Annotated in this window: 197 protein-coding genes, 6 tRNA genes, 1 other RNA gene and 7 pseudogenes (2 of these 211 cut by a window edge); 58 read left to right on the top strand and 153 right to left on the bottom strand. The window is 48.4% G+C overall.

Annotated features, from left to right (window positions below; all coding sequences use genetic code 11):
* Positions 1-420, bottom strand: the 5' portion of a protein-coding gene (locus tag C2M24_RS00500; RefSeq protein ID WP_199774401.1) for an HD domain-containing protein. The gene continues 219 nt to the left of window position 1, outside the view; only the first 420 of its 639 coding nucleotides appear in the window; the start codon lies at positions 418-420; its stop codon lies beyond the left edge, outside the window.
* Between the two features lie 207 nt (positions 421-627).
* On the opposite strand from C2M24_RS00500, the gene C2M24_RS00505 reads away from it, so the two are divergent.
* Positions 628-1,818 carry a class I SAM-dependent methyltransferase gene (locus tag C2M24_RS00505; protein ID WP_105199162.1) on the top strand — a complete coding sequence of 397 codons (1,191 nt, stop codon included), beginning with the start codon at positions 628-630 and terminating at the stop codon, positions 1,816-1,818.
* Positions 1,819-1,877: 59 nt separating this feature from the next.
* Here the strand turns inward: C2M24_RS00505 and C2M24_RS00510 are convergent, their stop codons facing one another.
* The 19 genes and pseudogenes from C2M24_RS00510 to pspA all read right to left on the bottom strand — a co-directional run bounded on the left by C2M24_RS00510 (position 1,878) and on the right by pspA (position 22,242).
* The gene (locus C2M24_RS00510; RefSeq protein WP_105199161.1) at positions 1,878-2,177 is read right to left on the bottom strand and encodes a PilZ domain-containing protein; all 300 of its coding nucleotides are present in this window, start codon (positions 2,175-2,177) and stop codon (positions 1,878-1,880) included.
* A gap of 19 nt (positions 2,178-2,196) precedes the next feature.
* Entirely contained in the window at positions 2,197-2,571 is a 375-nt protein-coding gene (locus C2M24_RS00515) for a response regulator (RefSeq protein ID WP_105199160.1), read from the bottom strand.
* A 71-nt stretch (positions 2,572-2,642) separates the two neighbouring features.
* Positions 2,643-6,545 carry an ATP-dependent RNA helicase HrpA gene (gene hrpA / locus C2M24_RS00520; protein WP_105212947.1) on the bottom strand — a complete coding sequence of 1,301 codons (3,903 nt, stop codon included), beginning with the start codon at positions 6,543-6,545 and terminating at the stop codon, positions 2,643-2,645.
* 77 nt (positions 6,546-6,622) lie between these two features.
* Positions 6,623-7,051 (bottom strand): CBS domain-containing protein, encoded by a 429-nt coding sequence (locus tag C2M24_RS00525; protein ID WP_105212948.1) that lies wholly within the window; start codon positions 7,049-7,051, stop codon positions 6,623-6,625.
* 76 nt (positions 7,052-7,127) lie between these two features.
* A complete protein-coding gene (locus C2M24_RS00530) occupies positions 7,128-8,162 on the bottom strand; it encodes an isoaspartyl peptidase/L-asparaginase family protein (RefSeq protein ID WP_105213136.1) in 1,035 nt (344 codons plus the stop codon).
* Between the two features lie 163 nt (positions 8,163-8,325).
* Positions 8,326-10,242, bottom strand: coding sequence for a molecular chaperone HtpG (gene htpG / locus C2M24_RS00535; protein ID WP_105212949.1), 1,917 nt, complete (start codon positions 10,240-10,242; stop codon positions 8,326-8,328).
* Positions 10,243-10,386: 144 nt separating this feature from the next.
* Positions 10,387-10,998 carry a recombination mediator RecR gene (gene recR, locus C2M24_RS00540; RefSeq protein ID WP_105212950.1) on the bottom strand — a complete coding sequence of 204 codons (612 nt, stop codon included), beginning with the start codon at positions 10,996-10,998 and terminating at the stop codon, positions 10,387-10,389.
* 100 nt (positions 10,999-11,098) lie between these two features.
* Positions 11,099-11,887 (bottom strand): hypothetical protein, encoded by a 789-nt coding sequence (locus C2M24_RS00545; protein WP_105212951.1) that lies wholly within the window; start codon positions 11,885-11,887, stop codon positions 11,099-11,101.
* A 138-nt stretch (positions 11,888-12,025) separates the two neighbouring features.
* Entirely contained in the window at positions 12,026-12,352 is a 327-nt protein-coding gene (locus tag C2M24_RS00550) for a YbaB/EbfC family nucleoid-associated protein (protein WP_105212952.1), read from the bottom strand.
* A gap of 56 nt (positions 12,353-12,408) precedes the next feature.
* Positions 12,409-14,907 (bottom strand): DNA polymerase III subunit gamma/tau, encoded by a 2,499-nt coding sequence (dnaX, locus tag C2M24_RS00555; RefSeq protein ID WP_105212953.1) that lies wholly within the window; start codon positions 14,905-14,907, stop codon positions 12,409-12,411.
* A 3-nt stretch (positions 14,908-14,910) separates the two neighbouring features.
* Entirely contained in the window at positions 14,911-15,456 is a 546-nt protein-coding gene (gene apt, locus C2M24_RS00560) for an adenine phosphoribosyltransferase (protein WP_105199146.1), read from the bottom strand.
* Positions 15,457-15,663: 207 nt separating this feature from the next.
* Positions 15,664-16,007, bottom strand: a pseudogene (locus C2M24_RS00565) (4a-hydroxytetrahydrobiopterin dehydratase).
* Positions 16,008-16,017: 10 nt separating this feature from the next.
* Positions 16,018-16,815 (bottom strand): phenylalanine 4-monooxygenase, encoded by a 798-nt coding sequence (phhA, locus tag C2M24_RS00570; protein WP_105199247.1) that lies wholly within the window; start codon positions 16,813-16,815, stop codon positions 16,018-16,020.
* 237 nt (positions 16,816-17,052) lie between these two features.
* Complete coding sequence (gene megL, locus C2M24_RS00575; protein ID WP_105212955.1) at positions 17,053-18,237, bottom strand: methionine gamma-lyase; 1,185 nt, start codon at positions 18,235-18,237, stop codon at positions 17,053-17,055.
* Between the two features lie 108 nt (positions 18,238-18,345).
* The gene (locus C2M24_RS00580) at positions 18,346-19,395 is read right to left on the bottom strand and encodes a TIGR01620 family protein (protein WP_105212956.1); all 1,050 of its coding nucleotides are present in this window, start codon (positions 19,393-19,395) and stop codon (positions 18,346-18,348) included.
* The gene (locus tag C2M24_RS00585; RefSeq protein ID WP_105212957.1) at positions 19,392-20,783 is read right to left on the bottom strand and encodes a YcjX family protein; all 1,392 of its coding nucleotides are present in this window, start codon (positions 20,781-20,783) and stop codon (positions 19,392-19,394) included. The genes C2M24_RS00580 and C2M24_RS00585 overlap by 4 nt, the downstream gene beginning before the upstream one ends.
* Positions 20,784-20,859: 76 nt before the next feature.
* Positions 20,860-21,258 (bottom strand): envelope stress response membrane protein PspC, encoded by a 399-nt coding sequence (gene pspC, locus C2M24_RS00590; protein ID WP_105212958.1) that lies wholly within the window; start codon positions 21,256-21,258, stop codon positions 20,860-20,862.
* Positions 21,255-21,488 carry an envelope stress response membrane protein PspB gene (gene pspB / locus C2M24_RS00595; protein ID WP_105199140.1) on the bottom strand — a complete coding sequence of 78 codons (234 nt, stop codon included), beginning with the start codon at positions 21,486-21,488 and terminating at the stop codon, positions 21,255-21,257. Before pspB ends, pspC begins: the two co-directional genes overlap by 4 nt.
* 82 nt (positions 21,489-21,570) lie before the next feature.
* On the bottom strand, positions 21,571-22,242 hold the full coding sequence (pspA, locus tag C2M24_RS00600) for a phage shock protein PspA (RefSeq protein WP_105199139.1): 672 nt from the start codon (positions 22,240-22,242) through the stop codon (positions 21,571-21,573).
* Positions 22,243-22,431: 189 nt separating this feature from the next.
* Between pspA and pspF the strand changes: the two genes are divergently transcribed.
* Genes pspF through C2M24_RS00630 form a run of 6 tightly spaced genes read left to right on the top strand, consistent with a single transcriptional unit; the run spans position 22,432 to position 28,798 of the window.
* Positions 22,432-23,523 (top strand): phage shock protein operon transcriptional activator, encoded by a 1,092-nt coding sequence (pspF, locus tag C2M24_RS00605; protein WP_105212959.1) that lies wholly within the window; start codon positions 22,432-22,434, stop codon positions 23,521-23,523.
* 3 nt (positions 23,524-23,526) lie between these two features.
* Entirely contained in the window at positions 23,527-25,131 is a 1,605-nt protein-coding gene (locus tag C2M24_RS00610) for an ABC transporter substrate-binding protein (RefSeq protein WP_105212960.1), read from the top strand.
* Complete coding sequence (locus tag C2M24_RS00615) at positions 25,128-26,162, top strand: ABC transporter permease (protein ID WP_105199136.1); 1,035 nt, start codon at positions 25,128-25,130, stop codon at positions 26,160-26,162. Before C2M24_RS00610 ends, C2M24_RS00615 begins: the two co-directional genes overlap by 4 nt.
* On the top strand, positions 26,149-27,042 hold the full coding sequence (locus C2M24_RS00620; RefSeq protein WP_105199135.1) for an ABC transporter permease subunit: 894 nt from the start codon (positions 26,149-26,151) through the stop codon (positions 27,040-27,042). The genes C2M24_RS00615 and C2M24_RS00620 overlap by 14 nt, the downstream gene beginning before the upstream one ends.
* Positions 27,042-28,037, top strand: coding sequence for an oligopeptide/dipeptide ABC transporter ATP-binding protein (locus tag C2M24_RS00625; protein WP_105199134.1), 996 nt, complete (start codon positions 27,042-27,044; stop codon positions 28,035-28,037). Before C2M24_RS00620 ends, C2M24_RS00625 begins: the two co-directional genes overlap by 1 nt.
* Complete coding sequence (locus C2M24_RS00630) at positions 28,037-28,798, top strand: ATP-binding cassette domain-containing protein (RefSeq protein WP_105199133.1); 762 nt, start codon at positions 28,037-28,039, stop codon at positions 28,796-28,798. Before C2M24_RS00625 ends, C2M24_RS00630 begins: the two co-directional genes overlap by 1 nt.
* Before the next feature lie 17 nt (positions 28,799-28,815).
* On the opposite strand, the gene C2M24_RS00635 is transcribed toward C2M24_RS00630, so the two are convergent.
* The 12 genes from C2M24_RS00635 to C2M24_RS00690 all read right to left on the bottom strand — a co-directional run bounded on the left by C2M24_RS00635 (position 28,816) and on the right by C2M24_RS00690 (position 39,589).
* A complete protein-coding gene (locus C2M24_RS00635) occupies positions 28,816-29,946 on the bottom strand; it encodes a hypothetical protein (protein ID WP_158683672.1) in 1,131 nt (376 codons plus the stop codon).
* A gap of 190 nt (positions 29,947-30,136) precedes the next feature.
* Positions 30,137-32,038, bottom strand: a complete 1,902-nt coding sequence (locus tag C2M24_RS00640; protein WP_105212962.1) for a SurA N-terminal domain-containing protein — start codon at positions 32,036-32,038, stop codon at positions 30,137-30,139.
* A gap of 158 nt (positions 32,039-32,196) precedes the next feature.
* Positions 32,197-32,469 carry a nucleoid-associated protein HU-beta gene (gene hupB, locus C2M24_RS00645; protein WP_105199131.1) on the bottom strand — a complete coding sequence of 91 codons (273 nt, stop codon included), beginning with the start codon at positions 32,467-32,469 and terminating at the stop codon, positions 32,197-32,199.
* A 224-nt stretch (positions 32,470-32,693) separates the two neighbouring features.
* Positions 32,694-35,054, bottom strand: a complete 2,361-nt coding sequence (gene lon / locus C2M24_RS00650) for an endopeptidase La (RefSeq protein ID WP_105212963.1) — start codon at positions 35,052-35,054, stop codon at positions 32,694-32,696.
* A gap of 156 nt (positions 35,055-35,210) precedes the next feature.
* Positions 35,211-36,494: an ATP-dependent protease ATP-binding subunit ClpX gene (clpX, locus tag C2M24_RS00655; RefSeq protein WP_105199129.1), complete on the bottom strand. Its 1,284-nt coding sequence runs from the start codon at positions 36,492-36,494 to the stop codon at positions 35,211-35,213.
* Between the two features lie 122 nt (positions 36,495-36,616).
* Positions 36,617-37,231, bottom strand: coding sequence for an ATP-dependent Clp endopeptidase proteolytic subunit ClpP (gene clpP, locus C2M24_RS00660; RefSeq protein WP_105199128.1), 615 nt, complete (start codon positions 37,229-37,231; stop codon positions 36,617-36,619).
* Positions 37,232-37,335: 104 nt separating this feature from the next.
* Positions 37,336-38,640 carry a trigger factor gene (tig, locus tag C2M24_RS00665; protein ID WP_105199127.1) on the bottom strand — a complete coding sequence of 435 codons (1,305 nt, stop codon included), beginning with the start codon at positions 38,638-38,640 and terminating at the stop codon, positions 37,336-37,338.
* A gap of 431 nt (positions 38,641-39,071) precedes the next feature.
* Positions 39,072-39,148, bottom strand: a tRNA-Pro gene (locus C2M24_RS00670).
* Positions 39,149-39,200: 52 nt separating this feature from the next.
* Positions 39,201-39,277: transfer RNA gene (locus tag C2M24_RS00675), tRNA-Pro, on the bottom strand.
* Positions 39,278-39,298: 21 nt separating this feature from the next.
* A tRNA-His gene (locus C2M24_RS00680) sits at positions 39,299-39,374 on the bottom strand.
* A gap of 8 nt (positions 39,375-39,382) precedes the next feature.
* Positions 39,383-39,459 (bottom strand) — tRNA-Arg (locus tag C2M24_RS00685).
* A 53-nt stretch (positions 39,460-39,512) separates the two neighbouring features.
* A tRNA-Pro gene (locus C2M24_RS00690) sits at positions 39,513-39,589 on the bottom strand.
* A 363-nt stretch (positions 39,590-39,952) separates the two neighbouring features.
* Between C2M24_RS00690 and folD the strand changes: the two genes are divergently transcribed.
* On the top strand, positions 39,953-40,807 hold the full coding sequence (folD, locus tag C2M24_RS00695) for a bifunctional methylenetetrahydrofolate dehydrogenase/methenyltetrahydrofolate cyclohydrolase FolD (RefSeq protein ID WP_105199126.1): 855 nt from the start codon (positions 39,953-39,955) through the stop codon (positions 40,805-40,807).
* A gap of 31 nt (positions 40,808-40,838) precedes the next feature.
* Here folD and C2M24_RS00700 read toward each other — a convergent pair whose 3' ends face one another.
* Together C2M24_RS00700 and cysS are read right to left on the bottom strand one after the other, a co-directional pair.
* Positions 40,839-41,735 carry a DMT family transporter gene (locus tag C2M24_RS00700; RefSeq protein WP_105212964.1) on the bottom strand — a complete coding sequence of 299 codons (897 nt, stop codon included), beginning with the start codon at positions 41,733-41,735 and terminating at the stop codon, positions 40,839-40,841.
* A gap of 132 nt (positions 41,736-41,867) precedes the next feature.
* Complete coding sequence (gene cysS / locus C2M24_RS00705) at positions 41,868-43,247, bottom strand: cysteine--tRNA ligase (RefSeq protein WP_105212965.1); 1,380 nt, start codon at positions 43,245-43,247, stop codon at positions 41,868-41,870.
* A gap of 187 nt (positions 43,248-43,434) precedes the next feature.
* Here cysS and C2M24_RS00710 point away from each other — a divergent pair, with 187 nt between their 5' ends.
* Positions 43,435-43,926, top strand: coding sequence for a peptidylprolyl isomerase (locus C2M24_RS00710; protein ID WP_105199123.1), 492 nt, complete (start codon positions 43,435-43,437; stop codon positions 43,924-43,926).
* A gap of 48 nt (positions 43,927-43,974) precedes the next feature.
* Positions 43,975-44,712, top strand: coding sequence for a UDP-2,3-diacylglucosamine diphosphatase (locus C2M24_RS00715; protein WP_105212966.1), 738 nt, complete (start codon positions 43,975-43,977; stop codon positions 44,710-44,712).
* A gap of 93 nt (positions 44,713-44,805) precedes the next feature.
* Here C2M24_RS00715 and miaE read toward each other — a convergent pair whose 3' ends face one another.
* Positions 44,806-45,576 carry a tRNA isopentenyl-2-thiomethyl-A-37 hydroxylase MiaE gene (gene miaE, locus C2M24_RS00720; protein ID WP_105199121.1) on the bottom strand — a complete coding sequence of 257 codons (771 nt, stop codon included), beginning with the start codon at positions 45,574-45,576 and terminating at the stop codon, positions 44,806-44,808.
* Positions 45,577-45,729: 153 nt separating this feature from the next.
* Between miaE and C2M24_RS00725 the strand changes: the two genes are divergently transcribed.
* Entirely contained in the window at positions 45,730-46,329 is a 600-nt protein-coding gene (locus C2M24_RS00725; RefSeq protein ID WP_105212967.1) for a Yip1 family protein, read from the top strand.
* Between the two features lie 74 nt (positions 46,330-46,403).
* On the opposite strand, the gene purF is transcribed toward C2M24_RS00725, so the two are convergent.
* The 10 genes from purF to fabB form a co-directional block, all read right to left on the bottom strand.
* Complete coding sequence (purF, locus tag C2M24_RS00730) at positions 46,404-47,918, bottom strand: amidophosphoribosyltransferase (RefSeq protein ID WP_105199119.1); 1,515 nt, start codon at positions 47,916-47,918, stop codon at positions 46,404-46,406.
* A gap of 17 nt (positions 47,919-47,935) precedes the next feature.
* Positions 47,936-48,430: a CvpA family protein gene (locus C2M24_RS00735; protein WP_105199246.1), complete on the bottom strand. Its 495-nt coding sequence runs from the start codon at positions 48,428-48,430 to the stop codon at positions 47,936-47,938.
* A gap of 59 nt (positions 48,431-48,489) precedes the next feature.
* Positions 48,490-49,158: an SPOR domain-containing protein gene (locus C2M24_RS00740; RefSeq protein ID WP_105212968.1), complete on the bottom strand. Its 669-nt coding sequence runs from the start codon at positions 49,156-49,158 to the stop codon at positions 48,490-48,492.
* A gap of 11 nt (positions 49,159-49,169) precedes the next feature.
* Positions 49,170-50,429 carry a bifunctional tetrahydrofolate synthase/dihydrofolate synthase gene (folC, locus tag C2M24_RS00745; RefSeq protein WP_105212969.1) on the bottom strand — a complete coding sequence of 420 codons (1,260 nt, stop codon included), beginning with the start codon at positions 50,427-50,429 and terminating at the stop codon, positions 49,170-49,172.
* 27 nt (positions 50,430-50,456) lie between these two features.
* A complete protein-coding gene (gene accD, locus C2M24_RS00750; RefSeq protein ID WP_105199116.1) occupies positions 50,457-51,332 on the bottom strand; it encodes an acetyl-CoA carboxylase, carboxyltransferase subunit beta in 876 nt (291 codons plus the stop codon).
* Positions 51,333-51,520: 188 nt separating this feature from the next.
* A complete protein-coding gene (gene truA / locus C2M24_RS00755) occupies positions 51,521-52,309 on the bottom strand; it encodes a tRNA pseudouridine(38-40) synthase TruA (RefSeq protein WP_105212970.1) in 789 nt (262 codons plus the stop codon).
* Positions 52,310-52,410: 101 nt separating this feature from the next.
* On the bottom strand, positions 52,411-54,639 hold the full coding sequence (locus C2M24_RS00760) for a FimV/HubP family polar landmark protein (protein ID WP_105212971.1): 2,229 nt from the start codon (positions 54,637-54,639) through the stop codon (positions 52,411-52,413).
* Between the two features lie 347 nt (positions 54,640-54,986).
* Positions 54,987-56,003: an aspartate-semialdehyde dehydrogenase gene (locus C2M24_RS00765; RefSeq protein WP_105199113.1), complete on the bottom strand. Its 1,017-nt coding sequence runs from the start codon at positions 56,001-56,003 to the stop codon at positions 54,987-54,989.
* Between the two features lie 17 nt (positions 56,004-56,020).
* Positions 56,021-57,136, bottom strand: a complete 1,116-nt coding sequence (locus C2M24_RS00770) for a 4-phosphoerythronate dehydrogenase (protein ID WP_105212972.1) — start codon at positions 57,134-57,136, stop codon at positions 56,021-56,023.
* 105 nt (positions 57,137-57,241) lie between these two features.
* Positions 57,242-58,456 carry a beta-ketoacyl-ACP synthase I gene (fabB, locus tag C2M24_RS00775; RefSeq protein ID WP_105212973.1) on the bottom strand — a complete coding sequence of 405 codons (1,215 nt, stop codon included), beginning with the start codon at positions 58,454-58,456 and terminating at the stop codon, positions 57,242-57,244.
* A 187-nt stretch (positions 58,457-58,643) separates the two neighbouring features.
* On the opposite strand from fabB, the gene mnmC reads away from it, so the two are divergent.
* The 5 genes from mnmC (at position 58,644) to C2M24_RS00800 (ending at position 63,512) form a co-directional block, all read left to right on the top strand.
* Positions 58,644-60,623 carry a bifunctional tRNA (5-methylaminomethyl-2-thiouridine)(34)-methyltransferase MnmD/FAD-dependent 5-carboxymethylaminomethyl-2-thiouridine(34) oxidoreductase MnmC gene (gene mnmC / locus C2M24_RS00780; protein WP_105212974.1) on the top strand — a complete coding sequence of 660 codons (1,980 nt, stop codon included), beginning with the start codon at positions 58,644-58,646 and terminating at the stop codon, positions 60,621-60,623.
* A gap of 165 nt (positions 60,624-60,788) precedes the next feature.
* Positions 60,789-61,148, top strand: a complete 360-nt coding sequence (locus C2M24_RS00785) for a hypothetical protein (RefSeq protein WP_105199109.1) — start codon at positions 60,789-60,791, stop codon at positions 61,146-61,148.
* Positions 61,149-61,618: 470 nt separating this feature from the next.
* Positions 61,619-62,290: a ribonuclease T gene (rnt, locus tag C2M24_RS00790; protein ID WP_105213137.1), complete on the top strand. Its 672-nt coding sequence runs from the start codon at positions 61,619-61,621 to the stop codon at positions 62,288-62,290.
* A gap of 166 nt (positions 62,291-62,456) precedes the next feature.
* Positions 62,457-62,813: a transfer-messenger RNA gene (gene ssrA / locus C2M24_RS00795) on the top strand.
* Positions 62,814-63,128: 315 nt separating this feature from the next.
* On the top strand, positions 63,129-63,512 hold the full coding sequence (locus C2M24_RS00800; protein WP_233999471.1) for a helix-turn-helix transcriptional regulator: 384 nt from the start codon (positions 63,129-63,131) through the stop codon (positions 63,510-63,512).
* A gap of 161 nt (positions 63,513-63,673) precedes the next feature.
* On the opposite strand, the gene C2M24_RS00805 is transcribed toward C2M24_RS00800, so the two are convergent.
* Both C2M24_RS00805 and C2M24_RS00815 read right to left on the bottom strand, forming a co-directional pair.
* The gene (locus C2M24_RS00805) at positions 63,674-64,834 is read right to left on the bottom strand and encodes a site-specific integrase (protein WP_105212976.1); all 1,161 of its coding nucleotides are present in this window, start codon (positions 64,832-64,834) and stop codon (positions 63,674-63,676) included.
* A gap of 1,001 nt (positions 64,835-65,835) precedes the next feature.
* The gene (locus tag C2M24_RS00815; RefSeq protein WP_105190012.1) at positions 65,836-66,213 is read right to left on the bottom strand and encodes a hypothetical protein; all 378 of its coding nucleotides are present in this window, start codon (positions 66,211-66,213) and stop codon (positions 65,836-65,838) included.
* Between the two features lie 791 nt (positions 66,214-67,004).
* Here C2M24_RS00815 and C2M24_RS00825 point away from each other — a divergent pair.
* Positions 67,005-67,880: a hypothetical protein gene (locus C2M24_RS00825; protein ID WP_105190014.1), complete on the top strand. Its 876-nt coding sequence runs from the start codon at positions 67,005-67,007 to the stop codon at positions 67,878-67,880.
* A gap of 312 nt (positions 67,881-68,192) precedes the next feature.
* Here the strand turns inward: C2M24_RS00825 and C2M24_RS15935 are convergent, their stop codons facing one another.
* From C2M24_RS15935 to C2M24_RS00850, 5 genes are all read right to left on the bottom strand, one after another.
* A complete protein-coding gene (locus C2M24_RS15935) occupies positions 68,193-68,426 on the bottom strand; it encodes a hypothetical protein (protein ID WP_105190016.1) in 234 nt (77 codons plus the stop codon).
* A 607-nt stretch (positions 68,427-69,033) separates the two neighbouring features.
* On the bottom strand, positions 69,034-69,699 hold the full coding sequence (locus C2M24_RS00835) for a hypothetical protein (protein ID WP_105212980.1): 666 nt from the start codon (positions 69,697-69,699) through the stop codon (positions 69,034-69,036).
* A 16-nt stretch (positions 69,700-69,715) separates the two neighbouring features.
* The gene (locus tag C2M24_RS00840; protein ID WP_158683673.1) at positions 69,716-71,101 is read right to left on the bottom strand and encodes an AAA family ATPase; all 1,386 of its coding nucleotides are present in this window, start codon (positions 71,099-71,101) and stop codon (positions 69,716-69,718) included.
* A gap of 352 nt (positions 71,102-71,453) precedes the next feature.
* Positions 71,454-73,202, bottom strand: a complete 1,749-nt coding sequence (locus C2M24_RS00845; RefSeq protein WP_105212981.1) for an ATP-binding protein — start codon at positions 73,200-73,202, stop codon at positions 71,454-71,456.
* 9 nt (positions 73,203-73,211) lie between these two features.
* On the bottom strand, positions 73,212-74,351 hold the full coding sequence (locus tag C2M24_RS00850) for an SIR2 family protein (RefSeq protein ID WP_105212982.1): 1,140 nt from the start codon (positions 74,349-74,351) through the stop codon (positions 73,212-73,214).
* 363 nt (positions 74,352-74,714) lie between these two features.
* On the opposite strand from C2M24_RS00850, the gene C2M24_RS00855 reads away from it, so the two are divergent.
* The 3 genes from C2M24_RS00855 to C2M24_RS00865 all read left to right on the top strand — a co-directional run bounded on the left by C2M24_RS00855 (position 74,715) and on the right by C2M24_RS00865 (position 79,509).
* Positions 74,715-76,451: a hypothetical protein gene (locus C2M24_RS00855; protein WP_105212983.1), complete on the top strand. Its 1,737-nt coding sequence runs from the start codon at positions 74,715-74,717 to the stop codon at positions 76,449-76,451.
* Positions 76,435-78,138, top strand: a complete 1,704-nt coding sequence (locus tag C2M24_RS00860; RefSeq protein ID WP_105212984.1) for a hypothetical protein — start codon at positions 76,435-76,437, stop codon at positions 78,136-78,138. Before C2M24_RS00855 ends, C2M24_RS00860 begins: the two co-directional genes overlap by 17 nt.
* A 399-nt stretch (positions 78,139-78,537) precedes the next feature.
* Positions 78,538-79,509 (top strand): hypothetical protein, encoded by a 972-nt coding sequence (locus C2M24_RS00865; protein WP_105212985.1) that lies wholly within the window; start codon positions 78,538-78,540, stop codon positions 79,507-79,509.
* Between the two features lie 237 nt (positions 79,510-79,746).
* Here the strand turns inward: C2M24_RS00865 and C2M24_RS00870 are convergent, their stop codons facing one another.
* Both C2M24_RS00870 and C2M24_RS00875 read right to left on the bottom strand, forming a co-directional pair.
* Entirely contained in the window at positions 79,747-81,003 is a 1,257-nt protein-coding gene (locus C2M24_RS00870) for a Y-family DNA polymerase (RefSeq protein WP_105212986.1), read from the bottom strand.
* Positions 80,991-81,403, bottom strand: a pseudogene (locus C2M24_RS00875) (LexA family protein). Before C2M24_RS00875 ends, C2M24_RS00870 begins: the two are co-directional and overlap by 13 nt.
* 134 nt (positions 81,404-81,537) lie before the next feature.
* On the opposite strand from C2M24_RS00875, the gene C2M24_RS00880 reads away from it, so the two are divergent.
* A complete protein-coding gene (locus C2M24_RS00880) occupies positions 81,538-82,236 on the top strand; it encodes an SOS response-associated peptidase (RefSeq protein ID WP_105212987.1) in 699 nt (232 codons plus the stop codon).
* Positions 82,237-82,932: 696 nt separating this feature from the next.
* Here the strand turns inward: C2M24_RS00880 and C2M24_RS00885 are convergent.
* The 3 genes from C2M24_RS00885 to C2M24_RS00895 all read right to left on the bottom strand — a co-directional run bounded on the left by C2M24_RS00885 (position 82,933) and on the right by C2M24_RS00895 (position 85,974).
* Positions 82,933-84,696, bottom strand: coding sequence for a hypothetical protein (locus C2M24_RS00885; protein WP_105212988.1), 1,764 nt, complete (start codon positions 84,694-84,696; stop codon positions 82,933-82,935).
* 231 nt (positions 84,697-84,927) lie between these two features.
* Positions 84,928-85,329 (bottom strand): hypothetical protein, encoded by a 402-nt coding sequence (locus tag C2M24_RS00890; protein ID WP_105212989.1) that lies wholly within the window; start codon positions 85,327-85,329, stop codon positions 84,928-84,930.
* Between the two features lie 300 nt (positions 85,330-85,629).
* Positions 85,630-85,974, bottom strand: a complete 345-nt coding sequence (locus C2M24_RS00895; RefSeq protein ID WP_105212990.1) for a hypothetical protein — start codon at positions 85,972-85,974, stop codon at positions 85,630-85,632.
* Positions 85,975-86,084: 110 nt separating this feature from the next.
* Here C2M24_RS00895 and C2M24_RS00900 point away from each other — a divergent pair, with 110 nt between their 5' ends.
* Complete coding sequence (locus C2M24_RS00900; protein ID WP_105212991.1) at positions 86,085-86,414, top strand: hypothetical protein; 330 nt, start codon at positions 86,085-86,087, stop codon at positions 86,412-86,414.
* A 182-nt stretch (positions 86,415-86,596) separates the two neighbouring features.
* Here the strand turns inward: C2M24_RS00900 and C2M24_RS00905 are convergent, their stop codons facing one another.
* The 3 genes from C2M24_RS00905 to C2M24_RS00915 form a co-directional block, all read right to left on the bottom strand.
* A complete protein-coding gene (locus tag C2M24_RS00905; protein WP_158683674.1) occupies positions 86,597-87,481 on the bottom strand; it encodes a biotin/lipoyl-containing protein in 885 nt (294 codons plus the stop codon).
* Positions 87,482-87,545: 64 nt separating this feature from the next.
* Positions 87,546-87,785, bottom strand: a complete 240-nt coding sequence (locus tag C2M24_RS00910; RefSeq protein ID WP_267894370.1) for a M48 family metallopeptidase — start codon at positions 87,783-87,785, stop codon at positions 87,546-87,548.
* 239 nt (positions 87,786-88,024) lie between these two features.
* Entirely contained in the window at positions 88,025-88,759 is a 735-nt protein-coding gene (locus C2M24_RS00915; protein WP_105212992.1) for a hypothetical protein, read from the bottom strand.
* Between the two features lie 132 nt (positions 88,760-88,891).
* On the opposite strand from C2M24_RS00915, the gene C2M24_RS16320 reads away from it, so the two are divergent.
* The gene (locus C2M24_RS16320) at positions 88,892-89,089 is read left to right on the top strand and encodes a helix-turn-helix domain-containing protein (protein ID WP_442792496.1); all 198 of its coding nucleotides are present in this window, start codon (positions 88,892-88,894) and stop codon (positions 89,087-89,089) included.
* Positions 89,090-89,593: 504 nt separating this feature from the next.
* Here C2M24_RS16320 and C2M24_RS00925 read toward each other — a convergent pair.
* The 5 genes from C2M24_RS00925 to C2M24_RS00945 all read right to left on the bottom strand — a co-directional run bounded on the left by C2M24_RS00925 (position 89,594) and on the right by C2M24_RS00945 (position 97,135).
* Positions 89,594-90,793, bottom strand: a complete 1,200-nt coding sequence (locus tag C2M24_RS00925; RefSeq protein WP_105212994.1) for a S8 family peptidase — start codon at positions 90,791-90,793, stop codon at positions 89,594-89,596.
* A gap of 12 nt (positions 90,794-90,805) precedes the next feature.
* Positions 90,806-91,363 (bottom strand): hypothetical protein, encoded by a 558-nt coding sequence (locus tag C2M24_RS00930; RefSeq protein WP_105212995.1) that lies wholly within the window; start codon positions 91,361-91,363, stop codon positions 90,806-90,808.
* A 366-nt stretch (positions 91,364-91,729) separates the two neighbouring features.
* On the bottom strand, positions 91,730-92,350 hold the full coding sequence (locus C2M24_RS00935; RefSeq protein ID WP_105212996.1) for a response regulator transcription factor: 621 nt from the start codon (positions 92,348-92,350) through the stop codon (positions 91,730-91,732).
* Entirely contained in the window at positions 92,347-95,904 is a 3,558-nt protein-coding gene (locus tag C2M24_RS00940; RefSeq protein WP_105212997.1) for a hybrid sensor histidine kinase/response regulator, read from the bottom strand. Before C2M24_RS00940 ends, C2M24_RS00935 begins: the two co-directional genes overlap by 4 nt.
* Before the next feature lie 421 nt (positions 95,905-96,325).
* Positions 96,326-97,135 carry an ion transporter gene (locus C2M24_RS00945; protein ID WP_105201081.1) on the bottom strand — a complete coding sequence of 270 codons (810 nt, stop codon included), beginning with the start codon at positions 97,133-97,135 and terminating at the stop codon, positions 96,326-96,328.
* 427 nt (positions 97,136-97,562) lie between these two features.
* Here C2M24_RS00945 and rnk point away from each other — a divergent pair, with 427 nt between their 5' ends.
* Entirely contained in the window at positions 97,563-97,976 is a 414-nt protein-coding gene (gene rnk / locus C2M24_RS00950) for a nucleoside diphosphate kinase regulator (RefSeq protein ID WP_105212998.1), read from the top strand.
* 106 nt (positions 97,977-98,082) lie between these two features.
* On the opposite strand, the gene C2M24_RS00955 is transcribed toward rnk, so the two are convergent.
* Positions 98,083-99,018, bottom strand: a complete 936-nt coding sequence (locus tag C2M24_RS00955; protein WP_442792492.1) for a general glycosylation pathway protein — start codon at positions 99,016-99,018, stop codon at positions 98,083-98,085.
* Between the two features lie 249 nt (positions 99,019-99,267).
* On the opposite strand from C2M24_RS00955, the gene C2M24_RS00960 reads away from it, so the two are divergent.
* A complete protein-coding gene (locus C2M24_RS00960) occupies positions 99,268-99,693 on the top strand; it encodes a hypothetical protein (protein WP_105213000.1) in 426 nt (141 codons plus the stop codon).
* 76 nt (positions 99,694-99,769) lie between these two features.
* On the opposite strand, the gene C2M24_RS00965 is transcribed toward C2M24_RS00960, so the two are convergent.
* The 30 genes and pseudogenes from C2M24_RS00965 to rlmE form a co-directional block, all read right to left on the bottom strand.
* Positions 99,770-100,492, bottom strand: coding sequence for an SIR2 family NAD-dependent protein deacylase (locus C2M24_RS00965; protein WP_105213001.1), 723 nt, complete (start codon positions 100,490-100,492; stop codon positions 99,770-99,772).
* Between the two features lie 103 nt (positions 100,493-100,595).
* Positions 100,596-101,912: a sensor histidine kinase gene (locus C2M24_RS00970; RefSeq protein ID WP_233999472.1), complete on the bottom strand. Its 1,317-nt coding sequence runs from the start codon at positions 101,910-101,912 to the stop codon at positions 100,596-100,598.
* Positions 101,912-103,237, bottom strand: a complete 1,326-nt coding sequence (locus tag C2M24_RS00975) for a sigma-54-dependent transcriptional regulator (RefSeq protein WP_105213141.1) — start codon at positions 103,235-103,237, stop codon at positions 101,912-101,914. Before C2M24_RS00975 ends, C2M24_RS00970 begins: the two co-directional genes overlap by 1 nt.
* Positions 103,238-103,281: 44 nt before the next feature.
* Positions 103,282-104,487: an ABC transporter permease gene (locus C2M24_RS00980; protein ID WP_105213002.1), complete on the bottom strand. Its 1,206-nt coding sequence runs from the start codon at positions 104,485-104,487 to the stop codon at positions 103,282-103,284.
* Positions 104,488-104,496: 9 nt separating this feature from the next.
* Positions 104,497-105,810 carry an ABC transporter permease gene (locus C2M24_RS00985; protein ID WP_105213003.1) on the bottom strand — a complete coding sequence of 438 codons (1,314 nt, stop codon included), beginning with the start codon at positions 105,808-105,810 and terminating at the stop codon, positions 104,497-104,499.
* Between the two features lies 1 nt (position 105,811).
* On the bottom strand, positions 105,812-106,558 hold the full coding sequence (locus C2M24_RS00990) for an ABC transporter ATP-binding protein (protein ID WP_105201073.1): 747 nt from the start codon (positions 106,556-106,558) through the stop codon (positions 105,812-105,814).
* A 29-nt stretch (positions 106,559-106,587) separates the two neighbouring features.
* Positions 106,588-107,847, bottom strand: coding sequence for an efflux RND transporter periplasmic adaptor subunit (locus C2M24_RS00995; protein ID WP_105213004.1), 1,260 nt, complete (start codon positions 107,845-107,847; stop codon positions 106,588-106,590).
* Between the two features lie 441 nt (positions 107,848-108,288).
* Positions 108,289-108,618, bottom strand: coding sequence for a Na+/H+ antiporter subunit G (locus C2M24_RS01000; protein ID WP_105213005.1), 330 nt, complete (start codon positions 108,616-108,618; stop codon positions 108,289-108,291).
* A gap of 8 nt (positions 108,619-108,626) precedes the next feature.
* Entirely contained in the window at positions 108,627-108,896 is a 270-nt protein-coding gene (locus C2M24_RS01005; protein ID WP_105201070.1) for a K+/H+ antiporter subunit F, read from the bottom strand.
* Positions 108,890-109,426 carry a Na+/H+ antiporter subunit E gene (locus tag C2M24_RS01010; RefSeq protein WP_105201069.1) on the bottom strand — a complete coding sequence of 179 codons (537 nt, stop codon included), beginning with the start codon at positions 109,424-109,426 and terminating at the stop codon, positions 108,890-108,892. Before C2M24_RS01010 ends, C2M24_RS01005 begins: the two co-directional genes overlap by 7 nt.
* A 1-nt stretch (position 109,427) precedes the next feature.
* On the bottom strand, positions 109,428-110,951 hold the full coding sequence (locus C2M24_RS01015) for a monovalent cation/H+ antiporter subunit D (RefSeq protein WP_105213006.1): 1,524 nt from the start codon (positions 110,949-110,951) through the stop codon (positions 109,428-109,430).
* Positions 110,952-111,302: a Na+/H+ antiporter subunit C gene (locus C2M24_RS01020; RefSeq protein ID WP_105190046.1), complete on the bottom strand. Its 351-nt coding sequence runs from the start codon at positions 111,300-111,302 to the stop codon at positions 110,952-110,954. It lies immediately after the preceding gene.
* Positions 111,302-114,093, bottom strand: a pseudogene (locus C2M24_RS01025) (monovalent cation/H+ antiporter subunit A). The gene C2M24_RS01020 and the pseudogene C2M24_RS01025 overlap by 1 nt, the downstream one beginning before the upstream one ends.
* A gap of 277 nt (positions 114,094-114,370) precedes the next feature.
* Positions 114,371-115,510, bottom strand: coding sequence for a hypothetical protein (locus C2M24_RS01030; RefSeq protein WP_158683675.1), 1,140 nt, complete (start codon positions 115,508-115,510; stop codon positions 114,371-114,373).
* 37 nt (positions 115,511-115,547) lie between these two features.
* The gene (gene nlpI / locus C2M24_RS01035) at positions 115,548-116,426 is read right to left on the bottom strand and encodes a lipoprotein NlpI (protein WP_105213008.1); all 879 of its coding nucleotides are present in this window, start codon (positions 116,424-116,426) and stop codon (positions 115,548-115,550) included.
* Between the two features lie 86 nt (positions 116,427-116,512).
* Positions 116,513-118,642 (bottom strand): polyribonucleotide nucleotidyltransferase, encoded by a 2,130-nt coding sequence (pnp, locus tag C2M24_RS01040; RefSeq protein WP_105201064.1) that lies wholly within the window; start codon positions 118,640-118,642, stop codon positions 116,513-116,515.
* 261 nt (positions 118,643-118,903) lie between these two features.
* Positions 118,904-119,173, bottom strand: a complete 270-nt coding sequence (gene rpsO / locus C2M24_RS01045) for a 30S ribosomal protein S15 (protein ID WP_105201063.1) — start codon at positions 119,171-119,173, stop codon at positions 118,904-118,906.
* A gap of 97 nt (positions 119,174-119,270) precedes the next feature.
* A complete protein-coding gene (truB, locus tag C2M24_RS01050) occupies positions 119,271-120,212 on the bottom strand; it encodes a tRNA pseudouridine(55) synthase TruB (RefSeq protein WP_105201062.1) in 942 nt (313 codons plus the stop codon).
* A gap of 5 nt (positions 120,213-120,217) precedes the next feature.
* Positions 120,218-120,607: a 30S ribosome-binding factor RbfA gene (gene rbfA / locus C2M24_RS01055; protein ID WP_105201061.1), complete on the bottom strand. Its 390-nt coding sequence runs from the start codon at positions 120,605-120,607 to the stop codon at positions 120,218-120,220.
* Between the two features lie 109 nt (positions 120,608-120,716).
* Positions 120,717-123,395: a translation initiation factor IF-2 gene (gene infB, locus C2M24_RS01060; RefSeq protein ID WP_105201060.1), complete on the bottom strand. Its 2,679-nt coding sequence runs from the start codon at positions 123,393-123,395 to the stop codon at positions 120,717-120,719.
* A gap of 25 nt (positions 123,396-123,420) precedes the next feature.
* The gene (gene nusA / locus C2M24_RS01065; RefSeq protein WP_105201059.1) at positions 123,421-124,920 is read right to left on the bottom strand and encodes a transcription termination factor NusA; all 1,500 of its coding nucleotides are present in this window, start codon (positions 124,918-124,920) and stop codon (positions 123,421-123,423) included.
* 38 nt (positions 124,921-124,958) lie between these two features.
* Positions 124,959-125,414: a ribosome maturation factor RimP gene (gene rimP, locus C2M24_RS01070; protein ID WP_105201058.1), complete on the bottom strand. Its 456-nt coding sequence runs from the start codon at positions 125,412-125,414 to the stop codon at positions 124,959-124,961.
* Between the two features lie 498 nt (positions 125,415-125,912).
* Positions 125,913-126,104 carry a hypothetical protein gene (locus C2M24_RS01075; RefSeq protein WP_105213009.1) on the bottom strand — a complete coding sequence of 64 codons (192 nt, stop codon included), beginning with the start codon at positions 126,102-126,104 and terminating at the stop codon, positions 125,913-125,915.
* 686 nt (positions 126,105-126,790) lie between these two features.
* Positions 126,791-126,876: transfer RNA gene (locus C2M24_RS01080), tRNA-Leu, on the bottom strand.
* Between the two features lie 8 nt (positions 126,877-126,884).
* A complete protein-coding gene (gene secG, locus C2M24_RS01085) occupies positions 126,885-127,241 on the bottom strand; it encodes a preprotein translocase subunit SecG (protein ID WP_105201057.1) in 357 nt (118 codons plus the stop codon).
* Positions 127,242-127,247: 6 nt separating this feature from the next.
* Positions 127,248-127,991 carry a triose-phosphate isomerase gene (gene tpiA, locus C2M24_RS01090; RefSeq protein ID WP_105201056.1) on the bottom strand — a complete coding sequence of 248 codons (744 nt, stop codon included), beginning with the start codon at positions 127,989-127,991 and terminating at the stop codon, positions 127,248-127,250.
* A gap of 80 nt (positions 127,992-128,071) precedes the next feature.
* On the bottom strand, positions 128,072-129,412 hold the full coding sequence (gene glmM, locus C2M24_RS01095) for a phosphoglucosamine mutase (RefSeq protein WP_105213010.1): 1,341 nt from the start codon (positions 129,410-129,412) through the stop codon (positions 128,072-128,074).
* Positions 129,413-129,431: 19 nt separating this feature from the next.
* Positions 129,432-130,280 carry a dihydropteroate synthase gene (gene folP / locus C2M24_RS01100; protein WP_105213011.1) on the bottom strand — a complete coding sequence of 283 codons (849 nt, stop codon included), beginning with the start codon at positions 130,278-130,280 and terminating at the stop codon, positions 129,432-129,434.
* 118 nt (positions 130,281-130,398) lie between these two features.
* A complete protein-coding gene (ftsH, locus tag C2M24_RS01105; RefSeq protein WP_233997987.1) occupies positions 130,399-132,330 on the bottom strand; it encodes an ATP-dependent zinc metalloprotease FtsH in 1,932 nt (643 codons plus the stop codon).
* A 64-nt stretch (positions 132,331-132,394) separates the two neighbouring features.
* Positions 132,395-133,024, bottom strand: a complete 630-nt coding sequence (gene rlmE / locus C2M24_RS01110) for a 23S rRNA (uridine(2552)-2'-O)-methyltransferase RlmE (protein WP_105201052.1) — start codon at positions 133,022-133,024, stop codon at positions 132,395-132,397.
* An 89-nt stretch (positions 133,025-133,113) separates the two neighbouring features.
* Here rlmE and yhbY point away from each other — a divergent pair, with 89 nt between their 5' ends.
* Positions 133,114-133,410: a ribosome assembly RNA-binding protein YhbY gene (gene yhbY, locus C2M24_RS01115; RefSeq protein ID WP_105190062.1), complete on the top strand. Its 297-nt coding sequence runs from the start codon at positions 133,114-133,116 to the stop codon at positions 133,408-133,410.
* Between the two features lie 62 nt (positions 133,411-133,472).
* Here yhbY and C2M24_RS01120 read toward each other — a convergent pair whose 3' ends face one another.
* Complete coding sequence (locus tag C2M24_RS01120) at positions 133,473-134,624, bottom strand: serine hydrolase domain-containing protein (RefSeq protein ID WP_105213012.1); 1,152 nt, start codon at positions 134,622-134,624, stop codon at positions 133,473-133,475.
* 143 nt (positions 134,625-134,767) lie between these two features.
* Between C2M24_RS01120 and C2M24_RS01125 the strand changes: the two genes are divergently transcribed.
* The 7 genes from C2M24_RS01125 (at position 134,768) to C2M24_RS01155 (ending at position 141,478) form a co-directional block, all read left to right on the top strand.
* Positions 134,768-135,595 carry a hypothetical protein gene (locus C2M24_RS01125; RefSeq protein WP_158677932.1) on the top strand — a complete coding sequence of 276 codons (828 nt, stop codon included), beginning with the start codon at positions 134,768-134,770 and terminating at the stop codon, positions 135,593-135,595.
* A 99-nt stretch (positions 135,596-135,694) separates the two neighbouring features.
* Positions 135,695-136,531, top strand: coding sequence for a MipA/OmpV family protein (locus C2M24_RS01130; RefSeq protein WP_105213014.1), 837 nt, complete (start codon positions 135,695-135,697; stop codon positions 136,529-136,531).
* Positions 136,521-136,919: a DUF3019 domain-containing protein gene (locus C2M24_RS01135; RefSeq protein ID WP_105213015.1), complete on the top strand. Its 399-nt coding sequence runs from the start codon at positions 136,521-136,523 to the stop codon at positions 136,917-136,919. The genes C2M24_RS01130 and C2M24_RS01135 overlap by 11 nt, the downstream gene beginning before the upstream one ends.
* Positions 136,919-137,641 (top strand): response regulator transcription factor, encoded by a 723-nt coding sequence (locus C2M24_RS01140; protein WP_105201047.1) that lies wholly within the window; start codon positions 136,919-136,921, stop codon positions 137,639-137,641. Before C2M24_RS01135 ends, C2M24_RS01140 begins: the two co-directional genes overlap by 1 nt.
* A 22-nt stretch (positions 137,642-137,663) precedes the next feature.
* A complete protein-coding gene (locus tag C2M24_RS01145) occupies positions 137,664-138,926 on the top strand; it encodes an ATP-binding protein (protein ID WP_105213016.1) in 1,263 nt (420 codons plus the stop codon).
* Positions 138,927-139,133: 207 nt separating this feature from the next.
* The gene (locus tag C2M24_RS01150; protein ID WP_105213017.1) at positions 139,134-140,483 is read left to right on the top strand and encodes a sodium-dependent transporter; all 1,350 of its coding nucleotides are present in this window, start codon (positions 139,134-139,136) and stop codon (positions 140,481-140,483) included.
* A 173-nt stretch (positions 140,484-140,656) separates the two neighbouring features.
* Positions 140,657-141,478 (top strand): hypothetical protein, encoded by an 822-nt coding sequence (locus C2M24_RS01155; protein ID WP_105213018.1) that lies wholly within the window; start codon positions 140,657-140,659, stop codon positions 141,476-141,478.
* Between the two features lie 150 nt (positions 141,479-141,628).
* On the opposite strand, the gene C2M24_RS01160 is transcribed toward C2M24_RS01155, so the two are convergent.
* A complete protein-coding gene (locus C2M24_RS01160) occupies positions 141,629-142,072 on the bottom strand; it encodes a GNAT family N-acetyltransferase (protein WP_105201043.1) in 444 nt (147 codons plus the stop codon).
* Between the two features lie 81 nt (positions 142,073-142,153).
* Positions 142,154-142,897, bottom strand: coding sequence for a sporulation protein (locus C2M24_RS01165; RefSeq protein ID WP_105201042.1), 744 nt, complete (start codon positions 142,895-142,897; stop codon positions 142,154-142,156).
* A 352-nt stretch (positions 142,898-143,249) separates the two neighbouring features.
* Here C2M24_RS01165 and C2M24_RS01170 point away from each other — a divergent pair, with 352 nt between their 5' ends.
* Both C2M24_RS01170 and C2M24_RS01175 read left to right on the top strand, forming a co-directional pair.
* Entirely contained in the window at positions 143,250-144,824 is a 1,575-nt protein-coding gene (locus C2M24_RS01170) for a cation:proton antiporter family protein (protein WP_105213019.1), read from the top strand.
* A gap of 250 nt (positions 144,825-145,074) precedes the next feature.
* Positions 145,075-145,341 carry a hypothetical protein gene (locus C2M24_RS01175; protein WP_105201041.1) on the top strand — a complete coding sequence of 89 codons (267 nt, stop codon included), beginning with the start codon at positions 145,075-145,077 and terminating at the stop codon, positions 145,339-145,341.
* Between the two features lie 96 nt (positions 145,342-145,437).
* Here the strand turns inward: C2M24_RS01175 and C2M24_RS01180 are convergent, their stop codons facing one another.
* The 9 genes and pseudogenes from C2M24_RS01180 to ilvY form a co-directional block, all read right to left on the bottom strand.
* Complete coding sequence (locus tag C2M24_RS01180; RefSeq protein WP_105213020.1) at positions 145,438-146,421, bottom strand: sterol desaturase family protein; 984 nt, start codon at positions 146,419-146,421, stop codon at positions 145,438-145,440.
* Positions 146,422-146,479: 58 nt separating this feature from the next.
* A pseudogene (locus C2M24_RS01185) lies at positions 146,480-148,686 on the bottom strand (TonB-dependent receptor family protein).
* An 8-nt stretch (positions 148,687-148,694) separates the two neighbouring features.
* Complete coding sequence (locus C2M24_RS01190; RefSeq protein WP_105213021.1) at positions 148,695-149,969, bottom strand: imelysin family protein; 1,275 nt, start codon at positions 149,967-149,969, stop codon at positions 148,695-148,697.
* A gap of 126 nt (positions 149,970-150,095) precedes the next feature.
* Positions 150,096-151,913 carry a cadherin repeat domain-containing protein gene (locus C2M24_RS01195; protein WP_105213022.1) on the bottom strand — a complete coding sequence of 606 codons (1,818 nt, stop codon included), beginning with the start codon at positions 151,911-151,913 and terminating at the stop codon, positions 150,096-150,098.
* A gap of 144 nt (positions 151,914-152,057) precedes the next feature.
* Complete coding sequence (locus C2M24_RS01200; protein WP_105213023.1) at positions 152,058-153,305, bottom strand: ATP-binding protein; 1,248 nt, start codon at positions 153,303-153,305, stop codon at positions 152,058-152,060.
* Between the two features lie 5 nt (positions 153,306-153,310).
* Complete coding sequence (locus tag C2M24_RS01205; protein WP_105201035.1) at positions 153,311-154,003, bottom strand: response regulator; 693 nt, start codon at positions 154,001-154,003, stop codon at positions 153,311-153,313.
* A gap of 15 nt (positions 154,004-154,018) precedes the next feature.
* A complete protein-coding gene (locus C2M24_RS01210) occupies positions 154,019-154,390 on the bottom strand; it encodes a DUF3019 domain-containing protein (RefSeq protein ID WP_158681444.1) in 372 nt (123 codons plus the stop codon).
* Between the two features lie 10 nt (positions 154,391-154,400).
* The gene (locus tag C2M24_RS01215; protein WP_105213024.1) at positions 154,401-155,231 is read right to left on the bottom strand and encodes a MipA/OmpV family protein; all 831 of its coding nucleotides are present in this window, start codon (positions 155,229-155,231) and stop codon (positions 154,401-154,403) included.
* Between the two features lie 110 nt (positions 155,232-155,341).
* Positions 155,342-156,223 carry an HTH-type transcriptional activator IlvY gene (gene ilvY / locus C2M24_RS01220; protein ID WP_105213025.1) on the bottom strand — a complete coding sequence of 294 codons (882 nt, stop codon included), beginning with the start codon at positions 156,221-156,223 and terminating at the stop codon, positions 155,342-155,344.
* Between the two features lie 120 nt (positions 156,224-156,343).
* On the opposite strand from ilvY, the gene ilvC reads away from it, so the two are divergent.
* The 3 genes from ilvC to C2M24_RS01235 all read left to right on the top strand — a co-directional run bounded on the left by ilvC (position 156,344) and on the right by C2M24_RS01235 (position 160,075).
* Positions 156,344-157,816 carry a ketol-acid reductoisomerase gene (gene ilvC, locus C2M24_RS01225; protein ID WP_105213026.1) on the top strand — a complete coding sequence of 491 codons (1,473 nt, stop codon included), beginning with the start codon at positions 156,344-156,346 and terminating at the stop codon, positions 157,814-157,816.
* 199 nt (positions 157,817-158,015) lie between these two features.
* Entirely contained in the window at positions 158,016-159,185 is a 1,170-nt protein-coding gene (locus C2M24_RS01230; protein ID WP_105213027.1) for a tetratricopeptide repeat protein, read from the top strand.
* On the top strand, positions 159,182-160,075 hold the full coding sequence (locus tag C2M24_RS01235; protein WP_105213028.1) for a M20/M25/M40 family metallo-hydrolase: 894 nt from the start codon (positions 159,182-159,184) through the stop codon (positions 160,073-160,075). Before C2M24_RS01230 ends, C2M24_RS01235 begins: the two co-directional genes overlap by 4 nt.
* Here the strand turns inward: C2M24_RS01235 and C2M24_RS01240 are convergent.
* Entirely contained in the window at positions 160,023-160,322 is a 300-nt protein-coding gene (locus C2M24_RS01240) for a GIY-YIG nuclease family protein (protein WP_105201028.1), read from the bottom strand. The genes C2M24_RS01235 and C2M24_RS01240 overlap by 53 nt on opposite strands.
* Before the next feature lie 265 nt (positions 160,323-160,587).
* On the opposite strand from C2M24_RS01240, the gene C2M24_RS01245 reads away from it, so the two are divergent.
* Positions 160,588-160,950, top strand: a complete 363-nt coding sequence (locus tag C2M24_RS01245; protein ID WP_105201027.1) for an outer membrane protein assembly factor BamE — start codon at positions 160,588-160,590, stop codon at positions 160,948-160,950.
* A 66-nt stretch (positions 160,951-161,016) separates the two neighbouring features.
* Here C2M24_RS01245 and C2M24_RS01250 read toward each other — a convergent pair whose 3' ends face one another.
* Together C2M24_RS01250 and C2M24_RS01255 are read right to left on the bottom strand one after the other, a co-directional pair.
* Positions 161,017-161,349 (bottom strand): RnfH family protein, encoded by a 333-nt coding sequence (locus C2M24_RS01250; protein WP_105213029.1) that lies wholly within the window; start codon positions 161,347-161,349, stop codon positions 161,017-161,019.
* Positions 161,349-161,789, bottom strand: a complete 441-nt coding sequence (locus tag C2M24_RS01255) for a type II toxin-antitoxin system RatA family toxin (RefSeq protein WP_105201025.1) — start codon at positions 161,787-161,789, stop codon at positions 161,349-161,351. The genes C2M24_RS01250 and C2M24_RS01255 overlap by 1 nt, the downstream gene beginning before the upstream one ends.
* 163 nt (positions 161,790-161,952) lie before the next feature.
* Between C2M24_RS01255 and smpB the strand changes: the two genes are divergently transcribed.
* Entirely contained in the window at positions 161,953-162,435 is a 483-nt protein-coding gene (smpB, locus tag C2M24_RS01260) for an SsrA-binding protein SmpB (protein ID WP_105201024.1), read from the top strand.
* Positions 162,436-162,762: 327 nt separating this feature from the next.
* The gene (locus C2M24_RS01265; RefSeq protein ID WP_105213030.1) at positions 162,763-165,363 is read left to right on the top strand and encodes a TonB-dependent receptor plug domain-containing protein; all 2,601 of its coding nucleotides are present in this window, start codon (positions 162,763-162,765) and stop codon (positions 165,361-165,363) included.
* A gap of 66 nt (positions 165,364-165,429) precedes the next feature.
* Here C2M24_RS01265 and C2M24_RS01270 read toward each other — a convergent pair whose 3' ends face one another.
* From C2M24_RS01270 to prmB, 6 genes are all read right to left on the bottom strand, one after another.
* A complete protein-coding gene (locus C2M24_RS01270; RefSeq protein ID WP_105213031.1) occupies positions 165,430-166,986 on the bottom strand; it encodes an AbgT family transporter in 1,557 nt (518 codons plus the stop codon).
* 173 nt (positions 166,987-167,159) lie between these two features.
* The gene (locus C2M24_RS01275) at positions 167,160-167,438 is read right to left on the bottom strand and encodes a YfcL family protein (RefSeq protein ID WP_105201021.1); all 279 of its coding nucleotides are present in this window, start codon (positions 167,436-167,438) and stop codon (positions 167,160-167,162) included.
* Complete coding sequence (locus C2M24_RS01280; RefSeq protein WP_105213032.1) at positions 167,438-168,568, bottom strand: ATP-NAD kinase family protein; 1,131 nt, start codon at positions 168,566-168,568, stop codon at positions 167,438-167,440. Before C2M24_RS01280 ends, C2M24_RS01275 begins: the two co-directional genes overlap by 1 nt.
* On the bottom strand, positions 168,558-169,112 hold the full coding sequence (locus C2M24_RS01285) for an elongation factor P hydroxylase (protein WP_105201019.1): 555 nt from the start codon (positions 169,110-169,112) through the stop codon (positions 168,558-168,560). Before C2M24_RS01285 ends, C2M24_RS01280 begins: the two co-directional genes overlap by 11 nt.
* 85 nt (positions 169,113-169,197) lie before the next feature.
* Positions 169,198-170,298 carry a chorismate synthase gene (gene aroC / locus C2M24_RS01290; RefSeq protein ID WP_105201018.1) on the bottom strand — a complete coding sequence of 367 codons (1,101 nt, stop codon included), beginning with the start codon at positions 170,296-170,298 and terminating at the stop codon, positions 169,198-169,200.
* 41 nt (positions 170,299-170,339) lie between these two features.
* Positions 170,340-171,275: a 50S ribosomal protein L3 N(5)-glutamine methyltransferase gene (prmB, locus tag C2M24_RS01295; RefSeq protein ID WP_105213033.1), complete on the bottom strand. Its 936-nt coding sequence runs from the start codon at positions 171,273-171,275 to the stop codon at positions 170,340-170,342.
* An 87-nt stretch (positions 171,276-171,362) separates the two neighbouring features.
* Here prmB and smrB point away from each other — a divergent pair, with 87 nt between their 5' ends.
* Positions 171,363-171,926 (top strand): endonuclease SmrB, encoded by a 564-nt coding sequence (smrB, locus tag C2M24_RS01300; protein ID WP_105213034.1) that lies wholly within the window; start codon positions 171,363-171,365, stop codon positions 171,924-171,926.
* Positions 171,927-171,971: 45 nt separating this feature from the next.
* Here smrB and C2M24_RS01305 read toward each other — a convergent pair.
* Positions 171,972-174,978: pseudogene (locus C2M24_RS01305) on the bottom strand (bifunctional diguanylate cyclase/phosphodiesterase).
* A 456-nt stretch (positions 174,979-175,434) separates the two neighbouring features.
* Between C2M24_RS01305 and C2M24_RS01310 the strand changes: the two are divergent.
* Entirely contained in the window at positions 175,435-176,589 is a 1,155-nt protein-coding gene (locus tag C2M24_RS01310) for a chorismate mutase (RefSeq protein ID WP_105213035.1), read from the top strand.
* Between the two features lie 55 nt (positions 176,590-176,644).
* On the opposite strand, the gene C2M24_RS01315 is transcribed toward C2M24_RS01310, so the two are convergent.
* Positions 176,645-179,458: a discoidin domain-containing protein gene (locus tag C2M24_RS01315; RefSeq protein ID WP_233999473.1), complete on the bottom strand. Its 2,814-nt coding sequence runs from the start codon at positions 179,456-179,458 to the stop codon at positions 176,645-176,647.
* A gap of 140 nt (positions 179,459-179,598) precedes the next feature.
* Positions 179,599-182,589: a TonB-dependent receptor gene (locus tag C2M24_RS01320; protein ID WP_105213037.1), complete on the bottom strand. Its 2,991-nt coding sequence runs from the start codon at positions 182,587-182,589 to the stop codon at positions 179,599-179,601.
* A gap of 365 nt (positions 182,590-182,954) precedes the next feature.
* Here C2M24_RS01320 and C2M24_RS01325 point away from each other — a divergent pair, with 365 nt between their 5' ends.
* Positions 182,955-183,695 carry a copper homeostasis protein CutC gene (locus tag C2M24_RS01325; protein ID WP_105213038.1) on the top strand — a complete coding sequence of 247 codons (741 nt, stop codon included), beginning with the start codon at positions 182,955-182,957 and terminating at the stop codon, positions 183,693-183,695.
* Positions 183,682-184,584: a BadF/BadG/BcrA/BcrD ATPase family protein gene (locus C2M24_RS01330; RefSeq protein WP_105213039.1), complete on the top strand. Its 903-nt coding sequence runs from the start codon at positions 183,682-183,684 to the stop codon at positions 184,582-184,584. The genes C2M24_RS01325 and C2M24_RS01330 overlap by 14 nt, the downstream gene beginning before the upstream one ends.
* 16 nt (positions 184,585-184,600) lie before the next feature.
* Here C2M24_RS01330 and C2M24_RS01335 read toward each other — a convergent pair whose 3' ends face one another.
* Entirely contained in the window at positions 184,601-185,326 is a 726-nt protein-coding gene (locus C2M24_RS01335; protein WP_105201099.1) for an AraC family transcriptional regulator, read from the bottom strand.
* Between the two features lie 204 nt (positions 185,327-185,530).
* Here C2M24_RS01335 and C2M24_RS01340 point away from each other — a divergent pair, with 204 nt between their 5' ends.
* From C2M24_RS01340 to C2M24_RS01370, 7 genes are read left to right on the top strand one after another with little or no spacing between them, the layout of a single operon-like run.
* Complete coding sequence (locus C2M24_RS01340) at positions 185,531-186,694, top strand: Gfo/Idh/MocA family protein (protein ID WP_105213040.1); 1,164 nt, start codon at positions 185,531-185,533, stop codon at positions 186,692-186,694.
* Positions 186,695-186,699: 5 nt separating this feature from the next.
* Entirely contained in the window at positions 186,700-187,755 is a 1,056-nt protein-coding gene (locus tag C2M24_RS01345) for a sugar phosphate isomerase/epimerase family protein (RefSeq protein ID WP_105213041.1), read from the top strand.
* 14 nt (positions 187,756-187,769) lie between these two features.
* Entirely contained in the window at positions 187,770-189,008 is a 1,239-nt protein-coding gene (locus tag C2M24_RS01350; RefSeq protein ID WP_105213042.1) for an MFS transporter, read from the top strand.
* Between the two features lie 15 nt (positions 189,009-189,023).
* Positions 189,024-189,719, top strand: a complete 696-nt coding sequence (locus C2M24_RS01355; RefSeq protein ID WP_105213043.1) for a 3-keto-disaccharide hydrolase — start codon at positions 189,024-189,026, stop codon at positions 189,717-189,719.
* A gap of 2 nt (positions 189,720-189,721) precedes the next feature.
* A complete protein-coding gene (locus C2M24_RS01360; protein ID WP_105213044.1) occupies positions 189,722-191,401 on the top strand; it encodes a GMC family oxidoreductase in 1,680 nt (559 codons plus the stop codon).
* Positions 191,401-192,153 carry a gluconate 2-dehydrogenase subunit 3 family protein gene (locus C2M24_RS01365; RefSeq protein ID WP_105213045.1) on the top strand — a complete coding sequence of 251 codons (753 nt, stop codon included), beginning with the start codon at positions 191,401-191,403 and terminating at the stop codon, positions 192,151-192,153. The genes C2M24_RS01360 and C2M24_RS01365 overlap by 1 nt, the downstream gene beginning before the upstream one ends.
* 54 nt (positions 192,154-192,207) lie before the next feature.
* On the top strand, positions 192,208-193,065 hold the full coding sequence (locus C2M24_RS01370; protein WP_105213046.1) for a sugar phosphate isomerase/epimerase family protein: 858 nt from the start codon (positions 192,208-192,210) through the stop codon (positions 193,063-193,065).
* Positions 193,066-193,138: 73 nt separating this feature from the next.
* Here the strand turns inward: C2M24_RS01370 and C2M24_RS01375 are convergent, their stop codons facing one another.
* The 11 genes and pseudogenes from C2M24_RS01375 to ffh form a co-directional block, all read right to left on the bottom strand.
* On the bottom strand, positions 193,139-193,603 hold the full coding sequence (locus C2M24_RS01375) for a hypothetical protein (protein ID WP_105201003.1): 465 nt from the start codon (positions 193,601-193,603) through the stop codon (positions 193,139-193,141).
* A gap of 376 nt (positions 193,604-193,979) precedes the next feature.
* Positions 193,980-194,324, bottom strand: coding sequence for a hypothetical protein (locus C2M24_RS01380; protein ID WP_158677968.1), 345 nt, complete (start codon positions 194,322-194,324; stop codon positions 193,980-193,982).
* A gap of 214 nt (positions 194,325-194,538) precedes the next feature.
* A complete protein-coding gene (locus tag C2M24_RS01385; RefSeq protein ID WP_105213048.1) occupies positions 194,539-194,853 on the bottom strand; it encodes a hypothetical protein in 315 nt (104 codons plus the stop codon).
* 132 nt (positions 194,854-194,985) lie between these two features.
* Positions 194,986-195,726 carry a methyltransferase family protein gene (locus C2M24_RS01390; RefSeq protein WP_105213049.1) on the bottom strand — a complete coding sequence of 247 codons (741 nt, stop codon included), beginning with the start codon at positions 195,724-195,726 and terminating at the stop codon, positions 194,986-194,988.
* Between the two features lie 259 nt (positions 195,727-195,985).
* On the bottom strand, positions 195,986-197,125 hold the full coding sequence (tyrA, locus tag C2M24_RS01395; protein ID WP_105200999.1) for a bifunctional chorismate mutase/prephenate dehydrogenase: 1,140 nt from the start codon (positions 197,123-197,125) through the stop codon (positions 195,986-195,988).
* A 174-nt stretch (positions 197,126-197,299) separates the two neighbouring features.
* The gene (gene rplS, locus C2M24_RS01400) at positions 197,300-197,659 is read right to left on the bottom strand and encodes a 50S ribosomal protein L19 (protein WP_105200998.1); all 360 of its coding nucleotides are present in this window, start codon (positions 197,657-197,659) and stop codon (positions 197,300-197,302) included.
* 44 nt (positions 197,660-197,703) lie between these two features.
* Positions 197,704-198,456: a tRNA (guanosine(37)-N1)-methyltransferase TrmD gene (gene trmD, locus C2M24_RS01405; RefSeq protein ID WP_105200997.1), complete on the bottom strand. Its 753-nt coding sequence runs from the start codon at positions 198,454-198,456 to the stop codon at positions 197,704-197,706.
* On the bottom strand, positions 198,456-198,992 hold the full coding sequence (rimM, locus tag C2M24_RS01410; protein WP_105200996.1) for a ribosome maturation factor RimM: 537 nt from the start codon (positions 198,990-198,992) through the stop codon (positions 198,456-198,458). The genes trmD and rimM overlap by 1 nt, the downstream gene beginning before the upstream one ends.
* A 17-nt stretch (positions 198,993-199,009) precedes the next feature.
* Positions 199,010-199,258 carry a 30S ribosomal protein S16 gene (gene rpsP / locus C2M24_RS01415; RefSeq protein ID WP_017216164.1) on the bottom strand — a complete coding sequence of 83 codons (249 nt, stop codon included), beginning with the start codon at positions 199,256-199,258 and terminating at the stop codon, positions 199,010-199,012.
* 377 nt (positions 199,259-199,635) lie between these two features.
* Positions 199,636-200,157, bottom strand: a pseudogene (locus C2M24_RS01420) (DUF3750 domain-containing protein); the annotation flags it as partial.
* 131 nt (positions 200,158-200,288) lie between these two features.
* Entirely contained in the window at positions 200,289-201,671 is a 1,383-nt protein-coding gene (ffh, locus tag C2M24_RS01425) for a signal recognition particle protein (RefSeq protein ID WP_105200995.1), read from the bottom strand.
* A gap of 167 nt (positions 201,672-201,838) precedes the next feature.
* On the opposite strand from ffh, the gene C2M24_RS01430 reads away from it, so the two are divergent.
* The 3 genes from C2M24_RS01430 to C2M24_RS01440 all read left to right on the top strand — a co-directional run bounded on the left by C2M24_RS01430 (position 201,839) and on the right by C2M24_RS01440 (position 204,913).
* Positions 201,839-202,645: a cytochrome C assembly family protein gene (locus C2M24_RS01430; protein ID WP_105213050.1), complete on the top strand. Its 807-nt coding sequence runs from the start codon at positions 201,839-201,841 to the stop codon at positions 202,643-202,645.
* Positions 202,646-202,735: 90 nt separating this feature from the next.
* Positions 202,736-204,010, top strand: coding sequence for an HlyC/CorC family transporter (locus C2M24_RS01435; protein WP_105213051.1), 1,275 nt, complete (start codon positions 202,736-202,738; stop codon positions 204,008-204,010).
* Positions 204,011-204,076: 66 nt separating this feature from the next.
* Positions 204,077-204,913 (top strand): mechanosensitive ion channel family protein, encoded by an 837-nt coding sequence (locus tag C2M24_RS01440; RefSeq protein ID WP_105213052.1) that lies wholly within the window; start codon positions 204,077-204,079, stop codon positions 204,911-204,913.
* A gap of 47 nt (positions 204,914-204,960) precedes the next feature.
* Here C2M24_RS01440 and C2M24_RS01445 read toward each other — a convergent pair whose 3' ends face one another.
* From C2M24_RS01445 to rluD, 6 genes and pseudogenes are all read right to left on the bottom strand, one after another.
* Positions 204,961-205,569 carry a transglycosylase SLT domain-containing protein gene (locus C2M24_RS01445; protein ID WP_105200991.1) on the bottom strand — a complete coding sequence of 203 codons (609 nt, stop codon included), beginning with the start codon at positions 205,567-205,569 and terminating at the stop codon, positions 204,961-204,963.
* Between the two features lie 120 nt (positions 205,570-205,689).
* Positions 205,690-207,264 carry a glutamate--cysteine ligase gene (gshA, locus tag C2M24_RS01450; protein ID WP_105213053.1) on the bottom strand — a complete coding sequence of 525 codons (1,575 nt, stop codon included), beginning with the start codon at positions 207,262-207,264 and terminating at the stop codon, positions 205,690-205,692.
* 60 nt (positions 207,265-207,324) lie between these two features.
* Positions 207,325-208,266: an NADP-dependent oxidoreductase gene (locus C2M24_RS01455; RefSeq protein WP_105213054.1), complete on the bottom strand. Its 942-nt coding sequence runs from the start codon at positions 208,264-208,266 to the stop codon at positions 207,325-207,327.
* Between the two features lie 113 nt (positions 208,267-208,379).
* On the bottom strand, positions 208,380-210,956 hold the full coding sequence (gene clpB, locus C2M24_RS01460) for an ATP-dependent chaperone ClpB (protein ID WP_105213055.1): 2,577 nt from the start codon (positions 210,954-210,956) through the stop codon (positions 208,380-208,382).
* A gap of 87 nt (positions 210,957-211,043) precedes the next feature.
* A complete protein-coding gene (gene pgeF, locus C2M24_RS01465) occupies positions 211,044-211,802 on the bottom strand; it encodes a peptidoglycan editing factor PgeF (RefSeq protein ID WP_105213056.1) in 759 nt (252 codons plus the stop codon).
* A pseudogene (gene rluD / locus C2M24_RS01470) lies at positions 211,783-212,759 on the bottom strand (23S rRNA pseudouridine(1911/1915/1917) synthase RluD). The gene pgeF and the pseudogene rluD overlap by 20 nt, the downstream one beginning before the upstream one ends.
* A gap of 123 nt (positions 212,760-212,882) precedes the next feature.
* Between rluD and C2M24_RS01475 the strand changes: the two are divergent.
* A complete protein-coding gene (locus C2M24_RS01475) occupies positions 212,883-213,641 on the top strand; it encodes an outer membrane protein assembly factor BamD (protein ID WP_105200986.1) in 759 nt (252 codons plus the stop codon).
* Positions 213,642-213,736: 95 nt separating this feature from the next.
* Here the strand turns inward: C2M24_RS01475 and glnB are convergent, their stop codons facing one another.
* Positions 213,737-214,075: a nitrogen regulatory protein P-II gene (glnB, locus tag C2M24_RS01480; RefSeq protein ID WP_105190133.1), complete on the bottom strand. Its 339-nt coding sequence runs from the start codon at positions 214,073-214,075 to the stop codon at positions 213,737-213,739.
* A 128-nt stretch (positions 214,076-214,203) separates the two neighbouring features.
* Here glnB and C2M24_RS01485 point away from each other — a divergent pair, with 128 nt between their 5' ends.
* Positions 214,204-214,749: a pilus assembly FimT family protein gene (locus C2M24_RS01485; protein WP_105213144.1), complete on the top strand. Its 546-nt coding sequence runs from the start codon at positions 214,204-214,206 to the stop codon at positions 214,747-214,749.
* 47 nt (positions 214,750-214,796) lie between these two features.
* Positions 214,797-215,336 carry a GspH/FimT family protein gene (locus C2M24_RS01490; protein WP_105213145.1) on the top strand — a complete coding sequence of 180 codons (540 nt, stop codon included), beginning with the start codon at positions 214,797-214,799 and terminating at the stop codon, positions 215,334-215,336.
* Positions 215,337-215,623: 287 nt separating this feature from the next.
* On the opposite strand, the gene C2M24_RS01495 is transcribed toward C2M24_RS01490, so the two are convergent.
* From C2M24_RS01495 to murJ, 14 genes are all read right to left on the bottom strand, one after another.
* Positions 215,624-215,926 (bottom strand): hypothetical protein, encoded by a 303-nt coding sequence (locus tag C2M24_RS01495; RefSeq protein WP_105213057.1) that lies wholly within the window; start codon positions 215,924-215,926, stop codon positions 215,624-215,626.
* Between the two features lie 5 nt (positions 215,927-215,931).
* Complete coding sequence (locus C2M24_RS01500) at positions 215,932-216,336, bottom strand: type IV pilin protein (protein ID WP_105213058.1); 405 nt, start codon at positions 216,334-216,336, stop codon at positions 215,932-215,934.
* Positions 216,336-220,139, bottom strand: a complete 3,804-nt coding sequence (locus tag C2M24_RS01505) for a pilus assembly protein (RefSeq protein ID WP_105213059.1) — start codon at positions 220,137-220,139, stop codon at positions 216,336-216,338. Before C2M24_RS01505 ends, C2M24_RS01500 begins: the two co-directional genes overlap by 1 nt.
* A 31-nt stretch (positions 220,140-220,170) precedes the next feature.
* Complete coding sequence (locus C2M24_RS01510; RefSeq protein WP_105213060.1) at positions 220,171-220,677, bottom strand: pilus assembly PilX family protein; 507 nt, start codon at positions 220,675-220,677, stop codon at positions 220,171-220,173.
* The gene (locus C2M24_RS01515; RefSeq protein WP_105213061.1) at positions 220,659-221,696 is read right to left on the bottom strand and encodes a PilW family protein; all 1,038 of its coding nucleotides are present in this window, start codon (positions 221,694-221,696) and stop codon (positions 220,659-220,661) included. The genes C2M24_RS01510 and C2M24_RS01515 overlap by 19 nt, the downstream gene beginning before the upstream one ends.
* A gap of 9 nt (positions 221,697-221,705) precedes the next feature.
* Positions 221,706-222,272, bottom strand: coding sequence for a type IV pilus modification protein PilV (gene pilV, locus C2M24_RS01520; RefSeq protein ID WP_105213062.1), 567 nt, complete (start codon positions 222,270-222,272; stop codon positions 221,706-221,708).
* 269 nt (positions 222,273-222,541) lie between these two features.
* Complete coding sequence (locus C2M24_RS01525) at positions 222,542-223,246, bottom strand: LytR/AlgR family response regulator transcription factor (RefSeq protein ID WP_105213063.1); 705 nt, start codon at positions 223,244-223,246, stop codon at positions 222,542-222,544.
* Entirely contained in the window at positions 223,246-224,280 is a 1,035-nt protein-coding gene (locus C2M24_RS01530) for a sensor histidine kinase (protein ID WP_105213064.1), read from the bottom strand. Before C2M24_RS01530 ends, C2M24_RS01525 begins: the two co-directional genes overlap by 1 nt.
* A gap of 16 nt (positions 224,281-224,296) precedes the next feature.
* Complete coding sequence (ispH, locus tag C2M24_RS01535) at positions 224,297-225,226, bottom strand: 4-hydroxy-3-methylbut-2-enyl diphosphate reductase (RefSeq protein WP_105213065.1); 930 nt, start codon at positions 225,224-225,226, stop codon at positions 224,297-224,299.
* The gene (gene fkpB / locus C2M24_RS01540; protein ID WP_105213066.1) at positions 225,226-225,666 is read right to left on the bottom strand and encodes an FKBP-type peptidyl-prolyl cis-trans isomerase; all 441 of its coding nucleotides are present in this window, start codon (positions 225,664-225,666) and stop codon (positions 225,226-225,228) included. The genes ispH and fkpB overlap by 1 nt, the downstream gene beginning before the upstream one ends.
* A complete protein-coding gene (gene lspA / locus C2M24_RS01545; protein WP_442792493.1) occupies positions 225,659-226,156 on the bottom strand; it encodes a signal peptidase II in 498 nt (165 codons plus the stop codon). Before lspA ends, fkpB begins: the two co-directional genes overlap by 8 nt.
* Positions 226,157-226,176: 20 nt before the next feature.
* Positions 226,177-228,999, bottom strand: coding sequence for an isoleucine--tRNA ligase (gene ileS / locus C2M24_RS01550; protein WP_105213067.1), 2,823 nt, complete (start codon positions 228,997-228,999; stop codon positions 226,177-226,179).
* A 21-nt stretch (positions 229,000-229,020) separates the two neighbouring features.
* Positions 229,021-229,971: a bifunctional riboflavin kinase/FAD synthetase gene (ribF, locus tag C2M24_RS01555; protein ID WP_105213068.1), complete on the bottom strand. Its 951-nt coding sequence runs from the start codon at positions 229,969-229,971 to the stop codon at positions 229,021-229,023.
* Positions 229,972-230,034: 63 nt separating this feature from the next.
* On the bottom strand, positions 230,035-230,686 hold the final stretch of the coding sequence (gene murJ, locus C2M24_RS01560; protein ID WP_105213069.1) for a murein biosynthesis integral membrane protein MurJ. It continues 929 nt past the right edge of the window; 652 of the gene's 1,581 nt are visible here — the last part of the coding sequence; its start codon lies beyond the right edge, outside the window; the stop codon is at positions 230,035-230,037.

Below are 230,686 nucleotides of genomic sequence, written 5' to 3' on the forward strand. Positions count from 1 at the left end.
GCCGCCCACCTTCATACAGCGGCTGATCCCCACCGCGCCCAAGGCATCCATACGGTCAGCGTCTTGCACTATTTGTGCTTCCAGCGTCAGCGGGGTGACATTGGCGCTAAAACTATGGGCAACAATGGCATGATGAATGGCCTCTAAATATTGCGTTTCGTAGCCTATGCTATGCAAAAATGTCAGCGCCTTATCGGCGGCCAGCAAAGAAGCCTTGGCACGATCCGGATGGTTTTTCGCTACCGCCACACAATCATGCAGCCAAGCTGCCGGTAAAACCACCGCCATTTCGGCCTGCTCTTGCACACACAAGCGTTTGGCCACCTGCACCACGCGCTCGATATGGGTGATATCATGGGCCGCATCGGCACTGCCGCAATCAAGGATAAATTCTCGGCATTGTTGTTCTAATTGCTGCATTGCTTCGGGCAATATTAGGGCCTGATTATTCACTGTTTCTCGCTCTGTGCTTGGCTTAGTTATAGGCTTATTCAGGCGCATTATAAAATCAGCGCCCAGGTCATTGTAACCGACAATAAAGGACTGATAGCTAATTGGCAAAATTAAATTTGAGTATCGGCCTGCGACTACCTAGAATAGCGCCTCAATTTACTATCAGGAGCTGCAATGGCCGGCGCAATTTATCTTCAACCTGGGCGCGAAAAATCACTTAAGCGCAAACACCCTTGGATTTTCTCCAAGGCAGTCAAAAAAGTGAAAGGCAATTTGGCCCTAGGCGATACAGTGACCGTCTACGACAGCCAGGGTAAATTCCTTGCCACCGCCGCTTACAGCCCAGAATCACAGATCCGTGCCCGCGTATGGAGCTTTGACGAGCACGAGCAAATCGATGTGGAGTTTTTCCACAAACGCCTATTGCGTGCCCTAGATGCGCGCCAACACACCATAGCCGAAGGCGGCTTAACCGGTTACCGCCTGTGTGCGGCCGAGTCGGATGGCCTGCCTGGTATCACCATAGATAAGTTCGCCAACTACCTGGTTTGCCAGCTGCTTAGTGCCGGTGCCGAGCGTCATAAGGGCGATATTGTTGCCGCCTTGCAGCGTATCTTCCCCGATTGCGCCGTCTATGAGCGCTCAGATGTGGATGTGCGTAAAAAAGAAGGCCTGGCGCCGACCACGGGGCCATTAATTGGCGAAGCCCCATCGGCTCCAGTACTGATCGAAGAAAACGGCCTCACCTGCGAAGTGGACATTATCGGTGGCCATAAAACCGGTTTTTACCTGGATCAGCGTGACAGCCGCGCCGCCCTTGAGCGCTATGTCAAAGACAAGGACGTGCTAAACTGTTTCTGTTACACCGGCACCTTTGGCCTGTATGCACTGCGCGGCGGCTGTAAGGAAGTCACCAATGTTGATGTATCACAAAATGCCCTGGATATAGCCAAACGCAATGTTGAGCACAACCAGCTGGACATGAGTAAAGCGCACTTTGTTAAGCAGGACGTGTTTAAGCTGCTGCGCGAATACCGCGAGCAAGGGCGTAAATTCGACACTATTGTGATGGATCCGCCGAAGTTTGCTGAGTCTAAGGCCCAGCTTACCGGCGCTTGTCGTGGCTATAAGGATATCAATATGCTGGCGATGCAATTGCTTAAGCCTGGCGGCACCTTATTGACCTTCTCCTGCTCGGGCTTGATGGAGCAGAACTTATTCCAAAAAGTGGTGGCTGATGCGGCGCTGGATGCGCACCGTGATTTACTAATTGTCGAGCGTTTAAATCAGGCTGCCGATCACCCCATCTCCGGCCCCTACCCGGAAGGCTTTTACCTTAAAGGCCTTGTTTGTAAGGTCTACTAGCCACCTCTGCAACCCGAGAGTGAGTGCCATTTGGCGCTCACTTTTGCTATCGCTTCCGGCTAGCTCACTTCCAGCATCTGCACGCCGACACTATATTGGCCGTCGTCTTCACGGGTGCAACGCACCACACGGGTTAAGGCATTTAAGGGAGCCACACTGGCTGTGGCAGATTGAATTCGTACCTTGATGGTAGCGCCGGGGTCGACGGCAGTATCGAGAAATAACTGCATGCCGGAAGCGCTTAAATCGTGGCAAATTGCCGTGCGACTAAACACCTCCTGGCCCTGATTGACTTCAACGGTAGCCTGAGCATCCACCAACATACGGCGGAAATTGCGTTGCTCTTGATGATAAAGCATAAGGATCTCCTCAAGCTCTTTAAATCAGTGTCTGCAAGCGCTCCATTAGCTCATTCATCGCCAAAGGTTTAACAAAAAACCCATCACATCCAACCTCAAAGGCGTGTTTTTTAGCTGCCTCAGACTCCAGTCCAGACACCATTAAAATAGGGATGTCTTTGGTCTCTGGCGTGTTTTTCAGTATACGACAGGTGTCGAACCCATCCAGCCCGGGCATACATACATCCAGCATGATGGCATCGGGATGAAAAGTAAGCGCTTCTTTTAAGCACTGCTCACCTGATTTTGCGTACTTCAACTCAAACTGCTCACCTAATACATGAGTGTAGAAGGTAAAGTTAAAATACTCATCATCAACAACCAGCAACCTGGCTTTATTCTGTGTACGCAACACGACCTCCGTCCTTGTCTATGCGCTTATCATAATTGTAATTATAACCCAGCAGACATTAAGCTCACTGCGGCTTAAGTCTTACTAAGGTATTCACTTATAACATTAAGGACCCGCTTGGCAGACACCGGATAAGGGGTACCCAAGGTTTGCGCGAATAAAGAAACGCGCAGCTCCTGCTGCATCCAAAATATTTCTGTTAATGCCTCAGGTTGTGGCTCCCCTTTAGGGTGCTTGGCCAGGCATTTTTTATAGGCCTCAGCGACCTTGTCCAGCTCCAGGGTGCAGAGACGGTCACGATTCGGATCCACCGGCAGTTTTTCCAAACGGCGCTCAATGGCCTGCATATAACGGCTCAGGTCGGCCATTTTATCGGCGCCATGATGACTGACAAAGCCTTTAAAAATCAAGCTCTCAAGCTGGTTTTTTATATCGCCATGGGCGGTGATCATACTGAGATCCACCTTGCCGCGCATGCGCTTATGAATGCCATGGGCACGACTGAGCACCTGCTCCACCTGCAAGGCGATAGCAACCACAGTATCGCCAAGCTCGCCGCGGATATGCTCCTTGGCGGCATTAAATTGCTCGGCGTCTCGAATATCGCCGAAGTTTGCCAATAGTTTATCCACGGCGGCGGCGATACAGTCATCAATCAGCAACTGCACCTTGCCAAAAGGATTAAAATACAGGCCCAGCTTGGCTTTATTGGGCAGGTTTTGCTGCAAGTATTTTATCGGCGATGGAATGTTCAACAGCACCATACGACGTAACCCCTGCTGATGGGCCGCCTGCGCCTTGGTCGGCGAGTCAAACAGCTCAATGGCGGTGCTGTCTTTTTTATCTACCAGGGCCACAAAGGCTTTAACCTCGTATTGCCCCTGTTTTTTCACATAGGACTCGGGCAGCGCCTCAAATTGCCATTCGGTCAGCCCTTGGCGCTCAATACCTTCATCGGCCACCTGAGACAGAGTATTACTTACCCTATCCGCCAGCTTGGCCTTCAGCGCATCCAAATCATAGCCGCGCGCCACCAAGGTATTTCTATCGTCGCGCACCTCAAAGGCCATGCGCAAATGCTCATCCACCGCCAATGGGTCAAATTGCTCGGCTTCAACCTTGGCTCCGGTCATACGGAATAGGCGCAGTGCCAGGGCATCCACCAGCTTACCTTGGAGCGGCTCCACCGAGCTCAATACCGCATCGGCATAGTTAGGGGCCGGCACAAAGTTGCGGCGCTGGGCTTTGGGTAAGGACTTTATCAGCGCACAAATAAGCTCATGTCTAAAGGCGGGAATATGCCAGTCAAAGCCCTCATTTTGCACCTGGTTAAGCAGTGCCAGAGGGATTTGCACCGCCACACCATCGACATCCTGCCCCGGCTCAAAGCTGTAGCTCAGCGGCAATACCAGGTTGCCCTGCATCCAAATATCCGGGTAATTATCGGCGGTGATCTCATCGGCACCATGGCGCATCAGCGCTTCCTTGCTCATATGCAAAAAGCGTTTATCTTTGCGCTTTTGTTCCTTATACCATTTCAAGAAGCTGACGCGGTTACAGACATCCGCCGGAATATGCTTATCGTAGAACTCGTACAGGGTATGCTCGTCGACCAAGATATCGCGACGGCGCGCCTTGTTTTCCAAGTCCTGTACTTCCTCAATAAGCTTTCGATTCACCTGCAAAAAGGACTCGTTAGCGCCTAACTCCTGCTCCACCAAGGCGGTGCGGATAAAGATTTCACGGCTGACAACCGGGTCGATTTTGTCATACTGGCTGCGCTTTTTCGCCACTATGGTCAGGCCATAGAGGGTTTGTTGTTCGAAGGCGATGACCGCCCCGGCTTTTTTCTGCCAATGGGGTTCGCTGTAGCTGCGCTTGACCAGATGCTGTGCCAGTGGCGCCAGCCAGGCGACATCGATTTTGGCATTGATACGGGCGTAGAGTTTGGACGTTTCCACCAGCTCCGCCGACATCAGCCATTTTGGCCGCTTTTTAAAGAGATTAGAGCCCGGGAAGATATGGAACTGGCTGTTGCGTGCGCCCTGATAAAAGGCGTTTTTATCGTCCTTTTGCCCCACATGACTCAGCAGGCCGCTAAGCAGGGCCTGATGCAGAGTCTCAAAGCTGGGCTCATTGCTCGCGTCTTTTAAGCCCATTTCGTCGCAGATGGTCGATACCTGATAAACGATATCCTGCCATTCACGAATGCGCATATAGGCAAAGAACTCCTGCTTACAGAGCTTGCGGAACTGATTATTGGTCAGGGCTTTTTGTTGCTCTTCGAGGTAGTTCCACAGGTTTAAAAAGGCGATGAAGTCCGAGTCATCATCATTAAAACGACCGTGCAGTTCATCGGCCTTGCCTTTTTTATCTTGCGGACGCTCGCGCGGGTCTTGAATGGCCAGGGCCGCGGTGATGATGATCACCTCACGCATGGCGCCGAGCGGCACGCTGGCCAGCACCATTTTTGCAAGACGGGGGTCAAGCGGAATGCGCGCCAAATCGCGACCCATTTTGGTGAGCTCGATTTGACTGCGTTGCTTCGCCGGTTTAACCGCCTCAAGCTCTTCAAGTAAACGCACGCCATCATTGATATTGCGGCTATCCGGCGGCTGCACAAAAGGGAAACGGCTGATATCACCAAGGCCAAGGCCAAGCATCTGCAAGATAACCGAGGCCAGGTTTGTGCGCAGGATCTCAGGGTCGGTAAACTCCGGACGCCCTAAAAAGTCTTCTTCGGAATAAAGACGAATACAGATACCCGCTTCCACACGTCCACAACGACCCTTACGCTGATTGGCACTGGCCTGAGAGACCGCTTCAATTGGCAGGCGCTGTACCTTGGTACGATAACTGTAGCGGCTAATACGGGCGGTACCCGGGTCTATCACATAACGGATACCCGGCACGGTTAACGAGGTTTCCGCCACATTGGTGGCGAGGACAATACGGCGCTTATTACCTGGATGGAAAATCCGGTTCTGCTCGGCATTGGATAAGCGGGCATACAAGGGCAGTATTTCGGTATGCTTGAGGTTGCGCTTGCTAAGGGCATCGGCGGTGTCGCGAATTTCCCGCTCACCATTCATAAAGATCAGGATATCGCCCGGGCCTTCGTCGTAGAGCTCGTCTACGGCATCGAAAATGCCTTGCAGTTGGTCGTTTTCATCCTGTTCTTCATCACTGCCGTTTAATTCTGTGATCGGTCTGTAACGCACTTCCACCGGGTAGGTACGCCCGGACACCTCGATAATAGGCGCGTCGTTAAAGTGACGAGAAAAACGCTCCGGATCTATGGTCGCCGAGGTAATAATGACTTTCAAGTCCGGGCGCTTGGGCAGCAGATTCTTCAGATAGCCGAGAATAAAGTCGATATTCAGGCTGCGCTCGTGGGCCTCATCGATAATGATGGTGTCGTACTGGTTGAGATAGCGGTCGTTTTGAATCTCCGCGAGCAGGATACCGTCTGTCATCAGTTTAATATAACTGCGCTCGCTGACCTGATCGCTAAAACGAATTTTAAAGCCGACGGTTTGACCAATTTCGCTTTCCAACTCTTCGGCAATACGGGCGGCAACGCTACGCGCCGCTAGGCGACGTGGTTGAGTATGGCCAATTAAGCCTTCAACGCCACGACCTAGCTCTAGGCAGATTTTCGGGAGCTGAGTGGTTTTACCCGAGCCGGTTTCACCGGCAACAATCACCACCTGATGCTTGGCAATCGCCGCTTTAATATCTTCGCGTTTTTCACTAACGGGTAAGGCCGCTGGGAAACTGGGCTTAGGCAACTCGGCCAAGCGCTTGGCGCGAGCAGCAATACTGGCATCAATACTGGTGGCAATCTTAGCAAGAACACCCTGCTGTTTTTGGGCGTCGGCTATTTTTTGCACCCCTTGTAGGCGTTTTTTGAGTATAAATTGGTCTTTTTTTAAACACTCATTGAGCTTGGCATACAAGGATTTGCTGGCAGACACACAGGCCTCTAAATAACGGCATAAAATGGCTGCTCAGCTTAGCAAAATATCGCCTTAAAGTGTACTAGCTGTTGTCGTTAGACAAAGCGTTTCCCTGGCGCGTAATTGTCGTGTAAGTGCTTGTCCAGCGCCAACAAAATATGGGCCCGAGTGATGATCCCCATCAACTTGCCTTGCTCATCGCACACCGGATACATTTTCGGCTTATCTATCTTCATGTTTTCGGCAAGCGTCATCACGCTATGATCAGGCGTGACACACAAGGGCTCCTTGGTCATCACATCACCAATCACACAGTGGGCTTCGTTTTGATAGGTAGAATTAAGCATTTGTTGCAGACAGTCTTGCTCGGAAACAAAACCAATGACGGTACCGAGATCATCGATCACCGGGCCACCGGTTTGACAGCTTTGAAGAAGTTTTTCCACCGCGCTTTCAATGGACATATCGGCTTTGAAAGTAACAGGTCTGTGGTTATAGTAATCAGCGACTTTAATAGATTGCATACGCACCCCCAAAATTATTAGCGCCAACATTGTAAATATAGTTGGCGCCAGGATTTTTGCGTAGCTAGGGGCGTATTTATTCGTCTTTAAAAATAGCCACATAGGTTGGGGTTGCACTGCTCTTACTGGCGCGATACATACCCGCCGTATTAAACGGCATGCTGATATTGCCCTTGGTGTCGACTATGATCACCCCGCCGGTGCCACCGGCTTCGAACATGGGCCCAAAGATCACCTCGTTACCGGCCTGCTCAATGCTCTTGCCTTGGTATTGCACTCGAGCACAAATATCACTCGCCACCTGATAACGAATAAAGTACTCACCATGCCCCGTGGCCGATACCGCACAGGAGGCATTATCGGCAAAGGTACCTGCGCCTATTACTGGTGAATCACCAATGCGGCCAAAGCGCTTGGCCGTCATGCCGCCGGTGCTCGTGCCTGCGGCGATATTGCCGTGGCTATCGAGGGCAACAGCACCGACCGTACCCATCTTGTATTGGCTTGGCAATGCCTGATGCAGTGCCTGATAATCCTTGGTGGCCGGTTTGGCCTTATCCAGCTTTTCCTTGGCTTTAAGTAGCGCCTCATAACGGTGCTCGGTATCAAACACACTGTTTTCCACCAGCTTCATACCCTGCTGCTGGGCAAATTCTTCAGCCCCAGCGCCGCTGAGCATCACATGCACAGAATTGGTCATCACCAGACGGGCTAAATCGATCGGGTTTTCAATATGTTTGACTCCGGCTACGGCGCCCGCTGCACGGGTACGACCATCCATAATCGAGGCATCGAGCTCATGCTCACCCTCGTAGGTGTACACCGCGCCTTTACCGGCGTTAAAGTAAGGAGAATTCTCCAGCACATTAATGGCCGCATTGATGGCATCCAGACTGGCGCCCCCTTGGTCTAACACTGCATAGCCTGCTTCCACCGCTTCGCTTAATTTGGCGCGATACGCCTTTTCTTGCTCCGGCGTAAAGCGTGCCTTTTCAATGGTCCCCGCACCGCCGTGAATGGCGATGGCTATGGGATTCGCAGGGGTATCGGCTAGCGACGAAAAAGAAGAAAGACTAAGAAGTGCCAAGGCACCGAGTAAAGACGATTTCATATCTTGCTCTAATGATGGAAATAAGAGCATTCCACTATGCGCATTCTTCCTAACGGGCGCAAGCACTTGCGATAAAGCGTTTTTCCTTTTTCCGCAACGAGTTGCAGGCATAAAAAAAGCCCAAGTGGTTAGCTCGGGCTCAAAGTTGGGATTTTTTTACCTGTTACTTGCTTAAATCCAGCATCAGCTTATTCAAGCGGGTTACAAATCCGGCCGGGTCTTTTAAGCTGCCGCGCTCGGCAAGCAAGGCCTGGTCCAGCAGTACCTCTGACCACTGAGTGAACTTGTCTTCGTCCTGCTCATTGTTAAGATGCTTAACCAACTGGTGCTCAGGGTTTAGTTCGAACACAGGCTTGGTTTCCGGCACTTTTTGACCGACAGACTCCATAAGCTTGATCATCTGTGAGCTCATATCGTGATCATCGGCAACCACACAGGCCGGTGAGTCCGTTAGGCGATGGGTAAAGCGTACTTCCTTGACCTTATCGCCCAGCGCCGTTTTAATGCGCTCAAGCAAGCCTTCCACTTCCTTCTCAGACTCTTCTTGGGCCTTTTTACTCTCTTCGTCGTCCAAATCACCTAAGTCCAAATCACCGCGAGTGATCGACTGGAACTGCTTGTCTTGAAACTCGGTGAGGTGGCTCATCATCCACTCATCAACACGGTCGCTCAGTAGCAAGACTTCAATGCCCTTCTTACGGAAGATCTCCAGGTGTGGCGAGTTCTTCGCCGCTTCAAAGCTGTCGGCCACCACGTAGTAAATCTTGTCCTGGCCTTCGCTCATGCGCTCGATGTACTGCTCGAGTGACACATTCTGCGTCGCTTCGTCCGTATGTGTTGAAGCAAAGCGCAGCAGCTTGGCAATGGCTTCTTTATTCGCCATGTCTTCCGCCGGACCTTCTTTGATCACGCTGCCGAATTCATCCCAGAAGGTTTGATACTCTTGCGGTTTGTTCTTACCCATGCGATCCAGCATTTTCAACACGCGAGACGTACAGCCCTTACGAATTGTTTGGGTGATCTTGTTGTCTTGTAAAATCTCACGAGACACGTTTAGCGGCAGATCGTTTGAGTCCAGCAGACCTTTTACGAAACGCAGGTAGCTTGGCATAAACTGCTCGGCGTCATCCATGATAAATACGCGTTGTACATACAGCTTTAAGCCGCTTTGACGCTCGCGGTTATACATATCAAAGGGGGCGCGCTTAGGAATGTACAGCAAGCTGGTGTATTCGGTTTTACCTTCCACCTTGTTGTGTGCCCAGGTCAGCGGCTCTTCCCAGTCGTGACCTACATGCTTGTAGAACTCCTGGTATTCTTCATCGCTGATCTCCGACTTATCACGAGTCCACAGCGCCTCAGCCTTATTGATGGCTTCCCAGTGACCCGGTTGTGCTTCGATTTTCTCGCCGTCCGGGCCTTCTGATTCTGGCACCGGCTCACGGTACATCTCTACCGGAATGGCGATATGATCTGAGTATTTATTAACGATGCCGCGCAGGCGGAAATCGTCCAGGAACTCTTTTTCATCGTCGCGCAGGTGCAGGATGATTTCGGTACCACGGCTGTCTTTGTCGATCTCGGCCAGGGTATAATCGCCCTCGCCTTTTGATTCCCACTCGATAGCGTGCGTTTCACCGGCTTTGCGCGTGCGCACGGTTACTTTGTCGGCCACGATAAATGCCGAGTAGAAGCCCACACCAAATTGACCGATCAGCTGCGAGTCTTTGGCTTGGTCGCCGGTCAGGTTTTTGAAAAATTCTGCGGTGCCTGATTTAGCAATGGTGCCTAAGGCGCTGATCACTTCATCACGGGTCATACCGATACCATTATCGGCAATGGTCACCGTGCCCTTGTCCTTATCGGCGCTAATACGCACCTTGAGTTCTGCATCGCCTTCGTACAGGTCGCCATTTTCAAGGGCTAAAAAGCGCAGTTTATCTGCGGCATCAGAAGCATTCGATACCAGCTCACGCAGGAAAATCTCTTTGTTTGAATACAAAGAGTGGATCATTAAGTTAAGCAGTTGCTTTACTTCAGTCTGAAAGCCAAGCGTTTCTTTTTCTGATGTTGCTGTCATTTCTCTCTCCGTTAGCAAACAGGTTCAACTGAGTAGGTTGATAACCAGATATGCTCTTGTATATGGGGTGATGCGGTTGGGATTCAAGAGAGAAAAAACGAAAAAAGCGCCAAAAGGCGCCTTTTTGCTGGATTTTAGAGCAAATCAATCGTCAAAGGTGACCTGCTTACGACCGTTAAAGGCATGGGATAAGGTCATGCCATCCACCAGGTCTAATTCGCCACCGACAGGCACGCCATGAGCGATACGCGATGCGCCCACCTGGTATTGCTTACACAGCTCGGCAATATAATGGGCTGTGGTTTCACCCTCTACCGTGGGGTTGGTTGCCAGGATCACCTCGTTAATGTCTCCCGCGGCCAGCTTCTGCTCGAGCACATCCAGGCCAATTTCTTTTGGGCCAATGCCATCAAGGGGCGACAAGTGACCCATTAAGACAAAGTATAGGCCCTGATAATGCCCGGTTTGCTCCACCGCTAATACGTCGCTGGGCGATTCCACCACACACAGCAAGCCGGAATCCTGGCGTTTAATATTGCCACACAGCTCGCACTGCTCTTGCTCGGTAAAAGTACGACAACTGTTGCAATGACCAATATCCACCATGGCCTGGCTTAGTGCAGCCCCCAATTGGCTGCCGCCCTCACGGTCACGCTCCAATAAGTGAAAGGCAATCCGCTGAGCCGATTTCGGGCCTATGCCCGGTAAACAACGCAAAGCATCAACAAGTTGAGTTAATTTTGGCGAAAGCTGCATGTAAATTCCGATTAAGCTGCGACACTGTGTAATTCAGCGCTCTATTATGTGGCGTTAAGGTATCAAAACCAAGCGCAAAAGTATAAGGGAGTTGTAAGCCCTAGTTTGAGGCCGACTCGATTAGCTCTCGATATGGCGTAACTTTAAGTTCTGACTGAGCACTGTGTTTCTCATACAAGAAAGTGGTCGAGCCACCACCCTCTTTGTAGGCATTTAAAGGGCAATCATCGGAAAGGTTATCGCGGGTGCTGCTCAGCAGCAAATCGGCCTTGCCATCGCCGTTAAAGTCGGCGATTAATTGCACAGACAATTTAAGCGTATCCTTTACCACGCCACACTCTCGCGTGTGTGAACCAAGCACGGCCTCAAACAAGCGTGGGTGACTTTGGTTATTAACAAGCGAGAGCTCGCCTAGGGTCTTGCCTTTAACCAGGGTTTCAAGCTCACCTTGTGCTTGCTGCTTCATTTCGTCGCTCTCAATCCCACCTGGTAATGGAATGATGCTGGCGGGAATATGGTGCCACCAATTGGCAGAGTCCATATCAAAATGATTTTCCTTGGCCACCTTGACCTGGTCAAGCAGGGTCAACTCGGCGCACGCTGCACCGTAGACCAGTTCCCGGCCAAATTCCTCTCGTGATTTGCCATAGCAACCGCGCTTGGTCAAGGCTGAATACTCCTCGCAACTGGCATACCTTATTAGGCTTCCCTCCCCATCCACATCCGGGCAAAAAAATTCACCACCGTCCTCAATCATATGTATAAAGGGTTCTTTAAATTCTTCTATTGCCTGAAGGGCTTTCAAGCTTTGGTCGTCGGCCTGGACGTGCGTCACACCAAGCGCAAGTAGTGTCGTCGTCATTAAAATTGAGGTTAGTTTGAACTTCATAGCTGAGGATCCTTTCTCTTGGGGTGTTCTTATTGTAGTGCCAATGATATAGCATCAGAGTGCATGTGAGTATTGGTCATAGGGACTAACAGGCAAAAAAATAGCGCCCTAAGGCGCTAATTTTTATATGGTTCTTTATTAGAACGGCATTTTTAAGCCAGGAGGTAAGTTCATACCGCCGGTTACTTCTGACATGCGTTTTTGGCTTTCTTCGGCTACACGACGTACGGCGTCGTTACAGGCCGCGGCAAGCAAGTCTTCAATCATGTCCTTGTCATCTTCCATCAAGCTTTCATCTAGCTCAACGCGACGTACATTGTGGCTACCTAGCATGGTTACTTTAACCAGACCGGCACCGGCTTCACCTGTTACTTCTAAGTTTGCGATTTCTTCTTGGGCTTTTTGCATGCGCTCTTGCATTTGCTGCGCTTGCTTCATCATGTTACCCATTCCACCTTTAAACATAGTGTTCTCTCTTCATTTAAATCTATGCTGGCAAAGATAAGGCCAGCGAGGAAAAATTACAATGGCTGCACCGAGTTTTCATCAAGGTTCGCCGAAAATTGCGTCATTAAGCGCTGCACATTGCTATCACCGTGCATGGCCGCCACCGCCTGTTGCAAACGCTGAACGTCGAGTGCTTCTTGGATCAGTTTCGGGGTACCCGCTACCTCGGGGCTAAACGCTATATGCAATTCGATGGGCTCGCCCAGTTGCTCGCTAAAACACTGCACCAAACGCTCACGTAGCGCCGGGCCATCAAGGTGTTGCTGACTGGCGTCGACCTGCAAAAACACCTGATTTTGTTCCTTACGGTAGCAGCTTTGCAAAGCAAACTGACGGGTACGCCCACCTAAATTCATCTCGTCTATTAAGGCCGCCCAGGTATCTTGCTGATGGGCGAATTTAATGTCGCTGATACTGCTGGTAAAGCCCTCAGGCACAGGGATCACCAAAGGCTGCTCTTGCGCCTCGGCATTTGTCACCGGTGCTTGTAGCTGTTGCAACAGCTCAGGGGCCAGCTTTTGCGGATCCGGCTGATGCCTATCAAGCAGGCGCTGCGCCGGCGTTTGCTTACGCTTTGCCGCTTCTAGCTGTTGCTGTTGCTGTTGCTGTTGCTGTTGCTGTTGCTGAGCAGGCTCTGCCGTGGCGACTGCGGGGGCAACTGCAGTTGCTACTGAGGTATCAAAATAACCTGGTGATGCGCTTAGTTCGGCCCGCTCACCCCGGGCCGCTGCCTTTTTTAGGTCATCGCCGCCTTGGGTCACTTCATTGCGGCTTTGCGCCCTTTGGCCAGGTGCGGCTGCAGGCGCAGGCGTTGCCGAAGGCGTTGCCAGCTTACGGTTTTGCAGAATACGGGCGATGGCCGATTGAGTTTGCTCTTCCAAGGCATGCAGCTGCTCGGCCGGCGCCGCCTGACCTTGACTGTCCTGCTCAGGACTTACTGGCTGCATTTGCTCAGCGCTTACTGACTGCATTTGCTCAATGTGGGGTTGCGCTTGCACTTGGTCTTGTTCTTGAACAGCACCCTGAGGTACTTGCTCTAACGCTGCTTGGTGCTGGAACCCAGGCTCTGCTGTATTAGGCTCCGCTGGCTCGCCGCCCTGATAACCTAACTCTTGAGCCTGTTGTAGCACGGCATCAAATTGCGCCGCCGCTTCTTGCTCCTGCGCCACTTCCTCATCCATTTCTACAGTGGGTGCAGAGGATGCAGAAGATACTTCAGGTGCAGCGACAGGCGCTGTCGCAGGTGTAGCCACGGGTGTCGCCACAGGTGCGGACACAGGCTCTGGCTTAGCAGCTTTTGGCGCTGAAGCCAGCTCATTATTATTACGCGCCAGCATGGCACGCAAATTAGCCGCTTGCTCTTGGCCCGAGGCTTTAGGGCTGACCATTTCGGCCACATTCGCTGGCGCTGTTGGCATGGAGGCCAAGGCCGCAGGCTCGAAGGCCAATAAACGTAACATCAGCATTTCAAAGCCCACCTGTGGTGAGCTGCTCCATTGCAAATCACGTTTACCGCTTAACAGCAGTTGATACAGAGTATGAATATGCTGAGGGTCGGCGCTGCTGGCCGCCGCACTCACGTATTCGGCGTCGCGCTCGCTAAGCGCCGCGGCGCTGGGCACCAACTGAGTCAGCTGAATGCTATGCATCAGGTTTAATAAGTCATCCAGCACAGCAACATAATTTGGGTTGCGCTGTGCTAAGGCTCGGGTTTGCTGCATCAGCTCGGCGCCATCGTGCAGAAGCACGGCACTCAGTAGCTGCTGGGCAAAACGCACATCCATCAGGCCAAGCATGTCTTTGACCGCTTCTTCCACCAGCTGCCCATTGGTTTGGGCTATGGCTTGGTCGGTCAGGCTTAAGGCATCGCGCATACTACCATCGGCAGCCTTAGCCAATACAGCCAGTGCCGAGTCTTCGTAATGGATTTGTTCCTGGCCAAGAATATGCTGCAGCTGGGTGCTGATCTGCGGTACAGATAAGGCGCTTAGATTAAACTGCAAACAGCGAGATAAGATGGTTACCGGTAATTTTTGCGGATCGGTCGTCGCCAGCAGGAACTTCACATGTTCGGGGGGCTCTTCCAAAGTCTTTAACAGCGCGTTAAAGCTGTGTTTGGAAAGCATGTGCACCTCATCGATAAGGTACACCTTAAATTGACCTCGTGTTGGTGCATATTGCACGTTATCGAGGATTTCCCGCGTGTCTTCAACCTTGGTGCGCGATGCCGCATCGATTTCGATAAGATCTATGTACTTACCCGCTTCGATATCTAAGCAGGTGCTACATTGGCCGCAGGGCTGAGCGGAAATGCCCTGCTCACAGTTCAGGCTCTTGGCAAAGATACGGGCGATGGTGGTTTTACCCACGCCTCGCGTCCCGGTAAACAAATAGGCATGGTGCAGACGCTGCTCATTTAGCGCGTTAACCAAAGCTTGTTTAACATGGTCTTGACCAACAAGTTGGTGAAAGGTTTGCGGTCGCCATTTCCTGGCCAGAACCTGATAGCTCATTGCTTAATCGCCTTCGAATTCGACTAGTTTAAATACGTCAATTCCCTGTTGGCGCACGCGTTGCTCACCACCTAAATCAGGTAAGGAGACAACAAACGCAGCATGTGTTGCTTCGCCGCCAAGCTTGGCAACGAGTTTAGCGGTGGCTTCAATGGTGCCGCCAGTTGCTAATAAATCATCAACTAACAATACCTTATCACCGGCCACTATGGCGTCTTGGTGCAGCTCCAGGGTATCTTCACCATATTCTAACTGGTAGCTTTGTGCAATGACCGCACGAGGTAATTTGCCCGGCTTACGCACCGGAATAAAAGGCACACCTAACACATAAGCCAAAGGTGCGGCAAAGATAAAGCCACGAGATTCGGTACCAATGATCTTGGTAAAGCCCAGGTCTTTATACTTATTCACCATGTGATCTATGGTCAGTTGTAATGCCTTGGGGTCGGCTAACAGGCTGGTAACGTCACGGAACATAATGCCCGGTTTAGGATAATCGGCAACCGTGGCAATGGATTGCTTGATGTAATCAAGATCAGCAGCGCTCATAACTCATTTCATGTTTTGTTTTGTTTAGCGCTGCATTATATACCCAAACGATTTGAAGATACATGCTTGGGCGCTATCACAGGGGGTCAATACACGGGGGGATAATGTGCCGGCGAGCCCCTTTTTAGTTGCTTTAACACAATGTGAAAAACAAAAAAGCCACCTAGCTAACAAGTAGCGAGGTGGCTCAAACACGGAAGTATTTAATTACAGAGCAGCAAAAACCGCGTCTGTTTTGCCGCACAGATGAAATCATTCTTGTGCAAACCTTTAATAGAGTGTGACCACCAAGTGATGGTTACCTTGCCCCACTCGGTCAGAAGACCTGGGTGGTGACCTTCTTCTTCAGCCATGGCGCCTACTAGATTAGTGAACTCTAGTGCTTGCTTGAAGTTTTTGAACTTAAATACACGCTCAAGCTGCATAATGCCATCACGTACTTCAGGCACCCACTCAGGGATATCTCTGATTAATACTGCCAATTCATCATCTGACACCTTAGGCGCATCCGCACGACACGCTTCACATTTTTGTGCGCTTAATTCAGACATTACTAATTCCTTAACTTGCTAATTTTTCTTTAGGGGGAAATTTTGGCTCAAACAAGCCTAATTCTTTTGCTTTAGCTACTAACGCCATTAAATCCATTTGAGAAATATCAAATAAATCATGGATAGAGTTAATGGTGTAGTAAACAGGTTGCATAATATCGATTCTGTAAGGCGTGCGCAGCACATCCTGTACATTCATTGGGTTAATTTCCGGCTCATCACCGTAAACATACTGAGTCTCACCCGGGCTCGATAAGATACCGCCACCGTAAATACGCAGACCTTTTTCGGTTTGCATTAGACCAAACTCAACGGTAAACCAGTATAGACGCGCAAGATATACGCGGTCTTTTTTATCCGCCGCATAGCCTAGCTGGCCGTATTTATGAGTAAACTCGGCAAAATCCGGGTTGGTCAGCATGGCGCAGTGACCAAAGATCTCGTGGAAAATATCCGGCTCTTGCAGATAGTCGAACTCTTCACGGGTACGAATAAAGGTCGCTACCGGGAATTGCTTGTTGGCCAACAGGCGGAAAAACTCATCAAAGTCGATAAGCGCTGGTACAGGGGCAACCTGCCAGCCGGTTTCACGCTCTAGTACTTCGTTCAGCTCATGCAACTGCGGAATACGATCATGTGGCAGGTTAATTTTCTTTAAACCTTCCAGGTACTCATCACACGCCTTGCCTTCGATACAGGCCAGTTGACGCTCAACCAGTTCTGCCCAAATTTGGTTTTCTTCATCGCTCCAGTGGATCACGCCGTTTTCATCGGGTGTCTTGGAAACATACTTGCTTGACTTAGCCATAATAACCTTTGCATCTTCGACCAACCGCGCACCTAAATACGCCATTGGCAGCTAATCTGTGTTAACCAGATACTAAGTAAAAGTACGAAAATTTGTAATAGATGGAGTCGATATGGGTTTTGGGCAAACCCGCAAATACGTAAAGATAAAAATACACCTGAGTTTCGAAAAATAAACACCCCTTTATTTTAAAGGGGTGAACAATAAATACGTGTAACGTTTTTGATACAAGCGATTTTAAATGGACGCCAAGCCCATTTCTAAATCCGCAATAATTTCATTAACATCTTCAAGACCAATGGAAATGCGTACCAGGCCATCGCTTATCCCGGCGGCGCGGCGCTGCTCAGGCTCATAGGTGGAGTGTGTCATCGAGGCCGGATGCTGTATCAGGGTTTCGGTGTCACCTAAACTCACGGCCAAGGTGCAAAGCTCAAGCGAATTTATAAAGGTCTCCGTCTTTTCTAACGAGGCTTTAAGCTCAAATGCAATCACCCCGCCTGCGTCTTTCATCTGCGTGCCGATAAAAGCATGGCCGGGGTCCCCTGCCAGACCTGGGTAATACACCTTTTCAATTTTTTCGTGAGCGGCCAAATACTCGGCCACCTTATGTGCCCCTTGGCAATGCGCCTGCATGCGTACCGACAGAGTTTTTAAACCACGCATGATCAACCAGGCGTCGAACGGGCTCATGGTCGCGCCTATGTCCTTAAGCACGGTAAATTTTATGGTTTCTATATGCTCGGCGCTGCCACATACCAGGCCTGCCACTACATCGCCATGACCATTTAGGTATTTTGTGGCGCTGTGTACTACTAAATCCGCACCCAAGGTGGCCGGTTTTTGCAACAACGGGGTCAAGAAGGTGTTATCAACAACGCTTATCAACTGATGCATTTTGGCAAAAGCACAGATCTGCTCAAGATCATACACCCTCATATTCGGGTTAGCCGGGGTTTCCAGAAATACCATTTTAGTGTTCGGTCGGCGCGCCGCCTTAATGGCGTCCAGATCACTGAAATCGACAAAGGTCACTTCTACACCATAGCGAGTGAGCAGATGACTGAATAAGGCATAGGTGCAGCCATACACTGTGCTGGAGGCGATCAGGTGATCGCCGGCGCTTAAAAAGCTCATGACCGCCGCCGATACCGCGCCCATACCCGTGGCGCAGGCCGCTGCATCTTCACATTGTTCCAGTGCCGCCAGTCGCTCTTCAAGCTCGCGTACCGTGGGGTTGCCCAGGCGCGAATAAATATAACCCGCTTCTTCACCGGCAAAGCGTGCGGCCCCTTGCGCTGTATTGTCGAAAACAAAAGTAGAGGTTTGGTATAAGGGCGCGGCCAGCGCCCTGTGAGGATCCTGTCGACCTTGCTCGCTGTGGATGCAAAGGGTTTGGTCTGTGTATGTGTGTTTGCTCATAATGCACCTTTTTTCTTTTAAAATAGGGGCATAATTGTTTGAAAAACAAGCACGCTAGCCGCTTGGACGGCCAGCTAACACCATTTTAGGGCCAAAAAAGCGTCAACCTTAGTTGACGTTTTTTTGCTCTTCATTATTTTGCTTATCGGCGCGAGCCAGACGACTGGCCAAACTTTTCACCGTGGCCCTAAGCAGCGAAGGTTTGGCTTCAAGCCGCGGTAAGGGACGACAGAGCTCCATGGTTTTATAGCCGATACGTGCGGTGAGCACGCCGGCACTGAGGCCCTGCGCCGCCCGAGTCGACAACACGCTCAACAACTTGCCGCCAAAGGCAGTGGCGGCCAAATCTGCGAGCATTTCGGTGGAACCGACAAACAGCATCTGCTTAAGCAAACTGCGGTATAAGCGCACCCGGCTCATATAACCGAGCGCCAGGCCATAGTTATTAGCCAAGGTATCCACAAGCTTTAAACCGCGCCACAGCACCGCCAGCATATCGACCACGGCTAAAGGGCTGACCGACACCAGCACAGCAGACTCCACCGCATAACGATTGATCAACTTCTTGGCTTGTTGGTCCTGACTGACCAACAAGGTATCGCGATATAAAATCATCACCTCGCGGTCGCTTAAATGATCGCCAATGCGGGCCTTAAAAGTTTCAAATTCTGGGTGGGTTTGAATTTGATTCACACTTTGTAACCAGGGCAAAGCCTGCCCTATTTGCTCGCTCTCGAGCAAACGCTCGGCCTGCTGCTGATGATGTTGGTTGACTTTTAAACGCTTTAAATTCACCAGTTCACGCCATAACAAGCGCCCCATTAATAGTACAGCCAAGGCGATCACGGCGCTGTATAAGGCACCTAACCACCATGCGGTGGCAAAGCTGGCCATAATGCTTAGCCCGGTCTCCACCAGGATTAAACTCAGCAGTAAAAATACGAATAAGCGTTTTAACAAGGAGCCCTTGCGGCCCTTGATTGTCATTTCAATACTTTGTTCAAGCTCAGACTCATCACCAAACACAGCTTCTTCATCGCTGATTGGTGCCTGCTCGGTGCGCGCCACTATCTGTGCACCTTTTAGTTCTTCTGCGACCTGCTTAGGGCCTTGCTCTTGTATGCGGCGTCCGGCGCTCAACTTTACTTCGTCGCTCATCGCAGCTTATCTCCCAATAAAAATTCTAAGGCATGGTCGAGGCGCATATGACGCAACTTGCCGTCATTGCCAGGCAGCGGCGCAAAATCAATATAATCAAAACCTTGCTTTGGCCACTGGCCTTCGCTTAGACGATGCCTCGGCGGTTGCGGTGGTAAATAGGTGAGCCAGTTTCCTTCATTCAAGGGTTTACCGTAAATACAGTGCAGATCACGCCCTTGCTCGCTCACCATCTTGCTTTGGGTGGCACACACCCCGGCCATGGCCATGGTGTCCACTTCAACTCCGGCAAAGGCAAGCTCGTTGGCCTTGGCCTTTACTAAGTCATGAAGCAGCAAGGCTAAATCCTGATGGTAATTAACCCCCACCTGATCCGCCTTATTGGCCACAAACAACAGCTTATCTATATTGGGGCGGAACAAGCGTCGCAACAGGTTGCTTTTACCGTATTCGAAAAACGCCAGTAGCTCGGTAATGGCTTCGGCCTGCTCGGCAAAAATGTCCGGACCGAGTTTTAATGCCTGAAGTAAATCCACCAGCACCACCTGGCGGTCAAAACGGCAGAAATAGTCCTTATAAAACGGCTTAACCACCTGATTTTTATAGGCCTCAAAGCGCGCTTCCAACTGCTTGTACTGGGTGTTTTCGCCCTGTACATCCGGCGTTGGGCATGGGAAAAAAGCCAACAGCGGCGCCCCTTCCAGTTCACCTGGAATAAGCATGCGCCCGGGCTGCAAATTGGCGGCATGGGCATGGGCCTTTATGGCCGTAAGCGTCTGCTTGTATTCATTGCTGAGCGCCTTAAGCTGCCCCTCGTCCACCTGAGCCTGACTATCAAAGTCAGCCAGTTGCGCTAAAAAAGCCTCGCTATGGACGCGACGTACTCTGGAATTGAGCATGGTGAGCTGACGTTCACTCCAGGTGGCGTAATCCATGTTCAACATGGGTAAGTCCATTAACCATTCGCCGGGGTAATCGATTAAATCTATGGTCAGGGTTGCGGTGTCGCCAAGTTGCGCCCGCAGCCCGCGTTCGGGACGATAGCGCATGGCCAGGCGCAATGTATTAATGCGCTTGGTGGATTGTGGCCATTGCGGTGGCTCCTGAGTAATGCTTTCAATCGCATGACGATAGCCAAAGGTTGGAATATTCAGCGCTTTTTGTGGCACCTGGGCGGTCGCTATATGGCGTCCTTCACGCATAACGCGAAAAAACGGCAGGTTTTTATCATTGGCCTGCTCGCTTAAATGATGCACCAAGGCGGTAATAAACGCAGTTTTTCCGCTGCCTGACAGGCCGGTCACAGCGAGTGTGATATGACCATCAAGGGTGCGCTGCAGTGTTTTCTTAGCTTTATCTTTTAGTGTATCAAGGCGAGAGTAGGACAAATTAGCTCCTTTATCCTTATAACAATAAAAGGATAAGCCGACGGGGTCAGCTTATCCATTGGGCAGGATGGGATTATTAGAGTTTGTTTATTTCTCGGCTCACCGTAAAGGTTGGCGAGGTCACATGGGTTTCCATACGTTGAATACGTGTATCCAAGTCCGTCATAAACTCTTTTAAATCTTTCAGTGCCCTGCGCGGCGGCTCACCCTTTTGCCACACCTTGGCTTTTACTTCGCCCACATGTGCCGCTTTCTGGGCTTCACCTTTGGTATCCTCGGCAGGTTTGGTGTCAAGAATAAACCAGGCGGCAATATAGGCGACGACAGGCAGTGAGCCACCGGAAAGCAGTACGGCGGTCACAAAAATAATGCGTACCAGCCACAGCTCGATATTAAAGTAGTCGCTGAGCCCCGCACACACCCCGGCTAATTTACCGCGTTTGGGGTCGCGATAGAGTTCGCGTTTAGTGCTCATACCTTATTCCTCCACTGCGGAGATTCCTGATCGAGCAAGGTTTCCAGCGTATGAATACGCTCGGCCATTTTTTCGGCCTTATGCGCCAGCTCATTCAATTGACGATGCTCGTGTTCGCTCAAACCCTGGCTTACTTGCTTTTTACTGCGGTAGTGCAGAATAAGCCACAGCGGCGCCACGAATATCATAAATATAACTATGGGGGGCATTAATAACTCTAAATCAAACATCTTCCTCTCCTGCCTGTTGCTTCGGCGTATTATAAGTGTGGGCGTAGCCGTGAAACTTGTCGAGCTCGCCCACTAATCATTGTTATTCTGCTTTATCACTTTTACCCATTTTCGCTTTAAGCGCCGACAATTCGTCGTCGATCTTCTCGTCTTTTTCCAACTGTTCAATCTCGTCGGATAGTGACTTTTGACCTAGCTCGTAGGACTCAACCTGGGCTTCTAAACCGTCGATTTTAGTTTCGTAACGCTCAAACTTATCAAGGGCATCCTGCACCTTGTTACCATCAAGGGTTTTCTTCACATCAAGGCGCGATTGCACCGAGCGCTGACGTAAAATAATGGCTTTTTGACGGGCCTTGGCATCGCTTAGCTTTTCCTGCAAGGTGCTGATCTCTTGCTGTAGCTTATTGATGTGCTCTTCAACGTGCTCCATCTCGCGCTCTAAAGCCACTTGGGCTTCCGCCGCCTTGTTCTTTTCGATAAGCGCAGCACGAGCCAGGTCTTCACGGTCTTTCGACAGCGCCAGCTCGGCTTTTTCCTGCCACTGCTCAACCTGTTTGTTCAGTGTTTCTAAACGACGGCTAAGGTCTTTCTTTTCCGCCAGTGTTTTTGCCGAAGTAGAACGCACCTCAACCAAGGTGTCTTCCATTTCCTGAATAATCAGGCGTACCATCTTTTCAGGATCTTCAGCCTTGTCTAAAATGGCATTGATATTCGAATTAACGATATCTGCAAAACGTGAGAAAATTCCCATAATCTTATACCTCAAATGTAGAAGTCTTCGTTGACTACTCTAGGTGGTATCAAGTAGCTTGCCAACTTTAAAATAACTTAATAAAGCCATATTTTTCATTTAGTTATACCACTTTTAACAAACCTCTTTCTAATCGTCAAATAATGAAATACACTAAGCTTTAGCAAATATTACTAAGAGTTAGTGTAAATGAGTCAGTTTAGTAAAAATGACAATCTACTCGGCCAATCAGACAGCTTTTTATCCGTACTCGACCAGGTTTCACAACTGGCGCCGCTGGATAAGCCCGTACTGGTTATTGGTGAACGCGGTACAGGTAAAGAGCTGATCGCCGCCCGTTTGCACTACCTCTCGCGCCGTTGGGATCAAAACTATGTCAGCCTGAACTGCGCGGCTTTAAATGAAAACCTGCTTGAAAGCGAGCTTTTCGGCCATGAAAGCGGTGCCTTTACCGGCGCCAGCAAACGCCATGAAGGCCGTTTCGAGCGCGCCAATGGTGGTACCCTGTTCCTCGATGAACTCGCCAATACCCCCGCAGCGGTGCAGGAAAAACTACTGCGCGTTATTGAATATGGTGAGTTTGAACGAGTCGGTGGCCGCGCGCCTATCAAGGTCGACACCCGGCTAATATGTGCCACCAATGAAGACTTGCCCAGCCTGGCCGAGAGCGGGCACTTTCGCCATGACCTGCTCGATCGCCTGGCCTTTGATGTGATCACCTTGCCGCCACTACGTGAGCGCCAGGAAGATATACTGCTCTTGGCAGAGCACTTCGCCATCAACATGGCCCGCAACCTAGGCTGGGAGCTTTTCAGCGGCTTTACCACCCGCGCCAAACAAGCTCTGTTGGAATATCACTGGCCCGGTAATGTGCGCGAATTGAAAAATGTTATCGAGCGCAGTCTTTATCGCCACGGCAGTGAAGACCTGGCGGTACACAGCATACATCTCGACCCTTTTGCCAGTCCATTTCGACCGCAAACCTCGAGTAACCGTAAAGCTGCTATGCCCTTATCAAGCGCTCACGAGCAAACACCAAGTTCTGATGTTCCAGCCGCGGCAACCGCGCCGAGCAGCCCGACCCTGCCTGGCTTTAGCTTCCCTTGCGATCTAAAGCAGCTATCCGCCGAATACGAAACCGAACTGTTGCGCCAAGCGCTTAAATTTAGTCAATTTAATCAAAAGAAAACTGCACAAATGCTCGGATTAACGTATCATCAACTGAGAGGATATTTAAAGAAATACAATTTGCTTGATTCGCAGCAAAAACAAGAGGCTTAGCCCGTGTATAAATGGTTGTTAGGCACTGTGGCGGTGGTTCTCGCCGGGTGCCAAAATGAAGATGCCCGCTATGCGCCCATAGAAGGCATGGTGTACTGCGCCGAAGCCAACCCGGTGTCATTTAACCCCCAGGTGACCACCTCCGGCTCCACCATAGACCTCATTTCCAAACAACTGTACAACCGCTTGCTGCGTATCGACCCGGTCACCGGTGAGTTTATTCCCGAGCTCGCCACCAGTTGGCAAATCAACAAAGATGGCACAGAAATCACCTTTAAACTGCGTGAAGATGTGCAGTTTCACACCACCGCCTATTTTACGCCAACACGCCTGCTTAACGCCGATGATGTGGTTTTCTCCTTCAATCGTTTATTCGATGTTTATAACCCCTATCACTTTGTCGGTGAAGCCAATTACCCATATTTTCAAAGTGTTGGCTTAGATCAATTGATCCGCAATATTCGCAAAGATTCAGAATATCAGGTGACCTTTGAGCTTTTTAACGCCGAGAGCAGCTTTTTAGCCAACCTGGCCACCGACTTTGCCGCCATCACCTCGCGGGAATATGCCATGAAGCTGATGGAAAGCGAGCGTATGGAGCTGTTTGATCAGTATCCGGTGGGCACAGGTCCCTTTGTTTATCGCGAGTTTCAACGGGACCGCTTTATTCGCTATTACAGCCACCCGGATTACTGGGAGCATCAGGTGAACCTCGACCAGCTGGTGTTCGATATCACCCCCAACGGTACCACGCGCATCGTTAAGCTGTTGACCAAGGAATGCGACGTTACTCCGCACCCCAGCGCCACTCAGCTCGATGTATTACGCGAGCGCAGCGACATAGACTTGCAGCAACAGGATAATTTAAACATCGGCTATTGGGCCTTTAACACTGAGCGCGTGCCCTTTAACGACCCCGATGTGCGCCGCGCCCTTGCCCACGCCATTAATGTCGATAAAATCATGCAGGCGGTGTATTACGGCCAGGGTGTTAAAGCCACTTCTATGTTGCCGCCCATCAGCTGGGCCTATCAGGAACAAAACAACCTGCCCGAATACAATCCGGACAAGGCCCGGGAGCTGCTGACCGAAGCCGGTTATGAAAATGGCTTTGATATGAGTATTTGGGCCATGCCGGTAAGTCGAATCTACAACCCTAACGCCCGCAAAATGGCGGAGCTGATGCAAAGCGACCTGCGCGAGGTGGGTATTAAGGTGCGTATCGTCGAATACGAATGGAACACCTTTTTGCAGCGTGTTGATGAGCATCGCCACGACAGCGTGCTATTAGGCTGGGCTGCCGACACCCCGGATCCGGATAACTTCTTTAGCCCCTTACTCAGTTGTGCCGCCACCTTCAGCGGTAAAAACCCGGCCAACTGGTGTAACCCGGAATTCGACTTTTTACTCACCCAGGCCCTGGCCACCACAGATCAAGCCCAGCGCAAGGCATTTTATGTTAAGGCGCAGCAAATGATCGCCGAGCAGCTGCCGTTGCTGCCTCTGGCCCACGGTAAACGCTCACAGGCTAATGATGCGAATATTCAAGGCATTACCCTGAGCCCCTTTGGCGGTATTTCCCTGGCCCACGCGAGTAAAATGCCATGATATTAGAGTTTGCCATTCGCCGCTTTTCCTTGCTGCTATTTATGCTCTTTACCTTGAGCCTGTTCACCTTTTCCCTGGGCTATTTGTTTCCCGGCGAGCCACTGACCAATTTCAGTGGCATAGAAACCGCGGGCTTTTCACAAAGTGCCGAGCTACGCGCCAAGTATCACCTCGATGAGGGCTATATCAGCCAGTACCTGGCCTTTGTCGGGCGTATTTTACAGGGAGACTGGGGCTTGTCTTTTGCCTCGGGGGATTCGGTTTTTAGCCATGTGCTCACCCTGGCACCGGCCACCTTTGAGCTTGCCGTGTATGCGTTATTGGTATCTGTTATCGTTGGCGTGCCCGCCGGTATTCTCGCGGCGCTGTCGCAGGGGCGTTGGCCCGATAAACTGATCAGCGGCATCACCCTAGTGGGTTATTCGGTGCCTATATTTTGGTTAGCGCTTTTGTTGATCATGATGTTTTGCCTGCAACTAGGTCTGTTCCCCATGTCTGGGCGCATCAGCTTGTTGTACGAAATACCCGCCAGCACTCACTTTATACTTCTCGATGTAATGATCGCCGGTTTTCCCTATGGCGGTCAGGCCTTTGCCGATGCTCTGCATCACCTGGCGCTGCCAACCTTGGTGCTGGCCACCTACCCAACCACGGTATTGGTGCGTTTTACCCGCGATTCCATGCTTAATGTGCTGGAGCAAAATTACATTAAAACCGCTCGCGCCAAAGGTCTTAGCCGCCGCCAGTTGATCATGCACCATGCCTTGCGCAATGCCTTGCTGCCGGTAATTAAACAAATCGGTTTGCAGTTTAGCGCCTTGATCACCTTGGCGATGATCACCGAAGTAATTTTCTCCTGGCCGGGCATAGGCCGTTGGCTTATCGACAGCATTTATCAGCGTGACTTCCCCGCTATTCAGGGTGGCCTGTTAGCCATTTCGGTGTTTATTATTTTTGCGACTATTTTCACCGAGTTACTCTACACCCTGCTCGACCCGATCTCACGGAATCAAGCGCATGGCAAACTTTAAATTATTTACCGAGCAATCCAATATCTCGCCGCTTTCAAGACTGTGGCGTAGGTTTAGGGCCAATCACGTTTCCCTGGTCGGCCTATGGTTGTTCTTGGCGCTGACTGTGTTAGCCGCCACTGCCCCCTTATTAGCGCCTTATGGTATCAATGAGCAGCACGCCGATGCGCTGCTGATCCCGCCCTCCTGGCACGAAGACGGCGATGTACGCTTTATTCTCGGCACCGATGACTTGGGTCGCGATGTACTTTCCCGATTGATGAACGGTGCTACCTACACCTTTGGCTTATCCATAGTGGCGGCGCTGATGGCCACCCTGGTCGGCGTGCTGGTGGGCACGGTTGCGGGGATCAGCCGCGGACTGCGAGCCAGTTTTTTAAATCACCTGCTTGATATCACCTTGTCCATTCCTTCGCTGCTGCTGGCTATTATTATTATCGCCATTCTCGGTCCGGGTTTGATGAATACGGTCTGGGCCATTATTTTTGCATTGCTGCCACAGTTTATTCACTCGGTTCGAAATCTGGTGGTGGAAGAGCTGAGCAAGGACTATATCAGTGCCTTTCGTTTGGACGGTGCCAACCGTTGGCAAATTTTGGTGCGCGGTATTTTCCCCAATATTTACGAGCACATAGTGGTTATCTTCACCATGGCCTTGTCGCTGGCTATTTTAGATATTGCCGCCCTAGGTTTTCTAAAACTCGGCGCCCAACCCCCAACCGCGGAATGGGGCGCAATTTTGGCGGAAAACCTCGGCTTAATTTATCTGGCGCCTTGGACCGTAGCCCTACCGGGGATCTTGTTATTCTTGGCCGTGCTGTCCACCAACCTGGTTGGTGATGGCCTGCGCAATGTGCTTAAAGAGCGACGGGCGGACTGATGCAGTTACTTGATATTCGCAACCTCACCATAGAACTAAAGACCTCGAACTCCATTATTCGTGTGGTCGACGGTGTGAACTTCAGCCTTAAAGAAGGTGAAGTGCATGCCCTTATTGGTGAGTCCGGCTCGGGGAAAAGCCTAATCGCCAAAGCCCTGGTAGGTGCCTTAAACCAACGCTGGGAAGTGCGTGCAGACCGTATGCATTGGCGCGGCGTGGATCTAATGCGGCTGTCCGATGAAAAGCGCCGTAAGCTGGTAAGCCAAGACCTGGCAATGATCTATCAGGAGCCGAGTCGCTGCCTCGACCCGACGGCAAAAATCAGCGATCAGCTCGAAGAAAGTATTCCCGAAGCGGATTACAGCGGCAATATTTTCCAACGTCGCCGCGCAAAGAAAAAACGGGTGCGCGCCCTTTTACATAAGGTGGGGATCAAGGAGCACTCCAAGGTACTGTCAAGCTACCCCCATGAGCTCTCCGAAGGCATATGTCAAAAGGTGATGATCGCCATGGCCATCGCCCGATCACCGCGCTTACTTATTGCCGATGAGCCGACCACGGCACTCGATAGCACCACGCGGGCTCAGGTATTCAGACTGTTAAAAAGCTTAAACCAGCTGAAAAACATGTCCATCTTGATGATCTCCCATGAACTAGAAGAGCTCACCGATTGGACTCATGGCATAAACGTACTTTATTGCGGCCAGATGGTAGAAGCAGGGCCGACCGAGCAAGTATTTGCCCATCCGCGCCACCCCTATACCAAGGCGCTGTTACAAAGCCTGCCCGACTACGATATTGCACTGGGCCATAAACAGCCGCTGTATGCCCTAAAAGGCACCATACCTACCTTGCAGCACCTTCCCATAGGTTGTCGTCTGGGTCCTCGTTGTCCCAACGCACAAAAAGCCTGTGTGGTAACGCCCAAGCTGGAAAAAGAGCAGGGCCACAGTTATGCCTGCCATTTTCCACTGCATAAGCAGGAGCAAGACTGATGCAACCACTCCTAAAAGTGCAAGCACTGAATAAGCTGATCAATGTCCGAGCCGGTTTGCTTAACCGTAAAAAGGTGGCCCTGCTCAAGGATATCTCCTTTTGCATTGGTCTGGGCGAAACCCTGGCAGTAATAGGTGAAACCGGAGCCGGTAAAAGTACCCTGGCCAAGGTATTGGCCGGCGCCGATGAATTCAGTAGCGGGCAAATTATTCTCGAAAGTGAGTTAATTAAGGATGGTCCCAAACATTTAGGCGATAGCAGTGCCATCCGCCTGATATTTCAAGACCCGACCACCTCGCTAAATCCGGCACTGACCATAGAGGAAACCCTGGACGATTGTCTGCGCTTTAACACGGATTTAAGCGCTGCCGAGCGTCTGGAAAAAATCAAACAAACCTTGTCTAAGGTTGGCCTGCTGGTCGAGCACCGTCATTATTATCCGCATATGTTTTCCGGTGGTCAGCTACAACGGGTGGCACTGGCAAGAGCACTGATCCTTGACCCTAAGGTCTTGGTACTTGATGAAGCTCTCTCTTCCTTAGACCCTTCGGTACGAGCGCAAACGGTGAATCTATTGCTGGAGCTGCAGCGCGAGACGGGATTAAGTTATGTGCTGATCACCCACCACCTAAGTCTGGTAAAGCATATGAGCGACCAGGTGATGGTGCTGGATCATGGCGAAATCGTCGAGTATGGTAACACCCAGGAGATATTCGCCAATCCGCAATCGAAAACCTGTCAACGCCTGCTGACCTGCTAGCGCCAGTAAAAAAGCCTTTAGGGCGTTGTCTGTTGTTTTGGCACCACAGCACCCTTCTCAACCAACATATCAAGCATGGCATGATCCTTAACAAGGTAAACTGGAGTTCGGCCAAGCTTATCTTTTTGAGCTAAAAACTCGGGGGAGCGCTCACTCAACCACTTCGCCAATGCATAGTTGTTGTAATACACGGCAAAATGCAAATCGTTAGCCTTGCTTTCAGCCAAATCACTCGGCAGCGTCAGGCCTAATTTTTTAAAGTACATGTAACACTCTGGGCTAGCCCCCATACCGATAACGCCGGCTAAATTATATTCTTCATATCCCGCAATCACGCTCTGCGCCATTTCGCAGCCCTGCTGCTGCGGACCACGGATCAGGTTGGCCTTAAGTTCGGGTATCATAGCGGCAAGTTTCAATACCGCCCTTTGCTCAGGCTCTGACAAGGCGGCAATATTTTTTTCATGCCGTTGCACCCGCTCAATAAACACCTTTGCCAGATTATAGTAGTCCGCTTTATTTCCTTCTTTCGGGTATTCTACGAAGAAATGCGCCAAATCCATCAGCGTATACTTACCCTCTTGTTCAAACATCCAGGCCATTTCCGCCGATTTAACGTAGGACAGCGCCTGAGTCATGTCTATGGTTCTCATCGTGCGCGTGCTCACTCGACTGGTCACACTGAACTTATCCTGTGGATATGACAGCTTTGCACCCGCCTTAACCAGCAGACGCGCTGACTCGACCTGATCGTTATAAACGGCACGAAATAAGGGGGAGAATAAAATTTCATCCTTGGGGGTATAACGCAAGGTCCTTGAAGCCAGATAATCCATATCTGCATCGTATTTTAACAGCACCCGTACGACATCCACCGGATCTTGATATACCGAGTCGCCCTTGACGTCATCCCAGCTGCTTTGCGCCCATGCCAATGCCGCATGCAATGGGGTATAGGATTTATACTTGTCGTTATAGACATAAGACGGGTCACCACCTTCACGTAACCAGCGCTCAACTTCAAAGCTATCACCCTTTTGTGCATGGTAAAACACATTATGAGTTGCCGGTGGCATACCTGTTTCCGTCGCTAGCACTGTGTTTCCAAGTTGCAGGCTAGTGATCGCCAAGAGTATAAATCTATACATGAAATTCTCGTTATTCTTATTAGTTGGTTAGATAAAGTCTTGACGTTCGTTTTCCTAAACTTGGCCAAGGCTGTGAATTCTATTTATAGAATATTATTTTATTTAGCATATCAGTTTTGTATGAAATATAAACAGAATACAGCAATAAAAAAGGCCGCTAATGCGGCCTTTCTTTTATACTTTGCGATTATTACTCGCCTTGCGGTGCCATTGGCTTACGCAGTACTTCCGCTTGCGCTTCCAGCGCTTCTACGAAGGTCTGGTAGTTTTTGTTAGCCAACTGCATGGTCAGGCTTTGCTTGATCTGCTCGTTCACCTCGGTTTCGCTCGGCGTGTTTACCGACTTAAGCGCTACCAAGGCTACGTTGCCGTTATTAAGCTCAACCAAATCAACCACAGGAGCCGTATCTGGGTGCGCCAGTTTGAACACCTGCTGAGTCAATGCTGGCGGTACGCTAAAGGTACGGCGCGTTAGCTTATCTTCACTTTGTAGCTCCACACCAGCTTGCTCTGCTAAGGTAGCGATTGCTGTGCCCGCTTGTAGCTCAGCGAATAGAGTCTCGGCCTGCTCTTTGGCAAGCGCTGAGGCTTTTTCTGCTACCAGGATATTTTTAATTTGCTCACTTACCTGGGCCAATTCTTTGGTAGCCGCCGGCTTGTGCTCAACAACACGCACTACCACAACATGCTCACTGCCCAGCTCTAACACTTCAGAATTAACACGGTCTTCAAGCAGCTCTGGCGAGAAGATAACTGAAGCAACATTAGGCTGATTTAGCGGTGCAGGCAGTTGCGCACGCGCTAGCAAGTCTGTGGTTTGCACAGTAGCGCCAATGGCAGTTGCCGCATCTTCCAGGCTATCCGATACTTCAAACGCCAGCTCTGCAAGCTCGGTTTGCTTCTCGTAATAAATGTCGGCTTTTTCTACTTTCTCAAGCTCGCTGCGGATCTCAGGCTCAACATCGGCTAAGGCCTTGCTTTCACCCGGCTGTAAGTCGGTTAGTTTAATGATGTGATAACCAAACTCAGATTGAACTACCTCTGAAAGCTGACCCACCTCGGTTAGGGCAAATGCAGCGTTTTCGAAGTCAGGGTCAAGCATGTCGCGCTCAATCCAATCAAGATCACCACCTAGCTCGGCACTCACTATGTCATCTGACTGAGTTTCAGCAAGCTCGGCAAAGTCGGCACCCTGTTGTAGTTGTGCAAGCAGCTCTTCGGCTTTTTGCTCGGCCGCAGCGTCGTCTTCGCTGTTCTCAATTAGGATATGAGCAACACGGCGCTTTTCTGGCTCGCTGTACATAGCAATATTCTGCTGATAATACTCAGCAATTTGCTCGGCGCTGATAGGCGCTGCTAATTCAAGATTGTCGGCGTTAAGCTCAACGTAAGCCACTTTAACCTGCTCAGGAGCTAAGAACTGCGCCTGGTTCAAGTCATAGTAGTTTTGAATTTCTTCATCGCTCACGGTCACCGTTTCTTTGTACTTGGCATTATCAAGCACTAAGTAATCGATGGCACGTTCTTGCTGCTGCAGACCAACCGCTTGGCTTAGTTCGTTACTAAGCGTGAAGTCGGTACCAGCCAAGGCGCTTACCAGTTGTGAGCGGGTCATTTCTTTACGAAGAAACTCGCGGAAGTCATCGGCCTGGTAACCCATTTGACGCATTACCTGAAGGTAACGGTCGTTGCTGAACTTGCCGCCAAACTGGAAGGCAGGCATGTCTATAATTGCTTTACGTACTTCTGCGTCGCTGATGCGTAAACCCATTTCTGCCGCTAATTGCGATTGTAGTTCTTGTTGGATTAAGCGATCGATAACAGACTGGCGAAGTTGTGCCATAAAGCTTGGGTCATTGGCTAGTTGCGCAAAGTATTCACCGAATTGCTGCTCTTGACGAGCGCGTTCGTTGTCGAATGCTCTGGCAAAGTCGCGCTGCGTGATTTTTACCCCGTTCACCTCAGCGACGGATTGCTCGGTAGTCTGACCTAAGTAGCCCCCGATCCCTGCCAAAGCAAAAGATAAAATCACTAGCCCTAGAATGATTTTGGCCGCCAAGCCTTGCGAGCCTTCTCTGATTTTTTCTAGCATTTATCTTTATCTCTATTTATTTAGTACCCCCTCCACTGTGCTTGGTTTTTGCCTCGCAATAAAGTGAAGGATATAAAAAAAGCGTATCTTAGCAGATACGCTTTTTCACTTGAAGCTAACAATCGTTTTCCGTTTGCTAGCAATTCAAGCTTCGCAAATTAATTAACTGCGTCTTTAAGCGCTTTGCCTGCTTTGAACGAAGGAATGGTTGCAGCAGCAATTTGAATTTCTTCGCCAGTTTGTGGGTTACGGCCGGTGCGAGCAGCACGCTCACGTACAGAAAAAGTACCGAAACCAACTAGAGCAACTGAATCGCCATCTTTAAGTGCATTTGATACTGACTCAATGAATGAATCCAACGCACGACCGGCAGCCGCTTTAGAGATATCAGCATCAGCTGCGATTTGATCGATTAATTGAGACTTATTCACAATATCATCCCCTTACATTGTTATTATCCAGAGCGACTCAGCTTGTGAAAAATGTTCAGCTGGAGAGCATCTCTGTGCTATTTAATTTAGAAAAGAACGCATCCTTTCCAAACGCCTTAATCGTCTTGAAACCTAGGCCACATAAGGCCTAGGCTCAAATCCAGTGCCTAACTTATCACACCTTAGTGATTTGAAAAGCCCTTTGAGAGATTTTTTTACTATTTTCACTCACTTTTTGCGCAATCAGCGCTAAAACGCGCAATTGGCTGGGCTAAAGCTATCTCCAACACCTGGTCAATCCACTGCACAGGGTGAATAGACAGGCCTTCGCGCACATTTTCGGGGATCTCTTTTAAGTCGCGCTCATTCTTTTGCGGAATGATCACCGTCTTAATACCACCTCGGTGTGCCGCCAAGAGTTTCTCTTTTAGGCCACCGATAGGCAGGACTTCACCACGCAGGGTAATTTCCCCTGTCATGGCAACATCCGAGCGCACCGGGTTACCGGTCAGACTGGAAACCAAGGCGGTGACCATGGCGATACCTGCACTTGGGCCGTCTTTTGGCGTTGCCCCTTCCGGCACGTGCACATGAATATCACGCTTTTCATGGAAATCCGCGTTAATGCGCAGCTTCTCAGCGCGGTCGCGCACTACCGTCATGGCCGCTTGAATCGACTCTTTCATCACATCGCCCAAAGAGCCGGTATAGCTTAGCTTGCCCTTGCCCGGTACCGCCGATGATTCTATGGTCAGCAAATCACCGCCCACTTCGGTCCAAGCCAAACCTGTTACCTGACCAATGCGGTCATCACCTTCGGCCTTACCATAGTCGTGGCGCTGCACCCCAAGGTATTCCTCAAGGTTGCTCTCGTCTATGGTGATATGCTTCAGGCTCTTATCAAGCAGGATGTTTTTCACCGCTTTACGGCACAGCTTAGAGATTTCACGCTCAAGGCCACGCACACCCGCTTCACGCGTGTAATAACGAACAATACCGATAATGGCGCTGTCGTCTATGGTCAGCTCGTTTTCCTTTAAGCCGTTACGCTTGATCTGTTTAGGAATAAGGTGCTGCTTGGCGATATTGAGCTTCTCGTCTTCGGTGTAACCGGACAGGCGGATCACTTCCATACGGTCCAACAAGGGGCCAGGAATATTAAAGCTGTTCGAGGTCGCCACGAACATCACATCCGACAGGTCGTAATCCACTTCAAGGTAATGATCGGCGAAGGTGCTGTTTTGCTCCGGATCTAATACCTCAAGCAATGCCGACGACGGGTCGCCACGCATATCCGATGACATCTTATCGATTTCATCAAGCAAGAACAGCGGGTTGCGTACGCCCACCTTGGTCATATTCTGGATAAGCTTACCCGGCATAGAACCTATGTAGGTACGACGGTGACCACGGATCTCCGCTTCATCACGGACCCCACCTAAGGCCATACGCACATATTTACGACCGGTGGCACGCGCAATACTCTGCCCCAGTGAGGTTTTACCCACCCCCGGAGGACCAACCAAACACAAAATAGGCCCTTTAAGCTTATTGGTACGCTGCTGCACCGCTAGGTATTCAATGATGCGGTCTTTGACCTTTTCTAAACCGTAGTGGTCGGCATCAAGGATTTTCTGCGCCCCGGCCAGATCTTTTTTCACCTTGGATTTTTTCTTCCACGGTACATTGGTGATGGTTTCTATGTAGGAGCGCACAACCGTGGCTTCTGCCGACATAGGCGACATCATTTTCAGCTTTTTGAGCTCGGCCATGGCTTTTTCTTCGGCCTCGGCCGGCATGCCCGACTCGGCAATTTTCTTTTGCAGCCCTTCGAACTCGTCCGGCACATCGTCAAGCTCGCCAAGTTCTTTTTGGATGGCCTTCATCTGCTCGTTGAGATAATACTCACGCTGCGATTTTTCCATCTGCTTTTTCACTCGGGCGCGGATCTTCTTCTCGACCTGCAGCAGATCGATTTCGCCTTCCATCATGGCCATCAGGTATTCCAAGCGCTCGGTGACATCACTGATCTCCAGCACCTTTTGCTTTTCCGGCACCTTAATCGGCATATGCGCGGCCATAGTATCGGCCAAGCGCGCCGGCTCTTCGATACCAGATACCGAGGTCAATACCTCAGGCGGGATCTTTTTATTCAGTTTTACATAGCCTTCAAACTGGCTTATCGCACTGCGAATAAAGATTTCATGCTCACGCTCATCAATATCGCTGGAGGGAATATATTCAACCTCGGCAACAAAAAAATCGTCTTCTTGGGTGTATTTTTCGATACGCGCACGCTGCGTGCCTTCAACCAGCACCTTAACCGTGCCGTCAGGCAGCTTTAATAGCTGTAATACGCTGGCAACCGTACCTACGGTATAAATTTCATCACTGGTTGGATCGTCCACCGAGGCGTCTTTTTGCGCCACCAGGAAAATTTGTTTGTCATTCTCCATCGCTGCTTCAAGGCAACGAATGGATTTTTCACGACCGACGAATAGCGGGATCACCATGTGGGGATACACCACCACGTCCCTTAAAGCCAGTACAGGAATCTCTACGCGATCCGTTCTTTCAAGCGTCATGCTAACTCTCTTCGGACTTCTTAAAATTTAATGATTACCCAAGTATATGGGGATTGGCTGGGCAAAGTTCAACAAATTTATAAAAAAAGGAGCCTGAGGCTCCTTTTTATTTAGAATTGCTTATTTTTTACACCACTTCATTGAAATGAAAGGGTATTATTCAGAAGCAGCCTTATCCTGATTATTGTTCTCGTAGATAAGTATGGGGTCTGATTCACCCTTGATCACGGTTTCGTCGATCACCACCTTGCTGACATCTTCCATCGACGGCAATTCGTACATGGTATCAAGCAATACGCCTTCTACGATTGAACGCAGACCACGGGCACCGGTTTTACGCTCCATCGCTTTGTGAGCAATGGCTTTAAGTGCGTCTTCACGGAACTCGAGCTCAACATTTTCCATCGCAAAAAGCGATGCAAACTGTTTAGTCAGTGCGTTTTTCGGCTCATTCAAGATTTGGATAAGGGCATCTTCATCGAGCTCGGTTAATGTCGCAACCACAGGCAGACGACCGATAAACTCAGGAATCAGACCATATTTAACCAGATCTTCCGGCTCGACATCTTTAAATGATTCGCTCAGACTGCGCTCGGCGCTGCTCGATTTCACATCGGCGCCAAAACCAATTCCGGTATTCTTAGCGCTGCGTTGCTCGATAACCTTATCAAGACCGGCAAAAGCACCACCACAGATAAATAGGATCTTAGAAGTATCAACCTGCAAGAATTCCTGCTGCGGATGCTTACGGCCACCTTGCGGTGGTACCGAGGCTACCGTGCCTTCAATCAGTTTCAATAAGGCCTGCTGTACACCCTCACCAGATACATCACGGGTGATAGACGGGTTATCAGACTTACGAGAAATCTTATCGATTTCATCGATATAAACGATACCACGCTGTGCTTTTTCAACGTCGTAATCGCATTTTTGCAATAGTTTCTGGATGATGTTTTCAACATCCTCACCCACATAACCGGCTTCGGTTAAGGTGGTGGCATCGGCCATGGTGAAAGGCACATCCAATAGGCGCGCCATGGTCTCGGCTAGCAGGGTTTTACCACTACCGGTAGGACCGATAAGCAGGATATTACTCTTGCCTAGCTCAACACCGTCACTGTTACCAGCGTTGCGCAGACGCTTATAGTGGTTATACACAGCAACCGACAGTACTTTCTTGGCGTGTTCTTGGCCAATTACATAATCATCGAGGTGAGAGCGGATCTCTTTAGGAACCGGCAACTTGTCGGATGCGCTCGCCTTAGGTGCGATATCCTTAATTTCTTCCCTGATGATGTCGTTACACAGGTCAACACACTCATCACAAATATAAACGGATGGGCCTGCGATCAACTTACGTACTTCGTGCTGAGATTTACCACAAAACGAGCAGTACAGCAGTTTACTTGTCTTTTCGCCGTCTGTTGGTTTATCGGACATTCAGCTACCTCATTCTTTACGCTACGAGCTTTATTACATTGTAGCAAATGGACTTCTTAAACAAATATACCAAACTTTGCGGCGCATTGCGCCGCCAATTGGTTATAAGCGCGGCAATTAGATTACTTGGCGCGTCGGTCGAAAACAGAGTCAACCAAACCGTATGCAACCGCTGCATCGGCATTCATAAAGTTATCACGGTCGGTATCATTGGCGATTACATCCAAAGGCTGACCCGTGTGCTCTGCCATCAATCTATTTAGCTTATCTTTGATAGACAGGATTTCTTTAGCGTGAATTTCAAAATCAGACGCCTGACCTTGGAAGCCACCCAGCGGTTGGTGGATCATCACGCGTGAGTTAGGCAGACAATGGCGTTTACCCTTGGCACCACCTGAAAGTAAAAATGCGCCCATGCTGGCTGCTTGACCTACACACAAGGTGCTAACGTCAGGCTTGATAAAATTCATGGTGTCGTAGATAGACATGCCCGCAGTAACTGAGCCACCTGGAGAGTTGATATACAGGTGAATGTCTTTTTCTGGGTTTTCTGATTCTAAGAATAGCAACTGGGCCACAATCAGATTGGCCATATGGTCTTCAACCGGACCCGTTAAAAAGATGATTCGCTCTTTAAGAAGGCGCGAGTAGATGTCATAAGAGCGTTCACCCTTAGCGGTTTGCTCTACCACCATGGGAACTAATGCGTTAATCGGATCTGTCATACCATTGTTCATTATTACTTGATTCCTTAATGAGCGACACAAACTAAAATGGCTCGGTGCTTTGCGAGCAAAGCATACGAGCCATTTAAACGTTGCTTGTAACTTAAGTCAACGACTTATTGAGCCGCCTGCGGGTTCATGATGTCGTCGAACGCAGTTTCTACGTCAGTTACTTTAGCTTTCTCAACGATTGCGTCAATCGCTTGCTCTTCCATGGCAACGTTGCGCATTTGCTGCATTAGTTGCTCATTAGCTTTGTAGTACTCAACTACTTCACTTGGATCTTCGTAAGCAGAAGCCATAGTGTTGATTAGCTCTTCAACTTTAGCGTCGTCAGGCTTGATTTCGCCAGACTTGATCACTTCACCTAGAAGTAGACCAGTTTTAACGCGCTTGATAGCTTGCTCTTGGAAAAGCTCAGCTGGAAGCTCAGGCATGTTTTGTGCGTTGCCGCCAAAACGCTGTGCAGCTTGCTGACGAAGTGCGTCGATTTCTTGTGCGATAAGCGCTTTAGGCACTTCGATTTCGTTTTGTGCTAGAAGACCTTCGATAGCCTGCTCTTTTACCTTAGCTTTAACAGCTTGGCTAAGCTCACGGCTCATGTTCTTCTTCACTTCTTCTTTAAGAGCGTCAACGCCACCTTCGGTGATACCGAATAGTGCTGCGAACTCTTCGTTAAGTTCAGGAAGCTCTTGTACTTCTACTTTCTTCACAGTGATAGTGAACTGCGCGTCTTTACCTTTTAGGTTTTCAGCGTGGTACTCTTCTGGGAAAGTTACATCGGCAACAACTTCTTCACCGGCTTTCTTACCAACGATGTTGTCTTCGAAACCAGGGATCATACGACCTTGGCCAAGCTCAAGTGGGAAGTTCTCAGCTTTACCGCCTTCGAACTCTTCACCGTCGATAGTACCAACGAAGTCGATAGTAACGCGTGCATTGTCGCCAGCAGCTTCTTCAGACTCAGTCCATGAAGCGTGTTGCTTACGTAGCGTCTCTAGCATGTTAGCTAAGTCTTCGTCTTTAACTTCAACAACTGGTTGCTCAACTTCGATGTTCTCTAGGCCTTTAAGCTCAACTTCTGGGTAAACTTCAAAAGTAGCTTCAAACTCTAGGTCTTTACCTTCTTCTAACGCTTTAGGAGCGAAAGTAGGTGCACCGGCTGGGTTGATTTTTTCAGCGATGATGGCATCGATGTAGTTGCGCTGCATTAGGTCGCCAGCTACTTCTTGAAGTACAGCGGCGCCAAAGCGTTTTTGGATGATAGAAACTGGTACTTTACCCGGACGGAAACCGTCGATACGCTGAGTTTTAGACAGTTGTTGTAAGCGTTTTTTAACTTCGGTCTCAACGTTCGCTGAAGGAACAGTGATAGTCAGACGGCGCTCAAGGCCTTGAGTCGTCTCAACAGAAACTTGCATGATTTACCTCAATCTTCAAATATGGCGGCTTTGCGCCTTAGTTACATACACGGCGATCGTTTATCATGGCCAATCACGCAAAATGGCAATTTTGCCGCGGTGATGACGGGGGCGATCCCTATGCCTGCACTGCCCTACGGGCACTTATGTTTAACAATAGACGCGGCATTATAACCTAATATTTATAAGAGTCGAGAGCGCAGGCCAAGAAATTAGCGGAACTGCGGCTTTTGCGCCCAGCTTAGCGCATTTTGCATACAGATCACGTCGTAACGACAGCAGATAGGTATAAGCTGATGGTTTCTATGCAGGAGAAAAACTAAAAAGAAAGAATAATTATTTTAATGAGGGGGTAATAAGGTCGCTGACTAGGTTTATTTCTGCGACTGCTGGGTGTTTAGACCCAGTTAATTTTCTTTCTAATAAGAAAGTGGTCGGCGATGCAGGATTTGAACCTGCGACCCCTTGGACCCAAACCAAGTGCGCTACCAAGCTGCGCTAATCGCCGATACTCAAATTGTGTTTTCTAAATATTTTTTCGCTTTCACCTTAAGAAAAGGTGGTCGGCGTTGCAGGATTTGAACCTGCGACCCCTTGGACCCAAACCAAGTGCGCTACCAAGCTGCGCTAAACGCCGATATGCGTATATTTAGAAAAATGGGGCGACTGACGAGACTTGAACTCGCGACAACCGGAATCACAATCCAGGGCTCTACCAACTGAGCTACAGCCGCCACAATAATGGCGCACCCGGAAGGATTCGAACCTTCGACCGACGGCTTAGAAGGCCGTTGCTCTATCCGACTGAGCTACGGGCGCGGTGCAACGAATACTTCTTCGTGTGCTATCAAGTATTACTTTCATCTTGAAAGTGGTCGGCGATGCAGGATTTGAACCTGCGACCCCTTGGACCCAAACCAAGTGCGCTACCAAGCTGCGCTAATCGCCGATACTTGCCGCTGCCTAAGGAATCAAACCTGACCCCTCGTTGACAACGGGGTGCATAATAGTGATTTGACCTGACGAGGTCAAACATTTTTTTCGCCCCAACAGTGCGTTTGCTTATTTTTAACCCGCTTTGTTTAAGTTTTGACGATTTTGTTCGATATTTTATCAATTTAGCCCACAAAACAGTGCTTTCCTTATGGTCACAGCTTGGCTATGCAGCGCTTTTCTGCGAAAATATTGGCCTAGTCCGGTGCGGTAACCCCTTTTTATACCGCATGGGACAAATAAAAGTATTTCGTTCTAATTATGTGTGACTATTTTAGCGCCCCCTAAAGAGCACACTCACCCCAATTGAAGGTTACTCATGACGGCAAACATCATTGATGGTAAGGCAATTGCAAAGCAAGTTCGCGCCCAAGTGGCAGCGCGTGTTGCCGAACGTAAAGAGCAAGGTCTGCGCGCACCAGGCCTGGCGGTTGTACTGGTAGGTCAAGATCCGGCAAGCCAGGTTTATGTAGGCTCTAAGCGTAAGGCATGTGAAGAAGTAGGCTTTGTTTCTAAGTCTTACGATCTGCCAGGCGATACCAGCGAACAACAACTTCTTGATTTAGTTGATCAGCTAAATACCGATCCTGAGGTTGATGGCATCCTAGTCCAATTGCCGCTTCCAGAGGGCCTGAACGCCGAGAAAGTACTAGAGCGTATTACTCCACATAAAGATGTAGATGGCTTCCACCCTTATAATATCGGTCGCCTTGCCCAGCGTATGCCGGCACTACGTCCTTGTACACCAAAAGGTATTATTACCCTGCTGGACTCAACCGGCGTTCGTTACAAGGGTATGCACGCAGTAGTCGTTGGCGCGTCAAACATTGTTGGTCGTCCTATGTCACTTGAGTTGCTACTGGCGGGCTGTACTACAACCGTATGTCATAAGTTCACCCAAGACTTAGAAGCCCATGTTCGCCGCGCCGATGTAGTAGTGGTAGCCGTAGGTAAGCCGGAGTTTATTCCTGGCGAATGGATCAAAGAAGGTGCCTTGGTGATCGATGTGGGCATTAACCGCTTAGACGACGGCACCCTGGTCGGCGATGTGGCCTATGATGTTGCCAGCCAACGCGCCAGCTATATCACTCCGGTTCCAGGCGGTGTCGGCCCGATGACGGTTGCCAGCCTGATTGAAAACACCTTGGAAGCCTGTGAAAACTATCACAGCTAAGGTGATGCGCTAAATTCAAAAAAGGCCAGCTTTAAATGCTGGCCTTTTTGTTTTCCCATCGCGAGCGCAGTAATTGCACCCCTTGCGGCGTTACCGAAAATACTATCATCGCCATCATCAAGGCATATTGCCAACCTTGATACGTCTCGGCCAATAACAGCGCCGCCGTAACAATACCCGCGATGGGATTGGCTATGGTGCCAAAGGTAAACTCCACCACAGACATGCGCCCCAACAGCCATACATATAAGCTGTACGCAACTGCGGTGTTGGGCAGCACCAGCCACAAGACTGCCAACCATTGTTGGCGCTCGATGGGATTTTGCAGCGCCTGATACGCCTCGGGCTCAAGATAAAATGCCTGGATAAGCGCAGCAATTGCAAGCAAGGTGCCGCCAAGGATCAGTTGCCAGGTCAGTACCGTCCACCAATGAATATGCATGGAGAACTTTTGCACCAGGGCACTGCCAACCACTATGCAGAGCAAGGAGGCAAATAACGCCAGCATGCCAATCAGGGTTAAACTCACTTCTTTTGGATCGAACAAGAACCAGGCTAAAAAGACCAGAGCCAGTGCGCAAATGGATTGCACTAAGGCGGGTCTCTGCCCTTTCACCAGCCAAGCATAAAGCAGTGCCACCACAGGTACGGAAACCATGCCAACCCCGGCAATGGCCGCTGGCAAATTAACCGCCATCACAAAGATACAGGCAAAAAACAGGGCGATATTCACCGCAGCCAAAAGCAGCAAGGGGCGCCACTGCCCACCTCTGGGCAAAGAGGGTTTAAGAAGCCACAGCACAACCCCTGCCGGTAAGGCTCGCAAGGCACCAAGTAAAATGGGTGGCCAGTCGGGCATGGCGTACTTGGTGATCGCATAGGTGGTTCCCCATAAGAAGGCGGGGATCATGGCAAGAAAAATATTCATTCGGATTCCTGATTGATAATAACGGCAGCCAGGCTAAAACCTCAAGCTAGCTTGAGGTCAAGACAGAAACGACAAACAAAAACGCCGCGAACAAATGCGCGGCGTTTTTAACAAGGCGTTATACCTTTGCGTTTACGCTTTACGCCAGGTGGTTTTACCGGCGCTGTCTTCCAGCACCACACCCAAGGCCGTAAGCGCATCACGGGCTTCATCTGCCGCCGCCCAGTCTTTGTTCTCACGGGCCACACGACGCTGTTCAATCAGCGCTTCGATGTGTGCCGCCTCATCGTCGTCCTGCTCACCCTGAAGGAAAGCCGCTGGGTCTTGCTGAGCAATACCTAATACTTCCGCCAGCTTAACCAGCAGGTAAGCATGTTGACCCGCCGCTGGAGCATCTTCACCCTTAAGGCGGTTCACTTCTTTTGCCAGCTCGAATAACACAGGCAAGGCTTCCGGCGTATTGAAGTCATCATTCATGGCCGCTTCAAAACGCGCCGCATACTTGTTGCCTTTAAGCTCAATCTCAACCGGCTCAACATCACGTAGGGCTGTGTAGATGCGCTCTAAAGATGCGCGGGCTTGCTCCAGGTTTTCCTGCGAGTAGTTCAACTGGCTGCGATAATGACCATTGATCAGGAAGTAGCGCACGGTTTCACGATCGTAGGCTTTTAATACCTCACGCACAGTAAAGAAGTTGCCTAATGACTTAGACATCTTTTCTTTATTTACCTGCACCATGCCGGTGTGGATCCAGGTTTTTACATAGCGGCCATTGTTAGCACAGCACGACTGGGCAATTTCGTTCTCATGATGTGGGAACTGCAGATCCGAACCACCGCCGTGAATATCAAAGTATTCGCCTAGGTGCTTAGAGCTCATGGCCGAACATTCGATATGCCAGCCCGGGCGACCTTCACCCCAAGGTGACGACCAGCTTGGCTCACCAGCCTTGGCTTTTTTCCATAGCACGAAGTCCAAAGGATCGTCTTTGCCTGCGGCAACTTCAACACGCGCACCGGCCTGAAGCATCTCTAAGTCTTGCTGTGATAGCTTGCCGTAATCATTAAAGCTGGAAACATCGAATAGCACGTCGCCGCTTTGCGCTACATAGGCGTGCTCTTTGGCAATAAGACGCTCGATCATGGCGATAATGTCATCCATATGACCCGTTACCGTAGGCTCGATATCCGGCGCCAAAATATTCAGGGCAGCAAAATCTTCATGCATGGAAGCCGTCATGCGCTTAGTTAAAGCATCGATAGGCTCTTTGTTTTCATTGGCGCGAGCAATGATCTTATCGTCCACATCGGTAATGTTGCGCACATAGGTGACGTCATAGCCAAGGTAGCGAAGGTAACGGTTCATCACGTCGAACGACACATAAGTACGGGCGTGGCCAACGTGGCAATAATCGTAAATGGTGATCCCACACACATACATGTCCACTTTATTGGCATTCAAGGGCTCAAAGTGTTCTTTTTGACGTGAAAGTGTGTTGTATATCTGCAACATTACAAGGGGATCCTATCGGTTATATTAATGGCGCTATCTTACCACCGCACTGGGCAAGCCGCCACCGAACAAAAGACCAAAAGCAACAAATTAAAGGACTTAATGGCCCTATCCTCCCTTAGTCAATTGAGTGTTTCACTGCTGTGAGATAAAATAATCTTTTCACCTCAATACATAGAGAATCATCATGGTTGTACTAGAAACCAATATGGGCACCATCAAGCTGGCGCTATTTGAAGCAGAAGCACCTAAAACAGTTGCCAACTTTTTAAACTACGCCAAATCAGGCTTTTACGATGGCACTATTTTCCACCGTGTTATCGATGGCTTTATGATCCAAGGTGGTGGTTTTACACCAGGTATGGACCAAAAGTCTGTGCAAGACCCAATTGATAACGAAGCCAACAACGGCCTAAGCAACAAAGTGGGCACGGTAGCCATGGCGCGTACGCCGGATCCACATTCGGCCACCGCTCAGTTCTTTATTAATGTGAACAACAACGACTTCCTAAACTTCAGCAGCGAAACGTCGCAAGGCTGGGGTTACTGTGTATTTGCCGAAGTTGTTGAAGGCATGGACGTAGTAGAGAAGATCAAAGGCGTAGCCACAGGCTCTGCTGGCTTCCACCAGGATGTACCACTTGAAGATGTGGTGATCACTAAGGTTACTGTAGAGTAATACTTTAATAAGCGCGGCTCTGTCGCGCTTTTTGCTATTAAGGGCCCCATGAAACGTACGCTGTTTATTTCCGACCTGCATTTGAGCGCCGCTCAGCCAGATATCACCGCCGCCTTCTTTGAGTTTTTAGACACCCATATAGATGCAGATGTGGATGCGCTTTATATTCTCGGTGATTTTTTTGAGGTCTGGGTTGGTGATGATGCCAATGAAGCACTGAGCGATGATATTGCCACAAGATTAAAAGCGATAAGTGATAGTGGCGTGAAGGTCTACTTTATTCATGGCAACCGTGACTTTCTGATCGGCAAGAAATACGCAGCCCAGGCGGGCGTGACTTTACTGCCCGAGCAAAGCGTAATCAACCTCTATGGCACACAAGTGGTGCTGCTCCATGGCGATGAAATGTGCACGCAGGATATCGAATATCAAAAGTTTCGCCGCAAGTCTCGCGGTTGGTGGTGGCCGAGATTAATGCTGGCCATGCCACTTTGGTATCGCCGCCGCGTTGCCCGCAATGCGCGCATTAAGAGTAAAATGAGCCAGAAAAACAAACGCGCTGAGATTTTAGATGTCGAGCCTGGTGCGGTACTGGACACCTTTGCCGCGCATCAGGTGGAACTGATGATCCACGGTCATACCCACCGCCCCGCCATTCATGACCACGGCGGTAAAACCCGGGTGGTACTCGGTGATTGGTATGAGCACAGCTCCTACATAGTGGCCGATGCTAGCGGCCTGACCCTTTGCCATGGCCATGAGCGCGAGCGCCTTTACTTTAAATAGCTCACCGGAAAAAAGATAAGCCCAGGCACAATTAGCGCGTGGGCTTTTTTGTTTTAGTTAGGCGTTTTAAGTTGGCCACTTTTTAGTTAACCGCTAAGCGGCAACGGGGGCGCCACTGTGAAACTTAAAATCCTTATCCGGCGAAGCAATTAACTCCGCTTCCACCTCACCAAAAAACGCGATGCGCTCGGAAATATCCTCACCTGCGAGAGCCGAAGCCAAGGTGAGGTAATCCTGATAATGACGCGCTTCTGAGCGCAGCAGGGAGACATAAAACTCACCCAGACGCGCATCCACATGGGGCGCCAACATGGCAAAACGCTCACATGAGCGCGCTTCAATATAGGCACCACAGATCAGCTTGTCGATCAAAGCCTGGGGCTCATAGGTGCGTACATGGCGCAACAACCCCTTGGCATAACGGCTGGAGGTGATTTTATCGTAGTCGATACCGCATTCCTGCATGATCTCCAGCACCTGATAAAAGTGGTGCAACTCTTCTTTTATCAAAAGCACCATTTTATCTATGAGTTCCTGGCCATAAGGTACGCTGGATTTAGGGATCATGGATTTGTTGAGCTTATTGTGATCGGCAAGAGCGCGCCAATCGCCGACCTGGCGATAGGTAAAGTCTTCATAAGGCTTAAGCCACTGCAATAAGGCCTCACCACTTTGCTCGTCCACCGCATAACGGCGAATAAGATACATGGCGCTCTGCGCGGCTTTAAGTTCACAGATCAGGTGATCGGTCAGAATAATGCGCAGATTTTCCGGCTTTTTCGCTTCTTCAACCCAGGATTGCGGTGTTTCACAGCGCAAAAAAGAATGAATAGGTGCTAATAATTCTTGGTACTTGGCCAGCATAACTTCAATCAATATCTTGGTAATTGGCGCTATTTTACCATATTCATCGCGCGGGGGGACTTTCTTGACAAACCTCTAGCTCTGGACGATACATAAATGAGTGCTGGTGAAAAATAATACAGCCAAAAACCAGTTTATTTAAGGGGTAACTATATGATTCTAAATCATCTTTGGGGCTTGTACGCCCATCCGGTTGAAGAGTGGCAAACCATCGACAACCGCCACGAAAGTCTACTTTACAGCTTATCGCATATTCTACTTATCGCCCTGATCCCCAGTATCATGGGTTATTATTCGGCGGTTCATTTAGGTTGGAGCGTCGGCACCGGCGATCCCGTCTATCTTACTCACGACAGCGCACTGCTTATTGGTGGCGCCATGTATGTGGCCTTGATTGTCGGCGTATTTGCGCTGGCCTATTTGGCTCATTGGATGGCAAAAACCTTCGGTGCCGAGCCGACCTTTACGCAAACACTTGAGCTTGCGGCCTATACCTCAACACCGGTATTTATGGCGGCCTTTGCAGCCTTCTATCCGACCTTGTGGTTTATTGTCTGCGTTGGTTTGGTGGCGCTCAGCTATTCGGTCTATCTACTCTACACCGGCGTGCCAATCTTGATGCATATTCCTCACGAACGCGGTTTTATCTATGCCAGCTCAGTGGTGACCTGTGGCTTGGTGCTCTTAGTGATTATCCTCGCGGCGACCGCTATTTTATGGACCAACGGCATAGTCTCACCTATCTTTAGCTAGCCGCCTTCAGCCGCTAGCAATAATTTCAAGCAATAAAAAAGGAGCCAAAGGCTCCTTTTTTATTGTCTATTCGCTTAATCGTCTTGGTTATGAATTTCCAAGTTTGCCGACATCGCCTTTTCACGACCAGACTTGGCCGAGTCATTACGTAGCTCGTCGATACGATTTAGGTAATCCTGGTCGATATCACCGGTCACATAGTAACCATCGAAAACCGAGGTTTCAAAACGGGTGATTTCCGGGTTTTCCTGGGATACTGCGGCAACCAGGTCTTCCAGTGATTGATAGATAAGACCGTCGGCGCCAATGCTGGCATTGATGTCTTCTACTTCACGACCATGAGCGATCAGTTCGGCAGCCGATGGCATATCGATACCATAGACGTTCGGGAAGCGTACTTCCGGTGCCGCTGAGGCAAAGTATACATTCTTAGCGCCGGCTTCACGGGCCATTTCAACGATCTGGGCTGAAGTGGTACCGCGCACGATTGAATCATCAACCAACAATACGTTTTTGCCTTTAAATTCACGGGCAATGGCATTGAGCTTACGACGTACCGACTTTTTACGCAGTTCCTGACCCGGCATGATGAAGGTACGGCCGATATAACGGTTCTTCACAAAGCCCTGACGGTAAGGCAGTTCAAGTACTGAAGCGATTTCCAAAGCGATATCACATGAAGTCTCTGGAATTGGGATCACCACGTCAATGTCCTTATCAGACCATTCGCGTTTGATCTTCTCGCCCAGCTTGGTACCCATGTTTACGCGTGTGGCGTATACCGACATATTATCGATAGTTGAGTCAGGACGGGCAAAGTAAACGAATTCAAAAAGACATGGGTTGTAAACCGACTTATCAGCGCACAGTTGTGAGTACAACTGACCGTCTTCGGTTACATAAATGGCTTCACCCGGAGCTACGTCACGGATAACTTCAAAACCGTCTGTGTCCAGTGCCACGCTCTCTGATGAGAACATGTACTCTGTGCCCTTTTCAGTTTCGCGCTTACCAAAGATAAGCGGACGAATACCGTGCGGGTCACGAAACGCAACCATGCCGTGGCCGATGATCATGGCGATAGTGGCATAACCACCGATAACCTTAGAGTTCACCTCTGAAATAGCGGCAAAGATATCTTCTGCGGCTAATTTCAGCTTGTCGCACTTGCTCAGCTCATGGGCAAGCACGTTTAGCAGGATTTCGGAGTCCGAGGTGGTATTTACATGACGACGCGCCTCGTTGAACAGCTGCTCTTTTAGCTGCTCGGCGTTAGTCAGGTTACCGTTATGGGCCATGGCAATACCGAATGGCGAGTTCACGTAGAAAGGCTGCGCTTCCGCCGAGCTTGAGGTACCCGCGGTTGGGTAACGCACATGACCTAGGCCGATATTGCCCTGCAGGCGCTTCATGTGTCTTGTATGGAACACATCTTTTACTAAGCCATTGGCCTTACGCAGACTGAAGGTATTATCTTCAATCGTAATAATACCCGCCGCATCCTGACCGCGGTGTTGCAAAACAGTTAAGCCATCATACAAAGCCTGATTAACAGGCGATGTTCCGACTATACCAACGATACCACACATTAAAATTTCCTCGCCGATTAACGGTTAGCTGAATTTAAAAAGCTTGAGTTGTTCTCGAGGTAGTCAAAAAACCACTCGATCACAAAGCCAAATTCAGGGATAAGTCGAGATGCGCTCCACCAGTTTGTATTCGGGGCTCCGGTAAAGGCATCGAGAAAGAATAGAATAGCGCTGACGACCAACACGCCACGCAAGGCACCAAACACGATTCCAAACACGCGATCGGTACCCGACAAACCGGTGCGCTGCACCAACTCGCCTAAGATGTAATTTAACAATCCACCCAACAACAGCGTAGAGAAAAACAGTATGGCTATCGCTGCGGCATTTCTTAAAAGGGGTTCTGAAATATTGGTTAGGTAGGAAGCTAAATAGGGGTAAAAGATACTGGATACAAAAAACGCAGCGGCCCAAACGGCCAGCGACATAGACTCTTTAATAAAGCCTCGCACTAAGCCAATAATGGTAGACAGTGCAATAATGCCGGCAATGGCGTAATCAACCCAGATCATAATAACCACTAGTCGTTAGTTTGGGCGCATTCTAGCGGAGCGGGACGTTAAATACCAGATCATTTTGTTACTTGGAACTGGGTAATACGACCTTGTAAATTGGTCAGCTTTTGTAACTTGGGCAGTTGTTGCTCAAGCTTTTCCTTACTTAATTCCGGCCCCACCAACACCTTGGTCAGGGTGCCGTTAGCGGTTTTAACCTCGCGGGTAAAGACCTTGAAACCATTGCTCTTAAGCTTGGCCATCAGCGCATCGACACTGCCTTTGCGGGAAAAGGCACCCAATTGCACTACATAGGCCATTTGCGTTAAGCCACTTTGTTTGGGGCGCTCCAAGGGCTCATCCTTGGTCAGTGTGGAAACCGCCACCGTGGTGCTTTCTGTGCTGGGTTGCTGCGCCTTTGGCTGTGGCGTCTGTGTGCCGGCAGTTTTATCGACGGAATCACCGGCTAAACCATCAACTAAATCCTCAGCTGAGCCAGAAGCGAGCTTTTCATCGTCGGAGGTTAATTCTTCGATTTTTTCATCTTTAGGTAAAGGAGCCATATCGGCCTTGTCAGACAAGGCCTGCTGTAAGTCGATAGACTTGAACTCAGGGCGCTCGGGTATGGCTTTAAAACCTTCCTTGTACCGCACCTTATCGCCATCCAAAATATTAGGAATAAAAACAATAGCGGCAACAACTACAATAGTGGTTCCGATCAAACGGTTAACAAACCCTGAGTTCACTCTTACAGCCCCTAACTCTCAAAAAATGTGATTGCTTCTGCTACAGTGTAAAACGATCCGAAAATAATCAAAAGGCTTTGCTCGCAAAGTTGCGGTAAAACCGCCTCAATGGCATCGCCAACACAATTATGGGCGCCGGCTACACTGACCTGCTTGCCTATCGTTTTGGCCAACTGCTCAGCCTGTGTGCCCCTGGGGTTATCCAAGGTAGCCACATGCCAATAATCGACCGCATCCTTCATCGCTTCAATAACATCGGCGTGCTCTTTGTCGGCCAACATACCAACGATAGCATAAATACTAACCCCTTGTTGCTTAAAGGATTGTAAACGCTTGGCGAGAAAACGTGCAGACTCGCGATTATGAGCCACATCCGTGACTACTCGAGGCTGCTCGCTCAGGGTCTGAAAACGCCCGGTGACCTTAAGGGCCTTAAGGCAATCGGCGATCACCGTGATATCCGGGAATAGGTTGAGTTTATAAAGTACGCTCAGCGCCGTGGCGGCATTTTGCGCCGGAATAGCAGGTTGGGCAAAGCACAGATCATAATCGTCCATTTGCCAGCTAAAGGTGACTTCATCTTCACTAAAATGAAAATCGCGACGGGATAGGCATAGATCGGCGCCAATTTCCTTGCCGTAATCGACTACGGTATGGGGTATATCCAAATCACCCACAATAGCAGGCACACCGGTGCGGAAAATACCGGCCTTGTCATAGCCTACCAATTCGCGGGTATCGCCCAGGTATTCTTTATGATCCAGGTCTACCGTGGTGATCACGCTGGCAACGGGGGTGACTATATTGGTGGCATCATAACGCCCGCCTAGGCCTACTTCCATCAGCACATAATCCACATCCATACGCTTAAAGATGTGCAGCGCCCCTAAGGTGCCGAACTCAAAATAAGTCAGTGCGGTGTCCCCTCGCCCTTGTTCAAGCGCGTTAAAGGCATCCACATGAATTTGATCGTCAAGCTCGGCGCCATTGATGCGCACCCGCTCGTTGTAACGAATAAGGTGAGGCGAGGCATAGGTACCGACGCTATAGCCTTGGGCTAATAGCAGCGCTTCTAAACATTGGGCCGTGGTGCCCTTGCCGTTGGTGCCAGCGATAAGAATGATTTTGCTGCGGGTATCAAGCAGGCCGATTTGCTCTGCCACGCGCTGAACGCGCTCAAGGCCCATTTCAATGTTGGCAGGATGGATCTGCTCTAAATAACAAAGCCAATCATCTAGGCTAGACGATTGGCTCGGTTTCGAATCTGACATAGGTAAGTTTCTAGATTGCCGAGAAATTTACGCTACTCTATGCTCTTGTTCGGTAGAAGGCAAGTTCATTAGCTTGGCCAGCAGACGCGCTAAGGTGTCACGCATTTCGCGGCGGTCAACGATCATGTCGATGGCACCGTGCTCAAGTAAGAACTCACTGCGTTGGAAACCATCAGGCAGGGTTTCACGTACAGTTTGCTCGATTACGCGCGGACCGGCGAAACCGATAAGTGCCTTTGGTTCAGCCACGTTAACGTCACCTAGCATGGCCAATGACGCCGATACACCACCCATGGTTGGGTCGGTCAGTACCGAGATAAACGGCAGGCCTTTTTCGCTCATTTTCGCCAGTGCAGCACTGGTTTTCGCCATCTGCATCAGTGACATAAGCGCTTCTTGCATACGAGCACCGCCCGACGCAGAGAAGCACACCAGTGGCATGTTGTGCTCTAGACACACATTCACGGCTTCAACGAAACGCGCGCCCACTACCGAGCCCATTGAACCACCCATGTAGGCAAATTCAAACGATACTGCGGCAACAGGAATACCCTTTAGCTGGCCCTTCATGGCAACCAGAGCATCTTTCTCACCGCTGCTCTTTTGTGCAGCGTTGATACGATCTGAATACTTTTTCGAGTCTTTAAATTTCAAGACGTCTTTAGGCTCATGCTGAGCGCCCAACTCGGTGCGACCGGCGTCGTCTAAGAATAGCTCCAGACGCTTACGTGCAGTGATACGCATATGGTGATCACACTTAGGACACACGTTCATTGCCTTTTCTAGCTCAGCCTTATAAAGGATGGCATCACACGAAGTACATTTAGCCCAAACGCCCTCAGGGATCTCTTTTTTGCCCGAAGACTTGGTTGTTTTTGGTAAGATCTTTTCTAACCAGCTCATTTGCAACTCTCTTAATGCTTGTTAGTAGCGAGGCGGATGTACCACCCCAAAATTAGCCGATAAATTAGCACAATTAAAACATGAATTTAGTTGCTTAGATATAAAAAACTGGTCGGCGTAGTCTATTACGGCGACCAGTCAAACTTTTGTATGAACTAAATACATCAAAAAGTGACGCTATTTTTCCCCTAATTATTGGGCAGAAACAGCGGCCCCAAAGGGGTAGAAGGTATTTGCCACTTCTCGGGATAATCAACATCCACCAAGTATAAACCATTAGGCTTGGCGGTGGCGCTGGCCTGGGTGCGGTCTTTAAGCTGCAACAAATGTTGCATCCAATCCGGCTCCTGTGCGCCTACGCCTATGTCCATTAAACAGCCGGTGATATTACGTACCATATGGTGCAAAAAGGCATTGGCCTTGATATCTATGACTATATAGTCCCCCACCCGCTCCACATTAAGATGATGAATATTGCGAAACGGCGTATTGGACTGGCAGTGCACCGCCCTAAAGGAGGTAAAGTCTTGCTCACCCAGCATATAATGACAAGCCGCATGCATGCGCTCGGCATCAAGGGGCTGGTGATAATGGGTCACACCGGAGCGTAAAATTCCCGGGCGATAAGGATGATTGTAAATCACATAACGATAACGACGGGCGGTGGCACTAAAGCGGGCATGAAATTCATCGTCAGCCTGCATGGCATAGCGCACGGCAATGTCGTCTGGTAGCTGCGAATTCATGCCCAGGGTAAAGGCGCCCATATCGCGTTTGGCGTGGGTATCAAAGTGTATAACCTGGCCCGTGGCATGGACACCGGCATCGGTGCGCCCGGCACAGGTGATCTCAACCGGATGATCGCAAATTCGCGATAAGGCCGTTTCAATTTCTTGCTGAATACTGCTGACATGGGACTGGCGCTGCCAACCACTGTAGCGAGCACCGTTATACTCAATTCCTAACGCGACGCGCATTGACACTCTTTTCGATTGCAAAATTTTCGGCATTTTATCTGCTCTGGCCCTAAATAGCTAATCCGGCTGCTTATTAGGGGTTAGCAATCACGCCAAGGCGCTTATCTTTGAAGCCGCTCTTTCAGTGCCAGTGCTTCTTGCTGCAGGGTTTGCGGGCCATTATCAAGCACCTCTTGCAGCGCCTCCAGTGCCGAGTCAAGATCATCGATTTCCAGATAGGCACGGGCCAAATCCAGTTTAGCGCTATAACCGCCGTCCTCGGTATCGACATCTGTTTTCGGAGTATCTTCGAGCAAATCATCAAACTCGCCCAGGCCCACATCCATATTGGCGTCTTTATAAGGCTCCTCAACGAGTTCGGCGTCATCGCTTTGCGCCAGCAGATCATCGATTTCCACATACTGACCTGCGCTGCCCGCTTCTATTTCTTGTGGTGCGGCCGCCTGCTCGGTTTCGCCTTCACTTTGACCATCACTTGCAGCTTCATCTGAGGCTTGGCTAAACACATCAACAAGGCCATCATTGATGGGTTCAAAATCGGCGAGATCATCATCCGCATCTTGCATCAATGCCTGCAAGTCTACATCACCAGGAATATCGTCCCGTTCCGGCAGCTGCTCCCTTGACTGAGTCGGTGACTCTGCCAATTCGTTAAGCATGGCATCGAAGTCCGTGTCACTGATATCCTCAAGAAACGCTTCATCCATTTGCTCATCATCAAGGGCCGAGTCTTCGTCGTAGTCCGCCGCCAACAGAGCATCGATATCGAACTCATCGGCAACTTCTTCCACTAAGATCTCGGCGGAAGGCTCAGGAGAAGGCTCCGCTAAATCCTCAGGTAAAAACTCGTCGTCTGCCTTTGCCGCATGCTCGGGTAAATCTTCCGGTAAAAGTTCAGCTGAAAGCTCGGCTGAAAGCTCGGCGGATGAAGCGCCTGAATGCTCATCATCTTCACTCTGTACACCAGCTAGCGGCTGATCAATTTCGAATTCATCGGCAACCTCTTCTGGCAAGAGCTCAGCTGAAGGCTCAGGAGCAAGCTCTGTCAAAGGCTCCGCTAAATCCTCAGGTAAAAACTCGTCTTCTGCGCTTGCCGCATGCTCGGGTAAATCTTCCGGTAAAAGTTCAGCTGAAAGCTCGGCTGAAAGCTCCTTGTCTTCGCCCTGAACCTCATCCTTATCTAGCTCTTCGTTCGCCGGCACCTTAGTGACAAATAAGTCATTAATTTCTGCATCGCTCAGCGCGTCCAGATTGTCACTTAGTGACACCGGTTTATCGGCCTCGACATAGGTATCGGCATCAATGCTCGGTAAATCAGAGCGCTGCGGGAATACTGCTTCTTCTTGGCTGATTTCTGCCTTGGCGTTCTTTTCCTCGACGTTCTCTTCCTTGGAATTAGCGGCAAAATCCACTTCATTCGGCTCGTTTAAGGGCTGAGCCGCGGCAACTGCTTGAGTCTCGGCGGTCAATGGCTCTGCTGCCACCGGGCCAAGCGCTTCTTCCTTGCTTCGCTTTTTCAAAAACATCACCACCAGCGCCACAATGGCTAAAACCGGCAGCGTCATCATCAGCAGCCAAGTCAACCAGCCGGGCAACGCATTAAACCAGTTGGCGTTTTGCTCCTGTTGAATTTGCTGTTGTCGCGCCATGGCCTTACGCTCGGCCATAAACTGCTGCAGCTGTTGTTGCAGCTCGGCATCTTTTTCATCAAGCAGGGCCTGAACCTGAATAAGCTGATCGGTAATTTTCTGCAATTGCGCACGTAGACGCTCATTGTCGGCGAGGATCGACTCGGCATTGCTTACCGAAGCGCTAAGCTGCTGTTGTAACTCAACTAAGCGCTCATTTTGCTCTTGCTTGAGTCGCTCAATCTCTAATTCCAATTCACGTTTTGCTTGTGCTGCCTGCTGTTGACGCACCCTACCTGTTTTCACACTTGCGGTTGTACCCGCAGTTCTGATCTTGGCCCACAACTTATCGTCTTGCTCCGACTTGGCCTTGGCCAAAAGCGGATCTATGGTGCGAATTTCCCGCATCGACGGTATCTGTAAGTAAGCGCCGTCACGCATATGGTTAAGATTGTTATCCAGGAAGGAGTTTGGATTCTTTTCATACAGCGCCACCATCACCTGATACATGGTCACCGAATTGTCCGGGCGCACCCTGGCGGCAATACGCCACAGGGTATCGCTCGGTTTAATCGGCCCGATAGCACGAATTTGCTCGCTATTATCAGCCCCTTCCGGGTCACGGTTTTCGGTGCTTTGCGCACTGGCACCAGCATGGCTTAAGGCCAGGAGTAAAAAAAACAGGGTAACTAGAGAGCGCATGCTTTTCCTTTACTAACGTTAAGTGCTTTATTTGCAGGGCTGTGGGCAAACGAGCATTTTTTGACGATTCGTTGTTATTGTTGTGCTTTTTTGCAATTTATGGCAAGTAACAGCAAGTATTATTCCACTTGCAAACTATAAACCAGATATTGGCGAATATCCACGACCAGTGAGGCAATTTAAATCTAGAACGAAGCGCTTGATATGTATAAAAAAAGCGGCCATTAGCCGCTCTCTTGTAGGTCGGTGCTGTGCGCCGACATGGTGATATTAATTGAGGATTTTGTCGGCATAGAATGCCGACCTACAACCATAGCGGCAAAGGTCGACAACCTGTGCCGATGATATCAAAGATAATGAGCGATCAGCTCTTCAGCAATCTGTACGCTGTTGGTAGCCGCACCTTTACGGGTGTTATCACTCACCACCCACATATTTAAGCCATGCGGATGAGAAATATCCTGACGCACACGGCCGACATAAACACTGTCGTTGCCGCTGGCATCGGATACCGGCGTTGGGTAATCATGCTCGTCTTCGATAAGCTCAACACCCGGGGCATCCTGTAATAACTGCTTAACGTGCTCAACGTCCACCGGCATCCGGGTTTCTAAATGAATGGCCTCGGCATGACCGAAGAATACCGGCACGCGCACCGCCGTTGGGTTCACCATTACGGTTTCATCACCCAGGATCTTCTGCGTTTCCCACACCATTTTCATTTCTTCGCGGGTATAGCCGTTGTCTTCAAAGGCATCGATTTGCGGAATAACGTTAAACGCCATTTGCTTGGTGAAAACCTTATTGTCCAGTGGACGACCATTCATCAGGTTAGCGGTTTGCTTTGCCAGCTCGTCAACCGCTTCTTTACCTGCACCCGACACCGCTTGGTAAGTAGAGACATTAATGCGTTCAATGCCGTAAGCATCGTAAATTGGCTTGAGCGCCACCAGCATCTGGATGGTTGAACAATTTGGGTTGGCAATAATATTGCGGTTACGGAAATCCGCCAGACTGGCCGCATTCACTTCCGGCACAACCAGAGGCACATCATAGTCGTAACGGAATTGTGAGGTATTGTCGATAACCACACACCCAGCCTCTGCAGCGATGGGCGCGTATTTTTCAGACACACTGCCACCGGCCGAGAACAAGCCAATATGCGCATTGGCAAAGTCGAACTGCTCAACATCAAGTACTTCTATGGTTTCGCCGTTGAATTCAATCTCTTCACCCGCAGAGCGGCTGCTGGCCAATGGGAACAGTTGATCAACCGGAAATTTTCTTTCCGCCAAGGTCTCTATGATTTGACGACCCACTAAACCAGTGGCGCCCAATACCGCGACATTATATTTTTGCGACATATCTCTTCCTCAAGGCGTTAAATACTAAACCCAAACGCTGCCAAGGCGCTCAGGTAAGGGTTACTACCGCTGAGCGTCAAGGTGCTGAGCTCGCGGCGAACCGGATAGGTTTTGCGCAACAGATCAAAGCCATGGCTATGCAGTTGTGCACGTAAAATGGCGTCATCACGACGCACATCGTAAATTAGGTGTACCAGGGCGCCAAGCTCCTCCTTACTCCAGCTCTCGCTTAGAGTAAGCTGAGTCAGGCTTGGTGTCGGCAAATGCTGCGCTAAATCACTGTTGGGTGTCAGATCCAGGTGCTGACACAAGGCTTGATATAGCATCAAGGTACCACGGCCCTTGCCCTCCAGCGTATGTCCGGCAATATGCACCGTCGCCAGCTCTACATAGGGCAACAGCTCTTCGAGAATATCCGGCTCGTTTTCCCACACATCCAACACCAAGCATAAGTCATCCTCGGCTTGCTGACGCGCTAACAGGGCCTGATTGTCTATCACATCACCACGGCTGGCATTGATCAGAATTTTACCTTCACTCAATGCATCGATGCGCTGCTTATCGAGTAAATGATAGGTGCAATGCTCGCCGTCTTTAACCAGGGGCACATGAAAGGTGATGATATCGGCCTCGGCTAGGACTGTTTCCAGGCTGTGCCAGTCTCCGACATCGCCGCGCGTCTGTCTCGGCGGGTCGACCAAAAGAGTTTTCACGCCGATAGCGGCGAGTTTATCCGCCAGACACTGGCCGATATTACCGACACCAACAATGGCAATGGTTTTGTCGAACACAGAAAAATGCTGCTCTTGCGCTAGGGCAAACACCGCACTGAGTACATATTCCGCTACGGCCACCGCATTACAACCCGGAGCACTGGCAAAAGGCACCTGACGCTCGGCTAAGTAAGCTTGATCTATATGATCGACGCCTATGGTGGCGGTGCCGACAAACTTTAAGCTGGTATTTTGCGCCAACAACTCGGCATTAACCTGGGTCACCGAGCGCGTTAGTAATACGTCCGCATCCTTGACCATTTCTGGAGTCAAGGCCCTGCCATCGAATCGCTCAATCTCGCCCAAGCGGGCAAAAAAGGCATCCACAAGGGGCATATTTTGATCTGCTAATATTTTCATTTTTCTTCCCAGAGGGACTAGCGGAGCGCTATTTTAATCATGCTGCTGCCACAAAGCAAAAAAGCCACGCAATTGCGTGGCTTTTTCTGCAAACTCAGGTCGGTATTAAGCTTTGTACTTGCTCATTACCAGGGTCGCGTTGGTGCCACCAAAACCGAAGCTGTTAGACATCACGGTGTTAAGCTCAACATCGCGACGCTCGGTCACAATGTCCAGGCCTTGTGCCTGCTCATCCAGCTCGTCGATATTGATAGACGGTGCTACGAAGTTGTTCTCAAGCATTAGCAATGAGTAAATTGCTTCGTGTACACCGGCGGCGCCTAGAGCGTGACCTGTCATCGCCTTGGTTGCACTGATAGCAGGTGAGTTGCCACCGAACACTTCTTGAATCGCACCCAGCTCTTTTACATCCCCTACAGGCGTTGAAGTGCCGTGCGTGTTCAGGTAATCAACCGGCGTGTCTAGGTCTTGCATGGCTTGGCGCATACAACGTACCGCACCTTCACCCGAAGGGGCTACCATGTCGTAACCATCAGAAGTGGCACCGTAACCCGTGATTTCAGCGTAGATGTGCGCGCCACGAGCAAGGGCATGCTCTAGCTCTTCAACAACCACGATACCGCCACCACCAGAGATAACGAAACCGTCACGGTTAGCGTCATAGGTGCGTGATGCTTTTTCAGGTGTCTCGTTGTACTTGGTAGACAAGGCACCCATGGCGTCGAATTCCATTGCTAGGGTCCAGTGTAGCTCTTCACCACCACCGGCGAAGATCACGTCTTGTTTACCCAGCTGGATTTGCTCAACCGCGTGACCGATACAGTGTGCAGATGTGGCACAAGCCGAGCTGATTGAGTAGTTAACGCCTTTAATTTTAAAAGGAGTGGCCAAACACGCAGAAGTTGTGCTCGCCATGGTACGAGGAACCATGTAAGGACCTACACGCTTAACGCCTTTTTCGCGTAAGGTGTCCGCCGCTTCAACCTGGTACTTAGATGAACCGCCACCTGAGCCAACGATAAGGCCGGTGCGCTCGTTAGATACTTGCTCATCCGTTAGTTTGGCATCGGCAATCGCCTGAGCCATAGAAATATAAGCATAGGCTGCCGCATCACCCATAAAACGGAATGCTTTGCGATCAACGTGCTCTTTCACATCTAAGTCGATGCTGCCAGAAACCTGGCTACGAAGGTTGTATTCAGCAAACTCTGGGTTAAAAGCGATACCGCTTTTGCCCGTTTTTAAAGACTCTAATACTTCTTCTTTATTATTACCGATGCTTGAAACTACACCGATACCCGTAATTACGGCTCTTCTCATGAGAATTTACCCTAGCTTATTCCTAAATTGCGTGTAGTGTACGCGCAAATGTCCTACAAAGTGGTCATTCCAGCGTACATCTGTACTCTGAACTTTTCAAGCATGTCGCGATGATCTTTTGGTGACAATATACGTGCCGCCCTAAAGACGTTAAAATAGCGGCCAAACTGTTAAGCCTTGAGTCTTCATGATCACCCACGCGACTATCCATTTTAATGACACCGGCACTCCGGTAGCCGATGCCTTTGACGATGTTTATTTTTCCAACGAAGACGGCTTGGCCGAATCTGACTTTGTATTTTATCAGCATAATCAGATAGATGAGAGACTAAAATCACATCCTCGCAAACATTTTGTGATTGCCGAAACCGGCTTTGGCACCGGCCTTAACTTTCTTAATGCCTGGCAGCGCTTTACCCAGTGTGCCGATAAAAAGGCCGAGCGCTTGCATTTTATCTCATTTGAGAAATTTCCCATTCGCAAAGTCGATCTGTCCAAGGCCCTGAATAACTGGCCGCAACTGAGTCAATATGCCGAGCAATTACTGGCCCAGTACCCTGACGCCCTGCCCGGTTGCCACCGTCTACACTTTGGCAATGTTACCCTGGATTTATGGATAGGCGATGTAAAGGACTCATTGGCTCAGCTTAATTATGGCAGCGCCGGACTGGTCGATGCCTGGTTTTTAGACGGCTTTGCACCGAGTAAAAACCCGGATATGTGGCAACAAAGCCTGTTCGATGCCATGGCTCATTTAGGCCACGAGCAGGCCACCTTTGCCACTTTTACCGCCGCCGGTTTTGTCCGCCGCGGCTTGAAAGATGCCGGCTTTGAGGTAAAAAAAGTTAAGGGCTATGGCCGCAAACGAGAGATGATAGTAGGTCAACTAACAGCGCCGACAGCACAAGCCAACTGCCCAGCTCCCTATCAGCGCCAGGCACGCGCCTTAAATAAGGTCGCCATTATCGGCGGCGGCATTGCCAGCAGCCTGTTGCTGCATCGTCTTAGCGCCCGCAATATCGCCGCCAACTTGTTTTGCGCCGACGGCGATCTGGCCCAGGGTGCCTCCCACAACAATCAGGGCGCCCTCTACCCGCATCTACAGGCGGATGTGTCGCCTTCAAGCGAATTCTTTGCCCACAGCTTTGCCTACGCCAGACGCTTGTATGATCAATTACTGAGTGAGGGTTTCACCTTCGATCACCAATGGTGCGGCGTCTTGTTACAAGGGGTAAAGGATGAGATGCGCAAACGCCACGCTAACTTGGTGGCCAAGGATAACTGGCCTAACTGGCTGATCCATAAGGTGGATGCCGAGCAGGCCAGTGAATTAGCGGCAGTAGATATCCCTTATAGTGGCCTGTTTATTCCCAAAGGTGGCTGGCTGAGCCCGCCACAATTGGTGCAGGCCTTAGCGGATGCCGCCTGCCAAAAGGTGGCGCACGAGCTCAATTTTAACACCCCTATCCGCTCTTTGAGTCAACAAGACGGGCAATGGTATCTAGAGGGTGAGCAGCAAACCTACGGCCCGTTCGACGATGTCTTTATTTGTATGGGTGAGCACAGTGACAGCCTGCTGCCGGGTCAAGGCTTGGCGCTGCAAAGCGTGCGCGGGCAAGTATCACATCTGGAAAACAGCTCGGCTTCAAGCAAACTTAATACCGTGCTTTGCCACAAGGGTTACTTCACCCCAAGTAGCCAGGGCGCGCATTGCATGGGCGCCACCTTTACCAAGGACACCAAAGAGCGGGATATTCGCGCCGAGGATAATGACACCAACTGGCAGCAATTTGCCGACTTTTATGGTGAATGTGATTGGACCGAGGAGTTAGGCACAGTCACAGGCGCTAAGGCGGCCATTCGCGCCACCTTGAGCGATCACCTGCCGCTCTTTGGTCAATATGCACAAGATCATGAATATATGAAGGCCTTCCCACAACTGGGTGTGGGCGTATGGCAGCAAGCTGAGCCCTTGCAGCACGAGTTTAGCGGTTTACACCTGTTTACCGGCCTCGGAGCCCGCGGTTTATGCACTGCTCCCATATGTGCCGAGACGCTGGTTGCCAGCCTGTGTGATGAACCACTTCCTCTTAGTTTACGTGTTGATCAGGCCCTGCATCCGGCCCGATTTATTATCCGAGGCCTAAAACGCGGACAAATAACATGATTTTTCGTTAAACATGGGTTAACTTTATATATGATAAGTAATAAACCTGAACTGGGATAGTAACTGCTTGAGCCGTAACTTATTTATTCCCTTAACACGGATAAGACGAATAAAGCCCTAGACCTACAATCCAGGTTAATAATTTTATATAAATGGAGTGAAACCATGAACAACGCGCTTCGTCGAGCGGCAACCTTAACATTTGCAGGCCTGCTGATGGCCGCCAGCCACCAGGCTAACGCCGACTTATCTATCTTGCCGTTGCCAGAAGATTTTCAAACCCACATGACGGTGGAAAAAAAGTACCCTATGGTCTTAGACGGTTTCACTCGCCTTAGTGACAGCCAGGTGCAGTCGTTCTATAGCGACAAACTGGGTGAGCCGCTGAAGATCACCAGCGATATCGACCGCTTTACCCTGTTTTATAATGTTGCCGGCCACCCGCTGCGCATTGCCGTATACCAGCGCGGCGAATGGACAGAGATCAGCGCCATGGTCAACGCCAAGACCGCCGGCGACATGTGATCCAATTCACTTAAATAGCTAATCATTCTAGCGGGCTAAATATCATGCTAACGGCGTTGGAATTTTTCTATGGAGAATAACTACATAAGAAAAATTCCGCCTTGTTATCACATCATTTATCCAGCGCTATCTCTGCTCACATACTTAACAGAATTGGTATAAGCATAAAAAAGCCAGCGGCCCGCTGGCTTTTTACTTTCCCCGAATTCACTAACGCCTTGCTACGACTTAGCCATCTTGATCACCACGCGACGGTTTTTGCCCCGAGTCAACCAGGGTATTATTGGACGCAACATCTAATTGGCTCTTTGACCTCAAATTACATTCTGGCTCTATAGGAAATTTAGCAATTTATAAACCTCCCACTAGAGGCAGCTAGGGTGAGCAACAATAATTTTTCCTTAGCCCTGTTGGCCGGGTCGAGTTTTTGCGATAATAGCCGACCTTTATCGGCTTTGGGCAGTAAATTGATGGCAGACGCACAACAACCTCTTTTTTCACAACGCTTTCGCGGCTTCTTTCCAGTAGTTATCGACGTTGAAACCGCAGGCTTTAATAAAGAAACCGATGCGTTATTGGAAATTGCTGTCACTACCTTAAAAATGGACGACCAGGGCGTGCTGAGCTTGGATCAAACCGAGCATTTTCATATTACTCCGTTTGAGGGCGCCAATATTGAGCAGGCAGCCATCGAATTTAACGGTATCGACCCGTTTTGCGCACTACGCGGCGCGGTTGACGAGCTTGAAGCGATAAAAAGCATTTGTAAATTTGTGCGCAAGGCGCAAAAGGACGCCGGTTGTCAGCGCTCTGTTGTAGTCGCTCATAACTCCGCGTTTGATCACGGCTTTTTGAATGCCGCCATCGAGCGTTGCAAAATTAAACGCACCCCATTTCACCCTTTTGTCAGCTTTGATACCACCTCACTGGCGGGCTTAGCGCTGGGACAAACCGTGCTGGCCAAGGCCTGTCGTGCCGCCGGCATCGAATTCGATAACTCCAAGGCGCACAGTGCCTTGTATGACACCGAGCGCACCGCCGAGCTCTTTTGCTATATAGTCAACAAATGGCAAGCCCTTGGCGGCTGGCCTTTGCCGATAGATGAGCAGGAGCAAACCCCTGAACAAACAGCGTCAGAGTAATCATTGTTAGCGCCCAACCTGAGCGATCATGACTGTTTTGTTATACAACTACCCAGTTTACTGTGTATTAACTAGACGAACAGCGCTGATTTATAACAAATTCTCATATCGTGCTTGTGGTGCAGGCGCCGACTCAGTTATACTTCAAGGACTGAAACGTATTTCAGGGGCTGATTAGGATTCGACGGGATTCAAGAAGCCTAAGGTGCATGTCGAGGTGCGGTTGGCCTCGTAAAAAAGCCGCATTTAAAGTAATCGCAAACGACGATAACTACGCTCTAGCGGCATAATAGCCCGCTAGCACTTCTCCGGTGTATGTCTGTGGACCCGGTTCTGAAGTGTCACCCTACACGGACTCGCTACGGAAACCCTGGCCGGGGTTGAAGGGCTAAAACTAAGCGGCCTCGCCTTTGTTTATCGTGTTCGTCCGAGACTCAAAGGTTAACCAATAGACGATACTAAACATGTAGGACCGAAGGTCGACGCTTTCCGGACGGGGGTTCAAATCCCCCCAGCTCCACCACTCAAACACCCACCAAGCCCCCACTACACGGGGCTTGGAAGGGTTTTTACCTAATAAACACCCACTGAGCACCCACTACAAAGTACACCCCTGCTACACACACCGCCACTGCTGAGTTTCAGCCAAATCATTCATTAAATTAAAAACATCGAATTCCACTCAAATTACACGCATAGTACACACAAAATTTTCGACTTTTTGGCGGTAAAACGGCGTAAATAAGGAAGCTAACGAAAGTAGAGTTGATAGCAGATTGACCAAGTAAGGGGATTTTTCTACTTTAGATCTTATGTAATCGCTTTTGAGTTTATCTAAATGAAGCCAGCCAATCACACCCCATCAGAAGTTCAAATGTATTTGGAGCTAATCGAGCTCCGTTGTACCAACACAATTTCTGAGCTCAACTTATTTCTCACACAAATCACAAACCTGAAAGCAGCTTTAAAATTACAACAAAGTCAGTTTGAAACCGCACCTCCGACTCCTTCTTCAATATCTCTGTTAGAGGCTGAAAAAAGTCAAGTGAGCGAGCTTGTAAGGCTACAAGATATCTCTCGGATGACTGGGTTATCCCGCTCCACTATATACACTATGATTAAGGAAGGTCGATTCCCCGAGGGTTTTAAACTCTCTGCTCGTGCAGTCGCGTGGAAAAGAGTAGATATTGATAATTGGATAAAGTTTAAGTCAAAGCCATAATCCGCGGCTCGTATCGGCCGATTCCAGAGCATTCAGCTTAGCTAAGGAGTGTTAACTCAGACTGCATCCCTAATTAGGTTGAAACTTCTTAACATCAAGAAAAACACCGCTCTACAGCGGTGTTTTGATATAAACTTTACGAGAAGGCCTAACTAAGGCTGTTATCTTAAAGTCTCCACCTTCTTCTCATAAGCTTCAATATATTGGGCATAATGTTTAAAGACAGTCTCAGGGGATTTATGGCCCAGCAATTTAGATACTTTCCACACATTCTCACCCTCAGAAATTAGTCGGCTAGCAAAAGTATGACGCAATTGATAAGGGTAACGATATTTAACACCTGCTTCACCAATTACTTTCGACCAGCGATGCTTTCTAAAAGAGTCTTGGTTGAAATGATTTCCTTTCTTATTTAAAAACACGTACTCACTATCTTGACTATTCATCTCTTCTTCAAGATAAGACATAACTGTATCTGACACAGGAATTGTCCTTTTTCCACTTTTTGATTTAGGGTCTTTCGTAACTCCCTCAACTATAGCTTCGTAAATAGAAATTGTTTTTGAGACAAAGCACACATCTTCTTTTTTTAAAGCGACCCATTCGCTGCTACGCAAACCTGTGTCATTGCACAGCGCAATAATTGCACGATCTGTACCGCTAGCAGCGCCCAAGATTTTTTCGATTTCAGCTGGAGAAAAAGGATTCACATCTTCATGTTTCCCCCTCGAACTGACTTTGTTATTAACTCTGACATGCTCAGATAGCTTAAGCTTTTTCAGTGGGTTGGAAGTAATAAGTTCATCAATAACAGCCAAGTCTAAAGCTTTGCTAAGGACTGAGATACGATTCCGGCTTGTCTTACTAGACCAATTCTGCGCTTTCAAAAAATTTATAATTATCATCAATGTCAATTCACCCACGGGCACAGTCCAGAGCGCTTTCAATGCTGAGTGCGCTTTTTCATAGCCAGTGATAGTCGACTTAGCAAGTTCTCTCTGTTGACTGTTTTTTATAACCTTATTTAAGTAATCCGCAATTACGGCCCCACGTTTAGCATGGCCAAAAGTTGTCAGTCGGTTAGAGTTCGGAAAATGATCTGCATAGTAAAACGTCCCCTGCTGAATTTCGGTCTTAATTTTACCAAGCAAATAAATAGCGCTATTTACACCTTGCTGTGTCAACGGATAGTTAACTTTTTCACGGCAAGTATGACCTTTGTATTTGAAGCAAATTTGGATACTCGTAGGCACACCATAACGATTCTTGCGCACGGTCACGCCGCGTTGAAGCTTTAAACTCTTATCTACCTTTATTGTCATTTTCTTTCCACTTTGTTCTAGTTCAAGCTTTCAACACTGTCTAGGTCTATCCATCTCTCGCGTACATTTTCTACTTTGCGAATGTGTTTTCCGTAAATCCAAACCCCTGATGCTATCAATCGTTCGATCTCAGTCTTATCAACGCCAAACTCTTTGCAATACATCTGAAGTGGTAAAACTCTTAACATATGAGCCTCTTAATGAGTTGCTAATGAGTAATAAATTTGAACAGAAAATTTAAAAAAAAAAGAATTAGGATTATGCAAAACAAAAAACGCTTTACTTTATTGTTGTGAGCTAACAATAAACCTCGCCTGACAAAAGCTTGTATTTATTGCTGGTAATTTACTGGAAAATATGGCAAATTCAATTTCATTGACTGCGATAGCTCAGCAACAATGTAATTGCTATAAACTCTCCTACATAACTTAAATACCCCAATTTCTTTCGCTCTAAATAACATAAAAAAAGCACCACGTATGGTGCTTAGCTCACTGATTTTTTCGGTACTTGCTTTTTATTAATGTGAGTACAACCCTTCAGTGCATTGTGCTTTGTCGAACCCAAGCCTCAACTGCGGCTAGGTCTATCCATCGCTCGCGAACTCCTTTAATTTTTAAAACCTGTTCACCATAAGCCCATATTCCGCGCTCAATGCGACGCTCAACTGCTTTTCTCTTTTCTCCGGAAAGTTCACAATACTTGCTAAGCGGTACTAATTTTCTCATTTTTAAACTCTCGTTGACCTAAAACATTTTCGTTATTTGAACAAAAGCTTTTTAAATCAAAAAAAAATGATTAAGCAAACACCGCTACTACATTACAAAGAAGCACCTCCTAACTAACAAAAATTCCGCTTCCAAAGGAGTAAAAAAACAACATTTTGCTGATAGGCATTAGTGTGAAAAAAGGCACCAGCTAAAACAATTAAACAGGTGCCTTTGATTGACGTTGCTAGTAACAACTTAGAGACATAATAGGTTTAAACGCACACTAGCCTGTCACCACTCTCCCACCGCATTGTCTGAGAATCCGGTGCCCCAATCTGTGGCTCCGCTGTCATCAGAAAAGGTGTTAAAGCTATCATCCTCAAGGATGAATCCTGCATCGCTGTTTAACTCCTCCACGCTACCCATTGATGGTTCACAGAGCGTCGTAAGTTCATGGCTGTCAGTGCATAATGACCGCGTCATATCCTGTGAGCTTGTGCCGTAAACGTTACCGCTCACGTCTATCATGGAGTCTGCAATCATCGGTAAGCCGTTGGCCGGATTTACTTGAGGCTCCGATGAGATGGCTTCTACCTCATTGCTTTGAGATGAGGTGGTATCGCTCTCACAGTCACAATGACCGAACAGCTGTTGGCTTAATAGCGTCATATTTTTATTACCCTAACGTTGTTTAAATTGCTGTGTGTTACTAGTAAATTAATAAAAAATATGGCATTTTCAATTTCATTGACTGCGATAGCTCAGCAACAATGTAATTGTTTCGCTCAAGCAATCCCTTTAGGTTCCCCCTCCCTCTTACTCACCTAGTTCTGCTCATTATGGAGCACCGTTAGTTAATAAAGCAAAGCGCAAACACCCGTAGCAAAGCAAGGCTTTGGCTGCAATAAAGTGCGTTTGAGAATCAAACCAATAAATCGCGTAATGTTGTCATTGCGAAGCAAATGGCAACGTGAAGCAGCGCATGTTCGGCTACGGCGAACTAACCCCAGTTTTGTTTTTGCCGCGCAAAAATTTGGCAGCAGCAGCGAAGCGTGTAAGTGCCAAACCCCTGGCATACGAGGAACCGAGTAGGCTGATTGGCTATGCCAGCAACACAACTGAATGTTGCATAGCTAAGCATGGTAAAAATGGGGTTAGTGCGGCGCAGCCGAACATGCGCTGAGCTTGATGAGCTAGTCACAAAGTGACGTAGAGCCAGCTCGTTGACGAACGTCAACATCCAGAGCTGGCGGGCGGTTCAAGCGATAAAACTCAAAACATCGTTTTGAGTTTTTAAATGCCTCCCTGCTGATAGTGGTAAAGAGTCAGGTGCCCTGCTGGGTAGTGCGCCGCGACTAAAACACCGACTCAGTTACCCAACAACAACCTGAAAATTGCACTATTTCGCATAGTACGAACCTTTGTAAAAGTCCTACTCAATAGACTTACAAAGGAGTCTTATGCTGTTATTCGACAATACCGAACGTATTACCAACTGGAATGTGTATCAGCCTTATTTTGAAATCGATATGTATTACTCAAAGAACTTGAGCAATCGACACAAGGCCAGAAGAAAAGAAGAGATAGCCGTGGTACTGGCAGCGCGATTTGGCTTTGTCTCAGCCATCGCCTTGACGGCCATTTTCGAAATACAAAGACACAAGGTCACCGAATTACTAAACAAGCTGATCAAAAAGCAGTTACTCGAAAAAGTAAAAACCAGCCGCGCCGCTGATGGGGTTGTCTACGTACTGACGTTTTCCGGTGCCAGGTATGCTGAGGAAGTAATACGCCATGAAATACTGTTTCGGTCCAAAACCAATCCCATTGAGCAACTCAATCAGAACAGCATCATGCACGATTCCATCTTACAATTTGTGTTGATGCAGGGAGTGCACAACAAAACCACCAGTGGTCAACCTGCCCCGCAATGGCGAGGCTTTGTCACCGAGAAAGAATTTAAACGCCTCTACCCGTCCAACGACATCAAAAACGTTGATGCCGTTGTCATTAACTCAGATTACAGTACCGCTGCAATTGAGCTGGAGAATTCGTTTAAAAATAAGAACAAGGTGGAGGCCACCTTACTGAAGCTTGCCAACAATATGCTTTGTCAGCGCCCACTGTTTGATAAGGTCTTTTTTGTCAGCAGCTCAGGCAGAGTAATTGACGACACCAGGCGCTTTCAACGCCAGTTACTTGATGAGCTCCCGCATCGATACGACAAGAAAACCAAAGCGCCGTATCTCACCACTCAGGAGGCGACCTTGCTGCAAGAGAAGTTAATTTTCAGGACAAAATTCACCGAGCCCATAAACACACTCTTTTACTCATAAGAAATCGGCACCCAAGGGTGCCGACAGTGTTATATGTTGCGCTTACCAAGGCTCCAAACCTTGAGTGCAACGGATATCACATAGATGCCAGTGATTATCATAAGCCCTGTTATGTCACTCAACTTGTAAGTTGTATTGACTGTGACCAGGCCAAGCCAGTTACTTATCCAGATAACCAGGTTTACCAAAGCAAATGTATGAAGCAGTTCATGTATTGCCCGGATAATATATTGTCTTTTACTCATTCGATTCATGCAGTCTGTCCTCCTGTTTTATTCAACTGCATAACTAAATAAGCGTTCACACGGGGAACTACTCATACTTATTAGATAGCTCTAACTGCACAATCCACAACAGCAGCGCTACCATCCAGGCTGACACTAAAGCAATCAGAATATCCATAGTTTGCAGCGGACAACCCAATGCCTGACGTATCGGCACCAGCATGTCGACCAGGAACACAAATAACAAAACATCCCCTACCCTCATAAATAGCCAACAAAGCTTATCTAAAGTAGTAAGAACCAATCTTTGTTTAGACGTCATGCAGAAACTCCTCTATTTTTTGACCTGCATGAGTACATAGCACCGAGTCAGAGGAATTAAGGGCGTTCGTTTACCCCAACACGAAAGCCTTCTGCGCTGGAAAAGAAAAAAGCAGGCACACGTGCCTGCTTCTTCGCTTTATTGCTCTGCCATTCACCAGGGCCACTTGCAACGCATTCGTACAACTAACCCAGCTAGCCTTCCCAGTGCCAGCTCTTACCGTGGGTACACCAATTTCCCTCGGTTGGATAACCCTAAAGGTTTCCAGTCGAGATCCGTTGCCTGGGAGCAACGGGAGACGGCATTTTCTAAGTAGTGATTGAGCGTCCTCTGTATTATCGATATGCGACCTTAATTCTAAGTATCTTCCTTAAAGGGGAATTTAGACTGAAGTAAGATTAAGTCGAGAAAATAAGGTCATCTTTGAGCGTTCAAGAGACGGTCACAGTCACCCAGAGATATTGGTTACATTCTACAAAACGGACGTTCCGCCAACGCATTCCTGCCCCAAAGTGCGTTTGAGTTAAGGTCTCAATTGAGCGAATAAAGGTCGTTGATAAAACCTGTATCAAAATGCAAAACACAAGACCAGCCACCATTGGCTTTGTTAATCAACTACATACTGCTCAAAATGAGGGCCTAAGGTTAGATCATCTAATATCATCCAGCGTATGAAAGCAGAAAATTCTTGTTCAACACGCAAAAAGTGGATTATTTTTTGTTCAGCATCACTTTTCTGTTGAGGGGTACTATCATCACCTGTAAAAATTGTCACTTCAGTGAAAACTTTAGCCAATATTGAAAATAGTTTTTTTCGTAACATTTTACGTGTTATTTTGCGATTACCAGTAGATTCGTCATTAAACACCTTATCAATCAATTCAACAGTTTGCCTAATACTAGGTGAATCTGGAACGTTCTCATTCCTTGATATGCCAACATAGCCATTAGGTGTAGTTGGAAATTTGTGATGTATTGCTCTAAATGCGTCTGTTTGAGGATCAGCAGGGTCTATTAAGTTATTATAATATGCATTCTTAAAGTTCGAATTACACCTATGACAGGCGAAGTAAAGATTTTCCCAATCAGTTCTATCAGCGTGTTCAGCATCAAAATGCTCTATTGCACATGCTTGAGGATCTAAAATTTCGCAAATATAGCACTTTGAATGAAACATTAGGTTTAGTGCTTCTAATATATCCTCACGATTATAGTTTTTAACTCCATCTAAAATGGATTGAGGAGCAGGATCTGTTCTAACAACATTAAACATATCAACAAAATCCCTTTTAAGACTGTTTAAACTTGCTATATGCGGCAGCTAGCTGTACCTGAGATTCATCATCTAAAAACTCTGGGTTTTTAAGAAGTTTTTGGATTTCAATAATGTTTTTATTTACAAAAGCTTCATCATCTAATTTATTTAAAATATTTTCCAAGTAAACTGAATAATTTGGTACTTCTAAAATTGCGTCCAGAATTACATCTGTACTATATGTTCTCAAATCATCATCAATTAGCGTAGTAGTCGATAAATCATATACGACAGAGTTACTTTCAGAAGAAATAACAAATGGTGAATGTGTTGACACGATAAATTGAATATTAGGGAATAGTTCGCTAAAGAAGGGCAGAACTTTCCTTTGCAATGAGGGGTGTAAATGAGCATCCACTTCATCTATAACGACAAATCCATTAATTTTTTCAGGCGTAAATTCTGATACCTCAACAGTCATTAATAACTCAGTAAACACTTTCAATATAGAAGAATACCCCGCCGATAGGTTTCTAAAAGAAAAGGGCATTTTGTGCTTCTGTGAAATAGAATAGTTTAATGTTTCATCATCAAAGTGAATATCTGTAGAATCATCATCCAATAAAACCTTTAATTGCTTCACAAACCTTTCTTTCCAAGCTTCTAACTCATTAGTAACAGAAAAGTCTTTTTTTCTTTCTCTTAAGGCACTTTTCACTTCCCAATTAGCCAAGAAGCGTTCAATTAAAGATCCTGCGTTACTTTTTCCTCGGTTTTGCTTCAATTGATTTGTTTGTTGTATAATGTTGTTTCTTTCTCGCTCAAGAGAGGTTATATTTTGAACTGGTTGGAAGCCCGATTGTCTTGAGGCATCAAAAAACATAAACAAGGTAACAATATTATCACTTTCTATATATGAGATAATGGTTTCTTTGGTTGTTATGTCTTTAACAACTTCCTTGTGAGTTCTTAATTCTAGAAGTTGAGCAGAAGTATTTTCTTCTTGCTGTTTTATTGCTTGATATGAGTTGTCAATTTCTTGCTTATATCTTTTGATGTTTTCTTGGTATTGCAAAATATGCTTTTTAATTTGCCTTATTTGACTTTCATTTAAGTTTTCCTTTCGTGTTGTCAGTTGATTTTCTTGCTGCTCCAATTCTTGAGTTTGTTTAGTAATATGTGTTTCATAAGATTGAATGTTTTTTAAATAGTTTTGTTTGTTATTTTTATCCCTGTCAAAATCATTCTTTTTGTGAGCAATAAAGGTAGGTGATTTAAGTAACACTTCAAATACTGATTCGAGTAACTGGGTTTTACCACACCCATTTTTACCTGTGATAATTAGATTCTTGCCATCTAAATCAATAGCTATCTTTTTATCTGTAAAAGGAATAATTCCTTGTATATTCTCTATTTTCAAAATTTCAATTCTCTAATATGACTACGAAAGTATTGGGCTAGTTTTATATTCAACTACTTCTTATTACATTATCATTGAATTGGATAATTATCAGCTACATCAGTAAATTAAAAGTGTGAAGTCGTTGGCAGAATTAAGGTTAGCATTGTGATAGTTACCCAATTAACGACTGCTCTTGGCACTGAGCCGTCCTTTCGGCTCTAACTCATTTCTGTCCAATTCTTGCCTACATGTATTTGCCCCAAGATGAGTTATGGCTAGCGGTAACTAATCTCATTTTGCAATACATATTGTAATGGATTGGCACCTGTCTCTTTGCTCCAATGCTAGACAATTTGAATATTGGTAGCTACTAGAACCATAGTGCTTCTAAATCGACATCTTCACTATCTGGTTGCTTCTCTTTCGCTAATTCCTTCACCTGTAGAACCATAGGTAAATCAAACGCGGTTCCAGTAATAACACAGCTACCACGAGATAAGTTGGGAATCATGCTTCTAGACATGTTATCTAATGTGCTAATCGTGTTATCAATCAAGAACAAATCTCTATCATTAACCAAGCGATGAATGAAAAAGTTGTGTATTTGGGACACGATTGTTGGTGATATATCTGCTGGTCTTTGGCTAGAAAGAGTCAGATACATGCCAAATTTACGCCCCTCTTTAATGATTTCTTCAAAGGTTTCAAGTCTGTAGTCCTTCCAGCTTTCACTCTCACGGGTTGATTGCTGTGACAGTATGTTATGAGCCTCATCAATTATAAGATGTATAGTTTTATCTGGCGGATTGGCCACAGCTACTTTATGTGGGTTGTAGTAATGCTTAGCTATCAATAAAGGAAGAACTTTCTTAATATCTTGATTACATTTTCTTAGGGAGATAATCGTGACAGTTTTATTCGCCACTGGAGCGTCATTAACTTGAATGACTTTGGATAGATTCGATAGCGATGAGTCTATGCGTTTCAATAGTGGTTGAATAAAATCAAACTGAACATATCCGCTTATCAGGTCTCTAATTAGCTGTATGTGGCAGCGAATGCTAAATTGGTCTAGGTCACTTAGACCTTTGGGGATAGTTATAGCATCGACATCATCTTTTAGTATGTTTCCGTAATAATTCCCGTCGGCACGAAAATAAGAGTTAGGCGCTACATAGAAGCCTTTGGTGCTTCCATTGAAAGATATAGTTTTCAATGTGTCCTTGATTGCTGCATTGTCAAGTGTGTTTGTGATTTCACGGATGAGATCTAGTAACTCTGGATGAGGTGCTGCTGCAGTAAAAACTTTTTCATAGGTTGTTTTAATGTAGTTTAAGAAATTAGCCTCGGTATCAAATTGTAGTTTGCCTTTTACGATTCGATTAATGAATGGTTTTTGTGTGTTTTGTGTAGCCTGAAAGAGCAAACTCAAAGTATCAGTATCCCAGAACTCTGATTTGGCTAGTGGAAACTTTTGCTCAGCATTGCGAGAGTTAAGGTTGTATATGTTTTTATATTGGTCAGTAGTAAGCTGCCCGTTTGTGTATTCGCCATTGAAGTCGATAACGATAAATCGGCTTTTGCCATTTATCTGTTCAATTTTCTTATCAAACAGAGTGGTGTATAAGTTGGTTAGCGTGTTTGACTTACCACTCCCCGTGTTTCCAAAAATCCCAATATGAGAGTTGAACAACTTGTGCCATGGCAGAGAAACTGGAAACTCTTCTTTTAAAAGACTTCCGATTACAAAATCAGTGCCTGCTTTGCCGTAGATGTCAGCGAGCCTATCTTCTTCGAGTAAGAAAACTGGGTCTTTAATTAACGGGAGATGCTTGATACCTTCGACAAAACGACCTGACTCAAAGTAACCAATGGGTTTGAGGTCTACAGTCCGAATATAATGGAATTCGTCATCAATCCATTTTTCATCTAAGTACTCTCCCTCGACTACGCAGATTATCTTCTTAAAACCACGTTCTATCTGCACATACTCGCGTATTGAAACACCTTTGTACTTTGTACCGTCGTAGAATAATGTGTCTTTGTTCGATTCTTCAAAAACTTTAATTGATACCTTAACGCCTTTTACGGCAATAACTTCACCCACTAAAATAGCCATGTTATTCCCTTAACTTGGAAGCTTGAATACTTTGTTATTGAAAGCATCAAAGTCTAGTAAACCATCTGGCTTGATGAGCTTAACGTTATTGAAGCTGCCGAATAGAGCTTCCATTGCATCTATAGTGAGAGCATCAAAACAACACAGGTACATAGTGAGAGATTTATTGCCAAGTGAGCGTTTTATTAGGTTGGTGATGTGTTCATCCGCAAATGAAAAACCAAATACAATAAGGGCTGAGTCTTGTTTTTCCAATTCATAACTCATCAGGCGAAGCATTTGGTAATAATGTTCGTCAAAAACAGTTTCGTGAAACTTCCATTTGGTAGGGTTAACAATTGGAAGTTTTTTGTAAGTAGCCCAAAATATCTTTTCTATGTCTGAAAAGGCCCCATTAAACGTGATTATGTCAAAAGCGTCACGTGTGGCTTCCTTATTGTTAAGAATTGCTTCTAAGTCTTCCAACTCATTTTTGACGCTATCAAAAAATTTATCTTCGAATTTACAGTTCTTATCACCGTAGTTAACTGCTATTCGGTTGTCATTGAGTGTCCAGAATGCTGAACCATGTAAGTGAACTAGATTGGCTTGTGGGATACTGAAACAGTTTTTGCCAAATATACTATGTTTAATTTCGGACGTATCAAAGTGTCGAGCTTCAACAAATTTTCTACGAAAACCTTTAGAACCATCATTCAGTACAAACTCTAAATTTGATTCCTCAAGCAAAAGTTCTTCATAAGCATCGGCGAAACACGAGTCATAGTTTGTAGTGAAAATATTAGCTTTTTTCTGAGATTTGTTTTTAGAGGAAATTGTCTTAAGCGTTTTAAGTAATATTTGATAGTTTTTGATGACCGATAACTTGTTGATGTCTTCTTCTAAGTCTAGGTCTGCACCTAATTTTGTGTATTCAATATCGAATGATATAACGGGTTCAATGCAGTTGACGTAGTAGTACATGAAAAGCAGCGACTTAAGATGGGGCTTGTTTTCATCTTCGAAGTACTTACCTAGTGTTTCGATGGATTCATTTTTCATTTGGGTCGCAAGAGTAGGAAAAAGCCCAAATGATGCGCCTGAGCCTATCAATAGATTGACATTGTGTTGCCAGATATCATTAATTTTTATTTCTTCTAGATGTTCCATGCTCTTTATCTTCAATCTCGTATATTAAAACCATCTTAACTCAATTATTTTGCTTGGTAAGCAATGAGTTGCTTAGCATTTAAATAAATTTGCTTTGAGGTAATGACTTGGAAAAGCAATGCAGTCTTTCGAGACCATGTGGCTCTATGTTCTGTTGTATTATAACTAGTGAATTGTTTGATAGACTTGCGGGGTGACCAAACACACTTTTGTCCATAGCTGTGCTTGTAGGAAGCTCACTGAAGCACCTATGCCCCAAAACGTTTTAGAACATCTCCAGATCTTATCTCAAGTACCTTTTAGTTTGACCTAGTACTTCTTATACAGCAAAGTGCTTAATGGTTGTTGAGTTAGGGACATAGAATGTCATTAGAAGAAACAAAAACTCGGTTACTGGCGGCAAGTAAAACGTCAGAAGAGCTGCTTTCTCAGGTTAATACTCTTTATGTTGAGGAAATACGCTCTGAAAAGAAGATCTTGAAAGATGCGCTGTCTCAGTTGCACAACGCAGGAGAGATTGATCTTGTCGAGCTAGTAAGAGGAGTTAATAGAAGCTCCATCGGCCATGATTTTTTCACAATTCTGCATGCCTTTGAAAATGCACTACCTTCATTAGATGCAAGTATTGAAGATGTCCTCCGTTGCCTGCTACACCTCACGGAACAGGCTGGCAGAGACTTGGCTATTGGTGGAGTCTATGGGGCTTTTCAACGTTTCTGTAGCGTGGAAGCACAGCGTCCCAGAGATAGTGTTGAATTTATCCTTGCACAAAGTGATCTAAGTACATATGCCCCTTTTCTCTCCAGCTCAATCCTTGCGTACGGCTTAGATTGTATGTCCGATGCTATCCAAACGACAGAAAAGCTGATCGCTAATCGAAATGAGATGGTAAGAAGTCAAGCCTATTTTATTTTGGGGAGGCTTGATGTGGGTGAAGCCCAGGCTAATGTCATTTGGGAACTACTTAGTGGCAGTGGTGAACGTGAAAGTGGCTGTTGTGCTTCGGTACTGCGGGCAATAATTAGCTTTGGTGATACATTCCCATCTTACTGGCCTCAGATTGAAGAGTTTCTACTTACGTTTGTAGAGGGAACTTCTCCAGAGGTTCTCTATGAGATATCAAATATTGTTGCCTTTCAGAGAGTTGAATTACCAGAGGGGATTCTAAGGCTTCTGCTAAAGCAGCTCGCCAATGTCTCTCCTGAGCACAAAGGCATTATAGATAACATCGATCATTTATTGGTCAAGCTAGTCGAGAAAGGAACATCTTCCCTAGCCTTGAAGTTATTGGAACTGATTTTGACTGCTGGCGTGAAGTTCCCCCAACTGGATTACTTTTCCAGAGAACTTCTGAGCAAGCATCACGAGCTACTCAATCATATTGTTACAAAGTGGTTTTTATCTGGTGATTCCTCACTTTGTCATGGTGTTTCAGAACTACTTCATGACGTTACGGGCAAGAATACCCAGTTAAAGGCAGAAATGGCATTGCTAGGTGATGAAGTGAAGCAAATATTTGTTAGCCATAAGGCCGTCGGTTGGCTGTTTACGCGCCCTGTAGTGGCGGCAAGCTTCATTTTGTCTATTTACGAAACTGCTTCAAGAACTACACGTAAAGAGCTTGAGCAGGTTTTGTATGACCCCTTGCTTTTAAGTTATCCAGGGGAGCTCAAGCTATTCTTACAATCGCGCATTGATAAGGGCTTTCAAGAACACCAATATGAGCGGTTGCTTGGTAAGCTAGAGGCTTATCATTCTGATATTGAGAAAGCCTCTGGACTAAAAGAATTGATGGCACCCAGAGAAAATATAAGAGCGTATTGGAAAGAGTCCAACGAAAGTATGCAGGCAGCCTACGAAGATGCATCAAGAGGATCGATTATCGATCTGATAGCAACTAAGAAGACGCTATTATACGGTAATAGCTCAATTTACTACATACATCGGGGGGATGGAGAGCTAGTGCGACAAGAGATGCAAATGCAGTCTTTTTCCCATTCGACTGAAATGCCAAGGTTAAATATCTTAGATCCAGAGTCACTAGATTACACTTTACGAGTTTACCGTTGTGAGAGAATGAAAAATGAAGCTAATTCTTAAGCAGTATTTAGCCTCGTTGAGGGAGCGTCAGGAATTAGATGCTGTATTACCTGATCTATTGAGCAGTATGGGGATGAATGTGTTCATTTCACCTACTCGTGGAGTCAAAGAATACGGTGTTGATATAGCGGCTGTGGGGCAAGTAAATGATCAGGAAGAAAAAGTTTATTTGTTCTCTGTTAAGTCTGGAAACCTTACTCGTGAGACTTGGAATGGGAATGCAGACCAAGCTCTTAGACCTTCATTAGATGAGATTCAAGACTCATTTATCCTTAGTCGCCTACCTCCTGAACATAGAGATAAAAAAATAGTCATCTGCTTATGCTTTGGTGGGGATGTTAATTCGGGGATTAGGCAGGAGGTCTCTGGCTATGAACAGCGGAATACGCGAGACAATATTTCTTTTGAAGAGTGGAACGGCGATAAGCTCTCAGAGTTTATTCAACAGTACTTGCTGAAGGAGGAGCTGCTGCCTAGCTCCAGCCAAGCTTTGTTAAGAAAGTCCTTAGCTTTACTTGAAGAGCCCCATAGTTCAAGCAACCACTTCTCATTATTAATTGATGAAGTTTTGTCAAATGCTACTGATGCGGATTCTATCGCATCGTCCATAACTCGGATTAACGTGTGTTTATGGGTTCTATTTTCATGGTGTCGTGACGGGGAGAATTTAGAAGCAGCATATCTTTCATCGGAGCGAGCGTTACTGCTGGCTTGGGACAAAGTTAAAGACTACTACACAGGAAGGAACAAGCCCTCAAAATCATTCGATAGTATTCTGGATACGTATCAACAAATTACTGACTGTTATGTGGACCGATGTTTAATTCCATATGTTGGACTTAAATACGCGCTCTCTTATGCGGTTCATTCGCCATGTTCTATTGATGTAAACATTAAGCTGTTTGATGTACTAGGACGCTTGGCCGTCAAAGGTCATTGGATTTTAGATTCACTCACTAAGAGTTATGCTAAAAAACCACCAACAGATGGGGAGAGTGAAGAGCAGGAAAGATTACGGCTTCGCCTTAGAGACGTAACTAGTGCAATTAATCTCTTGGCTATTAATAATCCAATGCTGTTGTCTCCGTACAAAGACTCACAGGCAATTGATTTTGGTTTAGCTTTAACTTTGCTTTCAAATAATTCAGAACTTGATGGTTTTGTGCAGAGTTGGCTCTCGGGGATGGTCGATAAGTGTATTTTCACTTTCGAGTGTGATGGCATGTATCCAATTATGCACAACTCTTACGAAAAGTTGCTTGAGCATAGAAATAAAGATAAGACCAACAGCAACTATAAGAATAAAGTTACTGAGGCTAGTGTCTTATACCCGCTGTTAGCTGTTTTCTGCTCTCTGTATAAACTAGATTCAGTAAACCAAGATTTGGAAAAGTTTGCCAAAGATAAACTTACTCATAGCACGTTACAGTATTGGTATCCAAACCAAAGTAGTGAACAAGATATGTATTCTAATTCAAGTACGCATGGTTCAGCATCAACAGACTTTCCAATGAATGGAAGCGCGGCGCTAGAACACATAAAGCAAGAGTGTGTCAATGCTGATTCGTTCAAGAGTATGTCAGCTGTTACTAAGGATAAAGCTCCTTTGGTACTAACTGCTTGTCGTTGCTACCGATATCCAGTTCCTTTTCATTATATCGAGGATTTCCTCAATGCATCTGAGTAAATAGTAAAGTAGAAGGCTTTTGCGCTCTCTTTGCGGAACTGAAATGCAATGATTAGTAGAGATAGCCTTATTTCTACTAATCTCTGTTTTAGCCAAACATATAACTCCTTTCTGTCCATTTTCGTTTCAGCCTGTTCGGGCTGAAACATTTCTGCCCCATTCCTTGTATTGCAAGGCTGAACTAACTCTGATTAGTACTGGCCTGTTGACTTAATTTTAGTAATGCTAAAACATGTCTAGGGATTTAGAGGAAGATAAGTGATGCGAGAGTTGAGATTCTTCATGAATTTAACATTGAAGTTGGTTCATAAAAACCTGCTCCCTGCGGTCGCCGGACGCTCGTCCCTCGCGCCGTTTAGTTAGGGCAATATGCCTTTCTGTCTATATGGAGATACATACATGTCTATACACTCATATATTTACACTCACAAAAAAAGTTTCCTAAACAATCCTGAAAGTAATCACTCCACCGAGAACTTTAGAGGGCAAGTGTATGAGGCTTCATTTTATGAATGGTTGAAAGATAACGTTGAATACCTCAACATGAAATTGGTTGCCAAACCTCCTTATATAAAAAGAGCCAGTGGTAATTATGGCTTTTTAAGCTCCAATGACGGCAGCTGCTGTTATTATAGTAGAGGGGTTCCTTTATTTGAGTTTGACGCAATCTGTTATTCAGATAAATCAATAGTATTTTATGAGTGCTTCATTTCAAAGTGGGATAAAGTTAAAAAGTCCCATAAAGAAGCATGCAAGCGAAAAATAGCCTTCCTAAAAAAAATTTTTCCTAATCACACTATAAAATGCATCGTTGTAAGTAACAATAAAGAGAATCTGGATATATTTAATGGACTAGATGGGGTTGGGACAAAAATTCATCCTGAACCTGAAATAAATTTGAAGGCACTAGCTATGGAAAACAATCCCAGAAATCTAGCTTTGACCCCTAACATGATTAAACCACACCTGCTTTCACAAGTTGCAAAGAAATTTGATTACTTATCTTTGCAGCTTAAAATATCTGAAGGATTTAATAAAAATAAAAACATAAAAGATACCACTCAGCAAATTATATCCTTTGGCGAAGTTGTTAAGCGTCTTCACCTTGGATTGCTAGAAGGAAAGTCACTAAAAGAAGATTTAAACTGTAAAGAAACAGAAAAAGTAGTCCTATCACTGGACTTTAATGACATTAAAAAACCAAATTTAAGGTATTACATATATGAAAATGGAGTTTCTGAATTGAGGCCAAATAAAAAACCAAAGATTTTAAATCGCTACAAGGCTAGCAGAAAGGAATTGTTATTGTTGAAAGAGGAAATTAAGTCAATTTCAATCAATGATTATAAAGAAATTTATTCAGCTTTATAATAAATTACTATTTATGCACTAAAACGAACAAATAACAGTTAAAAGTGTCTCCAAACACTTGGCATTTTTTTCAAGGTTGGGGTTCATATTTACGGTGCAATGATTCTGGTTTGGTGGCAGCATTGCTCATACCTTATTTTGGGCTATCAAAGGTCCGCTTAAGACACGTACCAGCCCTCTAACTGACAAGCCTCAAGTAGCAATGCACTGATGGTAAAGCTTCCTCCCGCCAAACCATCAGCACAATATTCTAGGGATATCACACCACCTGGTTGTATATCTGGGGCTTAAAAAATCGCGTCGCATTGACCAGCGCTGATTTTGCTGTGCGCTAGCTAGCCTTATGGTGCCAGTGCCAAAGAGCTGGTTGATTGTATCCATGCTGTTCATAAGTTTTTTGTTGTCCAGGCAAGGGGTGAATAAATCGGCCTGCATAAACTGCTCAGAAACTAGGTCAATTGCACCTAAACCTGCCTTATAGAATCGCACACCAGGTGCGTACAAATAAGGCAATACCTCGCTAACCGCATTGGCAATAATGCGGCTGTCATTAGTTGGCACGGGAAAGTCATACAGGTAACTGCGCTTATAGAAATTATCTTCGTGGGGGGAGCTATGAGCGAATATCATGATACGACGAGTAAGAGAGGCTTGCTGCCGAAGCTTTTTCCCTACTATTCCACAATGCGTGATTAATGGGGCTTTTAAGTCGTTAATATTCGTTATCCGCTCACCAAAGCTCCGCGTCGAGAAGATTTCCTGCTTCGGGCTTTTGACATCATCCCATGACAAACAAAGCTTGCCGTTTAACTCTTCAACTGTACGCTCTACTACAACAGAAAATTGCCGACGCATATTCTTTGGACTTTGACACGCAAGCTGCCAGGCATTCTGAACGCCCATGATGTTGAGCTTTTTCCCCAAACGGCCACCAATGCCCCATACATCCGTGACTTTCATCCTGGATAGGATAGCCTTGGCAGAATGGTTGTCGTCAATGACCGCAACCCCCTTAAAACCTTCCAACTTTTTAGCTGCATGATTGGCTGCTTTAGCAAGTGTTGGGGTTAAACCAAAGCCTACGCCAACGGGTAACTTAGTCTCCCGCCAAACAGCTCTGCGAATGTCCTGGCCATACTGGTGCCAATCATTTACCAGTGCGTTATAGCCAGCGAATCTCAGGAAGGACTCGTCAATTGAGTAGATGTACTGATTGTCACTAAAACGCCCTATAACATCCATCATACGTGAGCTCAGGTCTGCATAAAGCTCATAGTTGGACGAGCGCACCACGACATTATGTTTGTTGAGCAGGTGCCTTAGTTTGAAGTAAGGCTCAAACTTTGGAATTTGGAGCTTCCTGGCCTCCGGACTCACCGCACACACACATCCATCGTTGTTAGTTAAAACAACTACGGGGCGCTTTCTTATACTAGGGTCAAACACCTTTTCGGCGCTGGCATAAAAGGCTACGGCATCAACTAATGCGTACATATTAGAAGCTCTTTGGCTTTACGATGTAAGCGTATTGAGCGAGTAACGACCCCTTCAACTTGAAATTCATCGCCTTCTTTAATTTGTACGGCAGCGTAGCCACGAGATGCTGATAACAGTCGTCTTTGATGTTTATCGAGCTGTTTGCAAACAAATGCGCCATTGTAATTGGCAACGATGATATCACCGTGCTGGATTGCTTCGGCTCTTCCACAATCAATAGATCGCCGTCAAAGATACCCGCCTCTTGCATTGAGTCACCGTTCGCGAGCCCGATAAAAGTTGCATGTGGGTGCTTAATAAGCAGCTCGTCCAATGACAGGCCAAGCTCTGTATATTCAGCGGCTGGTGACTCAAAGCCCGTGATCCCAGCTTCTATGTAAATAGGAATAACCTTCATAACAACAACCAAAACTGTATATACATACAGTATATTTAACTCTATCATGTTAGAACAGAGAGCAATGAAAATATTTCTGTAGAACTAATAGTCTGTAGTCTAAATTGGATACATGGTCAGTAAATGAGAAAAGTATGTGTGGCAGGTTAAGTGTCTCTGCTAGCTCAGGTGTAAAGCGCCTAATCCAGCTGCTTAATATTCAGTTTTGGTCTGAGTCACTCCAGGAGGGGCGTTTTCTAAGCGCAGCCAGCCCCATTACCATAATAAGGGAACAACAGGGTCAACGGCGGGCAGATAAAGCCACCTGGTGGTTGCTACTTGAGAGAACAAAGAGTTCATTTAAGCCCTCAAAATACACCTCATTCAATACCCGTTACGACAAACTCAATGTCCTTCGAAGTGCTGGCTTTGAGGCATTTAGAAAGACTCGCTGCATTATTCCGGCTTCAGGTTTCGGTGAGACTGAATATGTGAATAAAAAGCCCATTCATTATTATGATTTTGAAGCTTTAGAGGGGGAAGCTATTGCCTTTGGTGGGCTGTACCGCGAGTGGCTTCACCCGCTCACAGGTGAGCGTGCATTAAGTTGCTCTATCATAACGCTACCACCACACAACAAGCTAAAGCACATCCACTCAAAAGCCATGCCCCTCATGCTCCCCCAAGGGGATGAAGTGATGAATATGTGGCTCGACAGCTCATTGACTGATACTGAAGTGTTTAACGATTTACTTAAACCAAATCTCCCTCAAAACCTGATTACGTATCAAATTGATAAGCCAAGCACACATCAACAGATAAGTGAGGGAGTATTAATCCCCAAGGATGCTTAATCACTTGAAGGGCAAAGGATCACTTTTTGACTAAGTTATGGATGCTTTAGGCAGATGTGAGGTGCATAGTTTGGTACGCCAGATTTGAGGTAATATCGAAGTAACGTTTTTATAATTTTAGTGTTCCATCATTGCTATTTATCTGCCATAGAAAAGCAACCTTCTCGTGGCGCTTTGCTGATTGCAAGATTACTTTCCAGCGCCATAGATTCACCAATTCCCATCGGTTAGATAACCCCAAAAGATCTTCTGTCGAGATCCATTACCTGGGAGCAACGGGAGACGGCATTTTCTAAGTAGGGATTGAGCGTCCTCAGTATTATGGATATGCGGCCTTAATACTAAGTATATTCCTTAAAAGGGAGTTTAGGTGAGGTAGTAAAACTGCAGCAGGAAAACTAGATCACCGTCGGGCTGTAAGCTCAAACGGTGCTGGTCTTCCCCATCAAAAAGCTTGGCTAAAATTTGCGAGAAACGAGCACAAGCCAAGAATTTTGTGTCCGCTCTTAAGCGCTATCTTAAGTGGCGATTAAGCCTTACAAATAGCTGCTGGCCTTAGGAACTCTATCTAAAACCAAACAGCTAGTATATCGTTTGAGCAAGCCTGAACTCAGCAGGTAACTACAAAAGAGATTGAAAGAACCACTAGAGTAAAACGATCAATGTGGTTCATTCAACTAAGTTTCCCTTTGCAATTTATCGAGCACAGATAAACGAAGCAGTCCCCACGCATAAATGAAACGTACTCTCCATTCGTTTATTTTCCTTACAATCGGTCACCTGATGAGCGACCTGATTAAACTCGAAAGTGTCAGGGTGGTGTACTCGTTTATAACCTCGACTTTCGCACATTTGTCTAGCTTTTTTCACCAGTGGAAGCTGGATATTGTTCTGTGCTTGCTGAAGTGTACCGGACTCTTCATTAAACTCGTTGGTATAATCGTTCCAATCGACTTTAACAGTGTCTGTATTATCTGAAAATACATACTGACAATAGCGCTTTGGCACATTATTCATTGGTCCCTTACTCTCAGACTGAGCTACACATGGCTTATTTTCAGAGTTTGACTTAACGACACTGACCTGATTACTTGGCTTTGACGAGACTGTTGGAGTCACTGACTGTGTCGAATCAATAGTTTTTAGGTGCTTATTAATCGCTTCTATATCCGCATTAATTTTGGCCATTTTTTGAGCATTATCAATGGCGTATAAGGTGCGCTGAGTATCAGCCACACTCTTTTCAATGATCTGGTCAGCTACAGTCTTAGTGCCAACAGACCGCTGAATATTTTGAGCAAAGTTATACATGCTTTGACGGTCACGGTTATCTGCCGCCGCCTTTTCACTACGCCCATAGCGATCGCGAATATTTTTCATACGGTTAATCTCATTAGCATACTGTCTCTCAAGTGAGGCCACACTAGGTACACCTTTCAACTTTTCGCCGATTACATGGTCAGCGTTTGAGGCATGCTTGCCAAACAGATTGGCCAATTGCTTTCGCTGTTTTTCATAGGGCTCGCAAAGCTTGTCATTTTCCCTATCAAGTACCTCAAGTAGTTGTCTTTGGTAGTCTTCACAGGCTTTTGAAGGGTGTTGATCTCCGTAAACCGAAACAATACATGTAAACTCGTTGGCCTTACGATACATACGCCCTGCAGTGAAACAAGGTTGGGCAGTCTTCCTTAAGCTGGCAATGGCAGATTTCAAATCAGAATCTTTATCAAAGTATTGTCTAATAGCATCGCGCTTCTTGAGATGAATAGCCCTCTTTCGCTTAGCCTCGTAATATGTATCCAAAGTATCGTAATACAAAATTTCCTCTATGAATGCGGCTATGGCATATTTCTGTCTCTTTTTCGCATAATAAGCAACTTGTTGAAATGTGGCTCGCTCGGCTCCATAGCGAATTAACAACTCGGCACGCTGAACATAAGGATCTTTATAGGTGCCTTTATTTTCCTTCATACCCTTGTTGTAATAACTAGAAAAATTATCCCATGCGGTTTCGCGTAACACGCTATTTCCATACCTATTTACAGCGTTAGGATCAGCACCAGCCTGCAACATAGCCTCAATAGCGAGTAGATCGTAGGAATCATCATAAGGCAATGCGTACCCTTCAAGCTCAGCCCGCAGGGGGCGCATAACCGCAAGTGTTAGAATAGGCTCATATACAATGCTGTTGTTGAGCACCAACGGCACCATTGCATTGACATCAGCTCCCTTTTCAATCAGCTCTGGTACACGCTCCGGCGTATACATAATGGCTGCGGCTAATGGAGTGAGTCCCAGCGGAGATTTACTATTTATATCATTACTATCACTGAGCAACGCTCGGCTTTCAGTCTTAAACTCCTCCAACGTTTTATTATAATTAAAACTAGAACACCCTGGCATCATTATAATCGCTATCATTGGCATGAATAGCTGAAAGAGAGCTCTCTTTATATCCATATTAACCACCTCGTCTTTTGGTCCAATCCGTTTTCAAAAAAAGAATAAATTTAGCACACACCATCGAGAAGACAACATTTCTCAATTTTTTCGCTCCTTAGAAAAAACTCTGATAAAATTAATTTTTAAAAGCCAATTTAGACTATTAACAACAATAAATATCTATTGAAAAGATTAAGGTCCGCTCTTGGCACCTGCCATTAAAAAAGCGACTCTTTCGAGTCGCTTCAATTAACTATGATCGTTTACAACGATTGCATTCCATCGCCACTGAGCTATTTCAAAAAACAGATCAGGTGGCAGCAGGAAGAATGATTCGAATTCGTCTGCCCAGTGTTCGCAAAACGCCTCTATTTCATCAATATAGAAAAGTAACACAGCGAGCATAGGCACACCCGACAGGTACTGGCTGTCAATATCTGGATGTTCAGCAACCATAGACTTACTGATGCTAATCCCAATTATTCGGCCACATGCATCTCGGTGAGCATAAATATAACGAGAATAGTCTAATGTTAATGCTTCATCGGGCTCACTAACTACGTTAGCTAACCACAGTGATGTTGACGCATCATCAAATGGGCTTTTACTCTCTCGGCTATATTTTTTAACGAATTGAATTTCATGGCTCATTTTTATCTCCTGTTTTGTACTCGAAGATAAAAAGGGCCAACTGAGGGGGAATATAACGATGCCTGCGCTTAAGAAGCAGCCATAAATGCATAAAGCAAAAAGCCACAGCCAAATAAATACAGGCAAATGATTAAGATGTTATAGATTGAGAGTAGTAACTTATGAGAGCCGGAGTTATGAGGCATCGTATGAATCCTTCCATACACCAATGTACATTCCATTAATCATAATTCTAGTTCAAAAACTATGGGCTTCACATAAATTCTGGAGAAGCCTACAAAGACTCCCCCAAAAAAAACACTACCACTCAAAAGGCAGAGTCAACTGCACCTGCTCATCCTCTTCATCCTCCTCTTCATAAAATTCATCAAAATCTGGTTCAGGAAATTCAAGATGTGCATCGGGGTCAGGAAAATCTGTCTGGCTATAGTTTGCGAAAATGGCTGTCAGTATTGCCCTAAGTAATGGCAGCTGTTCATATGCAAACCCCTGGTTTGAAAAATGCTTAAAAATCACTTTATCCACATCAAAGTTATCTTCGGTCATGCGCATATCACAAAAGCTGTCATACGCATATCTAAAACATTCACTGACGGATATGAGATAACACTCAACTACCGCTGCATTAATGAATTGGTGTTTCATAAATATTCCTTCTGAATTACTGATAACAATACATAGAAACACCAACAGCGAAATTCTCCCGTTCAGGAATTTAGTTACTTCTGAGGACATCAAAAAACGTGGAGGACAAAATGACAAATGCAAATGTGATTGAGCTGTTTCAGGAGCGCCCTGCTCTCTCAAATGACGAGGACTTTATTGCGCTGCTAGAGGAAGGTGATGAGTGTATTTACTACGTAAGAAACTACATTGCTCAGGCGGAGTTTATTGTCGTCTCAGAGCAAGTGTTACAACGCTTACCGTCTAAGCTGAGGCCAATTACAAACGTGTTTCTACCAGGGCATTTCTTTGCACTTAAGCAGTACACATCGCAAATACAGGATTATGTTTTAAAGAGCGGGCAAATGGCGCATTACTACTACCTTTTTAATGCCCCCATCAAAACACTTTTTGAATCATAACAATCTTTGAGCCAGCTCCTAGCTGGCTTTTTTGATAATGTGCACTAGCTCAGACTTAATCTGGCAGTTACCCTTGGTAATCTGACGATACTTAGCCCCGCGCCAACAATTATACTGACGCAGTCTAGTTTCTCTGCTTTCACCAGCCTTTTTTTTGCGATACTGAAAAATTTCAAACCTCATTATGTAGAGAAAATTGTGTATAAATTCGCTCCGTCTTTTACTTTGTCACCATTTTTTACATATATCTCTTTCAATATGCCTGACTTAGTAGCTTCTATTTCTGCTTCCATAGTTACTTTATCTGTTTCAATAGTAACCAACATAATCACCTGTCCGGTAACGATATCGCTCGACGCTTTTAAGTAAACTTTTTCAATATAAACTTCATTAATTGTAAGATCCTCACGCTCTGTTATTCCAAGCTTTACTGAAAGACTGTCAAAACTTAATTTTACGCTATCTTGTTGCTCAACTTTTCCAACTAGGCTTTTAAGTATGCTCTCATCGTCACCGTTAACAAAAGAAGATATTTTTAACCAAGGTACATCATTTTGCAGTAATGTGTTTTTTAACTGGTTTAATATTTCAATTCGAAAGTTTTGATTCTCTCTTTGTAGAATAGTGTGAGCATTTTCAGTCGAAGCATTAAGGCTTAAACCTACTAAACATATCGAACATGAATGTATCCAAGGTAAGAGCCACTCTCTTTTGCCTTCGTTAAGTCTTACTAAAGCATATTTTGATAAAGGCAAGAGTGTAGCTAGTGTAGAGTCAATGAGTGATGTATTTTCAAGCTCTAAAGCTAATCTCATAGTCTCAATAGTTGATTTAAGTTTCTCTAATTGCTCCAATTCAATTTTGTCAATTACTTGCTCAGTCAATGCTCTTGTTTCTTCAACTAATAAGACACGAGACTGTTCTATTGCTGAAATAATATTGCTTTTCATAGCAATCATTTCTTCATGATTTCTTTGACTTATTTCTCTATTTTTTTCATCACTTTCACGTACGAAAGAAAGCATTTCTGAAGCTATTTCTAGCCCCTTATCAATAAGATTTAACAAGCTTGATTTTCCCTTTCATTTTATCTGAATTAAACAGCTATATATAAACCATTATCTGAGCATACTACCCATTCAAATACAACTCCGCCATGTCATCCAACTTAGCCTTAACTTCTTTCCAATTTGGCATCACTTGCGTTAGCAGGCGCCAGAACTTGTCGCTGTGGTTGTGCTCAGCGATGTGACAGAGTTCGTGGAGAATAACGTAATCAATGCATTCTTTTGGGGCTTTAACAAGGTGAGGGTTCAGCATCAAGTTGCCTTTAGTGGAGCAGCTTCCCCACTGTTTAGTCATCGCCATAATGCGAAACGAAGGTAGCCCGTCTACCCATTGACTACAGTTAAACGATTACCAAGCTATTTACCTAAGCTGATCTATAAGCTCAAAAGCAACATGTACTAGGATGCATATTGGAATATCTCAAAAATTAGCCATAAAAAAGCCACCCGATAGGATGGCCTGATTTTAGACTGAATGAGGAGCAAAGCTCAGCTTACTGACCCTCTTTCAAACCACTAGCTTTTTATCATTGTAATGATGTCTTAGTCCGCAGTAACGAGAGCAGGAGCAAGGTACCCTTGCGCGTTGAATACTTCACCTGAATCCTGCCATGGGGTGGAGTTCATTTTAGGGTAACCTTCCACAAATTTAACACTTCCGCCAGCTTCTTCTTTAATCTTACGCACAACATCTAGAACTGTTTTTTCAGCCCACTCTTCCGGCGAACCGGAAATCGCATATGCCGCCTGGCGCGCTAGGCCGTCCATACCTAAGAAGCCACCACCTTCTTGCTTGGTGTAATTCGCATAGACGTCCAATGCATACCCTTGCTGGTATTCCCACAGACATAGGTTAAATGACATATCAAATGCATTTGATACATTTTTTTGTGCCGTTGCTGTCCACACTGCACCGTCACACTCAGCCGTTTTGAGCATATTCCCTAAAGACGCATTCATCTGCATCGCAAACGCCATCATGCCACTTGCTTGCCCCATCCCCTTAGTACCGTCAATTGGCTTAAAACGACCAGGTTTTGAAGGCTTTTCTCCCATGACTATTGGTCGGGATTCATTAGCAGATTGCACGTTTGCTCCAAGACCGTCACTCGCAGCTTCTACAACCACATCACGACCACCCGCTGTTTGAATATCAAAGACGCGGTAAAGTTCAATACTTTTCTGCTTTTCAGTAGATGCATTATTAACCGATGCGCAGCCTGTCACTAGTGTAGAGACAACTGCAACTGCCAATGTAGCTAGTCCTTGTGTTTTCATTTATATCCTCAATTTTTTTAGTTTTAATTATTTCGGACATATGTCCGAATCTCGGACATTTTAATAAAGATCGTATCGTTTTCAACTATGAAAACAATTTTTGATCCTAATTACAGAAAGTTAATCGGTTGGATGATCGCAGAGCGTAAATTCAAGGGACTATCACAACCCGAATTAGCGGAAAGGCTATCGCTGCCCTCACACAGCTATATCAGTAAAATTGAAACATTTGAGCGTAAGCTTGATGTAATGGAGTACGTTCGTATATGCGAAGTCCTGGGAATTGATCCAAGGGAAGGCATCGAACTACTAATGAAGAAGTCAAAGTAATATAGAAAACCCACCTTTTGGACAGGCAATTTCAGAAGGGTGTTTTCAACCTCATTAAACAGCTAGCCCTAAAAAGTGCCTTACCACTCTTTGTTAGTTCTACTCGAATAAATCTGATTTTAAATGGGTAAGTAAGATACTTTTTAAAGTAATAATCCAGTTAGAGTCTTCACGAGCATTAACTACACATCCACTACACAAGCAATTCTTCAACCCAGTAAATTAGTGCATTGCACGGGGGTTCAAATCCCCCCAGCTCCACCAATAAAGAAACCCTGTGCTGACAAGCACGGGGTTTTTTATTGCCCGGAATTTGGGTGGTGACAAATTTTCCGGGAGTTCAGGCAATAAAAAAGCTCCTTAAATAAGGAGCTTGAATGAGGTTGGGAACCAGAATTGAACTAGCTGATAAATCCTACTTCCCTGTAAGAAGCTGCGCATCCACTTATTTGCCCGTCAGTCGAATAACTATCCTTCAAGAATGCGCAGGTGTAGGGCTAGTTTTTACTTCACGCCGCGGCCATCACAGCTATTTTCAGTTAAATAATCGTGAGCAGCTTTTGCTTGCACCAGACCATAACCAAATTTGTAATCACGCCCTTGCTCACCTAAGTCTTTAGCCGAGGCAGATAAGGCATTACGAATTTCATAGTTGTTACAGTGCGGGAAATGACTCCATACAAGTGCGGCTACACCCGCTACGTGTGGACTGGCCATCGAGGTGCCAGAATAACTCGCATATAAATCTTGGCCTTCTGCATCTCTTGGGACGGTAGAAACAACCCCGACACCCGGCGCCGCTACTTCAATTTTTGCCGTTCTTTGCGAGAAGAACGCCCATTCCATATTCTTATCGATGGCGGCCACTGACACTACGCTATCATAAGATGCCGGATAATTATGGGTTGCATTTCTGTCATTACCGGCGGCGGCGATGGCTAGCACGCCAGAGCGCTCGATACGGGCGAAAGCTCTCTCTTCTACTTTTGTTGCGAAGGCACCACCGAGACTCATGTTGATTACCTTTGCGCCGGCATCAGCACAGTCGTTAACCGCACCGGCAAGATCAGAGGCATAAACATAACCACCAAAGTCGTCAAATACACGAACAATGTGTAACTCAGGGGCACCTGAACCTATCACGCCAGTCAAGCCGCCATTGCCATCTACACCCGCAATAGTGCCAGCTACGTGAGTACCGTGACCGTGACCATCTTGATACCAAGGACCAGCTCCTTCGCTGTCACCATCTACCGTTGATGAAGGCAGGTCACCGTGGCCTAAGTCATAACCCGTGTCGACCACACACACCTTTATACCGCCTAAATATTTTAACTGGTCAGCCTGTACCATGGCCAGGCCATATGGTGTGTAGTCTTCGAAGTTGGCGCTGGCATCTTCCATTTGCGGTATCGCGTAACGTTTTGCATCAAACTCTGCAGACTTAATGGCCTTATTATCTTTAATTTGTGCGAACACATCAGCGTTGATGGTAGCCGCAAACGAATTGTCGCTGTCCAACTCACGAATAACCAGGCCACCAGCATCCTCGATTGCCGATACCAGCTTAGCTTTATTGCCCTGGTGGTATTCGAACACTACGCGTACATCGCGGTCTGCGGTTGCGCCTGGATTATCAATAAGCTCAGCATTTGCCGAAAAAGCGGTTGCTACCAATAGAGCGATTAAACTTTTATTTTGCATCTGGGGAACTCCTTATTCTTCGTCTTTGTTTTTATCAGGACAGCTGTGTGACTGAATGTTGCCATTCATCGTGCCTAGGTTTGTATAACCGTCATAAGGTCCATCTACCAAGTTCATCGCCGTTACCATACCGTGGAAGTTACCTTTACCTTCACCGGTATCTAAAAAGCACGCAAAACCTGTACCTTCACCTGGCGCTTGCGGATTTTTAGACTCATAACTAAATGACGCTTCGAATTGATCCCCACAGTTACACAAATACACTTCCTCACCCACTTCGAGATCATCTGTTAATTGGCAAAAACCAAAGTCATCTATTTTTGCACGCAGGTTTACACCGCCCACACTTTCAAAATCAATTGCAGTTTGGTCAACAAAATTCACCTGACCCTTAGCATTTTCACCATCACAACGTTCGACGTTAAAAGTGAAGGTTGCTTTTTTGTCGCCACCAGCCGAGGCCATGGTGCCGCCACCTGTCATCTTATGTTCACCGACCAAAGTACAACCCGTTGACAACATACCGGCCAACAGCGCCATTGTGATTACTTTTAGATTTTTTTGGACCATTGAGTCCCCCTATTTGAACTTTATTTTATGAGTCACTACGCATGAGCTTTATAATCTCAACATTTGCTTATTGTTTGAGAATAAAGCCTATACGACCTCAGGAAGAATAAGGAGCTTAATCATATAGGTAGCACTCCAAACCCTTACTGCTATGGACTCAGTGTACGGGTTTACAAAAAATTAAAATATTGAACAGATAACCCAATTTTCTGAGTCTCTGGACTTAAGTCATTTGTCTCAAAATAAGACCGATAAGGAGCTTAGTTATCTGAATTTTATGAATTAGTTGTAAATTAAAAGATGAACATAGAGCGTCGAAGCCGCACTTAAAATGAAGGCGGCCCTAGGTAGGTAACTGAGACGAGATTATTGATTAAGGAGCTGTTGGTACTTAACTGTAGCTTGAGTGCGGTTCTCAACCTCCAGTAGCTTAAATATCGTATAAGCGTGGGAACGCACTGTTTTTTCGGAAATGTTGAGCTGATTGGCGATCGCTTTGTTACTCAGGCCAGAAGCAATCAAAGCCATGACTTTGTGCTGTTGTCGAGTAAAGATAGGGAGCTGTTCAGACCCAGAAGGCGACTCTAGCTTTTTTGCTATATCAGCTTGATCATCCGCCAAATACTTGGCAATAAGTTTAACTATATCTGCGTCTATTTCTGTTTTTGATACAAACTCAGAAGCACCTGCTTTTAGGCACTCATTCATGCTTTGAAAATCATCTTGGGCACTGATAATAATAAGAGGTAATGCGGGATAGTTATCCGCAATATACTTGGCTCCCTCTACATCAACGCACCCGGGCATTGATAAATCAACAATTGTTAAATCCAGGTCTTCTTCTTTTTCACTTAAAATACGAAATAATTGCTGGTAGCTATTAGCGCTGTGGATAACAACATCAGGCCATATCGCTTTTATTTTCTGCTCTAGCGCAAAAATAAAAAGGGGGTGGTCATCTGCAATTACAACCTGAAAACGACTCATTGCTTTAAACCTCTGATCAAAAGTTGTTCTAGCTTTTTACACTTTATGGGTTTTTTCATAAAGTAGACACCTGTTTCTTTACCCAAACGTGACTTAGCGTTGGCGTTACCAGAAACATACACAACAATACCCTGCTCTGTCAGCTTTTGCTGATATTCTTCGAGATGGTCTATACCATCTTTTGCCTGTGCTAAATCAACATCTGAGATGATTGCCCAAAACTGCGCCCCAGCCGTGGCGAGTAACTCGTCAGCACCTGTAAAACAATGAACCTCATAATTCATTGCTCTTAAGGTGTTTGCAAGCCAGTTTAATTGTTGCGGGTCATCTTCAACGAGTGCCAGCTTTATCGATGGCGATTGCTGCGTATGTTCAAAGATATCTTTTGGCTTGACTGTTTTAAGCGCCAATTCAAAAATGGCGCCATGGGGCTTAGCGCTGCGATAGTGCAAGGGAATGTCCAGCAGTTCGGCAATCTTACTGACCACTGAGAGCCCTAACCCACTGCCCGTGTAGGAATGAGTTCCCCTGGAAAATGGCACTATGTTATCGAGGCAGATCCCTTCGGGTAAGCCGGGGCCATTGTCTTTAACGAGGATATGACACACATCGCCCAAACATGTAGCGCTGACACATACCTCTCCATTTTCTGGGGTGTTTTTAATGGCATTATCCACCAGGTTATTTATAAGTCTGAGCAGCAGATGTGAGTCCGTTTGCACGAGCTTATCGGGGGGTACGCTCACTTTTAATACCAGGTTTTTGGATTTACACAAAGGTGAAAACATATTCTCGACGGATTTCAAGATACTGCCCAAGGCAACCTGTTCTTCAACGGGTTCGATGCTCCCTGCATCAAGCTTTGATAGTTGCACAATATTTCCCGTAAGCTGATCCAAGCTCTCTACGACACTCCCCATATGGGCACTACTGGGCGTCGCACTCTCTCCCTTCGATGAGCCCCTGAAAACATCAAGTTTCAATAAACTCACCAAGTTTCTAATATCATGGCTGGCTCCTGTAATAAACCTTGCCTTATCCTGCTGTTCCTTTATTCGCAGCCGCTGCTTTTGCTCTAATTCTTCGGTCGTTTGCTTAATTTGATATTGCAGCTCTTTGGTGTAAGCGTCTTGTAAGGTTTTTTGCTTTTCCAGGTACTTGAGTCGCTCCAATTTACTGCGCATGACCAGGCTATACACCCAAATAACAAATGCCGTAAAAATAAATGTATAGAGTATTATCGCTGGCGGTTGCAGCCACACTGGCGGTTTAACTTTAAACTGAAATTTAAGCGTATCACTGAGTACACCGTTATCTAAACGAGCTCGAACAAAGAGTTGGTATGTACCAGATGATAAGGAGGGCAAAGTCACCAAGGTTTCCTCTTGCCTGGTCCACTCACCCTCTTGGGTGTTTAACGAATACTCGATAACGGTATTGTCGTTGAGAGACGTAAAACTCAGCGCTGTTTTAAATGCCAATATATCGGGCGCGGTAAATTGCTGCTGTTCGCCATTCATAGTGAAGGGCGAGCCATCAACCTTTGAACTCACCAAACTCAAGTGCGGCCGTGGCTTGCTTAGCAACTTATCATGAAATACCGTCACCCCATTGAAGCCAACGTTCACAGTGCTGTTATTTATCCTTGTACAACCAAATTGAAAGCTTTCACGATGGCTTAGGCCGTCATCCATGATTAAATAGTCTTGTAGAGAAAGCTTGCTATCAAATATCGCCACGCCATTATTGGTTGATACTATCCAGTCTTCTTGCATATAAGGCGCCATACACAGTGTCACTTTATTGATCAGCAAATGATTGTCTTCAATTTCCGCTTCTTCAAACCCCTGTTCGGTTGCATTTATCCGAAACAAACCCTGACCTGTCAGCATCACCAGGCTATTATCAATCTGTTGCATGCCCGCTAAAATTTTTCCACTGACTAAGGTTTGCCAACTTTCTGGCGCTTGCTCATCGTGCCAATTGGCTGCCAGCAAACCATTGTTGAAAGCTGCAACAAAAATGGTGTTTGCCATCACGGTTACATTGTAGGCAACCTCTACTGAAAGTGAGGTGCGCCATTGAATGAAATACTGAGCGCCCCTCTTTTTCATAAGAATCAATTCATCGAGATAGAGAAGCAAGAGGTCGCCCGAGGTGAGTTCGTATATATCCGATAAAGGAGTTTTTTCTTCTGCCAATTCGGGCATCAGCGACCCTAAGCCAAGCCATTGCCCGTTCGCATGGTATAAGGTTCCTGAGTGATAAGAGTTTAAAAACAAATGCGAGGAATTATCGATAAAATGTACGGGCTCAAAGCTCTCTGGATAACTTCTGCGCTCAAGTAACCTAAGTTCCCCCTGATCCTCATGAAAATAAAGTAAATTGGCAGACCCTGCCACCACAAGGCGAGGCTCCGGATCAGCTTGAAGAACAGCCACCGACAACGGCTCTTCACCGAACATACTGTCAAAATTAGAGTAGCTTGAAATTGCGTCATAGCTCGAAGGAAAGTGGTAGAGCCCGTCCATTGCGCCTATCAGTATATCGCCATTATCACTGAGAAACAGGCGAAGAAAACGAAGGCGCTTGGTGAAAAGGTTTTTCTTATTATCTGTGGTTAAGACCCGCACATCGTTCAGATCTGCGCTAACAACAAATAAGCCCTCGCTACTTACTATGAAGAGTTGATCCTTATGTGCGACCATCCGACCTGCGGAGGCGACTTGCCCATCCTTGGTGACCAAATTCACCGACTCACATTGATGTTCGTCACATCTGTGTATATTTCCTCCCAAGGAAACAACCCAGAGAAAATGATTACTATCGACTCTATAACTAATCACCCTGCGCTTATCCGGGGCTGGATAGGCGGGTGTTAATGCAAAGGTTTTAGGCTCAACCCAGCTAAACCCATTCTCTTTTTGTAGTAACACCCGGCCATTAATTTCTATTTGGTTATTCACCGGGCCTAGTGAATCGGGAGCCTTAACAACACTAAAGTTTTTTGTATCTATCAAAACCAGTTGATTATCCGCAAGCACAGCTATGTGCTGGTTATCCCACTGAATTAAACTTTTAAAATCTTGAGCCTGCGGAAGTTCTGGGCTGACATCAACGACTGAAAAATCCACCGTATCCAAACGTTCGATCCCATGGTTTGACAACACCCACAAACCTCTCTTGTTATCGAATAAGAGCTCATGAATGTAACTGCCCTTTAGCCCTCTCTCCATATGCGTGGGACCAAAGGCGATAACTTGATTGGCATCAAGCATATTTAAGCCGTCTTGCGTTGCTATCCACAACCTGGAGAACTGATCAAACTCCATATCTTGTAGCGAGTTGGCGGATAGACCATCTGCCACATTGAAGGTGCTTGCATTGACATGGTGTTGGCGCTCGGCTTTTAAAGTTAAGGCTGCGCTGGCACTAGAGGCAAACCCCAGGCAATAACCGAGCACGACAACAACCAGTAATATATTTGGCCTCAAAATCATGAGGGGAACTCTCCCAAACACCAGCACCAGGTAATGCTCGATAGCTTTCATCATAGAACTAGCTTAGTAAATAATAATTAAGAGCAACGGATCCACTGCCACCACTAAACATACAAGATAATAGCGACAGGGATTAATAAGAATAACAACACAAAACCTAGCAAGAGCCAAGTAATGAGAAAAAGGGACTCAGTGCTTAGCTTTACGAATTCCCGGCTCAAAAATAAATAAACACTGTGCCAACAAGCTCAGTTTTTTATTGGGTGAAAACCAGCTGGAGAGGAGTTTTACTAGACCAAATTTGAACTCATATTAGGGTGCTCAGACACCTACATGAATGAAGTTGCGTGCGGTTCCACTGTTAAGGGAAAGCTAAAAATCAGCCTTCGGGTCAAACTATTGATGAGATTTAAACCCGATGGCTCAGTGGTAACTTAAATTGGTGGATATGACATACCCACCGAGATAAAGGCGTTTACCCTTGCCCCTTGCCCTGCTCTTTAATTAGCTGTTTCAGCTCTTGTATTTCCTTGTGCAAGTCTTCTATGGTTGGGGTATTGTCCGCCGCTTCCTTTTCCTGGCGCACCTTGGCGTGTTCGTCTTCCATCACGTTGACCACTATGCCGATCACCATGTTCAAAAACGCAAACGCGGTGAAGAAGATAAACGTCAGGTAGAAAATCCACGACATGGGGTAGACTTCCATGGTTTCGTATTGAATATCCGTCCAGTCTTCGAAGGTCATGATCCTAAATAGGGTAAGCATGGAAATGGCAATGTCGCCCCATAAATCCGGGTTAATGTCTTTAAAGATAAAACTGCCGAATGCGGCGTAGATATAGAAGATGATAAACATCAACAGGATCACATAGCCCAACTGCGGCAGAGCCTTGATCAGGGAGTTGATCAACACGCGAAGCTCCGGCACCACAGAGACCATACGCAGTACTCGGAACACCCTGACCAGGCGCGCCAACAGGGCCATTTCACTGTCATTGATGGGGATCAGGCTGACGGCGACAACCAGGGTATCGAATATATTCCAGCCTTTTTTAAAGAAGTTCTTCTTGTCTTCATCTGTGATAAAACGGATCGATATTTCGAACAAAAAGAAGACGGTGATAAACACGTCCAGTATGTTGGTGAAGGACATGGCTCCATCCGGCAAAGAAAAGGTTTTTGCTCCTATCTCTAAGGCGGAAATAATGATCACCGACACCACGGCCAGCTCGAACAGCTTGTTGTTCTTCAGGTTGTTTAACGAGTATCTTATGTTTTCGTACATGATTAGCTAAATTTAATAAACCAAAAATAGACGCAGTGAGCGCGATTCTATCATTGGAAAACAAAAAGCGTATCGTTAAATTTGTAGTTGGAGCAGATGATTACACTAGGTGTACATGAGGGGCCTTAAGGACATTCGGTCAAGTAGCCGAATCCCTTGCAGGGAGCGCGAATTGCCCCGGCCATGAGTGCCAAAGGCATCTATATGACGTTCTCCATTGCCGCCTTACGTTCTTGACTGGTTTCCATGAAAAGGGAGCGATATCAATTTTATTTCCCCACCTTGGAATCAATATTTATATTGCAAAAAAGCCAATAAACCCCCTTAAATAAAACAGAAAAAATAACCATTGGCTTTATTTATTTTGTAGATATACTCGGCTAAATACCCTGTATGCCTATGGGCATTTATTTGCTAGCTGAGAAAAATGAACAAGAAACCTGACATTACTATTTCTACCTTGGATTTAGATCGCCTTTATGACTTGATTGAGTCTTTGCCTCACAACAGCGCCTCTGGCCTTGAGTTGTTGGAGGAAGAATTAAATCGAGCCAATGCGCTGCCGCCTGAGCAGATGCCACCCAATGTGGTTACCATGAATTCAACGGTTAAATTTTACGTGGCGTCGACGGATAAAGAACTCGAACTGACCTTAGTGTATCCAAAAGATATGGACACCAGCGGTAAAAAAATATCTATTCTTGCGCCGGCAGGCAGTGCCTTAATTGGTTTGGCCGTGGGCGATGAAATTGAGTGGCCTAAGCCCAGTGGCGGCACCCTTAAAGTGAAAATTACCGAGGTGCTGTATCAGCCCGAGCGCGCTGGCGACTTCGTTTCATAAAGTAAACCAAATTTGGCTTAAAGGGGAAATACCGGGCTTGGCTATTTCCCCCATAATTATTTGGACCCTAACTAGGGCATTGCCCACTTGCCTTTGGTTGCGCAATCTACACTTTTGTGCGCCGCTGCTGCGCCTCCACCAGCATTAATTCGGCCTTGGCACCGAGGTAAACATAAATCCCCAAGCCGATTAATAAGCCGATAACACTGAGCATCATCAATAACGCGGGAATGGTAAATTCGCCTTTCCCTAACGAGGCTTTAAACATGGTGAGCAATGCCTCGATGGACACGGCTATCAATATCGTCGAGATAAACCGGGTAATGGTGCGTCGGGTTGAACTATGTCGGAAGATATCCTTATGCATTAAGATTTCTTCTTCTAAAATGGTTTTGCCAAGGTCAAATATCGACAGGGCTAAGGTGATAAAAATAATAATTCCGAACGGCCTTAGCGGATCGCTCACATTATTAAGGTTGGCCAGTAAATCTACTATGTCTAGGCCAACGTTATAAACCAAGACTAAAACCAGGGTAAATAGGCTCACCACAATCACACTGTATCCGACTTTAAATGCGCCACTGAAGCGGCCACGGGAGCGATCCCCCATGATATATTCAATAAGCTTAACCAGGTTAACATCGACAACTGCGTAACCTTGCTTATGCTCTGCCAGGGTGCAACTTGTTAATACAGAGACACACAAATTACCCGATGCCAAAGAGATATAGGGCTCGGTCATCACTACGGCGGATTGATTGTCCGCAATGGCAATAAAATAAGGCCTGCTGGCACGATTGACGCCCCTGCCCGGGGCAATATGGCCATCGGCTTGAATATTAGCACTGAGCTGCATGCCTTGGGCATTTAGCACATACACCAGCTCGGCAAAACCATAACACCGGCATACCTGTGCCACCGCTTTATTCACATTACCCGGCCAATCGCTCTGGGCAACCAGCGAATGTATTAGTGATTCCAATAAGGGCACCAGATCGACGTAATGTTCTCGATATCGCTCGATCGCGCTTAAGTAACTCATCGCCATACTCAATCCTCGCTGCAATTGCTTACAATTTCTGCACGCAGGTTTGATGCCACATTAAATTAAGCCGGCATATCATATAATTACGTATTAAAACCCTGTTTATTTGGACTCTGGATGTACTAAAACGGGGCGAAATCACTAAGTCCGTGCCCTGCTTCGGTGCGAGCTGTAAAAAACATTCATTCTCTATTTAAGTTCTTGTTCTATAATGAACCCATTACTTAAACATAAAGGGAAATGTAAATGAAACAGCTAGTTGCCGTAATCACCTTAATCGCCAGCGCCTTAGTACTGAGTGCCTGTGAAGATGCTAAAACCAGCAGCGAAAAAGCCAAAGAAAGTGCCACAGAGGCCAAAGAGGAAGTGGTAGCCGCCTGGGACAGCGCCGTTGATGAAGTAAAAGAAGCCGCCAACAACTTGCAAGAAGAGTCCTTCTCTGAAAAAGTTGATGAATTGATGGCTGAAACCAAGGCCCTTGCCTCAGCGGCCAGCGATGAAGGCAAAACTCAGTTCAGCCAGCTAATGGCCGACTCAAAAGAGTTAGCACAAAAAGCCTGGGATGAGTCAAAAGAAGGTGCCGGCGAGCTATCGGATGAAACCAAAAACCAGATTGATGCGCTGATTGAGAAAATCCGCGAAACACGTGAAGAGCTTGAAGCGAATCAATAAGCGTTAACGACTCAATTGTGATGTTACCAAACCCGACGAAAGTCGGGTTTTTATTTGCCCAAAACTTGGGCTCGCCCTAGCCCAGCTTTTGAATATATTCCAGCGCCGTCATTTTATGATAAGTGACGTTAGGATGGAGAATATGCGTGGGTTCTGGGTCAACTACCTCAATGGGAATGGCTAAACTGCGCGCCACCTCCAGTGCCATCTGGGTAATATTGACACTAAAAGAGGTGCCCATAAACACCATGCGATCCGCCGCCAGCATGCGCCGCTGCGCCTCATCTATGCCATACAGGTCGGTATAAAACTCATCAAACAGCAACACAAAGGGCTTAAATGAGCGATAAAGCATGGGCCCTTGCTCGGGAATGGCAAATATCTCTAACAACGACTGGCTAAGGCGCGACTCATCCACCTGCTCCCAAGGGGCGATATGCTTTTCGACTGGCTCACCCTGTTCATGAAATTCGGTCATTAAATCCAGGCGACCATGAATGGCGATGTAGTCCTGGTTGCCGGCCTTGCCATCGAGGCCATCGATATTTTGGGTGATTAGATTCTTATCCGCCAACCAGTGGTGCACCTCGTTCGGACCATGATCACGATAACTGGCAAATCTGTGGTAATACCAGGCGAGGAATTCATCCGGGCGCGTTTGATACATGTGCCGCGTCGCCATTTCCATGGGCGTATAGTTCTTACTGCCGATGCGCCAGTAACCGTCTTCACCGCGAAAGGTGGGAATACCGCTGGCGGCACTGACGCCGGCCCCGGTGATATAAAGTGTGTTGCTCATAGCTGTGGACAATAGGGAGTCATGCCATTAGCTTGCCCCAAGCGCCGTGGGCGAGCAAGTTTAATTACCCGCCACGCTGATTTGGCCCAGGCCATGGCAAAGCCTACACCTTTACCATGGGCAGATTTACCCGCACCACCAGCCCGCCTTGGGGTTGATTATGCAAACTGATATCGCCATGATGGGCTTCACAAATTTCACGGCACAAGGCCAGACCTAGACCACTGCCGCTGCTTTTGGTGGAATAAAATGGCACCAGGGCGCTGGCCATCACTGTCTCGGTCATGCCCTTGCCCTTATCGCCGACACAAATTAACTGCTGTCCATGGCTTTCCACACTCAGCCACACATCCTCGGCGGCACCACCGGCTTCATGGGCATTTTTTAACAGGTTGATCAGTAACTGCTGAATTTGTGTCTCGTCGCCATAACCGAACTCTGCCAATTCTCCCTTCACCTTAAACTGCCATTGCTGTGATAATCCTTGAATTAACTCGGCCCAGCTAAACTTACTCAATTGTGGCTGCGGCAATTTCGCAAACTTGCCATAGCCTTGCACAAACTCGCTCAGACGGGCGATGCGCTCATCTATGGTGTTAAACACCCGCTCAAGACGCTCATCATCACTGCGCTGGGCGATTAAACGCCCGGAGTGCAACATGGAGGAAATTGGCGCTAAGGAGTTATTCAGCTCATGGCTGATAATACGTATCACCTTCTTCCATACCTGCACCTCCTGACGGGATATTTCCCGAGTCATGGGTTTAAGAATAAAGAGATTATGGGGCTGGTTATTTAATAAAAATTCACCGGTGGCCAGATGCCAGGTTTGCCTTTGTTGCTGCTCCTGCTCTACGCTAAACAGTCCCTCTCCGCCGCGTTGCAGAGCCTCGGCAATGGCCTCGGGCATGCCACTAAAAAGATTCGAGAGCGTTTCCCCTTCCACCTTAGTGCCGGCAAACAGCAAGCCGCGGGCACTGTGATTGGTATACACAATTTGCCCTTTCGAATTCACCAACAGCAAAGCCTGCGGCGAGTTATGCAAGACCTTGTCGAGCATCAGCTCTCGTTGATAGATCCACTGGCGCTCCTGATGCAGCTTGTTGGCGGTTTCATTGTACAGGGCGCATAAATCCCCCAGCTCATTATTGCCCTGATAGGCCAAGGTGGTGGAGAAATCCCCGTCTTTAAAATTTAACAGCCCCGACTCAACCGCCTGCAAGCCTTTGGCAACGGGCGATACCACCAGGGTTACAAAGAGCGCCTGAACTACACCCAAAGCCAGGGCCAGAACCAGCCCCTGCATAAGGTTAAATACGTCAAATAAGACGCCGATGGTGACAAGCAGGCAGATAAACAGGCTCATCCACAGACTGAGCTGCCAGATAAGTCGACCCGCCCCTTTGGGAAATATAATCATCAGTAATCGATACCAAACTTTTGCATGCGTCGATACAAGGCCTGACGCGATAAACCAAACTCCCGAGCGACCTTAGCGACGACCCCCTGGTGAGCGCGCATGGCCGCTTCAATTTCGTGCTTTTCCGGCTCATGCTTAACCTGGTGATTATCGCTGACATGATGCAGGGCAAAGTCTTCTACCTGCAACTCGCCTTCGGGTTTGAGCACACCAATGCGCTTACAGGCATTTTCCAACTCGCGCACGTTGCCGGGCCAGCAGTGCTGGCGCAACATGGCTTCGGCGTGGGGGCTTAATTCCCGTCCCGGTAAAAAATGCCCAATGAGGGCGGCAATATCGTCCTTGCGCTGCGCCAAAGGAGGGATGCTGAGTTCGATAACATTAAGACGATAATACAGGTCCTCGCGAAAGCGCCCCTGCTGGATATCACCAAGCAAATCGGCGTTAGTGGCGGAGATCACCCGCACATTCACCTTGCGGGTTTGGGTTGAGCCCACACGTTCAAATTCGCCGGTTTGCAGCACCCGCAACAGCTTCACCTGACCATCGAGCGGCAGGTTGCCAATTTCATCCAAAAACAAGGTGCCACCATCGGCGGCTTCGAAACGACCGATGCGGGTTTGCTTGGCACCGGTGAAGGCCCCCGCTTCGGCTCCAAAGAGCTCGGCCTCAATCAAATCCGCGGGCAAGGCTCCGGCATTAACCTTGATAAAGGGCTTGGCTTTAAGGGGGGAATTACGGTGAACAATCTCGGCGATGCCCTCTTTACCACTGCCATTGGCACCTGTGATAAGCACGGGCACATCCGAGCGCGCCACCTGCAAGGCCATGTCCACCACTCTATGCATGGCGGCACTGGCAAAAACCTGACCGGCCAAATCGGCACCTTCCTGGGCTCGGCTGCGCTCTTGTGCCTGGCGTTTAAAGGTGGCATTTTCACTGGCCGCCTCGCCCAGGGCCACCAGGTTATCTATGGTGGTGAGCAGCTTTTGGTCATCCCAGGGCTTGCTCAGGTAATCCGCAGCTCCGGCCTTAACCAGCTCCACCGCGGTGCTGAGCTCGGTCCAGGCGGTGATAAGGACAATGGGCAAATGCGGGTTAATGTCGCGCAAGTCGTAAAATAATTTTTTGCCTTCCTCACCCGAGGTGGTATCGGCGCTGAAATTCATATCCTGAAGCACCAGCGCGATACGCTGATAGCGCACAATATGTAACGCCTCGGCGGGCGTTTCACAGGTCACGGCATGGTAGTCATGCAGCTCTAGGAGCAGCGACAAGGCGTCTAACACCGCCGGGTTATCGTCAACTATCAGTATTTTTTTCATATTATCCATAAGAGCGCGCCCAAGGGCGCGCTGTATTGTTGTTATTATATTGAGCGCGTGGCAATACTTGGTGCCACTTTGGCAGCGCGCAGTGCGGGTCCCCATGCTGCCACTAGGCTCATTATGAGCATAAATACCGCACTCGCCAATACGAAAGTAAAGGATAAGCTGGGTAAAGAGAAGACTTTCATCAGTTGCTGGCCTAATAAGACCGCCAAGGCAGCGCCAATCACCAGGCCTAAACCGGCAACCAAAAAGTTCTCAATGAGGAAGTAACGAACAATGGCCGACTTCCGAGCCCCGAGCGCGCGGCGCGTACCAATTTGCTTGGTGCGTTTACTGATATTGAATAAGGTAAGACCGAAAATACCCAGAGCAGTCACCAGCACCAATACCACTATCAGGACCACCAGCATGCGCATCACCAGGGTATCGCGGGCCAGATAAGATGCCTTACTTTCATCCAAACCTTCGATGCCGTAAAAAACACGGCGCGATTCGCTTTTTAATAAGAGCTCTTCCACTTTTGCCATCACTTGTGCACGCTTGCCCGGCTCGGTACGTACTAGAAACCCGGTGCGCGGCTGCGACAGGTTGAACGGGAAGATCACCACGTTAGCCGGACGACTGTCATTGAGCCAAGGGCCTTTTATGGTGTCGATAATACCGATAATTTCTACCGCATCTTCGCCCTGATACAGTACCTTGCCAAGGGCCGAACCATCGGGGTACAACTCATCGGCAAAATCCTTGGTAACTATCGTGGTATTGGGCAACTTGCCGTAGTTATCCGCATGCACTACTTCTTCCGGGTAAAAATTACGTCCTTCGATCAGTTTGGCGCCCAAGGTATTGAGCATATGCTCATTGGTGGTAAAGTATGCCGCCCGTACCCCGGTGCCAATTTCGGGATTGGGCACCAAATGCATGCTACTTGAGGAGCCACTGCCCGACAACGGCATCCAGTTGGTCATGGCTGCATCGATAACACCGTCAATGGCGCGCAGGTCACGCTCATCCTGTGCATATTGCTGTACCAGGTTAATACTTGGGTCGAAGGTGCTGACACTCAGGCTGAAAATTGCTTCTTCGTCATAGCCGGTTTCCTGGTTTAGATAGGTCAGGCGATCGCTGATCATAAAGGCGGCATTGCTGACGATAGCCAGGGTGATTGCCACTTGTATCAGCAAGAGCACCGCCCCTATTTTTGAGCGCAGCAGTGCGTTGATCATGGGTTTTAATTCTAACATGGGTCTCTCCTACTGCGTTTTCAGGTAATAAGCGGGGTTGGTACGGCACACCTGCCAGGCCGGCAGCAAGCCCGCCAAGATGCAGGCGACAATGGCAATGATGGGTGCGCTGGCCAGCATCAAAAAGTCCATCTTCGCCAGGGCCGAATAATAGCTGTAGCTTTCTCTGACACCCCATAAACATAGCTGCGCCAGTAAAATGCCCAGCAGGCCACCGAAGAGCCCCAATAGCCCCACCTCAACAAGGTGCTGAAAAAATACCTGGGTTTTACTTGCCCCCAAGGCGCGACGCACGCCCACCTCGGGTGCACGGCGCATAAACTTAGCTAACAGCAGGCCAAGAATATTAGCCAAGCACACGGCCAGGAACATAAAGCTTAACAACACTAAAATTTTATTATCTTCGCTGACCACCTCGTTGTATTCCATCCATTGATTTACATCACGCAGGCTGTATTTAGGCTCTTTGCGGGCAAAGCGACCTATCTTCTGTTGCTCCTGAATATAGCCTTTTAAATACTGCTCATAATTGGCTTTCGCTTCTGGGCTATCGAGCTGCACCCAGTACTGGATCCAGACGACTTCAGAATCGAGCCTTTGCTTAAAGGTGGTCACCATTTCGCGTTTCCAGCCATTGCTGTTACCCCAGGTGCCTATTTCCAGTTCTTTAACCAGTGAGAATGGGTAAAACACCCGCTCGGCACGTCTAAAAGAACCGTTATTCAAATCGTAGTATTTGGTGTGCTCGGTTACCGGCTCAATCACGCCGACCACTTCAAACAAGAACTTGTCGAGAAACACCGTCTTACCCACTGGGTTAGTCTCACCAAAAAGCTCTTCGCTGAGGCTACGCTCTAACACCACCTTGTTAACGGCATTGTCCTCATCACTTTGGCTCCACGGGCCGCCATGGATAAATTGGGCGTTGAACATGGAAAAGAAGTCCCGCCCCGTAGCCCTGGCGTCCATCAATTTAGGCGCATTGCTCTCGTCACCCAGGTGCACGGCAAAGCCGGTGCGCACCATGGCTGCCTGGGCATCACCTTTGGCGTCCGTCATCAGCCTTTGCGCATCTTTAAAGGTCAACTGGTAAGGAATATCATCCTTGGTAAACCAACCCTCGCCTTCGTCCATGGTTTGCAGTTGCAGCGCAAATAGCTGCTCGCTTTTGCTTGGGATGGGGTCGGCGCTCATCATGTGATACACCGACAAGGTGGTCATGGTGATGCCGATACCTATGGCAATGGCTATCACCATTAAGATGCTGACCAGGGGCGTGCGTTTAAACGAACGCCAGCTTAAATCTACGTAGTACCAAAGCATATTAGGCCTCCGCTGCGCGTGCGGCTGCGCGTGCGGCGATGTCACCCGCCGTCTGTTGTTTATTGGGCGCACCCTGATACAAACTGAAGTCGGCCAGTTGACCGTCAACCACCTGAATATTGCGCGGTGCGCGACGAGCAAGCTCAGGATCGTGAGTCACCATGACTATGGTAGCGCCTTCGCGGTTAATTTCTTCTAGGATTTCCATCACTTGGCGGGCCATTAAGCTGTCCAGGTTACCGGTGGGCTCGTCGGCAAGTAAAAAGCGCGGCTCACCCGCCAGGGCCCGGGCGATGGCCACCCGCTGCTGCTGACCGCCGGAAAGCTGCTGCGGCAGGTGTTTGGCACGGGCGCCCAGGCCTACCAGCTCCAGGCATCGTTCAATACGCTTCCTACGCTCCGCCGATTTAATGCCACGATAGCGCAACGGCACTTCCACGTTCTCATACAGATTCAAGTCGGGAATAAGGTTAAAGCCCTGAAAGATAAAGCCGATTTTTTGGTTACGCAGATCGGCACGCTGATTGTCGTTGAGCTTGCCAACATCGATGCCATCGAGCTCATAAGTGCCGCTTGAGAAGGGCTCCAGCATGCCGGCAATGTTTAAAAAGGTGGTTTTACCGCTGCCGCTTGGGCCGGTGACGGCGATAAACTCGCCCTGCTCCACCTCGAGATTAAAGTCGCGTAGCGCATGGGTCTGCACCATTTCCGTTTGGTATACCTTGTTGATGTTATTCATTTTAATCATTGTATTCTTCCTCTGATGTTGAGCTGGAGTTAGCGCAGTAAAACGCGCTCGGCCTGCTTAAATGAGTCATAGTTTGATACCACCAGGGTATCGCCTTCGGCGACGCCGGCGGTGAGCTCCACATTGGCTACGCTGGTCGCTCCGGTTTGAATTTGAATGCGCTCGGCAACATCGCCATTGACGCGATAAGCTATCAAGCCGCCCTCGTTCATAAAGGCCCCGCGGCGCACCATCAATACGTTTTCTCTGTTTTCTAATAGGATGCGTGCCGATAAGCGCTGATTCTGACGAATTTTGTCAAATTGCGATTGATCGAAGCGCACCCGGGCACTGACTTGGCGTTCTTTCACTTCCGGCGAGATGGACGACAAGATGCCGACCACACGGTTGTCGGCAATTTTAAGCTCAACCTCCAGGCCCAGCCCCAGTTCATTGGCATAGCTTTCCGGCACCTGCAGCTCGGCTTCGAAAGCGCTCAGGTCAACGAGTGTCATCAGTGCCTCACTTGGCGACACCGCTGCCTGCTGTTGGACCAGCCAGTTACCTACCACCCCGGCAACGGGGGCAACTATCTGCAACTCGTTAACACGGCGGTTTAGTTCATCCACCACCAGTTGTTGGCGCGTCACATCCCCCTGCGCCGATTTAAGCTCGAATGCCAGGGTGTCTTTACCGATTTCGACTTCTTGTTGAGCGTGTTTGTAGGCCAACTTAGCACGCGCCAGGTCGTCCTGAGCCTGCTCCATGTCGATTTGGCTGATAAGATTATCCTTAATAGATAACAGCGCCCGACGGTGCTCACGCTCCGCGGCATTCAGGGTGACCGTGGCCATGTCTAAGGTTTGAGCCAGCGCCAACTTGTCGCGACGGATCTGCAATTCCTTGCGTGACAGCTCATCGCTCAGGCGCTGCAGCTCTGATTCTTGTTGTTTAAGTTCGTTAGTCAGTTCCGGGCTGTGCACCTTAGCTATGGTTTGGTTCTTTGCCACTTCATCGCCTGGGTTGACCAGTAGCTGCACATAACCCTTGGACGGGCTGTAGATTTGCGGCGCATTGGCGGCCACAATAAACCCTGTGGTGGCGATATCGCGAACCAGGTCGCCACGGACCACGGCTGCAGTTTTCACCGCGTCTCGATTCAGTGATAGCTCGGTGCCGCCATTGCTGGCGCTCAAGCTGTAAGCGGCCAAGGCCGCAACCAAGGCGACACTCGCCGCTCCAAGCCAATATTTGCGGTAACTTTTTGTGGCCGCTAGTTGAATATCTTGTCCCTGAGTATCGCGGATCATAGTAACGCCTCACCTTGGTTAGTGAGGTATGACGTTTTTACTAAACCGATAATAAATGCCGCCACTAGCATCAACAGTGGCGAGGTAAAAAAGACTAAGGTAGAGATCAACATGCTGCTATCCGTATGTTTTCTAATTGGTTTATTAGTTACGAAAAGCATGCCAATATGATAAAAAACTTATCTACTTGTTTTTATTGAATTTTAATTTTAACTGATGGAGTTTGGCGTTTGTCCGCGGACATTAAAAGTGTCCGCAGCGGACACTTTTTTAGTGAAGGTATGTGCCGACCTGCAGGTCGATGCTGTGTAGTTTGTAGGTCGGTGCTGTGCGCCGACAGGGTGATATTAATTGAGAATTTTGTCGGGATAAAATCCCGACCTACAAGGCAATGTGCTCCTGCATTGCTAATTGTCGGCCTAAAATCCCGACCTACAAGGTTTAATCGTCCTCGATATTATCCATGCCCTTGGTGCCATCCTTCGCCTTGAGTTCATGATGGATAGCGGATTTGATCAGCATATAGCCGGTGATAGGCGCGGTGATCAATAAGAAGATGGAGATCAGAATTTCTTTGATATTAATCACCCCATTTTCTACGCTGAAGAACACGTTGGCGGCTATTAGCAGCAAGGCCATACCTAAGGTGGTGGCCTTAGTCGGCCCATGCAGGCGCATAAAAAAGTCCGGCATTTTCACCAAACCAATGGAGCCGATTAAGATAAAAAGTCCGCCGGCTATTAATAATGCCGAAATTAGCCATTCAGTCATAGCCGCTCCTATTCAATAATATCGCCGCGCAGCAGGTACTTACAGACCGCCACCGTGCTGACAAAACCCAACATGGCAATAAGCAACGCCGCCTCAAAATAAATCTGCGTTTGCATGCCGATACCATAGAGAATGATAAGGGCTATGGTGTTGATATACATGGTATCCAAGGCCAAAATTCTGTCGGGCACCGAAGGGCCGACTATCAAGCGCCAAAGATTAAGCATCAAAGAGATGCCGATCATGGCAAAGACCATCAGTAATACATTTTCTAGCATTGGAAAATCTCCTTAAGAGGCGCTTCGTAGCGACGCTTAATGGTATCTATCAGGGCCTGCTCATCATCCAGATCCAGCACATGAATAAGTAAAAAGCGCTGCGTCGGCACCTCGCCCTTGGGTAAGGACTCAGGAATGGGATACACCTCGGCACTAACGGTACCCGGCGTAAGCGACACTGTGCTGGCCAAGATGGTAATGGGCAACTCATGCTGTAAGTCCAGGGGCACCTTGATAAACCCCGGGCGCAAACGCTTGGTCGGAGCCAAGATCTTAAAGGCCACTTCGACATTAGCGGTAATGATGTCCCAAAGTACGATAAACACCTGCTTGGTTGCCAAACCCGGACGTAAAATCAGCGGCTGAGCGGTGCGAAACGGCGCTATCACCAAGGGAATGGCTATGGCCAGTACGGCGCCAAGGATCAGGTGACCGGCGGAAACGCTGTTGTTTAACAGCAACCACACGATAAATAATAAAACACTGCGAAATGGCGTTGGCAACCACTTATAACGAGCATGTAAGCGCATCTTATTGCTCCTTAGCCAAGGCAAATACTGTGTCTATGGCCACCTGAGAATTATGCAGTATGGCCGCTGCTTGGTTGCTTATCTCACTCAGCGGTGCGGCAAACACAGTCATCATTAGCGGCACCGTAAGAATCAGCACCAGAGCCCAGGTGCGACGTTTACCGGCATAGACGTTATCTTCAAACTGCTCATCCTGATTGGGATGATCGTGCCAGAACAAACTGGTACCGGCGCGCGACAGCGCCACCAAGGTGGCTAAACTGGCAAGCAGATAAATAGGCCAAAATACCCAGGCCACCTCGGCGCCAAAAGAAGCATCAAGCAACCACAGCTTGGCGACAAAGCCGGATAAGGGCGGTAGACCGGCCAGGGCGATGGCGGCAACCACAAAGCAGATTCCTAACAATTTGGGCTGAGCCACACCTCGGCTATTAACCAGGCGGTCCTGCACCTTGCCCCGCTGCAGGGCTATCATATCGGCAACCAGGAACATGGCGGCGCAGGCTATGGTCGAATGAATCATATAATAGATGGCCACCGCCGTGGCCTGCTCTTCATTAAGCGCCACCATGGCTATCAGGGTACCGACAGAAACAATCACCAGGTTGGCACTAAGACGGCGCAAGTCTTCCGCCGCCAGCACGCCCACCGCACCCACGACCAAGGTCACCAGGGCCAGTGGCCACAACCAGGTGCTGGCGATGCCGCTTAGCTCCCCCGCCTGCTCGCCGAAGATCATGGTGAAGACGCGCATTATGGCGTACACCCCAACCTTGGTCATGATCGCAAATTGTGCGGCAATTACCGGCATGGCGCGGCCATAGGTGGCCGGCAGCCATAAATGCAAGGGCAGCAAGGCCGCCTTAAGGGCAAAGACGATAAGCAGGAGAAGGCCGCCAATCTTGGCAAGATAAATATCATCGCCTTGCAACAGCGCTACCTTCACTGCCATATCGGCCATATTCAAGGTACCCAGCACGCCGTACAACACGCCCAGGGCTATCAAGAAAATGCTCGAGCCAACCAGGTTTAAAATCACATAATGCAGCGCCGCCTTGGTGGTGTGCTTGTCTTTTTTATGCATCAGCAAGGCGTACGAGGCGATCAATAAGACCTCGAAAAATACAAACAGGTTAAACAGGTCACCAGTTAAAAAGGCACCATTAACGCCCATCAGCAGGAAATGCGCCAAAGGATGAAAGAAACTCCCTGCCTTATCGTCGCCACGACTGGCATACACTATGGTCACCAAAGACAAAAAGCTGGTGAGGATACACAGGGCCACCGCCAGCGGGTCCGCATACAAGACGATACCAAAGGGCGGCTGCCATTCACCTATGGCGTAGACCAGGGGACCACTGCCCAAGATAGTAGTTAATAGCAAGGTCGACGCCACCAGGGTAAATAAGGCCATAAAGCTGGCCACCCAACGTCTTAATACCAGGTTTTTGCCACACGGCGGCAACAACAGAATAATGCCCGCCAACAGCGGCAACAATACGGGTAAGGTGATCAAATGCTGCATCTATTTCGACCCCTTAGTGGCGCGGCTTGCGCGCGGTTGACCGTCCACATGGTCGTTACCCAAATCGGCACGGCCACGAATGGCTAGGATCACCACAAAGGCGGTCATCGCAAAGCCGATTACGATGGCGGTTAACACCAAGGCCTGCGGCAGTGGATCTGCATAACTGGCCGACTGCCCTAGCACCGGCGCCTGGTTTATTTTTAATCGGCCCGACGAAAACAGAAATAGATTGACCGCATAAGAGAGCATGGTCAGCCCCAGCACCACGGGAAAAGTACGGGCGCGCAAAATCAGATAAATGCCGCAGGCCACTAACAGACCTACACAACTTGCATATAAGAGTTCCATTAGAGATTAACCTTTTCTTTCGGGGTTTCTGCCGTCAATTTACCAAGACTGGCAAGGATCATTAATGTTGCGCCTACCACGGTTAAATACACACCTAAATCAAATATCATGGCGCTGGCCAATTCGGTTTTGCCCACCAAGGGGATATCGAAATAATCAAACCAGCTGGTTAAGAAGTTACGGCCAAACAGCCAGCTACCCAGGCCGCTCAAGGTGGCGATAGCCAAGCCCGAAGCAATCACCTTGCGGTAGTTAATATCCATGCGGGCACGGATCCAATTAGAGCCATTGGCCATGTATTGCAAAATAAAGGCAATGGAGGTCACCAGGCCGGCAATAAATCCACCGCCAGGCAGGTTATGGCCGCGCAGGAAGATATACACGGACACCATGATCGCCAGCGGCAGCAAACTTTGTGAAATGCTTGCAAGCAGCAGCGGGTGACGTTCGCGCGCCCAAGGACGCCCTTCACTGTCAGAAGATGGCATAAATAACGGCAGATTCAGCAGCAGCTTGTAAATACCCAATGCCGCTATGCCCAGCACAGTGATTTCACCCAGGGTATCGAAACCACGGAAGTCCACCAGGATCACGTTAACCACGTTTGTGCCGCCACCGCCGGTTTTGGCGTTGCCGATAAAGAACTGCGAAATACTCTCCTGCGGACGCGTCAACAGCGCATAACAGATACTGCCAACGACAATACCTATGGCACTACTGATGCCTAAATCGCGCAAGATGCGAAGTGAGCTCGACTCCTTAGGGGTGCGCTGCGGCAAGAAAAAGAGCGCCAGCATCAGTAACATCACTGTTACTACTTCCACGGTGAGCTGGGTCAAGGCCAAATCCGGCGCCGAGAAACGGGTAAAGACCACTGAGGTCATCAAGCCCACCACGGAAACCAGGATCAGGGCTATCATCCGCGAGCGATGCCACACCAGGGTAGCCAGAGTGCCTATCATCAGCAGCGCCGCACCAATGGCATTATGGGCATCAATCTCACTCAGCCCGGTTGCCCCGGCCAGGGTATGCATTTCAAACAGGGGCAAGCCCGCCACTACCAAGGTAGAGAGCAAAAGAATAAAGATATAACGCTGCAAGGAGCCATTTTCTATGCGCAGGATTTGCTCCCGTGACCACACCACCACCTTGTGAATGCTGGCATCGAAGGCTTTTTTGGCGCTCACATTTGGTAAAGAGGCCTGGAACTGGAACAGGTATTTACGCTGTGAATAAATAAACAGACCGCCGGCCACCGCCACCCCACTCATCAATAGCGGCAGGTTAAAGCCGTGCCAGATGGCCAGATGATAATCAGGTGCCTCGGCACCAAGCACAGCATGAGAGGCCGCGGTTAGTAGCGGATCCACCACAAATGCCGGGAATAAACCAACCAAGACACACAGGGCCACCAAAATTTCGATGGGCACACGCATATAGCGCGGCGCCTCATGAGGCTGCTTGGGCAGATCCTTTGGTTCACCATTGAAGAATACATCATGGATAAAGCGTGCCGAATAGGCCACCGACAAGGCACCGGCCACGGTCGCCAGCACTGGAATTAACCAGGACATGGAGCCAAGCATCTGCTGGTGCAGGGTCTCGGCAAAAAACATTTCTTTCGATAAGAAGCCGTTCAGTAGCGGTACCCCGGCCATGGATGCCGCCGCCACCATGGCCAAGGTCGCCGTATAGGGCATATAGCGCCACATACCGTTAAGCTTGCGCATATCCCGGGTGCCGGTTTCATGGTCGATAATACCCGTGGCCATAAACAAGGAGGCCTTAAAAGTGGCATGGTTAATAATATGGAAAATCGCCGCCACGGTTGCCAACTGAGTATCCAAACCCAATAGCAAGGTGATCAAACCTAAGTGACTGATGGTTGAATAGGCCAACAAGCCCTTTAGGTCGTGCTTAAACAAGGCAATGTAAGCGCCCACCAACAAGGTGGTTAAGCCGGTGACACCAACGATAATAAACCACAGCTCGGTGCCCGCTAAGGCAGGATAGAAACGTGCCAGCAGGAAGATGCCGGCTTTAACCATGGTCGCCGAATGCAGATAAGCACTGACCGGGGTCGGTGCCGACATGGCATGAGGCAGCCAGAAATGAAACGGAAACTGCGCCGACTTGGTAAAAGCGCCCAGTAAAATCAGTACCAAAATAAGCGGATACCACTTAGAGCTTTTTACCAGCTCGCCGCTTTGCAATATCACATCCAGCTCATAGCTGCCCACCAGTTGCCCCAACAGCACAAGGCCTGCCAGCAAAGCCAGACCACCGGCACCGGTAATGGCCAGCGCCATACGTGCGCCCTTACGCGCCTCGGGGTTATACCACCAATAGCTGATCAATAAGAAAGAGCTAACACTGGTGAGCTCCCAAAAGAACCACATTTGAATAATGTTGTTTGCCGTCACTATGCCGAGCATGGCGGTCATAAACAGCATTAAATAAGCGTAAAGCTTGGGCATGGAGTCGTTGGCGCTCAAATAATAGCGCGCATAAAGAATGATCAGCAGGCCAATTCCCAAGATCAGGATACAAAACAACAGGCTTAAACCGTCTAAGCGAAAGGATAAATTCACCCCTAATTCAGGTATCCAAGGTAGGCTGGCGTAGAGTGTTTCGCCGGCCAATACCTGCGGTGCCATGCTGAGCACCAGACCAGGCAGATTAAAGGCATAATTGCGGTCACGGCGGCGCTTTGATTGCGCGATAGTTTGCCGGTAAAGCTCGCAAGTAAACTGCCTAACAAGGATAACAAGGGTATCCACAGCAATGTCATAGTTTAAAAACCTTTACTTTTGTTACCAAAAACCTTGGTAAAACTGTTATTTTTGACCCCACAAGGGCGGGCGCTTGGGACACCGAAAGCGTCAATACTAAGATTAGTTCAGCGCCAAATAAATATTGATAATTAATCAGTTATACTGGGCAGCCCTGCCTTTGTCTAGACTCGCCCTTCCTATTCGGCTAAATCTTAGGCGGCGGTTAACACCCTACTAACCTAGCTAACAAAAATCCGGACCTCTGCCTTATGTGACCCGGCCAATGTGCCATGGTTAAGCGTCATTTTTATTATTCAGGGCACGACGATATTCACGCCACTGGGTTTCGCCACTTAAGCGGTAGAATAAATCGGCAAAACGAATATGCTGTTTCGGCCTTGCCAGCTCGGCCAACCACAAATTTCTGTATAGGGGCGTCACCCCAACTTCCGATTGCTCCATCAGACTTTGCCCAACGCTGGGTTTATAGCCACGGCCATTGTCACAATAGGCACTGGCCGCCCAGCCTGGCGGCGCTCTGTCGCCAACCACAAGATTGGCATAGAGCTGCCCTTGTTGCTCACAGGCCCCCTGCTGCTCCTTAGGTGCCGGATACTCATCGGTAAAGCCGCTAAAGTGCAAGAGCTCATGGATAAACACATGATAGGGTGCATTCACTCCCAACTGCATAATACCGCCTTGAACATTGGCCAGCCCGCCGTCTGTCATCATCACGATAAAATCAAAACCCGCTGGCACTTGCTCCGGCGTTTGCGCCAAAGGCTGCCAGTCACAGCGACTAAAACTGTCACTTGTGCCTTGGCAGTTTAGGGTATCACCCAAATAGTGAGGCTCGGACAGGCATAACAATCCGGTACCAGGTTCAGGCTTGGCCTGATATCTGCGGCGCAACTGCTGCAGCTTATCCATGGCCGCCAGGCTGTTGCCGAGCAAAAGCAGATTATAGCGACAGGATTGCGCCTGGATTTGCCGCAAATTTGTGCCAAAGCCCAAACTTTTTGCGACATCATGGCCCTCGACGCCCACCTTTAAGCCAAGGTGAAAGCGCCGCCGATATTCAAGCTCATCGGGTAAAGGATAAACGCGGCCTATCTCGGCCAGCACCTGCCAGTGCCCTTGCTGCGCCAGCGTCTCGGCCAGTTGTTGCCAAAGTTGCGCCGCTGGGCGCTGCTCGCCTTTAGCAGCTAAGGCCTGCTGCCAGTATAAACGGGCACCATCAAAGTCATTTTTTTTCAGCAGGTGTTGGGCCAGTAATAGCTGGGCCTGAGGTGCGCCGTCTGTAGCTAGGCGGCGCAATACGGCTTCGCTATAATGCCGATAGCTTAGTTGTGTTGGGCTGTGATAAAACCAAAAGGTGGCGGCGGCGGCATTATTTTGCGCCTGATACTGCACCAGTGCGGGGCTTTGACTCATACTCCCACACAGGCTTAGCAGCAAGATAAAAAATAGGCTAGTGCGCACCCTCGCCTGCCATTATGTCCAGCTCAAGGCGTGCATATTTATATTCGACAAACTCGTATACATTGGTCGAAAGCGCCAGTTTAAAGTAGTCGCTGGCCAGGGTATTTTCGCCCTTGGCCTGATGGCTTTTAGCGATATAAAAATAGGCTTCACACAAGCGCTCGGCATATTCCTGATGTGATTCCACACCCTCTGCCAAGGTTCCTAACAGCGCCTTTTCGGTGATTTTACCCTGATAAAAGGCCACCAGTTGATAGGCCCAGTTTTGCGGGTCCAAAGCTTGTGCCATATCTCTTAAGTTGGCTTTGGCTTTAAGTGGGTCTTCGTCACGCTCCGCTAAATAAACCCAAAGCACCCGATACGGGTCATCTGGGGCAAAGCGCAAAAAGGCCTGCAAATCATCGCTGGCTAATCCCGGGCGTTCGCCGTAATACAAGGCAATGCCACGGTTGAGATAGGCGTATTCATGCTCGCTGTTAAGCTCCAGCACTGAATCGAACATTTCATAGGCCTTGCCGTATTGCTGCATCAGGGTGTGATGAATACCAAGGAAGTTATACACCTCGGCCAGGTCCGGCTTAAGGTTAACCGCACGGCTAAAATCGATGCGCGCCAGGGTGCTTAACCCCAGGCTGTCGAATAGCTTACCGCGATCATAATAAAGTAATGCTTGCTGATCACTGGGCAGATCGGCCTGCTCTATCAGCTCGCTATAACGGGCTACCGCCACTTCGCTGCGGTAATCGCTCGGCAGAGGTGCGGCAAAAGGTACGGTAACAACATATTGGGGACTATCTGGTACGGATTGGCAACCGGTTAAGAGTAGCGTGATAACGCCGGCTACCGTAAGCGATAATGTTTTTCTCAAAGTCCTATACCTATAATCCGTGCATGGATTTTCATTAAACCATAAAAAAGGGGCCTAAACAGCCCCTTTTACTATGCTTTTATCGCTTATTCGGCGTCTTTTGCCGCTTCCGCTGCTGGCGCGCTCTGGTCTTGCGCCTCTTTGATGCTTAGGCGTACACGGCCCTGGCGATCAACTTCTAGTACCTTAACCTTCACTTCCTGACCTAGGCTTAGGTGGTCGGCAACATTGTTTACACGCTCATCACTGATCTGTGAGATGTGTACCAGGCCGTCTTTACCAGGTAGAACGTTAACGAAAGCACCGAAATCAACGATACGTACTACTTTACCTTCGTAGATGGTACCTACTTCCAGCTCAGCTGTTAATTGCTCAACGCGAGCGATGGCAGCGCGCGCGCTCTCACCGTCAGTGGCTGCAATCTTAACTGTACCGTCGTCTTCAATTTCAATGGTAGTACCGGTTTCTTCGGTAAGCGCACGGATAGTAGCGCCACCTTTACCGATAACGTCGGCAATCTTCTTAGGTGGGATGTTCACTACATAGATACGCGGCGCGTAATCAGAAAGCTCAGCCGCAGGCGCAGAGATGGCTTCATCCATCACACTTAGGATGTGTAGACGAGCTGCTTGGGCTTGGTTAAGAGCGATCTGCATGATTTCTTTAGTGATACCTTCGATCTTGATATCCATTTGTAGTGCGGTAACACCTGCAGCGGTACCGGCTACTTTAAAGTCCATATCGCCCAGGTGATCTTCGTCACCCAAGATGTCAGAAAGAACAACGAAGTTATCGCCTTCCTTCACTAGACCCATGGCGATACCAGCTACAGATGCCTTAGTAGGAACACCGGCGTTCATTAGCGCAAGTGATGTACCACATACAGACGCCATTGATGAAGAACCGTTAGACTCAGTGATTTCAGATACCACACGGATTGAGTACGGGAACTCTTCAAGTGTAGGAAGTACAGCAGCAATACCGCGCTTAGCCAGGTTACCGTGACCGATTTCACGACGCTTAGGCGAACCAACAAAGCCAGTTTCACCCACACAGAACGGAGGGAAGTTGTAGTGCAACATGAAACGGTTAGTAGAAGTACCTGTTAGGTCGTCGATCATCTGAGAATCACGCTCTGTACCTAGTGTTGCCGTTACTAGCGCCTGAGTTTCACCACGGGTGAAGATAGCACTACCGTGAGTACGGGCTAGTACGCCAGTTTTCACGTCAAGGGCACGAACCATTTCAGGTGAACGACCATCGATACGCTGTTCACCAGCGATGATGCGACCACGAACGATTTTCTTCTCAAGTGAACCGAACTCGCCTGATACTTCTTGCTCGTCCAGGCTTTCGTCTTCGCCAAGCTCAGCGCTTAGTTTTTCGATCACTTCTGCTTTCGCTGCGCTAAGAGCGTCTTTACGCGCTACCTTGTCGGTAATGCGGTATGCTTCACCGATTTTCTCTTCGGCGATAGCAGCAACCTTACCCGCTAGGGTTTCATCTTTTGCTGGCGCAGTCCAATCCCAAGCTGCTTTACCCGCTTCGGCTTTAAACTCGTTGATAGCATTGATGATGGCTTGTGATTGCTCATGACCGTAAACAACGGCGCCAAGCATTACGTCTTCAGGAAGCGTTTCAGCTTCTGATTCAACCATAAGTACGGCGTTATCTGTACCAGCAACAACTAGGTCTAGCTTGCTTGTTTTAAGCTCGGTTAGTGATGGGTTCAATACGTACTGACCATCGATGTAACCTACGCGTGATGCACCGATAGGACCGTTAAATGGAATACCAGAAAGCGCTAGGGCCGCAGAAGTACCAATTAGGGCAACGATATCAGGCTGGATTTCAGGGTTTACTGAAACTACTGTCGCGATTACCTGAACTTCGTTTACGAAGCCTTTAGGGAAAAGTGGACGAATTGGACGGTCGATTAGACGCGCGATAAGCGTTTCGCCGTCGTTAGGACGACCTTCACGCTTTAAGAAACCACCTGGGATACGGCCGGCCGCATACATTTTTTCTTGGTAGTTAACGGTTAGAGGGAAGAAATCCTGACCTGGGTTTGCTTCACGACGACCTACTACGGTTACAAGTACCGAAGTATCGCCGATGCTTGCTAGTACCGCACCGTCTGCCTGACGGGCAATAGCGCCGGTTTCTAGAGTTACAGTGTGTTGTCCGTACTGAAATTCTTTAATAATTGCTTGCACTTAATCATTCCTTAAGTTGCATATAACCTACTCAAAAGCCGAATTACCAGCCCTTAAATCAGGTTAAGAGGGTTTTCTTAAGCACCTCACCAATTACAGTAAATAACCACACTCGTGTGAATGCCTTTATTTACTACAATTGGCAATATGGTGCCATCTAGTTTGCTGTATTGCGAAACTTAGACAGAGCTAAGTATACTCGTCAAAGACGCACAAAAAAAGGGGCGATTAGGCCCCTTTTTTCAAACTGGTATCAAAGAATTAGCGACGTAGGCCAAGTTCTTTAATTAGCGCAGTGTAACGCTCGATGCTCTTACCTTTAAGGTAGTTAAGCAGGTTACGGCGCTGGCTTACTTTGCGAAGAAGACCACGACGTGAGTGGTTGTCTTGCTTGTGGCTTGCAAAGTGACCTTGAAGCTTGTTGATATCTGCAGTTAGAAGTGCAACTTGTACTTCAGGTGAACCAGTGTCGCCTTCAGCGCGTGCAAATTTAGCAATGATATCTGCTTTTTCTTGGTTGCTTAGTGACATAATTTACTCCAAAAAGTGAGTGTTTATATACGGTAAGAGCCGATCACTAATCCAGCCCCACCAATTGAGCGCGCTATTTTATCAAGCTGGCCAATAACTACAAGTTATTTGTGATGGCCACGGCACGCTTGGCTTTGAGATGACCGTGCTGATTGCGCTCACCCACACCAAGGAAACGCTCGCCACAACGTACGGCGCATACCTCTTCTGGTACCTCGCCGATGACCACGGTTTGACCATGGGCAAAGGCAATGGCCTGCTGCTCGTCAATCTCAACGCTGGGCAAATCTTGCACCGCCGTGTCCATTGGCAGTAACAGCGTATCTAATACTTCGCTCGGTGCCTTATCCTGGCTTTTAGCTTCATCAAGCAGGGCTTGAAGTTCGTCCAGAGTCACCATTTTCTCGGCAGGGTAATGACCTACCTTGGAGCGGTGCAGCATGATCACATGCGCGCCACAGCCCAATAACTCACCTAAATCGTCCACTATGGTACGAATATAGGTGCCTTTGGACACATGGGCGGTCATCTGAATTTCATTGGCCTGTTCATCGAACTCATCCAGAGTCAGGCTGTAAACGTTAATACGGCGACACTTGCGCGGCACTTCTATGCCTTCGCGGGCATACTTGTATAAAGGCTGACCTTGATACTTGAGCGCCGAATACATAGACGGATACTGATCTGACTCACCGATAAAACCAGCAACATGCTGCTCGATTTGCGCCTTGGTAACATTCACAGCACGGGTTTCGACAACCTCACCATCGGCATCCGAGGTGGTTGTACGCTCACCCAACTTGGCGCGCACCACGTAGGTTTTGTCGGTATCGAGCAGGAACTGACTGAACTTGGTCGCTTCGCCAAAACAAATAGGCAACATGCCTGTGGCTAAGGGATCAAGGGCGCCTGTGTGCCCCGCCTTCTGCGCAAAGTAAATGCCTTTCGCCTGCTGCAGAGCGCGGTTACTGGAAATGCCTTGGGGCTTATGCAGTAACAATACGCCATCGACCGGACGGCCTTTTGTACGTCTGGCCATGCTGCTTATTCTTCCTCGTCGCTGCTACCGCGCTTTTGCTTATCTTCGCGCATCACCGACTCAACCAGGTTAGAAATACGCATACCTTCAAGTAATGAAGTATCGATAACAAAACGTAGCTCAGGGACGATGCGGGCACGAATACGCTTGCCCAGCAGCGAACGAATGTAGCCACTGGCATCATTGAGAATACGCATGCTTTGCTTGGTTTTGCTTTCGTCTTCTTGATTGAACACGGTCACAAAAATTTTCGCGTAAGACAAATCGCGCGATACTTCAACCGCAGACACGGTTACCATGCCTAAACGCGGGTCTTTAATTTCCCGTTGGATGATCACCGCAATTTCTTTTTGGATCTGTTGCGCTACGCGCTCTGTGCGAGAAAATTCTCTCATTTTCACCACTTATATTTAGGATACCGGCACGCGCACAGAGCACGGCAGGTATTACACAATCACAAATGGGGGCACAAGGGCCCCCATCAAATTTACTTAATGATCAAGGTTATAGAGAACGTTGTACTTCAACGATTTCAAATACCTCGATTTGGTCACCGACCTTAACGTCATTATAGTTCTTAACGCCGATACCACATTCCATACCGTTGCGAACTTCTTGTACGTCGTCTTTGAAGCGACGTAGTGATTCAAGTTCACCTTCGTAGATAACCACGTTTTCACGAAGTACACGGATTGGGTTAGAACGCTTGACCACACCTTCGGTAACCATACAGCCTGCAACCGCACCGATCTTAGGTGACTTAAACACGTCACGTACTTCGGCAAGACCGATGATCTCTTGTTTGAACTCAGGAGCAAGCATACCAGTCATGGCCTGCTTCACTTCTTCGATCAGGTCGTAGATTACGCTGTAGTAACGCAGGTCTAGGTTTTCAGCTTCGATAACCTTACGCGCTGAAGCGTCGGCACGAACGTTGAAACCAACCATGATGGCGTTAGAAGCAGCCGCAAGGGAAGCGTCAGTTTCGGTGATACCACCTACACCACTACCTACGATCTTCACTTTCACTTCGTCAGTAGAAAGCTTCACAAGTGAATCAGAGATGGCTTCAACAGAACCTTGTACGTCCGCTTTCAGTACGATATTCACTTCTGAGATATCGCCTTCGGTCATGTTGGTGAACATGTTCTCAAGCTTAGCTTTTTGCTGACGCGCCAGCTTCACTTCACGGAACTTACCTTGACGGTATAGAGCAACTTCACGGGCCTTACGCTCATCGCGAACAACCGTTGCTTCGTCACCAGCTGCAGGTACACCAGAAAGACCTAAGATCTCTACCGGGATTGAAGGGCCTGCTTCTTTGATTTCTTCACCGTTTTCATCGCGCATTGCACGAACACGGCCATACTCAAGACCACAAAGAACGATATCACCTTGCTTTAGCGTACCTTCTTGTACCAGTACAGTAGCTACCGGACCACGGCCTTTATCAAGGCGAGATTCGATTACCACACCTGAGGCCATGCCTTCAGAAACAGCGGTTAGCTCAAGGATTTCCGATTGCATTAGTACGGCTTCAAGTAGCTCGTCAACGCCCTGGCCGGTTTTAGCCGAGATGTGTACGAATTGCGTCTCACCGCCCCAGTCTTCTGGGATAACGTCTAGCTGAGCTAGTTCGTTCTTAACGCGATCTGGATCGGCGCCTTCTTTATCCATCTTGTTCACGGCAACAATCAGAGGTACTTCAGCCGCTTTAGCGTGCTGTACCGCTTCTTTGGTCTGTGGCATTACGCCATCGTCCGCAGCAACAACCAGGATTACGATATCCGTCGCTTTCGCACCACGAGCACGCATTGAGGTAAATGCCGCGTGTCCCGGAGTATCAAGGAAGGTGATCATGCCGTTGTCAGTATCAACATGGTATGCACCAATGTGCTGGGTAATACCACCGGCCTCGCCCGAAGCAACTTTAGCTTTACGGATGTAGTCCAGAGTCGATGTTTTACCGTGGTCAACGTGACCCATTACGGTTACTACCGGTGCACGAGATTCAGCTTTACCGCCTTCGCTGCGGTCGCTTAGTACTTTCTCTTCCAGTTCGTTTTCACGAACTACCACAACCTTGTGACCCATTTCTTCTGCAACTAGCTGTGCAGTTTCCTGGTCGATAACCTGGTTAATGGTTACCATGTCGCCCATTTTCATCATGGTCTTAACGACTTCGGCACCCTTTACCGCCATACGTGAAGCAAGCTCGGCAACCGTGATGGTTTCACCGATACGTACTTCTTGCTTCTTATCGGCAACTGGCTTTTGGAAACCATGCTGTAAAGAAGTAGGCGCTTTAAGCTTACCTTTTTTACCCTTGCCCATTTTTAGTGGTGCTTCGGCAGTTTCTTTGCCCTTAGGCTTTTTCTTTTTACGACGCGCGCTTTTCTCTTCGCGTGCATCTGACTCGTCTTCCGCTTCACGTGCATAGGTAGAAGTAGTTAGGTGGTGATCCGCCGTTTCTTCACGACGTTTACGTTCCTCTTCCTCTTTCTTCCAACGCGCTTCGTTTTCTTCGGCTAGGCGACGAGCTTCTTCTGCTTGACGTTGTGCTTCTTCTTCGGCTTTCTTCAATGCTGCCTCTTCTGCTTCTTTCTGTAAGCGCTCTGCTTCATCACGTTCTTTCTGAGTTTGCGCCTCATCCTTTGCAGAACCTTTACTTTCTTTGCGCTGTGCTTCGGCTTTACGCTTCGCTTCTTCTTTGGCTTTACGTTCGGCTTCTTCTTTGGCCTTGCGCTCTGCCTCTTCGTTCGCTTTACGCTCGGCTTCTTCTTTAGCCTTACGCTCCGCTTCTAATTTAGCCTGTGCTTCGGCTTCAAGACGCTCCTGCTCTTGTGCTTCTAGACGCGCTTGTTCCTGCTGCTCTTCTAGGGCACTTTTCTTCACATAGGTACGCTTTTTACGCACTTCGACCTGCACTGCCTTCGCCTTACCGGTTGAACCGGTTACGCTTAGGGTGCTTTTCTTCTTGCGTTGCAAAGTCATACGCTCTGGGCCTGAGGCACCAGCGCCGCCATGCTGCTTAGACAAGTGATCAAGCAGTTGCTCTTTTTCCGACTCGTTTACCTGGTCACCCGCTTGCTTTTTAATGCCCGCGCTGTCCAATTGCTGTAGCAATTTATCAACAGTTGTACCAATGTCCTCGGCCAGTTTTGTTACACTTACTTCTGCCATATTCTTTGTTACCTCCGTTAATAAATTACTCGTCACCGAACCAGCAAATATTACGTGCAGCCATAATTAGGTCGCCCGCTTCCTGCTCAGAAAGCTCAGTAATTTCTACTAGTTCGTCGATGCCCTGCTCGGCTAGATCTTCAAGCGTTACTACGCCCTTGCTCGCCATAACAAAGGCAAGGTGACGATCTAGGCCATCCAGGTTTAATAGGTCTTCAGCCGGCTCTGCGCCTTCTAGGCTTTCTTCGTCTTTCAATGCCTTGGTGGTCAACGCGTCTTTGGCACGATTACGCAGCTCTTCAACTGTGTCCTCGTCCAGACCATCGATTTCCAAGAATTCGCTGGTTGGTACATAGGCCACTTCTTCTAGCGTTGAGAAGCCTTCACCGATAAGTAGCTCGGCGAAATCGTCATCGATGTCCAAACCTTCGGTGAACAGGGTGATCAGCTTGTCTGACTCAGCCTGGTTCTTTTCCTGCATGTCTGCAACTGTCATTACATTTAGCTCCCAACCTGTAAGTTGGCTTGCTAAACGCACGTTTTGGCCGTTACGACCGATGGCTTGTGCCAGGTTATCCGCTTCAACGGCGATATCCATTGAACGTGAGTCTTCGTCCATCACGATAGAAGCAACTTCTGCCGGCGCCATGGCGTTGATAACGAACTGCGCTGGGTTGTCATCGTAAAGCACGATATCAACACGCTCACCGCCCAATTCACCGGATACCGCTTGCACACGTGCACCACGCATACCCACGCAGGCACCAACAGGGTCGATACGCTTGTCATTTGATTTAACAGCAATCTTTGCACGTGAGCCTGGGTCACGAGCGGCCGCACGTAGCTCGATCATCTCTTCGCCAATTTCCGGCACCTCGATGCGGAATAGCTCCATTAGCATTTCCGGCTTAGAACGAGTTACAAATAACTGCGCGCCACGGGCTTCTGGACGTACCGCATAAAGCAGACCACGAACACGGTCGCCTGGGCGGAAGTTTTCGCGCGGTAGCATGTCATCACGGTAGATAACGGCTTCGGCGTTGTTGCCTAAGTCAAGAATAATGGCTTCGCGGCTGGCTTTTTTAACCACACCTGTTACTAGCTCACCTTCTTGGTCTTTATAAGCTTCAACCACAAGGGCACGCTCGGCTTCACGTACTTTTTGTACGATAACCTGCTTGGCCATTTGCGTGGTGATACGGTCAAACTTGATTGACTCAATTTGTTCTTCAACGTAATCGCCAAGCTGCTTTTCTGGCTCTTCAACCTGCGCCGCTTCAAGAGTGATTTCGCGGTACGGGTTTTCTAAGCTGCCATCTTCAAGCGCTTCAACGATTTGCCAGCGACGGAAAGTGTCGTATTCGCCGGTTTTACGGTCGATAGATACACGCACTTCGATGTCGCCATCATGTTTTTTCTTTGTTGCGGTCGCTAGTGCGAACTCTAATGCTTCAAAAATTTTCTCTTTGGGGACCGCTTTTTCATTGGAAACGGCTTCCGCCACCAACAGTATTTCTTTTGCCATAGGTATTGCCTCGCTTGCCCTATTTCTTCGCACTGAAATTAAAATTTGGCGATGATGTTCGCACGCTCAATGTTGCTTATCATGAGCATGTGCTCTTGGTTATCAACATTAATTGTGATCATATCACCGTTAACTGCTACTAAATCGCCCTTGAAATTACGGCGACCATCTTGCGGAAGCTTAGTTCTCAACCTGACTTCCTCACCCACTGCATTTTGATAATGTTCTGGTTTGAACAGTGGACGATCGACTCCAGGTGAAGACACTTCCAAATCATATTCATTGGTAATGGGATCTTCTACGTCGAGGATCGCGCTAACTTGACGACTGACATCCGCACAGTTATCTACCGTAATACCGTCTGGGTGATCAATATACACACGCAAGGTGGAATGACGACCAGCTTGAGTAAACTCAAGTCCCAGGAGCTCAAAGCCTAATGCTTCGACCGCCGGAGTTAACATCTCGGTTAATGTTTGTTCGAGCTTTGTCACGAAACTTCTCCATAGAAACAAAAAAAGGGCTAATGCCCCATTTTCAATACAGATACAATAACGCCCCGAACCAAGCGGGGCGTCACACTGGAAATATTTACTCAAAAAGTAAACACTTCCTGATTTTCTGTGCGGCCTAGGGCCTAGCTTGGCGCGGGCTATATCCGTACGATAAAACCGCTGCGACGACTTAGCAAAATCACTTCCGCTAAACGCAAAACGCGCATTGCAAAGAATGCGCGACATCACATAAAGCAAGTAGAGCGAATATCTCTACCTCTTTATAAATCTGCTGCCTGAAGGGTCACTATGTACCAACTTCATTTATGGCGACTATTATAGTGCCCTAGTAATTAATAAGCAACCTTCGAGAACCGTTAGAGCCTGAATTAACAAGGCCTTTACACGAAAAAGCAAGCTCACTACATAGTTTCTAAATTTGTTTCTACTTGGGAAGTAGTAAGGCCGACAACCCATCTAAAGCTCCCCAACCAGAGACTAAACTATAAATATTGCCATGATATTCCCCAACAGAAGCATGGTGACTATAAAGATAGCGACTGTTCTGACCTTGTTGCTAAATTTCCGATCCCATTTGCCAAAGCCTAAAAAGCATAACCACGCCAATCCCAATACGATCGCTAACCCCGGATTGGCAGCCGCCAATGCCACGAAAATAATGAATTCCATTTACATCCCTTTCCCATGTTAGTGAATAGTTCTATGAGCCAATGGAACACATTCATAGAGCTCTTTAACTTATTTGCAATCCGAGGAACACTGGATTGCACTGCAAGACACCCAATGGCAATTCCAGTGTAGCAAGGATCCGTTATATTGGCGGCTCTAAAGAAAAGATTCGTCCTGGTTTTTATAAATATTAGCAGCAGCAATAGCGACACATGTGCCGCTAATTGACGGCGCCTCAGCTAATTAATAAAACTTCAATTAGTTATACCAACTCAACTAAATAGCTAATGATTCTAGCGGGCTAAATATCATGCTCTCGGCGTTGGAGTTACCCGGATTCAAGGAAAAATATTGGCTTTTAAAACAAACTCATAGTGTTTGAACGCCCCTGCATAGAGAACTGCCATGCGACATAAATACAATCCTAATCTATGCGCTCAATTTACAACCTGGGACTTGGTTAAAACGTTTAGTTTGAGTATTCAAAGGGAGAGATTTTAGCCATCTTAACAAGTACTAGTTCTATAAGAATTAAGCTCTACTACCAGAAGCTGTACTAAGAAATGTGTTGCCTAAGGCTTTGAATATTCTAAGAGAGATTAAATTATCTTGGACATAAAAAAGTCCAAATCCCCTAATATATATTAGATAATTTGGACTTCTTGGGTTCTTAGAGAACCTTAATTTGGTGCCGTGAGCGGGACTTGAACCCGCACGAGCATAGCTCACCACCCCCTCAAGATGGCGTGTCTACCAATTCCACCACCACGGCTTAATTTTTTAGTTTGGAACGTCCGGGTTGTTAGAACCCTTTTCTTCCTCAACAGGAACATCTGATACTGGTTGCTCAACGGTTTCTACCGCTGGTGCACCTTCTAGATTTTCCCATTGATCAGTTTGCTTGATTTGACCAGCAGTTAGGTTACCTAACACTATGCTCAAAACGAAGAAAACCGTGGCCAGTACTGTGGTCGTTTTAGTCATAAAGTTACCCGCACCCGATGAACCGAAAACGGTTGCCGAGGCACCAGCACCAAATGACGAACCCATGTCAGCACCTTTACCTTGTTGAATTAGCACGAAACCAATTAAGGCTAATGCAACAATTAAATAAACTACTAAAAGAATTTCGTACATTTAACTCTATCCTTTTGCACTTTCGCAGATGCTGATAAAAGCATCTTTTTTAAGACTGGCGCCACCAATCAGGCCACCATCTATATCTGCTTGTGCAAATAATTCACTACTGTTTTGCTCATTAACGCTGCCACCATATAAGATAAGCAGTCGCTGTGCGATTTCACTGTCTAGCGAAGCGATTTTCGCACGAATAAATTGGTGTACTTGTTGAGCTTGTTCCGGCGATGCGGTTTTACCCGTGCCTATGGCCCAAACCGGCTCGTATGCTACCACAGATTGCGATAACGCAGCCACACCTAATTTTTCAATCACCGCGTCAATTTGCGCGCTGATCACTGATTCTGTTTCGTTTTGCTCGCGCTGCTGCTCTGTTTCACCAACACAAAGCACGGGGGTTAAGCCCTGCTGCTGTGCCATGGCAAATTTAGCGGCAACATCCTCATTACTTTCGCCGAAAATATGGCGACGTTCCGAGTGACCAACCAGGGCAAAGCTTGCACCTAATTCTTTGGCCAGCGAGGCTTGAATCTCACCTGTATAAGCGCCGGATTCATATTCAGAAACGGTTTGAATACCCGTTACTACACCTTGCTGCGCCGCACTCGCAACTAGCAATGCGGGAACAAAAAGTGCCACATCAACATCTTGGCCAGCTACGGCTTTTAGCTCGGGGGCCATTTCATTAAGCAGCTCTAAGGAGCCATTTAACTTCCAATTTCCAGCCACCAGGGGCTTACGTGATGCCATGTTTTACTCCATGTTCGAAAGCGGGCGAGATACTAACTCGACTCGCCCTAAGTTACAAGAAGTTATTTTTAGAGCGCCGTTTAACTGCTCACACTTTCAACAACTTGCGCGATTTTACTGCTGTAATCCAGCACCTGATTTTGGTCTTCGGCTTCTACCATAACGCGCACTACAGGCTCGGTGCCTGACTTACGCAGCAGCACCCGGCCCTTGCCCGCAAGCAGCTCTTGTGCTTCGCTTACCGCGGCGAGTACTTCAGGGTTTAGGGTCGGATCTGTGCCCGGCTGGTAGCGCACATTGATCATATTCATCGGGTACTTAACAAAGCCGTTGCCCAGATCGCGCAGGGTTTTGTTGCTGGTCACCATAGCGGCCAGCACCTGCAGGCTTGAAATAATGCCGTCACCGGTACTGATCAGATCAAGATTCAACACATGACCCGAGCTTTCACCACCGATTTTCCAGCCTTTTTCTTTAAGCAACGCCATTACATAGCGGTCGCCAACCTTGGAGCGTTCAAAACCAATACCCTTGGCTTTAAGCGCATTTTCCAAGCCCATATTCGACATCACGGTACCAACAACGCCGCCACCTAACTCACCTTGCTCATGCAGGGCACAGGCAATGATATAAACTATGTCATCGCCGTCGAATACTTCTCCGTGCTGGTCGACCATCATCACGCGGTCACCATCGCCATCGTAAGCGATGCCCACATCGGCACCCTCTTCAATTACCTTACGCTGCAAGGCGGCAACATCTGTGGCACCACATTTAGCATTAATGTTGAGGCCATTGGGTTCACATGCGAAGGGGATCACCTCGGCACCGAGCTCCTGCATTACCGCAGGGGCAATATGGTAGGTGGCACCATTGGCGCAATCGAGTACGATTTTCAAACCTTCAAGGGAGTGACCTTGCGGGAATTGGCTCTTACAGAATTCGATATAACGGCCATCGGCGCTCACCAGGCGGCGCGCTTTACCCAGCTTTTCGGAAGGTACACATTCCATGTCCTGATCCATCATGGCTTCAATTTCCAGCTCCACCGCATCCGGTAGTTTCAAACCTTCGCTGGAGAAGAATTTAATGCCGTTATCATGGTAAGGGTTATGAGAGGCACTGATCACTATACCCGCTTCGGCGCGGAAGGTTTGTGTTAAATACGCCACCGCCGGAGTCGGCATGGGGCCAAGCAAAACCACATCTATGCCCGCGGCAATAAGCCCAGCTTCCAACGAGGTTTCTAGCATATAGCCGGAAATGCGCGTGTCTTTGCCAATTATCACTTTTTTTGTGCCAATTTTTGATAGCACTTTACCCGCAGCCCAACCCAGTTTGAGGGCAAACTCAGGAGTGATCGGGTATTGCCCGACCAGGCCACGAACACCGTCGGTGCCAAAATATTTTCTGTTACTCATTCTTGTTACTCCTGTACTCTTATTCTTGCGGCTGCACATCTGTGGGCCGTAACATCGCCTGGTGCACCCGCAACAGGTCGACGGTTTCTTGAACATCATGAACGCGCACTATGGCCGCGCCCTTTTGCATGCAAATCAGGGCTCCCGCCAGGCTGGCGCTAAGTCTTTGGTCTGCCGGTCGCCCCAGCAGCTGCCCAAACATGGATTTGCGTGAAAGTCCGGTCAATACCGGGTAGCCAAGCTGTTGCATCTGCTCAAGCTCAGCCAGTAATTGATAATTGTGTTGCAATGACTTACCAAAGCCAAAACCAGGATCCACTATTATATGCTCGGCTTTAATGCCTGCGTCGATGCAGGTTTGCGCGCGCTCGGCCAAATAGCTGCATACCTCGGCGGTCACATCCTTATAATCCGGTGCATCCTGCATGGATCTCGGCTGCCCCTGCATATGCATAAGACATACGGGAACATCCAAAGCCACTGCTGCCTGCAACGCGCCTGGTTCCTGCAAGGCACGCACATCATTAATAATATCGGCACCGGCCTGAACCGCCGCTGTCATTACCACAGCCTTACTGGTGTCTATGGAGATCACACAATCGGATTGCGCGCGTATCGCCTTGATCACAGGAACAACCCGTTCAAGTTCTTCTTGCTCAAGAACGTCCGCTGCACCTGGGCGGGTTGATTCACCACCTATATCAATAATGGTGGCACCCTGCTCAAGCATAGCTAAGGCTCTTTTGACAGCGTCATCAAAATCGTTGTGCTGACCGCCGTCAGAAAAGGAATCTGGCGTGACATTGAGTATCCCCATCACCTGTGGGGTGCTAAGGTCGAGGAAACGACCTCGGGGTAAAGATAACATGGCTACTCTTCCCTAAAATTAAAAAGCCCAGATCCCTTAGGCGAATGCTAAGTGAGGGCAGATAGATAAGATGATCCACAAGAAGGAAAAGCCCCAATATCTTTGGGGCTTGAATTTATTACTTGTCCTCTTCTGAGCCTGGCTTTTCATCTTGTGCGGATGAAGTGCCTTGCTCCGGGGCCGATTTGTCAGGCTCTGCTGCCACTTGTGCCTTGGTGGCTTTGCGGTCATGGGCATCGCTCGGTGGACGAACTTCACGACGCGCCATTAGGTCATCAATTTGCTTGGCATCAATGGTTTCGTACTTCATCAGCGCGTCTTTCATGGTATGCAGGATATCCATGTTATCACGTAGGATTTGTTCAGCACGCTGGTAGTTGCGATCAGAGAGTTCACGCACTTCTACATCGATTGCTTTAGCTGTCTCATCCGACATACTCATGCTGCGAGAACCGCCGCGACCCATAAAGACTTCGCCTTCTTCTTCTGCATAAAGAAGTGGTCCCATTTTGGCGCTCAAACCCCACTGTGTAACCATCTTGCGAGCGATTTGTGTCGCGCGCTCAATGTCATTACTTGCACCAGTAGTTACCTTGTCATCGCCGTAAATCAAGGCTTCGGCAATACGGCCGCCATACAAGCTTGAAATCATAGATTCGAGGTGTTCTTTTGAGTGACTTACACGGTCTTGCTCCGGCAAGTACATGGTCACACCCAAGGCACGACCGCGCGGAATGATTGATACTTTATATACAGGGTCATGCTCTGGCACCATGCGGCCAACAATGGCGTGACCTGCTTCATGGTATGCAGTCATTTCTTTTTCTTGCTCAGACATCACCATGGACTTGCGCTCAGCACCCATCATGATCTTGTCTTTAGCGGCATCAAATTCGGCCATGCTCACCACGCGCTTGTTACCACGAGCGGCAAACAAAGCGGCTTCGTTTACCAGGTTGGCCAAATCGGCGCCTGAGAAACCAGGAGTACCACGGGCAATCACGGATGCTTCAACATCATCTGCCAAAGGTACTTTGCGCATATGCACCTTAAGAATTTGTTCACGACCGCGAATATCCGGCAAGCCTACCACCACTTGACGATCGAAACGACCTGGACGCAATAGCGCCGGATCCAGTACGTCTGGGCGGTTGGTGGCAGCTATTACGATAATGCCTTCATTACCTTCAAAGCCATCCATCTCTACCAGCATCTGGTTAAGCGTTTGCTCACGTTCATCGTGACCACCACCCATGCCGGCACCACGTTGGCGACCAACGGCATCGATTTCATCAATGAAGATGATACAAGGTGCTGCTTTTTTCGCTTGCTCGAACATGTCACGTACACGGGATGCACCCACACCTACGAACATTTCGACGAAATCAGAACCTGAGATAGTGAAAAACGGTACTTTGGCTTCACCGGCTACGGCCTTGGCCAGCAAGGTTTTACCCGTACCAGGAGGACCTACCATCAACACGCCCTTAGGAATGCTACCGCCAAGTTTTTGGAATTTAGACGGGTCGCGCAAGAAATCAACCAGCTCGGTTACATCTTCCTTGGCTTCATCACAACCGGCCACATCGGCAAAGGTGGTTTTAACCTGATCTTCGCTCATTAGGCGGGCTTTACTCTTACCGAAGGACATAGCGCCCTTGCCGCCACCGCCTTGCATCTGACGCATAAAGAAGATCCACACGCCGATCAACAGGAGCATAGGGAACCAGGAAATGAAAATGCTGGCTAACAGGGACTGCTCTTCAGGCTGAACACCCTTAGTGTTGACGTCGTTTTTCAACAAGTCATTCATCAGGTCTTCGTCATACATTGGCATGGTGGTTTGGAAACGCTCACCGCTGGACTTAACGCCAGTGATCGAGCCAGTGCCGCGATCAATCACGACTTCACGTACAGCACCATTGCGCACATCCTTTACGAATTGGGTGTAACTGGTTTGTCTGTCAACGCCTTCAGAGCCGTTAAAGCTTTGAAAAACAGACATTAAAACCACGGCAATAACAAGCCAGAGTATTAAATTCTTTGCCATATCACTCAAGGTGTTAACCTCTTGTATCTAAATTAATTAAGTTCAACTTTTCCCGACAACTGTACTACAGTTTGTAACCCGTCGCTACTATATATACCTCGCGAGAGCGCGGTCTTGACGCATCGGGCTTACGGATTTTTACGGTACGGAAACTCTCGCGCACGTCCTTCACGAACTGATCAAAACCTTCCCCCTGGAATACTTTGACCGCAAAAGCGCCGTTTTTCTTCAATACCTGATGACACATATCCAGTGCCAGTTCGACCAAATACATGCTGCCGGCCTGATCCGTGCTCATATTGCCGCTCATATTCGGCGCCATATCGGAAAAAACCACGTCGACGTTTTTACCATCGATACGATCTAACAAGGCGTTAAGCACTGCCTCTTCGCGGAAATCACCTTGCAGGAAGTCGACACCGGCCAGCGAGTCCATGGGCAGAATATCACAGGCAATCACCTGGCCATTATCACCCACCTGCTGTGCCAGGTACTGAGACCAGCTACCGGGAGCGGCACCTAGGTCCACCACCGCCATGCCGGGTTTGAGTAGTTTATCTTTTTGCTGAATTTCTTCGAGTTTGAACACCGCTCGCGAACGCCAGCCCTGTTTCTGTGCCTCATGAACATAATGATCGTCAAAATGCTCTTTTAGCCAGCGCTTTGAGCTCGCCGAGTGCTTTTTATTCGTCATAAATTAACACGTAACTTAATAGTAATATCTGCTAGATGGCGTTAGAATACCTGTAATTCAAGCTCGAATCAGCAAAATTTATAAAATCTATGAAACTATCCAATAAACAAAAGCAGTATCTGAAATCCCTTGCGCACCCACTGAAACCTGTGGTTTTACTGGGAGCCAATGGCCTAACCGAGGGCGTAATCGCCGAAATAGACAGTGCTTTGGATATTCACGAATTGATCAAAGTGAAGGTGCCAACCACGGATCGCGAGACCAAGGCCCTGATTTTTGACGCTATCGTACGCGAAACCGGTGCCCATAAAGTACAAAGCATCGGCCATATCATTGCCCTGTACCGCCAAAGCGAAGACCGTAAGATTCAATTGCCACGCAATTAATCACCTCGCTTCATACCAAAAAAGGTCAGCAATGCTGACCTTTTTTGTTTTTGTACCCTGTTCTAAGCGGTGCGCGGCAAGGCCAGTACTTGGTCGATAAACTGTGTAGTAAGTTCACTAATCAAACCGCTTTCGGCATTAAGCAAAAGACTAAAGCCGACGTTTAAGCGTGGGATCACCACGATATCGGTTCTATAACCCTGTACCCAACCACTGTGGTAGTAGATGGTTTCATCATCATATTGGTAGATACGCCAGCCCAAACCATAATGAGCCTGATTAACATGCTCACCCCATATGCGGCGACGACGCTCTTTTGTGGTCAGGGTATAAGGCTGAACCTGAGTTTGTAGCGCCGCCGGTGGTAACACACTCGGGTACATACCCAATTGCGCCTTTAACCATTGCACCATATCCGCTGCACTGGCATTGACGCCCGCTGCCGGCAGCACCTTGTAATAGTTTTTCTTTAAACGTGCGGTATGCCAGCGTTTGCGTCCTCGCACATGCGGATAGGCATAGTTTTCATCCACTATCATGCCCTCATAACCTAGACTCGCATGGCGCATACGTAAGGGCTCGAAAATATCTTCCCGCACCCAGGTCTCATAGTCCTTACCACTGGCGCGCTCAATCACATCGCCAACCAGGGAAAACATCACATTCTGATAGCCATAACATTCCCCCGGTTCACACACGGGTTCAATTTTCAGCAGCTTTTCAACAATATCCGGATAAGACATGCGTGATTCTACTAGGTTGTCGTAGGCATTGGGCACCAGGCCGCTGGAGTGACTCAGTAAATGCGAGACCTTAAGGGTATTTTTATAATCAGTGCTACGCAATTCAGGAATATATTGGTGCACAGGGGCATCCAGCTCTATAACCCCTTGCTCGGCCAACTTGGCAGCCAGCGAGCCAGCAAAGGTTTTCGACACCGAAGCAAGGCGAAAACGCGTATTCACATCAACTTGGCGCCCTTTTCTTATTTTGGTTTTACCAAAACCCAAGGCAATGGAAGGATAATCCGGATGCACTATCGACAAGGCGGCCCCAGGCACACGCTTTTGTTTAAGCTGACGCTCTAAATCGGCAACATAAGAGTCAACAAAGCCGTGCCATTGATACGCATCGGCGCCTATGGAAGCTCCATAAGCAGGCAATAAGGTACTGAAGATAAGACAGAAAGAAGCAACTAAACTCTTGGTTTTCATTATTGTTGTTTTAGCGATAACAGTTCAGATTGGGTAAATATTATCATGAACTTTAGGTTAAACTCACGTACAATGCTGTGTGGGTGTACTCAAGTATGGGTGCCTAAGCGCAGCGACAAGGGAAACTAAGAGTTATAAATAGTATGATGAAGAATTCTTTAGCACTGGCACTGCTTGGCTCGGCAATTTTGCTCAGCGGCTGTAGCAGCTTACAAACGACTTCTTTGCAACAGGCGCAAAGGGTTGCTATGCCAACGAAGCCGAGTCTTAGTGAGCGCACCTATGTTCTCGAATACCAGGTTGACCATCAGCAACCAAGGGTCAAGTCGGTGCAGCTTCCGGCTCACCCTGTTAAACGCGGACAAAGCGTGGTAATCGAAAGCGAGCAAGTAGCACTGACAGAGCGCCTACGCGATCGCCTGGTGGCCATTTTCAACGATAAATCCCTTGCGGTGATCAATGACGCCAAACAGGCGGACTATATTCTTAGCATTAATCAGCTGGATATTAGTGAGGCCGACAAGGTGGATTATCGCCTGAGCAATAGCCATATCCTCGGCGATGGTAGTCTTATTGAAGAATTCGCCGTACGCCAATGTAGCAATATTTCTGGCTCAGTCAGTATGAAACTCTTCCACCGAGCTTCCAAGGATGTGGTGTGGTTTGCCAAATCATCCATTGATACCGCCAGCTTTCAACGCAATCCCTTGCGTTATCAACTGACAATCAGCGATTACATAGATAATTTGGAGCAGGTTCAGGAGTTTGTGCAAACTCACAACTCACCGGATGCGCTCGCCGAACGTGGCGACAAGCCGGCACCTAAAGCGCCTCGCTATCAGGTCCTGAGTAAAATCTCGGCACTGGAAAAAATCGCCGGGTCCTGTAACGACACCGAGGTGAGTGCCTTAGTACCGGATCTGCACTACTACCTCAGCGGTATTTTGCTGGAGAAGATCAATATCAACTGATCGACTGGGCTTACCGGTACACCGCCGGTGAGCCCATCTACAATTTCTTACAGTTTTCGGCGCCCAAGCAACCTACTATAAAATAAAAAGCCTGAAGCCATGCCAATTCGTACCCTACTCGCCCTGCTGTTTTTGCTTATAAGCCAACCTAGTTTGGCGACCAACCGTTATTATTCAGACAACCGTTTGGAGCCTCAACCAGGCTTTAATTGGGATTGGAGCATAGGCGCCGGTTATTATATCGAAGACTCCTATCTGATTGGCCTCGACTCCTACGATGACGGTATTGAGCCGGATTTAAATCTGGTGATCAGCTATAACAACTTCTATCTGGATATAGACCATAGCCAGTTAAGCGGCGGTATGGTCATAGGCTATTCGCTGGTCGATAAGTTCGACTGGGGCCTGGATATTGTCGGTACCAATGTGCAAGCTGGATTCGATGAAACCGGCTTGAAAATCTATGACAGGGATGTAGTAGATGAGCTCGCCGGTATCGACCGCCGCCACTATGATTTCGATGTAGGGCTGAGATTATCGCGCCGTTTTGACGACATGCAACTGTCATTTGAGCTGATGCATGATATTACCGGCACTCATAACTCATGGATTTTCAGCAGCTTCTTAACCCGTATCAGCCAGTACCGGAATTGGGAGCTGCGCACAGGTTTGGGTTTTAACCATTATGGCGGCGATTTCACCGATTATTACTTTGGTATCGACGCCCATGAGGCCACCGCGCAGCGCCCCATCTACCAGGCCCACGCATCCCAATCCCTAGTGCTGGAATTTCACGCCGAGCATCCCTTATCACAAAACTGGGTGTTTTTAGCCGGCTGGCTCTCCACCTTATTTTCCTCGGAAATAAGCGACAGCCCGATAATATCTCAACAATACCAGCATAAGGCCAAGGTAGGCGTACGCTATGTTTTTTAGACTCAGCGCCAGCCTTAGTTTAATGTTAGCCCTGCCAAGCTGGGCGGCGCAGCCCGAGGCGTTGTCCGCCGAACTACCCACCTTGCTCAGCACGCCAAACACCTGTGTGGCACTGCGCCAGGGGCGCACCTGTTATTCCGATATCACCCTGAATTGGCAGGTGGACAACGAAGAGCGCTACTGTATTCGCCAAAACCAAGCCACTAAGCCCCTGCATTGTTGGCAACAGCAACAACAAGGCAAACTGGTGTTTGAATTCGCCAGCAAGACGGCGCAGGGTTTTGAATTATTTCATGTCACTACGGGCAAAGTGCTCGCCCGCACCGAGGTACGAGTGCAGTGGGTGTACACCAGCGGCCAGAAAAAAAGGCGATGGAGGTTATTTTAATGAGTCAGCAACCCCTTATTTTAGTGGTCGAGGACGACCCTTCGCTGAGCGAGTGGATGCTTGAATTTCTTGCTCAAAACGGCTATCGCGTGGGCCTGTGCGACAAGGGCAACGAGGTCGAAGCCTATGTGCGCGAACACAATCCAGATTTAATCTTACTCGATATTATGCTGCCCGGTCTCGACGGCGTTAGCGTGTGCACCCGATTACGTCAGTTTTATCAGCAACCCATTATCATGCTGACCGCCCGCGATGAAGAGCTCGACGAGGTAATAGGGTTAGAAGTCGGTGCCAGCGATTATATCGCCAAACCAGCCCGTCCTCGCGTATTGCTGGCCAGAATTAAGGCCAGTTTACGGGATATGGCCGACGATTCTCAGCCATCCGCAGAGCCGATGCATATTAAAGTGGGGCAATTGCATATAGACATGCAGGCGCACCGCGTGACCCTGGCCGAGCAAGCGGTGGAACTCTCTCATGCAGAATTTTCGTTGCTGGCCTATCTTGCCCGCCACGCCGGTGAGGTGGTTGACCGAGACTCTGTGTTCAAGGCCATCAAGGGTCGCGAATATGACGGCTTAGATAGAAGCATAGATGTGGTGATATCGGCGCTGCGCAAACGTTTTGATGGCAATGGCGAGCAGCCGCAACGAATAAAAACCATCTGGGGCAAGGGCTATTTATTGGTTAAAGATGCCTGGCATGCGGATACTGCCGACTAGGCGCACAGGCTAAGAGGCGGCAATGAAAAAGCTCTACTTATCCTTATTGGCCACGGCGCTGCTGTCTGTGGTACTGCTCAGCTGGTTGATCGATGGCATCGCCAGCAACAACGATGAGCACAATGATTTTAATCAGCAGCAAGCGCTCCTAAGCGGCATGCTTTCCTACCTGGCCAGCTATCCCGCAGAGCAACAACGCCAGCAACTGGCGACGCTTAACAGCCACTTTAACTTGAATATTGGCTATGCCGCCAATAGCGACCTTGCCTTACCCTCACCACTGCGCCAACAGCTTTATCAAGAGCAAGGGCTAACCTTGGCCGATGAGGAGGGCCTTTACTTGGTACGCTCCACGCCACAACTGGCCGACCATCACCTCACCATGCGGTTACCCAAACCGGCCAGCTCTCACCATGATCTACTGCTCACCGTTCTGTTTTACTGCGGCTTTAGCCTGTGCATGTGGTTACCCCTAATACCTTTGACCCGGCGCATTACCACCTTGGCCAATGCCGCGACACGATTTGCCAAGGGAAAACTCGACACCCGCATTGCCAGCAGCCGTTTTAGCTATACACAACAGCTTGAGCGCAGCTTTAACTCCATGGCCGAGCAGATCAATGCGCTGTTGGCGGAGAATAAACTGATGGCATCGAGCCTCTCCCATGATATTCGCACCCCCATCGCCTGTCTGCGCTTTGGCCTTGATGCCGCCATGGACAGCGAAGATGAGCAAAGCAAGCAGGCCTACCTGACGCGCATGGAAAAAGATCTCGATACCATGGAGTCCATGCTTAAGAGCTACCTCAGTTTTGCCGCCCTGCAACAACAGAATATTGAACTAAATTACAGCCGCACCGAGCTTTACCCTTATTTACAAGAGGTAGGTGAGCAGTTACTACCCCAACTAGGCGGCATACAGGTGCACATAGACTGCCCCCATCAGCTGATGGTACAGGCCGACCTGCATTGGTTGGCGCGCTGTATCCATAATATTCTTACCAATGCCCTGCGCTATGCCGACAACCAGATAGTTATCAGCGCCTACACCGAAGCGCAGCAATTACACATCAGCATTGCCGATGATGGCCCAGGCGTCCCGGCGCAAGAGCGCGCGGCTGTGCTTAAGCCCTTTTATCAAAGCGCTAAGCATCGCAATCAAAACGGTTATGGTTTGGGCCTGGCCATTTGCCACAAGGTGATGTTGTGGCATCAGGGCAAGCTGCAGGTGGGTTCATCGGCAAAATTAGGCGGTGCACAATTCACCTTGATACTGCCGATGTAACACAGCGTTTACATCGCTCTAGCCCACAGCACATTGCTAATGTGGCGGCGTCGCCCTAAGACCGGGCATTGCGCCGATAGCATGGAAATTGTTCGTATAGCGCGCTTTACCCCGGCTACAGTGTACTAATTGCCGCTTTGTGCTTTTTATTTCACGTAAATTACAGTAGATTTAGGGCGCAGTTCACCTACAGAGAAATATAATAATATGAGTGCGTCGCGTGGGGAGTTTAGCTCCCGTTTTGGTTTTATAATGGCCGCTGCCGGTTCGGCAGTGGGACTAGGTAATATTTGGGGCTTTCCCACTCAAACCGCCTCCAATGGTGGCGCCGCCTTTGTGCTTGCTTATCTGGTTCTAGCCTTCTGTTTAGCCTATCCCGCATTAATGGCCGAGCTGGTTGTTGGCCGTTATGGTCAGGCCAATGCCGTAAGTTCGCTAAAAAAAGTATCCAAGCATAAGTGGCAACACCCACTGGCATTCTTAGTTGGTTTTGGCGGCATTATCTGTGCCGGCATGATTTTAAGTTTTTATGCCATAGTTGCCGGTTGGATGATCAGTTATACCGCTGAGCCTATTGCCCAACTTGTGGGTGCTCCAGAGGCAGCAAACTGGCTGACGAGTCAATCCTTAACCCGTAACTTACTCTTTGCTGGCGGCTTTATCGTGCTGACCGTGATGATCATCAGTAAAGGCGTTGAGAATGGCATAGAAAAGTGGTCAAAGCGCTTGATGCCGGCCTTGCTGGGCATTTTATTTGCGTTGATCGCCTATGTAATGAGCCAGGACGGTGCCAGTGAAGGCCTGCGCAATTACCTGCTACCGGACTTTAGCGCCATCTTTGAGCCTACTCTGCTGGTGAGTGCCCTGGGTCAGGCGTTTTTCTCGCTGTCACTGGGTACCAGTGTCATGATCATTTACGGCTCATACATTTCTAAACAAGAAAACCTGGTTACTCTGGGCGCCTCGGTAACCCTTATCGATGTGTTTATCGCCTTCGTTGCCGGTTTACTTATTATTCCGGCCATGTATGTGGCACAGGAGCAAGGGGTACAAATCTTTGACGAAGCGGGTAAGTTACTCTCGGAAGACACACTCGTGTTCCAGGTATTGCCAGCCCTGTTTGATACCATGGGCAGCGCCGGTCTGTTTGTGGGTTTTGCCTTCTTCGCGCTAATGAGTATTGCCGCCCTGACCTCCTCTATTTCCATGTTAGAAGCTCCGGTGTCTTACACGGTAGAGAAATTTGGCCTTGACCGTAAACCGGCGACCTGGACCATAGGCGCCTTCATCGGCTCAATAAGCACCATCATATTGCTTAACTTTGAACAATTGTTTGGTTTAGTGATCGCCATCACCACTCGTTTTGGCCAACCGCTATTAGGCTTAATGTGTTGTGTTTTTGTTGGCTGGATCTGGAGCCGTGCATCACTGCTTAAAGAAATTCAATCCGGCTGCCCAGAAGCCGCCAATAGCTGGTTCTGGAAGATTTGGCCCTGGTACATCAAGTTTGTATGCCCAGTGTGTATCGCCCTGGTGTTTATTAACTCGCTACGTTAATTCAAGGTAATACCGAAAAAGGCCGCACTCGCGGCCTTTTTTATCACCCCTTTTCCTTAAATATGCCTTATAAAACAAGCTAATTGCTCATTGGACGGGATGTACCTATTTTTCTATGCTAGCATCTGTTTGCTTTCACATTGGATTAACAAGTACATAACAAGGAAATACACATGAAAGCCATTATGGTTTTTTTATCTACCCTAGTACTTACACTGGGCCTAAGCTCCAATGCTAAGGCCGCAGAGTACGAAATCAACTACCCTAGCGCCAGTTCATCAGTGCCCTACCCGGGCTTGGACCTGAACATGGTAAAAAAGATAAAGGTCAAAACATCGAACTCACTTCATACGCCCGAGCAATCACTGGATGAACTCGAAATTGTTTTCGAAAACGCAACTAACCTAGTCGTTAAAGGCTTTCAAAAAGAATCTAGCTACGGCCCAGATCTATATAAAGCCATGGTCAACGATGCCTGGGTGTACAGTAAAGTGTTAGTCACCGTATTTGCATCTGACAAAATTAGCGGTGGCAGAAACCTCACTATCGAATTACAGGTCATGGAAATGACCAATGAGCTGAACGAACTAAATTACTCGCATGGCCTGATGATATTCAACGCTCAAGGTATCTTAAATGACGTCACCCCGGTGACGGTCGCCGATATCGAAACCATCAGCTACCAAGATAAAGACATGACCCTCACCTTGTATCAAAGAGCCATGTTTGACGAGTTCAATGGCGAAGGCTTTAAGATAAAGGTTAACTGGATGGGCAACGGAGAAAAAATAATTAACATCCCTGCACCCATTTCGAGCGAAGAATATTCATTCTTTAAAGCGGCTGATTTGGAGATTCAAACTGAGACATTCCCTGATGGCTTCACTGACCACCAGTTTAGGATCAAGTATCAAGACCCGTTTGGCTACACCCAATACACGCCGTTTGAACCGTTAGCCCCATACATAGATCAGGCTTTCCAAAGCTACCCCTAATCTAAGAGAACACCAATGGTGAAAGCCGGAAGCGGAGCCTAGGCTCCGCTTTTTTTTGCGGTCAAAGAATTAATCTACACGATTTCAATTAAATGCGGGAAAAATGAAGCGCCCTAAATCCAAAGGTTTAATACCCGGCTCTTTCATCATTTATAACAGTTCCATATCCTGATGCTCTATGCCGTCTTCTAGATAAGGCTCGCCTTTAGTTTGAAAACCAAAGCCGCGATAAAAGTCGAGCAAATAGGTTTGTGCGCTTAGCACCACGGTGCACCCGGGACAGTGACTGTGGCACAGGGACAGAGCCTCCTTCATCAGCGCCTTAGCAAGGCCCTTTCCACGCCATTGCTTGACGCAAAGCACCCGCCCTATGGCTACCTTTTCCCCTTTACTTATACAACGGGCATAAGCGCATAACTGGCCGTCTTGATACCCCAAAAGATGCAGTGTATCCGCTGCGATATCGGCATCATCCAGTTCAGGGTAAGGACAGTTTTGCTCAACCACAAACACATCAACGCGGGCGCGCATCAGGGTGAAGAGCTCATCAGTGCTTAGCTCATTAAAATGTTTATGCAGCCATAGAATACTCATGGGTTACTCCGACAGTTGCTCTGACAAAAAAGCCCAGCTAGGCCGGGCTTTCGATTAGTTTTTATTAATAACCGAGGGCTATCAGTGAATTAAGCGCTCAAGCTGGTCGCAAATCTGCGATAGATTCACATGATCATGCTCTATGGTGAGGTCGATATAACCGTCAGCACGAAATGCGCGGTCAAGCTCAATCAGCACATGGGTTTTATGGGCCTCAGGTACAAAAGACAGCTCCACTTCCTGAATGCCGAACATACCGCGATTTCCCGGGCGGTATTCCAACTCCTGATAACAACCTGAGGTCGACTGAAAGCTAGGAGCGCGCAGATAACCCTTTTCCACGTCGGCTTTAACCAAGGAAAAGCCTAGCTTATCCATGGCCTGCATACAGGTTTTGACCGCCTCATTAGGATAGATGTGCAGCACATCACGGTCGCTGGCATCAAGGGCCAAATCAATATTCAAACCGGTTTGTATCCACACCTGAGTCTGGTTATAACCGGCACTAAATTCGGTGATCGGCGTTTCCGAATGCAGTCTTGCCTCAAACGGAATACGGTGCTCTTCACCCGGTTGCAAGGTCAGCTTTTCACTCACCCGCCATTTATCAATAACATGGTTGGCAAAGTAGGCGCCGTCATCCGCTTCTACTTTGACGCGAGTCATTAATGCCAATTCCAGACCAGAAATATCTTGTTCGACATCACCGCCTTGAATGATGATTTCGGCATGAAATTTTTGTCCAGGGTGCAAATGCTCGGTTTGTAGCACTGTGTCTACTTTAGCCGCACCAATACCAACTGAAGCCAGGATTTTTTTAAACATAACTACTCCTGTTTTAAGATCCTTTTGTCGCATCTTAACCACATTTTTATGACCTTGTCAGTGAAAAGTTTAGGTTAGCGACAAATAATACCAATTCACTTAAATAGCTAATCATTCTAGCGGGCTAAATATCATGCTAACGGCGTTGGAATTTTTCTATGTAGAATGTACATAAGAAAAATTCCGCCTTGTTATCACATCATTTATCCAGCGCTATCTCTGCTCACATACTTAACAGAATTGGTATAATCAAATTTTTGCCCGTAATGGGCTAACGAACTATAAAGTCGCATATTTTCATCAAGCCTGGCTTTCGCTACACTGTTAGCATATTGACTATAAAAAGAAATCTATGGAACTCATCTTTTTCGCCGTTGCTTTTGTTTGCGGTTTCGCCGCCTACCAGGTAAAACTGCCGCCCATGGTAGGCTTTTTAATTGCCGGCTTCGTCTTGCATTTCGCCGGCTATAAAACCACTGAATTACTAAACAGTATTGCCAGTTTGGGGATCACCCTACTGCTTTTTAGTATCGGCCTTAAACTGAAAGTCTCTAGCTTGATGAAGGTACAGGTCTGGGCCCCGGCAACGGCGCATATAGTCCTTAGCACGGCACTGTTTGGCGGCTTTTTACTGCTGCTGGGTATCTTTGCCCTACCGCTGTTTGTGGAATTAAACTGGCAAACCGCCTTATTGCTGGGCTTTGCCTTTAGTTTCTCAAGCACGGTTTTTGCCGTTAAGGTCTTGGAAGACCGCGGTGAAATGGCCAGCCTGCACGGTAAAATTTCCATCGGTATCTTGGTTATGCAGGATATTTTTGCGGTGCTTTTTTTAGTCGCCAGCACCGGCAAGCTACCTAACTATTGGGCTCTTGCCCTGCTGGTATTGTTGCCACTGTTTCGCCCGGTTATGTTTTGGATCCTAAACCGCTCAAAACACGGCGAACTGCTGCCGCTATTCGGTTTTTTCTTCGCCCTGGTCGCGGGTTATCAAGCCTTTGAGTTTGCCGGTATTAAGGGTGATCTGGGCGCATTGATCCTGGGCATGATGTTTGCCAGCCATAAAAAGGCCAGCGAATTAGCCAAGTCCTTATTGAGCTTTAAGGACATCCTGCTCGTCGGCTTTTTCCTCACCATAGGCTTAAACGCCGAGCTAAGCTTTAATGCCCTGGTCGCCGCCTTGCTGATTGTTTCAGTACTCGGGATCAAGGTAGCGCTTTATTATATTTTGACCAATTCTGTGCGCCTGCGCGCCCGTACCTCTTTGCTTAGCGCCTTTACCCTTGCCAATTACAGTGAATTTGGCCTGATAGTCTGCGCCGTTGCCGCCAGCACTGGCTGGGTGTCTTCACAATGGCTGGCGGTTGTGGCTACAGCGGTGGCCATCACCTTTATTATTGCCTCGCCTCTTAATGGCCGCGCCAACGATATCTATGTACGTATGGAAAACTGGCTACTGCGTTTTGAAAGCGATACTCGCCTTGAGGAAGAGTTGCCGGTTAACCTGCACAACACCCGTATTGTGATCTTCGGCATGGGCCGTATAGGAACCGGTGCCTACGAAACCATAGCCAGCAGTTTCCCCGATGCGGTGGCCGGGATCGATATTAAACCGGAAGTGGTAGCCCGCCATGTTAAACGTGGACGCCGCGCCCTGACAGCCGATGCCACGGATCCGGATTTTTGGCAACGGCTGAACCACTCCCAGGTGGAGATGGTTATGTTGGCCATGCCTAAACACAATCAAAATATCTTCGCGCTACAGCAACTCAAGGTCTCGGGCTATCAGGGTCAGGTGACCGCCATTGCCAACTACCCGGATCAACAAAAAGAATTGCGCGAGCTTGGCGTCGACTCTACCTATAACTTCTACCTCGAAGCAGGTAGCGGTTTTGCCGAGCACGTTAAGGAAAAAATCGCCCTTAGCTAACTCTACTCATGTTCACAGGTGATAACTCAGGCTCTTGAGTTATCACCATATTTCTGCGAACTCATCACATCAGCCTGCGCTCATTCTCACCCTATTTACAAAGCTTTACACGGCAACTGGTCATAGCACTCAAAAAAGGAGTACACTTAATTTCCAGGCTGATATAAGTCTCTATTTTTAACACAAAATTTGAGTTCACTTACGCCAGCATTAAGGAAGGTTTTTGCGCAGTACCCAGGTAGGAGGTGGTATGTCCATCAACAAAAAGATGACGACATTACAGGAACCAGATGCACAACAGTTGCAAGACGTGCAGTTACAGCTTGATTCTCTTCAAGATGCGGGGGTGACACCTCAGTACATGCGCTACGTGTTATTCCAGAAGATGCTGGATGTTTATCAGGTGCCTAAAGATCATGCAATGCGTACCAAGAGCACGCCGACGCGTTTAGACGACCCAGATTTAATCGGTAAACTCAAAGAAATGGGTTTTGCCAAAGCCAAAACATATCACTAGTTTATGAGGGCCTATTCCCTCACTTTAATAGGCTGGCAATGCCCGTCGCCAGCCTATTTCCCCCTACTCCAACCTAAATTCACCAATTGCGATTAGCTAGGCTTCTGGCTGTTTTTTCGCCTTGCTCTTGAATCGTTGCGGCACTAAAGTGGCAAAAGAGTCTACAAAGGGCTTGGTATAAATGGCCCAAATAGAATTGTGTCCGGCATCGTATTGACCAACGCCTATATTGATTTTACCCACTTCATCGGCGCGGATCAGGGTGCCAAACAGTCTGTCCCAAATTGCCAGAGCCGAGCCCAGGTTAGTATCAAAATGAGCCGGATTGTCACTGTGATGAATTTGATGTTGGGCCGGGCTAATAAACCATTTTTCCACGCCCTTGCCCCAACTCAGCCAGACATGGGAATGCCGTAGGTTAGAGCCCATGGCATTAAAGGCAAAAACAAAGACGTTGGCACCGAGAATATCGAACATCGACAAGGTATTACCAAAAAGGTAGTAGCACAGCCCTACCACTAGACCTTGCGACAAGGCCATACGACAAGCATAGAGGTAGCTTTCCAGCGGATGCGAGCGATAAATGGTAAAAGGTGTCAGCACCTTAGCGGAATGATGAACCTTATGGTAGTGCCATAAAAAGGGGATCTTATGCAGGGCATAATGCAGAATAAAGCGCGAGAAATCATCGGCCAAAAACAACAAGATGGTAAAGATAACCACCACACTTGTCTCGCTTAACGCAAATGGCCTGGGCTTGCCAAATAGAGCTTCGAGCACCTCGGTGGTGCCCAGAGCCACCGGCACCATGGTCAGAACCACAGGAGCGAAAAGCAAGGCCTTGAGGATACGGTTGTAAATCCAGAGCTGGTAGTCTTGGCGGGCACTGGGGGCCCACCAGATCTTTTTTGCAAACACATAGCGCAAAAAACCACGCGGGGAGGCTTTGCCTTGACGCTTGGCATAAACAAACAGGGCTAATAGCAGGGCCATGATGATATAACCAATAAAAATACGTTTATTGGCATCAAAAAGATAATCAGGCGTTTGTGCAATACTTTGCCAAATTGTCTCGATCATGACCCTTTCCTAAATATACCAATTCACTTAAATAGTTACATACTTAACAGAATTGGTATTAAAACTGATACTTGTAGCCAATCGATAAAGTACGTGGCTTGCCAGGGCGAGCACCGTAAGGACGGCGGCTGATGATCTTATCCTGATCGAACAAATTATCAACCTTGGCATATAAGCGGCCGTATTGACCGAGCTCGTAATGAGCAGCCAAGTCCACCACTGTCGTGGCTGGTACTTCTTCCCCGGCCAGAGCCAGTTCAAAGCCCTCATAACCTACACCTGCGGTCTCAGGCATATCACTGACATACTAACCAGCATATCCAGCGCCCAATCCTGATGTGCCAAACCAATGCTTAAAGTAGCCTGGTGTGTTGGCAAATAAGGCAGACGATCGCCCTTACGAATATGGCCCCACTGCACGAATTCGGAGAACAGCTCTTCTTTGAATTCGCTTTGCGTGTAGGTGTAAGTCAGACTCATGGGGATATCCAGATGCAGATTCAACGGATAGGTTTGCGCCAATTGCGACTCAACACCCCATACATCCACTTCACCGCCGCTAAATTCACGGTCAAGCTGGCCTTGAGAACCACAGTTTGATTGACCACAGCTTTCGATCAAATTCGAATAATCGTTAAAGAAGCCGATCACTTCAAAGCGGGTCACGCCATCGTTAAAGCGGCCACCGAACTCGTAGTTAACGCTTTTCTCAAAGTCATCTTCACCGGCACGTACGGGAGCCGCAGGGCTCGACGGCACAAAGCCCTGATGCACACCGAATAATAAGCCACTGTCTTCATTCAACTGATAAAAACCGCTGACGCCCGGAAGCCAGATGCGAGTGGTCTTTTGCTGATAGTCATCGGCGAAATCCGGCTTGTCGTTTTGGTACTCCATATCCATCAATTCACCGCGTACGCCCAGGCCCAGAGTAAGCTGGCCTAGTGTCACCTGATCTTCCAGGTAAACCGACCAGGCATCGGTCGATTCGGTATTCTCGGTGGTGAAGTGACGAGTATCGGCAACCTTGGTATTAAAGCCATCCACCATGGCATAGGTGTCTTCAAAATGGTTACGTTCTATTTCGTCCTGATGGAAACGCACCCCAAAGGAGACCTTGTGATCCATGCCAAACAAAGCCGTGCGCCAATTACCATCGACCTGAATACCCTGGGAATAGTATTCGCGATCATTGGTGCCCATGGTCAGATAATAGGTGGTTTCACCGGCAAGCACGGAGTCACGTTGACCAGTGATCACCTGATACTGCTCTTCATACACATCCGGGCTGGCGAGAATATCGGAGAGGCTGGCACTGGTGTTGCCAACGCCGTTAAGCTTAAGCCAGGCTCGCTCATAATCATTACGATAGACACGCGTGGTCAAATCAAAGTCTTGGCCACTAAGCTGATGGGTGAACATCACCTGGGTGTGCTCTGTATCCATTTGCGCCGGTTGCGACGCCGCATAACGACGGTATGGATTTTGTGCATAATCGCTGTCGGTTAGGCCTAAGTAGGTTTCGTCCGACAATTCATCGGCATAAGAGAGCTTAAGCTCAAAACGCTGATCAAAACGTTCGCCATCAAGTTGATAGTCAAGCTTCACCAAGAAGTCGTCTTTTTCAAAACCAGTGTCGCCGCCGCCATCAAGCTCTTTGAAGCCATCACTCTCTAAGTGCAATCCTTCAACCAAGAAGCCAAAGTTACCCTGGCGGTCGCCGTAATAACCATGGGCCTTGTTGTAACCATCGCCGCCCACGGCTAGGTCGATACCACCGGTGGCATAATCAGGCACCTGACGGCTAACCAGGTTTAGGGTACCGGCCACTGTTTGGGGACCATATTTAATGGCCGCAGGGCCTTTAAATACTTCCACCGCGGTCATGCGGGTGGTTACCGGGAAGTAATAGGCAGCCGGCGCCGAATAAGGCGCGGGGCCTATTAATACGCCGTCTTCTAAGATGGTGATCTTCTTACTGCGCTCAGGAGTCACGCCACGAAAGCCGATATTCGGGCGCAGACCAAAGCCGTCTTCTTCACGAATATTGACGCCAGGCACCTGTGACAGGACGCGGTGAATATCATCAAATTCGAACTCTTCGAGTTGTTCTTCACCGATCAAAGTCGCAGAGCCTGCTTCGGTGCGCAGCTTGTCGTGGTGGCTGATAATTTGAATATGCTCAAGGGATTTTTTTTCATCGGCAACTGCGTTAAATCCCAGCGCCGCGATGCTTACGGCTAAGGCTAATTTACTGTAGTTCATGGTCTTCCTTAGTCGTTATCACCGGCAGAAGTAGCCGGAAGCTCAAGAGCAAGTTCGTTAATAAAGTCGTTTTTCAGCTCATCTGTGATGGCTTTCACCTTGGTATGAACGTCACGTACCTGCTGTTCATTGTCGATAAGCGCGCTGGCCAGGCTCGAGTCGATGGCGGCTATCGCTGCCTTGGTCTCGCTAATGGCCAATAACATGCGCTCCTTGGTGGCCGTCGCCTGCTCTTCATCCAGATAATCGTCAAAACCCACCAAGGCCTCCTGGCCTTGCTGCTGACCCACTAACAGGGCTTCAAACGCCAAGAGGTTAGCCTGAATATTGGCAAGCGAGCTTTTTGCATCCAGGCTTTCTACGTCCTCGGCACAGGCAGAGGTGCCGCATGAGTTAGGTAAAATACCGATAGGCTCGGCCAGCTTCTTATCCTTGACCATTTCGGTCAGGTAGAACATGGCATCGGAGATATGGTTTAAGGCAACGTGGGCGTTTTCAAACTGAGAGTTAGGCTCACCGGCGCTTTTCAACTGTGCCGCAAAGCCGTTGTCGCCTTGCCATTTATTGAGTAACTCCTCGGCGGATACGATCAGGTCGTCTGCGGCGGTAACCGCATATTCGCAGCGCGCCACCTTGCGCTCAAGCTCGGGTAAACTATTCCAGTCGGCCAGCGCCTCGTTGGCGATGCTGCAGTGATGATCGTACTGGGGGTTAAATAGCACATGCTGCAGCGCAAACAAACCACGGCGAGTGGCGGTGCGGGTGCTGATATCGTAAGGACGGTTAGGGTCCAGATTAATAACCCCATCCTTGTGATAGGCCACATCCTGGTCGATGCCGCAACGGCTGATAGCCGGCCATGAATAGATGCGATTACGCAGCTCACCACTGTTGCTAAGTAGTGGCCCCATTTGCATCACTTCCACCTGCTGCCAGGCACCCATGGTATCTAACCAGGCATTTTGCGCCGTACTCATCGCCGCTAACGCCTGCTCCGATCTGCTTTCTATGCTCGCCTGTTCAAGGGCGCAGTAATCGGCAATGGCAGTGCGCTGAGCTTGCGCCTGGGTATAAAACAGGCTGTAAGCCGGGGTAATTACATTATCGACCAGACTGGCAACCAGCGCCGCTTCATCGAAAGTGGTCGGGTTGGTGATCACCCCTTGATCGCCGCCGTTATTAAAGCCTTCGCCCTGTGAGCTTGAAGTGCTCTCGCCACAGCCTACCAGGGCCAAGGTCAAGGCGAGTGCCAGGGTTTTAACGCGAAAATTCGCAGTAATCATATTTCATCCTATTTAGCCAAACTCCCAGTGGCTGGGAGGTGCTGAAAACGACAAAAGGCCAGCCGCGAATATGCTCGCGACTAGCCTTAAAAGTTATTATGTTGGCGTGTTGCCTTGTTTCATTGCTTACCAGTTAGCAACATTGTCGGCGTTAAAGCCGTAGATGTTTTGCAGTAAGTCGCGGGCCGCCATTAAGTTCGCCTGATATGCGGCAATGGCTGCAAGGTCTGCATCCTTATCCACCCCTTCTCCTACTACTGGCATATCGCCTAGCAAGGTATGCAACTGGGCAAATTTACCTTCATTAGCCGCAGCATTAAACGGCGTGAATGGGCTGAACTGAAAGTTCATGGCAAAGCCCTTCATTTCCGAGAAATGCTTGGCCAGGTTAGCGAAGTCCTCAGCTGTATAACTATCCTCTGGATCCACAGCAATACCAGCGGCAATCGTGTCTAAGTCAGCGTGAGTCTCGTTGATGTAGTGTACAACGGTAGCGGCAATGGCGTTTTCCCAGTTGGCGACGGCGATATCACGCTGTACTTTTAGGGCATCCATTTGCTCTGCGTTAAGATTAGCGCCTACGTTGTCGTTGATAATCTTACGACCGGCGATAAAGGCATTCATGGCCGCCGCCGAGAAGTCCGTGGTTACCGTGGCGCCACGGTCACGCTTGGCGGCATTGGTCGAGTTACCCCAGTTATATTCTGAGTTAAGGTTGATCTGACCATCGCCAGAATAGTCGTTATACCCTGAGGCGAAGGCCTCGCGACCGCCTTTACCAGCAAGCTCATCATCGCTGTATTCCAGGTAGTTGCGCGCCGCACCGAAGTAACCGAAGCCTTCATCGAAGTGGTGCTCGAGCGTGGTGTACAGATCACCGTTGATGTTATCTACTGAGTCCGTGTTAAAACCTATGCTTTCTTCCAGGTAGTCATCGGTACCTTGCGAAAACATCAGGGCGCCAAGGGTGTGCTTTTGAATAAGCTGGTTTAAATCTAAGCCCGATTCAGTGATATAAAGCTTGGTGATGGTGTTGCCATCAGGGTCGACCAGCATTTCACCGCCGTTGTATTTATCGATATTGGCGGCCAATAGATCAAAGTAATGGAAGATCAAACCTTCAGGCGTCTTTGCTTGTGTGCCGAAATCATTCCAACCCAGGAAGTTACCTTCTTCCTGCCAGGCTTTGTGCATTTTGTCCAGGCTGTCTTTACCTGCAATTTTTAGACTAAGCTCTTTGCCCGAAGAGGAAATATCCGCAAATGAGTGTTGTACCGTGTCGATATCACCAAGGAAGCTTAGGCTGTCATCCTTTACTACCTCGTATGAACCGTCAACGTCACCCCAAAGAGCATGCAAACGCGCTTTTACCATGGCACCCGTAAGGCTATTAGTAGTTACATAGTCATCTGTTAACTGACCGATATAGTGTTTAATTTCAGCCGAGAGTGCGTGGCGAGCGATCTGGCCGCTGTAAGAGACCGAAGAACCAGCACCCAGTTTAGAAGCAAACTCATAGATGTTTACGCCATCTTGAGCTTCAACATCGTCAACGCTGATGGTCAATTCTTTGCTAAAGGTTAAGCCACCTGCGTCTGTTACCGTCACTGTCACCTTGGCATCGCTTTGCTGCTCAAAGTTAAGGGCGATGCCCTCTTTTAGCTTTAGCGTGGTGCCATCAACAATTTCAAACAGGGCTTCATCGGCCGCGAGTTTGAAGGTTAAACCCGATGTGCTGTCATCCGTTGCGTTTAGTGTCCCTACCACAAAACCTACCTGGTCATCATTGACCAAGCTTGCTGAAACAGCAATATCTGTAGGAGCTTTGTTTACCGGTGGAGGAGTCGTGCCCCCGTTATCCGAGCCAGAGCCACCGCCACATGCGGTCAGGCCTAAGGTTGCTGCTAGTACAGCGGTAGTCAGTAGAGATTTGCGCAAGTTCATGTTGTCATCCCAAGGTAGATAATAATCATTCTTGTTTGTAATTAGGGGCACATTATAACGATACGCAAATAACAATCAATATCATTTATTAATTTATTTAAATTAAGTTATTAGTTTTGATAACACCTGTTAAAGAAGTAGGAACTAATTGAGCTTTGACTTGTTTTGCGGCAGTGACATAACGAACTTAGCACCGCCTAAGGCGCTGCTATCAACACTGATTTTACCCTGGTGCCACTGCACTATTTTTGCCGTTATGGCCAAGCCTAGGCCATAGCCGCCAGTGCTTTTGGCACGGCTTTGGTCGAGACGAATAAAGGGTTTAAAGATATCGGCCCGTTTTGATTCTGCGATACCGGCGCCATCATCCTCAATGTAAACATCGCATTGCTCCTCATTGGAACAAATGCGCACCTGAATATGATGGCGGGCATGCTTGATGGCATTGCCGAGCAGATTTTGCAGGGCACGGGCTAAAAAGTGCGGGTCGCAGCGATACAGGTTAGGTTGCTCGTGCAACACCTCTATATGCACCTTGCTGTCAAAGTTCAGTTTTTCCACCATGCTATCGACCAGCTCATTAAGGTCGACCAGTTCCAGCGCCAAGGTCGGTCTCTGTGCATCTAAGCGTGCGTAGTGGAGCATTTCGCTGACTAAATTTTCCAGCTCGGTAATATCCGAGGTCATGGACTGCATATACTTTTGCTGCTTTTCGTCGCTGCCCTGCTCTAGCATGGCCAGAGCAAACTTAAGCCGTGCCAGGGGCGTGCGAAATTCATGAGAAACGGATGATGTAAGCTCACGCTGAGCGTTAAGCAGGCTATGAATGCGCTGCTGCATCACCTGCAAGGCATCGGTGATGGGTAATAAGAAGGAGCGACCCATTCCGCTGACATTAATATCGGTGCGGCCATCCACCTGAGCACAAGTTTCACTGAGTTTATTAAAATCGCGCCACAGCATTAGACTCCACAGCCCTACCGGTGCGCCAACCACCAGCAATACCAGCAAATAAGGGCCGACAAAGTTCTCGCCTGGGGCCTTTGGCAATTCTACTGGGCCTATTTGTAATAACTCTTGATCATCAAGGGGCACATACCAGAGCAAATGCTCTTCGGCATTGAAAACATGCACGGCCTGCGCCTGCTCAAGACGTTGCTCAAGCTCGTTCGGGAGGGAGATATCGCTGCGCTGCAACAAACGCATGGGGTATTGACTATTAATATACTGACGACCGAGATCGCTTTGCGCCAGGGCTTTAAAATTGTTGCCCAACTCCATCGCCAAAGGTGTCGACTGCTCCTCTGTGGGCCATAGCCTTTCTATGGCCCCGGTCACTATGACCAGAGAAACAATAATATATAAGTAAAGGCTGACAAAGAGTTTGCCCAAGCTAGTTATTCACTCCAGGCGTCGCTGACAAAGAGATAACCTTGACCCCAAACCGTCTTGATTTTATAGGGTTTATCACTGTTATCGCCGAGCTTTTTACGCAGCCGCGAAATACGCACATCCACGGTGCGATCTAAGCCATCGTATTGGCGGCCAATCATTTGCTCATGCACATATTCACGGCTTAACACCTCACCGGCATTGCTGGCAAGCAACCATAAAAGCTCAAACTCATGGGAAGTAAGGGTGATCTCACCGCCTTTTAAGGTAACGATACGGCTGTTTTTATCGATTTTCAGCTCGCCGAAGGTGACGCTTTGCACCACTTTATCTTGCTCTTGGGTACGGCGTAATAAGGCGGTAATACGTGCCAACAGTACTCTGGGCTCTGCCGGTTTGATCACATAATCATCGGCGCCCAATTCCAGACCGATCACCTGATCGAAGTCTTCACCCTTGGCGGTCAGCATCAAAATAGGGAAAGAATACTTATCACGCACTTCGCGGCATACGGCAAAGCCATCTTTGCCCGGCAGCATTACGTCTAAAATCATCAAGTCCACTTGATTCTTTTGCACATAATCCATTACCTCGTCACCGCGAGATAATACTGCCACATTGAGATTATTCTGTTGTAAGTAGTCCCGGGTTAGCTCCTGTAGAGCCAGATCGTCTTCGACTAAGAGTATGTTCGCCATGGGCCAACTCCTGAATTAAAAAAAACTCCACACGGAACGTAAGCGTCGACGCGAGCTGCGTAACGTTTGTAATTCCAGCTGGGTATCTACGACTAATTCGCCTGTGTGCGCATGAGTGAGGGAGTATATGGCGGGTAACTGAACCTCGGCTTTATACTGCCACAACCCCTGTTGCTGCGCGGGCCAACAGCCCAAGGTGCGCTTATTTTCCAGCAAACACACCGGTATGGCTTCGGGCAAAGTCCAGCGAATATTGACCTCAGTTGTACAGGCCTGTTCTTTGTTTTCAACCACACAATATTGTGGCGAGATCTCCAGCAGTTCGTCACTGTACGCGGGCATGGCTGTCATTATCATCACACTGCCGATCACTGCTGTTGCCGCCACACTCATCATGCTAAAAAAGGTGCTTCACACCGATAAATAAGGTCAACGAAGAAGATTCCTTAAACAATGGGCTGGCTTTGGCCTGAGTATCGTAATCGATATAACCTAAATGCATACGCAGCGCATTGCGTTCGTCGACTATATAGCTAACGTCTATTTTAGCATAGGGCTGGACACTGCTACCAACAAGAACATCCGCATAACCGCCTGTTTCTTCACGACTTAAGCCATAAAAATAGTCGCTCTGCTCGCTACTGCTGTAATTGACGCCGATATTGGGTTCCAAAACCCATTGTTCAAAACGATACCCCCAACGCCAGCTTGCTTGGGCGCGCCAGCCGCGATAAACATCGCTAACATCCGCCAAAGCCTTGACCTGAAACTGTCCTATCGGGGAGAAATAATGATATTCAAAACCGGCATCGAGAGCCCAATGGCGTTTATCAAGGTCATCGACTCTTACTCTTGCCGGACCTTCTGCTGTTAAAGGAGTATTACTGTCTATTTGTTGCAGCGCAAATACACTGCTGGGGTGCCAATCGACAAAAAATCGTGTTTCCGGGTTAATCTCGGTAATAGCACTGAGCACATGCGCGTCTTGGTTAATAAAGGTGTAACCCAGCTGATTGTTGTCGAGATACCAAGTATCTGTGTAATAGGCGATATCGGGAACCAGATACAAGGACACATCATCGCCGCCATAAAGCGGATTGGTCATCATCCCATAGCCGATGTTCACGCCAAGATGCCATTGCTTTAAGGGTACCTCATTGGCCTGTACGCCACTGCCAAACGCAGCCAAGGCGGCACTCAACACCGAATTATGAAGCCCTAAACGCATATGCTTTCCCGAAAATAAAAGTGCCGCTATCCTAGCAACAGTCAAGGTTTTGTTCAGTATGCAATAACAATCGTTAACAAATCACTTCATTTTGGTCACTTAGACGCCATTTATAATTGCTCAGCCAACTGCCAGCAGGCGCCGAGCACCGGCTCAGACAGACGTCGTTGCAAGGCCACCAAGCCAATTTCAAACGGCGGTGGCGCATCGCCGACTTTGACTATCTGCACCTTATCACTAAACGGACTATTCTCTAACACCACCTGCGGGATCAAGGCCACCCCCAAACCCAAACTGACCATGGACACCAGAGCTTCATGGCCACTGACCTGGGCATAAATGGGCGGCTGTATCCGCCTTGCTCGCCACCAATTAATCAAGCGGGTGCGATTTTCCCCCTGCTCGGGAATAACAAAGGGAAGTTGCTCCCAGGCAATCGCCCCGCCCTGATTGATCTGCTGGCTCACCTCACAGGGAATTTTTGGGGCGATAAACACCAGCTCCGACCAACCCAAACGACAAAATGCCAATTGTTGTGCCAAACGCTCGGGCCTGGCGGCGATGGCGACGTCTTCATGATGATCCAATACCCGCTCCGGCGCCTGAGCCGGGTCGCCTGTATGCAACTTCATTTCAATTTTGCCATGGCGCTGACGCAGTGCCGATAACAAAGGGTTTAAAAAGCTGTAGGCGGCACTGACGGAGCAATAAATACTGAGCTCACCGGCTACCTCCTGCTCCTGGCTCAGGCTGGTTTTGAATTGCTGCCAATGAGCCAAGGTGCTTTTGGCATATTGAATAAAATGCATGCCTGCCGAGGTCAACTGTACCTGACGGTTGTCACGCACAAACAGCTCGCTCCCTACCTCCTGCTCTAGCTGCTTAATGTTGCGGCTCAGGGTCGAGGCACTGATATAACAGCGCTCGCTAGCGCGACCAAAGTGTAAGGTCTCGGCGAGCGCCAAAAAGTAATGGAGTTGCTTATGTTGCATGGCCACCTCGTTTCAATATCTGCAATACAATAATGCAAATATATCATTTTACGCAATACACTATTTTGCCTACATTCAATAGCAGACCTATTTGCAGCACTTCTATTTTAAGGACCGACAATGGCAAATTACTTTAACTCTCTACCGCTGCGTGAGCAGTTGGCACAATTAGGGCAATGTGAATTTATGGACCGTAGCGAGTTTAGCGACGGCGTCCAAGTACTACTTGGCAAAAAACTGGTCATTGTCGGCTGTGGTGCTCAGGGCCTCAACCAGGGTTTAAATCTGCGTGATTCGGGCCTAAACGTTAGTTATGCGCTGCGTGAGTCGGCCATTAGCGAGCAGCGCCAATCATTTCTTAATGCCAGCGAAAATGGCTTTGTAGTCGGCACCTATGAAGAGCTTATCCCAGATGCGGATCTGGTATTAAACCTGACTCCGGACAAGCAGCATAGCGCCGTAGTTGATGCGGTAATGCCACTGATGAAGCAAGGCGCCACCCTGGCTTACTCTCATGGCTTTAACATAGTTGAAGAAGGCAAGCAGATCCGTGATGACATCACTGTGATCATGGTGGCTCCTAAATGTCCGGGGTCGGAAGTACGTGAAGAATACAAGCGCGGCTTTGGTGTGCCTACGCTTATCGCCGTTCACCCGGAAAACGATCCACAAGGAAAGGGCCTGGCTCAGGCTAAAGCCTATGCCGCGGGCACAGGTGGCGATCGCGCCGGCGTTTTGCTGTCATCCTTTGTGGCCGAGGTAAAATCGGACCTTATGGGTGAGCAAACCATTTTATGTGGCATGCTACAAACCGGCTCACTGCTGTGTTTCGATAAAATGGTGGAAAAAGGCATAGACGCCGGATACGCCGCCAAGCTAATTCAATACGGCTGGGAAGTGATCACCGAAGCACTTAAACACGGCGGCGTGACCAATATGCTTGACCGCTTGAGCAACCCGGCAAAATTAAAGGCCTTTGCCCTAAGCGAAGAGCTGAAAACCATTATGCGCCCGCTTTATAACAAGCATATGGATGACATCATCAGCGGCGAATTTTCCAAAGGCATGATGGCGGATTGGGCCGAAAACGATGTTAAATTACTGAGCTGGCGTGCGGCAACGGCAGAAACTGCCTTTGAACAGCAAGAAAATAGCGATGTACAAATCAGCGAGCAGGAGTTTTTCGACAACGGTATCTTAATGATAGCCATGGTTAAAGCCGGTGTTGAATTGGCCTATGAAACCATGACGGCAGCAGGCATTAAAGACGAGTCGGCCTATTATGAATCGCTCCATGAAACGCCGCTTATCGCCAATACCATAGCCCGTAAAAAGCTTTATGAGATGAATCGCACCATCTCTGACACCGCGGAATATGGCTGCTACTTGTATAACCATGCCTGTTTACCCCTGCTACAAGACTTTATGCACGATATCGACACGGATGTGATCGGCCGCGGTCTGGAGCAAACGGACAATGGCGTTGATAACCAAGCCTTGATCCAGGTGAACGCGGCGCTGCGTAACCACCCGGTGGAAATCGTCGGCACTAAGCTGCGCAGCTATATGTCGGCAATGAAAAAAATTGTTTAAACAGCGCCTTTAAACGCTGTGACTCCCTTCAGCCCTGCCTCTATGCGCAGGGCTTTTTTTTCTTTGTGAATCAAACACCCATTCATGCTTTGTAACAATTCACCTGCCGGTGAAGCATCAGCCTCCACTATACTTAAGCGAGTATTCTTCCAAGGATTGGGGTCTAAGTTTTAGATACGCCTGAGCCGTGGAGGTTAGTATGCGCGCCTTAATTACCCTGGTTATCCCACTTTTGCTGTTATGGGGCTGCAATAGCACACAAGTCACAGAGCTTCCTCCACCACCGATTAATTTAGCTCAACACCCGCAGCTTCAGGCCCAACCGGTGGAAAGTTTGGAGGAAATATTTGCACTAACCAGTACCATGAAAGCCCAGTTAAATAACGTCTTTGCCACCCGTTCTGGTAATCTCAGCGCCACCAAGCGCTTAATGATGCTCATTTTGGAAAACGGCGACAAAAGCGTGCGCTATCAATCCGGTGCTACCCTGACCGCAGCGCAAACCTATAAACAACTCAATGCCAACTGTTTGTCGCTGTCCATTTTGGCCTTTAGCATGGCCGAACACCTGGGTCTTCAGGGGCAATTCCAGCGCGTACATATTCCCGAGTACTGGGCCCTTAATCGCGGCTATAACCTGCTCACCGGCCATATTAACCTGCGCTTATATACGCCGCGTCGCCGTAATGACGTTTATGAACTTTACAACGCCGAACGTGAGGTAACCGTGGACTTTGCCCCGGATTTATCCGGCAGCCAGTTTAAAATCACAGACATCACCAAAGAGCGCGTCGCCGCCATGTTTTATAACAACAAGGGCGCCACCGCCTTGGTAGATCAAGACTATGAGCGCGCCTACAGTTACTTCTATGCGGCCACACAAATGGATCCCTATTACTCCGGCGGCTGGGGTAATTTAGGCATCCTCTATCGTTTAATCGATGACTATGAGCGCGCCGAGCGCATCTATCAATACGCCATCAATATCGACAAGGATAACAACACGGCGCTCGGAAATCTGGCGATTCTGTATCGTCATACCGGGCGCGAACAACAAGCCGAGGAGATAGAGCATAAGCTGGTGCAAATGCGCAAAAACAACCCCTACTATCATATAGCCCTGGGTAACGACAGCCTGGTACAAAAACAGTACGCTAAGGCACTTACTCACTTTCGTAAGGCGCGCGAACTGGACGAGCGCATTCACGAAAGCTACTTCGGCATGGCTCACACCTATTACCTGATGGGCGATATTAAGGCCACACGCCGCTACTTGCTGATGGCGCAAAAGCGGGCGCAATTTGACTATGATAAATTGCGTTACCGCGGCAAACTGGCAAGCTTGGAGCTAGTAGCTAACAATCGATGAAGACACTCATATTTTTAGCCACGGCGCTTATTTGGCTGGCGGCAAACCCGGCCATGGCAACAAGTTCACCCCAATGGCACAGAGATTTAACCTACCTGAGCAGCGAAGCTCTGGGCGGGCGCAAGGCGGGCAGCAATAGCGGTGCCCAAGCCGGTGATTATGTGCAAAGGCGGCTACAACAATTGGGATATCAAACTCAGGTGCAGCCCTTTGCCTTTAAGCAAGGCTTTTTTCAACAGGGTCAAGGGCGTAATATTATCAGCAATGATTGCCTGCAAAATTGTGTGGTGATCAGCGCTCATTACGATCATTTGGGAAACTCAGGACATAATTATTACCCCGGAGCCAATGACAACGCCTCTGGCGTCGCCGCTATATTGTATCTCGCCGAGCAGCTGCATCCGCTGCGTAAGCACATCACCTTTGCCGCCTTCGATGCCGAAGAAAATGGCCTGTATGGCGCCAAACACTTTGTCGAAAACAAAGACCATGATGCGGTGCGCCTTAATATTAATCTCGATATGCTTAATTTACCGCGCGCCAACAGTCGGCTTTTTTTCTATACCCGAGAGTCATTATGCCCGATAGCGAAAAAGCATTTAGATAACAGTCCAATAAGAACCCAATTGGCCAGAAGCAACCGCAGTATTAATCGCCGTCTTGATGGCGAGCGTATCGACTGGCTAAGGGCCAGCGATCATTGGGCTTTTGCTCGGCAAAAATTGCCCTTTATCTTTGTCACCGCCGCAGATGACCCCCATTATCATCAAACAAGCGACACGATAGCGCAGATCCACGACGAGCGTTATGCGCAAACGCTGCAATTATTAACCCAGTTTATTGGGGAGTTGCTAGGATCTCGGTGCGATGATTTTCATGTTCGTGAATAAACTTTTCTTTGCCGGCACGACTACGCTTTTTAACCTCGTTCTCTAGTTTACAGGCAGCGCTGCGCGTGCCCACAGGCATAGTGAAAACCAAGGTGAGCGGACCCTTGCCCTTGAGGTTTTTCGCCCCCTTACCCTGCTCATGGGCCTGCAGGCGTTTAACGACATTATTACTGACTCCGGTATACCAATGACCGTATTTTGTTTGCACAATATACAGCCACCACAACTCGGATTTATCTAAACTCATTAAACTAATTACCTCGGTTAGGGTCTTATACCAATTCACTTAAATAGCTAATCACTCTAGCGGGCTAAATATCGTGCTAACTGTGTTGAAATTTTTCGATGTAGAATAACATAAGAAAAATTCTGCCTTGTTATCACAACATTTATCCAGCGCTATATCTGATCACATACTTAACAGAATTGGTATGATTTATGATTTCGCGCTTTACCTTCGGTGTCGAATGGGTATCATGCTAACAACAATAAATAAGGACTGATAATCGAACATGCAGTGGTTTAAACAGTTTTCGCTGGTAGCAGCCATCGTTATTGTATGCAGTAGTTTAAGTGCATGCTCTAGTTGGGTCTACCGCATCAATATTCCCCAGGGAAACTTTCTAGAACAATCCGACGTTGATAAATTACGTGTTGATATGACCCGCGAGCAAGTACTTTACGTGCTTGGTAAGCCTGTTGCACAGGATGCTTTCGACAAGGATACCTGGTATTACCTTTATGTTTTCAACCTTGACCGCCAGTCCGAACAACGCAAACAGCTGAAGCTGCAATTTGCCAACGAGCGCCTGGTGAGCATCAGCTCGGAAGATTACGAGCAACCAGAAGACTTTAATACTCCGCTAGAACAATAGCGAACTGATGTAAAAAACGCAGCCCAGGCTGCGTTTTTTTTATACTCAAGCTATTATTTTAACCCTTTAACCTTGGTCATCGCTTTTCACCTTGGCGCCAGTGATTTTATTGGCTCGTCCTTCTTCTTTAGCTTTTTCCGCGCGTTTACGGCGCGCTTCTTTAGGATCGGCAATAAGCGGACGGTAAATCTCTACCCTGTCACCGGCTTTAAGCTCGGTATCCAGCTTGCAGGTGCGGTTCCAAATACCCAGGGTCAGGTTTTTCATATCAATTTCCGGGCACTTTTCCACTATTCCCGATTTCAATACCGCTTCTTCGGCTGTGCTGCCCTTGGGCACTTCAACACTGAGCACGGTTGCTTTATCGGGCAAGGCAAAGACCACTTCAACTTCTATCATTAACGCTCTCCGTACACCACTTTGGCGCGCTGGGTAAAAGCCTGCACCATGTTTTTCGCGACCTCATTAAAGACGCGACCAAAGGCCATTTCCACCAACTTGCTGGCAAACTCGAATTCCAATTTAAGGCTCACCTTGCAGGCATGCTCATCCAGGGGCATAAACTGCCAATGACCATGCAAATGCTTAAAGGGGCCATCCACCAAAGCCAGGGCTATGGTGTGCTGCTCGGCATCAAGCGTGTTTTCGGTGGTAAACCACTTTTTTAGTCCGGCCTTGGATATTTCCAATCCGGCGCGCATATGATTTTGCTGCTGTGCAAACACCTTGGCGTCACTGCAATGGGGTAAAAACTCCGGGTATGCATCGACATCATTGACCAGGTCGAACATTTCCTTGCTGCTATACATCACCAGCGCTGATTTTTCTATTTGTGGCATAACCTCTCCTCACAACAGCGCAATTCTAGCAAGCTTTAGGGCCAGCCCCAAGGGGCATTCGCAAGGCACCTGCATAGGGTTAATATCAGACCCCGCATCAAGCTCCAAGCAGGTAATAAAAAACTGGTGTAAATACACATACAATCAGTATAATGGCGCCACTATGGCAAAGAAAAAAACAGCAAAATCGACCTCAAATACCATCGCGCTTAACAAAAAAGCGCGTCATGAGTATTTTTTACACGATAAATTCGAGGCCGGCCTTGAGCTTCAAGGCTGGGAAGTGAAAAGTATTCGCGCCGGTAAGGTAAATATCTCCGAAACCTATATTCATATAAAGAACGGGGAAGCCTACCTATTGGGGAGCCAAATCCAACCCCTGAACAGCGCCTCAACCCATACCATTTGCGATCCCATGCGCTATCGCAAGTTGCTTTTAAATAAGCGTGAAATTGACCGGCTGATCGGCGCCACCGAGCGCGAAGGTTACTCTTTAATTGCCACCGCCATGTATTGGAAAAAATGCTGGGTGAAATTGGAGTTTTACCTCGCCAAGGGTAAAAAGATGCACGATAAGCGTGCCGATACCAAAGAAAAGGACTGGGCCCGCGAAAAAGAGCGAACCCTAAAGCACAAGGCAAAATAAAGCGAACCCAGGTTCGCTTTTTTTATGCCCTTTACCTGCCAACCTGATCTAGAGCCATTGCCTAGAGCCACAACCTAGTAACAAAATATTGCATTCCCCTCGCCTGTAGCGCCCACAAGCGCCGCCCTTTCTGCCTTTCCCCCGTAATCGTAAAATAATCTACACGCTTTTTTACAGATTCAACCAAAAGGTGCATTGCTTTATCCTTGTTAACAATGTTAATTCTATGTTTCTACTAAATTTCTACTACACTTCTACGTGGATATTTAGCAGTAGATAATTATGACAATGAAAAATCCCCACAGGGATAATAATAAGGATTTCAGGATGAGAAAGTTCACACCCAGTGCTCTTGGCACGGCACTCACCTTGGCTTTAGGCACCGGCGCGCTATCCGTGTCTATTCAGGCCCAAGCCGAAGAGGCAACCACAGAAAAAGTCGAACGCATCGAAGTTACCGGCTCACGTATTAAACGTACCGATATGGAAGGCCCTTCACCGGTACAAAGTATCGGCAAAGAAGACATTGCCAATATGGGTTACGACAACCTGCAACAGCTGCTAGAGCGTATGCCAGTTGCCGGTAATGGTACCTTCTCGACTCGCGGCAATAACCAGGATTCAACCGCCAATGGTGGTGCCGCGGTGAGCTTACGTGGTCTAGGCCCAGATGCGACCTTGGTGCTGATCAATGGTCGCCGCGTTGCTATCAGTGCCTTCGCCGAGAGCATTACCAACTCTTTCGTTGATATCAACTCGATCCCGGTATCGGCCATCGAGCGCATCGATATCTTAAAAGACGGCGCCTCGGCCATTTATGGTTCCGATGCGGTGGCCGGCGTAGTCAACGTGGTCCTGAAAAAGGACATCGAAGGCATAGAGGTCAACCTCGGCTATGGTGGAACCACGGGACCAAACCATGAAGAAACCACCGCCAGTGTGGTCTGGGGTACCACCAGCGCCAAAGGCAGCGCCTCGGTTATTCTCGATTACTTTAAAAACACCGGCCTTGAATCCGATGAAATGGGCTCCTTAGGCACGGCCAACCAATCACCTTACGGTGGTATGGATTTTCGCTCATCACGCGGTTTTCCGGGTTACTTCTACGTCGATGGCGTGAAAACCATTGACCCAGATTGCCCAGCCGACAGCGCTACCTCCAGCGGTAGCTGTTTATTCGATTACGGTCCTTATGGCTTTATTACCCCGCCTGCCGAGCGAGTGGGTGCCATCGCCCAATTCGATTATAAATTCGATAACGATATCACCGCCTTTATGGAAATCGCCGCCCAGCACAACTCCTCTAAAGCCGCTGGTGCACCCACGCCATTAGATGAAGATGCGGGCCTAACCGTTCCAGGTAGCCACCCAAATAACCCATTTGGTCAAGACATTGAGATCGGTCGTTACCGTACCGTAGATGCAGGACCGCGCCGCTGGGATATAGAATCAGACACCCTGCGCCTAGTTGCAGGTCTGCGCGGTGAAATCAACGACTGGGGCTGGGAAGTAGCAGCACAAAAAGGTCGTAGTAAGTCCGAGCAAAGCGGTGATCGCTCTATGGGTTGGGTGCGTGTTGACTTCCTACAGCAGGAAATCGATGCCGGTAACTATAACCCCTTCGGCGGCGTGCAGAACTCAGCTGAAGTTATCGACCGTATCACCACCAGCCTGGTACGTCGCGGTGAGTCGCATATGACTTCATTCGATGCCAGCATCAGCGGTGAAGCCTTTGAGTTTAACGAGCAGATGGTAATGATGGCGGCAGGCCTTGAGTACCGTGAAGAAGACGTCAGCGACGTACCGGATGATCAATTCCAGCGCGGCTTGATCTTCGGCACCGAGTCGGTATCAGCAGCAGCGAAACGCGACCAGTGGGCAGCCTATGTGGAATTCTCAATTCCGCTAAGCGACGAGCTTGAGCTACAACTTGCTGGTCGTCACGATGACTACAGCGACTTTGGTTCAACAACTAACCCGAAAGTCGCCTTTAAATGGGCACCAAACGGCGAGTTCTCTTTACGTGGCTCATGGGCTCAGGGTTTCCGAGCGCCATCATTGGCACAAATTGGCTTAGGTCCATCGGAAGAGAGCCAATTCTTCGTTGATACCTATCGTTGTCAGGCCACGGGCCAAGACTGTGACTTACTTGACTACAACATCGAGTTTGCCGGTAACCCGGATCTGGAAGCGGAAGAGTCGGAATCTTGGAACCTAGGTGCTATTTGGGCGCCTGTTAACGAGTTCGGACTTTCAGTAGATATCTGGAGCATAGAGCAAGACAATAAGATTGACGAGCAAGACTTCGGTAGTGTTTACAACACTCACTGTAACGACCAAAACAGCACTGTGTGTGTTCGCCTTCCTCCTGCTGCAGGCCAAAGCCTGGGCGTGATCCAACAGGTGCATAGCACGTTTGAAAACGTCTCCTCGCAAGAAGCCTCGGGTATCGATATATCCACCAACTATAAGATGGATATGGACGACATGGGTCTGCTCAAGTTCAACCTTGAGTGGTCATATATGCACGAGTTCAACAAAGATGGCCGTGAATATATTGGCGAGTACGAGTACCCGCGTCACCGTGGTTTATTCGCCACCAACTGGGAGTTCCAGGACTTCAATGTCAACATGAACATCAGTTACGTCGGCTCGTTTGAAGATACTCCTGATATCGATTTCGACGGTGCCCTTGATTTTGACACCCAGAAATCACGTGATGTTGACTCGCACACCCTGGTAGATATTCAAGGTGCGTATAACTTCAATGACGATATTCGTATCTCTGTGGGCATGAACAACGTCTTCGACGAAGAGCCACCGTTCGCTATTGGTGATGGCGATTCCGACCTTTACGGTTATGTATCCTCGGTACACAACCCCCGTGGTCGTTATATCTACACCAACCTGACATGGCGCTTTAACTAATACGCCAAATACGACAAAGGCCGCTAAATAGCGGCCTTTTTATTTGCGTTGTGATACCTGAGCTGGTTAGCCGTAGGTATATGAAGCTTGAATACCCAGCGGAATACCCAGACCCCAATAAGCCAGTAAGAACAGGCTCCAGCCCACGAGGAAAGCGATGGAGTACGGCAGCATCATGGCAATCAGGGTACCTATACCTGTGTTCTTAACATACTTCTGACAGTAGACCACTACCAGCGGGAAGTAAGGCATCAGCGGAGTAATGATGTTAGAGCTGGAATCCCCGACGCGATACGCGGCCTGAGTTAAGTCCGGAGAAATATTCAGCTGCATCAGCATAGGCACAAAAATAGGTCCTAGCAGTGCCCATTTCGCCGAGCTTGAGCCTACAAACAGGTTTACAAAGGCGGTTAAGAAGATGATACCAACTATGGTCACCCCACTTGGCAGCGACATGGCCTTAAGTACCGCAGCCCCTTCAATGGCTAACAAGGCACCGAGATTCGACTGCGCAAAGGCGGCAATAAACAAGGCACAGAAAAACGCCATAACTATATAGTAGGCCATGCCTTCCATGGACTTGGTCATAGCCATGATCATGTCTTTGGAGCTCTTAAAGGTACCGGCAACAAAGCCGTAGACCGCACCTGGGATCCAGAACAGCAAGAAAATCAGCGGCACTATGGATTGCATAATCGGCGCACTAAAGTCCGCCAGATTGCCATTTTTGGCACGCAGCGGTGACGTCTCTAAGCTCGCTACATAGGCTAACAAGGCCAAGCCGGCCAGCATAACGCCGGTGGCGATTAAAAAGGCTTTCTTTTCTTTACCCGTGGCCTGATCAAAGGCGGGCAGTTCATCGGTATTACCGTCCACTTCTGAGCTTTTCAGACGCGGCTCAATAATTTTGTCGGTGATATACCAGCCCACCAGCACGATAAAGATGCTCGACAGTGAGGTGAAGTAATAATTGTTAAGCGGGTTTACTTCCATGCTCGGGTCGATGATCTGCGCCGCACTTTGGGTAAAGCTTTGCAGTAAGGGATCTATGCCCGATGGAATAAAGTTGGCGCTAAAGCCGCCACTTACCCCGGCGAAAGCTGCGGCAATACCCGCCAAGGGATGACGCCCCATGGCATAGAAGATCACCCCGGCAAGCGGTATTACCAGCACATACCCGGCATCTGTGGCTGTGTGCGAAACAATACCCACCAAGATCACCATGGGCGTCAGCAGCGCCTTAGGTGTGCGTTTAAGCATCAACTTAATGCCGGTATTGATATAACCGGAATGCTCGGCCACACCCACACCCAGCATGGCCACCAGTACCACGCCTAAGGGTGCAAAACTGGTAAAGGTTGTAACCATGGAAGCCAAAAAGCCCGCCAAGGCCTGGCCAGTAAGCAGATTATTCACCACTATGGGGGCTTTAGTGCGTGGGTCGATAACATCAAAGGTCACGCCCGAGAAGGCCCAGGATAAAACCCAGATAAGTAACATAGCAAAGAGGAAGATCATCGCCGGATCCGGCAGTTTATTCCCCACTCGCTCTATGGTGTTAAGGAAGCGCGCGATTGCGCCGCCTGGTGCAGCTCCTTGCTGGTCACCGTTATTATTATTCATATTGTGACTCCTAATACCAATTCACTTAACAGAATTGGTATAACCTAAAAACAGTCACTCGGGCACTGGGCCCGAGTGAATAACAACAAGCAGCCTACTTGAAAATTAACATAAAGGCTACATGCTAAAGCATTAGAACGAACTAATGCCTGTAAACTAGAAATCCTTGGCTCTTAGCTGGCCAGGGCTTTCACCTGCTCCCAGATCACCACTACATGGTCGCGATCTGTGTCGGTTAATTCGCCATTATGATAGGCCTTAACCAGGCTCTGCTCGATTTGCTCGTTTAGCTCCTGTGGGCTTAGAGCCAGGTTTTCTACTTGGGCATAGCCCACGGCCAAATCAAAGTGACCGCGCAAATAGCCGCCGGCAAAAAGCTGGTCGTCATCGGCATGCTCAACCAGGTCGTCAAAAAAACGCTGTGCCGCGTCTACATAGTTTGAATAAGGCATTACTGCTCCTCATTGTGGCCCACGGCATAGAGCACGTGGTCATTAAAACCTGTGGTTACTTGGATATAACCGGATAATTCGTCGTCCAGGGCACTGTCGCCGGTATCACAAATCAGTGGTCGCCCTTCAAGGGCCTGTAGCTTGCTCTTGGTTGCCACCACGATAATATTCTCTTTGCCTATGGTGCGAATAAGCGCCGGGCTCAATTGCTGGTTACCGCGACCAAATAGGTGGCCCTGACCACCTATCAGGGTGATCACCAGCTTAGTCGGCTGGTCTTTACAGGCCTCGAGCAACTGCTGCGCCGTCATATCCCGGCCAATTAATTCCTGGTCTTTTACCAGGTCAACGCCAAGCAGGGTGTTGTCCAGGCCCATCTCTTCCATTACCGCGGCCACGGTTGAGCCTGAGCCAATAATATATTGCCAGTCTTCGTCCATTTCGCTGACCACATAGGCGGCGATATCGGCAAGCACCAGCTCGTCTACTTCTTTACCGGCGCCATTTTTCACCGCCTGCACATAACGTAACTCGCTTGGCACCCGCAGTTCACCATAGCGCTTGGCGCGTACCGCTCCGGCCCTAAAAGCGTCTTCGTCTATATCCATCACATCGCTTTCACTAAGGGTGACCAGTTCGCCCTTGACCAGCATTTCCACCACACGGCCTGCCGCTTTGGGGGTGATGGCATAGACACCGGAGTGAATTTTACAACCGGCGGGAATGCCCAAGGCAGGTACTCGCTCGCCAATAGCATGACAAAGATTGCGCGCGGTGCCATCACCGCCGGCAAACAAAATAAGGTCAACGCCCTGCTCACAAAGCAACTGCGCCGCATGCTCGGTGTCCTGTGCAGTAGTTGGGATGGCACTGTGATACACCACCTCAACATTAAAGCCAAGATCGCGGGCCACCTGCTCACCCATGCCGCCATTGACGGTATAGATGGTTAAATTCTCTTGATAAGGCACCAGTTGCTCAAGCGCCGCGCGAGCACGCAGATGCGCTTTGGGCTCGGCGCCAAGGGCCATGGCTTTGGCCGCGGTATCGGCGCCATCACTGCCCTTTAGAGCCACCGAACCGCCTAGGCCGGCTACAGGATTGATAATAAAACCCAGCTTAAACTGCATAATCTAGTTCCTTTGGAGGTTGCCATTGTAGCTGCTCTCGGCGCAGCGGATAAGCTTGGCCATAATGCTGTGCCAGCGCCTTAAGCAATTGCTCGGTGCGGCCGTTAAAGCCCTGCTCTATCAGGGTCTGGAGTTTATCATAGACCCGCTTTTGAAAGGAGAAGCGACAGGTCTGCTCACCGCCAAGATTATCGGCGGAGACGTTAAAGGTAAAACCGGCGGCCAAACACAGCGCCCATTCAATGGCCTGTGGGTGCACTTCGACACTTTCAAACTCATGTTGCTGCGCCTTATCCCGGCCGTCGGGGCAATACCAGTAGCCATAATCTTCCAATTGACGGCGGCGCTCTCCGGCCACCAGCCAATGGGCTATTTCATGCAGGGCACTGGCATAGAAACCGTGGGCGAAAACGATGCGATGAAAGTCGCACTCGTCATCGGCGGGCAGATAAATAGGCTCAATATCGCCTCGTACCAAACGGGTGTTATGGCTCGCAAAAAATGTGCGCTCAAAGAGCGTGATGAGTTCGTCAACCTGATGCATAACTAAGGGGAAATCTAAAACACAGCGCGATTGTACGGGCTTTGGTCGCTAAAGTAAAAACGCAGCCTAGGGGCTGCGCTTTTTGTTAGGCTCTTTGCCCCGGGATGGGCCCATGCTCAAGTTGCACATCAGGGTTTTGCCCCCGTTGACGCAATAAGTGATCCATCAGGGTGATGGCCATCATGGCTTCGGCGATAGGAATGGCACGAATGCCGACACAGGGGTCGTGGCGACCCTTGGTGATCATCTCCACCGCTTCATTGCTGGTGTTGATACTCTGCCCCACCACGGTAATGCTGGAGGTTGGCTTAAGGGCAATACTGGCAACAATATCCTGACCGGTAGAAATGCCCGCGAGCACGCCGCCGGCATGGTTAGAGGTAAAACCTTCGGGAGTCAGCTCATCGCGATGCTCCGAGCCCTTTTGTTCGACTACCGCAAAGCCGTCGCCGATTTCCACGCCTTTAACTGCATTGATGCTCATCAGCGAATGAGCCAGCTCCGCATCGAGGCGGTCAAACACAGGCTCACCCAAACCAACGGGAACGCCACTGGCAACCACCTTGACCTTGGCGCCGATAGAGTCGCCTTGTTTTTTCAAATCGCGCATATATTCGTCCAGAGCATCAAGCTTGCTGCTATCTGGGAAGAAAAACGCATTTTGCTCGACCTGTGCCCAGTCATACTGCTCGGCCTTAATGGGGCCAAGCTGTGACAAACAGGCTTTGACTTCTATGCCATGGAATTGCTTAAGGTATTTTTTGGCAATAGCACCGGCGGCCACACGAATCGCGGTTTCCCGTGCCGATGAGCGGCCACCACCACGATAGTCACGAATACCGTATTTGTGCCAATAGGTGTAATCACCATGACCAGGACGAAACACGTCTTTGATCTTGCTGTAGTCTTTGGAGCGCTGATCTGTGTTTTCAATCAACAAACCTATGCTGGTACCCGTGGTTTGTCCTTCAAACACGCCGGAGAGGATCTTCACTTTATCCTCTTCACGACGCGCCGTGGTGTAGCGACTTTGTCCCGGTTTACGGCGGTCTAAATCGCCCTGTAAATCCGCTTCATCAAGCTCTAAACCGGCGGGACAACCATCGACCACCCCACCCAAGGCGGGGCCGTGGCTCTCACCAAATGTGGACACCCGAAACAGCTGCCCGATACTATTACCTGCCATATTTCATCCTCATTCCAAATGGCGCGAAAAGTCAGCGAGTCTTATTGCCCAAAGTAGGCGTCAAGATCCGCTTTCGAAATCATAAATACCCCAAGGCCACCGTGTTCAAATTCTAACCAGGTAAAGGGCGCGTCGGGGTAAAGCATATCCATATGTACCATAGAGTTGCCTACTTCAACAAATAACAAGCCCTGCTCGGTCAAATGGGCAGAAGCCTTGGCCAGTAACTCACGGGTTACATCCAAGCCGTCTTCACCAGAGGCCAGACCCAGCTCGGGCTCGTGATGAAATTCTTCTGGCAAGTCAGCCATGTCTTCGGCGTCCACATAAGGCGGGTTAGCAACGATAAGATCGTATTTTTCATCGCCGACGCCACTAAAGACATCGGACAGAATCGGCATGACTCTATCCTCTAACTGGTAATCCTGAATATTGATATCGGCCACAGCCAGGGCATCCGGGGAGATATCCACCGCATCCACCAAGGCGTTGTCAAAGGCCTGCGCAAGGGCAATGGCGATACAACCTGAGCCGGTACACATATCCAGTACGCGGGTGATCTGCTCTGGGTGTTGAATCCAAGGAGAGAATTGCTCACTGATCAGCTCGGCAAAAGGCGAACGCGGTACCAACACTCGCTCGTCGACATAAAACGGCATGCCAGCGAAATAGCCTTGATTAGTCAAATAGGCCACAGGCGTACGCTCATTAATGCGTCTGGCGATAAGCGCACTCAAATGTGCTTTTTCGCTGCTGGTCAGGCGACTGCCAAGCAGGTTTTGCGGCGCATCCATAGGCAAGTGCAGTGAAGGTAAAATAAGTGCCACCGCTTCATCCCAGGCATTGTCTGTACCATGGCCAAAGTAAATACCATGGGCGCTAAATTGACTGGTGGTCCAGCGTAGCCAATCACTAATGCTATGCAATTCCTGCTGAGCTTCTTGCAGTTCAGCGTCGCTAATAAGGTTTTCGTTCATATTCTGTTGCTAGTTCAGCTAATAATGTCGCCATTGTAGCGTGTTTAGCGCTAGGTTTTTACGCTTTTTTTGGCTAAAATCTCGGCCATGAAAAAACACCAATCTCCGAGTTCGGACAACGCCGAACTATCACAAGACGACATCGATTTATTTCGCCAAAGCATAGGCACGACCAAGCGGGTGAAAAACGACACAGTGCGTCTGACAAGCGGGCAAAAAAAGCACATAGGCGAGCGCCAACAGGTGCAGCGCCAAAGCAAAACCGAATTCTACTTTTCCGATGAGTACATACCCGATATAGATACCCAGGGTACGGTCAGTTATGTCAAAGAAGGTGAAGACAGGTATCTGGCTAAACAGTTACGCCGCGGGGATTATGCACCTGAGCTTATCCTGGATTGCCACGGCATGAGCAAGGAAACGGTGAAGCTGGAACTGGCGGCGCTGATCAGTGCCTGCAAAAAGCAGCATGTGTCCTGCGCCTGTGTGGTACATGGCATTGGCGAGCGCATTTTAAAGCACAAGGTACCTCAATATCTTGTGCAGCATCCGGATATTATTGCCATGCACCAGGCGCCGCTGGAATACGGTGGCAAGGGTGCCTTATTAATTTTGATTGACCTACCCGTGGATATCAGTGCACTGCTGTAGTGCCCTGCCAATAGCGAAGGGCTCGTAAGGGCCCCTTGAACGCCCTTATTCGGTCGTCGCCTCGCAGCCGGAAATAACTTCTGGCAACTCGGCCACCGCCTGTTCCGACAGCGGCGGGCTAAAGTAATAACCCTGCAACACAAAGCAGTTATTGGCTTTTAAGAACTCCATCTGCTCCTTGGTTTCCACGCCTTCGGCCACCACATTGAGATTCAGCTTTTGCGCCATGGCGATAATCGCCGCGGTGATCGCCATATCATTCGGATCATCCGGAATATCCTGGACAAAGGAGCGGTCAATCTTAAGCACATCAACAGGGAAGCGTTTCAAGTAGTTAAGCGATGAATAGCCAGTGCCAAAATCATCAATGGAAATCGACACGCCCAGGCGTTTAATATCATGCAATTGAGAAATGGCGGTACCCACATCCCCCATCAGCATACTTTCTGTGAGCTCCAAATGCAGATTCTTGGGAGCCACCTTGGTCTGCTCAAGAATATTGGCAAGACTAGGGATCAAATTGGCATCCTGGAACTGGCGCACCGATAAGTTCACCGAAACATTTGCTTCAAGCCCAGCTTGGGCACGGCGTGCGGAGAACCTGCAGGCTTCATAGAGCACCCATTCGCCAAGCTCAACAATCAAGCCCGTGGCCTCGGCGATAGGGATAAACTTCACCGGCGAAATGGCGCCCTGTGTCGGGTGCGTCCAACGGATCAAGGCTTCAAAACCCAACACCTTGCCGGTGCGACTATCAACCTGAGGCTGATAATTCAGATGGAATTGGCTGTCACGAATACCTTGGCGTAGCTCGTTTTCAATATACAGGCGTTCGTTGGCGGCGGCGTTAAGCTCACTGGAATAGAAGTGATAGGTGTTTTTGCCCTTGGCCTTGGCCTCATACATGGCCAGGTCCGCATGTTTAAGGAGTTGGTCTTCCTCACTGCTGTCATCCGGCGCCATGGTAATGCCGATACTGGCACTGACGATCACCTCGTTATTGCCCAGGGTAATGGGCTGATTCAAGGTGTGCTGTATGGTGTGGGCTACGTTTCTAGCGCGCTCGTGACTTTCAATACCACTGAGCAGCACGGCGAATTCATCGCCACCAAGACGGGCTATGGTGTCTTCGGTACGCAAACGATTTTTCAAACGATTGGCCACCTCGACCAAAAGTTGATCACCGCTGTCATGACCCAGGGTATCGTTAATGCGCTTAAACTCATCAAGGTCGAAATAAAACAATGCAAAGGCGTAGTGACCTCGCTCGGCCAGGGCCATGGACTTGCGCAGCTGCATGCGGAAGAAAGTGCGGTTAGCCAGACCGGTCAGGGTATCAAAATAGGCCAGTTGTTCCATTTTACGCTGGCTTTCTTTCACAAAGGAGATATCCTGCGCCGAAACCACATAGCTGCTTACGCCCCCTTCCTCATCGCGGATAGGTGACACGCTTAGAGACACCCACAGCGCCTTGCCGTCTATTTGCTCCAACATGGTATCGCCACGCCAATAATTGCGGGTGCGCAAATCGTATTCGATATCGTCGTTAAAGATTGCCATTTCCTTGGCTATCACGTTCAGTAATTTGCCATTGGTAAAATGCTCTTCATTAAAGCCGGTCATTTCCAGCATTTTCGGGTTTACATATTCGATTTGCAGCTGATAGTTGGTGATCAATACCCCGGTGCCAGAATGCGCCACCGCCTTGGACAAACGATTGGCGGCCCGCTCGGCAATGTCTTTTTCTTTAATACGCTGATTAAGGCCGGTGATGGTGTTGGCCAGCTCCACGCTCATATCTTTAACCGAGCCGTTGAGTACGCCTATTTCGTCCTTGCCCTCGGGAGGAAATTCAGTGTCCATCTTGCCTTTAGCAAAACTGGAGACCGCATCTACAAGCAGATGAATACGGCGCAGCACCAGTTGATATAGAGCCTGATGTAACAACAAGGCGACCAAAATCGGGTAGAGAATAAAAAGTGCTAAGAATTTAATCTGTAACGCCTCAAGTGCTTCCAATGCACTCGATTGCTTACGATACATGCCCACATACCAGTTGAGACCCTCAAGCTTACTCATGGTGCCCAGGTACTGATCCCCTTCATATTCAAACTGCTCGTTCATGGTCGACTGCTCTGAATTCAAGGCCTTGCCGACTAACTCCGCCAGTTGGGGGGTAATAAAGTCGGACAGGCGCAGCACCCGCCCCTCACGGCCGTAACGCTGATATGTTGCCTCATCCAGGCTCGAATGGGCCAACAACTGGCCTTGGCCATCAACCACGAACACTTGCTGTTGCTTATCGTCCATGGGCAAGAAACGCAGCAAACTGCTAAGTTCGATATCGGCGCCGGTTAGGGCTAGATGTTCATTGTTCTGATAAATGGGCGTCACTATGCTGACCACCCATTTGCGACTCACAGTGTCGTAATACACAGGTGTCCATAGCGTAAGCCTATTGGGGTTTGGTTCTGGGCCAACACGATTGAAATTAATCGCATCATGGGTGCGATAATTATCCGGCCTCTCCATAGCCCAGGTTGAAGGGGCTATACGAATAAAACCATCGGCGGTTAACAAGTAAAAACTGGCAAACTCTTGCAGCAAAGTTGGCGAAATAACCCGCCAAAGTTGCTCGGAATGGGTAAATAATTGTTGATAATAAGGAGAGTAATTGGCTTTTGGCATTACCGCAGCGCTCACGCCATCACGGGTACTGCTGCGCAGGAGAGGCTCATCGCTGCTAATAAAATGCGGCGTCGATGCACTGCGCTCAAGCTCGCCAGAAAACAACTCCCTGGCCACCACCGCATTAGCTTGTTCGGCAATATTGATTTTACTATCAATTAATTGCCCAAATTGACCACTAAATCGGTCATTTGTATTGGGTCAGTTGCTCATTTTCTTGGAGCATCAATTGTTTTTGCTCGGATTTGAGCATAAACACGGCAGCAAAAATACCGGCGATCAAGCATATAGCTGAGATCAATACCGATAGCTTTATGCTTAGCGAGTGTATGCCAAATCGCGATGGCGGACGCCTATAGACCACAGCCGATCCTTTTTTAAGTATCTGGTTTTTATTATTTTAGCTGGCTAGCAAATATAACAGTCACAGCGTTTATGTATAGCTCTTTTGGCGTTAATTATCAGCCAACCTTGTAACAACTAAGATAAAAGAATTAACAACAAGAATAATATAGTCTTTTGCGGAATAAACACCCAAATAAATTAATGCCTTAGTCTGCATTCTATAAGGTTTACTAGGCGAAAATGACTAGGAGAGATGAACCTGCAAATAATTACCAAATAACCACCATAGGCCTATTGACTTTTAACCGCCCAAGCCAGTAGATTGAAGTCATGAACATTATCTCTTTCGTATTTTTTCGCTTCTTTATCTACCACCCTTGTTAGGGAGGCGCGAGCGAGTACGTGAGATTCACACACATGCTAAGGCCTCCCAAACGGGAGGCCTTTTTCGTTTTGGGAATGAGGAAACCTAATAATGACCAATGATACGCTCCTGGCACTGCGCCGAGACATCAATGAAATCGACTCTGAGCTGTTGATTTTATTGGCAAAACGCCGCCGCATCAGCCATTCGGTGGTGGAATATAAAATCGCCAATAACAAGCCCATTCGCGATGAAGCGCGAGAGCAGGAGTTACTGGAAAAGCTGATAAGCTATGGTAAATCGCTCGGCCTGGATGCCTACTATATCAACAGCGTGTTTCAGCGGGTGCTCGAAGACTCGGTGCTGCACCAGCAAGCCATGTTGCAGCAAAACCTCAACCCAGAGGTATTGGGCGAGACCAATCGGGTGGCGTACCTTGGCGGCCAGGGCTCATACTCCCAGCTGGCGGTGCACAAATACTTCAGTCGCCGTCCCGGTAAACTGGTCGAGATGGGCTGCGCCCAGTTTGATGAAATCACTGGCGCGGTGGAAAAAGGTCAAGCCGACTTCGGCGTGCTGCCAATTGAAAACACCAGCTCGGGCAGCATCAACGAGGTATTCGACCTGCTCCAGCACGCCCAGGTTTCCATTGTTGGCGAAGTCACCCATTCGGTGGAGCACTGCCTCTTGGTTAAACCCGGCACCGAGCTGGGCGACATTACCAAGCTTTTCGGCCACCCCCAACCCTTTGCCCAGTGCAGTCGCTTTATTCAAGGTTTAAATGAAGTACAACTGGAAAACTGTGACTCCACCACCAGCGCCATGAAGGCGGCGCTTAATTGTGATAACAGTGCCGCCATCGGCTCTGCGGAAGCTGGCAAGCACTTAGGTCTGGAGGTCTTAAAAACCGGCATTGCTAATCAAAGTGAGAACCACAGTCGCTTTATCGTGGTGGCGCGTAAGGCCATGCAGGTTTCAACACAAATACCGACCAAGACCACATTGATTATGGCCACGGAGCAGCATGTGGGTTCATTGGCTGATGCGCTCATGGTGTTCAAGGAGCATGGCATTAACATGGTGAAACTTGAGTCACGTCCGGTTCCTGGCAACCCCTGGGAAGAAGTGTTTTATGTGGATTTAATTGCCAATCTGGCGGAGCCAAAGGTGCAACGCGCTCTTGAGGCCCTAAAAGATCACACCCAGTTTGTACGCATCCTGGGGTGTTATCAAAGCGATTCACTGCAGGCGGTGGAAGTGAATTAACACCTAAAAAAGAGCCAGAAGTTATGACTTCTGGCTCTTTTGCATTGTGGGCAGGTTAATTTGCAAGACCAATTAACTCGATTTCCGCGATTTGTACCAGGCCATCATTATTGGCATTTTTACTGATACTCACGCGATAACTGCTATAGGCAAAGCCGTTGCTAAAGCTAAAGGCGCGCCGCTGAAGTCTGTCATCCCAGCTCTCGCCGACCCAGGATGCCACTTCCACCCAGGTTTCGCCGCCGTCATTGGAGCCAAGCAGGCTGAAGTTTTCCGGATCCCGCTCTGGGGCATCATTGGCACTGGTAATGACGATTTCACTGATCACCTGAGGGGCACTAAAGTCGGCCTGTATCCAGGAAGGGTTTTCAGCCGTTGGTGCGCCCTGCCAGTCGTTATGGTCCAGCCACTTAGTGCTTGGGTCATTATCAAAGGCCTTATCCTGATTTTCGCCATCGCCAATACTAGAGCGCGCACTAAAGAGAGTGCCAGGCAGCTCGGTTAAATCCTGCAACTGATACTGGGGACCAATAAAGCCCACCTCGGCAATTTGCACCAGGCCATCATTGTTGGCATTGGCACTTACCGACAGGCGGTAATGCGAATAGGCCAAGCCATTGCTCAGGGCAAAATTACGTTGCTCTAAGCGCTCGGAGAATTCCTCCCCCGCCCAGCTCGCTAATGACAGCCAGGTTTCGCCATCGTTCGAGGCCAACAGCGAAAAGCTAGCCGGGTCACGCTCGGGCGCATCGTTGGCACTGGTGATCATCAGCTCATTCACGGCTTGCGCCTCGGCCAGCTGCACCTGGATCCACGCCGGGTTTTCCTCGTTGGGTGCGCCCTGCCAGTCATTGTGATCCAGCCACTTGGTGCTCACATCCCGGTCAAAGGCCTGCGCCGCGCTCTCGGAATCACTGATACTAAAGCGGGCACTGTAGCTGGCACCACTGCTTAGGGAATGATCCAGCCCCTCCAGATCGGGGCCGATCAGCTCTACTTCAGCAAGCTGCAAGAGGCCATCGTTATTCTTATTTTTACTTATTTCCAGGCGATAGCTGCTGTAAGCAAGTTGATTGGCCACGGCGAAGGTGCGGCGCTCGGTGCGCTCATCAAAGGCCTCTCCGACCCAGCTTGCCAGGGTTATCCAGCTTTCACCGCCATCATTAGACGCCAGCAGCGAGAAGTTTTCCGGATCGCGCTCCGGGGCATCGTTGGCGCTGGTAATGGCCAGCTCATTCACCGCCTTTGGAGCACTGAGGTCGAGCTGAATCCAGGACGGATCCGCGTCACTGGGCGCACCTTGCCAGTCATTGTGATCCAGCCATTTGGTGGTTGGGTCATTATCAAAGGCCTTATCCTGGTTTTCTGCATCGCCTATGCTGTTGCGGGCCGAGGCGATCGCTTGTGGGTCATCACTGTGGTCCACGCTCATATGCACGGGGCCAACAAAATCGATTTCGGCCAGTTGCAGCAAGCCATCATTGCCCTGATTCTTGGTGATATTGATACGGTAGCTGGCGTACGCCTGAGCGTTGGCAAAAGCAAATTCCTGACGCTCAAAACGCTCATCAAAGGTGGCACCGACAACGGTAGCTAGGGTTAGCCAGCTCTGGCCACCATCATTGGACGCCAGAATATCGAAATTTTCCGGGTCGCGCGCCGGGGCGTCGTTGGCACTGGTAATGAATACGCTGCTGATCGCCTGTGGCACGGCAAAGTCCACCTGCACCCAGGACGGATCTTCTACACTTGGCGCACCTTGCCAATCATTATGGTCGAGCCACTTGGTTTGCACGTCATTATCGAAGGCCTTATCGGCGCTTTCCGCATCACTGATGGCATTGCGGGCACTGATGGTGGCATCCAACATGGTTTGCACCGTGCTCACTTCCTTAAGCGGCCCTGTGCTACTTGCCTCATCAAACAAGGGCAAGGTTAAATCAACAATCGACGCACCACTGAACCCTAACTCAGCGCTCAAGGGATGCCGTTCAATGGCATCAAACAGACGCTGGCGAAAACGCTCGAGCGCCTCGGCATCATCCGCCAAGGCCGCACTGATATCGGCTTGTGCAGCACTCAAATTAGCGGCGAGGGTTTCGCCGATATTCAGCTCGGCAAAGGCGGCATTGAGCAATGACAACTTAATGCTGGCTTCATCGATTAATGGAGTCTGGCACTGCTGCTCACCGGCCTCATTGGTTTCGCATTGCTCGGCCCCCTGAAAGTTTGCCAGGCTATGGGCACTGACCACGGGCGTTTCAAAAACATTGGTGTTATTAGTTTGCCAGCCCATGATACGCAGCAGTAAGGCTGACATATCCGCTTGCGCCAGCGCCATCAACTCGGCACTGGAGACATTGCGACCGTTGGCAATTTCCTGCTCCACCAAAAACGTCGCCAAGGTGGTCAGGGCGTTGACCTGCATGCTTGCATCCGCCTCACCATCGGCCTGATTGCCATAGGGCACGCTCACCTGAGCCAAGGTGCTTAGCTGCGCACCGACAAGGGCGTCGCCGCTTAGCTCTTGGGCAATTTGCGCATCGCCACACATGAGCGCATCACACACCATACTCGATTGCGCCGTGGTGCTGGCTGTCACCTTCACCGTGGTATTAATACCAAATCCTGGTGCGCCCGTGACGGTGAAAAACACCTCGCCTTGGGTATCCGTCATGGCCTCGGCATCGATGCCAAGCTCGGTGCCATTTAGGCTGGCCACACTTATCTGCGCGCCACTTAAGGTCCCTTTGACCACTGAGCCTGCCAGCTCTGCGGCCGTATTTGCCGCAGCAACCGGGACGTCTTGAGGGTTAGGATCATCACTGCCGCCGCAGCCACTTAGCACAGTGCACAGTACCAAGGGCACCGATGTCACTTTGATAAAATTAGACTTTTTCTATTGCTACCTTGTTCTTTACTGATGCGCACCGCCCGAAGCTGGGCATTATTGCTCTTCTTTCTTGCCATCAATTCGGGCCTAAATGCGCATGTCACATAATGAGTTAATTAAAAACGATACGTTAAGCCGGCATAGTAGCGACGACCGCTGTAGCTGCTGCTGCGTAACCTGGCCTTGCTGTCCTCACCATAAAAGGTTCTTGGCTCCTCCTCGGTCAAGTTGATCACCGAGGCGCTAAAGGACAGGTTATCCATCAAGCTATAGGAAGCGTTTAAGTCGACCTGTTGGTAGGGCTCCTGGTAGACGGTCAAGCCATCGGCAAGGCCCAGTGCGGTCTTGCCGCGACGGTTGTAGGAAGCGCGAACACTGAAGGTGTCGTTCTCAAAGTAAGCAGAGAAGTTGAACTGGTTATCGGCGCTGCCCACCAGAGCAGACTCACCTACCTTTTCACCATCGACACTGACATCCGCCTGGTTGGTGTCATTGAGGGTGTAGTTGGTGTTAATGCCGAAACCGTTATCAAAGGCGTGCTGGGCGAATATCTCAATACCGCGCGAGGTAGCATTGGTACCGTTTGCCGTGGTGGTAAAGGGCGTCACCGTGATCTCCCCTTCGGGCACGATCATCTCACCGGTATTGGGGTTGGTAAAACCGTCAAAAGGACGTACCGAGGTGATAATCAAGGGCACGATAAAGTTATCTACGTCCTTGTTAAACAGCGCGATACCAACCGCAGAGCCCTCCCCATAATAGTATTCGGCGGAGATATCCGTTTGCACCGACTCGTAGGGTTTTAAATCCTTGTTACCACCAGATCCCTGCCAGCCCGGCTCAACCGGGTTACCACGGAATTCCAGGCGATCGTCGGCCCACTCCTGAGAGATAAAGGTCAGTTGCTCCGGAGCCCCTAGATCGTTGTATGGGGCGCGCGACATGGTTTTCGCCGCCGCGGCGCGCAGCACCAGGTTATCGGTGGCATCCCACACCAGGTTTAAACTGGGTAAAAACTGATGGTCGGTGGAGGTGCGGCCAATGGTTTCTTCCACATCGAGTAAACGGCGCTCACCAAGGATGTCTTCCTGGGTAACATCATCAATGTCGTCCAGGAAGAAATTGATCTTGTCCGAAGACATAATATCGGTTTCGGTTTTTACGTAACGGACACCGACATTGCCGCGCAGGCTTTCATAGGAAAAATCCGCCTGCACATAGGCGGCGGTGATTTTCTCTTCGATATCAAAGACAAAATCCGGCTCTTTGCGGGTGTACTTGGCGTATTCACTGGTGACGATATCGCGGTATTTGTCCCAGTTAATGGTGGGCATGACGTTAACATCAAAACCACCGGGAATATTCTGCTCTGAACGGCTATTAAGCACATCTTCCAGGTTTGGCATGCCACCGATCCACTGGTAAGAAACCTCGTCGATGGCACCTTGGCTAAATGGATCAATTGTACCGTTAGCGATGCCCGCCGCCCCCTCTTGTGTGATAAAGAAGGTGTTATTGGTTTCGCGGTGCAAGCTGGTCTTACGGTGTTTCACCCCCACCCGCAGGGTATCAACCCAACCCGAGCTCAAATGGTAGCTAAAATCCAATTGCCCATAATCTTCTTCCAGATCACTGACGATATAACTCGAGCCGGTCGAGCCCGGATCCGGGTCGCCGGCAACACCCCCCAGCAGGTTATCCAGAAGGGCTGGATCCGTATACAAGGAGACGCGGTCACCCAAACGCCAGCCGGCAAAGGCCGCGGCATTTTCCACCCGGCCGGAATCACTGCGACCGGCGGGCTGGCCACTTTTGTACGCCGCACGCCAAGATTCAGACGGGCCTCCACTGGCCTTGGTGCGACCAAATTTACCTTTTAAGTCATAGACGTCGCCGCTGTACTCAAAGCCGAAGTCATAGGTGTCTGAGGTGTCTTCTTCAAGGGTATAACTGCCTATAATCCAGGGGAATTCCATATTTCCCTCAGTGCCACCGGCGCCCGTGGTAAAGTCCATGCCCGTCACTATGGTGCCGCTCTGATCAAGCTCAACCCCAACTAGGTGATTGGGGTTGTATTTCCATTCTGGGATCCACATTTGCGAGGTGGTTCTGTCCTGGCCCAATTCAAAATGGAAGTAGTTAAAGGTCAGCTCTAGGGTATCCATGGGTAGCCACTGCAAGGTGGTTTGAATCCCTTCACGCTCACGTTTTTCTTTGGTTACCCCAACGCCGGCAACCTGAGGCGCCCAGACGCCGTCATACACATTGCCATAAGCATCTTCTAAGGCGGCGAAACGTCGGCTGCTGTCGGTAATTTCATTGCCCTGGGTATCAACCGCGGGTAGATCTGAGCTGGTGGCCCAGCGCCAGCCACCGCCGCCACTCATATCTCCGCCTAACGAGCGGTTGGTGCGGTCCTGACGAGAATAACCGACTAACACACCCAGGTTCTCCTCATCATTTTTCCATGAATACACGCCGTTGAAGTTGGGCTCGTATTTTTCGGTGACATCGGCATAGGTGTATTCGAGGTTTAGGGCGCCAGAATTGGCATCCATCTCCAATGGCTTACGGCTGTGGATAATCACGGTCCCACCCACCCCACCTTCATCTAAGCGCGCCTCTGAGGACTTAAATACTTCCACGGACTGCACCATGGTCGAAGGTAGTAAGGAGTAACTAAATGAACGTGACGGTGAGCCCGGAGACGAGGCAATAAAGTTACCATTGAGTTGGGTAAAGGTCAGATCCGAAGACAAACCGCGAATACTGACGTTTTCCCCTTCACCGCCGCTGCGGGAGATAACGATACCGGGAACTCGCTGCAAAGAGTCGGCGACGTTCTTATCGGGAAACTTGCCTATGTCTTCGGCGGTAATGGCATCGACAATGGCATTGGACAGGCGTTTAATTGCCATATTTTCTGCCATTGAAGCACGTATTCCGCGCACTTCGATGGTTTCTATTTCTTTTTTATCTTCGTCTTCTTCGACGCTGGGGTCGGCATAGGCTGCATTTCCCGCCGCCATCATTGCTAAAAACAGTGCAGACTTTGTGAACCGCTGCGCATGACCCGCGCCTCGTCGGTTGTTCTTATTGTTGGCCATTTCAGTCTCCAAGTATCTTTCTTATTGTTGCTCGCCAAACAAAAGACTGACGAGAAATGTCGCCTACGTTCCTATTACTGCCTTACTTTTCACAAGTTAATAGTTTGTAAAACTTGCCCACAGAATAGAGTCATGACCAGTTGGAGCGATAATATAAATTCGGTGAGCTCTAAGACAAAATCGGCGTATAGACTAAAAAAAGATCCAATTAACTACGGCCTGATTTATAGTGCTCTCCCTATAAGAATGGCTAACCCAGAATCAAAATTGGAAAGGTAACTAAATGATTAAAAAGGATTTATAAGATTAAAAAACAATTAAGATTGAAACGGTGACAAAAAGAAAAAACACAGCAAGGGGGATCAATGAACGCCGACAATAGTAAAATTCTTGAAGTTTGTCTGAATGCGGACAATCTTCAGATGCTTAGACAGAACCTTGCTGTGGTGTGCAACAGTGGTGCTCGGCGCATTGAGTTGTGCGCCAACATGGCCCAAAACGGCACCACACCGAGTACTCAGGCCATGGCACTTGCCGGTGAGTTAGTGACCGCAAATACCGAGCTACTTGTGATGATCCGCCCCAATACCCACTCCTTTAGAGTGGATACGTCAACCTTAGCGCAGATGCTTAACAGCATAGAAGCGGCGGCCGCCCATGGCGCCACTGGGGTCGTCTTTGGCGCCCTGAGCGTAGCGGGCAAAGTAGACGCTCCAGTAGTACAGGCCCTGGTGAAACAGGCTAAACAAGCTGAACTCACATGCACCTTTCATCGTGCTTTTGATGCCATCGACAATCAATTCAACGCCCTGGATACCCTGATAAACCTCGGGTTAGATCGGGTGCTCAGCAGCGGCACTCCCTGGCAAAGTGGCCTGGGCGCTGCGGCAGGGATAGAACGCCTACGGGCATTAGTAAGGCATGCCGGCGGCCGTATTGAAGTGGTCGCAGGCGGCGGGGTAACGGCGGAAAATGCCGGAGCCCTTTGGCAAACCCTAGCGCGTGAAGGCGGCCCTCTTTCACTGCACAGTTACGGCGGCGTACACAAGGCGCAAGACCAGGTATCACATTCGGCTCTCGAGGCAATACTAGATGCAACAGACTAAACAGGATACGCAAACGCCCAGCATTCCCAGGCTTTATCTCGGTATTGATGGCGGTGGCAGTAAATGCAAGGTGCGCCTTGAAGATAGCAATGGCTTATTCCTCGCCGAAGCGACATCGGGACCCGCCAACATAGCAACTTCCTTCAATCAGGCCCAGGAATCGATCACCGAGGCTGCTGTACGTGCTTTGATGTACGCCGATTTGCCTCTTGAGAAATTAAACACCATCCATGCCTGTGCAGGCTTGGCCGGGGCTTCAGTGCCATCGGCCTTAAACAAAATGATGCAATGGCAACATCCATTTGCACGCTTGGATATCACCACGGATATGCATATCGCCTGTGCCGGCGCTCATCAAGCCGCTAAGGGCGCGGTGATCATTATCGGTACCGGGTTTTGTGCCGGCGCCATAGACCAAGGCCGGATGCTTGAATTTGGCGGCCACGGGCTGCTGCTAAGCGACGGCGCCAGCGGTGCCTGGTTAGGGCTAAACCTGGTGCGCCATACACTGGAGGTACTGGATGGTCTAACAGTTTCATGCCCCTTGAGTGACGCCCTGTTGCAATACACCCATTGCAACACCGCGGGAGAGCTTACGGCGCAAAGCATTAATGCCACGCCGGGCTATTTTGCCCAGTTTGCTCCTTTGGTGTTTAGTCATGGCCATGAAGCCTTGGGGAAAGCGCTCCTCAGCCAAGCCGCTTGTTATGTATCTCGCTATATCGACCATTTACAACATCAAGGCTTTAGCCGCATCTGTTTGATGGGCGGCGTTGCTCATGCACTCGAGCCCTGGCTCAGCGATGAACACCGCGACCTGCTCACCCCCATGCAGGCAACACCGGAAAGTGGCGCGATTGCGTTGGTGCACCATAGACTGGGGGGTTAGGGTCTGTTTGCAGAATCTAACCCTCGATAGTTTCCCGCAGCTTGGAAGGCACATCACCAAAGAGGCGCTTGAATTGTTTGCTGAAATAGCTGGGCTCGGCAAAGCCACATTGGTACGCCACCTGCGACACCGGCAGTTGCGTTTCCACCAGCAGTTTGCGGGCATTCTCAAGGCGCACTTCGTTAATGTACTGGTTGGGCGTTTTTGCCAGATGCTTTTTAAAGCGACGCTCCAGCGCACTCACCGATAGGTGCGCCAACTCGGCGAGCTCTTCGATGCCAATATGGCGATGAAAATGGCTGCGAATATACTCCACCGGCGCCTCAATGGCCTTCACATGCGACAAAGCCTTGGACGTTTTTTGCAAATGGCGCGTTACGCCATAGGTGCCGATGATCTTCCCTTGCTCATCTTTTAGCACATGCTTGGAGGTAGAAAACCAGCCGAGCTCTCCCCTGTCCGTGTAATTCAGCTCCAAGCGGTCGGTCACCACATACCCCTGCATCACCCGCTTATCGTCATTCACATACTGAAACGCCAAGTGTTTAGGGGAAAAGTCGAAGTCCGTTTTAAACAGGATCTGGTCGAGAGACTTAAACCCTTGGTGCTCGATAAAGTGTTGATTACCATGCAGGATTCTACTGTCGGTGTCCTTTACCCAAAAAAGAATATCGGGGATCAGATCAAAAGCGGCAATCAATTGATTTACGCCGACTTTATGTAGAAATTCGGTACGTTCCATGGGCTTACGCATACTCAAATTAAGGGGCTCGTGCTTTTATTGTAAACGCCGATTTTGTTGCATTGTCAACCGAATTTTTATTATCCCCCAAGCAGCCCACTTCCCTATTATCGATAACACGATGTTAACTAAACTCATAAGCACGGTGTTTTTCAACCCTGTTTTACACCCGAGCGCTAGCACCCTGCTTATAGGAAATATTAGATGAGTATCAAACGAATTCGAATGGCCATGGTCGGCGGTGGTGAAGGTGCCTTTATAGGCGCGGTACACCGTATTGCGGCTCGCCTGGACGGGCAAATAGACTTGGTCGCCGGCGCTTTTAGTTCAGATCCAAAGCGCGGCCTAAGCACGGGACAAACACTCGGCCTGGACCCGGCGCGTTGCTACGGGGATTATCAAAGCCTAATCACGGGGGAAGCCCAGCTAACGGCGGATAAACGCGCCGACTTTATCGCCATAGTCACGCCCAATCACTTGCACTTCCCGGTGGCTAAAATGGCCATAGAACACGGCTTCCATGTGCTCTCGGATAAACCGGCTACTCTCACCTTTGCTGAAGTACAACAGCTTGCTACCTTGCTTGAACAAAATACCAGCCTGTACGGTTTGACCCATACCTACACAGGTTACCCCATGGTCAAAGAGGCCAAACAGCGCGTTATCTCCGGTGAGCTTGGCGCCATTCGCAAGGTGGTAGTGGAATACTCTCAGGGCTGGCTGTCGCAAGCGGCGGATGAACAAGGTAAACAGGCGAAGTGGCGCCTAGATGCCAACACGTCTGGCATTAGCTGCTGTATGGGTGACATAGGCGTTCATGCCGCCAACCTGGTGGAGTATGTCAGTGGCCTGACCATCACCGAGCTCTGTGCCGATCTTAACCAGGTATTGCCGGGGCGCGCCTTAGATGATGATGGCACCGTATTACTGCGTTTCAATAATGGTGCCAAAGGCGTGCTAATGGCCAGCCAAATCGCTGTCGGCGAGGAAAATAATCTGCGCCTGCGCATTTATGGTGAACATGCCAGCCTGGAGTGGGCACAAATGGACCCCAATAGTCTCTGGCTTCGCCCCCATAATGCCCCCGCGCAATTGTTGCGTGCTGGTGTAGGCCCCCTGAGTGAGGCCGCCATGACGGCACTGCGTACTCCCGCGGGCCACCCTGAGGGTTACCTCGAAGCCTTTGCCAATATTTACCGCAATTTTGCGGCGCAGATCAGCGCGTACAAGGCGGGTCAGGTTTCGAGTAACGAGGCATTTGATGTACCCGGCATCGACCAGGCCGTTCGTGGCATGGCGTTTATTTACAATGCCGTTGCGGCGTCTAAGCAAGACAGCAAGTGGCACCCTTTCACAATGGATCACTAAAACGTATGAAACAAATTAAAGGACCAGCCATTTTTCTTGCCCAGTTTGTCGGCGATGAAGCACCGTTTAATAACCTGCCTAACATTTGTCGCTGGGCCGCAAGCTTGGGCTATAAGGGCGTGCAAATACCCAGTGGCGACAAGCGCTTATTTGACCTTGAGCAAGCCGCGCAGTCACAGGAATATTGCGACTCCATTAACGCTATCGTCAATGATGCCGGGCTGTGTATCACAGAGTTGTCCACCCACCTGCAGGGCCAGTTGGTTGCCGTGCATCCCGCATATGATGAGATGTTTGATAACTTTGCTCCAGATGAAGTTAAGGGCCAACCTCAGGCGCGGCAAAAATGGGCTACGGAGCAATTGCTGATGGCCGCCAAGGCGAGTCAGCGTCTGGGCTTAAAAAGCCACGCCACCTTCTCCGGCGCGCTGCTGTGGCACACCATGTACCCCTGGCCGCAGCGCCCGCAGGGACTGGTTGAGCAGGGATTTGAGGAATTAGCAAAACGTTGGCTGCCGATTTTGGATGCCTTCGATAAGGCTGGAGTAGATGTCTGCTATGAACTGCATCCCGGTGAGGATTTACACGATGGCGCCACCTTTGAGCGCTTCTTGGCGGCGACCAATAATCATCCACGGGCGCAGATCCTCTACGATCCCAGTCACTTCGTCTTACAACAGTTGGACTATCTGCAATTTATTGATATCTATCACCAACGCATTAAAGCCTTTCACGTCAAAGACGCTGAGTTCAATGCCAGCGGCCGCGCCGGTGTGTACGGCGGTTATCTGGATTGGCAAGCGCGTCCGGGACGTTTCCGCTCCCTAGGCGATGGCCAGATAAACTTTGGTGCCATTTTCAGCAAATTGACCCAGTACGGGTTCGACGGCTGGGCTGTGCTGGAGTGGGAATGCTGCATCAAGCACCCCGAGTCGGGCGCTCGCGAGGGAGCTGAGTTTATCGCCAAGCACCTGATCACGCCCACCGACAAAGCATTTGATGATTTCGCCGGGGCCAGTACCGACAGCGAACGCAACAAACGCATTTTGGGCATTAACTAATGAGGACACCCACAATGGATAATAATCATAATAACCGCCTTGTGTTTCGCCTGTGCTGTATTGCATTGGTTGTAACCTCAATGACCTTCGCTATTCGCGCCGGCATTCTCGGTCAGTTAGGCGAGCAGTTTTCGCTCAGCGATACCGAACTTGGCTGGGTAAACGCCATGGCTTTCTTAGGCTTCCCTATTGCGACTATGGTCGGTGGCGCTATCTATAACGCCATCGGTGCGAAAAAATTGGTGGCGCTGGCCTTTGTCTGCCACTTCGCTGGTTTGGTAATGACCATTTACGCCGATGGCTTTTGGGCGCTGCTGCTTTCTACATTCTTAATTGGCTTCGCCAACGGTTCGGTTGAGGCCGGCTGTAACCCGCTTATCGCCGAAATGTATCCCAATAACAAAACCACCATGCTTAACCGTTTTCATGTCTGGTTCCCGGGCGGCATTGTCATTGGTGCCCTGGCCTCAAATGCCATGACCTCAAGTGGCTTTAACTGGCAATGGCAGGTGGGTCTTATCATCATACCAACCATCATTTATGGTTTGATGATGTTCAAAGCACAATTCCCGCAGTTCGACACTCGCACACACTCAACATTGAGTAATTTGAAGAACTTATTCTCACCTGTATACCTCTTCTTAGTGGTGTGTATGACGCTAACGGCCACCACTGAGCTGGGTACACAACAATGGATTGAGCGAATTTTAGGTGCTTCTGGTGCATCCCCTATGATGATTCTTGCCTTGATAACAGGTTTGATGGCTATTGGTCGTTTTTTTGCCGGGCCCATAGTGCATAAATTTAACCCATCGGGTGTGCTCTTGGGCTCAGCGGTATGTGCGACAGCAGGTATTTTCGTGATGAGCCAAGCCACCGGCAGCATGGTTTACGTGGCTGCTGTGCTATTTGCTATCGGTGTAACCTACTTTTGGCCAACTATGCTCGGCTGCGTGGCTGAATACACGCCAAAAACCGGTGCATTGGGCATGTCGCTTATCGGCGGTGCCGGCATGTTCGCAGTGAGTTTGTGGAATCCAGTCATTGGTAGCTGGATTGACAATGCACGTACGCAGGCACAGGCCGCAAATATTGACGCGCAACAAGCTGAATTACTTGCGGGTCAAGCAGTGCTAGGGAACATTCTGCTGTTCCCAGCCATCCTTATCTTCGCCTTTTTAGGCTTTTATTTTTATATCAAGAACAATAAGGGCGTACCAACACACGCCCAAGTAGCAACAAGTAAAGACTAACAAGGGTTTCCTACTATGAAAAATTCGATTAAAGCCCTACCGTTAATGTTCGCTCTAAGCTCCACGGCCTGTGCGTGGGCGCAGGACAACCAGTTGACGGAGCAAGAGCAACAAGCCGGTTGGCAATTGTTATTTGACGGCAAAGACATGTCTCAGTGGCGTAACTTCAAAAGTGATGGCCTGAATAAACAGTGGCAGATAGAAGATGGCGCCATGACCTTAACCGCCGGGGGCGGCGGCGATATCCTCACCAAGAAGAGCTATGACGACTTTGACCTGCAATTGCAATGGAAAATCGCCCAAAAAGGCAACAGTGGCATTTTCGTGCTTGTGGATGAAAAAGGCAGTGCCATCTACTCCCATGCCCCGGAAATCCAAATTCTCGATAATAAAGAGCACCCGGATAACAAGGTTGACTCGCACCTGGCAGGCTCAATTTATGATTTATTCGCAGCCCCAAGCAGTGCGCATAAAGTAGCTGGCCAGTGGAACGATGTGCGCATTCGTCTGCGCGATAACCACCTCGAGGTATGGCAAAACGGCGTCAGCACCACCAGCATAGTGATAGGCAGCACCACCTGGAATGCCTTGGTCGCCAACAGCAAGTTTGCTACCTGGCAGGGCTTTGCCCAGGGCCAAGGTGGGCACATTGGCTTGCAGGACCACGGCGACCGCGTGTGGTTTAAAAATATCAAGATTAAGGAGCTGTAGTGATGGCCAAATTTGATCATAAAGTGCTGGTTGTCGGCTCTGGCGCCGGTGGCGCCATGGCGGCCTATACTCTGGCTAAGCTGGGTCACAAGGTGCTAATGCTCGAAGCGGGACGCGACTATAACCCAAAAACCGAAAGCCCCATGTTTAAGCGCAATAGCGAAGCGCCCTTAATGGGCGCCGGCAACAAAGACAAAAACTTTGGTTTTTATGACGCCACGGTAGATGGCGGCTGGCAAGTACCCGATGAACCATACACCGAAGCAGAAGGCACCGACTTTTACTGGTGGCGCGCGCGCATGCTAGGCGGTCGCACCAATCACTGGGGTCGCTACTCGCTGCGTTTTTCCGAACATGACTTTAAAGCGAAAAGCCGCGACGGCCATGGTGCTGATTGGCCATTTGAATACCAAGATCTTGCTCCTTGGTACGATAAAACCGAGGCCATAGTCGGGGTGTGTGGCACCAACACGGGCCTAGATGATATGCCGCCGTCTTCTGAAGGCATTTTGCAGCCGCCACCCAAACCCCGTGTTCCAGAGTTACTTGTGGCTGCGGCGGCGAAAAAGCTTGGCATTCCTGCTGCACCCATGCACCGCGCTGTGCTTACCCGCCCTCTTGACGACCGTATGGCCTGTTTTTATGCCACTCCCTGTGGCAGTGGCTGCTCCATAGGTGCGGCATTCCAAACCACCACCTCCCTTATTCCCTTGGCAAAAAAGACGGGTAACTTGGAAGTGATCACCGATGCCATGGTTAAGTCCGTGTCCGTGGACGATAACGGCAAGGTCACGGGTGTCACCTATGTGGATAAGAAAACCATTACCGAGCATGCCATCAGCGCCGATGTGGTGATCCTGGCGGCCAGCGCCTGTGAGTCTGCGCGCATTATGTTGAATTCCAAGTCCGCGGCGCACCCCAATGGTGTTGCCAATTCCAGCGGCCAAATAGGCAAAAACCTGATGGACAGCACAGGTGCATGGTTGGGAGCACAGATCCCTGCCTTGAAAGGTCGCCCGCGTTACAACGAAGACGGCCATACCGCAAACCACCTGTTTATTCCTTGGTGGGGGCATAAGGCTCAGGCACAAGGAGAACTTGATTTTCCACGTGGTTACCACTTCGAGATCAGCAGCGGCTTCCGTCAACCTGGTTCCGGCGTATCTGGTGATAAACAAGGCTATGGCCCTGAGCTTAAGCAGCAAATTCGTGATGCATACGGCTCATACGTTGGTTTCGCTTTGCGCGGTGAGATGCTGCCCAACAAAGATACCTATATGGAGATTGACCCAGAAGTGAAAGACAAATGGGGTATCCCTGTGTCTAAATTCCACTTCAAATGGTCAGACAGAGAACTTAAGCAAATTGAGCACGGCCTCAAAACTGCTAAACAAATCCTAGAGACCATGGGCGCAACCGTCGGTGAACTGCCCTCTGCCGAACAGGCGATTTCAAAAGGGGGAGAAATCATTCACGAAGTTGGCACCACGCGCATGGGTAGCTCACCAAAAGAGTCGGTTACTAACCAATGGGGCCAAACATGGGATTGTGACAATCTATTTGTTATGGATGCCGGTGTATTTGCGTCTAACCCACATAAGAACTGCACGCTTACGATCATGACGTTAGCTATGCGCAACTCAACTTGGCTCAGCGAACAAATTGGCAAAGGAGCGTTATAATGCACCATCAAGACAGAGACAACGCCTATCAATACAAATCAGGGATGACTCGTCGCGAGTCACTCAAATGGCTAGGCTTATTAGCAGCTGGTTCAGCGGTCACTCTCACGTCAGCTTGCTCCAAAGCGCTTGATGTCACTGCAGCAAGCAGCAAAGGGCATTGGCCAGATTTAGATCTGAAACCCATTACCGCACCGGGCTATGGTACTGATCCAAACTTAGTGATCCCGCCGCAGTCGCCTTGGCCACTTACTTTAAGTGCAGCTCAACTCACTTTAGTCGCCGTGTTAGCGGATTGGATTGTGCCACGCGAGGGCTCAATTCCTTCTGCATCGGAATTAGAAGTGCCAGCTGTCATTGATGAGTGGGTCAGTGCGCCTTATGAGGGACAACAACGCGACCGCATTACTATTTTGAATGCGCTGGCCTGGATAGACGATGAGGCTCAGCTGCGCTTTAAGGCCAGGTTTGCCGCCCTGAATCGCGCTCAGCAGCAGGCGATTATCGACGATATCGCCTATTACTCAGATAAAACCCCTGAGCAGTTTAAGCGCATTGGTAAAGCCTTTTTGCGCTTTAAAGATTTAGTGTTGGGAGCGTTTTTCTGCTCTCCGCAAGGCTGTAAAGACATTGGCTACTTAGGCAATGTGCCCATTGGCGGCGACTACCCAGGGCCCAGTGCACAAGCCAAAGCCCACCTCGATAAGGTGCTCAATGAGCTCGGACTCAGTACCTACGCCTACCAGGATTAATACATCTAGCGCACCGCAGAGCCCATTTATGGGCTCTAATTTTATGGACTCAAAATGAAATATATTTCTTTTAACCCGATTGTTTGGCTTTGTGTTTTAGCTTTGTCTCTGCCGACGGCGGCAAAACAGCCGCAGATTAAGACCCCTCCCATCAGCGTGCAGCTTTGGTCTGTAAAAGAGGCCCTTAAAGCCGACTTTCACGGAACCCTTGAGGCACTTGCGAACATGGGCTTTGCCGGTGTTGAATTCGCCGGAGACTTTGGCCCCTATGGTGACAACCCCAGCGCCCTTAAGAAAACACTGGCCAAGCTTGGTCTTCAAGCCAGCAGCGCCCATATCGGCTTTGATGTCCTCACTGAACAAAAGCTAGCCCAGACCCTGCTGTTTTATAAAACACTCGGAGTTAACACCCTGTATGTTCCCTGGGATGAGCGTGCCTGGGATGCCAACCGAATAGCCCAGTTTACCGAGCAACTAAGCGCCGCTCATGCACAAGCCCGGCACTTCGATATGGAGATCGGTTTTCATAACCATGAACGTGAGTTTGAACCCTATAAAGAGGCGACGTTTTGGGACTATATTGCTACCCACACCTCGAACTCCTTGCCATTGCAACTGGATATAGGTTGGGTACATTACGCTCAACAGGACGTTCAGGCCTTAATTAAGGCCTACCCGCAGCGTACCCGCTCTGCGCACATTAAGGTAGTCGCCAAAAACAATGGCCTTAGCCCCATTTTAGGAAACAATGGTTTTCAGTGGGATGAAATCATTCAGACTTTGATTGCTGAGGGTAAAACCCAGTGGCTGGTATTAGAGCAGGAACAATATCCCGAGCAGATGACCCCACTGCAAAGTGTGGCGGCATCAAAGCAAGGACTGGATAAGGTACTCGCGCGTCTTCAGAACTAATCTAACCCGGCCTTTTTCCCACACAAAAAACGCCACCCCTAAGGTTGGCGTTTCATTATTTGTTTGCTACTCGCTAAATACACTGTGCGGTCATATCCCAATCATTTTTGCGATTGATATTTGCGGTGATGCTGGTGCATACCTTTTTCGCTTCCTGATCGGTTAGACCCCAAAAGATCAAGGCGCCTTTACGGGCGTCGCGATTACCGTTTAAATGAATATAGTGAGTACGTGCCGGCTGTTGCTGTAACATGGAGGCATAGCGCTTATCCAGGCTTTCTTTGCACTCAAAAGTGACATGGGAGCAAAAGTTCTCCTCTACGCACTGATCCACAAAGTCCTGAACCAGATTGGCATCACAGGCACCTTCCTTATATCTGTGCCCCACTCCGATCATCTCAATCTCACGCCCTGGTAAGTTGTAAGTGATACGAGCCTGGGCATACACCATTTCCCGCTCTGGGGTAAAAATCTCACTATTATTGTAGAAATAATAAATTGCCGCGCCGATTGCTGCCAATATTAATATATTTTTCATTTAGTTACCTCTTCGTCCATTGAAGTTTTGAGTAGCCAGTGTAGAACAGTTTTGTACCTAATCCAAATATGCTCCGAGTAAGTGCTAAGCAGACCTTTGCCGTTAAAAGCAATCACCCGCATAAGAGCTATACTCTATAGACAGATTGGAGCATGAATTATGAGCCAAAAACGAGCCTTTTATCGCGTCCACAACAAGGTGATTTATATGTCATTTAAGCGCTCTTTTGCGAATGAAAATGACGGCACGGAGTTGCAGTCGCCATCCCCTAAAAAGCTCGCTCAAGTAATTAGGCTAAAACCTAAGCATTACCGGCATTAAGACAAGCATTAGGACGATATAGCCGCGACAAATATACAAGGTTCAAAGCCTAAGGTTACGCCGTATCTCTAAAAAATGCATACTTCCTATAAACCAACCGGCTTAATTCCAGATGTAAGGGAATAAGCAAAATATAAATATAATCCGCAAGCCAGTAGCCAAAATCAATCAGCCACTGCACATATTCTGTAAATCCAAACGTGCTAAGTTGGGGAGCCAAGAAAGTGCCAATAAGCATAAACGGCAAGGCAAAAAGGAAAAATAGAAATTGCACTATGGTCGCCAGCCCTATTACAAGGGCAAAGAATAAAAAGGCGTTGGTTGCTTGCATGCGTTTAGCGTACAAGTAAGGGATGCAGGGGGAGGCCAATAAGAAGAACAGCATTATCCAACCAGCCATTATGACCTCAACTCCTTGAAGAGGCGCCCCATCAATACCAAACCCAGACATGAAAGAGAGGTCGCCAGGCCACCTACCAGCCCCAACAGAAGGGTCCCTTGTAGGGGCATTTGTATCAATATGCCCAAGATAGCAAAGGTGATACATCCATATATTAAAAACCGTAACACAATCATAAATCCTCCATGATCATACCTATTTTTTCATGCTCCAGTTAGCTGGGCTGAGGCTGCCCTCGCAAGCTATCCAGCAACTGCTGCGGGTTGGCCAGAATAAACTCGTAGGCTTGTCCGTTGATTAAGGTGATTTTAATCGCCTCGCTCGATAGTGGAATTACACCCCCACCCTTTGCTGATGTGCTTTGCACAGTGGCAATACTGCTACGAGAAAAGGCATAGGGCCCAAGGCCGAATGTTTCATTGAAGGGGCTAAATTGCAGTTCAGTTTCGGTTAAAACCAGTTCGCCGTCGGCGCGTGCCACACCGCACTGAGCCGTGGCATTAGCCGACTTTAAAATAGACGCTGACATATCACACTCCTTTGCAACTAGGTTGCTATTCGTCCCAAATTGATGAGGTTTATGCTTTGATATCAAAAAGCTAGCAGCCTATTAGCGATTAAACAAACCAAAACCAGTAAAATAATTGAGTAAGTTTGCTTTTCAATCCTGCTTCTTACCCATGGGCCAAAATGGGATCACCGCAGGCACCCGATTTTTGTAATCCACATAGACATTGCCAAAACGAGACACCAGGGATTTTTCCTCAAAATACAACCCAATAAAGATATAGACAGTCATGCAAACTGAAAGCATCAACTGGGTCATGCTCATAAAGGGCGTAAACCAGACCCCCATTAAGACCCCGGTTTGAATGGGATGGCGCACCATTTTATAAAGAAAAATTTCTTTAAATTCATGACCTTCATCTGGATTCATGGATAAGCTTTGTTTTAACCCCATCAAATGAAAGTGGTCTATCTCAAAGGTGGCTAGCACCAAGATAAGCCAGCCAAAGACATGTAGCGCACGCAATATAATCACCGCGACCTGGTTATCTGTGTGCCAAACCGTTCCGGCGATGGGTTGCCAGTAGAAACAAAAAGCGAACATAAAGAGGCCGGAAATGAGCACATAGATACTGCGCTCCACCGCCGCGGGCACAATCTGAGTCAGCTTTTTCTTAAAACTGCTGCGTGCCGCCAGGCTATGGTGCAGCCCAAATAGCAAGATAATGAATAAATTAATGAGGATAGCCTGGGTGCCAGCGCTGCCGACCGGCTGAGAATTGATATGCAAAGGTAAAAAGCTCCATCCCCCTAAATACAGCATAAATGCTGTGAGTCCTGCCAGCCCAACGAGATAGGCAAAAATCCCAAAGAGTGACACTAAGAGCCTGTTCATACTATTCTCCCCGACCCCGGCCGGAATCAAGCATAATTGAGCTTATAATTTACCGTTCGAGGTACAAACTAGCACCTATGCTCACCTCCTTGTTTGCGAGGGCCGATTAAAATCTAATTTAACTATAGACTTAATCTGTGCTTATGGTGGCTAAAAACATAGGTGGCTGGAGGTTAATTTTCAGGGCAAAGTCATATCGACTTAGAAGCAACCGGTCGGCGCTTAGCACCGACCTAGTATGTGGGAAGCGCCGATATGATTAATCCAACACCTTGGCATCATTGGCTTTATTAAGCAGAGCCCGACTTTGACGCAAAAACTGGTCGCTGGCATCGCTAAAGAAATGTTTGGCATCGTTAAAGGCGGCGATTAAGGCATCCTTATCCTTATCGCGAAGCATGTTCAGGGTTTGCTCGTAGGTGTTTTGGTACGCCTCAAGCAGCGGCTCGACGCGGTCAAACTGGGCCAGCATAATATCGCTGTAAAGCTCCGGGCTTTGTGCAAATAACCGCCCTACCATCATCAGCTCTAACTGATAGATGGGCGATGAGCAGTCACGAATTTCCTGCAAGCTGTGCTCCTGGCGCGCCAGAAACTGACCGTACACAAAGGTGGTTAAGTGGCGCATCACTTGAATTATTTGCATGGCCTCATCGTGTTTACGTGCGCTCATTGTCACCAGCTGGCAACCCCAAACCTTAAGCTGGGCTTGCAAGGCATCCCCAGCCTTACTCTCACGACCCGGGCACACCACAACGGTTTGCTTAACCCAATGGCTGATGTCGGGGCCAAACATAGGATGTAAGCCCAGCACAGGACCGCTGTGCTTTTGTGTCAGCGCCGCTAACGGCTTTTCCTTAACCGAGGTGATATCTACCAGTAGCGCGTCCTCATCGAGCGCAGGGAGTGATTCAACCACCTTGTCAACGGCATTAATGGGCACACTGATAATCACGCACTTTGCGCCGCGAATAATCTCTTCGGCCTTACCTTGCTGCTGTTCATCCTTATCGAGAATACGCACCTCAACGCCACTGCGGATAAGTTGCTTGGCAAACAACTGACCCATGGCACCGCGACCACCGACTATCACTGCAGGGCTAAGCTCAGGGCAAACGCAGGCGAGTTCACTTTGTTGATTTTGATAGGCCTCGCGCATCATGCGGCGGAGAATATCTTCGACCAGGTCGGGATTCACGCCTTGTTCTGTTGCTTGCTCACGGCGCGCGGCAAGGAGAGCGGCTTCACGATCCGGGGCATGCAAAGGCGCACCATAACGCTGCTTGACCTTACCGACCTGCTCGGTGATCTGATTACGTTTTGCTAAAAGGCGGACTAATTCACTGTCGCAGGCGTCTATTTCGCTGCGTAACTGGGCTAACTGCTGCTCGGCTGACATTGTGTAAACTTATAATTACATGCGGTAAATTAATAATTACACCGATACTAACACAATCAAAGAGGAATTGAAGGGCTAGCTAGCCGACTAAAGGAAACAAGGTGAGGGGGAAACCAAAACGGGCCAGCTATTGCTAGCTGACCCGTTTTATCACGTTTTAGTAAAACGCGCGTATTAATTAAGTTTTTCTTTAATACGTGCAGATTTACCAGAACGCTCACGCAAGTAGTAAAGCTTAGCGCGACGAACCGCACCACGGCGCTTAACTGCGATGCTGCTGATAAGAGGGCTGTGCGTTTGGAATACACGCTCAACGCCTTCACCGCTCGAGATTTTACGAACTGTGAATGCTGAGTGTAGGCCACGGTTACGCTTAGCGATTACAACACCTTCAAAGGCCTGTAGACGCTCTTTTTCACCTTCTTTTACACGTACCTGAACAATAACTGTATCACCAGCACCGAACGCAGGTACATCTTGCTTAAGCTGTTCAGCTTCAAGCTCTTTAATAATATTTTGGTTTACTTTTGCCATTTTATTTCTCACTTTCCTAGGTGTAACTGTCTTCTAGCCACAAGCTATGAGTTTTCCTGCTGATATTCAGCAAGTAAACTTGCTTGCTCCTCAGTCAGAGCTAGGTTTTGCAACAAGTCTGGACGTCGTTGCCAAGTTCTTCCGAGTGACTGCTTAAGCCGCCATTTCGCAATTTCTTGGTGGTTACCGCTCAGTAAAACTGATGGAACCGCTTTGCCATCCAATATCTCTGGCCGGGTATAGTGAGGACAATCAAGCAAGCCATCCGAAAATGAGTCTTGCTCAGCCGACTGGTTGTGGCCTAACACCCCTGGCACTAATCGCGCGACCGCGTCGATTAATGTCATGGCCGGTAGTTCACCACCGCTGAGGATAAAATCCCCAATCGACCATTCTTCATCGATATAGGATTCGATGATCCTTTCATCTATACCTTCGTAACGACCAGCTACTAAAATCAGTTTGTCGCTAAGAGCAAGCTCTTGCGCGCCTTGCTGATCTAGTTTCCGCCCTTGTGGCGACATATAAATTACCTTAGCACCCTCACCCGCTGCGGCTTTGGCATCGATTATGGCCTGCTTTAATGGTTCAACCATCATCAACATGCCCGGACCACCGCCATAAGGTCGGTCATCCACTGTACGATGCTTATCCGTCGCGTAATCGCGTGGGTTCCAGCAGTGAAAGTCGATTAAACCACGTTTCACTGCGCGGCCTGTGACACCCTGCTCAGTAATAGCCGAAAACATCTCGGGGAAGAGGCTTATCACCCCCACCCATAAAGGTGCTTGCGCCATTAAAAGGCCGGATCCCAGTCCACAGTAATTTGGCGAGCTTCATGATCCACGTTCTGAATAACCGAATCGGTTAAGAACGGGATTAAACGCTCACCCTTGCCAAACGCATCTTTACTGTTTGCTTTCACAACCAGTACGTCGTTTGAGCCTGTCTCCATCAAGTCATCAACCTGACCTAGGTTGTAACCTTTATCGGTTACCACCATCATGCCGATGAGATCTCGCCAATAGAACTCACCTGCCGGTAGTTCTGGCAGTTGCGCCGCATACACAGAAATTTCCACATTGGTAAAAGCCATTGCTTGGTCTCTGTCGTTTACTTGCGCGAACTTGGCGATAAAGCCTTTGTTGTGGCGACGCCAGTCACTCACTTCAAAGGATTGCCATTTACCTTGTTGCCCTATCAACCATGGGCTGAAATCGAAGATCCCTTCGGGATCATCAGTAAATGAATGTACCTTAAGCCAACCCTTAATCCCATACGGGGCTCCGAGTTTGCCAACGACGATTGTAGAGGCTTGCTCCTGTTGACTCATGGTTACACTTACGCCTATTAAGCCGCTTTACGAGCGTCTTTAACTAGTTTTGCTACGCGATCTGAAAGAGATGCACCTTGACCTACCCAGTGATCAACACGAGATAAATCTAAACGTACTTTTTCTTCCTGACCTGCAGCAATAGGGTTAAAGAAACCTACTTTCTCGATGAAACGACCGTCACGCGAGAAACGGCTATCCGCAACCACAATTTGATAGAAAGGACGCTTCTTAGCGCCACCACGTTGCAAACGAATAGTTACCATACCGTCCTCTAAATAGATTGACTGTTTTCATTAATAAGTTTACTTCCCCATAGAGGGAAGCTGGGGAATTGTACGAATTTTTTGCCACAATGCAAGTAAGAAGTGCATTTAATGCTTTGTTTATGTCGGTTAAATGCTGATCCTAAGCCGCTGTAGCAAGAGGATTTGACCGTTATTCAAACACCTGCTGGTTAATCGTCACAGTCTATACAAATTGACGCTAAAACGCTTCGTTTTATTACCTCCCTTTAGACCCGCATAACAAAGTGGGTCTACTTGTTGGCATCAAGCGAGGCATCAAGCGAGGCATCACCCGAGGTATCACCCGAGGTATCAACCGAGGCATCACCCGAGGTATCACCTGAGGCTTTGCCTGAGGCATAACCGCTGCCGATGGCAGAAAAGGGCATTTCCAATTGCAGCTCGGGCACCTGCAAGCCTATCCAGGCAGGAAAGGTGTTGCTGTTCGGCCCGGGGAACAAGGTGTATTCATGAGCCCAAGGGTAGCGCGTGGCAGCAGCTTTGATTTTAGGAATCAGCTGTTGTGCCTGTTTGCCACTGATGGATAAAAACTTCTCTGGCCTGGCACCGTACCAGTATCTGTCCGGAGTGTTGGTTTGATAGGTGCGCAGTGCCGGGCGTCCCTGGTCTACGCCCCAACCCACCACTTCGTACACCGTATATTCATCGGCACCCTGCTCTTTAATGGCGAACCAGGTATGCACCGCAAACCAGCCGCGCCAGCCAAAGGCATCGGCGGCATAAAACTCTATAACCGCTTGTGGCTGCGAAACGGGCATAGCAATACCAGCGGGTTCACGACTGGCGGTGCGCCAATCTGAGCTGGCACAGCCGCTCACGCCAGTGAATAATAAAACTAAGAGCAAAACTCGCAACATGATCTCTACCGTTTTTGGCAAGGAGCTTAGGCTTTCACTATTTCATGTGCTCTTGGGCTTTGCAAACACATAAAAAAAAGCGCGACTCGTGTCACGCTTTTTCTATCTCGTTTGTTAGAGCGATTAAAGGCTTAAAACTTAGGACCGCCAGGGCCACCCATCATACCCGGAGGTAGCATGCCCTTCATACCGCGCATCATTTTCATCATGCCGCCTTTGCCTTTCATCTTCTTCATCATCTTCTGCATTTGCGTAAATTGCTTCAACAGTTTATTGATTTCCTGCACCTGAGTGCCCGAACCCGCAGCAATACGCTTTTTACGCGAGCCCTTGATGATTTCCGGACGAGCACGCTCTTTAGGCGTCATAGAATTGATAATGGCTTCCATTTGCACAAAGGTTTTGTCGCTCATTTGGCCTTTTACCGTATCCGGCAAGTTGCTCATGCCCGGTAACTTATCAAGCATGGACATCATACCGCCCATGTTTTTCATTTGACGCAGCTGCTCGGCAAAATCTTCTAAGGTAAAGCCATCACCCTTAAATACCTTGTCGGCAACCTTGGCGGCTTTATCCTTATCAATCTTCATCTCCACTTCTTCGATAAGCGACAGTACGTCGCCCATGCCAAGAATACGTGAAGCTACCCGGTCTGGATGGAAAGGCTCTAAGGCATCGGTACGCTCACCCACACCGATAAATTTAATCGGCTTGCCGGTGATATGACGAATTGACAGCGCCGCACCACCACGGGCATCACCGTCTGTTTTAGTCAGGATCACACCGGAAAGCGGCAGCGCTTCATCGAAGGCTTTAGCTGTATTGGCGGCATCCTGACCCGTCATTGAGTCAACAACGAATAGCGTTTCAATAGGATTGATGGCTGCGTGTAGCTCTTTGATTTCATCCATCATGTCGCTGTCGACATGCAAACGACCGGCGGTATCCACCAGCACCACATCGATAAACTTTTTCTTCGCGTGGCTAATGGCGCCAGTGGCAATATCAACCGGCTTTTGGCTGATGTCACTGGGGAAGAATTCAACGTCGACTTCGTTGGCCAGGGTTTCCAGCTGTTTAATCGCCGCCGGACGATATACGTCGGCACTGACCACAAGCACGGATTTTTTCTTGCGCTCTTTTAAGAACTTAGCCAGTTTACCCACACTGGTGGTTTTACCAGCACCTTGCAGACCAGCCATCATGACTACAGCCGGTGGCTGGGCATTCAGGTTAAGCTCTTCGTTGGCCTCACCCATGGCTTTTTCAAGTTCTTCGCGGACGATTTTAATGAAAACCTGACCCGGGCTTAGGCTTTTTGTTACTTCCGTGCCAACCGCACGCTCTTTAACCTGCTTCACAAATTCACGTACTACAGGCAGGGCAACATCGGCCTCAAGTAGCGCCATACGTACTTCGCGCAGCGTTTCTTTAATATTGTCTTCGGTAAGACGGCCGCGGCCACTAATATTTTTTAGGGTCTTTCCTAATCGTTCCTGAAGGTTTTCAAACATCGCTAACGAGTCCGTTGCTACTAACTTGGCGGCGATTATAACTGAAAGCGAGGGGCAAATCCCAGAGGCAAGTGCAATGGATTCACATAATTAGATCTAGGCAAGCGTGTGTGCATTACATACAATGTCCTTTTAAAGCATTCATTTAATTCCTTATAAAGGTCATTATGCTGATCACGGTTTTGACATTATTGAGTTGTGTTTTTTACGCTGCGGCAACGGTGCACGTTTTATCACGCTTATTTCACGCCCAAGGACCTTCACAAAAAGCCACGGTCATTTTGAGTACCCTGGCAATACTGACGCACATGGTGCTGTTGGTGAATTCGGTCTTTACCAATCAGGGCCAAGATGTCAGCTTTATTAATGTCTCTTTATTAACCTGCTGGGTTATTGTGCTCTCGGTCACTGCGGTGTCGTTAAAGTTCCCGGCTACTCTGTTGTTGCCTGTGGTCTATGGCTTTGCCGCTATTTTGCTGTTTGCCAGCCTGTTTATGCCGCACCATCTGATAGTGCAAGACATTCATCTTGAAGCAGGTCTGGTTACCCATATCACGCTGTCATTACTGGCCTACTGTATTTTAATTATCGCGACCCTGTACGCGGTACAGTTTTATTTTATCGATAAGCGACTCAAGCGCAAAGACCTGGCCATTGTTTACAGCCACTTGCCGCCACTTATGGTGGTTGAGCGCCAGCTGTACCAATTGGTTACCGTGGGCACGGCGCTGTTGACTATGGCGCTGCTGTCGGGCTTTATCTTTGTCGATACCATGATCAGCAAAGAATATGCCCATAAAACCATCTTATCTCTGCTCGCTTGGGCAATATTTGCCACCGTGGTATTAGGACGTCACCTTAAAGGCTGGCGTGGCAAGTCCTCGGTCATCACCATTATGGTCGGTGCCGCTTTCTTAACGCTTGCCTACTTCGGTAGTCGCTTTGTTCAAGAAGTGATTTTGCATCGTTTTTAACCAACCGCGAATAGACCCGCATAAGCGGGCTTGACTCTGGGCTTTGAGTACCGCTTAATATACCCTGACTAACAACAAAAGGATCCTTCTTTGGACGACATATCGACGAGTACCCTGTTTATAATCTTGGGCATACTCATATTGATTTCGGGCTACTTTTCCGGCTCTGAAACCGGCATCATGTCTATAAACCGGATACGTCTTAGGCACCTAGAAAAAGAAAATCACCCTGCCGCCATGCGTGTCAGCAAGCTACTGAACCGCCCGGACAGACTGATCGGTTTAATTCTTATCGGTAACAACCTAGTTAATATCGCCGCTGCCCAGGTGGCCACCATTATCGGTTTGCGTTTGTATGGCGACATGGGTATTGCCATCGCCACCTTTGCACTGACCCTGGTCGTGCTTATTTTTGCCGAGGTTACGCCAAAAACTCTGGCGGCTCTGTACCCAGAAAAAGTGGCCTTCCCCAGCTCGGTGATCCTCAAATTCCTGTTAAAAGTACTTTATCCTTTGGTTGTCGTGGTCAATGCCATGACCAATGGCATGCTGCGCCTGTTCGGTGTATCGACTCAGGAAATTGAAGAGCATAGCCTGAGTAAAGAAGAATTAAAAACCGTGGTAAGTGAGTCCGGTGCCCTGTTACCGGCCAAACACAAAAGCATGCTGACCTCAATTTTAGACCTCGAGCAGGTCACGGTTGAAGACATCATGATCCCACGTCACGAAATTAACGCCATTGATATCAATGACGATTGGAAGGTGATCAGCAAACAGCTGACTCATGCTCAGCACACCCGCGTGCTTCTGTATCGTGACCAAATCGACGATGCGGTAGGCTTTATCCACGCCCGTGATGCCCTGCGTCTGCTGACCAAGGAGCAGTTTAACAAAAACTCCCTGCTACGAGCGGTACGGGAAATTTACTATATTCCGGAAGGGACGTCGCTCAACACTCAGTTGCATAAGTTCCAAGACGTTAAAGAGCGTATCGGTCTTGTCGTTGACGAATACGGTGATATTCAAGGCCTGGTAACGCTTGAGGACATTCTCGAGGAAGTGGTCGGTGACTTTACCACTACCCAAACTCGCGCTCCGAGCGAGGAAGTCAATATTCAGGCCGATGGCTCAGTCCTGGTCGAAGGCAGCGCCAATATTCGCGACCTCAACAAGGAAATGGGCTGGAAACTGCCTATCGACGGTCCTAAAACCCTAAGCGGCTTAATCGTTGAGTATCTTGAAGATATTCCCGATGCCAACCTGGGCTTAAAAATCGCCGGCTACCCTATCGAGGTACTGGAAGTAAAAGAAAACATGATTAAGCTAGTGCGCGTTATCCCACCGAAAAAGCGTAAGAAAAACTAGAAAAATCAATACACCACTGTCATCTGTGCTTTAATAAAACTTTGTCGTTAACAAAGGAAAGCACAGATGACAGACATCTCCCTGGAAAATATCTACAACACAGCCATAGAAATGCTGATGCAATATGGCCCTAAATTCGTCCTCGCCATTGTTGTTCTTATCGTTGGTTGGTGGCTTATCGGCCGTGTTGCCACCATGTGTGAACGCTCCATGCACAAGGTTAAAGTGGAGGCTGGCCTAACACACTTTTTAGTCTCCTTTATCGGCGTGGTGCTTAAGGTACTGCTGCTTATCTCTGTGGCTTCTATGATAGGGGTAGAAACCACTTCCTTTATCGCCATGCTTGGTGCCGCAGGCCTGGCCGTGGGAATGGCGCTACAAGGCAGCCTGGCCAACTTTGCCGGTGGTGTGCTTATCCTCTTCTTTAAACCTTTTAAGGTAGGTGATGTAATTGAAGCACAAGGTCATATGGGTAAGGTGGTAGAGATACAAATCTTTGTGACCGTACTGCTGACCTATGATAACCAAAGGATCATTATCCCTAATGGTGCGCTCTCTAACGGCACGGTGAAAAACCTGTTTGTTGAAGAAAACCGCCGTGTCGATATCGAGTTTGGGATCAGCTATGGCGACGACGTGCACAAGGCTCGTGAGGTACTGATGTCGGTGCTTAAAGACTATGATATGGTGCTGACAGATCCTGAGCCCCTGGTGCATGTGAGCCAGCACGGTGATAGCCATATTGGTATGCTGGTATGGGCCTGGGTAAAATCAGAAAATTATTGGCCGGTGTATTTTGGCCTATACGAGCGGGTGAAAATTGCCTTTGATGCCGCCGATATCACCATCCCCTTCCCGCAGCGCGATGTGTATATCCACACCTTTCCAAAACAAACCCAGTAACTTGGTCAGCACATAAAAAAACGGCGCCTTAGCGCCGTTTTTTAAACTCAAGAGAACAAACGCTCCAGCCAACTCTTGTCTAAATCGGCCTCGCAGCGCTTTAACTGAGCGCCGTAACGTCCGGCCCGCTGTTTCACCTTGTTGGCCACGCTTAGTAACCACTTTTTGTTATTGTGAGTGCCGCGCTTAAAGCCGCCCCAGCCTTCATGATAATTAAGGTATTGGGCATAGGCATCCCACTTAGATATGCCGTTAACCTGATGGGTTTTCCACACAAACCAGGCCATAAAGTCGATGGCATCGTCAAAGTCATCTCTGTCGGCACCGCCATTATCGGTTTCACGGGTATAGTCTTCCCAGGTCAGAGTTTTCGCCTGAGAATAACCATAGGCATCACTGGCACGGCCTATGGGAATAAAACCAAGGAAGTATTCCATCGGTGGTGCGGCATCGTGTTTAAAGGAGCTTTCCTGATACATCATGGCCATCAGCACATGTTTCGGCGATCCCCACTTTTCCTGGGCATCCTTGGCATCAAAATACCAATCTTCCTTTTCTTCAAAAATCTTACAGATATCATCAGGTTGCTTTGGCGGTGCGGTGGCACAACCGGACAAATACAGAGTCAGCAGCAATAAAATCGAAATTTTTTTCATTTTTTTTGAACTAACTCCTTAGGGCCCAGTCTGAGTATATGAATGCAGCAGTTTAGCATTGTTTCATCCCTGTAGAATATTTTGCGCGGCTACCTTAGCCGCGCTTTTTTATTCCTGAAACTATTCCTTAAAATAGTCATCCAAAAAGGCTTCAAAGCTCAAGGTATCCGCCGCTTCGATGTCTTTTTGCGCCACCACCGACTGCTCGGCCTGTTGCTGCAAATAGGCCTTATCGAAGCTGTGATACTGCCACTTCTGATGTTGCTCAAGGTATTCCTTCGCAAGCTCCAAGGCAAATACGCCATTGTCCGTATTAGCGGCCAATAACTGTGCCATATAACGACCTGAGGTGGTTTTTTCAGGAGCATCTACCCAGGTTGCAAGCTCATTGACCGTTTCACGGTAATGACTCACACCATGGGCCGTATCCATATAATCGGCCACCTTAGCAAGCTCAGCAAAAATATCGCCGGCCCACTGGGTTAACGAGACCTCTTGAGCATTGCGAACTAGTACAAGCTCAGGGTTGCGGCCCTGATTGACTACCTGATCGAGGTTTTCCTGGGTTTGCGTTTGCTCTTCCCAGCTCATCTGTGGCGAGGCCTTAAGCAGGCAGTAGGTTAGAAATACATCGAGGAAATAAATTTGCTGTAAGTCGATACCGGTATCGGCAAAGGGATTCACATCCAAGGCACGGATCTCGATATATTCAATGCCACCACGTAACAGCGCTTCTGTTGGTTTTTCACCGGAGCGGGCATTACGTTTAGGGCGAATAGGCGAGTAAAACTCGTTTTCTATTTGTAAAATATTCTTGTTGAGCTGCTGCGGCACGGCTCCGTGATAATCTTCCAAGTCCTGATATAAATTTGAAGGCAGGCTGATCGCCTTTTTCAGGCCATCGACGTATTCCTCAAGGGAGTTATACATGACCTTTAAACTGGACTGGGCACTATTGGTATAACCGAGATCGCCTAAACGCAGCGCCGTACCATGCTCAAGATATAAAGAGCCCTTACCGAGCGATTTAAAGGGCAAGTCGGTTTTGCGCCCTTCCAAGAAAGAGCTACACAGGGCTGGCGAAGCGCCGAACAAATAACTGATCAGCCATAATTCGCGCTTAAAGTTACGAATAAGACCAAGGTAACCGTCGGAAATAAAAGACTGCAACTCACCGCTATCGCCGCTTTGGCTTTGCAGGCTGCGCCAGAAGCTCAGTGGAAATGAGATATTGAAGTGCACACCAGCAATGGCCTGCATCATACTGCCATAACGATTTTTTAGGCCTTCGCGATACAGGGTTTTCATTCGCCCTATGTTGGAGCTGCCAAATTGCGCTAGGGGAATTTCATCCTGATTCTGAATATAACAAGGCATACTCACGGGCCACAGCAACTCACCGTCGAGTTGTTCAAGGGTGAACTTTTGCAAGTCCCTTAGCTGCGCCAGTGTTTCTTTTGGGTCATCACTCACCGGGGTAATAAATTCTAATAAGGCTTCGGAGAAGTCGGTGGTGATCATTGAATTGGTCAGTGCGCAGCCTATGGCAACGGGATGCGGACGCGTCGACAAACCGCCCTGCTTATTCGTGCGCAATGCCTCGCGCTCGATACCACGTTGTATGCCTACTATCGCCGCCAATTCCGATGGCGCCGATAAAGCGCCAAGTCGCTGCTGTAATTGTGTACAAGTCAAAAAGTTCTACCTCTGGAGCGTCAGCTCAATTGTGTTGTTATGGGGGGCATCGCTCATTACTCAAGACCAGGGCAATAAAATTACTTTCTCTTTGCTGATATTTTGTTCAATTTGCTGATGCGCCACCCCTGCAGCACTTAACGGCATACACCTGTGTGCTAACTTTAGCTTACCTTGGCAATACCAAGAATAAAGTCGCTGTAATTGCGAGGCATTTTTTACCACCAGCACCCCCTTACCCTGGACCCTTTGCTCCTGAGCCGCAGCGATAATTTGCGCCTGCGATAAGGTCGGCACAGTCACCATCACACTTTGTGCAGACAAGCCCTGTAAGCAGTGCATGCCCACTTCCATACCCACCACATCAAGCAAATAACGCTTGGCCGGTGATTTAACAAAGTCATCATAACCGATTTGCTCAAAGCGCTCCGCTAACTCATGGGGTAATGCACTGCGGGTGACAGCTATAACTCGATAACCCATATTGGCGGCTATTTGCAGCGCCAGCGAGCCGACGCTGCCATTGGCGCCATTAATATACAAGGGCTGGCTTTTCGGACACTCAAGCTTATTGAGAGCTTGAAATGCGGTCAATCCAGCAAGACAGAGACCGGCCAACACGGGATCGGCATTCTCTTTATCGACTTTGATCAACTCGTTGTCACGGGCTTTGGCATATTGTGCATAGGTGCCTGGGTGAGCGGCAAATCCAACCATGCCCATAACCAGATCACCGCCTTGCAGGCCTGAAACCTGCTCGCCACACTCGACCACCTCACCGTAGAGATCATAACCCAGAGCCAGGGGCAAATTATGTTTGTTTTGCTCTGCGGCAAAACCGATACCGGCACGGGTTTTTACATCGATAGGATTAATGGCTGCACTGAGTACCTTAACCAAGACCTCATCGGCTGCAACTGTGGGATAGGCCACCGAAATGGGTTTAAGTACACCGGGCTCACCAAAGGCCTGAATAGCCATGGCTTGATAGTCGCGTGTCATAAGCAACTCTGTTTGTTCGAATTATTGGCTCTATATTGACATTACCGTCGCGCTGAGACAATAAAAAAGGCGGCCAAAAAGAGGCCGCCTTGTTATGTCTTAGAAGATTAAATTTATTTACCGATAAAGGTAAAGCCATTCTCATCGGCATCGATGCAAATGGTATTGCCCGTTGTTAACTCTCCTGAGAGTAGCTTCTGCGCCAGCGGGTTTTCAATGGCCTGCTGAATGGCACGCTTCAACGGGCGAGCGCCATACACAGGATCAAAACCGCTTTGCGCCAGTTTAGCCAGAGCTTCATCGGTAACCTCCAGGCTAAAGCCCTTCTCAGCAAGACGTTCATACAGTTTCGCCAACTGAATATCGGCAATCTGTTTAATATGTTCGCTCGCCAATGGGTGGAAGACCACGGTTTCATCAATACGGTTGATGAACTCGGGGCGGAACTGCTGTGCCAGCACCATCATGACCTTCTCTTTCATGGTGGCGTAGTCGTTTTTACTCGCTTCCTCTTGGATCACGTCCGAACCTAGGTTCGAAGTCATAATGATCACAGTGTTTTTAAAGTCCACGGTACGACCCTGACCATCGGTTAAACGGCCATCATCGAGCACCTGAAGCAAAATATTGAACACATCCGGGTGTGCTTTTTCCACCTCATCAAGCAAGATCACCGAGTAGGGGCGACGACGTACGGCTTCCGTAAGGTAACCCCCTTCTTCATAACCGACATAACCAGGAGGCGCACCCACCAAACGAGCAACGGAGTGTTTTTCCATAAACTCGGACATATCGATACGTACCATGGCATCTTCGGTGTCAAACATAAGCTGAGCCAAGGCCTTGGTCAACTCGGTTTTACCCACACCCGTTGGCCCTAGGAATAAGAAGGAACCGATGGGACGATTAGGGTCGGCCAGCCCGGCACGAGAGCGACGAATGGCATTGGCCACCGCAGTCACCGCCTCATCCTGACCTATCACCCTTTGATGCAGCTCCTGCTCCATTTGCAAGAGCTTCTCGCGCTCGCCCTGGAGCATTTTCGCTACCGGGATCCCGGTCCAGCGTGACAGAATCTCGGCGATTTCATCCTCGCCCACCTTATTACGCAACAGGCTCATATCCTGCATTTCGGCTTGCGATGCCAGCTCCAGCTTGCGCTCAAGTTCAGGAATACGGCCATATTGGAGCTCAGACATGCGTTGCAGATCGCTGGCACGGCGCGCCACATCCAAATCCAAACGAGCCTGCTCTAGCTCCGCCTTGATCACTTGGGTGCCCTGCAAGGAGGCCTTTTCTGCACTCCAAACTTCGTCAAGCTCGGCATACTCGCCTTCGAGCTCCTTAATAAGCCCCTGCATTTCTTCGCGGCGCTTTTGTGAGGCCTCGTCTTTTTCCTTCGCCAGTGCATTATCTTCCAGCTTCAGCTGAATAATACGGCGTTCAAGGCGGTCAAGCGGCTCCGGCTTAGAGTCGATTTGTAAACGAATGGACGAGCCTGCCTCATCAATAAGATCAATGGCCTTGTCCGGTAACTGGCGGTCGCTAATATAACGATGCGACAAATGCGCCGCCGCAACAATAGCCGGGTCGGTGATCTCCACCGAATGGTGCAGCTCGTAACGCTCTTTTAGGCCACGTAAAATGGCAATGGTGTCTTCAACGCTGGGCTCATCCACCAACACTTTTTGGAAGCGACGCTCAAGGGCGGCATCCTTTTCAATATATTGGCGGTACTCATCCAGGGTCGTCGCCCCAACACAGTGCAGCTCACCACGGGCCAACGCCGGCTTAAGCATATTTCCCGCATCCATGGCGCCATCGGCTTTACCGGCACCGACCATGGTATGTATCTCATCGATAAAGAGGATCACCTGCCCTTCTTCCTTGGCCAGCTCATTAAGCACCGACTTTAAGCGCTCTTCAAACTCACCACGGTATTTGGCACCGGCTACTAGGGCGCCCATGTCCAGCGACAAGACTCGCTTGTTTTTAAGGCCCTCGGGCACCTCGCCATTAATAATACGCTGGGCCAAGCCCTCAACAATCGCGGTTTTACCCACACCCGGCTCACCAATAAGCACAGGGTTATTCTTGGTACGACGCTGCAATACCTGCACGGTGCGGCGAATTTCTTCATCACGGCCAATCACAGGGTCGAGCTTGCCTTGCTCGGCGCGCTCGGTCAGATCTATGGTAAATTTTTCCAAGGCCTGACGGGTTTCCTCGGCATTAGGATCATCTACTTTTTGTCCGCCGCGCAGCGCTTCTATGGCGGTTTCTACCTTGCTGCTGTTAATGTTCAGCGCCTTGAAAATATCGCCTAGGGGGCCTTTATCGTCGCAGGCAGCAAGAACAAAAATTTCGCTGGAGATGTATTTGTCTTTGCGCTTTTGCGCGTATTTGTCGCACAGATTAAGCAAGGTCACCATGTTGTTCGACAACTGCACATCGCCACCCACACCTTCGACCTTAACAAGTTTTTCAATCGCTTGAGAGAGCTTGGTATTGAGTTCATCGGCACTAACGCCGGCTTGGGCAAGTAAGGCACGCACGCTTGAGCCGCTTTGCTGCAGCAGCGCATACATAAGGTGGACGGGTTCAATAAATTGGTGGTCGCGCCCCAGTGCCAAAGATTGAGCATCGGAAAGCGCTTGTTGGAATTTACTCGTAAATTTGTCTAAACGCATGTATCTGTTTCCACTAAATAGTTTGATTAGCTAATTAATGGGTGCGAGTTAGACAATGTTCAAGATGAACGAGCAAAAAATGGACGATTATTTGCGCCAGATCACACTTGCCATACGCCCAGTTTGACCATCGCGACGATAGGAGAAGTATTGCTCGGCCAATGAATAAGTGCATTGCTGCGCATCGGCAAGAGCGGTCACACCAAGGCCTTTCAGCTTTTGTGTTGCCAGCAGGGGTAAATTGGCAAGAAACTTATCGCCATGAGGCTTAAAGGCAAGCTCATGGGCACTATCAAGGGCAAGGAATTGTGCCTTGACCTCGGCGCCGACCTCAAATGCCAAGGGGCCAATTGCCGGTCCTAGCCACGCGGATATCTTAGCGGCTGGTACATTAAATAAGGGGATAGCCTTTTCAATAATTCCCCCTTGCAAAGAGCGCCAACCGCAGTGCAAGGCGGCAATTTCTTCACCATCATCACTGGCAAGTAAAACGGGCAGGCAATCTGCTGTCATAATAGCAAGCGGTGTTTGTGCGCAGCGGGTGAATAAGCCGTCTGCTTCGATATGGCTGGTATCGCTTTGATCACTAACAATATGGATATGAGTGCCGTGTACCTGCTGCACATAGTGCGTCGGTGCAGGCAGGCAAGCATCCAGCAAAGCGCGATTTTGGGCAACCAAGGCGTTATCATCACCAACATGGTAGCCGAGATTAAAACCTTGATATATCCCCTGGCTGACACCGCCCTGCCGAGTGGTTTGCAATGCTCCCACTTGTGCGGCTGCTAGAGCGGCCGCAGGCCAGGTTGGGGTAAAAACGCTGGAATTAATAGTCTTCGTGACCATTTAGCTGGGTATCCAGACGCAAGGCTTCGGTCAGGGCAACCATATCCTCGGGCACTGGCACCTGCCAACGCATTTGCTCACCTGTGATCGGGTGTGCAAGCTGCAACTTAATAGCATGCAGAGCCTGGCGCTTAAAGCCACGCAATACGCTGATAAATTCCTCACTGGCATTTTTCGGCGGACGCGGTCGACCACCATAGAAGGGATCACCTACCAAGGGGTGGCTAATATGTGCCATATGCACACGGATTTGGTGCGTACGTCCAGACTCCAAACGCAGACGCAGGCGCGTATGAGCGCGGAACTTCTCGGCAACACGGTAATGAGTTACCGCCGGCTTACCAAACTCGGTTACCGCCATATGGGTACGCTTAGTCGCGTGACGGCCAATAGGTGCATCCACCATGCCACCCGCCGTCATGGTGCCATAACAAATGGCCTCATATCACGAGTAAAGTTATCACGCTTTTGCAGCGCCGCAACCAGATGCGTTTGTGCCGGTATGGTTTTGGCTATCACCATTAGACCCGTGGTATCTTTATCCAGTCGGTGCACGATGCCGGCACGCGGCACATTTTCGATTTCCGGGCAGTGATGCAACAAGGCATTAAGCACTGTGCCATCTGGGTTACCTGCACCTGGATGCACAACCAGACCCGCAGGCTTGTTGATCACTAAAATATCATCGTCTTCATAAACGATATTCAAATCGATATCTTGTGCTTCATACTCGCGCGGTGCTTCCAGCTGGGCTTCGATGTTAACCTGTTCTCCCCCCAACAATTTTTCACGTGGGGTGTTTACCACCAGGCCGTTAACATGCACCATGTCATCGAGAATCCAAGTTTTAATGCGCGAGCGAGAATAATCTGGGAACAATTGCGCTAAAATCTGGTCTAGACGTTTACCGCCCAGCTCTACGGGAACCTCTGCACTGAGGGAAATTTGTTCTGCCATAAGCAAGTTTTACCTAATTTACCAGTGCAAGGTCTGCTTGACTGGGTTAGAATCGCATAATTCGCATAGTTTACTCGGTTTTACCTACTTGGCCTAGCCAAAGACAACGAAGGTACCTAATTAATGATAAATAAAATAAGTAAACGGGCATTAGCAGTCGTATTCACGGCCTCCTTACTTAGCGCATGTTCATCGGCACCAGAGCAAGAAGAAATAGAACGCGTGCCTAATAAATCGGCGCAGGCGCTCTATGAAGACGCACGCCAAACGCTAGATTCGGGCCTTTACGCCCGTGCGATAGAATTACTTTCGGCTATTGATGCTCGCTATCCTTTCGGTCCATTTTCTAAACAAGTACAGATGGACTTGGTCTACGCTCACTATCAAACTGGCAATACCGAGCAGGCCCTGGCTACCATCGACCGTTTTATTCGCTTAAACCCCAACCATAAAGACTTGGACTACATGTATTACATGCGTGGCTTGGTGAATATCAAGGCGGATGAAAATGCATTTCAGGAATACTTTGGTGTTGACCGCGCCGACCGCGATGCCCAGCGCACTCGCGTCGCCTTTAGTGATTTCTCAACTCTGATCAATAATTACCCTGAGAGTAAATATGCTCCCGAGGCCAAACGTCGCTTGGTATGGCTGCTAAATAAAATGGCTCGTAATGAGTTAAAGGTAGCGAATTATTACTATGAGCGTGAGGCTTATTTGGCGGCCGCCAACCGTGGTAAATATGTGGTAGAGCATTTCTCGCAAAGCAGCTATTTAATCCCGGCGCTGGAAATGATGGTGAAGAGCTATGAAAAGCTGGGCCTTGATGACGTGGCTGCGCACACCAGACAAACGCTGGAATTAAACAAGGATAAACGTTAAGTATTTAAACAGCTTAACCAAGATACTAAAAATCCGATGCTCAACACATCGGATTTTTTATAGCTTGAATACCAATTTTACTAATGTAATTGATATTAGATGGCTTGTTCGTCTTCTTCTTGTGTACGGATACGTACTACACGCTCGACATCGGTCACAAAAATTTTACCGTCACCAATTTTGCCCGTTTGTGCCGTGCTTACTATGACTTCAATGGCACGATCGACATCTTCATCGGCAAGGACAATATCCAGCTTCACTTTAGGCAGAAAGTCGACCATATACTCGGCGCCACGATAGAGCTCGGTGTGGCCCTTTTGGCGCCCAAAGCCTTTCACTTCGCAGACTGTCATGCCCGTGATACCCACTTCCGACAAGGCTTCTCGTACGTCGTCTAATTTAAATGGCTTGATGATAGCTTCTACTTTTTTCATATTTTCGTTCTTGCGCTGGCAGATGAGCCGATTTTAGTCAATTGTTGACGGCGACGCAAACACCAAAAGGGGTGACTAATGCGTTAATGGTGTTAAAATTAATATAATTACACCAACAGGACGATGTAATGAAAAATCATCACTTTACAAAACAACACGGTTTTACTCTTATTGAACTGATGGTCGCAATCGCCATTGGTGCCATCTTGCTGGGTATGGCTTTATTCAGCACCACACAAATGACGAATAAAGAAAAAGCCAATAATTTTGCCATGGAATTTAAGCGCCAGGTTAAGTTCGCCCGCGCTAAAGCCATGACTACCGGCGATCCAGTGATCATGTGCGCCATGGCCAACCCGGGAGAAAATGGCTCTTGTGCGACAGACTGGACAACGGGCACCATCATCATGTTTTCCGATATAGACAACAGCGGTAGTTTTGAAAAAGACAATGATATTTTACTGCGCTCATTGTCTTCACTTGTTTCTAATAGCAAATTAAAAAGTACCGCTACAGATAAGTTCTTAATCTTTGACCAGCGCGGTCAAGTGAATACAACACAAAGCTTTATTTATTGCCCAACCAGCGACAATAAATACAATGTTGAGCTTCAAGTAATGCCTGCTGGCACCATTCGCGACCGAGGTAAAACCACCAGTACTTGCGATTCCTAACAAGGCAGCTAACCTTATAACTAAAGGATTAGATATGGGCTTCAAGGATGAAAGCACAATCTCTGGTTTATTCACATCATGCCGCCTTAGGCATGACGCTGGTAGAATTAATGGTTGCTATCTCAATAGCCGCTATTCTTATCAGCATCGCTCTGTTTAGCTTCGGTGACCTACAACTTACTAATCGCCGCACTAACTATATGCAAACCCTGCATCGCAATGTAATGTCGGCCCGCGCCTACGCCATCTACCATAATCAGTTTGTAAGAATCTGCCCGCAAATAGCACAGCAATGCACAGATTCTTGGCAAAACGACATAATGATTTTTGTTGACGAAAATCAAGACCGCCAGCGCAATGCTAACGAACAGATCCTGCATGTTATCTCCCCTCCTCGTTCAGGCGACCGCATCAACTATTCGCGAACCGGTGTCAGTTTTAAACCCACGGGAATGTTGCTGGGTTTTAATAACGGCAGCTTTGTCTATTGCTCGGCAGAGCCCAAATTAAATCAACCCGCACTGCGTATTACCGTGAGTCTAGTCGGCCGAATTCGCTTACTTGAGGATAGCGACAAATGTAATTAGGAACGCTTCAAGGGTATGATTTGGTTACCGCCCGACTCTCGTGTTTTTTTGGAGGTTCACCTCGAACAACAGGCACCTTGTAAATGCCGTGCTGCATCACTACGTTCACGTGTACGGGCTCACTTATATTGGGAAGGCTCTCTATATCAATCTCGGCTCAATTGATACTTAAACGAAACGATAGAGTAAAGCCAAAGCACATATAACTCCCAAAACTACGTTATAAGCCAAATAAAAATGCCAGCAAAGCTGGCATTTTCTAAAGCGTAAAACTAGGTTTGTTGATACTAACGCAACTTCAGCTTATCCAATTTACGTGCGTTAGTATCGGAAAACTCTTCACTGCGTAAAACGCACTGCTGAATTTCTGCTACCCGTTGTAGCTTCTTGCCTGGGTATTTATGGCCTTCTGCAATAGCCGCATTAGCCGCCTGCGCCTTACTTTTTTGCTTTATCTCCACATCGATAACGGCAAAGGTATTGTCTTCTAACAAGGCATAGCACTTATAACCGTTAAGCGATTTAGCGTAAACGCTTGACGACAAGGCAACCAAGGCACCCGCTAACATTAATTTTGATAAAATTTTCATATAGCTTACCTCTTCCAACAAGTATCGACATCGGCGGTTCCTTCTGAACCTTTCAAGCCAATCTCGGTTATGGTGAATTTAGTACACTTGGTATCTTTTAACGCCACACCCCCATCGGGAGTGGCGGTTATTTCGAACGTTTGACCATCTACGGTGGCCGATAAGGCGTATAAACCTGACTCGGTTTTAGTATTTAAGCCCAACTTACTTATGTCCGTAGTGTACTGACGGTTATCTGCAAAGTATTGCTCCTGCTTACTAGCAGCATCGAGCACTGCACTCATGGCCTCTGAGCGGGCACTGCTAATAACAAAGCTCTGATAATTCGGATAGGCAATAGCCGCTAAAATTCCGACTACTGCGACAGTAATCATCAATTCAATAAGAGTAAATCCGTTACTTCTTTCCATTAGTTATTGTCCTCTTGGCGGAAAATATAGTTTTGTATGGTTCTAAAGCCCGGCTTGGTTGTTTTAGTCGGATCGTTTTCATCTACCCCGATTAACTCTAACAACTTACCATTATCCGGCGTATCAGGTGCAGATTCATCATCGGTACCACAGTTTAAGCAATAAAACTCTTCTTCCACGATAAAAGTCGGGGGTGGCGGGATCTTATCACCTAGATCCAGAGAATGACCAAAGTCGTATACACTGGAGCCATAATGCAGGTTAAATGCGTATAAACGCCCCATACCACCGGCCAACACACAATTGGCGATATCATTTTCTTCTCTGGGCGTAAAGGACGTGAAGTAAGCAACACCGAATAACACTGTTGGTTGGGCAAGTGATTTCTCGGTTGGGCTTAGTGAGTAATACCAGCCTTGGGAGCTGCCCAGTTGTTTCTCAAAATTTATAAAATCTTCGTCATCGGGCTCAACATCTTCAAGTGGTGCACCCGAAATATTCATTAAATCCAAAGTTGTTAATTTCGTAGGTACATTCTCTAAAGCCTCTGTAAAAGACTCTGTTATGGTATTTGTATCGCGCAACATATAGAGGTAGTTGCTCTCGATCGTTTCCAACGGGTGAGAGCGGTTACCACTGCCCACCAACACGGCCTCGTAAGGAAGTTCCTGCCTAGTAATATATTCTTTACCATCAATTGTGGTGGTTTTTACTTGCGTATAATAGGTACGAGCTACCGAGGGGCCATAAAAGAAACGACGCTGCTCCGATAGTATTTCTGAATTACTTAACTCGGCGAAATGGAACACAGACCAGGTGCTCTTATCTGTACTGGGCATATCAAAGCGCCACACATTACCGCCGGTATCGCTGGCGTACATACGGTCGGTATAGCCATCATAATCACTATCTAGCATAGCAACTTCACCAACAATACTATGCTTGCCTTCGAAGGCAAGACCACCACTTGAGTCTCCATTAGTGAACTTGCCAACCAGACTACCGTCACTGGCTTTAACCATATAAATACCACGGCCAACAGAGTCTACTCCGAAGCCCGTGTCTTTGTTTGTGTCATAACCAGCACCGAACACTAGAATAGGTTCAGGCTTCTGCAATTTATTCCCTTGCGCATCGATATAGTCGTACGTATAGCCCTTAAGGTAAGTAACAACTGGCTGAGACCAGGTTTGGCCAAGTTCTTCAAATCCAGGAGAAGCAGGGTCCAATTTCCACATTAATCTGGGCGCATTGCTATTAGACATGTCTATTGCATAATATGAATTACCACCACGACGCATTCCGATAAAGACCCATACCGTATCCACGCCATCATCTACAATGCCATCGTTATTTTTGTCGTTAAAATACACGGTGGCGGTGCCATCCATACCATAGACTTTCTCGCCCGATTCGTTGTTACGTAAGGTCTTTAAATTACTAAGCAGTTCGTGAGGAATAAAGCTCCACTGCTCAGTCAAAGTATTATTTTTATCCGAGAACAAGTGCACAAAGCCGGCATTAGTTCCCAGAATAATTTTTATTTCACCGTCAGGGTAAGTCAGAGCCACCGGGCGCGAATGTAAAGGGTCACCCATAATATCCTGACGTGTATCATTGGTTTGACCATCAATATCTTCATCATCTACGTCAAAACCACGGGCCCAATTAATCAAGCCAGTGATCTCTGTAGCTGAAACCCCAAGTTTCTCAGCCGCTATCGGCTCACCAACCGTCTCATTTCCATTGCCATAAAACTTATTAACATTTGACGCAGTTAATGAAGCATCTGGTTCATCTAGGGACACACCATAATCTACAAAATTAGAATATACGTTACGGTTATCTGCACTTAGCTGCGACAGCACATAGTTGGCACCACCGGCACGTACTTCATCACCATCCGGGGCCGCACTCCAAAATGTGGTTACTATTTCATTACCTGATTTAATATTGCCATCGCCGTCAAGGGCCTGTACGCCATTTACATCGACGACTTTGCCATCAGAGACTTTTAACTTTTTCAGGTTGCCTGCCCAGCGGGCACCTTCCGTAGGTAAAAACATGGCGTAATAAACAGAATCCGAGGTTTGGGTACGGTCAAAGTTATTACTTGCAACCGAAGGGGCTGTGAATGAACTGGATTCAGAAAGGATCTTATTTATAGAATCGTCAAGGGCAAACTGCAATGACTCACTTGTAGTGGCAGAATAGTATTTACCTCCCCCCTCATGAGCAGCTTTTCTTAGAAGAGCCTCAGGTGCGCCTCCACCAAAACCAACCGTGTATAAGGTGGCGGTCTGATTACCTGGGATATTCTGATTAATATCCTGCTTTTTCATATAGTGAGCAAGTGCTGGTAAATAGCTTGATTTTGTTGTTACTAACTGCTCGCCATTTTCCCCCTCAACTACTTCTTCGTATTTAATCAAATCATCTATATCTGGCTTAATAGAAGGGGTTATTTGGGGAATTTGGCTAGTAACATAATTATCAAAAAGGGCACCTATTGGTACATCAGCCGCGTTATCTAAGGTAGGCGCCCCATCTGTAATGTAAATAATGCTGATATCTTCGGCGCAACCGCCACGGTTAGTATAGGGAGTTTTATAAATGTCACCAGCGCCGTCTATTGTTGTAGACGTATCAAATGCAGGGATATTCGCTTGATAATTAAGGCCAGCACAAGCGGCGTTACCGTCAGTATCAACATTACAGTCGGTATCATCATCACCAAACTTTACAGCATGGCCACCGAAATAATTGTAAGCTTCAAACAGGGTCTCACACAGAGGTGTATTCGTTTGACCTTCAATTGAGGTAACCAGACTATTTACAATAGTTTCATCCTGACCAAAGCCTGCAACTAGACGTCCACCATCCCGATCGTTTTCTTCTGGGAAATTCAGGTTATATAACATCAAGGCAAACTCGGCATCAGGCGTGGCGCCAAGAGTTGCTGTTATCGTATTTTTAGCCACTTCGATCTTAAGATCCTTGTTAGCAGTGTTTCCTCTGTTGGCTATATACCAACGGATATAATTGGGAGAATAAAGTGTGACCACATTGGCATTTTCAAACTCAGCCTCCATTTTTGAACGTTCGTACTCGTCGTACTGGGAATGAGGGGTTTCGCCACTGTAACCAAAAAATGGCTTATGGCGGTTCTCGTAATTGCTGTTTGAGGGAAAACCTTTAAGCTGATCATGGGTAGCAGAACTATATTCATCGTTAGGCCCAACTTTCAAATACGGGTCAATCAATGTTTTGGTGTCTACCGGAGATTGAAAGGCATTATCGCCATCGTCATTTTGGAAATCAGCTAAACAATCAACGGGGTTTTTCATATTTCCGCCATTGTCATTTTTCAGATTAATCCAGCCACCATTATTGATCCCTGAGAACTCAAGCATTTTCCCAGTAAAATAACCGTACTTGGCTAGAGCTTCTTTCGCCGCGTCACAACCATTAAGCAACATATCAAATCGTTTTGCATCAGAGCGGTTTTCTATGTCACTCAGCGCTATCTCATCGATGGGAATACCGACAGAGTAAAAGACAAAATCATTTTTAAAACCGCTACCGGACTCGGCGCCGGTTTCTGGGTACTCCTCGTTGGTATTATAAGGAGGCGGAGCTATGACAGTTTCATTCATACTGCCGGAGTTATCGACTATTATCAGCACCTTGGCTTTGGCGCCCGTGGCGCCCATATTACCCACATAAACTTCTATATCTTCAGCATGTATTGCTGCCGGCACAGATAGTGCACACAGCAAAGCTAATTTTTTAAAAACTTTCATGTCGTTCACCTATTAATTTATGCCGCTCGTGTTACAGAGACTCTTGCTCTATACCGGCAATCACGCTGACCAAATGGCGGTTATTCTTTCCATAATTCACTTCACTAACGACCCTTAAGTCTCGACTGCACTTAATTTGGGCACCAGTGGCATGTGCCGATTTTTTACGCGAGCAGTTGGTAGCACTAGGTACTCCAGGTGCCTTAAGCAAAGACAAAGAAGCCGTAGCGTCCTTAGCAGTTAGCGTGATCACCTCATCTTTAGGCTTAATACCATCGATTGGAAATGGAGCTAAATTAGGCTTAGTAAAATTAACTGCGCTATTTACCTTTATTTCATCAAAAATAGCGCGGCTACTATCGGCGTAAGCCTGAGTAAGAGCCTCGTCATAATCTTGCGCCGCATTAATGACCTTCATATCAACGCTACTACTGCTCATAAGGGTTACGGCTACGCCGCTCACTACCAACACCATAACCAGGGCTGCAATCAGCACCACCCCTTGTTGGTGAGTACGTCCTAAAGTGCTATTAACCATTGGTTGCCTCCAGCATTGTTAATCTTAAAGGTTGAAACAAACACCATGCGACGATAATTTCCTGGCACATCCGCACCCGTTAATATTCGTTGTGTGGCGGCGGCATCCCCACCTAATGTATAGGTTTTGTTTTGTAACTGAATGTTATTATCTTCCTTTGTGGCACGCACTAATACGGATACTTGCACGGTTTTAATACGTGTCGGGCCCGATTGCTGCCAATGTGCAGGCGTCATCTCGCCCGCTTCTAGATATTCATCCACATCGCCATTGCCATCGTTGTCGAGACCGTAAAGAAAGCGAATATTTTCCACACCTTCAAGTACTGACTCAGTTTGCATTTGATCGCCAATTAAACGCTTACGCTTAAGCACAGGCACGGTAATCTCTTTACCGCCCGAGGTATATTTATCCTCACCTACGTAGTACACCAAGTGTTCATAGGGCCAGACGCCCTTACCTAGTTCAAATGGAATAGGATTACTATCACCTTCGATAAAGCGCGCATCAGATAAGGTGGTTTGTACATAATACTGGCCAGTCTGTGTGTTTTGGCCAGACACTTCCTCACCCGCTGCTCGTTTAATTTGAATAACATCACTGCCGGTCTTAGCATCGGTAATACAACCAAGCTCATTTGCAGAGTCAGCCTCTAGTCCATATATAACGGGAAAGTTTGGTACAGCCCCCGTACCTGGAAAACTGCCTATACTAAAGACCTCGTCAATACAGTCCCCTGCAGGGGCAGTCACCCCAGAGACATCGGCTGTGGTCAAAGAATAAATATTTAAGCGGCCAAAAAAGCCTGCCATTTTCAGATCTTTTCCTAAGATATCTAGGGCAATACGCCCAGTTTCTTGCAACTCACCCATCTCCACCGTATCCGAGGTGGTCACCTTCATGCTCAAATAGGTAAACATAACCCCGCCAATTAAAAACAAACCAACGACCATGGCGATCATTAGCTCTAATAGGGTGTAACCGGCTATTCGATTAAACCTCTTGTGCTTTATATCCATTGTCGCTCCCTACACAAATAGAAATGAATTAAGTGCTAAAACACGGCGGCGGTCATCATTGGTACCGCAATCCGCTTTAACCGCCCCGGCACCTGCATTGCTGGTCAACTCTTGACGCGAATCCCAAGAAATAGTCACTTTAATAGTTCGGTTATCAGCCCCACCATTGGTGGTATCAATACAAATCATGGCGCCAGACAACGAACCCGTGTTATCTGGCTGCGAACCGGTTGCATCAACTCCACGAATCGACTTACGCCAATGTTCCTTATCAAACAGAGCAACTTCAGCTGCACTACAGCCGTTGTTTATACAGCTCTTATAGCTGCTTGCTTCCGGTGGCGTATCACTACTGGCAATATTGCCGTTATAGTTGCCCGCCAGCGCCCCTTCGGTATTGGCTTTCATACGCTCAATCACATCGTTGGCAACGCCCAGCGCTGCCGCACGCTGCATGGCGTCATAGGTAGCCTGCTTTGCCTTTGCCTGTAAGGCGATGGCACCGAGGAGACCAAAGACTAAAACAATAAACGCGATAAGCGTTTCGAGGAGGGTAAAACCTTGTTGATGACGCATAATGATCCATGGAGTTGCAGTAATTCTTAACAGTTTAGTAACTCAAGCACCAGGCTCAACGTCAGAAGGAATAAACGGTATATTTAGAGGAATAAGCGGTCGAGCTAAGTAAAGGGTTCAGGTAGTACCAAAAAAACTAAGATTTTTTTCCTTAAAAAACAGCGTTAAGCTGAACTCACATAAGTGACGTGTGAAAGAAGTTAAATCGCTTCCTGCAAACTTGAGTAGCGGGTAGCAATCCAGGAGCGAAAAACATGGTTAATGATAAGTTAGTCGGCTAACGCTTCTTTTACCCGCGAGACTTCGCGACGACTGACACTCAATAACTCGGGGCTAGATTTTAACCGTACCTGATATTGCTTGTCCTGCTGCACCACGGATTGAAGCTGCGCCTTGTTTACCAAGGTATTGCGGTGAATACGCAAAAACACCCTCGGGTACTGTTGCTCCAACTCTTTGAGGCTGGTATCGAGTAACACCTGCGTATCACTACAGAAGGCTTGGGTGTACTTACCATCGCTACAACAATAAAGAATATCAGCCAGGTTTAATTTTTTGGTCTGATTTCCTACCTTATAGCTAATGCTCTGCTGTTGCTGCCCTTTTACCTGCGCCTTATTAAGTTGGCTCAGTTTATTCACCACTGTATCCAGCTCTTGGCGCTCCAAGGGTTTTAACAGATATGCAGCAGGCATCACCTTAAAAGCATCGAGGGCATGCTGAGGGTGAGCGGTTACAAACACAATAGCCGGCGGAATGGCCTGCCCGTTAATTTCTTGCGCCGCACTTAAGCCGTTCTTCCCCGGCATTTCAACGTCAATAAAGATCACATCGGGCTGCAATTGTGCAGCTAACTCAACAGCCTCCACACCATTATTCGCATACCCGATCACATCTATATGGGCGTGCTCGGCCAACAAGCGATTAAGGCGCTTTTGCGCCATGGGCTCATCATCAACGATCAAAACCTGCACTATATAAACTCCATTTTAGGCACCACCAACTTAACGCGGTAACTGTTCGCCAGTCGGCGCGCGCGCATGCTGGCTTGGCCGGCATAAATGATGCTCAGACGCTTTTGAATATTATCCAAGGCGATACCGTTATGAGCTCGTGTTGTTGGTGTTGGCTGCGCACTCAAACTGTTGCTAACAATAACAGTAGCACTTTGCTTACTAATATGTACCTCAACATCGATCACCCCGCCCTTATCACTGCTCTCAATACCGTGAACCACAGCATTTTCCAACAGCGGCTGCAGTGTTAAACAAGGCAAAACCACCTCGGGTATTTCCTTGGGAAGATGCCAGTTTACCTTTAGACGCTCGCCAAAACGCCACTGCTCCAGGGCAATATAGCGCTTGGCCAAAGCCAGCTCTTGCGCCAGGGTACTTTGCTGACCCACCTGCATCGCCGCCCGGGATAAAGACGCCAGCGCCAATGCCGATTCCTCCGCGGCGTCGCTGTCTTCATGGGCCAACTCGGCTAGGGTGTTGAGGCTATTGAACAAGAAATGGGGGCGAATACGGGCCTGTAACGCATCAAGCTGAGCTCGCGCATAGGCCGAATGCGCCTTGGCGTGTTCATTATAGATGGCCATAAACTGCACAAATAAGGCCGCTACCAGTAAACTAATGGCACTGCTTTTAAACACAAACCAATGGGAAAGCCGGGCATCGAGCAGTTCGAGGTAGCTGATATAAAAGGTGATAGCCAGGGTGCTCAGCACCAACACAGCAACCACGGCAAGCGCTTGCACAGAATTGTTTAGGTCAGGCTTAACTCGACTCAGAACATAAAGCGCAGCAATGCTGATGGAGGTAATAAATTGAATAAGCAGGCTGCTCTGGCCAAGTACCAACCAGAAATTATCCGGTTGGTACTCGCTGAAACTGATGATCAGGGCCAGCACCTGTGCCACGATCAAAGCGCTCAGAATACCGCGCGTTTGACACAAGGTGGTCAGTAAAGAATAAGAATTAGCTTGGGCTGATAACGACTGACTCATTAATCACCCCAAGTGCTTATCTAAGCTCTGCAGGAACGGCAAAGACTATATCTTCTTCACGTCCCGGGTTTTCCATCACCTGCTCACCGCCAAGTGATTTAAGGTGATTGACCACCTCTTTTACCAACACCTCTGGCGCTGATGCGCCTGCTGTTACGCCAACGCTATCAACATTTTGTAACCAGTTGGCATCAATGGAGCTGGCATCATCAATCAAATAGGCTGTGGTGCCCATTTTGCTTGCCAGCTCACGCAAACGGTTAGAGTTGGAGCTATTCTTAGCACCGACAACTAAAAGCACATCAACCTTGTCTGCCAAATCACGCACCGCATCCTGACGGTTTTGTGTGGCGTAGCAGATATCGTCCTTACGCGGGCCATCGATATCCGAAAAACGCTCACGCAATGCGTCTATCACATCGGCGGTATCGTCCACCGACAAGGTGGTTTGGCTGCAGTAAAACAGCTTGCTAGGATCTTTAACCTCAAGCTTGGCCACGTCCTCTGGGGTTTCCACCAGGTAGATGCCACCCTCTGGGTTGTCGTATTGACCCATGGTGCCTTCCACTTCTGGATGACCCTGGTGACCGATCAAAATACATTCGGTGCCACGGCGTGAAGCCCGGGTTACTTCCATATGTACCTTAGTAACCAAAGGACAGGTAGCGTCAAATACTTTCAGCTCACGACGTTTGGCTTCCTGGCGTACCGCTTGCGATACTCCATGAGCACTGAAAATCACGATACTGTCATCGGGTACCTGATCCAGCTCTTCAACAAACACGGCGCCTCGATCTTTTAGACCATTGACCACGTATTTATTGTGCACCACTTCATGACGCACATAGATGGGCGCCTCGAAAATATCCAAGGCACGCTCTACTATACTGATCGCTCTATCGACCCCGGCACAAAATCCGCGCGGGTTGGCTAACATGATTTTCATCAGTTAATTACCTCTAAGATCTCCACCTCAAACGTCAGCTTTTGACCGGCTAAAGGATGGTTGAAATCAATAGTCACCGACTCGCCTTGCACTTCACGCACTACACCCGGTAGCTCGGTGCCATCTGGCTGAGTAAAAGCAATAATTGCGCCCACCTTAGCTGGCGCTTCGGCGCTGAACTTGCTGCGATCCACATGATAAATATTGTCCGGATTAGGTTGGCCAAAGGCATCCTCAGGCTCAAGCTCAAAGCTTTTTTCCTCACCGGCACGCAGGCCCAGCAAACACTTCTCAAAGTTTTCCGTCAGGCTGCCATCACCCATTACCAGTTTAGCAGGCTTGTTGTGAACCTTGGTGGAATCGGCGGCAGAGCCATCCGACAACTTGATCGAAAAATGAAACACTACTTCAGAATTAGCACCGATAATGGCTTCACTCATTGACCGACTCCTTTTTACTGCTTGATTTAAAGGCATCAATTAACAATAGCGCGGCACCAATACAGATGGCGCAATCGGCAATATTAAACTTGGGGTAATGCCAGTTCTGATAATACACATGAATAAAATCAATCACATAGCCATAAACCATACGATCATAAAGATTACCTAGGGCGCCAGCCAACACAAGGGCATAGGCACAGCCAAGTAATTTATTCGATGCGGGTAAGCGTTTAAGCCACCAGATCAGTAACACCGAAATCGCCACCGCAATGGCACTTAAAAACCAACGTTGCCAGCCACCGGCATCGCTTAAAAAGCTAAATGCAGCACCTGGGTTATGTACATAGGTAATATTGAAAACCGGCAGAATATCTATGGTCTGCCCTAAGGTCATGGTATTCACTACTAGGGTTTTGGTGGCCCAGTCGACCACCAAAAGCACCACAGTAAGTACCAACCAAATTAATCCATTACGCTTAGCTGACACATTCACTCCTACAGCTGAGATTATGCAAATTGACGTGTTTCGCCATCGCCATCAACGTTGGTAACACAGCGACCACACAGCTCCGCATGCGCTTCAACACTGCCTACATCATCACAATAGTGCCAACAACGCTCACATTTTTGTGCATTAGTGGCGGCCACGAATACGGCTAAGCCAGTCAATTCAGACTCTTCAATGTCAGCCGGCTTATCACCATGGGCAAGCACGGATACTTTAGAGGTCAGCAGCACAAAGCGCAGCTCGTCAGACAAGGCATCCAGTGTCGCTTTAAGCTCGTCATTGGCGTACAGAGTCACCTCTGCTTGCAAGGTAGCACCGATAATGTCTTCTTTACGGGCACTTTCCAGGACACGGTTTACCGCATCACGGACGTTCAACACGGTTTGCCATTGCTCATCTGAGAACTTACCTTCAACCGCAGTTAAACCTTCATACCAGGTACCGGTAAATACAAACTCGCTGCGCTCACCCGGCAGCACCTGCCAGATTTCTTGAGCGGTAAAGCTTAGAATAGGCGCCATCCAACGTGTCATCGCCTCGGCAATATGGTACAGAGCGCTCTGACATGAACGACGAGCGTGCGAGTCAGCCTTGGCCGTGTATTGACGGTCTTTGATCACGTCTAAGTAGAAAGAGCCCAGCTCGCCGGTACAGAAGTTCATTAGCTTCTGTGTAACCACAAGTAGCTGATACTCGTCATAGGCATTAACGATTTCTTCTTGCAACTGCTCCGCACGAGAAACGATCCAACGATCCAGCTCAACCATGTCTGCTACTTCAACCAGGTCGGTGCTTGGGTTAAAGCCATTTAGGTTAGCCAGTAGGTAACGGCTGGTATTACGAATACGACGGTAACGATCCGCGGCGCGTTTGAAAATTTCATCCGATACCGTCATCTCTGCGGTAAAGTCGGTCGACGCCACCCATAGACGCAGAATGTCGGCGCCCATTTTATTCATCACGTCTTGCGGTGAAATCACGTTACCTAAAGACTTAGACATCTTACGGCCGTTTTCATCCACGGTGAAACCATGAGTCATAACCTGACGGTATGGCGCGCGGCCATGAATGGCAACACTGGTCATTAGCGATGACATAAACCAACCACGGTGCTGATCCGACCCTTCCAGGTATAGATCCGCAGGTGAGCTCAGCTCATCGCGAGCATCCAGTACACAGGCGTGAGTAACACCCGAGTCAAACCACACGTCCAAAGTATCTTGTACTTTTACATAACGCTCGGCATCCGCACCTAATAGGGTTTCCGGCTCAAGGTCATACCATGCCTGAATGCCGCCTTTTTCTACCAGTTGCGCCGCTTTTTCGATTAGTTCGCTGGTATTCGGGTGTAAATCACCCGTGTCTTTATCAACAAACAGGGCAATCGGCACACCCCAGGTACGCTGACGCGAGATACACCAGTCCGGGCGACCTTCAACCATGTTTTCAATACGGCTTTCACCCCAGCTTGGCAACCACTCTGTCTTCTTGATTTCAGCCAGTGAATCCTGGCGTAAGCCCGCTTTATCCATGGCAATAAACCACTGCGGCGTAGCACGGAAGATAATAGGCGTTTTATGGCGCCAACAATGTGGGTAGCTGTGCTGAAGCGCATGGTGATGCAACAATGCACCTTTTTCTTGCAGCAGCTCAATCACATTCGGATTGGCTTTAAATACGTGCTGACCGGCGAAAATAGGTGTATCCGGAAGATACACACCGTTAGCACCAACCGGGTTCGCCACTTCAAGGCCATAGGCAAGACCTGCCGCATAGTCTTCTTGACCATGGCCCGGCGCGGTATGAACGATACCTGTACCCGAGTCCGTAGTAACGTGGTCGCCAAGAATAACCGGTACATTGAATTCTAAGAATGGGTGCGCTGCTTGCAGGTTTTCAAGGGCAGAACCTTTGGCATAACCAAGCGTGTGGAAATGCTTAAAGCCAAAACGGTCCATACAATCTTTAACCAATTCAGAGCCAAGCACTAAACGCTGTTGTTGGCCTTCGTCTTCTACTTGGACTAAGGCATATTCAAGATTAGCGTGTACCGCTACAGCACGGTTAGCTGGCAAGGTCCAAGGCGTTGTGGTCCAAATCGCGGTGGCGATGCTACCTGTGCCCTTGTGCTCTGCGCTCAACGCAAATGCCGTTTCAACGGCCTGCTCGTCGGCGAACACAAACTTCACATCGATGGCTGGCGACTGCTTGTCTTGGTATTCAACCTCGGCTTCGGCCAGGGCCGAACCACAATCCGTACACCAGTGTACCGGCTTAGCACCCTTATGCAGGTGACCCTTGTCGATAATACGACCTAAAGTACGGATAGCATTGGCTTCGAAATCGAAGTTCATGGTCAGATATGGGTTGTCCCACTCACCGAATACGCCCAGGCGTTTAAAGTCGGCTTTTTGACCTTCCACCTGCTTGGCGGCGTAGTCACGACATTTTTGTCTGAATTCTGCGGCTGTTACCTTGTGACCCGGCTTGCCTACTTTTTTCTCAACCATTAATTCAATTGGCAGACCGTGACAGTCCCAGCCCGGCACATACGGGGCATCGAAATCCGACAGGGTTTTCGACTTGATAATCACGTCTTTTAGGATTTTGTTGACTGAGTGACCTAGGTGAATGTTGCCATTGGCATAAGGAGGTCCATCATGCAAGATGAAAGACTTCTTACCTTTTTTTGCGGCGCGAATTTGTCCGTACAAGTCTTGCTCGTACCATTGCTTTAACATTTGCGGTTCGCGTTGGGCTAGGTTGCCACGCATTGGAAACTCGGTTTCCGGTAAGTTTAAGGTATGTTTATAGTCGCTCATTAATCCTACTTTCCGTATCGGCTACAGACTGCCGCTCTGGGCGGTGGTCGCTAAAGTAAAAAACTGCTTTGCCGCGATGGCATCGTGCTTAATTTGCTGCACCAATTCATCGAAGCCATTAAATTTTTGTTCGTCGCGAAGCTTATGTTTAAGCTTCACTTCTATAAATTGTCCATAAATCGACTGGGCAAAGTCGAACAAGTGTACTTCCAACAAGGCCCGGGTACCATTAAATGTAGGTTTGTTACCTACATTTGCTACCCCATTGTAGGTGCGCCCGGCTATCACCGCCTGCACCGCAAAAACGCCATTAAGAGGGCATACCTGGCGTTTAAGGGCGACATTGGCGGTCGGAAAACCCAACTCGCGACCTTTTTTCCAACCATGGATCACCCGGCCACTGATGGCATAGTCATGACCCAGCATGGTTTTCGCCAGTTGCAAGTCTCCCGCTTTCAAGGCGGTACGAATAGCAGTGCTGCTCACTCTGGCATTGGCTTTTTTAAAGCTTTCCGTGCTTTTTACCGCCATACCGGCGCCCTTGCCCAGCTCTTGCAGCAAAGAAAAGTCACCTTCCCTGCCACGTCCGAAGCGAAAGTCATCGCCCACGGTCAGGGCCTGTACGCCCAGCTTGTCAATCAACACTTGCTGTACAAAATCAGCAGCGGCTAAATTGGCAAATTTGCGGTTAAAGCTGACACAGATCACCCGCTCAACCCCAAGCTTGGCAAGTAAAGCCAGCTTATCACGCAGTCGCGTTAGCCGTGCCGGAGCCTGATCTTTACAAAAGAACTCCTGTGGCTGCGGCTCGAAGATCATCACTGTGCTGGGTAGGTTTAACGCCTTGGCGTCCTCTAGTAACCCCTTGATCACCTCAACATGGCCTAAGTGCACCCCATCAAAGTTACCTATGGTGAGTACACAGCCGTGATGCTGGTCGCGTATATTGTGGATTCCGCGTATAAGCTCCATCGCTCAAAATGCCTTGTCTTTGCGCACTACTGCTGACGAAAGTGCTCGATTATAATCTTTTTTTTAATGTGATTCAGTAGTTGCCACATTTTTTATCGTACTTGGACGCACACCAAAAATAAAAAGCATACCAAAGTAAGTGCTTGCCGCCGCCCCTATCAGGCCAGCCAGCAGTATTATCTGCTCAAGCAAGGGCCAATCTTGCCACGCAAACTGGGCTTGCACCAGGTAAACCAGAATACCCATAACCACGCTAGCAATAAGGCATTTGCTACTAAAGACCAAACTAAAGCGGGAAAAATGATACACCTCGTCCTTGGCCAGCTGACGATACAGCAAAAAGGCATTACAAGTAGCCGACAGCGCCGTGGCCAGAGCCAATCCCAGATAACCGATAAAGGGCGCCAACATAAGGTTAAACACCATGTTCAGCGCCATGGCGATAATACCAATGCGTACCGGAGTACGGGTATCCTGGCGGGCATAAAAGCCAGGCGCCAAGACCTTAATGAGCATAAAGCTCACCAGGCCCACCGCGTAGGCGGCAACACCTAAGGCCACAGCCCTTACATGGTCTTCACCGGCACTGGCAAAGGCGCCATGGTCGAACAGCACGGTAATGATCAGCGGGCTGATGAGCATCAAGCCAACCATGGCCGGCAGTCCAAGGAAAATCACAAAGCGCACGCCCCAGTCCAGAGTAACCTGGAAGTCC

The organism is Pseudoalteromonas sp. T1lg22 (genome assembly GCF_002964645.1).
GTDB lineage: Bacteria > Pseudomonadota > Gammaproteobacteria > Enterobacterales > Alteromonadaceae > Pseudoalteromonas.

Bases quoted from the DNA above. Each gene is read 5' to 3' on its own strand.
- C2M24_RS00505 (WP_105199162.1), top strand. From the start codon at position 628: ATGGCCGGCGCAATTTATCTTCAACCTGGGCGCGAAAAATCACTTAAG.
- C2M24_RS00510 (WP_105199161.1), bottom strand. From the start codon at position 2,177: ATGCTTTATCATCAAGAGCAACGCAATTTCCGCCGTATGTTGGTGGAT.
- C2M24_RS00525 (WP_105212948.1), bottom strand. From the start codon at position 7,051: ATGCAATCTATTAAAGTCGCTGATTACTATAACCACAGACCTGTTACT.
- C2M24_RS00530 (WP_105213136.1), bottom strand. From the start codon at position 8,162: ATGAAATCGTCTTTACTCGGTGCCTTGGCACTTCTTAGTCTTTCTTCT.
- htpG (WP_105212949.1), bottom strand. From the start codon at position 10,242: ATGACAGCAACATCAGAAAAAGAAACGCTTGGCTTTCAGACTGAAGTA.
- recR (WP_105212950.1), bottom strand. From the start codon at position 10,998: ATGCAGCTTTCGCCAAAATTAACTCAACTTGTTGATGCTTTGCGTTGT.
- C2M24_RS00545 (WP_105212951.1), bottom strand. From the start codon at position 11,887: ATGAAGTTCAAACTAACCTCAATTTTAATGACGACGACACTACTTGCG.
- C2M24_RS00550 (WP_105212952.1), bottom strand. From the start codon at position 12,352: ATGTTTAAAGGTGGAATGGGTAACATGATGAAGCAAGCGCAGCAAATG.
- dnaX (WP_105212953.1), bottom strand. From the start codon at position 14,907: ATGAGCTATCAGGTTCTGGCCAGGAAATGGCGACCGCAAACCTTTCAC.
- apt (WP_105199146.1), bottom strand. From the start codon at position 15,456: ATGAGCGCTGCTGATCTTGATTACATCAAGCAATCCATTGCCACGGTT.
- phhA (WP_105199247.1), bottom strand. From the start codon at position 16,815: ATGGCTAAGTCAAGCAAGTATGTTTCCAAGACACCCGATGAAAACGGC.
- megL (WP_105212955.1), bottom strand. From the start codon at position 18,237: ATGAGCAAACACACATACACAGACCAAACCCTTTGCATCCACAGCGAG.
- C2M24_RS00580 (WP_105212956.1), bottom strand. From the start codon at position 19,395: ATGAGCGACGAAGTAAAGTTGAGCGCCGGACGCCGCATACAAGAGCAA.
- pspC (WP_105212958.1), bottom strand. From the start codon at position 21,258: ATGAGCACTAAACGCGAACTCTATCGCGACCCCAAACGCGGTAAATTA.
- pspB (WP_105199140.1), bottom strand. From the start codon at position 21,488: ATGTTTGATTTAGAGTTATTAATGCCCCCCATAGTTATATTTATGATA.
- pspA (WP_105199139.1), bottom strand. From the start codon at position 22,242: ATGGGAATTTTCTCACGTTTTGCAGATATCGTTAATTCGAATATCAAT.
- pspF (WP_105212959.1), top strand. From the start codon at position 22,432: ATGAGTCAGTTTAGTAAAAATGACAATCTACTCGGCCAATCAGACAGC.
- C2M24_RS00615 (WP_105199136.1), top strand. From the start codon at position 25,128: ATGATATTAGAGTTTGCCATTCGCCGCTTTTCCTTGCTGCTATTTATG.
- C2M24_RS00620 (WP_105199135.1), top strand. From the start codon at position 26,149: ATGGCAAACTTTAAATTATTTACCGAGCAATCCAATATCTCGCCGCTT.
- C2M24_RS00625 (WP_105199134.1), top strand. From the start codon at position 27,042: ATGCAGTTACTTGATATTCGCAACCTCACCATAGAACTAAAGACCTCG.
- C2M24_RS00630 (WP_105199133.1), top strand. From the start codon at position 28,037: ATGCAACCACTCCTAAAAGTGCAAGCACTGAATAAGCTGATCAATGTC.
- C2M24_RS00635 (WP_158683672.1), bottom strand. From the start codon at position 29,946: ATGTATAGATTTATACTCTTGGCGATCACTAGCCTGCAACTTGGAAAC.
- C2M24_RS00640 (WP_105212962.1), bottom strand. From the start codon at position 32,038: ATGCTAGAAAAAATCAGAGAAGGCTCGCAAGGCTTGGCGGCCAAAATC.
- lon (WP_105212963.1), bottom strand. From the start codon at position 35,054: ATGACGCTTGAAAGAACGGATCGCGTAGAGATTCCTGTACTGGCTTTA.
- clpX (WP_105199129.1), bottom strand. From the start codon at position 36,494: ATGTCCGATAAACCAACAGACGGCGAAAAGACAAGTAAACTGCTGTAC.
- clpP (WP_105199128.1), bottom strand. From the start codon at position 37,231: ATGAACAATGGTATGACAGATCCGATTAACGCATTAGTTCCCATGGTG.
- tig (WP_105199127.1), bottom strand. From the start codon at position 38,640: ATGCAAGTTTCTGTTGAGACGACTCAAGGCCTTGAGCGCCGTCTGACT.
- folD (WP_105199126.1), top strand. From the start codon at position 39,953: ATGACGGCAAACATCATTGATGGTAAGGCAATTGCAAAGCAAGTTCGC.
- C2M24_RS00700 (WP_105212964.1), bottom strand. From the start codon at position 41,735: ATGAATATTTTTCTTGCCATGATCCCCGCCTTCTTATGGGGAACCACC.
- cysS (WP_105212965.1), bottom strand. From the start codon at position 43,247: ATGTTGCAGATATACAACACACTTTCACGTCAAAAAGAACACTTTGAG.
- C2M24_RS00710 (WP_105199123.1), top strand. From the start codon at position 43,435: ATGGTTGTACTAGAAACCAATATGGGCACCATCAAGCTGGCGCTATTT.
- C2M24_RS00715 (WP_105212966.1), top strand. From the start codon at position 43,975: ATGAAACGTACGCTGTTTATTTCCGACCTGCATTTGAGCGCCGCTCAG.
- miaE (WP_105199121.1), bottom strand. From the start codon at position 45,576: ATGCTGGCCAAGTACCAAGAATTATTAGCACCTATTCATTCTTTTTTG.
- C2M24_RS00725 (WP_105212967.1), top strand. From the start codon at position 45,730: ATGATTCTAAATCATCTTTGGGGCTTGTACGCCCATCCGGTTGAAGAG.
- purF (WP_105199119.1), bottom strand. From the start codon at position 47,918: ATGTGTGGTATCGTTGGTATAGTCGGAACATCGCCTGTTAATCAGGCT.
- C2M24_RS00735 (WP_105199246.1), bottom strand. From the start codon at position 48,430: ATGATCTGGGTTGATTACGCCATTGCCGGCATTATTGCACTGTCTACC.
- folC (WP_105212969.1), bottom strand. From the start codon at position 50,429: ATGTCAGATTCGAAACCGAGCCAATCGTCTAGCCTAGATGATTGGCTT.
- accD (WP_105199116.1), bottom strand. From the start codon at position 51,332: ATGAGCTGGTTAGAAAAGATCTTACCAAAAACAACCAAGTCTTCGGGC.
- truA (WP_105212970.1), bottom strand. From the start codon at position 52,309: ATGCGCGTCGCGTTAGGAATTGAGTATAACGGTGCTCGCTACAGTGGT.
- C2M24_RS00760 (WP_105212971.1), bottom strand. From the start codon at position 54,639: ATGCGCTCTCTAGTTACCCTGTTTTTTTTACTCCTGGCCTTAAGCCAT.
- C2M24_RS00765 (WP_105199113.1), bottom strand. From the start codon at position 56,003: ATGTCGCAAAAATATAATGTCGCGGTATTGGGCGCCACTGGTTTAGTG.
- C2M24_RS00770 (WP_105212972.1), bottom strand. From the start codon at position 57,136: ATGAAAATATTAGCAGATCAAAATATGCCCCTTGTGGATGCCTTTTTT.
- fabB (WP_105212973.1), bottom strand. From the start codon at position 58,456: ATGAGAAGAGCCGTAATTACGGGTATCGGTGTAGTTTCAAGCATCGGT.
- mnmC (WP_105212974.1), top strand. From the start codon at position 58,644: ATGATCACCCACGCGACTATCCATTTTAATGACACCGGCACTCCGGTA.
- C2M24_RS00785 (WP_105199109.1), top strand. From the start codon at position 60,789: ATGAACAACGCGCTTCGTCGAGCGGCAACCTTAACATTTGCAGGCCTG.
- rnt (WP_105213137.1), top strand. From the start codon at position 61,619: ATGGCAGACGCACAACAACCTCTTTTTTCACAACGCTTTCGCGGCTTC.
- C2M24_RS00800 (WP_233999471.1), top strand. From the start codon at position 63,129: ATGAAGCCAGCCAATCACACCCCATCAGAAGTTCAAATGTATTTGGAG.
- C2M24_RS00805 (WP_105212976.1), bottom strand. From the start codon at position 64,834: ATGACAATAAAGGTAGATAAGAGTTTAAAGCTTCAACGCGGCGTGACC.
- C2M24_RS00815 (WP_105190012.1), bottom strand. From the start codon at position 66,213: ATGACGCTATTAAGCCAACAGCTGTTCGGTCATTGTGACTGTGAGAGC.
- C2M24_RS00825 (WP_105190014.1), top strand. From the start codon at position 67,005: ATGCTGTTATTCGACAATACCGAACGTATTACCAACTGGAATGTGTAT.
- C2M24_RS15935 (WP_105190016.1), bottom strand. From the start codon at position 68,426: ATGACGTCTAAACAAAGATTGGTTCTTACTACTTTAGATAAGCTTTGT.
- C2M24_RS00835 (WP_105212980.1), bottom strand. From the start codon at position 69,699: ATGTTTAATGTTGTTAGAACAGATCCTGCTCCTCAATCCATTTTAGAT.
- C2M24_RS00845 (WP_105212981.1), bottom strand. From the start codon at position 73,202: ATGGCTATTTTAGTGGGTGAAGTTATTGCCGTAAAAGGCGTTAAGGTA.
- C2M24_RS00850 (WP_105212982.1), bottom strand. From the start codon at position 74,351: ATGGAACATCTAGAAGAAATAAAAATTAATGATATCTGGCAACACAAT.
- C2M24_RS00855 (WP_105212983.1), top strand. From the start codon at position 74,715: ATGTCATTAGAAGAAACAAAAACTCGGTTACTGGCGGCAAGTAAAACG.
- C2M24_RS00860 (WP_105212984.1), top strand. From the start codon at position 76,435: ATGAAGCTAATTCTTAAGCAGTATTTAGCCTCGTTGAGGGAGCGTCAG.
- C2M24_RS00865 (WP_105212985.1), top strand. From the start codon at position 78,538: ATGTCTATACACTCATATATTTACACTCACAAAAAAAGTTTCCTAAAC.
- C2M24_RS00870 (WP_105212986.1), bottom strand. From the start codon at position 81,003: ATGTACGCATTAGTTGATGCCGTAGCCTTTTATGCCAGCGCCGAAAAG.
- C2M24_RS00880 (WP_105212987.1), top strand. From the start codon at position 81,538: ATGTGTGGCAGGTTAAGTGTCTCTGCTAGCTCAGGTGTAAAGCGCCTA.
- C2M24_RS00885 (WP_105212988.1), bottom strand. From the start codon at position 84,696: ATGGATATAAAGAGAGCTCTCTTTCAGCTATTCATGCCAATGATAGCG.
- C2M24_RS00890 (WP_105212989.1), bottom strand. From the start codon at position 85,329: ATGAGCCATGAAATTCAATTCGTTAAAAAATATAGCCGAGAGAGTAAA.
- C2M24_RS00895 (WP_105212990.1), bottom strand. From the start codon at position 85,974: ATGAAACACCAATTCATTAATGCAGCGGTAGTTGAGTGTTATCTCATA.
- C2M24_RS00900 (WP_105212991.1), top strand. From the start codon at position 86,085: ATGACAAATGCAAATGTGATTGAGCTGTTTCAGGAGCGCCCTGCTCTC.
- C2M24_RS00915 (WP_105212992.1), bottom strand. From the start codon at position 88,759: ATGAAAACACAAGGACTAGCTACATTGGCAGTTGCAGTTGTCTCTACA.
- C2M24_RS16320 (WP_442792496.1), top strand. From the start codon at position 88,892: ATGATCGCAGAGCGTAAATTCAAGGGACTATCACAACCCGAATTAGCG.
- C2M24_RS00925 (WP_105212994.1), bottom strand. From the start codon at position 90,793: ATGCAAAATAAAAGTTTAATCGCTCTATTGGTAGCAACCGCTTTTTCG.
- C2M24_RS00930 (WP_105212995.1), bottom strand. From the start codon at position 91,363: ATGGTCCAAAAAAATCTAAAAGTAATCACAATGGCGCTGTTGGCCGGT.
- C2M24_RS00935 (WP_105212996.1), bottom strand. From the start codon at position 92,350: ATGAGTCGTTTTCAGGTTGTAATTGCAGATGACCACCCCCTTTTTATT.
- C2M24_RS00940 (WP_105212997.1), bottom strand. From the start codon at position 95,904: ATGATGAAAGCTATCGAGCATTACCTGGTGCTGGTGTTTGGGAGAGTT.
- C2M24_RS00945 (WP_105201081.1), bottom strand. From the start codon at position 97,135: ATGTACGAAAACATAAGATACTCGTTAAACAACCTGAAGAACAACAAG.
- rnk (WP_105212998.1), top strand. From the start codon at position 97,563: ATGAACAAGAAACCTGACATTACTATTTCTACCTTGGATTTAGATCGC.
- C2M24_RS00955 (WP_442792492.1), bottom strand. From the start codon at position 99,018: ATGAGTTACTTAAGCGCGATCGAGCGATATCGAGAACATTACGTCGAT.
- C2M24_RS00960 (WP_105213000.1), top strand. From the start codon at position 99,268: ATGAAACAGCTAGTTGCCGTAATCACCTTAATCGCCAGCGCCTTAGTA.
- C2M24_RS00965 (WP_105213001.1), bottom strand. From the start codon at position 100,492: ATGAGCAACACACTTTATATCACCGGGGCCGGCGTCAGTGCCGCCAGC.
- C2M24_RS00970 (WP_233999472.1), bottom strand. From the start codon at position 101,912: ATGATTATATTTCCCAAAGGGGCGGGTCGACTTATCTGGCAGCTCAGT.
- C2M24_RS00975 (WP_105213141.1), bottom strand. From the start codon at position 103,237: ATGAAAAAAATACTGATAGTTGACGATAACCCGGCGGTGTTAGACGCC.
- C2M24_RS00980 (WP_105213002.1), bottom strand. From the start codon at position 104,487: ATGTTAGAATTAAAACCCATGATCAACGCACTGCTGCGCTCAAAAATA.
- C2M24_RS00985 (WP_105213003.1), bottom strand. From the start codon at position 105,810: ATGCTTTGGTACTACGTAGATTTAAGCTGGCGTTCGTTTAAACGCACG.
- C2M24_RS00990 (WP_105201073.1), bottom strand. From the start codon at position 106,558: ATGATTAAAATGAATAACATCAACAAGGTATACCAAACGGAAATGGTG.
- C2M24_RS00995 (WP_105213004.1), bottom strand. From the start codon at position 107,847: ATGATCCGCGATACTCAGGGACAAGATATTCAACTAGCGGCCACAAAA.
- C2M24_RS01000 (WP_105213005.1), bottom strand. From the start codon at position 108,618: ATGACTGAATGGCTAATTTCGGCATTATTAATAGCCGGCGGACTTTTT.
- C2M24_RS01005 (WP_105201070.1), bottom strand. From the start codon at position 108,896: ATGCTAGAAAATGTATTACTGATGGTCTTTGCCATGATCGGCATCTCT.
- C2M24_RS01010 (WP_105201069.1), bottom strand. From the start codon at position 109,426: ATGCGCTTACATGCTCGTTATAAGTGGTTGCCAACGCCATTTCGCAGT.
- C2M24_RS01015 (WP_105213006.1), bottom strand. From the start codon at position 110,951: ATGCAGCATTTGATCACCTTACCCGTATTGTTGCCGCTGTTGGCGGGC.
- C2M24_RS01020 (WP_105190046.1), bottom strand. From the start codon at position 111,302: ATGGAACTCTTATATGCAAGTTGTGTAGGTCTGTTAGTGGCCTGCGGC.
- C2M24_RS01030 (WP_158683675.1), bottom strand. From the start codon at position 115,510: ATGAGTCAAAGCCCCGCACTGGTGCAGTATCAGGCGCAAAATAATGCC.
- rpsO (WP_105201063.1), bottom strand. From the start codon at position 119,173: ATGTCACTAAGCAACCAAGAAAAAGCAGATATCATTGCTAAATTTGCA.
- truB (WP_105201062.1), bottom strand. From the start codon at position 120,212: ATGGCCAGACGTACAAAAGGCCGTCCGGTCGATGGCGTATTGTTACTG.
- rbfA (WP_105201061.1), bottom strand. From the start codon at position 120,607: ATGAGAGAATTTTCTCGCACAGAGCGCGTAGCGCAACAGATCCAAAAA.
- infB (WP_105201060.1), bottom strand. From the start codon at position 123,395: ATGGCAGAAGTAAGTGTAACAAAACTGGCCGAGGACATTGGTACAACT.
- nusA (WP_105201059.1), bottom strand. From the start codon at position 124,920: ATGGCAAAAGAAATACTGTTGGTGGCGGAAGCCGTTTCCAATGAAAAA.
- C2M24_RS01075 (WP_105213009.1), bottom strand. From the start codon at position 126,104: ATGGAATTCATTATTTTCGTGGCATTGGCGGCTGCCAATCCGGGGTTA.
- secG (WP_105201057.1), bottom strand. From the start codon at position 127,241: ATGTACGAAATTCTTTTAGTAGTTTATTTAATTGTTGCATTAGCCTTA.
- tpiA (WP_105201056.1), bottom strand. From the start codon at position 127,991: ATGGCATCACGTAAGCCCCTGGTGGCTGGAAATTGGAAGTTAAATGGC.
- glmM (WP_105213010.1), bottom strand. From the start codon at position 129,412: ATGAGTAACAGAAAATATTTTGGCACCGACGGTGTTCGTGGCCTGGTC.
- folP (WP_105213011.1), bottom strand. From the start codon at position 130,280: ATGTTATCTTTACCCCGAGGTCGTTTCCTCGACCTTAGCACCCCACAG.
- ftsH (WP_233997987.1), bottom strand. From the start codon at position 132,330: ATGGCAAAGAATTTAATACTCTGGCTTGTTATTGCCGTGGTTTTAATG.
- rlmE (WP_105201052.1), bottom strand. From the start codon at position 133,024: ATGACGAATAAAAAGCACTCGGCGAGCTCAAAGCGCTGGCTAAAAGAG.
- yhbY (WP_105190062.1), top strand. From the start codon at position 133,114: ATGAAACTATCCAATAAACAAAAGCAGTATCTGAAATCCCTTGCGCAC.
- C2M24_RS01120 (WP_105213012.1), bottom strand. From the start codon at position 134,624: ATGAAAACCAAGAGTTTAGTTGCTTCTTTCTGTCTTATCTTCAGTACC.
- C2M24_RS01125 (WP_158677932.1), top strand. From the start codon at position 134,768: ATGATGAAGAATTCTTTAGCACTGGCACTGCTTGGCTCGGCAATTTTG.
- C2M24_RS01130 (WP_105213014.1), top strand. From the start codon at position 135,695: ATGCCAATTCGTACCCTACTCGCCCTGCTGTTTTTGCTTATAAGCCAA.
- C2M24_RS01135 (WP_105213015.1), top strand. From the start codon at position 136,521: ATGTTTTTTAGACTCAGCGCCAGCCTTAGTTTAATGTTAGCCCTGCCA.
- C2M24_RS01140 (WP_105201047.1), top strand. From the start codon at position 136,919: ATGAGTCAGCAACCCCTTATTTTAGTGGTCGAGGACGACCCTTCGCTG.
- C2M24_RS01145 (WP_105213016.1), top strand. From the start codon at position 137,664: ATGAAAAAGCTCTACTTATCCTTATTGGCCACGGCGCTGCTGTCTGTG.
- C2M24_RS01150 (WP_105213017.1), top strand. From the start codon at position 139,134: ATGAGTGCGTCGCGTGGGGAGTTTAGCTCCCGTTTTGGTTTTATAATG.
- C2M24_RS01155 (WP_105213018.1), top strand. From the start codon at position 140,657: ATGAAAGCCATTATGGTTTTTTTATCTACCCTAGTACTTACACTGGGC.
- C2M24_RS01160 (WP_105201043.1), bottom strand. From the start codon at position 142,072: ATGAGTATTCTATGGCTGCATAAACATTTTAATGAGCTAAGCACTGAT.
- C2M24_RS01165 (WP_105201042.1), bottom strand. From the start codon at position 142,897: ATGTTTAAAAAAATCCTGGCTTCAGTTGGTATTGGTGCGGCTAAAGTA.
- C2M24_RS01170 (WP_105213019.1), top strand. From the start codon at position 143,250: ATGGAACTCATCTTTTTCGCCGTTGCTTTTGTTTGCGGTTTCGCCGCC.
- C2M24_RS01175 (WP_105201041.1), top strand. From the start codon at position 145,075: ATGTCCATCAACAAAAAGATGACGACATTACAGGAACCAGATGCACAA.
- C2M24_RS01180 (WP_105213020.1), bottom strand. From the start codon at position 146,421: ATGATCGAGACAATTTGGCAAAGTATTGCACAAACGCCTGATTATCTT.
- C2M24_RS01190 (WP_105213021.1), bottom strand. From the start codon at position 149,969: ATGATTACTGCGAATTTTCGCGTTAAAACCCTGGCACTCGCCTTGACC.
- C2M24_RS01195 (WP_105213022.1), bottom strand. From the start codon at position 151,913: ATGAACTTGCGCAAATCTCTACTGACTACCGCTGTACTAGCAGCAACC.
- C2M24_RS01205 (WP_105201035.1), bottom strand. From the start codon at position 154,003: ATGGCGAACATACTCTTAGTCGAAGACGATCTGGCTCTACAGGAGCTA.
- C2M24_RS01215 (WP_105213024.1), bottom strand. From the start codon at position 155,231: ATGCGTTTAGGGCTTCATAATTCGGTGTTGAGTGCCGCCTTGGCTGCG.
- ilvY (WP_105213025.1), bottom strand. From the start codon at position 156,223: ATGCAACATAAGCAACTCCATTACTTTTTGGCGCTCGCCGAGACCTTA.
- ilvC (WP_105213026.1), top strand. From the start codon at position 156,344: ATGGCAAATTACTTTAACTCTCTACCGCTGCGTGAGCAGTTGGCACAA.
- C2M24_RS01230 (WP_105213027.1), top strand. From the start codon at position 158,016: ATGCGCGCCTTAATTACCCTGGTTATCCCACTTTTGCTGTTATGGGGC.
- C2M24_RS01235 (WP_105213028.1), top strand. From the start codon at position 159,182: ATGAAGACACTCATATTTTTAGCCACGGCGCTTATTTGGCTGGCGGCA.
- C2M24_RS01240 (WP_105201028.1), bottom strand. From the start codon at position 160,322: ATGAGTTTAGATAAATCCGAGTTGTGGTGGCTGTATATTGTGCAAACA.
- C2M24_RS01245 (WP_105201027.1), top strand. From the start codon at position 160,588: ATGCAGTGGTTTAAACAGTTTTCGCTGGTAGCAGCCATCGTTATTGTA.
- C2M24_RS01250 (WP_105213029.1), bottom strand. From the start codon at position 161,349: ATGATAGAAGTTGAAGTGGTCTTTGCCTTGCCCGATAAAGCAACCGTG.
- C2M24_RS01255 (WP_105201025.1), bottom strand. From the start codon at position 161,789: ATGCCACAAATAGAAAAATCAGCGCTGGTGATGTATAGCAGCAAGGAA.
- smpB (WP_105201024.1), top strand. From the start codon at position 161,953: ATGGCAAAGAAAAAAACAGCAAAATCGACCTCAAATACCATCGCGCTT.
- C2M24_RS01265 (WP_105213030.1), top strand. From the start codon at position 162,763: ATGAGAAAGTTCACACCCAGTGCTCTTGGCACGGCACTCACCTTGGCT.
- C2M24_RS01270 (WP_105213031.1), bottom strand. From the start codon at position 166,986: ATGAATAATAATAACGGTGACCAGCAAGGAGCTGCACCAGGCGGCGCA.
- C2M24_RS01275 (WP_105201021.1), bottom strand. From the start codon at position 167,438: ATGCCTTATTCAAACTATGTAGACGCGGCACAGCGTTTTTTTGACGAC.
- C2M24_RS01280 (WP_105213032.1), bottom strand. From the start codon at position 168,568: ATGCAGTTTAAGCTGGGTTTTATTATCAATCCTGTAGCCGGCCTAGGC.
- C2M24_RS01285 (WP_105201019.1), bottom strand. From the start codon at position 169,112: ATGCATCAGGTTGACGAACTCATCACGCTCTTTGAGCGCACATTTTTT.
- aroC (WP_105201018.1), bottom strand. From the start codon at position 170,298: ATGGCAGGTAATAGTATCGGGCAGCTGTTTCGGGTGTCCACATTTGGT.
- prmB (WP_105213033.1), bottom strand. From the start codon at position 171,275: ATGAACGAAAACCTTATTAGCGACGCTGAACTGCAAGAAGCTCAGCAG.
- smrB (WP_105213034.1), top strand. From the start codon at position 171,363: ATGAAAAAACACCAATCTCCGAGTTCGGACAACGCCGAACTATCACAA.
- C2M24_RS01310 (WP_105213035.1), top strand. From the start codon at position 175,435: ATGACCAATGATACGCTCCTGGCACTGCGCCGAGACATCAATGAAATC.
- C2M24_RS01320 (WP_105213037.1), bottom strand. From the start codon at position 182,589: ATGGCCAACAATAAGAACAACCGACGAGGCGCGGGTCATGCGCAGCGG.
- C2M24_RS01325 (WP_105213038.1), top strand. From the start codon at position 182,955: ATGAACGCCGACAATAGTAAAATTCTTGAAGTTTGTCTGAATGCGGAC.
- C2M24_RS01330 (WP_105213039.1), top strand. From the start codon at position 183,682: ATGCAACAGACTAAACAGGATACGCAAACGCCCAGCATTCCCAGGCTT.
- C2M24_RS01335 (WP_105201099.1), bottom strand. From the start codon at position 185,326: ATGGAACGTACCGAATTTCTACATAAAGTCGGCGTAAATCAATTGATT.
- C2M24_RS01340 (WP_105213040.1), top strand. From the start codon at position 185,531: ATGAGTATCAAACGAATTCGAATGGCCATGGTCGGCGGTGGTGAAGGT.
- C2M24_RS01345 (WP_105213041.1), top strand. From the start codon at position 186,700: ATGAAACAAATTAAAGGACCAGCCATTTTTCTTGCCCAGTTTGTCGGC.
- C2M24_RS01350 (WP_105213042.1), top strand. From the start codon at position 187,770: ATGGATAATAATCATAATAACCGCCTTGTGTTTCGCCTGTGCTGTATT.
- C2M24_RS01355 (WP_105213043.1), top strand. From the start codon at position 189,024: ATGAAAAATTCGATTAAAGCCCTACCGTTAATGTTCGCTCTAAGCTCC.
- C2M24_RS01360 (WP_105213044.1), top strand. From the start codon at position 189,722: ATGGCCAAATTTGATCATAAAGTGCTGGTTGTCGGCTCTGGCGCCGGT.
- C2M24_RS01365 (WP_105213045.1), top strand. From the start codon at position 191,401: ATGCACCATCAAGACAGAGACAACGCCTATCAATACAAATCAGGGATG.
- C2M24_RS01370 (WP_105213046.1), top strand. From the start codon at position 192,208: ATGAAATATATTTCTTTTAACCCGATTGTTTGGCTTTGTGTTTTAGCT.
- C2M24_RS01375 (WP_105201003.1), bottom strand. From the start codon at position 193,603: ATGAAAAATATATTAATATTGGCAGCAATCGGCGCGGCAATTTATTAT.
- C2M24_RS01380 (WP_158677968.1), bottom strand. From the start codon at position 194,324: ATGGCTGGTTGGATAATGCTGTTCTTCTTATTGGCCTCCCCCTGCATC.
- C2M24_RS01385 (WP_105213048.1), bottom strand. From the start codon at position 194,853: ATGTCAGCGTCTATTTTAAAGTCGGCTAATGCCACGGCTCAGTGCGGT.
- C2M24_RS01390 (WP_105213049.1), bottom strand. From the start codon at position 195,726: ATGAACAGGCTCTTAGTGTCACTCTTTGGGATTTTTGCCTATCTCGTT.
- tyrA (WP_105200999.1), bottom strand. From the start codon at position 197,125: ATGTCAGCCGAGCAGCAGTTAGCCCAGTTACGCAGCGAAATAGACGCC.
- rplS (WP_105200998.1), bottom strand. From the start codon at position 197,659: ATGGCAAAAGTAAACCAAAATATTATTAAAGAGCTTGAAGCTGAACAG.
- trmD (WP_105200997.1), bottom strand. From the start codon at position 198,456: ATGGCGCAAGCACCTTTATGGGTGGGGGTGATAAGCCTCTTCCCCGAG.
- rimM (WP_105200996.1), bottom strand. From the start codon at position 198,992: ATGAGTCAACAGGAGCAAGCCTCTACAATCGTCGTTGGCAAACTCGGA.
- rpsP (WP_017216164.1), bottom strand. From the start codon at position 199,258: ATGGTAACTATTCGTTTGCAACGTGGTGGCGCTAAGAAGCGTCCTTTC.
- ffh (WP_105200995.1), bottom strand. From the start codon at position 201,671: ATGTTTGAAAACCTTCAGGAACGATTAGGAAAGACCCTAAAAAATATT.
- C2M24_RS01430 (WP_105213050.1), top strand. From the start codon at position 201,839: ATGCTGATCACGGTTTTGACATTATTGAGTTGTGTTTTTTACGCTGCG.
- C2M24_RS01440 (WP_105213052.1), top strand. From the start codon at position 204,077: ATGACAGACATCTCCCTGGAAAATATCTACAACACAGCCATAGAAATG.
- C2M24_RS01445 (WP_105200991.1), bottom strand. From the start codon at position 205,569: ATGAAAAAAATTTCGATTTTATTGCTGCTGACTCTGTATTTGTCCGGT.
- C2M24_RS01455 (WP_105213054.1), bottom strand. From the start codon at position 208,266: ATGACACGCGACTATCAAGCCATGGCTATTCAGGCCTTTGGTGAGCCC.
- clpB (WP_105213055.1), bottom strand. From the start codon at position 210,956: ATGCGTTTAGACAAATTTACGAGTAAATTCCAACAAGCGCTTTCCGAT.
- pgeF (WP_105213056.1), bottom strand. From the start codon at position 211,802: ATGGTCACGAAGACTATTAATTCCAGCGTTTTTACCCCAACCTGGCCT.
- C2M24_RS01475 (WP_105200986.1), top strand. From the start codon at position 212,883: ATGATAAATAAAATAAGTAAACGGGCATTAGCAGTCGTATTCACGGCC.
- glnB (WP_105190133.1), bottom strand. From the start codon at position 214,075: ATGAAAAAAGTAGAAGCTATCATCAAGCCATTTAAATTAGACGACGTA.
- C2M24_RS01485 (WP_105213144.1), top strand. From the start codon at position 214,204: ATGAAAAATCATCACTTTACAAAACAACACGGTTTTACTCTTATTGAA.
- C2M24_RS01490 (WP_105213145.1), top strand. From the start codon at position 214,797: ATGAAAGCACAATCTCTGGTTTATTCACATCATGCCGCCTTAGGCATG.
- C2M24_RS01495 (WP_105213057.1), bottom strand. From the start codon at position 215,926: ATGAAAATTTTATCAAAATTAATGTTAGCGGGTGCCTTGGTTGCCTTG.
- C2M24_RS01500 (WP_105213058.1), bottom strand. From the start codon at position 216,336: ATGGAAAGAAGTAACGGATTTACTCTTATTGAATTGATGATTACTGTC.
- C2M24_RS01505 (WP_105213059.1), bottom strand. From the start codon at position 220,139: ATGAAAGTTTTTAAAAAATTAGCTTTGCTGTGTGCACTATCTGTGCCG.
- C2M24_RS01510 (WP_105213060.1), bottom strand. From the start codon at position 220,677: ATGGTTAATAGCACTTTAGGACGTACTCACCAACAAGGGGTGGTGCTG.
- C2M24_RS01515 (WP_105213061.1), bottom strand. From the start codon at position 221,696: ATGGATATAAAGCACAAGAGGTTTAATCGAATAGCCGGTTACACCCTA.
- pilV (WP_105213062.1), bottom strand. From the start codon at position 222,272: ATGCGTCATCAACAAGGTTTTACCCTCCTCGAAACGCTTATCGCGTTT.
- C2M24_RS01530 (WP_105213064.1), bottom strand. From the start codon at position 224,280: ATGAGTCAGTCGTTATCAGCCCAAGCTAATTCTTATTCTTTACTGACC.
- ispH (WP_105213065.1), bottom strand. From the start codon at position 225,226: ATGAAAATCATGTTAGCCAACCCGCGCGGATTTTGTGCCGGGGTCGAT.
- fkpB (WP_105213066.1), bottom strand. From the start codon at position 225,666: ATGAGTGAAGCCATTATCGGTGCTAATTCTGAAGTAGTGTTTCATTTT.
- ileS (WP_105213067.1), bottom strand. From the start codon at position 228,999: ATGAGCGACTATAAACATACCTTAAACTTACCGGAAACCGAGTTTCCA.
- ribF (WP_105213068.1), bottom strand. From the start codon at position 229,971: ATGGAGCTTATACGCGGAATCCACAATATACGCGACCAGCATCACGGC.